This window comes from Antrihabitans stalactiti (assembly GCF_012932915.1).
In the GTDB taxonomy this organism is placed as follows: Bacteria; Actinomycetota; Actinomycetes; order Mycobacteriales; family Mycobacteriaceae; genus Antrihabitans; species Antrihabitans stalactiti.
The window spans coordinates 114,406-345,091 of sequence record NZ_VCQU01000005.1 but is presented as its reverse complement, the minus strand read 5'-3'; the positions used below and the strand labels follow the sequence as shown (position 1 = coordinate 345,091).

Sequence of the window (230,686 nt, the reverse complement as noted above, 5' to 3'; positions counted from 1 at the left end):
CGATCGAAATCGCTCGCAGACCCGCTTCGAATGCGCCGCGCCACGCGATTCCGACACCAGGCGGGTTCTGTTCCATCCACGAATCTAGCTGCGCGACAACGGCTTCGCTGTATTTGTCGTCTCCGGTGAACAGCCACGCCTCCGCGAGCGAAGGCAAATGCTGCAGCCGGTTCAGCTCCCAGATCCACTTCGCATCGCCCGCTGCGGTCCGGTGATCGATCTTGCCCGACGGAAGTGGGGGCCAGATCGTCCCGCTTACCTCGTCGCGCATCCAGTTCACGGGCCGACGTATTTGGACCGCCGGATACCCGAAGTACTGCACTCGCAGGTCGACAGCGTTGTCAGCGGCGACGAGCAGATCGTCGACAACCTCCGGCGCCTCCGCCGCGATGGCACCAGCGCGGGCCCGATCGAGCAGGATCGGGCGACCGGCCCCGGACCGAAACCGCTCCTGCATACTCGCCCAGTCGAGTTCGCGCCGCCCTATCCGGGAACGGCGCCCGGTTGGATCGGCACGCTCTAGCAACTCCTCGCCCGCACGGCTTGCGCGCCACGCGATCTCGCGTGCGGACATCGCCTTCAAACGCTTTGCGTACCAAGATAATTTAGACATGCGCGCGGCCCTTGGCGACGAGCTCGGTCAGCAGCCGCTCGTATTTCCGGGCAGTGTCGGCGATCGAGAATTCGGTTTCGGCCCGCGACCGTCCACTGGATCCGAGCCGTTGCGCCAGGCTGCGATCGGACGCGAGCAACGTCAATCGGTCGCTGAACGCGGCGACGTCGCCAACCGGCACCACGAAGCCTTGCTCACCATCGGTCACGATATCGGCGACCGACCCGCAATCGGTCGCTACGACCGGAACTCCGGCAGCCATCGATTCGATGAGAATCAGCGGTACGCCCTCGTGCACAGACGAAAGGCACGAAACGTCGAGCCCGGGCAACAACTCGCTCACGTCGCGCCTGACGCCAAGGAATCTGGTCCGGTCCGAGATATTCAACGTGTTGGCCAGCGCACGTAATTCGGCTTCACGCTCCCCTGTGCCGACGACAACGAGGAGAGAATCGGGGCGCGCGGTGGTTGCCCGGGCGAAAGCCTCGAAGAGCACATGGTGCGCCTTCTGCTCGCTGAGCCGGGCGACAATTCCGACGACGAAAGTGCTATCGGAAGTCTGGAGCAACGCCCGCGCCGCCCTGCGATCGTCCTCGGTCCGCACCGGTGGCAGCGATATTCCGTTGGGAATTACCGTTTCACGAATCGACTGCCACGGTCGCCGACCGACGCCTTCCTCGCGACGCAAATATTCGCCTTGAGCGGGTGACAGCAGAACGAGCGAATTCGACACCGCAAGTTCCGACACAGCCCATTTCGGAAGCACTCGCTTGCCGACCGAAGTCAGGTCCATGTCGTGCGCGGCGACGAGTCTGGCTGGAACTCCGGCGGCCCTTGCCGCGAGCGGGCCCAATGCCAGCGCCGCGCGGTGGTGGTGCATGACCATCACCGCGTCGGTGTCGTCCTCGCGAAAAGCCTTGACCAGACGGGGAATCCGGCCCAATCCGAGCTTGCCGCGGCGCGGCAGGACCGTGACTTCGAAGCCCGCCGCCCGGAAGTCGTCCGCCAGCGGTCCGGCTTCGCGGATACACACGAGCCGGGGTGTGACAACAGCTGGATCGAAGGTCTTGAAGAGGTTCAGTAACAGCACCTCTGCCCCACCGACGAACGTCAGATCCAGCACAACTGTCAGCCGAATAGGCCGCTTCGGTGAGCTCGGCGCGGACCCAACCAGCCGTTCCAATGCCGACTCGGCAGCGGCGACGCTCGTCGCAAGGCTGAATTCGGACTCGACTCGTGATCGGGCAGCCTTGCCCATCGCTTCGAGTACCGATCGGTCCGACAGGATTTCGACCAGTTTGTCGCCGAGCGCATCGGCATCTCGGGCACGTACGAGAAACCCGGTGACTCCGTCGTCGATCATCTCCGGCACACCGCCGACTGCCGTGCAGACAGCAGGCAGACCGCACGCCATCGCCTCGAGCAGCGCCATCGGAAAGCACTCGACGCTGTAGGAACTCAGGACGAAAACGTCCATTGCCGCGAGCAGCGCCGCAACATCGGATCGTGACCCGGTGAAGACCACACTGTCGTCGACCCCGAGGTCGCGCGCTGTCGCTTCGATATGCGCACGTTCTGGACCGTCGCCGACGACCAGGAACTTCGCGTCCGGGATTGTCGACAGCACACGACGTGCGGCTGCCAAGAAATTGGCGTGGTCTTTTTCCGGTCGCATCGCAGCCAGAATGCCGACTACCGGACTCGACTCGGCAATACCGAACTCCGTGACGGCCGAGCGATTTCGTCCGGTGTCGAACAGCGATGGGTCGACACCGTTGTAAATGATGTCGATCTTGCGCTCGGGGTAGTGGAGATCGTCCACCATGTACGAAATCTGCGTGCGCGCAACGCCGAAGTACGCGCTGGTCCAGCGATCGAGGATGCGGTCGGCGATTCTGCGCGCCTTGGTTCGTGGTTCGGTGTCTCCGCAGTTGTGCACCCACATCACGTTGTGTCGAACCCCTGTGATGATCGCAGCCACCCTGCCGAGCAATTCCGCGTTGTACCCGCGCGTGATCACGACGTCAGGAGCGAATCTGCGGAATTCACGCACCAATTCAGTCAACGCTGGCAGCGCCTGGCGCTTCGACCTGCCGAACGCAACCGACGGCACGTCCGTTTCGGCGAGATCTGCGAAGAGCGCGCCTTCTGCGCCGATACAGACGACAGCCGGCTCGAATCTGTCGCGGTCAAGATTCGGCATCAAGGTCGTGACGTGGCGCTCGGCCCCACCGACACCAAGATCAGGAACGACGTACATCACCCGAATTCGTCGACCCGCGATCACTGCGTGGCCTCGCGGTACAACCGGTCGAAACGACGCGAGACGACGTTGACGTCGAAGCGCTCACAAACCCGCGCCAACGCGGCGTTGCCCAACCGAACCCGTTCGTCGTCGCCCAGAACAACCCGAGCAATAGCCGCCGCAAGCGCATCGACATCGTCTGCTGGAACGAGAATGCCGGCGTCGCCGAGCATCTCCGGTATGCCACCTGCGGGCGCGGCGACGACACACAAGCCATTTGCCATTGCTTCCAGAATGGCCATCGGCTGGCCTTCTTCGCGCGACGGCAACACCAGGACCTGCGCGGTGCGGATCAGGGCGGGAACATCCTCGGGCGCTATCCACCCGGAGACTGCGACGGAGTCGCCCAATCCGAGTGTGCTCACTTGATCGGTTGCGCGCTCGACTTCACCGTCACCGACGATCGTCAACCTGGCAGGGATTGCGCGGCCATACTCGGCGACCAGTTTTGCCCACGCATCGACGAGGACGAATGCCCCTTTGCGTTCGCCAATTTGCCCGAGGAACAGAACGTGCACCGGTTCGGCACTCGCTGGTTGCGCCACCGCATCGCCCGGCGGAATCGCGTTGGGTATGTCGACCACTCGTGCGCCGGGCGCGATTTCGGCAAGTCGCGCAGCCCATTCATCGCCGAGTGCGACGACGACAAAGGCAGCCTCCAACGTTTTTCGAATGATCCGCTGGAGCACCGGGGGCGATTCGTCGAAGAACGTATGAAAACCCGAACCGTGAATATGCAGTACGACCGGCACCCGAAACGCCTTGGCCAACCACGTCACGATTGCTTTTCGGACGAAACTTCCGTTCGAGCCCATATGGATATGAACGACGTCCGGTCGGCGGCCAATCAGAATGGCAACGTATTTCGCCAGCCCGACCGCGAAAATCCCCAGCTTCGCGAACGCCGAGCCATCGCGATGCGTGGCAACATGCTGGATGTGCCAGTCCTCCCACAGGGCAGTGTCGCGCATCATTCGAACGTAGGTCGCGACGCCGCCTCTGGTGGCCATGCTGGTCGATACCCAAAGCGCCTTTTGCACCAACACTCCGTCATTCGGGCGTGACCTCATGGGGCCACGGTCGTCATCCTGCCCCAATGCTAGCTATCGACAAGCAATCGCGAGCGTTACCGACATTCCACGACCGAAGTCGGCTTTCCATGATCATCAGTCGCTGGGCTACGGTATCCATGATCACAGTCAACAATCAACGGAGAAGCCAGATGCCGGAATTGCTGTCTATCGACGGCGCGTCCCTTTTGCGCGGTATTCGAATCTCCGAGCGGCCCTAAGCCCCAAGTGGAATCGACATCCGGGACCCCTCAGGGGCAACACGACGACGTAGCCGATGCCGATCCAAACGCCGTGCCGGGATCGTTTCGACGCACCATCGGCAAGATGGCCGCCGCGTCGGCGTTCGCACTCGTTCTCGGACAAGCCATCTCGTTGGCCCAAACAATTGCGGTCGCCCGGCTGCTCAGCCCTTCCGTGGTCGGCGTCTTCGTCGCCGGCACCGTAATTACGTCGTTTCTGGCGAATCTCGTCGAGGGCGGCATCAGGTCGGCACTCATCCAGCGCGATCACGACCTCGAAGACGCAGCCGAAACGGTCTTCTACGCAACCCTCGCGACCGGAATCCTGCTCAGTCTCGGCACATTGGCTTCCGCTCCGATCATCGGCCTCGTGTTCCACAGCCACACTGCGGCGCTCGTTGCTGCAGCTACGTCCGGCATCCTGCTCATCTACAGCCTCGTCAATGTCCCCGAAGCTTTTCTGCAACGTGAATTCAGCATCGCGCGCCGCATAATCGTCGGCCCGCTCATTGCCTTGAGCAACGCCGTCGTCGCTGTCACCGGCGCCGCATTGGGTTGGGGCGTTTGGGCTCTCGTCGCGGGCATGTACGCATCGTTCGTCAGCTGGGTCATCGGCGTGTGGTGGATCAGCGACTGGCGGCCAGGTCGGGGCCGGCCTTCGTTTCGGCTGTGGCGCGAAATGGCACGGTACGGATTCCCGCTGGTTCTCGGTTTCGTCGGCACCCGTATTCACGACATCTTCGAATCGGTCACGATCGGTCGTTGGCTCGGCTCGGCCGCGCTCGGTACCTACCGATACAGCCAGCGTGTTGCCCAGATTCCAGTCATGGCAATCATCGAAATCGGTGCAGTAGCACTGTTTCCCGTGTTCTCGCGAATTGCCGACAACACGGACCGATTTCGGACGGCGTACCTGAATGGAATCCGTTTCGGGGTCGTTGGTGCCGCCCCCATGTCGGGTCTGATGTTCGCGCTCGGACAACCAAGCGTCACCGTGGTTTTCGGCGAACCTTGGCGTGCGGCGGGGTCCACCGTCATGGCGATGGCCGGCGTCGGCGTCGGCAAAGCGCTGATCTGCGTCAGCGAAGAAGCGATCAAGGCATCGGGACGTACTCGCCTGCTCAACTGGATCACCTTGACCGAGGTCGTCAGCGGCGTCGGCTTCCTGCTCCTACTCATCGGGCCCTACGGCTTGGTCGGAGCAGGCTTGGCTATCTCGTTGGCGGCGACCTGCATTGCCGTCGTCTCGGTGTGGCTCGCACGCCCGGTGGTCGGCGTTCGGCTGCGAGACGTGGCCACTGCAGCCTTTCCACCGTTGCCGGGCATGGTGGCAGCAACCGCGGCATGCTGGGCCTTGGAACACCTCGTTTTCCATTCGGACGAGCGGGCGATACCGGTGGCGATCGCGCTCCTGCTCGTGGATGTTGCAGTGTTCGGCGTCATTTACCTTGCCGGACTGAGCCTGGTGTCCCGAGATCTCGTTGCAGAGTTGTTCGGACTGGTCAGGCGCAAGCTCGCGCGTTCGTGAACTCAGCCAGCCCACAGCCGAATATCTATACTGGCGTCGTCGCCACGTCGACCGAGGAGCAACGTGAACGAATCGCCGCGGTTCAGTCGATCCAACGAACTGCAGCGCCGTCTGCACGAACTCGTGCCCGGTGGCGCACACACCTATGCACGCGGTGCAGACCAGTATCCCGACGAGATGGCGCCCGTTCTTGTCCGAGGCGAGGGCGCACGAGTATGGGACGCTGACGGAAACTCGTTCGTCGAGTACGGAATCGGGTTGCGGTCGGTGACCTTGGGCCACGGCTACAAGCCGGTGGTGGAAGCCGTGTGCAAAGCGATCGCACAGGGAACCAACTTCAGCAGACCGACAGTTGCCGAAGTCGACGCTGCGGAGGATTTTCTCCGTCTGGTCCCCGGCGCAGACATGGTCAAGTTCGCCAAGAACGGCTCCGACGCGACAACCGCCGCAATCCGCCTCGCCCGCGCTGCGACCGGCAGAAAGATAGTCGCGATCTGCAATCAGCCGTTCTACTCGGTCGACGATTGGTTCATCGGAACAACGGCCATGAACAGCGGAACGCTTTCCGATGCCGTTTCGAAAACTGTCCGGTTTGCGTACAACGACCTGGAATCGGCTCGGAGCATGTTCGCCGAACATTCGATTGCCTGCGTGATACTCGAGGCGGCAACCGCGTCTGCCGAGCCGAAGCCAGGCTTCCTGCAAGGGCTTCGCGAACTGTGCGATCGCAACGGCGCGCTGCTCATCTTCGACGAGATGATCACCGGATATCGGTGGTCCGAGCATGGCGCACAGTCCATCTACGGCGTCGTGCCCGACCTGTCATCGTGGGGAAAGGCAATGGGAAACGGGTTCCCCATCTCAGCGCTTGCGGGAACTCGGGCCGTTATGGAACTCGGCGGGCTACGCACAGACGCGGACCGCGTATTTCTCCTCTCGACCACGCACGGACCTGAGACGGGCGGCCTTGCGGCGTTTCGCGCCGTGGTCGAGGCCTATGCGCGCGAGGACCCGATCGGCGCCATGGAGTCCGCCGGCCGATCGCTCGCCGCTGGGGTCAATGCGGTGAGCGCGGAACTCGGACTGTCGGCCTATTTCGAAGTCGTCGGCCGACCGTCGTGTCTGACCTTCGTGACGCGAGATCCCGACGGTTCGCCGTCACAGGCGTATCGCACCCTCTTCCTGCAGGAGATGCTGCAACGCGGCGTACTCGGTCAGTCGTTCGTGGTGTCGGCAGCCCACACCGAGGCCGATATCGCACGGACGATCGAAGCTACCCGCGGCGCCCTCGAGATTTACCGCCGCGCCATCGAGGCTGGAACCGTCGACGGCCTGCTCCGCGGCAGACCCGTCGCACCGGCATTGCGCCGCTCCGCCGAGCCGCGACGCCACTGACTCCCTAGGTTCGCGCCTCGGTCTGCTCGGAATCGCTGTCGGGCTCGGCAGCACTGTCAGGCTCGGGGGCACTGTCAGGCTCGGCAGCACTGTCGCTCTCGGCCACAGCGGCTTCCGATGCAGCCGGTTGCGGCTTGCTTGCCGTTTGCTTGTTCTCCTCGACGAGGACCGCCGCGAAGTACTTTGCACCGATCTGGTCGAGCATTCGACGTGCCTTTTGCGCGGCCGCTGCCGACTCCCGATCTCGCGCAAGGACCAAAATTGTCGCGTCGGCCGCCGAGCAGATCGTTCCAGCGTCGGCCGCCGTGAGGATCGGAGCTGCGTCGATCACGATCAGGTCCGCACCCTGCTTCAACTCATCGAGCAGGCCGTTGATTCGCCCCGGCACGAAGGCTGCGAACGGGTCCGCAAGGGGACCACCGGCGACCAACACCCGCAGATTCGCCACGTCGGACGTCTGCAATGCTGCGTCTACTTCGTCGCTCTTCGGTTGGGAGAGCAGGGCTTTCAGAGACTTCCCGGCCGACTCGGCTGTGTCGTCTTCGGCACTGTTGAAATCCGCACGCACGAGCACAACCCGCGCTCCCTGCGTGGCACGACTCTCGGCGATCGCATATGCCACCTCTCGCACCGTGCTGGTCCGCGTCGGCGACGTCACGGCGACCACCGCGGGCTCGCGTGGCCCTGACATTGCAATCACGCTTGCGATCTGCCGGAGCCGCTGCGTGCGCTGGCCCCCGTCGCCCTTGTCGCGCGGGACCGTCAGCAATACCTTCTCGCCGATCGCCTTTTCGACGGCGTATTCGTGGTCCAGACGACCGCGCAGGCTCCCGACCGCGATAGCCGCGAGGCACCCGAGGATGATGCCCACGATTCCGGCGAGACCGACGGCTGCGCTGACACCCTTCGGTTCTTCGACCGCGGTCACATCGGTTTGAAAATTTTGCAGCACGTTCGACGTGTCCGAGATGACCATGTTCAGCTGCCGCTGCAACTCGATCAGCTCTTCTTCACTGATCGGTTGATTCTTCGCCCGACGCTCGTTGAACGGAGCCTGCAGCGCTGCGACGGTCTGATCGTGGATTTTCTGGACGTTCGCGTTGATGCCGTCGCGGAACTTGGCTGCGGCTTTTCCTGCCGCGTCGATCGCCGAGTTCGGCTGTGGGGCGACGGCTTCGATGAACAGCAGCGGGCTCGACGCGATCGTCTTCGCCTGGAGTGTCACATCGCTCGGAATTCCCAGGTCCGATCGCAACTTGTCCTGATAAACCGGATCGTTGAAGTAGTCGACATAGCCTTGGATCAGGTACGCGTCCTGTTCGGGCGCGCGAGTCTGCGAAATCGTGGTGAGGGCGGATTTGCTCGAGTACTTGGACTCACCGCTACTCAGAACGAACCCGATTGCCACCGCCAATACGAAGATCAGCAAGACCAGCCACGCGTATCTGCGAATACGGTGGAGGTTAAGACTCAGGTTGCTGGACAATCGCCCTCCCGTACTTCGAGTCCGCTGGCAAGCCGGCTCTTTTGGTTTTCCAGGCACTGAGTGCCGATTTCCTAGCGCTTTGCGAAGCTGCGTTCAGCTTTCGCACTCGATCCTGTTGACCGACGACCATTCCGGCAATCAACATGACTACCGCGCTCGGAAGATCGAACAGCCTGAGGTCGACCGAAACTCCGCAAGCAATGAGCGCAATGTAAGCGGAAATCCCGATGAATGCGAGTGGCCTGCCGAGCAGGCCAGCTTCCGGCAGCTCACGCAGGGCGGTAATCAGCCGATATGCGAGCATCACCAGGATTGCCAACCACATGGTCAAACCGACCAACCCGAGCTCGGTAAGAATTCCAAGTTCGTTGAAATGCGACGCGATGCCCAAAGCGTGGCGCCATTCGATATCCGGCGACCATTGTTGGTGGTGATAGGTATTGATGACGATGAACCGCCCGAGCCCCCATCCGAACCACGGTGCGTTCTCGAAACCCCAGACCGACGTTGCCGCGGTGTTCAATCGGTCGTAGACCTCACTCGTGGATCCGACTCCGCCGGCCGCGCGATCCGAGCTTGTCAACGTCGAGAAGTTCGTCAGCACTGCGATGACCACGATCGCGAAGCTCACCACGAAGCCGGTGCGGAAGCCTTTGGCAAGGACCATTCCGAGAACGATGATCAACAGCAGAGCGATGTAAATCGCCCGAGTGTGTGTCAGATACACCGAGTAGGCCATGGCGACGGCAAGCAGACCAGCAATCCGTCGCCACCACTTCGATCCTGGCTGGCTGGCAAGCACGACCGCGATCACATAGCTCAACACGAGGATCAGCCCGTTCACCACAGGCTGGTTGACGATTCCGTTCGCCCGGCCGATCCAGTTGGTCTCAGCAACCAATTTCGGCCACACAAGCGCGGGTGCATGGAACTGCCCGATGCTCATGTACGCCGAATAGGTGCCGAGTCCGACGATCGTCCACAACACCGTCCGGACAGCAATCTCGCGGGCAATCAAGACTCGACCGAAGACATACAACGTGAACGGCATCAGCGTCCCGATCAGCAGCAACCGGTAGAGCACGACGCGCTCGCCGGTGATGGGGAAACTGATCGGCGGATATTCGTGTGGCATCACTGCGGAGGCGATGTTCCATCCGATGTAGAGCACCATCACCACTTCGATGATGCCTACCTCGACCCGCCTTCCAGGTTTTGCAATAAACCAGATCGCCATCGACACAACCAGGCCCGCGTACGCGGGCAGGAACGCGTCGACAGGCAGCACCTTTGGAATTGCCAATCGAAAGAACAGCGCGAGGAGCAAGTAAATGAGTGCGACGAGCGGGTTCTGCAATCCGAAGTAGGCCGCCATTACCGCGAGGCATAGGCCGACCGCAACAAGAAATGGCGACACCGGCAAGCTCGGCGATACGACGATCAGCATCAGTAGCGCCAGGCAGGCCGCACAGAATATCGTCGCAGCGCGCAGGTGACGGGCATTCTGCCCGACCCACGTTCGCGCGTCCTCGACCCCGCTGATCATGTGAATCGACACCAGAATTCGGCGGGAGTTGCGCGAACTGTCACGACGGGTTTCCCACCTCGGTCGCCGACGGCGCGCGTCGAATCACGCTTGCAGCGCGTTCGTCCACTTCCAGCATTGCGACACCGAGAATGTCCGCATCGATTTGTTTCAATAGATGGACCGACTCGTTGAGATCGGCCGCCTGCGATCCCTGTTCGATCACGAGCAGAGTGCGGTCCGTCAGCGCGCAGATGACCTGGGCCTCCGCGGCCGTCAAGATTGCCGGCGTCTCGACGACCACAAGTTCGGCTCGTTGGCCGAGTTCGTCGATGAGCTTGGAGAAAGACTCCTTCGAAATCAGCGCAAAGGGGTCGCCGCCGCCCTTACCAACGTCGAGCTCTTGAAATCGGTCCTGAGGCGAACCTTCGATGTAGGACGCGATGCCATCGCCCGGTGAGTGTAAGTAGTCGCGCAGACCCTTGGGGTGCTCGCCCGACGCGACGAGGTTGGCGCGGACCAGGATTGTCCTCGTGCCCTGGAGCGCACGCCTTTCGGCGATTGCGCGTGCGACCTCAGGCAGCGAATCCGTGTCCCGAGGCGCAGCCACAGCGATCGAGGTGAATCCGCCCGGACTCGCCAGTCCGACAAAGTTCGCCAACCGCTCGAATTGCTCGGACCGTTCGTCCGGCGTCGATGCCGACACCGTAGGAATGACGACGAGCGGATCGAGATCAGACTTCTCGCGAACCTCCGCACGGCTCCGCATCCGACCGGACAGACCCGCGAGCAACACAGCCGCGAGACACCCGACGAACAGGCCGCCACCGAGTGCGAGCGCGAGCGTCATCGCCTTGCTCGAACCGTTGGTGGTCGGCGCCGAATCCAACTGGAGATTCCACAGATCTTTTTCTGTCCCGGCATTCACCTTGTTGATGTCTGCACCGAGCTGATTCCATTCAACGAAGGAGATATATTCGTTTCGCGCCAGACGGTCGTCGAACGGCTTGCGGAGCGCGGCGATAGTTTTGTCGCGAGCATCACGCAGGCGTTCGTTCACATGCTGCAGATATTTCTCACCAAGCTTTGCTGCCACCGTTTTGGCAACTTCTGGACTGTCAGCAGTCACATCTATTGTGAAGATTGGGCTCGCGGCCGCTGCCGATGCATTGGCGCTGGCGCCGGCAGGCAGGTCGCCATTCGCCCGTAATGATTCTTGATACGTCGGATCGTTGAACAGATAGATCAAGCCGAGGATCAGCGCAGATCCCTCTTCGTTCTCCGAATCAGTGGTCGCAGATAATGCAGCCTTGGCCGTATATGTCGGCTTCGCCGTGAATGCCGATACAGCGCCACCCAAAAGCGCGACCGCGACGACAATTGCGACAACCCACCAGCGCCGACGTATTCGTTCGACGAGGACACCCAACGCGCCGCTCAAAGGCTCTCGCAATCTCTTCATTCCCGACTGTGGCAGGGCCTACCGCGCAATACCAGCCGTGCCGATCCGGCACGTTTGTGCCGTTTCAATGGTTACATATTGCGGTCGGGTCGTGGCCGTTACTCGTCGATTCTCGCGGAGCGATCTGCGAGATTCAAGGCTAGCAGTCCACATCGTGACCTACCTCGATGCGCGTGTTGCGCCTGTCGCGGTAGTCTCTGATCACTGTCACCGAACACGCGACACAGGACCGAGAGCAAACTGTGGGCTACTGGGGGATACGCCTCGAACGCGCGACACGATGGAGGACCAACCCAGGCATGCGCCCCTCGAACAACATCACCCGCGTGGTCGCTGATTCGTGGTATTCCGAGAGACTCGCGGGTTTGTACAGCCTGGACAGTTGGCTGAAGGAGCGCCCGCAATTCGTCCAGCGCGCTGTCGACCGATATCCATCGCTGCGAGGCGTCGCACTAGCTTTCGCCGGCCGCAACTCGATGGCGATCGTCACGACGAATGGCCACGTAGGTACCAAGTTGTGCATCTTGGTCTGTGGCCTGCTCGGCTGGCGCAAGCTCATCCTGCTCGAATACATTCCCAATCCCCCGCGCCCCGGCATGAAGCTTCTCGTCCTGCGGCGCATCAATTTCATCGTGCTGCGCCGATGGCTATTGCGCAGATGCCTGATCGTGAGCCAGATGATGACCGAATCGGAATTCACCGCGGCGCCCACCGATCACGGAATACCGGCCGAACGTTTCCGCCTCGTTCAGTACCCGCTGAGATTCGACAACGCCCCCTTCGAAAATAGGCATTCGCTCGATGAGCGCGAGAGCCTTCGCGTGCTCGCGTCGGGCAGGCGGGTGGATTGGCAGACGGTTTTTGCAGCGGCAGAGGGCACCGACTGGGACCTGCGTGTCGTGTGCCTGTCGACGGACTTACCTGAGGTGCGTCGCCTCGCCGCCTCCCGGCCTGCGACTATCCGGTTCGACTTGGATGCAGGCAGCCATCAGGACGAAGTGATAAATGCGTGTGTATTCATAATCGCCGTTCCAGAAACGGGCGGCAGTATCGGACAAATGCGCGTTATGAATGCGTTCGATGCAGGCACAGCGATCGTTGTGTCCGACGTTGCCGGCCTCCGCGGATATGTCGACGACACCACCGCAGTGTTGGTTCCACCCGGCGATCCCATAGCGCTCCGGGCGGCGGTCGACGACCTTCTCCACAATCCGGAAAAACGGGCAAAGCTCACAAGCGCAGCCAGGAAATCGACCTACAGCATGACCGAATACGAAGAACGGATCAGTCGGCTGATCAGCCAAGCTGTCGGTGTGGACGACATTCGACACGACTGCCTGAATTAACCGGAACTCACGGTGAATAGGTGTAATTCGTGCGATGCCCACAATCGTCTGGTTTACTCGGCGGGTACTGCTAAAAGGAGTGAGTGATGGATATCGAAACGGCGCGATTGTCCGCCGCATCGGACCCTGGCAGCTAGCGCGCGCCGTGCCTACCCGTCCCTCCACAAGATCCCAGCGCCGAGCCATCTGGTCGGTGACCGAACTCGGCCCCGTACAAATCTCCGGCCACTCGGTCCGACTACGCCTGCCACGCTTCGCTGATGTCGATGACTGGTGCCGCATTCGATTACGCGATCAACAGGCAATCGAGCCCTTCTGGGTTGCGTCGTCGCTGACCTGGCAAGAGCGGCACACACGCAAGCTGTGGGTTCGAGAATGCCTGGAAATGCGACGAGCACGCCGCAAAGCCACCGCACTGTCGTTCGTCATCGAATGCGACGGCCGATTCGCGGGGCAGTGTGGACTGACATCGATCGACCTCTCGACGGGCCAGGCCGAACTCGGAATCTGGATCGACTCGACGGTTGCCCGAGGCGGAGTCGGATCGGTCGCAGCGTCCCTCGTTGTCGACTATGCCTTCGATGTGCTCGCCTTGTACCGAGTCGCGGCCATCACAGCAGTGGGCAATATGCCTGCAGCCCACGGCGCGGAAAGGATCGGTTTCGTTTTCGAGGCGCGGATGGACAGCTTCTTCGAAATTGGAACCGGGCGCGCAGCACACGAACTTCGGGCCATCATCGGCGATCGACGACCGGTCGGCGGCGTCACCAGCGATGCAATTGCACGGTGGGATCGCCCTCGACCGCCGGCCGCACCACCGAATCAGGCAAGCCCAGTCGTCCGACGTCGAATACCACCGTTCACCGACCTGCTGACTGTGTCGAAGTTCTACCTCGGTTCAGCGCGCCAGGTCGCCGCCCGCTACAAAAAGCGCAAGCAATTCGACATTGCGTGGGACGGTCCCGCAACGGAGCTCGGTCGGGTCAGCCTCAAAGGCTCGACGGACGTCGACAGTCCGACGTCGACATCGCACAAGACGACCGATGGGTTCGCGCGCTTCGCACGACTGTTGCGTCATGACGACGACAGTCCAGCCTTGACCGCGCAGATCGTGGCGGACCGCAGCAAGCTTGCGACGTGCAGGCTCGTGGACGTCTTCCACGAGAACGGCCGACTCGACATCGCCTTGGTCGGTGAGAGCGCACCACAGGAAGTTGCCGAAGGCGTTCGCGTCCTGATCGATGTCATCTTCACGAAGATCGGCCTACGACGCGTGTTTGCGATCTTGCGAGTGAGCGATATAACTACAGCCAAAATCATCGAAGCTGCAGGCATGACGCGCGAAGGCACTATGACTGGATACGCCGAATTTGCCGGCAAACGCGAAGATCACGACCTATGGGCGATCACGACGGATTCTTGATCTCGCGCCGGAATCAATACTTCTGCAGTGCGCTTTCTGTCATCGCACTTTCGAATGCGTCGCCGTACACAACGCCGGTCCCATGGACGTTCACGGAACGGTAATAGCCCATCTTGAAGTAGGTGCCACCGCCGCCCGGAATGAGAGTTCTGATCGCGCAGTGATCCGTTCCGGCGCACGGCTCGCCTGTGAAAGTTTGCCGTACTCCGTTGTGCCATAGCTCGACGAATCCAACGCTGTCTTCGGCCGACCATTTGATGTGCATCTTGATGTCTTGCCATGTGCCCGGCGCCAACGGCGTCTTCCAGAGCACGGGCGTCGACATGAACACACCCGGTGCTGCCTGCCGGTTGATACGCAATCCCCACTGACCGTCTGCGACATCGACATTCATCGACACGGGTGGCGAGCCGGCGTCACTTTCGCCGTGCCATTGCCCCACCACGCCCCAACCCTGGCTGGCGTGGTTCATCGGGAACGTACTCGAGAACTGCGTACTCCACTGGTACCAGCGGTCGTCACCCTCATTTCCGCCGGTCACAAGCTCGTCGGAGACCTCCGAGCGGTCGCCGGCCGAAAACGAAAGGTCACCGTCGCGCACCTCGAAACGGGCCGCATAGCGGCCTTGCCGCACAACGTCGGTCTGCACCTGCAGACTTTGGTCGGAGTTCTTGTAGTCGGTGCAGAAATCGTTGATCACCACCGACTGGCAGGTCGACCACTGACTGAAGTCTCCAGTCTCGAAATCGCCACGAAACAACACTTGGGCTGGGTCGCCCTCGGTCGGCAGTTTCGCCGCAGCGGTCAGAACCGCAGCCACCGATACCAAAGCGATTCCTGCAGCGACCGCGACGACACGCCAGCGCCGCAGCGCGCGTCCAGCTTGTCGGTGCACCATTCGGACTCGTCTCAGGGGCTCGGATGGGCAAACGGCCGTTCACCCGCCCATCCATTCTACGGGAATGCGGGTAGCGACCATATGTGACGAAGCTATCGCCGATGGTGCACTACTCTGGCGTCGTGAAACGATGCCAGTGCGCTAGAGCGGCCCACAACAATGGTTCGTACGGCATTTCGGTCACCGCGCTATGTGCGGAATAGCCGGCATCCGGCGATTCGACGGAACACCCGTCGATCGCGAATTACTTGCGCAAATGGCGCGCCAGCTCGAGCATCGAGGTCCCGACGACCATGGTTTATGGATCGACGGCTCGATCGGTTTTGCGCACACTCGATTGTCGATCATCGACCTGAGTGGATCGCTGCAGCCGATGGAGGGTGCAAGTGGCCGAACTCACATCGCATTCAATGGCGAGATCCTCAATTATCGACAGCTTCGAAGCGCTCTCAGCTATCCGTTTCGGACCGATGGCGACACCGAAGTCCTACTCGCGCTCTACGAATCTTCGGGTGCGAGCTCCGTCGATCGGCTGCGCGGTCAGTTCGCCTATGCGATCCACGATTCCAACACCGACGAGACGCATCTCTTTCGCGACCGGCTCGGAATTCTGCCGCTGTACTACTACACCGATTCGAAGATGTTTGCTTTCGCGTCGGAGATCAAGGCACTTTTGCCGGTCTTGCCGTCGACGGCGGTCGATGAGGCAAGCCTGCACGACTACCTGGCCCATCGCTCGGTACCTGCGCCGTACACCTTCATCGAAGGTGTACGGAAGGTACCGCAAGGGCATCATCTCGTCGTCGCGCCCGACGGATCGGTTCGTAGCGAGGCGTACTGGGAGTTGCCGCGAGAGCCCTCGCTGCTGAAGGTCAGTCCGTCGGAAGCCGTGAACCTCGTCGACGAAGCGTTGACCGCGTCCGTTCGAGACGCGCTCGTCGCCGACGTTCCCGTCGGCGCCTACCTGTCGGGTGGTTTGGACAGCAGTCTGATCACTGCACTGGTCGCGCAAGAGCGCCACGGTGCGGCACTGCACACGTTCTCGGCCGGCTTCGGCGACGATCGCATGGACGAAACCGTCTGGGCCCGCAAGGTCGCCGAGATTGTCGGCAGTGAGCACCACGAGGTCGAGGTCACTGCCGAGGATTTTCAGAGCAACTGGTCGCGGCTCAGTTGGCATCGAGATGCCCCGCTGTCCGAGCCTGCAGACGTGGCCGTATTTCGCCTGGCTCAGCTGGCACGTGAACACGTCAAGGTCGTCCTTTCCGGTGAGGGCAGCGACGAGCTGTTCGGCGGCTATCCGAAGTATCGATACGCCGGAATCACGCGATGGTCCGGTGCGGTGCCGGGCGCTGCACTGAATCGCCTCGAGGGCACTCTTCCCGCAGACAAGGCACGTCTCGGCGTCGCGATGCGCGCGATTTCGGAGCCGAACTACGCCGAGCGGATGCGGGGCTGGTTCGCCCCCTTCACGACGGCAGAACGCGATTCGCTGCTCGGCCGTGCCGCGGAACGATCGGTGCTCGATCCGTACCGGAACGGTCGTGGAGACGGGCTTCGCCGAATGCTCTATGCCGACGCCCACACCTGGCTGGCCGACAACCTTCTCGAACGCGGCGATCGCATGTCGATGGCCGCCTCGTTGGAGCTGAGGCCGCCATTCCTCGACCATCGCTTGGTCGAGCTCGCATTCAGCCTCCCCAGCAATGTCAAGGTGCGCCGTGGTCGAGGAAAGTGGGTCGTGAAGGAAGTTGCTCGCCAGCATCTGCCCGCAGAAGTTGTCGATCGTAAGAAGATCGGCTTCCAGGTTCCGCTCGATGCCTGGTTCCGCGGCGGCCTTCGCGACATGGCCTTCGACCTTCTTACCGACCCATCGTCTTTCGTCGGTTCGCGTTTCGATCGCGCCTCCGTTGCCCGCTTACTCGAAGACCACTCGTCGGGCGGTAGAAACGAACAGCCCCGAATCTGGACGCTGCTGTCTCTCGAGGTGTGGCATCGCGAGCTGAAGCGTCGCCTCGACCAAACCGCTTGACGCACCCCCATCCGGATAAATAGCGAAAATACAAACCTGAAGTCCGAATTCAACGGTCGAATTCAATATCGAAATCAAGCAAGCATGCGTGCTGCCGCGTAGCAAGCATCAATCACGCACTCGTCACGATATGGACGCGATTCGATCGTGCGGTCTTTCAGCCTGCGCCGATCGCATAGATTTATTTCCGGGTCGGACCAATCTTTTCTGCATGAACGGCGGACACACATGTCTTCGCAACCCCATCCAGTGGCATTCGGCCGGCTCGTTTCGTCACCTCGCCTGCGCCTGCTGGCCGTCGTAGCAATTACTGTAGGTATCTTTATTGCGATTTCACCGAAGTCCGCCCAAAGCGCAACAATATTCGCGTACGAAACGGAATCCATGACCTGGAGTCCGGCGTCGGCGGTTTCCGTTGTGTCCGATCTCGCAGCGTCGGGCGGCAGCGCGACAAAACTGAATTCGTCGACAACCGGTAGCAAATCGGTATTGCTCGGGGCCGGTACTGCGATATTACTGACGGCAAAGGGCGGCACCTGCATCACCTCTCCCGCAATTGCCGTGACTATCGACGGAGCAAAGCGAACGACCATTTCGGCCGGGGCAACCACTTGGACGACCTACCGGATTCCAGTCGCAATTACCGCAGGCACGCACACGATTGAATTCGGGTGGAGTCCGGATTGGTTTTGGTCGTTCTGCGGCATGGGTCTTTACCTCGACAGCGTTTCTCTGGAAGGAACAGCACCGATCACAACGACCCCACAAACAACATTAGCCTCACCAACCACAACAACTACCTCACCAACAACAACAGCACCAACTACTACGGTCGCCGCGAGCGCCGTACCGTCCTTCGTCGGCGACTACGAAACCGGCAACTTCTCGCAGTGGCCGGTCTGTCAGTCCAAGGTGATCAACGACAGCTGCTCGAACTACAACAATGCCAACTACAGCCTCATGGTGCAGAATTCGGTCAAACGACAAGGTTCGTACGCCGCGCGTTTCGAATTGCGTGACGGCGACATCCCGAGCTTCGGCGGAGCCGAGCGGACCGAGGTTCAAGGGGGTCCGGAGACGGGAGGCAAGGAGGGTGAAGAGGGTTGGTATTCGTGGAGTACACAATTCACGTCGACATTCCCGCAAAACCACGCAACTCAAGGATGGGGTGTCGTCGCACAATGGCATCCGGCGAGCAATAACGGTTCTCCGCCTGTGTCGTTCAACGTCGATGTCGCCGACGGTCAATGGGGCCTGAAGATAACCAAGCAATCATCGCCCGGAGTTTATGTCGGAAGCTACGTTCTTTGGCAGCAACCTTTGTCGCCCGGCGTGTGGCACGACATCAAAATGCATATCAAATGGTCGGCGAAAGACACGATCGGATTCGTCGAATTCTGGTACAACGGCGTCCAACAGACGTTTCAAACCGCGCCGTGCGTCGGGATGACGAAATGTATGGTGCGGACATTGATTCCCGGCGTCAACGGGACCTATTTCAAACAGGGCTATTACCGTGATGTCGCCGTTCAAGGAACAGGAATCCTGTATCACGATGGATTCCGGTGTGCCCGCACAGAAGCAGGGCTGGGTAAGTGATCGATCGACTCAGTCGCCGACGAGCAACCGCTTCGTGACGACCTCCGCGATCGGGAGAGCCGACGTCGCCGCGGGTGACGGGGCATTGAGCACGTGGACCGAGCGCGGCGTGCGTTCGATCATGAAATCGTGCACCATCGTGCCGTCGCGCAGCACGGCCTGCGCTCTGATTCCCGCTTCGCGGGGTTGCAGGTCGCGCAGCGTCAGCTCCGGGCAGTACTTCCGGCAACGTGCGAGGTAGCCGCGCTTGGACAACGAGTCGCGCAGCTCGGCGATACCGGTCCCGACATTCGCGCGGGCGAGGTTGTAGAACCCGCGATAGCGCGCGTACTCCCAGAAGTCTGTCTTGTCGAAGGCGAACTTCTTGTACTTCTCCCGCGCCATTCCCAACACCGCATTCGGTCCGACGGTCAGCGTGCCGTCGATCATCGGACTCAGGTGAACGCCGAGAAACGGCAAGTCGGGATCGGGAATGGGATAGATGAGGTGATGCACCAACGACGACCGCTCGGCGGGCAACTCGTAGTACTCGCCGCGGAACGGGATGATCTGGAAGTCGATCGCGATTCCCGCCAGCCTGGCCATTCGATCGGCCTGTAGCCCGGCGCAGACAACGAGGTTGCTCGCTTCCCAGGACTCTTCGTTGCTCGTGATCACGATCCGGTCGTCATGTTCGGCAATACCGACGACGTCGACGCCGACCCGGATCTCTCCGCCCGCAGCGCGGACTCCGTCCGCCAGCGCCTGGGTTACTTTGCGATAGTCGATGATTCCGGTCGTGGGCACGAACAGCGCGCCGGTACCGGTGATCGCCGGCTCCCGGCGGCGCAACTCCGCAGCATCGATCACCTCGACATCGAGGCCGTTGATCTTCGACCGCTCGTACAGCGCATCCATGCGTTTGTGCTCGGCAGCGTCCGTCGCGACGAGTAATTTTCCGATCACCTCGCAGGCAATTCCATGCTCGGCCGCGAATTCCTTGGTGAGTTCGGCACCACGACGGCTCAACTCGGCTTTGAGGCTGCCCGGCTCGTAGTAGATCCCCGAATGAATGACGCCGCTGTTGTGCCCGGTCTGGTGCACGCCCAGCGTGTCGGCCTTGTCCAACAGCAACAGCGTCGCTCCTGGTCGCTGCTTCAAGATTTCGCGCGCAGTTGCCACACCGACGATTCCACCGCCGATCACGCAGTAGTCGTACACAATCCCCGTCGCTTCGCTCGCCCAGTCATCATTCCCTCGTCGGCCAATACTGTCGCCATTGCTTCGCATACAGCGGTCGCCGTTCCGCACGAGCCTGCTCAGCGGCATCCTCGGCCGACCGGATATGTGCTACGAACGCCAGCGTCGCCTTGCGCAACTCTTCCTCCGCGCTGGCCGGACCGCCGAGGTGAACCACCTTCAAGGCTTCCGGCACAAGGTCTTCCGGCAGCCCCGCTTTGGCGCTGCGGGTCAGTACCTTCTCTGCCAAGGCAAGCGCGGGCAAACCCATTGCGATCCCGTCGACGCACGACCGTCTCGCCTTCTCTGTGGCCTTTCGCTGTTCCCACGCGCGCTCCTGATGAGCGATGTCGATGGGCCCGACCGCTTGATCGGCCAGGTGCGGGCTGCGATGCACGAGCTTCGCGACCAGCGTCGATGCGACGTCGTCGACCACGAAATCACCACGGGCTTGGGCGATTCGGGAATGGAACAGGACTTGCAGCAACAGGTCGCCGAGCTCTTCTCTGATCTCCTCCGAGGAACCGGTGCCGATCGCGTCGAGCAACTCGTAGGTCTCCTCGAGCAGGTAGACGCGCAACGAATCGTGGGTCTGGGTGACCTCCCAGCCGCCGAACCCCCACAGCGTGTCCATCAGCTCGACCGCCTCGAGCAAGTTGTCCCCCGGCACCGTCGGAGCGGCAATCACCATCTCGCCGTTGGCGATCCGCTCGAGCACGGTCTCGTGCTTCGGATCGGTGCTCAGCAACACCTCGGCCTGCTCGACTGCATGCGCCATCCGCCACCGAACCGCTACAGGCACCTCTTCGGTGAATTGCACAGGCCCACCGAGAAATTCGACGGCATCCAGCGGAATCATGGTCGGCCGCAGCGGGTCGAGCAGAATCACCGTCACGACAAGCTCACTGCTCCAGGAGCTTTGCCGTCCATGGACAACAGCAGGTCCGCGACGAACTGCAACAACGCAACGTCACGGACGCGAGCGGAACCGACAGAATCCTCGACTCGCGGTAGCGGCAACCCGACCACACCGGTCGTCGCGCGGTAGGACGCACTCGGGTACAGCCGTTTCAACCGCGTCTGCTTCGAATCGGGCAGATGCATCGGCGACAGCTTCAACTGAGTGCCCGCGACGGCAACCTCGGTGATCTCGTATTCGCGGCACAGCAACCGCAGCTTCGCGACCGCCACCAGCCGGCCGACCTCGGGAGGAATCGGTCCGTACCGGTCGACGATCTCGGCCACGACTTCGGCAAGGTCGGAATTGCTGTTGGCCGCAGCGAGTTTGCGATAAGCCTCCAGCCGCAATCGATCGCTCGTCACGTAATCCGGCGGGATGTGCGCATCCACCGGCAGATCGATCCGGACTTCCTTCGGCGCCTCGTCGGTAGTGATCGGTCGCCCGTCCGCTGCCGCTCGGTATGCCTCGACCGCTTCGCCGACAAGCCGAACGTAGAGGTCGAAGCCGACCCCTGCGACGTGACCGGACTGCTCGGCACCGAGGACGTTGCCCGCCCCGCGGATTTCGAGGTCTTTCATCGCGACGGCCATGCCTGCACCGAGGTCGGAGTTCTGCGAAATCGTCGCCAGCCGGTCGTACGCCGTTTCGGTCAACGGCTTTTCGGGCGGATAGAGAAAGTAGGAGTATCCGCGCTCACGGCTACGGCCGACCCGGCCACGCAGCTGATGCAGCTGAGCGAGCCCGAGCGCATCGGCGCGCTCGACGATCAAGGTGTTCGCGTTCGAAATGTCGAGGCCGGTTTCGATGATCGTGGTGCAGACCAAAACGTCGAACTCGCGCTCCCAGAACCCCTGGACCGTCTGTTCCAGCATGTCCTCGTTCATCTGGCCGTGCGCAACCACCACGCGCGCGTCCGGGACGAGGTCGCGAATCCCCTTGGCCGCCTTGTCGATCGAGCTGACCCGGTTGTGGACGTAGAACACCTGACCGTCGCGCAGCAGCTCACGCCGGATCGCCGCAGCGACCTGCTTCTCGTTGTACGCGCCAACATAAGTCAGGACGGGATGGCGCTCCTCCGGTGGCGTGAGGATCGTCGACATCTCGCGAATCCCCGCCAAGCTCATTTCCAGCGTGCGGGGAATCGGCGTGGCCGACATCGTCAACACGTCGACAGCCGTCCGGAGCGCCTTGATGTGCTCCTTGTGCTCGACGCCGAAGCGCTGCTCCTCGTCGACGACCACGAGCCCGAGATCTTTCCAGCGCACCCCGGTCTGCAGCAGGCGATGGGTCCCGACGACGATGTCGACGGTGCCATCGGCAAGACCTTCGAGCACCTTGCGCGATTCGGCCGGATGCGTGAATCGGGACAGGCCGGCAATCTTGACCGGGAACGCTGCCATTCGCGCGGTGAACGTCTGCAGATGTTGTTGCGCGAGCAGCGTTGTCGGTACGAGAATCGCGACCTGCTTGCCATCCTGCACAGCCTTGAAAGCTGCACGCACCGCAATTTCGGTCTTGCCGTAGCCGACGTCGCCGCAGATGACGCGGTCCATCGGGACCGACTTCTCCATGTCGGCCTTGACCTCGGCGATCGCCGTCATCTGATCGACCGTCTCGGTGAACGCGAACGCGTCCTCCATCTCCTTCTGCCACGGCGTATCGGGGCCGAAGGCGTGCCCTGGTGCTGCCTGCCGCGCAGCATAGAGCTGCACGAGCTCACCCGCGATCTCGCGAACCGCCTTGCGCGCCTTACGTTTCGTATTCGCCCAGTCGGAGCCGCCGAGCTTGGACAGACTCGGCATCTCGCCGCCGACGTAGCGCGAGAGTTGGTCGAGCGAGTCCATCGGGACGAACAAGCGGTCGCCTGGATGCCCACGTTTGCTGGCTGCATATTCGATGACGAGGTACTCGCGCCGGGCGCCGCCGACGGTCCGCTCGATCATCTCGACGAATTTGCCGATGCCGTGCTGATCGTGCACGACCATGTCGCCGGAATGCAGCGCCAGCGGATCGACCTGGTTACGGCGCTTCGCGGGCAGCCGTTTGCCATCGCCGGCGGCCGCGATGCGGTTTCCGGTGAGGTCCGATTCGGAGATGATCACCAGGCCCGCGTCGGGCAGGATCAACCCTGTCGACAGCGTTCCGCACAACACGCCGACAACGCCGTCCTCCGGCTCGGCACCGGATTCCAGCGTTGCGGCAGGAACATCCGCTTCGGCCAATCGCTCGAGAATTCGCTGCGCGGTGCCGTGGCCTGCGACAACGATGGCAGCGCGGGCGCCAGTAGCGACATGAGCACGCAACATCGCAAACGTCGCCGCCAACTCCGTGTCGGAACCTCGGGCAAGCGGTGCTGCCATCGCGGCGAGTTCGATCTCGGTGCCACTGCCGGACGCCAGCGGGCTGATCGTCCACCAGACGTGCCCGCCCTGCTCCGCGCGTTCGCGTACCTCGCGCAACGGTCGGTAGCCCGACGCAGCGAGGTCGAGGTGAGAGGTGCCCTTGATTACCGACGTGTCGATCGGCGCAGCACCGCCGATGGACGCCGCGGTCCACGATGCTTCCAGGAATTCCTGCCCGGTGCGAACGAGATCGGCGGCACGGGTACGGACCTTCTCCGGGTCGCACAACAACACGTGGGCATCGACCGGCATCGCATCGGTCAGAACCACCAGCTTGCCCGGAACGAGCACGGGTATCAGCGCTTCCATGCCTTCGACAGGGATACCCGACGCGATCTTGTCCAGCATCTCCACGAGCGCGACATCGGAAGCGTTATCGATCGCCAACTGCGCTGCGCGAAGGCGAATCTCGCTGGTCAGCAACAGTTCTCGGCACGGCGGGGCAATGACGGCTTCCACGTGCTCGTCGGGCAACGACCGCTGATCGGCGACGGCGAATGCGCGCAGCTCGGTGACCTCGTCGCCCCAGAATTCGACGCGGACCGGGTGCGCGGCAGTCGGGGAAAAGATGTCGAGGATGCCGCCTCGCACGGCGAACTCGCCGCGCTTGCCGACCATGTCTTCGCGGCGATACCCGAATTCGACCAGGCGGGTGATCAACCCGTCGAAATCGTGCTCGGTGCCGATGCGCAGCGTGACCGGCTCGATTTCGCCGAGTCCGGGTGCCATCGGCTGCATCAGCGACCGAACCGTGCTGACTACGACGCGCAGCGGCTCGCCGTACTCGGCGTCGTTCGGGCGCGCGAGGCGGCGCAGCACTTCCAGCCTTTTGCCGATCGTGTCCGCACCCGGTGATAGCCGTTCGTGCGGCAACGTTTCCCACGACGGGAACTGTGCGACCTGGTCGCCGAGGATCTCCCCGAGTTCGACGGAGAGATCGTCGGCTTCACGGCCGGTTGCCGTCACGACCAGCAGCGCCGTTTTCGCTGCCAGCGCCGCTGCGACGAACGGACGGAGCGCGGACGGACCGACCAGCGTGACGTCGGAACGTCCGATGAGATCGCTCAGTCCGGCAAGTGCAGCATCTGCGCGCGCTGCGTTAGCCAGACCAGCCATTGGCGGGCGGTTGGAAGGCAACTCAGCTCCTGGACACAGGCGTCGACGGCCATCGAGTTGATGGCTGTAGCAATTCTATGTGGCGACGAATCTAAGGAGCGTAGCGGCGCAATCTGCGGGCGGCGAACTCACGGAAGTACGAGAGCTTTTCGTCGGGCACCAGGGACGGGAGCAGGAAGTACCACAACCGCTCCATCCGGATTGCCATCTGATCCACGGTGTCGGTACCGACTGCGACGACATGCACTCCGGCAGTCAATTCCTGCCACAGCAGACCGACCTCTTCGGGATCGAGATCGGAGTTCAGATCGCCCTGCTCGATTGCCCGCTCTGCCAGCAACCGGTGGGTCTTCTCCCAGAACTCCGCGATGTTCTCGCCCTGAGTGCCGCGATAGTCGCCGATCTGATGGTTCAGCTTGAGCATTGCCGCAACCATCGGGTCGTTGGCAGTGAGGTCCGCGACAACGTAGGAGATCCCGATGCAGGCCTCCAGCGCAGGCACGCGGCTGTCGAAGAACCCTTTGCACGACGCATTCAGGCGTTCGTTGCCCTGGTCGACGACCGCCCGGGCCAACTCTTCCTTGGAACCGAAATGGAAGTAGAGAGCGCCTTTGGTCACATTCGACTGAGCGATGATTTCGCTCAAGCTCGCGTTTGCGTACCCTAGTCTCAGGAACACATCTGCGGCGCCGGCGAGCACGGAGTCACGTGTGATCTCCGCGCGTGCTTGCCTAGCCATGCGACTCGCCTCGCCATCCCGAATTCAGACCGGCCGCGAGAAAGCGGCCGTAGCAGCACATAAAGGTTGGATGAACCGTACCACCGGGCTCGATTTCGGCCACGGGATCATTCATCGGGTAGACCCTTCCTGTGTGAATGCGCGCCGCGAACGGGTAATGGTCCTATTTGTACTGCAAGGGCGTCATCCCGTGCCCAACTGGGGGTTCGGCTCGAGGTTAGTCAGACCGTTCCAACACAGATTCACCAGGTGGGTCGCGACGATTTCCTTCGACAGGACTCGTTCGTCCAACCACCACGTTGCGGTTGTAGAAACCATTCCTACCAGGGCTTGTGCATATAGCGGAGCGAGTTCGGGATCCAGACCGCGACGTTCGAAATCACCGGCGAGGATATGGCCGACGCGTCCGATTGCCTCGTTAAGCAAACTCGAGAAGGTTCCTTCGCCCGCGGTCACGCGCTGATCACGAACGAGGATCCGAAATCCATCCGTTCGATCTTCGACATACGTCAGCAGCGCCAACGTCACACTCTCGATCCGGACCCGCGATCGGTTGTTTGTAAGCGACAGCTTGATCATTTCGTTCAAAGTCGACATTTCTCGGTCGACGACGACCGCGTACAGCCCTTCCTTACCGCCGAAGTGCTCGTACACGACCGGTTTGGAGACCTGCGCACGCTGCGAGATCTCCTCGATCGAGGTCGCGTCGTACCCGCGCTCGGCGAACAGCCCACGAGCAATCTGCACCAACTGCTCACGACGCTGCGTCCCGGTCATTCTTGTGCGCGGCACGCGCTCCCCCACCTGCGAGCTATCGCCTGACATGGCCTCTCGCTTCTTCGAGCCTTCGGTCGGGTTTGCCTTCGTCGGTCAGCCTATCGGCACGTACCAGGCATTTGGGCAAGCGGTTCGACGTATGGACCACCGGCATGCGAGGATCGTGGGCGCAATAACGGGCCGCTCAGCACCAGTCGAGGCGGTCTGGAGGTCGACAATCCGCCGTAGTGTAATGGCAGCACCTCTGATTTTGGTTCAGATAGTTCAGGTTCGAGTCCTGGCGGCGGAGCAGGGAGCTAGAAGCGTGCAGAGCGATCAACGCTCACTGAGCGACTCCCGAAGCAACGATACGTAGACGACGAGGAGCCTCATGGGCAAGCAGACCGCTGTCGTAGTCCTCGCTGCCGGCGCGGGCACGCGGATGCGGTCGAAGACCCCGAAAGTGCTGCATCCACTCGGTGGTCGCTCGATGCTCGCACATGCATTGCACGCCGCAAACGAAGTTGCTCCCCACTATCTGATCGCCGTTGTGGGTCACGACCGCGAACAGGTCGGTGGCGCGGTAGCAGCGATAGCGGAAGAGCTCGATCACCCCATCGACCTGGCGATTCAGCCCGAGCAACTCGGCACAGGACACGCGGTTCAATGCGCGCTCGAGGTGCTTCCCGCCGACTTCGAGGGCGACGTCGTCGTCACGGCCGCCGATGTGCCGTTGCTCGACGGTCATACCCTTCATGCGCTTCTCGACGAGCACCGCAGCTACCCGGACGACGCCGCTGTCACCGTGCTGACCTTCGTGCCCGACGACCCGAACGGGTACGGCCGAATCATCCGGACCGCCGATGGCAACATCCTCGAGATCGTCGAACACGCCGATGCCACGCCCGCCCAGGCGGTCATCAATGAGGTGAACTCCGGCGTCTACGTGTTCGACGCCGTCACGTTGCGCTCAGCGATCGGTCAGATCAGTACTGAGAACGCCCAGCGCGAGCTCTACCTCACCGATGTGCTGAAGATCGCGCGCCAAAGCGGGAAAGCCGTATATGGCGCGGTCCTGGACGACCCCAGCAAAGTCACCGGGGTTAACGACCGGGTACAACTCGCTGCCGCTAACGCCGCGATGAATCGCCATACCCTCGAGCGTCACATGCGCGCGGGCGTCACGGTCGTCGATCCCAACAACACGTGGGTCGACGTGAGTGTGGCTATCGGTCGTGACGTCACCCTTCTTCCCGGCGTCCAGCTGCTCGGAAGCACGAAGATCGGCGAAGACGCCGTGATCGGCCCGGACACGACCCTGACCGATGTCGAGGTAGGCGATGGAGCGTCCGTCGTCCGCAGCCATGGCACACAGTCGACGATCGGCGCCAGCGCCACTATCGGCCCCTTCAGCTATCTACGGCCCGGCACAGTGGTCGGCGTGCACGGCAAGCTGGGTGCGTTCGTCGAGACGAAGAACGCGCAGATCGGCGCACATTCCAAGGTCCCGCACCTGACGTACGTCGGCGATGCGACGATCGGCGAGCACAGCAATATCGGCGCGTCGAGCGTGTTCGTCAACTACGACGGTGTCAACAAACATCGCACCGTGGTCGGTTCGCACGTCCGAACCGGCAGCGACAACACTTTTGTTGCGCCGGTGACGATAGGCGACGGCGCATACACGGGCGCAGGCACCGTCGTGCGGCGTAGCGTTCCTCCCGGGGCACTTGCAGTGTCGGGCGTGGCGCAACGCAACCTTGAAGGCTGGGTACAGCGGAAACGTCCCGGAACTCCGCCCGCGCAGGCGGCGGCTGCAGCATTGCAGGCGCTCGAAGATGAAACACAGAAGAAGGACGGCGAAGAGTAGTGAGCTCGAAATCGGTCGACAACCAGAAGAACATGATGCTGTTCTCGGGTCGCGCCCATCCTGAACTGGCCGAGCAAGTGGCCAAAGAACTCGATGTCGTCGTCACGCCCCAGACCGCGCGCGATTTCGCGAACGGTGAGATCTTCGTCCGCTTCGACGAGTCCGTTCGCGGGTCCGACGCGTTCGTGCTGCAGAGCCACCCGTGGCCGCTCAACCAGTGGCTGATGGAACAGCTCATCATGATCGATGCGCTCAAGCGCGGATCAGCCAAGCGCATCACAGCGATTTTGCCGTTCTACCCCTACGCCCGCCAGGACAAGAAGCACCGTGGACGCGAGCCCATCTCGGCGCGCCTCGTCGCAGACCTGCTGAAGACCGCGGGTGCGAACCGGATCATCACCGTCGACTTGCACACCGACCAGATCCAGGGCTTCTTCGACGGTCCGGTCGATCACATGCACGCCCACAATCAGCTTGCCGAGCACATCCGCAACGGCTACAACCTCGAGCACATCACCGTCGTCTCCCCCGACGCCGGCCGTGTTCGCGTCGCGGAGAAATGGGCCGACTCGCTCGGCGGCGCACCGCTGGCATTCATTCACAAGACGCGCGACCCCTTGGTCCCCAACCAGGTCAAGTCCAACCGCGTCGTCGGCGGCGTCGAAGGCCGCACCTGCATCTTGATCGACGACATGATCGACACCGGCGGCACCATCGCAGGCGCGGTCCGCGTGCTGAAGGAAGCCGGCGCTGGCGACGTGGTCATCGCCGCGACGCACGGCGTGCTGAGCGCTCCCGCCGCCGAGCGCCTTGCGGCGTCCGGAGCCAAGGAAGTCGTCGTCACCAACACCTTGCCGATTACCGAAGAGAAGAAGTTCCCGCAGCTCACGGTCCTCTCGATTGCGCCGCTGCTCGCCCGCACGATTCGTGAGGTCTTCGAGAACGGTTCGGTCACCAGCCTGTTCAACGGCAACGCCTAGGCGGCTGCGGTGACGTTCTCGGGCATCCCCATCGCGGCGCTCGATTTCTACGAGGACCTCGCCGCAGACAACAGCAAGGCTTTCTGGACGGCACACAAAGAGATCTACGACGCGAAGGTTCGCGAACCGATAGTCGCGTTGTTGGCCGAATTGGAAGAGGAGTTCGGTTCCGCGAAGATCTTCCGTCCGTACCGTGACGTGCGCTTCTCGAAGGACAAAACGCCGTACAAGACCGCGCAGGGCGCGTTCGTCGGAGTGACACCGGGGCTCGGGTACTACGTGCAGATCGACGCGGCGGGCCTCTATCTCGGCGGCGGCTACCACCACAGCTCCCCCGAACATGTCACCCGGTTCCGAACGGCAGTCGACGACGAGATCCGCGGCGGCGAACTCGAGCAGATCCTTGCCAGCTTGACCGCCGCGAAGTTCGAGATCGGCGGCGAGCGCCTGAAGACGGTCCCTCGTGGCTACCCTGCCGACCACCCACGCATCGACCTGCTCCGCCACAAGTCGCTCACCGCGGGCAAGGCACTGGGTGCCCCGAAATGGCTGGAAACCAAGCGAACCGCCACCGAAGTCCGCAAGTCCTGGCAGGCGGTCCGGCCGCTGGTCGAGTGGCTCGACCGCGTCGTCAACTAGCCCGACACGCTCTCGAACTTGGCGAGCACGCTACGCCGTCATATGGTTCACGTGGGTTGGGGCCCGAATTCAGAGGTGGACGGTCATGTTTTCTCGGTACAACAAAGCCATCGAGACGGGTATCGGGTCGGCGCTGATGGTGGGCGTGGTCGTACTCGGAACCGTTCAGCACCTGCCGTCGGCTGTCGTCATCGGCTCTGTTGTCGGGCTTGCCGTACTGACCACGTTCAAGACCTGGTGGGTCCCGAACGGCTCCCCCGTCACTGAGGAGCGCCGCTACGAAGCGATGGCCTCGGTGTACGACGTCGGACAGGACGCCGTCGTGCATCCGGCGACCGAGTCGTGGCGCGACCCGGCCGGTCGCCATCGCCCCGTTCGTTCCGGCGCCTAACGACGCCCTGCGAGCACCAGCGCGAAGCGCTCGTCGGCGTCGGTCCACGACTGCTCGACCTCGAAACCTGCGGCACTGAGTTCCTTGGCGATCCCTTCCAAGCGAAACTTCGCCGAGATCTCGGTGCGCATCTGCTCGCCTTCGGCGAAGGAGACCGTCAAGTCGAGATCCCGGACATGGACCGTCATCGCTTCCGTAGCCTCCAGCCGCATCTCGATCCACTCCTGGTCCGCATCCCAGACCGCGACGTGCCGGAACCGCTCGGGTTCGAAATCGGCGTCGAGTCGGTTGTTGAGCACGTGCAGCACGTTGCGGTTGAATTCGGCCGTCACTCCGGCGGCATCGTCGTAGGCGGGGACGAGGACCGCTGGGTCGATGACAAGTCCGCCACCGAGTAGCAATTGCTCACCGGGCTCCAGCACTTCGGCAACGCTGGCGAGGAACTCGGCGCGCTCGTCGGGCACGAGGTTGCCGATCGTTCCACCGAGGAAGGCGATCATGCGACGCCCACCGCCCGGCAGGTTGTGCAGCGTATCGGTGAAATCGCTGACCACGCCGTGCACATCCAGACCTGGGAATTCGAGCTTGATCTGCTCCACTGCGCTCGACAATGCAGTCGACGACACATCCTGCGGTACGTACTGCTCCAGCGTGCCGTGCGCAGTGAGCGCATCGAGCAGCAGCCGCGTCTTTTCCGAACTGCCCGAACCCAGCTCGACGAGAATCTGCGCAGCACTCACCTTCGCGATCTCGGCGGCACTCGCGCGCAACAACTCTCGTTCCGTGCGAGTCGGGTAGTACTCGGGCAGTTCCGTGATCTGTCCGAAAAGTTCGCTGCCGCGGGCATCGTAGAACCACTTCGGCGGCAACCACTTCGGCGATGCCGTCAGACCCAGCCGCGCGTCGGACCGAAGCGCCTCCGTCATCTGGTCGTCGGACAGGTGGATCTCCAGAGCGGGTGCCGTCATGGCTCTCCTCGTTGTCATATTTGTTCCACGGTTAGATACCCCGGCCGCGCAACGATCACACTTCGGTCGGGAATCGCTTGCCACGCAGGGTTGTCGTCGTACGGTTCCGAGGCGACGCACACACTTGCATCGTCGACCAACACCGATAGCGAGTGGTAATACGTTGTCGCCCAAAGCTGTTCACCGTCGCCGAGCACGAGATTCAGTCGGGCATCCGGTGCGAGAGAAACGACCCGCTCGACCACGTCGACTACGGCCGCCTTGGCATCGTCGGTCGTGAGCGCGCGCTGGAGCAACAGCCACAACGCTGCCGAGTCGGTGGCTGCTTCGAGGTCGAGCAGGTCGATATTGCCGAGATCGGCTGCAATCGCGCCGACCGTCTTACGCCACTCGGGTACGACGCCGTTGTGGCTGAACGCCCACTTGCCGTGCGTGAACGGCGCACACGCGCTCCGTTCGACCGGCATACCGACGGTCGCCGACCGGACCGCCGCAAGAATCCCGGTGGCCTGGATCTGCGACAGCACTTCGGGCACCGCCGGATCGGTCCAGATCGGCGCCGCGCTTCGGTAGCGCCGCGCTGCGGCATCGGCCCACTCCGCCGACGCCCACCAGGCGACGCCGAATCCGTCGGCGTTGATCGTCCCGCCGCCACGCATGTCGGTCGGTGCCCACGCCTGGCGAAACAACGACCGCGGACCGCGCATGACGGGTTCGCTGACCGCACACGCCGGACCGAGGTATCCGAGATGTCGGCACATTCAGCCGCGCCCGCCGTACTCGGCAGAAACATCTCTGGCACAACGGAATCCGGAGAAAATCTGCCGCCGGATCGGGTGGTCCCAATTTCGGAAGGTGCCGCGGCATGCAACGGGATCGGTGCCGAACGAGCCACCGCGGAGCATCCTGTAATCGCCGCCGAAGAACACCTTGGAGTATTCGTCGTAGGGGAACGCCTCGAACCCTGGATAGGCCTCGAAACCCGACGATGTCCATTCCCAGACGTCGCCGACGAGCTGCTGTACCCCTGCCGGCGACGCGCCGAGCGGGTATGCGCCGACGTCGGCAGGCTCGAGATGGTGCTGGCCCAAATTGGCCAGAGCGTCGGTTGGATCGTCGTCACCCCATGGGAATCGGCGCGACCGCCCCGTCGCGGGATCGTGGCGAGCCGCCTTCTCCCACTCGGCTTCGGTAGGCAGCCGCTTTCCGGCCCAACGGGCGTATGCCTCGGCTTCGAAGAAGCAGACGTGCACGACCGGCTGCTCTGGACGCAGCGGCACCATCGTGCCGAATCGGCGGCGCCACCACCGACCGCCGGCGTCGCGCTCCCAGAACTGCGGGGCGGACAGCTCCGCACTCTGGCGGTGCGCCCACCCTCGCTCGGACCACAGCTCCGGACGCTCGTAACCTGCGTCGTCGATGAAGGCAAGGTATTGCGCGTTCGTCACCGGAGCGATGTCGATTGCGAACGCGGGCACGTGAACTCGATGCGCAGGGCGTTCGTTGTCGAGCGACCACGGGTCGGTGGAGGTGCCCATCATGAAATCGCCTGCTGCGATGACGGCCTCGCCCGTCGCGGCGACCCGCGCGGGCGGCGGAGCGGGAGCTGCCAACACCGCAGGACCGCTACGCAGCTGATGAGTTGCGAGCATCGTCTCGTCGTGCTGTTGCTCGTGTTGGGCGATCATCGCGAACGCGAAACCATCGTGCTCGAGCCGCCGGCCACGTAAAGGACTGGTGTCGAGGACATCCCACACCTTGTCCCGCACGGTCCGGACGTAGTTGCGCGCCTCGGTCGGCGCGAGGAGCGGCAACGAAGGACGGTTGGAACGTGCATGTTTGAACGCGTCGTACAACTCGTCGATATCTCGGCGCACCGGCTCGCGGCCACCGACATCACGGACCAGCCAGAGTTCTTCCTGATTGCCGATGTGCGCTAGATCCCAGATGAGCGGGCTCATCAGCTTCGAATGCTGCGCAACCAGTTCGTCCTCGTCGAGGCAATCGGTCAGTGCCTCCGACCGCGCTCGAGACCGCGTGAGCACCGTTTCCAGTTGCCTGCGAACGACTTCCGCTTCAGTGGTCATTCCGCTATCCCATTTCCGTTGGCGAGCCGCCCAGGCGGCATCGTTGCGCAGCCGCCTCCAGCGCGGCTGTGCCGTCGTCCCAAGTACTGTGCGCTGCAGCAAGTTCCAGCAAAGCTGTCGCAGCACATCGCAATTCCGTATCGGCAAGGCCGAATTCCGCACTGTCCCACCAGCGGTGCGCGGTGCCTGCGGCCAGCGCCGTCGCCTCGGCGACGACGGCGGGCGTCGACAGCAAGGCCTCGAACGCGGCGATCGGCACCTGCCACAGCTCCCCGGGCTGTGCATCGATATACCGGACTTCGAGATGGCCGGATGCGCGCACCTGAGGAAACACGGTGGTGAGGTGGTAATCGAGGTCGCGACAGCCGGGCCTGCGACCCAGCTCGTTGTCGAGATTGCCCTCGATCCAATCAGCGAAGGTTGCACCCGGCGGCGCGGACCAGTCGGCCCCCGGCTCGCCGCTGACGCAGAGCAACGGTACGTCGAGAGCCCACGCGGCGTAGCCGGCGATCGGGTCGGTATTGGCACCGACAGGCGTGGCTGTGCGTGAACGATCCAGTTGCAGCCACGCGCGCATGCGCTGTGATGCCCATTTGCCGCGCGGTGCGCCCGCCAACGACGGTGAACACGCGAAGGCGGCGAGCAACGCCGGACCGACTGCAACGAGGGCATTCCAGCGGGCTTTCACCTCGGCAGCGTCGGCGCCTGCATCGAGACTGATCTGCGTCGCGGCCGTGTTGCACATCATCAACTTGCCGAACGGACCGATGGAGGCGAAGACGTCTTCCATGGCGCGATATCGCGACGAGGGCAGCAGGCGCTGGGGCAACCGATTGGCGTCGGCTGCCCGGTCGATCATCGTGACCGAGTGTGCTGCGAGAAGTTCGCGGAGGTGATTAGTGTCCTGGCGCAACGAGCGGCTGAGCAACTCGGCCGACGAATGCGGTGCGCTGGAGATTTCGATCTGGCCACCCGGTTCGATCGTGACGTAACTTCCTGCCGGGAGTGGCCGAGCCGGCGAAGAAGGGGCGATGGTTTTCGGGGAATGCTCGCCCAGTGCGGCGGCAAGAACTGCCAGGCTGGGCCTCGAACAGTCCCCGTCGTCACAGACTGTGAGCCATTCGAGTTCGGCACCGATCAGCTCGGGTGGTCCGAGCTTGAAACACACACCGCCGACGTAGGCCTCAGCGGCCGCGCGCGTCGTCAACAGCGCGCTGTCCAATGCCATCGCCATGATGACCTCCGATCGGTGTTCCGGGTTACATGGCCGATAGTAGACACCGCCTCCGACACTAAACGGCGATCGAGAAGACCGCACCCAGCCAGTCACCAATTCGTCACAACTTCACCCCAGTAGCCTCGCTTGCATGCTGGATCTGGAACGCGTCCGCGCCGATACTCCCGGTTGCCTCGACAAGGCTTTTCTCGACAGCGCCGGATCCTCGTTGCCGCCGACTGTCGTGGTCGAGACCGTCATCGCGCACCTGCGCCGCGAAGCCGAGATCGGCGGCTACCGGGCAGCCAGCGAACGCCTCGACGACCTTGCCGGAGTCAAGCGATCCATCGGCGAGCTGATCAATGCCCCCGCAAGCGCGATCGCGCTGAGCGACAGCGCAACCCGGTCGTGGACCGACTTCTTCTATGCCCAACAGTTCGCGCCCGGCGACCGCATTCTGATCAGTGAGGTCGAGTACGCGAGCAACGCGATCGCCGTGTTGCAGCGCGCCCGCGCGACAGGGGCGGTGGTCGATGTCGTCCCCAGCGATCAGACCGGCGCAATCGATCTCGAAGCGCTGGAGAAACTGCTCGACGATCGCGTCCGGTTCGTGTCGCTCGTGCACGCCCCGACCAACGGCGGGCTGGTCAATCCGGTCGCCGAGGTCGTCGAACTCGCGCACCGGGTCGGCGCGATCGTTCTGCTCGATGCGTGCCAGTCGGTCGGCCAACTGCCGATCGATGTGACCGCGCTCGGCGTCGACGCCCTCTCGGTCACCGGCCGCAAATGGCTACGCGGACCCCGCGGCACCGGATTTCTCTACGTCCGCCCGGACTCGACCGACTCGCTCGAACCCGCCGCACTCGATCTGCACAGCGCGCAGTGGACGAGCGCCGACGAGTTCACTCTCGCTCCCGACGCGAGCAGGTTCGAATTCTGGGAATGCGACGTCGCGGGTCGGCTCGGGCTCGGCGCAGCTATCCGGTACCTGCTCGAGCTCGGACCCCAGAACGTGTACGACGCCATCGCCGCCAACGCGCAGTACTTGCGGACCGCTCTGGCCGAAACAGCCAGGGTTACCGTTCGCGATCTCGGCCGCGCCAAAAGCGGCATCGTCTCGTTCACCGTCGACGGGCAGACACCCGAGGCGGTCCGAGATCGACTGGCCGCACAAGACATCATCGTGACCGTCAGCTACCGCAGTTCGACCCTCCTCGACATGAGCAATCGTTCCCTCGACGCCGTGGTCCGGGCGTCGCCGCACAGCTTCGTTTCGCGGTCCGACCTGGAACGTTTCGTCGATGCAGTGGCGCGACTGTAGGTCGCGGTGCATGGGTTGCGATCGCGATGCGGTAAAGTATCCGCGTTGTCTCGGCGAGGGTGACTGCGAAGCGCGAACACTTGCTTTGCTCACCGTGATCGACGCGGCTGCGGCTTCCTAGCCGTGGGTCCTCGTTAGTCTGCGCGAATCGCCGAGACGAGTCGACCACCGAAGAGTTACGAGGAGCCGTTTCCCATGTCTGACGCAAACCGTCTCGAAGCAACCGTCCGTACCGAGTTCGGCAAGGGCGCTGCCCGCCGGACCCGCCGCGATGGCAAGGTCCCCGCCGTTCTGTACGGCCACTCGACCGATCCGCAGCACCTCGCGCTCGACGCGCGTGCGTTCGCGAAGGTCCTCCGTGACAACGGAACCAACGCGGTCCTGACCCTCGACATCGCGGGCAAAGAGCAGATCGCGCTGACGAAGTCCGTCGTCACGCACCCGATCCGCCGCAACATCGAGCACGCCGACCTCTTGGTCATCAAGAAGGGCGAGAAGGTCATCGTCGACGTCCCCGTCATCGTGACCGGCGATGCCGCTCCGGGTGCGCAGATCGCACAGGACGCGAACACCGTTTCGATCGAGTCCGACGCAATGAAGATTCCGGAGTCGATCGAGGTTTCGGTCGAAGGCGCCGAGGCTGGCACCCAGGTCCTGGCCGGCCAGCTCGAGCTGCCTGAGGGCGCGACGCTGCAGACCGATCCGGAGACACTGATCGTCAACGTCGTCACCGAGCAGGTCGAGGAAGAGCCCGAAGCCGAAGCTGAGGGCGAAGCAGCCGAAGGCGAAGCTGCCGAGGGCGAAGCCGAGGGCGACTCCTCCGAGTCCTCCGACAGCTGATCGAATCGCGCTGATGGGTGACCTGGCGATCGTTGTCGGTCTCGGTAACCCGGGACCGCAATACGAACGCACCCGGCACAACGTCGGATTCATGGTGGTCGACGTGCTGGCCGAACGGGCCGGAACCAAGTTCAGCGCGCACAAGAAGTCCGGCGCGGATATAGCGGAGGCGCGGCTCGGCGATCGCAAGGTTGTGATCGCCAAGCCGCGCTCTTTCATGAATGTGAGTGGGCAGCCGGTGGCCGCCCTCGCGCGATTCTTCTCCGCGTCGGCCGACGATCTGATCGTCGTGCACGACGAGCTCGACCTGGACTTCGGCGTCATCCGGCTCAAGCAGGGCGGCGGCGAAGGTGGCCACAATGGTTTGCGGTCGATCTCGAGCGCGCTGACCACCAAGGACTATCTCCGAACCCGAATCGGAATCGGCCGTCCACCAGGCCGGATGGACCCGGCTTCCTACGTGCTGAAGCCGTTTTCCGCCGAGGAGCGCAAGACGCTCGGCGTGCTCTGCGAAGAGGGCGCCGATGCGGTCGAGCTGCTGCTGGCGGTCGGCCTCGAAGCCGCGCAGAACAAGCTGCACTGACGACTACCATCGACAGCAGCGCCCCCCGAGCAATCGAAACGAAGGAACCCAGTTGACTACCGAATCGGCCGAGCGCGAACCTGCCGAATCGCCGGTCCTGGACGCGAAGTCCGTCGAAGCACTCACCCATGAGGTCGCACGCCGGCGCACGTTCGCCGTGATCTCCCACCCCGACGCGGGTAAATCGACACTCACCGAGGCCCTCGCCTTGCATGCGAAGGTGATCTCCGAGGCAGGTGCGATCCATGGCAAGGCGGGTCGCCGGTCGACGGTCTCCGACTGGATGGAGATGGAGAAGGCCCGCGGCATTTCGGTGAGTTCGACTGCGCTGCAGTTCAACTACCACTCCGACAAAGACGGCTCGGACAACGTCGTCAACCTCGTCGACACTCCAGGTCACTCCGACTTCTCCGAAGACACCTACCGCGTGCTGACCGCGGTCGACGCTGCGGTGATGCTCATCGACGCCGCGAAAGGTCTGGAACCGCAGACGTTGAAGCTTTTCCAGGTCTGCCGCCATCGCGGCATCCCGGTCATCACCGTCATCAACAAGTGGGACCGCCCGGGCCGGGCACCGCTGGAGCTGCTCGACGAGATTGCCGAGCAGATCGGCCTCGTACCCACTCCCCTGTTCCTGCCGGTCGGCATTGCGGGTGACTTCCGCGGCCTGTTGCGACGCGGCGAAGACGGCGTGCCCGAGGAATACATCCGCTTCACCCGGACCGCCGGTGGCGCGAAGATCGCACCCGAGGAGTCACTGGATCCTGCCGCCGCAGCGGCGCGCGAAGGCGAAGAGTGGGAAACCGCGGTCGAAGAGAGCGAACTGCTGTCGGCGACCGGGCAGGACCACGATCAGGAAATGTTCCTCGCCGGCCAGACGTCGCCTGTCATCTATGCCTCGGCGATGCTCAACTTCGGCGTGCGCCAGCTCTTGGAAACCCTTGTCTCCCTTGCGCCACCACCACACGGTCGCGAAGACGTCAACGGTCGCTCCCGCGAAGTTGCGGACCCGTTCAGCGCGGTCGTGTTCAAGGTGCAAGCAGGCATGGACGCCGCGCATCGCGACCGCCTGGCATTCATGCGGATCGTGTCCGGTGTCTTCGAGCGTGGCATGGTCGTCACCCATGCGCAGACCGGCAAGCCGTTTGCGACGAAGTACGCGCTGACCGTGTTCGGTCGCGAACGGACGACTGTGGACAACGCGTATCCGGGCGATGTGGTCGGGCTAGTGAACGCGACTGCTCTCGCGCCCGGTCACACGCTGTACGTCGACCGCAAAGTCGAGTTCCCACCGATCCCGTCGTTCGCGCCGGAACACTTCGCGATCCTTCGCGCGCAAAGCGCGAGCAAGTACAAGCAGTTTCGGCGGGCCGTCGATCAGCTCGATTCCGAAGGCGTGGTCCAGGTGCTGCGCAACGACATTCGCGGCGACGCATCTCCGGTCCTCGCCGCGGTCGGGCCGATGCAGTTCGAGGTGGTGTCCGCCCGCATGAAGGCGGAGTTCAACGTCGAAGCCGTCCTCGAACCGCTCGGGTACTCCATCGCGCGTCGCACCGACGCTGCGTCTGCCGAAGAACTCGGCCGGCAACGCGGAGTCGAAGTGTTCACCCGTTCCGACGGCGTTCTGCTCGCGCTGGTCACCGACAAATGGCGACTGCAATACATCGAGAAGGAAATGCCCGAGCTCACCCTCGAAACCCTCATCGGCGCAGGCGCGTCCTGACCACTCAGGGCCAGAGGGTGTCGCGGAGCCACGCGGAACCGTCCCGCCGATAACGCCAACGCTGGTGCCGGCTACCCGGCTCCGCCTGCCAGAACTCGACCGCATCGGCGGCAAGGCGCCACGCTCGCCAATGCTCGGGCACTTCGTCGGGATCGTCGACCTCGTCGATCGCACGCGAATAGTCGTCCGGGTCGACAAGCACGGCGCTCTGCCTGCTCGCGGTCGCGACGGCGCGCGCCGTCTCGGACCGTTCCAGAAAGTCCCGCACGGCTGCGGACGGATCGTTGTGGACCGTCCCCGCGATGCGGACCTGGCGGCCGACAGCTCCCCAGTAGAAGGTCAACGCTGCGTGAGGATTCGCCTGCAGTTGTGCACCTTTCGGCGAGAATGCCGGTCCGGAGAACCACCAGCCTCCCGGTCCGACGTCACGCAGCAGCAGCACTCGGGCATCGGGGCGGCCTTCGTCGTCGACCGTGGACAGGACCGCTACGTGTGGCTCGGCGACCCCAACAGCAACGGCGTGTTCCAGCCATTCCAGAAACACATCGTGGGGATCGCCGGCGACCGGCGCGGTCCGACCCTCCCGCTGCAATGTGCCCATCGGGATCGAGCGCAACCACGCCCGCGTATCCGGATACGAATTCACTCCGATTCGACACCCTTCGGTGGCCCCGACAGCATCCAGCGATGGCCGAACGGATCGATCAACGTGGCGTTGCGCCGACCGTAATTCTCGGAGATCCAACGCTCGACCGTTCCACCTGCATCGTGGGCGCGGCTGAGGACTGCGTCGGTGTCGTCGACTGCAACCATCAGGCTGACCGAGGTCGCGCCAGCCTCCGGTGCCGTCAGTCCCATCTCGGGAAATTCCTCGGCGAGGTAGATCATGCCAGTGTGAAATGCGAGCTCCGCGTGACCGATCCGGCCGTCGTCCATGACGATCGGTTCACCGACGAGCTCTGCCCCGAACGCTCGGCGGTACCACTCGATCGCGTCTTTGGCTCCATGCACCGTCAGATACGGCAGAGCTCCGGAGCGAGGGAATTCGGACTCGTCACCCATGGTGCGAGCCTAACCGTCAGTTCGCCTGCGGAGGCGGCGATTCCTTCGCCCAGCGATTCGACGTCAGCTTGAAACTCGGTATGTCGGTAAGGGACACGACGATCTCGTAGGTGCGTTCGTAGCCGGTGTGGGCGATTCGCCACTCGCCGTCGTCGCACAACACGTAGCGATCCGAGTAGAACGCCGCGCCCCGTAGCACCATGCTGTGCTCCGGGATCAGGACTGTGTCCTGGAGGTACCAGATCCCGGTGGCGGTCTTGCCGTCGACCTCGATCTCGGGGTGATCGCATCGGTGCTCGGTGATGACGTGCGGACCGAGGGTGTTGCGCATGAAGTCGACGAGTGCGTCGCGCGACTCGAATTGCAGGTCGACGCCATAGGTCGACGTGGCTTCGGGAATCAGCGTGTCCGCGAACTCATCCCAGGATTTGGTGTCGAGTGTTCGAAGGTATCGGTACTTGAGTCGACTAATGGCCGCAATGGCCGCGAGATCCATGGTGCATACCTTCTCACTAGCACCCGCAGATACAACTCGAAACGCCGACCGTCGGCGCGTTCTCGGCTTGTTGCCGCGTTATTGGTGCTTCTCGATCGCGAAGCAGACCTCGCAGAAATCGTCGCCGAACGCCGTCAGTCGCATGCTCTTGCGCGCGATCTTCGGTACGCGGCCTGCCTTCTTCAGTGCCTCCGACACATTCGGCTGCACCTCGACGACCATGTACAGACTGAGTTCGGTCGGTTCGTCGGAAATCCACACGAGGCCCAGGCGAACCAGGTTCACCAAGTACGACCGTGAGCGTTCCGGACGACGGCAGCCAGCCTTCTCCGGCACCATGCTGAGGTTCGTGGCGACGGTCTCGGCCCCGATGCCGAGCGGACGGTTGGTGCGGACGTCGACGCACGGCTGCGGACCGTTGTTTGCGAGGTAACGCAGGATGCGCGCCTCATCTGGCGCCAATTCGTCGAGAATGCGGTCGTAGGCAGGATGAGTGTCGTCCGAGACGTACACGTCGGCAGACACTGCGAGAAGCGCTTCCCCTCGCTTACGCAATTGCTCGGTCGTCGAACCTGTCGTGATCGCATGCATCGGCTGGGACTGGCCGGGCAGTCCGGACGGCACGTAGCTCACGATTTCCCGAACGGACTCTTCGGTGACGCCGAGGGTGTTGCGGGCCAAGGAGCGCAGCGCCGACCCGGCACGTTCGGCGATCTCGGCGTTCGACTCGCCGTCCAGCGCGGCTTGCACGATCTGACGACCGACGTCCACGACGGAACCGCCAGCACGCCACGCCGAGCCAGCAACGAGGCTCGCGAGCCGAAACCCACCCCGGATCAGGCGCGCTTCATTGCTGATCTCGCCTTGTCTTACAAGTTCGTTGCTCATCTGTTTCGTTACCTACCCTGGGGGAAAGATCGCGAGGTGCAGGAACCCGGCAAATGCACCGAGAACGCCGCCATGGAGAAAGAGTAGCCACTCGTCCTGCTTGACCGCCGCCCGCAGCATCTGCTGGAAGTCGTAGTTGCCGAGCTTGCTCATCTGAGTCTCGACGAATGTATGAATCTTGCTTGCCTGCGCCTTCGCGAACACCTCGTCTTCGAAGGCGACGGGCATGAACTCGATTGCGGCCGGACCGATTGCAGCCTTCACTCGCCTGTACTCTTCGCTGCCGATCGCAGTCTTCACGGCGACCCTGGCTGCACCCACCGCGTCGTCGACCGCGTCGTGCAGCACGCTTTCCAACATGGCGTGCGTCCGGTCGGATCGTGGTCCGTGCAGCATTTCGTCCATGATGTTCTCGACCGTGACGACCTTCTCGGAGAAGGTGTCAGCGAATCCGGCGCTGATCTCGTCGCGTCGCTTCAGCAGCAGACCTTGCCGCCACGGCACCCAGGAAGACCGCTCGATCGGCTCGAAGATCATCGTGATACCGACATAGTTGACGGTCCAGCCGATGATGATTCCGCCGATAGGCAACACCCACCAGTATGGGAGCACTTGCAAGATTCCGACCAGAATCAATCCGCACGGAACCCCGAAATAGAAGCCGAAGTTCTGCATGAACTTCAATTCCTTGGCACCCATCGTGCGGAAGATGTCGTTCAGCAGTTTCGGGTTGCCGACCAGAATGCGAACGGCCATCGATTTCGCGTCGATCAGCTGGTCGAGATGTTGCTCCATCTCGCTGGTGATCTTGGAAACGTTCTTGGGTAGATCGTCTTCGACCTTGCGGAAGACGAACTCCTTCGCGAAGTTCGGCATGTTGTACCAGAAACGCGGGTTCTCTTTGATCATGATCCGGTCGACGATGCCCCGGACCTCGGGGCGCGCGACCTCCGCGAGGTGCTCGGCGATGGCGTCCGGATCGAGTTCGCGATAGAAGTCGGAGATGCTGCCGACCTTGGCGAGGCTCTTGTCGACGGCGATGCTTGCCATCTTCTCGGCTCGGGACGGGACCATCCCCTGCCAGCCGAACCGGTGGCCGTCCTTGTAGATCGGGAGCACCTGGACTCGACGCGGGAAGTAGGGAAAGACGTACTTCAGACCGGGCAAATGGAAGCCGTGAAACTCGATCGGGACGAAGAGCATCAGGACGCCCGTCCAGTTCGTGATATACCCGATGATGCCGGTGAACAATGGAACCGTGATCAGATCCATCATCAAGTGGTGATCCATTTTCACCTCCGCCCATCGTCTCAATGCCTGTATAAGCCGGGGGAACTTTACCGTGGGATCGCCGCAGATCGGGATTCGTCGAGCGGCGCAGTAATCCAGCTCCATCGTTAAACCGCTGGTGGTAGCGTCGGCGACACCATTATTGGATCGCATTTGGAGACATACACCACTCGAAAGGGCTCAGATGATCTCTTATCGAGGTGTTCTCATCGGTGCCGACGGTTCATCCGAATCCGCGCCGGCAATCGAAGCAGGCGGCGTCGTGGCCGCGGCACTGGGAGTACCTGCGGTCGTCATCACGGTCTGGGACGGCTTCACCAATGTGCCCGAAGGCGAGAGCTACGAGTGGGCGCTCGCGATCGGCGACGCCGCGGTGAAAGTCGTCGAAGATGCCGGAGCCACCGATGTGACGTCCCTCCAGCCGACCGGTTCGGCCGCGGAAGTGCTCGTCGAGGTCGCCGAGGAGCATCCCGATTTCCTACTTGTCATCGGCGGGGCAAGCCTGCATCGCGCGACGAGCCGTGTTGCAGGCAGCGTCGCAAACCGGCTTTCGCACCACAGTCCGGCGGACGTCCTGTTCGTGCAGGGGCCGCTGCCACGGGCAGGTGGCGCGGTCGGGCTGACCACCGATGGTTCGGCGACGTCGCGCCATGCAGTTCGACGAGGACTGGAACTCACGCTCGCGCTCGGCGCTACTCCGCATCTGGTGACGGTTGCCAAAGATCTGGAGGAAGGCGGCCGATTGATGTCGGCGAGCCTCGGTGAGCTCGGCATCGACGAGCCCGACCTGGTCGTCGAGCGCGATGTGCTCACCGGCCTACTGCCTGCAAAGACGCTGATCGACGCCGCGTCGGACTACGGAATCCTCGCGATCGGGAATCGCAGCATGAGCGGTCCGTCGCGACTGCTCGGGTCCGTGGCCAACAAAGTGACGCACTCCGCCCACACCAATCTGCTGCTGGTCAACACGTCACGCGATTGAGCGGCACTGTGACGCTCATTGCAGCCCGGCAGTAGGACCGCCGTGCATTCCGCGCCATTTTCGCTGCTCAGCGGGCGTTTCTCGAACCAATTGTGGTAATTGTCACATTGCCCGGTGCCACTGTGAGGGCCAGCGCTTTTGCCTTCCTTTCGGACTGCCTGGCCCGTTGAATCGGTTCTGCAATACAGAACTAATTCAACTGACCAAGGGGACCACAATGGCTCAGCTTCCGATTGTCATTCTTGCGTACTTCTTTGCGGTTGTTGACTTTGCTTTCAAACATGCTTTGATCGTGGTGCCGCTCATGGTTGCGGTCTGGCTGCTGCTTTTCGTGCCGAGTCGCACGTGGGCAAGCATCCGACACGCAATTGCTGCACCGTTGCGGCGGACGAAGCCGGTTGCCAAAGTTGCCGAACCTCGGCATCGCGAACTAGCGCACAGCCGCTAACCAGGCGTTTTCCCCGCCAGGCGCTTCCTCGACAGCGTGGTCGAGGTGGAATGCCCTTGTGAGTCTTTTCGGAGTCTATGGACTCCGAAAAGACTCACAAGCATTTATGCGGATCGCCAGTTTGTGGCGGCCATCACACAATGGGGGGTCGTTGTGGCGGCACTCTCTTTTGTATTCCAATCGGAAGATATTCGCGCGACAATTAGTTGAAGAAATACATAGGGAAATAGAAATTCGATTCCCGACAGAGGAGACCACAATGGCAGGCATCCCGTTCATCATTCTCGGCTACTTCTTCGCGGCTGTTGAATTCGCATGGACCTACGCATGGCTGGTCGTTCCCGTCCTGGTCGCCGCCTGGGCGCTGCTCTTCGTGCCGAGCGAGACCTGGGCCAACGTCCGGTCCGCGATCACCACGCGGCTGCGGTCGGACCGCACGGCACCTACGGCACCGGTCCCGGCATTCGCACACGGCCACTGAACCACTAGCTGTCATCCAAAGCTCCCCCCGACCATTTCGGTCGGGGGGAGCTTTGCTTTGTCCAGGTCAGCGTGGACCCTCTGTGCATTTGTACTCACCGGAGACGAACTGCATGCTGAGGTGCGGAATTCTCGCGACGTTGTAGACAGATGCGCTCTGCGCGCTGCCGACGATGTTGTACGCAACCGCCGAGTCGATCTCGCCACCGAACTGGTCGGCATGCCCACCGAGATCGATTGGAAATCCTCGGGTGTTGACGCTCGACGCTCCCTTGTTCAGGATCACGTTCCCGAAACCAGTGAGGTCGGCCGTCGCACCGAACGCCTCGGCGACGACGCCACCCGCTTCGATCTCATAGGTCGAGGGGTCGCCGTCGTTGGCGTTGAGCACAAGGGTCATCGTCTGGCCGAAGAACGTCGCAGGTTGCGCGAAGCACAGCCCACTGGCACTGACCTGCGCGATTGCGACTCGTGCCAGCCAGGTGTCGTATGTCTCGCCGTCAGGACCTTTGGTGGGAGCAGCAGTCGTTATCAGACCGATTCCGTGTAGCTGGGCTGCCGAAGTCGCCAAGCTGGCGGTACCGGATTGCGCGGTGATGTTCAGCGCGATTGCGCCGTTGGCAATGTTGAACCCGATCGTTCCCACCGCGATGAGCGCTGGACACAGCGCGGCGACTGCGCGCGGCCAGCGGGTGCCGTTGATCTTCTCCGTCGCCGAAGTTTTCGCTATTGCCACGGTTTCACCTCTACGACGGTCGCAGGAAGGCGCGCCGATTCGACACCAGGTGGTGCGGTGACCTTGACCGCATACGCAAGCGCATCCAATTGACCGACGTATACGAGCGACGGCAGCGGTACGTGGTTATCGACGAGCAAGGTCAGGATCGGCACCACAGCTTTGACGTCGACGCACGGCCCGAACCTGGACATGGTGCTGTTCACGGTCGGCGTGAGTGTGTCCGCGATCAGGCGGAGTACCTCGTCCAGCCGTCCGCCGAACACGCCCGCGTAGCCGACAACCAACGCGTTGAACGCGTCCGCGGTGACGCAGAAATCGAAGCGTTTGACTTCAGCCCACAACTCGAGTGTCGTGCCTGGACTGCCTAGCGACGCCGCCGTCACCCCACTGCCGTAGTTGTTCAGAGTCAGGGTGAATTGGCCAGGCCTGGCCTGGTCGATCCGAACGTCGTCCATCTCGGCGTATTCCATCCGCATGTACACCAGCGGCGGTGACACCGTGCCATCGGTGGCCGTCAGGAACTGGTTCAAGGCCGCGGTCTGCAGGTTGTAGATCCGGGCCTGACCGAGCGAGCGCAGGTGCAGCGGCGTCGGCCCGATGTCGAACCCCGGACCGGCAACCGGGGCAGGCGGTAGCTGGTGATAGCCGATCGCATCGGCGACGTTCCCCGGTCCGTATGCGGTGGTGGCGAGGAGCGCTCCCGCACACAATGCCGCGGCGATTCGACCGAGCCGCCTCACGGGACCGACTCGTGCTCGGCACTGCGATCGATGACCGGCCTACCGTCATTGAGCAAGGCGCCCTTGATCTTTCGCCCCAGATGCAGGGGCTTCTTCGGACCCCAACTGATCACCATGGACGAGCCGACCATGCCGAACACCATGCCAAGAAGCAGTCCGCCGAAATTGGAAACCAGCAGCGACGCAACGGCAAGCAGCAAGCCGATGATTCCCGCGACGTACCGTTGGCTCGGCAGACACCAGGCGAGCAGCCCGCAGGCGATCATCCCGCCGCCGGTAAGCCAGCCACCGAACCCGACGATGCCGGTCGACATGACGATTTGAATCGACACCATCGACAGGCGCAGCACGAGCCAGCCGCCGAGGGTCAGCCACAGACCGCCCCAGAACGGCCGAGTACGCCGGAACGACTTGAACCACACCCGTGCGCGGTGCACCGCCGTCAGCACGTTGCTTCGCCCGGCTGGATGTTCATGACCAGGTGGGGGATCTTCATTTGACCGAGGATCGCGGCGCCGTACGCAGTGCCCGTGATGTTCTTGGCCTGAACATCGGAGTCGGAAGCGTCGAGCCCGAAGCCTCCCGGTTGACCACCGATGGATTGGCCGCCGAACATGATTTCGTCGGCCGACTTCCCGATGACCGCGTTCGACATCACGGTGTCGTCCAGCTCGCCGGCTGTCATATCGAAGAACATGTTGTTGCCTGCGCCGCCGCTCGCCTTCATGACGATCGTGTAGTTCACGCCGAGCACGGACTGCTCGATGAGCGCGCACAGGCCGGTGATATCGGCGCTCTTCGCCGCGCCGTGCAGAGTGGCATCCTGCCTGATCGAACCATCGTCGTTCTTGACGTTCACCGAACCCATGATCGCGACCAAGCCGTTGCCGTTCAGTTCGTCGATGTGCATCGTTATCGGCTGGTTGGCGAAGTTGACGCCGGCGGCGAGCACGCCTTCGACGATGGCGTTGCCGATCACAGCCGACACGACCGCTGCCGGGAGCATCACAGCGACGCCGCGGGTCCAGCGCGTCCCACGAATCGTTCCGTCGGTCGCCTCTGCCTCCATTGCGTCGTTCCACGATTTCACCGCGGCGACCGACTTCGCGCGGGCATGGACTGCTAACTTGGCGAACGATTGTCGGATGCGGTACGCGGTGCGCCGATTCGGATTGCTCATCTCTCGGGGTTCCCTTCACCCTCACGGGAAGTGGTTGGGGGCGCGAATCGCCAAATCGGAGGTCGTGTGTCGCTAGTCATCGTTCGACGCCTGTCGCTCGTGGTCGCAGCGGTGCTGGTTCTGGCGCTGGTCACCTTCGCGGGGGCCGCGCTGTCGTCGATTCCAATTCGGGGGACCAGCATGGAGCCGACCCTGCGGGATGGCGACCGCATCTTCATCAACCCGCTCGGATCGAAACCGGAGGTCGATCGCTTCGCGGTGGTCGTCGGCCGGTTCTCCAAGAACGGACCCCAAGTGGTCAAGCGCGTAATCGGAATACCAGGCGACATGGTCCGGATCGACAAGATCGGGGTGCGCGGCGGAGTGGTTGCCGTGCAGCCCGGCGGCACCGGACCGTGGTTGATCGTCGACAATCCGGCCTGGAACGAGCGCTGGGGCAAAGCGTCGTCGAATTGCTGCACTCCTGACGGCAAGCTGACCAGTGTCGTTACGCCGCAACGTGTCCCCGACGGGCAGTTGTTCCTGCTCGGCGACAACTTCGCCGCCTCGGACGATTCGCGCGCGCACGGCTGGGCGCCGATCGAATTTGTGCGAGCCGTTGCGACATGGCGCTCGTATCCGTTGAGCAGCATGGGCCGCATCGCCGATGACGTCATGCTGAAGCCGGCTTAGTGACCGAGACGGTCGGCTGATCCGAACGACCGTCCTGCGCCTTGCGCATCTTCCGTGACGGTTTGTCGGGTATCCAGCCGAATGCCATTGCGCCGCCGACGATCCCCCACATCATCCCGGCGATGAATCCGCCGAGATTGGTCAGCGGAAACGACAACAGCGATGCGACGACGGCAACTATTGCGGCCAGCCGCCGCTGCGATGGCATGAACCAGATGAGCAGACCCATGGCGATGAGCACCACAGCGATGGCGTAGCCGTAGATAGCTCCGCGACCGGCATGAATGATGAGCGAAATCGGCCCGAGCGGGATGTACCCGATGATCACCCCAGCGACGATCACGAACAGCCCGCCCCAGAACGGGCGGGTCTGGCGAAACCTCCGGAACCGTGCGAATACGCCGTCGTCGCGCGTCATCTCAGCCTCAATAGCATTCTTGATCTGGGCCATTGCCGTGACTGAGATCGGGGACCTTGATTCCGCTGATCGACAGCGTTCCCGCGATCACCGCGCCGACCGCGGTGCCCCTCATCGATCCGACCGTGCCTCGCGCCTGCGCTTCGACGCCGAAAGCCCCGGGCTGCCCGCCTTCGGTTCCCTTCAGCGACGAGGCATCCTGACCGACAATCATCGGAGCGACCAGGTCGGTGATGTTGATCTCGTCCACGTCCATCGATCGTGCCGACGCCGTCAGATTCGTAGCCTTGGTGTCGCCTGTCGTGCGCATCCGGAGTGTGTTGGTGCCGATGAGCGGAAACGTCAGGCGTAACGAGATGCACATTCCGTCGGCGAGTTCGGCCTCGGGAACTGTCGCCAGCACCACCGGGACCGTTTCACCCTCGTTCTTCATCTGCTGACCGGTCGGATAGATGGTGAGGCCCTTCGGGGCAACCAGATCGTTGGCTGCGACCTTGAATTCCTGCCCGGTGATGGCGAGATTGAGCGTCATTTTTCCCCGAATTGCCAAGGCCCCCACGATAAGTACGCCCAATAGAGCGGGAAGAAGGAGAATCCCGGTGCGCCGCCACGACGTTCCGCCACGGGTCACTGCGCGCATATCGATCCTCACGATTTCTTTCTCGACTCCGGGCAAACCTACAAGCGGTTCGGGTTCCTGGAGGTCGAAAATAAGAATTCTCTTACAACCGTTTTGGGGTTACTCGAAGACCTAGATAAATCGCGCACGAGCTGGTGATAACTTGTCGGCACATACAAGGAGGCGGCGTGCTTCACCAATACAACACGCTCTGGGTGGAGCTGATTACGGTCCCGCTGTTCACGGGCATCATCGGCTACATCACCAACTGGACCGGCGTCCTGATGTTGTTCAAGCCGTTGGAGTTTCACGGCGTCAAAGTTCCGGGCCTCAGAATTGCGTTTCCGCTCCTGCCGAAGCGGGTGCAGGTACTGCCGCTGTTTCGGTCCGACGGCAGGATCGGCTGGCAGGGCATCGTCCCCTCGCGCGCGGACAAAATGGCCAGCCTGGCCGTCGACAAGGGACTTGCCAAGCTGGGCAGCGTCTCGGATTTCTACCAAACGATGGAACCGGACAAGATCGCCGCGCACTTCACCCGGATCGCCGAAGCCGAGATTCGCAATCTGGTGGAGAAGATCATCGAGCGGGAGAACCCCGCGATGTGGCGCAACATGCCCGGACCGATCAAAGAGGCCGTGCACGCCCGTATCAAGCAGCAACTACCGCAGATCGTCGACTCGCTCAAAGACGACATCGGCGACAACATCGACGAACTGATCGACGTCAAGCTGATGGTGATCAAGCACTTCACGTCGAATCCGCAGTTGCTCAACGACCTGTTCATGATCATCGGCCGCAAAGAGCTGACGTTCATGCAGAACTTCGGCTTCTATTTCGGCTTCCCCATGGGATTCGTGACCGTCGCCATTCTCGAGTGGGTGGCGCGAGAGTGGTGGATCCTCCCCCTCTGCGGCATCGTCATCGGCTGGGTCGTCAACTACATCGGCATCTCGATGATCTTCGAGCCGGTTTTCCCGAAGTGGTATTGCCCGTGGCGCCAGGGCTTGCTGCTCAAGCGGCAGCCCGAGATCACGGTGCACTACGCCGAGATGGTCTCCAGCAAAGTGATGACGTTGGAGAACATCGGCGAAGAGCTCATGCACGGGCCGAGCGGCGACCGCACGATGGCACTTCTCGAACACACGTTGAAGCCTGCGGCCGACAAAGCGGTCGGGCCGGCCAAGATGATGGTCAAGGCCACGATGGGCATCAAGGAATACGGTCGGATGAAAGATGCGATGGCGCCGGAGGTTTCGGCGCTCGCACCGCTGATCTACGGCGACGAAGACCTCGGTCGCGAGCAGTCGATCAAGATCCGCGAGTTCATCGCCAAGCAGATGGCCGTGATGGGTCCGGACGATTTCGTGCAGCTCCTGCGCTCAGCCATCAAGCAAGACGAATGGTTGTTGTTCGTCCATGGCGGCGTCCTCGGCGCATTCGCAGGTTTGTTGCACTTGGCCATCTTCGGCGTCTGAGGTCCATCCAGATTCACACGATCAAGAATTTTTGAAGTCAGCCACGCGTGATGGGTCGCCTGGTAGCGTCAATCTCCGTCGAGCTGGTGCGTTTTCCCGCTCGCCACACACCTGACCACCTGAAACACGACGTCTCACAGGTCGACTCGACAGTGAAGTTGTGCCGTTCCCGGCTATCGGAAGGATCTACTGATGGAGTCTTACCCGCGGGTAATCGTCGGAACGGATGGCTCCCCGGACGCAACCGCGGCAGTGAGTTTGGGCGCACGCGTTGCTTCGAGCCTCGGTGTTCCGCTCACGATCCTCGTCGCGTACGACGGCGACAGTGGTCGCGACCGTGAATGGGCCGAGGGCATCGCGACGGCGGCAGCCACGCTCGCGAAGGGTGGCGGTGCCACCGATGTGACGAGCAACCCGGCGGCCGGCGAACCGGACGACGTGCTCCTCGGGGCGGCCGAAGAGAATCCCGAGGCTTTGCTCATCGTCGGTTCGTCCGGATTGACGAAGGCGACGGGGCGACTGTTCGGGAGCACGTCCAACAAGCTGGCCCATCACAGCTTGGCGGACGTTTTGTATGCGCGAGACCCGCTTCCGCACGCGTGGAACTTCGTCGGCCTGGCTACGGATGGTTCCGATACCTCGGTCAAGGCGGTTCGCCGCGGACTGATCCTTGCACGCGCGCTGAAGGCGAAGCCGCGCTTGATCACGGCGGCAAAGAACGAAGAAGCCGGAGCGGAGACGCTCGCCGAGGTCGCCGCGAAGATCGGCGAACTTCCCGACGGCGTGGAACTGCAACGCGAGGTCATTCCGAACTCCGATGCCGACAGTGCACTGACCGGCAAGGCCTGGAAGTGGGAACTTCTCGTGATCGGTAACCGCGGTATGAGCGGTCCGGCGCGGCTGCTGGGCTCGGTCGCGAACAAGGTCACGCACGGCGCCGAGTCGAACCTGTTGTTGGTCAACACTTCCCGGGGATAGGCGCACCACATCGCACGAAAGGCGGCCGACTTGAAGTCGGTCGCCTTTCGTCGATTGTCCTGCGCGACATAGTATTCGACGCTGCATGGGACACTCCGACCCGCACGAAACAGACCGACTGCACCGATATCGGCCATTTTCAGGACGGCACGGTCGAGTGCAGGCCAAGATAGCCCTGAAGGTAAATCAACGGGGTTTACGGTTTGAATGCAAGGAGCAGCGCGTGTCCATCTTGGCAGCTGGGCCCTTTCTGGACTGGGAGGAGATGACCGGCCAGTCGAAGTTCATTGTCGACTTGGTCAGCGTCCCTATCTTCAGCGCTATCGCGGGCCTCATCACGAACTGGACCGGCGTTCTCATGCTCTTTGCGCCGGTCAACTTTTCCGGCTTCTACACCCCGGGGCTGAAGTCGATCTACCCGTTCTTCCCCCGCAAGGTGCAGATTTTGCCGGTGTTTGCTCCCGGTGGAATCCTCGGCTTCCAGGGATTCATCCCGGCGCGGGCCGAGAAGATGGCCGCCATCTGCTGCGACAAGGCAATTCTCAAGATCGGTAGCATCAAGGACATCTTCCAGGAGCTCGATCCGGAAGGAATCGCTGATCACGTCGCCGACATCGCAAAGAACGATCTTCGCGGGCTGGTCGACGAGGTTATGGAACAAGAACACCCCGATCTGTGGCACGACCTGGCCCCGCAGATGCGTGAGGTGCTCTACAAGCGGATCGACGACGAGCTGCCCGCAATCTCGCGCAAAGCATTCGTCCAGATCGGTGACAACGTCGATCAGCTCATCGATATCAAGCTTCTGGTCGTCGGCTTCCTTCGCAAGAACCCGAAGATCCTGAAGGAAATCATCCAGGGCCTCGGCGGACCGGAACTGAAGTTCATGGTGTGGATCGGGCTGCTCGGTTTCCCGATGGGCATCTTCCTCGCGTTGTGGCTGACGTTCGTGCACTACTCGAGCGACCACGTCAAGCACGCCCATGAGCAGGATCCGAATGCGTTCTTCATCAGCCTGCCTTCGTGGCTCAGCTCGATCGTGCACTTCCTTCCGCCGTGGCTGTGGGTCGTCGGCGGCGCCGCCGTCATCGGCGTCATCGTCAACATCATCGCCATCAAAATGGTGTTCGAGCCCGGCGAACCGCAGCCCCGCTACAAGTACCTGTGGAAGCAGGCGAAGTTCGCGAAGCGTCAGCACGAGGCCGCGGGCGACTTCGGCCACGCACTCGCCTACCAGGTCCTCACGCTCGGCAACATCGCCAACGAACTGCTGAACGGACCGCGCGGAGATAAGACGCAACGGCTGATCCAGGCCGTTCTGGCAGAAGAAGTCAGTCGAATCCTCGGGCCGATGAAGTCGATGCTCCGAGTCGCGGTCGGTGCTCGTGAATTCGATTCGATCCTCACCGGATCGGGCGGAGCCGCGCTGGACATGGCGCCGAAGTTGATGGACGACACCGAATTCAACAAAGTGCAGTCCGAAAAGATCGACAAATTCGCTACCCAGAAGCTCCGGGAAATGGCGCCGGCGGACTTCATGGAAATGCTGTACGCCGCAATCGAACAGGACGCCTGGCTGCTCTATCTGCACGGCGGACTACTCGGAGTTGTTGTCGGCGCCGTTCACCTTCTGATCTTTGGAGCATAAGTCATGACTCACGCTGCCCCGGACGACGAAAAAGAACAGACTGGAGAGGATGTCGCCGCCCCCACTTCTGACGGCAGCCTCTTCGGCAATCTCACCTCGCAAGCGAGCGGTGCGGCTGCTGTCGCCGCAGGTGCCGCCGCCAAAGTCGGTAATGGCGGCGGGATAGCCGGCGAATTTGCGCGGGCGGGAGCCGAAGCCGGAACGAACCCCACCGACGCTGCCGGTCTCGCCAAGCTCGCTGGAAAATCGTTCATGCGGACCCTCGGCGCAATAACCAAGGGTTCGATCGACACGGCCAACGAAATTGCCCACGACATCAGCACGGGCGAACCGATCACCGAGATCGTCGATCAACGAGTCGAACAAGTCCGGTCGGCGGCATGGTCCGCACTCGGCATGGAAGAGCGAGTTGGCGGCATCGCCCTCGGCAAGGGAGCCACTGCCCGCGACCTTCGTGCACAAGGCGATGCGCTGATCGACATCTCCTGGAACGTCGCCGCGCAACCGCGTGAGCAGCACCCTGCGTTCAAGCAGATCCTGGATTCCCTCGTACCCGACGAGGCGCGAATCCTGCGCTTCCTCGCCGTCGCGGGACCTCAGCCTGCCATCGACATCCGGACGAAGACCTTCCTCATGAAAGGGTCCGAGCGGATCGCAGGAGGCATCTCCTACATCGCGGACATGGCAGGTTGCGCGTGGCCGGACCGCGATCAGCACTACCTCGCCAACCTGAACCGGCTTGGACTTGTTCGCTTCTCCGAGGAGCCGGTGGACGACTACCGCCGTTACTCGCTCCTGTCGGCCCACGCGAAGGCGATGGAGGCGCAGGAGAAGGCGAAGAAGACCATGGATGTGTACCGCAGCATCTACCTGTCGCTGTTCGGGAAGCAGTTCACCGAAGCCTGCTTCACGCTCGAAGGCTACGACGCAGGCGGCTGGGCGGACAGCTCGTACAACGACAACATCATCGGTAAGGGACGGCGCGTGTACGCGCCCAAGCATCACTGAGTTTCAGTCCAAGCGAGGCCGGCTGATCAGCCGGCCTCGCTTGCTTTTCCGGATAGCGAAGTGATCTTGGCTTGATACGCTCGACTCGGTCGAGTCGAGAGGCGGTGACGTAGATGGTGACCGAAGCCCGCCCGACTCATCCGCTCGTTCGACGACTGGCAGCGCTGGTTGCGTTGTCGCGGCCGAGCGTCTGGATCACCTCCCTCTTGCCGTTCTGTCTCGGCTATGTGCTCGCCACCCATCGCTTCCTTCCGGCAAGTTGCACACCCCTTACCGGCGATTGCTTCGCAGACATCCGGCCGCTGGCCACCGGCATTCTGTTGATGGGTCCGCTCGCTTGGCTCGCTATCCTCGCCATCAACGATGCGTCGGATCTGCCTGGGGACCTGCACAATCCACGCAAGGTCGGCAAGCCGGTCGCCAGCGGACGAATGTCGGCGAACAACGCGACGAAGCTGGCTTACGTCGCAGGCGCCGTGGCGCTCGGTGTCGCGATCACGATCGGGTTCCCGATCACGGTGATGACCCTGCTCTGGCTGGCGCTCGGTTGGGCATACAGCGTGCCGCCACTACGGCTGAAGACTCGGCCCGGCTGGGACGTCGCGACCAATGCGGTCGCGGTCGGCGGTCTGGCGCTTGTCGCAGGGTGGAGCGTCGCGCAACCGATAGTCGACTTCCCATGGATCATGGTTGTCGAAGGCCTGCTCGTCGGCACCGCTCTGTACTTGCCGACCACTCTCGCCGACTACGACGCCGATGTTGCAAGCGGATACACGACGAGCGGAGTTCGCCTCGGGCGCGCACGAGCCCACTACATCGGCCTGGGCGCAATGGCTGCATCCTGCGTGATCGCAATCGTGCTGTCCGCGAGCGACTATGTCATCCCACATCGGATGCTCGGCATCCAGATCGTCGCCGCACCGATCCTGATCGGCGCCTACCACCTGCTTTTGAGTCGGGCACACGGCCCGAAGGCCGTCGTCAAAGCGTCCGTCGTCATCACGCTGATGTTCACGGCAGTCAACGTCGCATTCGGCGTGATGTACGTGGGCTGGGTCTAGCTCACATCGACGTTGCCGATACCGGCGCGGCTTTTCCGTGCGAAGCGCTTGTCATCAGTCGCGTGATCTCGGCTTTGTCAGCAGCCGACGGTGTTCCCCAATCCGGTTCGTAGCCGTAGACGGTCCGCAACGACGTCGCAGATTCCAGACCGTTGAGGATGTCGAGGTCGTCGGTGCAGATCAGTCCCGGATGCGCGACGCCGCACGCTTCCGACACCTTGAGCAGGTCGCGGCGCAGCGTCTTGATGTAGTTCGCCGCCCGGACCGACTTCGACTCGGCATCCAAGCCGCGCGCCAGCCATTTGTTCTGTGTCGTGATCCCGGTCGGGCAGGTGTCGGTGTGGCACTTCTGCGCTTGGACACAGCCGATCGACAGCATGATTTCGCGGCCCACATTGACCATGTCCGCGCCGAGCGCGAACGCCACGACCGCGTTTCCTGGCAAACCGAGCTTGCCGGACCCGATGAAGGTCACCTTGTCGGTCAGGTCGGCGCGGGCGAAGCATTTGTAGACCTCGGTGAAGCCGACCCGGAATGGGAAGGACACCGATTCGCTGAAAATCAGTGGGGCGGCACCTGTTCCGCCCTCTCCCCCGTCGACGGTGATGAAGTCGACACCGCGATCCGTGGACGACATCTGTGCAACCAGGTCGTGCCAGAAGTCGAGGTTGCCGACGGCCGACTTGATACCGACCGGGAGCCCAGTCTCTGTCGCGATCAGCTCGACCCAGTCGAGCATGCTGTCCACGTCGTGAAACTCGGCGTGCCGGGACGGGCTTGCGCAGTCCTTACCCACGGGAATCCCGCGGATCTCCGCGATCTCGGCGCTCACCTTCGCGCCGGGCAACATCCCGCCGAGGCCAGGCTTGGCTCCTTGGCTCAGCTTGATCTCGATCGCCTTGACCGGTCCGCTCGCGACGACATCTTTGAGCTTCTCGATCTCGAAGCGTCCCTTGTCGTCGCGACATCCGAAGTAGGCCGTGCCGATCTGCAAAGTGAGGTCACCACCTTGGCGGTGGTACGGCGACAGACCGCCTTCGCCGGTGTTGTGCAAGCACCCCGCCAGCCCAGCTCCCCGGTTGATGGCCTCGATCGCCGCGCCGGACATGGAACCGAAACTCATGGCAGAAATGTTGACGATCGACCCAGGCCGGAAGGCCTTGGCCCGGCCACGTGGCCCGCCGAGAATCTTCGCGCTCGGAATCGAATCCTCTTCGCCCGTGTGTGCCCCAGTGCCCGGCGAAATGTCTGCGAACGTGCGGTGCTTGATGATGGGGTACCCCTGCGTGTACTCCATGTTGTTGTCGGTGCCGAAACCGTAATAGTTGTTCTGCAGCTTCGACGACGCGTAGATCCAGCGCCGCTGGTTTCGACTGAACGGGCGCTCCTCGTCGTTACTCGTGACGATGTATTGCCGCAGCTCAGGACCGATCTCTTCGAGCAGGTAACGCATGTGCCCGAGTACAGGGAAGTTTCGAAGCAGCGCGTGCTTCTTCTGTGTGAGGTCCCACGCGGCGAGGCCCGCGATACCGGCAACTGGCAGCGCAGACAGGGCGGCGCGGTTCCATTTCATTGCGCTAGTAAATCCGAGAGTCGGCAGGTCCGGGGCCGATTCGGCAACCTTTCGGTGAACTCCGAATGATCGGTCGATCCAGGTGCGTGCGCGCGAAATTTTCGGCCATTTCGCCGTTACTCGGTTTCACACGCACTTTGCGTCCTATCCTCATATGGGTCGAGGTTGGAAGAGGTGCCGCATGACGCCCGATCAGATCCAGGGAATGGCCTCCTTTGCCGAGGGCATGGTCAAGCGCGTGGCACCGTTCGTGCAGCAGATCGTCGAGGAACACCCGAACAGCGCCGAGTGCGGTGGGCGCGGTTCCTGCCCGCTCTGCGCCTATGCCGCGATCGCACGTGGTGAACAGAGCGAGTTGCTCAACTTCCTCGCCAAAGAAAGCGCGATGGTCACCGCACTGTTTTCGGCTGCGGTCGACGCTGCGAAGCGCACCTGACCGCACCCGTCACTCGTGTTCGGCGGCCAACTCCAGCCAACGCTCTTCGGCCGCTTCCTTCTCGGCCCTGACCTTCTTCAGTTCGGCGCCGAGGGTACTCAGTCGCTCCGGTGCGGTCGCCGCATCGGCAAGCTCGGCGTGTAGCGCAAGCTCGCGTTCGTCCAACTTCGCGACCGTGCGCTCGAGCTTGCTCAGCTCCTTGCGCGCGGCCCGGTGAGCCGCGGCGTTCGTCGGCGCCGATGACGTGCTCGTCGGTGTGGCCGCCGGCGCCTGGTCGATGGCCCGCCGACGGAGATACTCGTCGATCCCGCCAGGAAGGTTGGTCAGCTTGCCGTCGCCGAACAGCGCCCACGTCGTATCGCAGACTCGCTCGATCAGGTAACGGTCGTGACTGATCACGACAAGGGTCCCCGGCCAGCTGTCCAGCACGTCTTCCAACTGCTGCAGCGTGTCGATGTCGAGGTCGTTGGTCGGTTCGTCGAGCAGCAGGACGTTGGGCTCGCTCATCAGAATCCTGGTGAGCTGCAGTCGACGACGCTCGCCACCGGAGAGATCGGCGACCGGGGTCCGTTGCCGTGACGGCGCGAAGCCTAACCGCTCGGCCAGCTGACCGGCAGAAATCTCCTTGTCCCCCAGCATCATTCGCTCGGCGACATCTTGCACTGCCTCGAGTACCCGCATCCCGAGCGGCAGATCGTCCAATTCCTGACGCAGCCAACCGATCTTGACGGTCTGTCCTTCGATCCTGCGGCCCGTGGCGAGCTCGGCGTCGCCCGCGAGTGCGCGCAGCAGCGTCGTCTTACCCGAACCGTTCACACCGACCAGTCCGACCCGCTCCCCCGGAGCCAGCCGCCACGTGAGGTCTTTGACCAACTCGCGGTGATCAGGCGATTCGAGGCGAACGTCTTCGAGTTCGATGACGACCTTGCCGAGCCTGCGACGGGAGAACGACGCCAGCGAAATACTGTCGCGAGGCGGCGGGACGTCGGCGATCAGAGTTTCAGCGGCCTCGATCCGGTAGCGCGGCTTCGACGTTCGTGCCGGCGGACCGCGCCGCAACCACGCCAACTCCTTGCGAGCCAGGTTTCGTCGGCGCGCTTCGGACGCGTCGGCCTGGCGGTCTCGTTCGGCGCGCGCGAAAATCCAGTCGGCGTAGCCGCCCTCGTAACTCTCGACCTTGCCGCCCACGACCTCCCAGGTCCGCGTGGCGACCGTGTCCAGGAACCAGCGATCGTGAGTGACGACGACGAGGGCACTGCGTCGGGTCAGCAAGTGTTGGGCCAGCCACTGGACGCCTTCGACGTCGAGGTGGTTGGTCGGCTCGTCCAGCACGACGAGGTCCAGGTCCTGCACCAGCGCTGCAGCCAGAGCCACGCGGCGACGCTCGCCACCCGACAGGTTGTCGACGAGCGCATCGATACCGAGACCGTCGATGCCGATGCCGGTCAGGATGTTGCGGATTCGCGAATCACGCGCCCACTCATTTTCTTCGCCACCGAGCGGATGCAGCACGATATCGGCGATCGTCGAACCCGGCGGCAGTACACCGCGCTGAGTCACGACCGCCATCCGTAGCCCGCCGACAACGCTGACGCGCCCCGAATCGGGTTCCTCCAGTCCCGTCAGGACCTCGAGGAGCGTCGTCTTACCGCCACCGTTGAGGCCGACGACGCCGATGCGCTCGCCTTCGTGGACACCGAGCGATACAGCGTCGAGGAGCGGTTTGACGCCGAAAGACTTGCTGACCTGCTCGAGATTGATGAGATTGGGCAAACTACGTCCTACCGATTGATTCGAGATCGATCACTTTTGCGCCGCCGACCGGTCCGGCTGCGACGCGGACGCTGCGGCAGACGCCCGCACCCGAAAGCTCGGTGCTGACTTCGATCGCGGCGTCGGCACTCTCGCACAGAAATGCACAGGTCGGTCCGGAGCCGGAAACGATCCCCGCCAGTGCTCCAGCGTTGATTCCAGCGCGCAAGGTGCGCCGGAGTTCCGGTTTCAAGGATAGTGCCGCCGCTTGCAGGTCGTTACCGAGCAGCGCCGCAAGCTGTGCGGAATCACCCGCCGCGAGCGATTGCATCAGCTTCTGGGCGTCGCCGATGCGTGGCGGTTGCCCCTGGCCGCGCAGCCGATCGAGTTCGCGGTACACCTCCGGCGTGCTCAAACCACCCTTGGCAAGCGCGAGCACCCAATGAAAAGTGTTGCGGGACAAAACAGGTAAGAGCTTTTCGCCACGGCCGGTGCCGAGGGCGGAGCCGCCATGCAGTGAGAAAGGAACGTCGCTGCCCAGTTCGGACGCGATGTCGGCCAATTCGTCACGAGTGAGGTCGAGATGCCACAGCGCGTTCAGTCCGACGAGCGTCGCCGCGGCATCGGCACTGCCGCCGGCCATTCCACCTGCGACGGGGATGCCTTTGTCGATGACGATTTCCACCAGCGGGTCTCGCCCGACCTTGTGCGCCAGCCGCGTGGCAGCCTTCCAGACGAGATTGCGACGGTCGGTCGGCACGTCGCGAGCACCTTCGCCGCGGACCTTGATCGTGAGCGCCTTCGCCGGCACCAATTCAACCTCGTCGCACAACGACAGCGCCTGAAAAACGGTGGTGAGTTCGTGATATCCGTCGGGCCTCAGATCGCCGACGGCAAGATGCAAATTGACCTTGGCGGGTGCGCGCACCAGAACGGGGCGCGGGACGACGGAGAGCACAAATGAACAGCCTATCTCCCCGCAGCTGTGAGTCTTTCCGGAGTCCACGGACTCCGAAAAGACTCACAGCGGTCTTCAGTTCTTGATGGCGCGGCTGCCGACCCACAACCCTACGACGGCGACTGCAACGGCAGCGCTCGTTCCGGCAGCCAGCTGCGCGAGCCCGAAGTCGCCTGCGAACAGCGCACGCTCGGTGTCGACGACGTGGCGCAGCGGGTTTACCTTGACGAGCACCTGCATCCAGCCGGGCGCGTTGTCGAGCGGAAGCATGGTCCCGGAGAGGATCAGCATCGGGAACATGAGGGTCTGCTGGACGGTCCAGAACACCCAGTCCTGATTGCGGACCGTCAGGGCAAGCGAGTACGACAGCGCGCCAAGACCGATACCGAAGATGCCGAGGATCACGATGCCGACGACGGCGCCGAAGGGATTCAGGTCGAGCCCCAGCGGCAACGCGACCAGCAGAATAATCACCGCCTGCCCGGCCAGCGGAATCATTTCCTTGAAGGCGCGCCCGATCAGCAGCGACGATCGGTGCAGCGGCGTGACGAGCATGCGCTCGTGAGAACCGTCGTGAATCTCCTGGAGCAGATTCGAGCCGGTCATCGACGTGCCGAAGATCGCGATCATGGCGAGAACGCCGGGGACGAACCAGTTCCAGACCTTGTCCCCCATGCCAGGTATGCCGTCGAGCAGCGGACCGAACAACGCAAGCAGAATCAAAGGCTGGGTGAGGCTGAAGAACACGGTGAAGGGATCGCGAGCCGCGGGGCGAAGTTCGCGGTTGCAGACGATGACACTGTCGCGGAGCAGGGTGGTCATGGTGTTTTCCTCTCGAGTCTGTGGATGATCAAGCAACGGTTTGGGTTTCGCGCAGGCTGCGGCCGGTGAGGCCCAGGAAGACGTCGTCGAGGGTCGGGCGGCTGAGTTCGACGGCACTCACGCGGACGCCGACGGCTTCGGTTTCGCGTAGCAGCTCGGGGATCGTCGTGTCGCCGCGGTGCGACCGCACTCGCACGCTCGAGCCGGCGACCGTCACATCGCGGACCGACGCAATTCGCTCCGCGACCTCGGCGGTCCGGGTGGCCGCGTACGCATCTGCGACGGTGACGACTACCAGGTCGCTCGCCAACTCGTTCTTCAGTGCTGCCGCGGTGTCGTCGGCGATCACGGTGCCTTTGTCGATGACGACGACGCGCTCAGCCATCGAGTCGGCTTCCTCGAGGTAATGCGTGGTGAGCACGATCGTCGTTCCGGTTTCGCGCCGCATGCGGAGGATGTGCTCCCACAGGTTCGCGCGCGATTGCGGGTCCATGCCGGTCGTCGGCTCGTCGAGGAAGAGTAGCGGCGGACGGTGGACGAGGCCCAGTGCAATGTCGAGGCGGCGCCGTTGCCCACCCGACAGCGTGCTGACCGAGCGGCCGGCGAATTCACCCAGGTCGAGAGCCTCGATGAGTTCTTCGGCGCGTTCTCGAGATGCCGCCTTGGTCAGTCCATAGCAGAGGCCTTGGGTGACGAGCTCGTCGCGGACGCGCTGATTGTTGCCTGCTCCGCTGCCTTGACCGACGTAGCCGATTCGCCGCCGGACTGCGTCGCGGTCGTCGGTGATGCTGAATCCGGCGACGTGCGCCGTCCCCGATGTGGGCGCGAGCAGGGTGGTGAGCATTCGCAGGGTCGTCGACTTGCCCGCACCGTTCGGACCGAGCAACGCGACGAGCTCGCCTTCGCGCACATCGATATCGACACCGCGGACCGCTTCGACGGTCGACTTGCCCTTCGTGAATGTCTTCGTCAGACCTCGCGTCTTGATCATTTGATTTCTCCTTCGTCGTTGACGTTCGAGATTCACGCTATGAGCGATTTAGGACAGTTTCAGTCCTCGATAGCTGGCATTCTTGAACCATGTTGGAAACCTCGGCGCGACTGCTTCGACTGCTGTCGCTACTGCAAACCCGTCGCGAATGGTCGGGCGCGGAACTCGCTGGTCGGCTCGACGTCACCACCCGGACCGTGCGACGCGACGTCGATCGGCTGCGCGATCTCGGCTATCCGGTCGATGCCAGCGTCGGTGTCGGCGGTGGCTACCAACTCGGGGCGGGCGCGGAGATGCCGCCATTGCTACTCGACGACGAGGAAGTGCTCGCGGTGGCGTTCGGTCTGCAATCCGGCGCGACCGGACCGATCGTCGGTATCGGCGAACCGTCGGTCCGCGCGTTGACGAAATTGCGCCAGGTGATGCCCTCTCGTTTGCGGCACCGGATGGAGGCGTTGCAGGTCGACGTCGTTGCGCGCCCCCAGGCGAAATCGGCGGTCGAGGCGCGCGTGCTCGCCACCATCGCGTCGGTCTGCCACAACCGCGAGCGGTTGCGCTTCGACTACAAGACGCACGACGGCACCGAGAGTCGCCGTGAAGTCGAGCCGTATCGCGTTGTCCGTGCGGGACTGCGCTGGTATCTCGTCGCGTGGGACCTGAGCCGTGAGGACTGGCGCTCGTTTCGCGTCGATCGCATGACACCGAAAATCCCTACTGGCCCGCGCTTTTCGCCTCGCGCGTTACCACCGGGCGGAGCTGCCGAGTTCGTTTCCCGGGGCATCAACCGAGCGTTCACCAAGGCCACCGCTCGCGTACTGCTGCACGCACCGTTCGACGGGATAGCACCGATGGTGCACGAGGATTGGGGCTCGTTGGAACCCACCGACGACGGCAACTGCATCGTGGTCATCGGCGGTGACTCACAGAGTTCGATCGCAAAGTGGTTGTCCGCGTTCGACGTCGAGTTCACGGTCCTGGATCCGCCTGAGCTCCGGGAGGAATGCCGATCGATCGCGGAGCGCCACACCCGGATCGCCGCGCGATATGCGGCCGCGGCGGTCGACCCCACATCCTGAGTGGTTGCGATGGGTACCCCATGGGGGTATGTTCGAGGCATGACGAACACACAGTACTCAGTCACCGGGATGACCTGCGGCCACTGCGTCGCATCTGTTCGTGAAGAGGTCACGAAACTGGCCGGAGTCGAGTCGGTCGAGGTCGACCTGCAGTCCGGCCTCTTGTCGATCGCGAGTTCACGCGAATTGTCCGACGACGACGTGATCGCCGCAGTCGACGAGGCCGGCTACGAAGCGGCTCCGCTCTGATGTCGACCTCGACGAAAGTCATCGCATTCGTCGCCGGGCTGGTCGTCGTATTCGCGGCCGCCCTCGGCATCGGCAAAGTGGTCGGCGGACCGAGTGAACCGAGCGAATCAAAGCAACACGGTGACCACGACATGGCAGGCATGGCCACGCCGGATTACGGCCTGCAGAGTACCGAGTCCGGCTACACCCTTGCCGGACTCTCCTCGCCCTCGGCAGCGAATGCGCCTGGCGCACTGACCTTCACGATCACCGGCAGCGACGGAAAACCCGTCACCGCATTCGACACCGAGCATGACAAACAGCTGCACCTCATCGTGGTTCGGTCCGATACTGCGCAATACCGGCACGTACATCCGACGATGAGCGCAGACGGCATCTGGTCGATCGACTGGACCTGGCCTACCGGCGGCAACTATCGCGTGTTCGCCGATTTCGAGCCGACCGGCGGTCCGGGCAGGCTGACGTTGAGCTCAGCGGTCAGCGTCGGCGGGACATTCGAGCACCGACCGTTGCCTGCGCCTTCACGGACCTTCGAGGTCGACGGGTATACGGTCACCCTCGAGGGCGACCTGACCGTCGCCGGTGGAACATTGGGCTTCACGGTCACACGGGACGGCCAACCGGTCACCGATCTGCAGCCGTACCTTGGAGCGAACGGACACCTCGTCGCCTTACGAGCGACCGACCTCGCCTACCTGCACGTGCACCCCGAAAACGCCAGCAGCCCAGGCCCGACCGTCCAATTCCATGCCGAAGCACCATCGGCAGCCAGCTATCGCTTGTTCTTCGATTTCAAGCACGGCGACGTCGTACGGACCGCGGAATTCACGGTCACCGCCTGACCCGTGCGCGCGTCTCACCCCCACAGGGGTGAAAATCACGCACAGTTCGCGGGGCGCACCACCTCCTCGGTCGGCAACGCTCATGACGCACGGCATTTTGTTCCACACATACGCAATTGCGCTTGCGTCGAACAAAATGCGCTGCGGGAGTGGGATTTGGGCCAATCCCAACGCACCGAGCGACATGAAAGGTGGGATCCTCTCGGCAGCCGAGTGGAATCCCACGAAGTTAGCGGCCAGAGGGGCCAGACTCACTCACAGTTGGCGAGGCGCACGAAGTCGGCGGTCGGCAATGTTTCGCCACGGGCGGAGGGATCGATGCCCGCTGCGACCAACCGCCGCTCGGCTTCGGCAGCCGAACCCGCCCAACCGGCGAGCGCGGCGCGCAGCGTCTTGCGGCGCTGTGCGAATGCGGCGTCGACGACGGTAAACACTCGCTTGCGGTGTTCGACGTCCATCGGCCACGGCGGATCGGCGTACCGATCGATACGGACCAGCCCCGACTCGACCTGCGGGACCGGCCAGAACACCTGCCGCCCGACCGCGCCGGACCGTTTGACCGTCCCGAAGAAGCTCGCCTTCACACTCGGGACCCCGTAGGTCCGGCTGCCGGGCGGGGCAGCGAGCCGGTCCGCGACCTCGGACTGCACCATGACCAGCGCGGTCCGGATGGTCGGGCACTCGGCAAGTAGGTGCAGCAAGACAGGGACCGCGACGTTGTACGGAAGGTTCGCGACGAGCGTGGTGGGTGCCGCGGGCAACTCGCCGAGCCGCACGCGCAGCGCATCCGCGGTGATGACGGTGAGCCGGTCGGCGAGGTCTGCGGCGCGTTCGGCGACGGTCGCAGGCAGCCGCCCAGCGAGGACCGGATCGATCTCGACCGCGACAACCGCCCCAGCGACATCGAGAAGGGCCAAGGTGAGCGAACCCAACCCAGGCCCTACTTCGAGTGCTACATCGTCGCTGACGACGCCGGCAGCGGCCACTATGCGTCGCACAGTGTTGGCGTCGTGGACGAAATTCTGGCCCAACTGCTTCGTCGGGCGAACACCCAGCTCGGCGGCGAGCGTACGGACCTCGGCCGGACCGAGGAGAGCTGCTTTGCCGCGCGGACTGGTTGTCACATGCGCAAATCTAGCGTGAAGGGTATTTACCGGTACCCGAGGCGACTCGTGCACGCCGGCCACGCACCCCAGCCCTGACGCTGCTGAGTGATGGAGCCGATCGCGATCTGCTCTTCGCGGGTCGCGAGGTCGGCACGGGGCGCGTACTTCAGACCGCCCTGCCGCTCCCACGTGTTCTGGTCGAACTGGATGCCGCCGTAGAAGCCGTTTCCGGTGTTGATGGCCCAGTTGCCGGTCGCCTCGCATTGTGCGAGCGCATCCCAGATCGCGCCGTCCTTGACCGGGGGGACCTCGGTGCCCGGCTTCGCGCCCACACGGACCGTCTTCGGCTGGGCAGGCACGGTCACGTTTGCGCTGACCTGGTTACGGCCGACCTCTTTGCCGTTGACCATGTTGACCGCGAAGGTCACGTCCTGTACGCCGGGCGTTCCCGGGGTCTCTTCGACGCGACGGCTCATGTTCATCTTCTCGTCTTTGATGATGTTCTCCGGCGGCGCGAGCGGCAGGGTCTCGACCTTGTTGACCGTGCGATTGCGCGTCACCGTGATTTCGAGACCGTCGGTGAGCGGCGTGCTCGCCGCAGGCACCACGGTGTCTTGCTGCTCGAGCGGGGCACCCTTGGCTGCGAGGAACTCGCCGACCGTGGGCGCTGCGAGCCTGACATCGCCGAAGGAGCCACCTGCGTCAGCGAAGCGGACGACGCGGGGGTTCAACACGTCGAGTGCTGCACCATCGAGCGGCAAGCGCTGCGACCGCGATGCCGACGTGTGCACGTCGTTCGCGATCTGGAGTTGTGCGAGCGCCTCGTCGACAGTCAGTGCGGTCGTCCACACCGTGCGGGCCTGCCCGTCGACCGTGAGGTTCACCTCGCGTGCGCGGCGCAGGACAATCGTGTCGCCGTCGGAGATGCTCGCATCGAGCGCGGGCGCAACAACGTCGCGTTCCTTCACGGAGTAGCCCGCGGCCTTGATTGCGCCTTCGACATCCGTGGTCATCGTGGTGAGCGAAATACGCTCGCCGTCCACGTCGACGGTGACCGACTTCTGCCTGGCGATCGCCATGACTCCGCCGATGATGAGGGTGGCCAGGAGTGCGGCCACGACGGCGTACAGCAGCGGCGATCGGGTTTGGTTGATCCGACTTATTGCTGACATGGTCACAAGACGGTAACGAGTTAAGCAGGGTATCGCAACCTCAGCGCCCTGACCACAGGGTATGTCCGTAACAGTTCCGCATAAGGCCTGTGTTTAGATCACGGGTTGGCCGTCAGGCTCCGCTATGAGCGGAAATTGCGCTGGTCCTGCCAAATCCTACGAAAAATGGCGGCCTAGGCCCATGGCAATCGATAAACCCGTTCGGCATTCGCCGTCGCCGCCGCGGCGAGGTCTTCCGGCGCTTGATCCCGCAGCTGCGCCAGCGCCCGGACCGTGTACGGAAGGCAGTACGGCTCGTTCGGCGCACCGCGAAACGGGTGCGGCGTGAGGTAGGGCGCATCGGTTTCGACCAACAGTTGCTCGTCGGGCACCAACTTCGCCGCCTCGTGCAACTCGCGCGCATTCCTGAAACTGACCGTGCCGGAGAAGCTCAAGATGTAACCGGCCTCCACGCACGCCAGCGCCATCGTCGCGTCCGACGAGAAGCAGTGGAAGATCACCGTCGGCGGCGCACCTTCGTCGAGCAGAACGGCAAGCAGATCGTGGTCGGCTTCGCGGTTGTGGATCATCAGCGGTTTCCGAAGTCGCTTCGCGAGGTCGATATGCCAGCGGAAACCTTCGACCTGCTCCTCGATACCGGCGCAGCCTTCGAGCTTGCCGGGCCAGTAGTAGTCGAGGCCGGTCTCCCCGACCGCGACGGTCCGGGGGTCGCTCGCGAGCCGTTCGATCTCCGCTTTCGTGGCGTCGTCGAGCGCATTCGCCCGCGTCGGATGGATCGCGACCGCGGCAAACACCCGCGAGTCCCAGTGCGCTGCCTCGACCGTGAATCGGGCAGCCGCGAGATCGTCCGCGACGGTCACGACCCGGCCGACCCCTACTGCCGCCGCGCGGTCGACGATCGCCCGCACCCCGTCTGGATCGATCGCACCGCACGCGTCAAGGTGAGTATGAGCATCGATCAGCGGCGCCAACGGCGCGGGAGGCTCAGGTGCAGGACGATCGGACTTCACGCCGATTACCATAAACGCCACCATGACTGCTCCAGGCACATCTCCCCATCGCTCCGCTCGCCCCGGGTTCTACATCACGACCGCAATCGACTACCCCAACGCAGCGCCGCACGTCGGCCACGCCTACGAGTCGATCTCGGCCGACGCCGTCGCCCGATTCAAGCGACTCGACGGCTTCGACGTCTTCTTCATGACCGGCACGGACGAACACGGTCAGAAGGTGCAGCAGAACGCCGCAGCCGAGGGCATACCGGTCGCCGAGTACGCATCCCGGAACTCCGACGTCAACGAAGCACTCGACCGCGCGCTGAACGTGTCGATCGATCGGTTCATCCGGACCACGGACGACGACCACGTGCGCGCGAGCGTCGAACTGTGGAACCGCATGGAGGCCAACGGCGATATCTACCTCGACAAGTACGCGGGCTGGTACTCCGTGCGGGACGAGGCGTTCTACACCGAGGCCGAGACGACGCTGCAAGACGACGGCACCCGCATCTCCACGGATACGAAGACGCCGGTCGAGTGGACCGAGGAATCGAATTTCACGTTCCGTCTCTCGGCGTACCAGGACAAGTTGCTCGCGCTGTTCGCCGAGCATCCCGAATACCTCGAACCGGCAACACGCAGGAACGAAATCGTCAGCTTCATCAAGAGCGGCTTGCGTGACCTGTCGATCTCGCGAACCACCTTCGACTGGGGCGTGCCGGTCCCCGGCCACCCCGACCACGTGATGTACGTCTGGGTCGACGCGTTGACGAACTACCTCACGGGCGCAGGTTTTCCCGACACGGAATCCGAGGCCTTCCAACGGTATTGGCCCGCGGACCTGCACATCATCGGCAAGGACATCACTCGGTTCCACTGCGTGTACTGGCCCGCGTTCCTGATGTCGGCGGGCATCGAGTTGCCCAAACGCGTCTTCGCTCACGGCTTCGTCAACTACAAGGGCGAGAAGATGTCGAAGTCGGTAGGAAATGTCGTCGACCCGCACGAACTCGTCGATCTCTATGGCTTGGACCAGGTTCGGTTCTTCCTGCTGCGCGAGATCTCCTACGGGCAGGACGGCGCCTACAGCCACGAAGCGATCGTCGGGCGGATCAACGCCGACCTCGCCAACGAGTTGGGCAACCTGGCGCAACGTTCGCTGACGATGGTCGCGAAGAACTGCGACGCGGTGGTCCCGACGCCCGGCGAATTCACCGCCGAAGACAAGGCGATGCTCGATCTGGCAGCAGGGCTGCTCGACCGAGTCCGCGCCGAATTCGATTCGCTGGCAATCCATCTCGCTGTGGAGGCACTGTGGTCGGTCCTGGGCGAGACCAACCGGTACTTCTCCGCGCAGCAGCCGTGGGTACTACGGAAGACCGATCCGGCCCGGATGGCGACGGTGCTCTACGTGACGATGGAGGTCCTGCGCGTGGTTGCGATTCTCGTTCAGCCGATCATGCCCGATTCGGCCGCCAAGATTCTCGATCTGCTCGGCGTCGAGGCGGACAACAGACAGTTCACCGACCTCGGAACCGCACTCACCGCGGGCACTCCGTTGCCGCCACCGGCACCTGTTTTCCCGCGCTTCGTGGAGGCCGAATAGTTCGATCCAAAGTTTGTCGGTGGTGCCATGCACACTCTCAGGCATGACGACTAGAACTCATGTTCGACTTACTCCTCTCCACTCCGTCACACGGCCGGCAGACGGGTCCGCCGTGCTGACCGCGCTGACGGGCGTGTACGAACGCGGCTGGCAACCAGCCGACGTCCTGCACGTCACTCGCCGCTCACTCGGCGCTGGGGAGGTCAAGCTGGCCATCTGGGCGATCCTGTACGACGCCCGGATTACCCGTGCTGCGGAACGCGCGCCGCAGCGCTGGCTCGAACATCTACACGCGATTGCTGAACTCGGCGCCCAACCGTCGCCGTCTGGGGCAACTGCCTTGCAGCGCACCGCAGTCACCGCGTTGTGGCGACGGCTGCCTCGATTAGCGTCCGAATGCCCGCCGCCTTCGCAGTGGCCCGCGCATCGGGTCACGCCGAACATCGACGCGCACGCTGCGCCTGCCGCCGCAGTCGACGCGAAGGTACTGAGCCGTATCCGCGGTCTGCTGGCAAAGGCCGAGGGCACCGAGTTCGCCGAAGAGGCCGAGACTTTCACGGCAAAGGCGCAAGAGTTGATGACCAAGTACGCGGTCACCGCGGCGCTCGTCGAGTCGCGCGATTGCACGACGTCGACTGTTGTACAAAGTCGCCGGATCCACCTCGACAACCCTTACATCAAAGAGAAGGCATTGCTGCTCTCGGAGATCGCGGGCGCCAACCGCGTGCGGTCCGTGTGGTTCAGCACGCTCGGCATGGCGAGCTTGGTGGGCACACCCATCGACCTCGAACAGACCGAGATGCTGTTCACCTCGCTGCTGGTGCAGGCAACCCGGGCGATGCAGGACGAAGCCCGGCGCGGCGGCGGGCCGGACGCCGCCTCGTCGAAGTCCTACCGCCGGGCATTTCTCTACGGGTTCGCGATCCGGATCGGCCAGCGCCTGCGTATGACGCAGACGAGCGCAACAGCGCAGGCTGCGCTCGAGTCCGCAGTGTCTGTCGAAGACCTGCTGCCGGTGCTCGCACAGCAGTCCGCGGCGGTGGATCGGGCGTTCGAGCAGCTGTTTCCGACTACGACGGCCACCCGAACCTCGCCGGTCGATGCCGCAGGTTGGTATGCCGGTCAGGCTGCTGCCGAGCGCGCATCGCTGCGCAACGGCACGCGAAGCAAGGCTTCTCCACACCCCGCGGCGATCTGCGGCTGAGCTCTGCAAGTTGCGAAGCGCGCGAATCCCCGGAGGATCGAACGGGTGATCACACCGTCGGGTGCGTACCTGCGGCACGACCGCAGGTATTCCCTATTGGTCGCGCCGTGCAGCGAGCACCGCCTCGTAGAGCTCGCGCTTCGATGTGCCCGCGCCGGCGATCTGGGCACATGCGTCGCGGAGCCCGATTCCTTGCGCCACAAGCGCTTCGACCTCCTCGACGAGGTCCGCGGGGTCCGAAACGATCGGTCCGGCACCCTCGAGCACGACCGTGATTTCACCTCGGACGCCGTCGGCGGCCCACGCTGCCAGCTCCCCCAACGTTCCCCGAACCACTTCTTCGTAGGTCTTGGTCAGTTCACGACACACCGCAGCGCGACGGTCCGCGCCGAGGACCGCTACGGCATCGGCAAGGCAGTCGGCAAGCCGATGCGGTGCCTCGAAGAACACACACGCCCTCGGTTGGTCGGCGAGCGTCTGCAGCCACGCCTTGCGCTGCCCAGACTTGCGCGGCGCAAAGCCGTCGAAACAGAACCGCTCGACCGGCAGTCCGGAGATCGCCAGCGCAGTCGTCACAGCCGACGGTCCGGGCAGGCAAGTGACCTTCAAGTCCGCAGCGGCGCACGCAGCGACGAGCCGATAGCCCGGATCGCTCACCGACGGCATGCCCGCGTCGGTGACCAACAGGACTGTCGCACCACCCTGAATGTCTTCGATCAGGGCCGGAATGCGTGCAGCTTCGACGTGGTCGTAGAAGCTCACAACCCTGCCGGTCACGGTGACGCCGAGTGACTTCGCCAAGGCACGCATTCGCCGGGTGTCCTCGGCCGCAACGATGTCCGCGGTACCCAAGGCATCCCGCAATCGTTGCGACGCATCCCCCACGTCACCCATCGGTGTCCCGGCAAGCACGAGGCGCCCGATTGCTCGTATCGCCAACTCCGACTCACCGGGTGTCATGCCGCACAGCATACGATCGGCCCGTGCCCCTGTTGTCGGACGAGCGCCCAGCCGAGCGTTCATGATCCAGTCCGTCAGCCCCGCACCGTTGGGGCCAGTCGATGATTTCGGTCCGACAGATCGGCTTCGCGGCTGGCTGGTGACCGGTTTCCTCACCTTGATCGCAGCAGTGACTCGATTCACCCTGCTGTATACCCCCACCGAGGGCGGGACCCCGGTATTCGACGAGAAGCACTATGCGCCCCAAGGGTGGCAGGTGCTGACCGGCGGCTGGATCGAAGACAACCCGGCGTACGGACTTGTCGTCCACCCGCCGGTGGGCAAGCAGCTGATCGCGCTCGGTGAAGCGATGTTCGGCTACAACGGGTGGGGCTGGCGATTCTCGGCCGCAGTGGCCGGGACGCTCATCGTCCTGCTCGTCGTTCGCATCGTCCGCCGGTTCAGCCGCTCCACGATGATCGGCGCGATCGCAGGCATCCTGATGATCTGCGAGAGCGTCACATTCGTCTCGTCGCGGCTCGGGATGCTCGATATTTTCCTCGCGCTTTTCGCTACCGCGGCGCTGGGTTGCCTGGTCGTCGACCGCGATCAAGTTCGGCAACGGCTGGCTACGGTCCGCGCCGAGGGCCGAATGGACGACACCGCCTTCGGGCCACGGTTCGGTGTTCGGTGGTGGCGGTTCGGCGCGGGTGTTCTCCTCGGACTCGCTTGTGGCACAAAGTGGTCGGGGATCTACTTCGTCGCATTCTTCGGCGTCGCAGCGATCGCGTTCGACATCGCGAGCCGCCGCGCCTACGGGGTCCGCCGGCCATGGCTCGGCACCGGAATTCGCGATCTCGGTCCGGCGCTGTACGCACTCGTCGTCGTGCCGGTCTGTGTCTATCTTTCGACCTACTGGGCGTGGTTCGCTAGCGAAACCGGGGTCGATCGGCATGCGGTCGGCGTTCAGGTGGGCACCGGCGGCACCTTCTCGTTCGTGCCCGACGCGTTGCGATCGCTCTGGTATTACAGCGGAAACGTACTGAAATTCCACGAAGAGCTGACCAACTCGGCAGGCAATCGCCACCCCTGGGAATCGAAGCCATGGACCTGGCCGATGGGGCTACGGCCGATGCTTTATTACTACGGCGACGGCGAGCAGATCAAAGGCTGCGGTGAGCCGCCGTGCGTGCGAGCGATCATGCTTGTCGGTACGCCGGCCATGTGGTGGATCAGCCTGCCGGTGCTGGCTTGGGGCCTGTGGCGACTGATCGTCGGCCGCGACTGGCGCTACGGCTTCGCTCTCGTCGGCTACGCGGCCGCGCTTTTGCCATGGTTCACGACCCTTGACCGGCAGATGTACTACTTCTACGCCGTCGCGCTCGCGCCGTTCATGGTGATGACCATCGCGCTCACCCTCGGCGACGTACTCGGCAAGGCAGCCAATCCGGACGAACGCCGCGGGACTGGTCTGCTTGCCGTCTGCCTTTACCTCGGCGTCGTCGTCGCCAACTTCGCGTGGCTCTGGCCTATTCTGACCGCGATGCCGATCAGCCTGTCCACCTGGAACAACGAGCTATGGCTACCTAGCTGGCGGTAGCACTACTGACCGTCGTGGTCCTTCAACGCCGCGACCACGAAATCCGTTGCGTCACGATCCTTCAGCCCGAGACGGCGAATTTCGGCGACGTACGCTGTCGCCGCCCGGCCAGCGAGGTCACGTGTCGGATCCCCGCTCGAGGCAACGAACGAGCCTTGCCGCCCGCGCGTCTCGATGACACCGTCCTGCTCCAACTCGCGATACGTGCGCGCAACGGTGTTCGGCGCCAGACCGAGTTGGGCCGCGAGTTTGCGCACGGTGGGAATCTTCGTGCCAGCCACCAGGTGACCGCGCCGGACCTGCTCGATGACCGCTCGCCGCAACTGCTCGAACGGCGGCGTAGCAGGTGAATCGTGGTCGATGTGTATCCGGCCGAGCTCGACGGCCATCGCAGTCCTCCTCAATCTCACTGCCGCGGCAGCACCGGGCACAATGTCACCCATGGCGAAAACCGCGACGATCTATCACAATCCGCGCTGCAACACGTCTCGCACGGTACTGGGCATGATTCGGGACGCTGGAATCGAGCCGACCGTAATCAAATATCTGGACACTCCCCCGAGCCGTGACGGACTGCGGAAGCTGCTCGACGACGCCGGTCTGCGCCCCAGCCAAGCCATCCGCCGACGCGAGCCGATCTTCGCCGAACTCGGCCTCGCCAACGCCGACGACGACGCCCTGATCGACGCGATGGTCGCCAACCCGATCCTCATCGAACGCCCGATCGTCGTGACAGACAAGGGCACTCGCCTCGCCCGCCCCGCAGCGACGGTCAGCGAGATCCTGTAACACTTGGATTGTTTGTGCTCACAAACGATCGCGGATTATCGGGCACGACATACACCGCGGACCGCCGCGGCCGGAGCCGAGTTCGGAGCCCGAGATCCGCAGGACCTCGATACCCGAGGCTTCCAGGCGCGCGTTCGTTTCGACGTTGCGTTCGTAGGCGACGACCACACCGGGTTCCAGTGCGAGCGTGTTGTTTCCGTCGTCCCATTGCTCACGTTCGGCGGTGATGTTGTCGAGGCCGGTGTCGATGACTCGCAACTTGCCGATCCCCATCGCCGCGGCGGCGGCTTCGAGGAACGGGGCCGGACCGTGGATCGTCACGCCGGTGTCCTCACGCCGAATCGTGAAGGCCGACAAGGTGTCCTGCACAGCGGGATACATCACGACCGCGTCGCGATCGACCATCGTGCAGACCGTGTCGAGGTGCATCGTCGCCCTGGTCTGGGCGATCGGCACCACCAGCACAGCGTGGGCGAGCTCGTCGTCGAACAGGCTGCGGGCCAACGCTTCCGCCCCCGCGGGTGTGGTCCGCTCCCCGACGCCGACGGCGACGACACCGGGTGCGAGCAGCAGGACGTCACCGCCCTCGACCGGAGCGGTATGCGACTCGTACGCCCGTCGCACGCCGAGAAAGCGAGGATGGAACGCATAGATCAGGTCGGTCAACGACGTTTCGCGAACCCGGGCGGGCAGTGCGAGCGACGTGATCGCCACGCGATCGCCGATCCAGAACGAGGAATCGCGGGTGAACAGCAAGTTCGGCAGCGGATCGATGACGAAATCGGCGCCGTGGTGCATGCGCCTGACCAGCGACATCTCGCTCGGACCGATCGGCAGTTCGTCGAATGTCATTCCAGCGGTGAGGATCGTCGCCAATTCCTGCGGCGGGACCCGTCGCAGGAATGCCGAAAGCTCGTTCGCCAGCGCATGCCCGAGCCGTCGCGAATTCACCGCCGCAGCAATGCCCTGGTAGCGCGCGGCGCCACTGACGTCGAGGGTCTCGGTCAGCATGTCTGCCAGCAGCAGGACCTCGACGCCCCTGCTGCGCAGAACCTCCGCAAACGCGTCGTGTTCGGTCTGGGCTCGCTCGACCCACGGCAATCCGTCGAAGAGCAGTTGGTCGTTGTTTCGCGGCGTCAGCCGCTTGAGCTCATCGCCAGGGCGATGCAGCAGGACGGCACGCAACTTCCCGACTTCGGAGTTTGCGCCGAGCTTCACGGCGGGATCTGCACCCATCCAACTACGGTAAGCCCAATCGCAACCTCGAGTATTGTTTAGTTCATGGCTCGTGATGCGCAAATGCCCGACTGGAAGGCGAAGGAGCTCACTCCGGGCCAGCTTTCCGAACGCAGCGGAGTGGCTGTCTCGGCATTGCATTTCTACGAGCGTGAAGGCCTGATCACCAGTAGGCGGACCAGCGGCAATCAGCGCCGCTACCACCGGGAAACGCTGAGGCGCGTCGCGTTCATCAGAATCTCGCAGCGAGTCGGCATACCGCTCAGCGAGATTCGCGAGGCGCTGGAAAACCTGCCCGACGGCCGCACACCGACCCGGCGTGACTGGGCGAAGCTCTCGACCGACTGGCGCGCGAATCTCGACGAGCGGATCGATCAGCTGACGCGGCTGCGCGACAGTCTCGACGGCTGCATCGGGTGCGGCTGCTTGTCCCTCGGCAGCTGTGCGCTCGTCAACGCGCACGACCGCCTGGGCGAATTGGGGCCTGGCGCAAGGGTTCTCGACGTTTCGTTGAACAAGCCCCGCAGGCGCTAGACAGGCGGTAAGAACTTACTGAACCGGTCGTTCGCCAGTTGCATCGCAAATTCGTAGGGCGGGGCAAACTTTCGCGCCCACCAGTAGCCGAAACGAATATCGAACGACGTGTAGACCATGAAACGATTTCGCTTGATGCCGTTGATGATTGCGTTCGCGGCCTGTTCCGGCGAGATCGCGCGCTTCTCGAAGATGTGGATGTATTTCGCGACAGTGGGATCGTTGCGGTCGATGCCGACGATGTCGACCGAGTTCACCAAAGGCGTACGGACCGCGCCGGGTACCACGAGGTGGACGCCGATGTTGTGGCGCTTCAAATCGAACCGCAGTACTTCCGAAAGTCCGCGTAAGCCGAATTTGCTTGCGCTGTAAGCAGCGTGCCACGGCAGGGCCAACAGACCGGCCGCAGACGACACGTTGACCAGATGCCCGCCACGTCCGGCACGGACCATCTCGGGCACGAAGTTCTCGATAATGTGAATGGGCCCCATGAGATTCACGTCGATGATCGACTTCCAGTGCCGATGCTCGAGGTTCTCGACCGTGCCCCAGGTGGAGATTCCCGCGACGTTCATGACGATGTCCATGCTGCCGAATTGATCGTGGATCTCGGCCGCGAACGCGGTGACGGCGTCGTAGTCGGTGATGTCGAGCGCCTTCGTGAAACTGACGGTCCCGCCTCGCGCATTCACCAGCTCAACGGTCTCTTTGAGACCGTCCTCGTTGACGTCGGTGAGGAACAGTTCGGCGCCCTCGGCCGCGGCCGCGAGCACGGTCGCCCGACCGATCCCACTTGCGGCGCCGGTGACCAGCGTCTTCTTCTCGTTCAAGGTGCTGACCACTCGTTGTCTCAATCCCTACCCGTCCGCGCCGACATTGGTCATCCGTAGGGTACCTGCGCTCAGCCGATCCGTTCCAGCGCGAGCGCGGCCAACATGCCGTCGACCGACGCTGGCCAGCCGAATTGCTCGGCACGGTGACGAGCGGCACGTCGCCGACCGTCGAGCGGCATGGTCAGTACGTCGTGCACTGCGTTGGCGAACGAGGTCGGGTTGTCGTCTGCAACAGCACCACATTCGGCGGTGAGGATGTCTGCCAACGCCGACGACCGAGAGGCGACGACGGGCGTGCCCGCGGCGAGCGCTTCGAGAGCGGCGAGTCCGAAAGTCTCGTGCGGACCAGGGGCAAGCGAGACGTCCGCGGTCGCGAGGAGCGTCGCCAATGTGGCCCGATCGTTGATGAACCCGGTGAACGTGATCGGCAGGCCCCGGGCACGTCGCTCGAGGGATTCGCGCCGCGGTCCGTCGCCGGCGATGACGAGCCGGACGTCGAGCCCTTGGCGCCCCAACGCGGCAACGGCCTCGACGCTGCGATCCACCCGCTTCTCCACCGAGAGCCTGCCGCAATGCACGAGCAAGGGACGCGACGACTCGGCCAAGCTGGACCGCAACCGTGCGTCGTGGCGACCCGGCCGAAACAGATCGAGGTCGACGCCGAGCGGCACTTGGGCGACGTTCGTCGCTCCGATGCGGTCGAACTCCTCGCGGGCGAACTCGGTCGTGCAGACGACCGTGTCGTAGTTGGCCGCGGTACGCCTGTTGGCAACGTCGGCGAACCGCTGCGCGGACGTGCTCGGGAGTACCTGGCCAAAGAACCGGTCGAGACGCTCGTGGGAGATCATCACGCTCGCGACTCCCCTCGCCCGCGCCCAACGGCCGAGACCGCGCAACGTCAGCCGATCGGACACCTCGACCGCGTCGGGCCGCAGACCGCTCAGGACGTCTTCGATTCGCCGAGGATTTGCTGCTCGGTAGCCACCGGTACCTGGGATGGCCATCGCGGGAACGGTAATCCGCAGAACGCCGTTGGAAAGCACCTCTTCGGTGCGGCGCGGTCCGGGCACGACGAGCACGACCTCGTGCCCGTGGCCTACGTAACCGGCGCCCAGATGGTGCAGCGCGGTCCGTAGCCCGCCGGAACGAGGGCCGTAGAAGTTCGCGACCTGAATGATCCGCACCGCCAGATCGTCCCTGCGCCGACACCCCGAGAGCAGAACGGAACGTGAACGGCACCGGAAATGGGAGTGTTCAGTTGCCGTCGCTCCGCGCGGGGGCGCCCACTCCGAGCGACACCACAGCGGCGATGGCGCACATTCCGGCCGCGCCGAACCACGCAATCGTGTACTGACCGGTCGCGTCCCGAACGAACCCGGCGGCTACCGACGCGAAGGCCGCGCCGATCTGATGCGCCGCGAACACCCAACCGAAGACGATGGTCCCGGTGTCGCCGAACGCCTCCCGGCACAGCGCCGCGGTCGGCGGCACCGTGGCGACCCAGTCGAGCCCGTACACGACGACGAATACCACGATGCTCGGGTGCACGGCGTCCGAGAGCAGTAGCGGCAGCAGCATCAGCCCCACGCCCCGAAAGCCGTAGTAAATTGCAAGGAGCACACGGGGATTCACCCGATCGGTGAGGTAGCCCGACGCGATCGTCCCCGCGATGTCGAAGATTCCGACTACAGCCAGCAGGCCCGCAGCAGTAGTTTCGGCCATGCCATGATCGTGTGCGGACGGGATGAAATGGGTCCCGATCAAGCCGTTCGTCGTCGCTCCGCAGATCGCGAATCCGATGGTCAGCGCCCAGAACGTCCTGGTCTTCGCTGCGTCGAAGAGTGCGGTCATCGCTCGCGATGCCGCTCCCCGTCCCGCCGGTGGCCGCACCATCGGCTCGGCGGTGAGATCGCCGTACGCACGGACCCCGCGATCGATCGGATAGTCGCGGAGAAACAGAATCACCAGCGGAACGACCAGCAGAGCCGCCGCTGAGATGATCAGCGCGGACGTCCGCCACCCGGACCGCTCGGCCACCCATGCCAACATCGGCAGAAAAATCAGCTGTCCGGTGGCGCTGCCCGCAGTGAGGACGCCCATCACCAACCCGCGACGTTTGACGAACCATCTGTTCGCGACCGTCGCGGCGAACGCCAACGCCATCGATCCGGTGCCGAGGCCCACCAGCACACCCCAGAACAACACCAACTGCCAGCTTGCGGTCATGAAGACGGTCAGCCCACTGCCAGCCGAAATCAGCACCAACGCACAAGTGATCACCTGGCGAATGCCGAAGCGGTCCATCAGCGCAGCCGCAAACGGCGCAGTCAGGCCGAAGAGCACCAGGTTCACGCCGACCGCACTCGACAACAGACCGCGCGACCAGCCGTACTCGTCCTCCAGCGGGACCATGAGAACGCCTGGCGCAGCGCGGAATCCCGCCGCACCGATCAGCGCGATGAACGCGGTGGCTGCGACGAGCCAGGCAGGGTGGAGCCGGCGCCGAACGGCTGGCGCGACAACGGGGGTTGCAGTCACGTATCAGGAAACGTTTCGTCGGTCCAAAAAATTCAGCGGCAACGAACCGACCTTGAGCAGCTTCGCAATTTCGACGGGCGGCAGCGGTCGTGAGAGAAGGAAACCCTGGGCGCGGTAGCAGCCGAGATCGACGAGCGTCCGTGCCGCGATCTCGGTTTCCACGCCCTCGGCTACCAGGTCGAGGTCGAACGACTTTGCCAGACCGACGATCGACTTCACGATCGCGAGGTCGTCGGTATCGTGGCCGAGCCGGTGCACGAAGCCTTGGTCGACCTTGAGCGCCCCGACGGTGAGCGCCTTGAGATGTGACAGCGAGCTGTAGCCGGTCCCGAAGTCGTCGATCGCGACCTGAACGCCGATCCTTCTGAGCCCTTCGAGGGTGATGCGAGTCCGCGACAAGTCCTGAACGACGACGTGTTCGGTGATCTCGAGGCAGATCGAGCTACCGGCCAAGCCGAACTCCATCAGCACCTTTGCCACCGTCGACACGAAATCGAGGCTGACCAGCTGCACGGGCGAGACGTTGATCCGCATGACCAGGTCCAGCGCCATCCCCTGCGCCCGCCACTGCGCGAACTGCTGGCACGCCTCCCGAATCACCCAACGACCGAGTTCGCCCGCGACATTCGTTGCTTCGGCGACCTCGATGAACGTGCCAGGAAGCAGCAACCCGCGCGTGGGATGCTGCCAACGGACCAGCGCCTCGACGGCGAGAATCTTGCCGGTACGGAGGTCGACCTCGGGCTGGTAATGCAGCAACAGGGCGTTGTTCTCCACCGCGTGCCGCAGATGCAATTCGACATCGTCGCGCAGCGCGTACATCGTGCGCAGCTCATCGGTGAAGACAGCAATTCCGTTGCCGCCTGCCGTTTTCGCGGCCAGCACCGCATGGTCGGCTTGGCGCAGCACATCGGTGACCGAAGTCTGCCCGGGTGTCCCGACTGCCACACCGATCGACACACTTCGGCTGACCTTCTCGCCGCCGAGTACGACTCGTTCGCCGACGAGTTGCCGAACGCGTTCGGCTTCCTTTTCCGCTTCCGCGGCAGTCATCGGCTTCGCGGGAACGATGACGAACTCGTCACCACCCAGCCGCGCGATCATGTCGTGCGGATCGGTCTGATCGCGTAAGCGCTTGGCCAGTGCATGAATGAACTGATCGCCCGCGGTGTGACCGAGAAAGTCGTTGAGAGCCTTCAGCCGATCGAGGTCGATGAACAAGGTCGCAACCGGACCGGGTTGGCCGGCCTGCAGCCGCTGTTCCATGTATTCGAGTAGTGCTCGACGATTCGACAAGCCGGTGAGGTCGTCGTGCTGCGCGGTGTACAGCAAGCGCTCTTCAGCCTCGATACGGGCCTTCAGCTGCGCGAACAGCGCGGCGATCGCCCGCATCGCGTCGACCTCGGCGTTCGAGAACGCGCGGTCGCCAGACTTGCTCAGGTTGAGGAAGCCCGTCGGCCGGTCGCCCGAAACCAGCGGAGCTGCAAGAAACGAGACGCCCCCGGCCTCGCCGCCCGGGCGCTCGACGCGCGGTTCCACACCCTGCTCGGCCCATTCGACAACCGGGCCGGCGCTTTCGAAGTAGATGATGTCCGATGGATCGGGATGCGACGTGGCGGACCGTGGCGGCGATTCGGCGATCAAAACCGACGCCCGAAGGTGGTGATCGGTGTGCCGAAGGCTCACATGATCGACGCCGAAGAAGTGGCGTAAGTCGTCCAGCACACCCTCAGTCGTCGACACCATGTCCGACGCGACGACACCCATCAACGTCGTGGCCACGTCGGTGACCAATAGATCCAATCGCTCACGCTGGGTGGGTCCGTCGTCGTCGCCTACGTCTGTGCTGACTGTCATGTTTGTGCGCCCTCCAGGATCGGCGGCAGAACAGTGGGATCGAATCCCCCCTGGAAGTGCGTCCAGCTTCGGTCCGCGCGCGCCAGCCCCGGGACGTCAGCGGGAGATCTCATCGCCACCGACACGCCGACGGTGCCCGTATTCGGATTCAGATATTTATCCGGGCTCCAGCCTTGAGCTGCGCTCATTGTGTTCCATTCGTCCAGTTCTACTGGCAAATTGTGCGCTAGAAGCGAAATAACAGCAACTGCCACACCTTTTGGTCGGCGATGAAGCCCTGATTATGCATAAGGTTCAACGCTTCTGCAACGCCGACTGTGCGGTCTTTTATACCGTCAATCGAGCGCTCGGGGCACAGTGCCGCAACCGCCTTACGACCACGAAATGCGTTGCAGCGCAGCACTTTTGAATCTCGTTCTGCGAAAACCGCCGGAACCTGACAGCGCGTGGCACCTGCGACAATTGCTCGAAGCAACGAATTCGGCGCATTGCACAGGTGGCAGAAACCCGGAAAACTTCATGAACCCCACGGGCCGCGTTTGTTGCCGGGAGATTCCCTTGTCGACCGCAGATCACCGGCGCCGTGATGTGCCGCGCTCGATCGGTGCGAACAAATGGCGACCAGGTAAGCGGCTGGACCGAGACGGTGGCTGCGCTCCGCCATGGCGACCCCCGCGCCGCCGCGCCCCCGAGCTCCAACGAACGGCTCACGAGCCTGGACGCTCATCGCCACGCCGGCGACGACGAAGCGGCCGGTCGATACTGAGCAGCACCAGCTATCCGGTTAGCGCACAAACCATCGTTAGTGGGTTTGAAGCTGCAATCGGCACTGAACACGAATGCAATTGGGGCAGCCGGTATGTTTAATGCCACATTCGCTGGACATGTCGCATGTTCAATGCGTCATGACAGACGCCGAGATTCATCTGGGCGCATAGCAGATCCCAGGATTGGACTGGAAATCGGGCACGGCCCAACGAATCCCGCGCGAGGTGAATCAAATGATGGCGAGCGGATCGTCAGTGACCCCGTGTAGACGCTTCCGCACGTGCCTCGAATGTGGCGCCGATCCAATCACCGATTGACGGTGACGCTGCACCACGATCCCCGGAGGCTGGTTCAGCAGCGTGAGCGAAGAACTGCCCCGAAGCCACTGCCGAAAACTTCGAGCAGACCTTGAAACAAAAAGCGCTCAGCAAAAGATTTAATCTTTTTGTATCCATCGCGCAGCACCGTACCCCCAGGTAGCAGGGCTAGTGCCGCGAGCGGTCACGCGCAAGCGCCCACAACAATACGCTTGGCCATCTCGTTGCGAACTCGTGCCGGTATTCCGGGAGCAAACCTTGTGAGGTATGCGGTCGTCCACTCTTCACTGCCAGTCATGAATGGATAGTCGCCCGCCGTCATATGCCGAATTGCGATCATTGCATACGGCGCATCGAGCGGGCGGAAATCAGGATTCCACAATCCTTGTTCAGTGCATCCCGGATAGAATTGGCCAACCATAAGACCGTACTTGATAAACAGGTTCTTGAATTCTGCCTGAATCTGATCGATCAATTCGTATTCGTCGAGATCGGGGAACACGAGAATGACCGTCTTCAGCATTTCATCCGAATCGTCGAGCGGCTCCGACGTTTGGAAATCACGGATAACTTCGGTCAGCGCGCTGGAGACATCGTCGTGTTCGAGTTCGGCGCCTCGCATAAATGCGACCTGAAAGAGATCCTTCTTGATCGACGGCCCCGTGAAGGGGCAAACAGGCCCCTTCCTGCCGAGTTCGGGGTGCGAACGACTCAGATGGTCGTGTGCCCAGCGCCGCAGCACGCCCGTCTCGGCCTCCAGACCGGGGCTCGGCGTCGACGTGAAGAGGCTCGCGACGGTGATCGAGCTGTCGGCTGGAGCGACAAGGGTGGTCGTCGAGTACATGGCCAATGATTCCCTTCAGGCGGGACGGATTATTGATCGAATAGTTGTGCGAGGTTTCATATCGCTTCCCCATCGATAATCCGTCGTTTTGTTCGTTCGCGGGTCCGCGAACCTTCGGTTCCAAACAGTTGCGATTGCGTCTGCAATCCCGCGCGACAACTTGATCGCGCGATACTGACGACCGATTATCCGCCCAAAGTGCGCAACAGAACCAGTACAGAATCAGCCATGTTTAGGCCACCGCGATCTAGTTGTGATAGCCAGATCTTTGCTCACGAATTGGCCGCTTGCCCAACAGCTACGGCGCGCTACAGGCACGAACACTGAGGTCAAACGATCGTGCGAAGACAGCGGTTCTTCCTGCAATCAGGCCGCGGGATCTCGATTTGTTCGGAAATACGTGGGAGTTCGCCAGGAAATTCGGCGGCTGCAGTTCCCTGCGCCGAAAGATTGTTTATGCTCACCCACGCACCTGCGGCACGATTGCAGCGAATAAACATCTACGAACACCACCAACATTGGCGATTGACAGGAATTAGGTCGCTATTAGTCCGCTAAAACAGACTCAGAAACTGTTTTGCTCAGCAAACCCAAACCGTGAGTCGCCACACACGCTTCAGCGCCCGTGCGTCCCGTCACAGCGTGCGGTTGCGCTGCGGGGTACAGAAACATGCGATTGGGGCGTTGTGGGCCCTGTGGCGGTCACAGCAGCCAATACGGTGGCGCTGACGGCCCGTGTCGGGTAGCGCGTCGCCTTGATTAACGGCTAACCCCAGATCCGGCCAACGGGTGGCGAAAAGCAATGGTGTGGTGGAGCTGAGGGGAATCGAACCCCTGACCTCTTCGATGCGAACGAAGCGCGCTACCAACTGCGCTACAGCCCCGAGCGGCCCTTCGACCGCGCTCGGCAATGCTAGCAGGCACCCTGCCGGAGATTCGAATCGCGCCTACCCCACCGTGATAGACCCCGAAAACCAGTAATGGCACACCCGCTCGGTTCTCCCGAGTGGATGTGCCATCGACACCTGTGTGAGCTACTCGCCGGCCGCCCTGCGCATCCGTGCAGCCGCCGTAGGTGTACGAGTACGCCCGACCGCCGCACCGTCGTAGTGGTCCAGATGCTCGAACACCGGGTCCTCGTCGTCGACCTCGACGACGACCGCTCCTGGACGGCGGAGGCGCGCGGGAACGAGACGCAACTCATCGTCCGATTGCGATTCCACGCCCAACCGAGCGCGGCTCAGCCGTGCCATGCGACGACGCCGGATCTCCTCTTCCATCCGGACCTGCCGTCGCAGATAGGTCAGGTACATCGCGAGGATTGCCACCGACACACCGCAGACCCAGCCCACCGTTGACGACACGATGACGGCGAGTGCTCCGGTCATGATCGCGATCAGCAGGAGGCCGAGCACGGTCCGCTGTCGGAACGCGTAGCGGGCTGCACGGGCGATGGCGTCTGCTTCCGGATCGAAGCCACCTCGGCCGCGCCTACTGGGCACGAAATCGCGCTTACGCCCGGCTCGCTCGTCGTCGTCTCGTTCTTCTGCCGTCAGTTCGTCTTCGTCAGCGTGAGTGTCCATCGGGTCCTCCGCGTCGCTGCCATGTCGAATAGTTCGCTCGGGCTTCGCCGGGCGCCAATCTGGGTCACTGTCGTGCCCCGACGCGGGACCGCGTCCCTTCCGCTTCGACCCACCGCGATGAAGCACGCGGGTGGCGAGCGCCACGTCCGTGGTCTGGCGAATCCGCGGGTGCCGGTCGGCCAGAATCGGGAACAAGACGAAGAGCCACATCACCACCAGACCGATCCACAAGATCGAATTCGGCATCGAAGTGAGCACCTCCAATCGTTGCACCGGCTCGGGTCACACCCGTAGACGATCAAAGGCTAGTGCGAGCAGGCACGCGCATCCGGCAGACGCGCCGAGATAACAACAGTCACTTCAGTAACACGGAACCGTGCGCGTGTTTCACCCCACTTGGGGTGAAACACGCGCACGGTTGTGTCAGGCCCAGCTGGCCTTGCCGGACCGAATCAAACGGTCGGCGACAGTGCCTGCGACTTCCTCGATCGTGATGGCGACGAGCAGGTGATCACGCCACGATCCGTCGACGTCCAAGTAGCGCTCCAACACGCCCTCCTGCCGAAAACCGACGTTCCGCAGGACCGCCTGACTCGCTAGGTTCTCCGGCCGGACCGTCGCCTCGACTCGATGCAAGCCGACGGGACCGAAACAGTGGTCGAGACCGAGCGCAAGCGCAGCGGTGGCGACGCCCTGACCGCCGACGTCTTTGGCCACCCAGTAGCCGATCCACCCGGATCGCAACGCTCCGCGAATGATGTTGCCGACCGTCAGCTGCCCGCTGAACTTGCCGTCGACCTCGATCACCATCGGAATCATGTGGCCCTTGCGCGCCTCGGATCGCAAGCTCGACCACAGACCGGGCCAGTTCGACGCCTGGTGGCGCATTTCCCACACGCCCGCACCCGTCGGTTCCCACGGTTGCAGATGCTCGCGGTCGCGAGTGCGGATCCGGCTCCACGCCGACGCGTCGCGTAAACGGATGGGCCGCAACGTAACTTGGCCCGCAGCCACTCGCAGCGGCCCTAGCTGTGCAGGCCAACCGGGATGGCTCGACCACCTCACCGCATTCGATCCCAAGGTCTGCTCACCCACGCTGCGCGAGGAAGGCAACGTCCACTTCGTCGCCGGTGCGGACCTCGGTGACGGCCGGGTCGATCAGCACGAGGCAGTTTGCCTCGGCGAGCGTAGCGAGCAGATGCGAGGACGCGCCTGGCGCTCCGCCAAGCGCTTGCACCAGGTATTCACCGGTCGACTCGTCGCGCATGAGCTGAGCGCGCAGAAATCCCTTGCGATTCTTGATCGACGTGATGGGCGCGATCGTGCGCGCGGTGACGATACGACGCATCGGTTGCCTCCGACCGAGCGCGATCCGGATCAGTGGGCGCACCATCACTTCGAACACGACCAGAGCGCTGACCGGGTTTGCGGGCAAGAGAAAGGTCGGGACTTCGTCCGGACCGAGCCGGCCGAACCCCTGGACCGACCCCGGGTGCATCGCGACTCGCTCGACTTCGAGGTCGCCGAGTTCTGCGAGCGCATCGCGAACCTGATCGGACGCCTCACCCCCGACGGCACCCGCGATGACCACGAGTTCGGACCGAATCAGCTGCCCTTCGACCACGTCGCGAAGCCGTTTCGGATCGGCCTCGACGATGCCGACCCTGTTGACATCGGCACCGGCGTCACGCGCGGCGGCGGCAAGCGCATAGGAATTGACGTCGTAGACCTGGCCGGGGCCCGGCGTTCGATCGATGTCGACCAGTTCGCCGCCGACCGAGATGACCGACAGCCGTGGCCGCGGGTGGACGAGGACTTTGTCGCGCCCGACCGCTGCGAGGAGACCGACCTGGGCCGAGCCGATGATCGTTCCGGACCGGACCGCGACGTCACCTGGCTGGACGTCGTCGCCGATTCGCCGGACGTAATCGCCCGACCGCACTGCTTGATAGATCTTGATCTTCGCTCGACCACCGTCGGTCCAATCCAACGGCAAGACCGCATCGGCCAGCGTCGGCAGCGGAGCCCCGGTGTCGACACGAACTGCCTGCCGGGGCTGCAACCGCGTCGGCTGCCGCGAGCCGGCACCCACTTCGCCGACAACCGGGAGCATCAGCTCGGACGGCTCGCCTTCATTGCCGCGAAAGTCGGGTCCTGCGGCTGCAACGTCGACACTGCGGACCGCATAACCATCGATCGCGGCCTGATCGAAACCGGGGAGCGGGCGCTCGGTGATCACCTCTTCGGCGCACAGCAAACCCTGCGCCTCCGAGATCGCAACCCGGACCGGACGCGGTGCGACGGCAGCCGCAGTCACCCGGGTCTGCTGATCCTCAACCGAGCGCATAGCTCCCTTCCATTATTCGTATGTGGTGAGCTGCGGGGCCCAATCGTCACTCAGTCGCGCGGTCAACCATTCCCGCAGCGACGGGCCGTACTCTTCGCGTTCCAAAGCAAAGTCAACAGCAGCGCGAAGGAAGCCTCCGGGATTTCCGAGGTCGTGTCTTGAACCACGGTGAACGACCACGTGAACGGGGTGGCCTTCGGCGATGAGCAAAGCGATGGCATCGGTGATCTGAATTTCGCCACCGGCGCCCGGTTTGGTCCTGCGGAGGGCGTCGAAAATCGCAACGTCGAGTAGGTAGCGACCGGCTGCGGCGAAGGTCGAAGGCGCGTCCTCGATGGACGGCTTTTCCACCATGCCGAGGACCTTCAACACGTTCGGGTTGACGGCGTCGGGGACGGTTTCGACCTCGAACACGCCGTAGGCACTGACCTGATCCTTCGGCACGTCGATTGCGCAGAGGACGCTGCCACCACGTTTGCGACGTACTCGCGACATGACGTCCAACACACCGCGCGGGAGCACGAGATCGTCCGGCAGCAGGACCGCGATGGCGGTTTCGTCGTCGTCGAGCACCTTCTCGACCTGCGCGATCGCGTGACCGAGCCCGAGCGGTTCGTCCTGAACGACCGACTCGACTTCCAGCAGTCCGGGCGCTCTGCGCACCTTCTCCAGGAGCGTGAACTTGCCCTTTGCCTCGAGTTTGCTCTCGAGGACGAGATCCTCGACAAAGTGAGCAACCACACCGTCTTTGCCGGGCGATGTGACGATGACCAGGCGCTCGGCGCCCGAGTCTGCGGCCTCGCCGGCGACGAGCTCGATCCCAGGTGTGTCCACCACTGGGAGCAGTTCCTTGGGGACGGTCTTCGTCGCAGGAAGGAACCTCGTTCCCATGCCCGCTGCTGGAACGACCGCAGTACGGAAACATGGTTCAACGTTCGGCCCAGCACCAGTCATGCCCAACACCCTATCTATTTCGAATACAGGTCGTGCTGGGCAGGAGCTTATGGTGATCGGCATGAACTCGTCCGGCCAACGCGCGTTCGCGACGAAATCAGAGTGGCGGGCCGAAATTCTCGGTTGTCGCGCCGCCGTCGATCCTGCCGTCCGCGCGCGCGAAGCCGATGCATTGGCCGTTGCCGTCGGGAAGCTGGGCACCCTCGGATCGACGGTGTGCGCCTATGTACCGATCGGGCGCGAACCGGGCTCAGTCGCGATGCTCGACGAACTCGTCCGCGCGGGCGCCCGGGTGCTGCTGCCGGTCACCGAAGAACCCGGACCGTTGCGCTGGGCGCGCTACACGGGCACCGGTGATCTGGTGCCTGCCGCATTCGGCCTACGTGAGCCAGCCGGACCGCGCCTCGAGCCGGCCGAAATCGCGACCGCCTCAATCATTCTCGTCCCCGCATTAGCAGTCGACCGAGCGGGAAACCGGCTGGGTCGCGGCGCGGGTTATTACGACCGATCCCTGGTTTTCGCCGCCGCAGGCGCGCGCCTCATCGCTATTGTGCGCGACGACGAGGTTGTGGCCGCATTACCGCATGAACCACACGACACTCGCGTGCAATGGGCACTTACACCAGTCGGTGGACTCGTTGCCCTCGACGGTTGATCGGAATATTTCGTCGATTGGCGACGTTGGCAGTGTCGCCTGTAGAGTGCTAATCCTTGCAGTTTTGCAGACCCTTGCGGAGGAACTGTGCCCACATATTCATACGCATGTACCGAGTGCGACAACCGATTCGACATCGTCCAGTCGTTTTCCGACGACACGTTGACGGTGTGCCCGCAGTGCTCTGGAAAGCTCCGCAAGCTGTTCAACTCGGTCGGCATCGTGTTCAAAGGCAGCGGGTTCTACCGCAACGACAGTCGCGACGCGAAGTCGAGCGCGACGACCGCCGCATCGTCGAACGAGTCGAGCACGGAGAAGTCCAGCAGCACCGACTCGAGCTCGAAGAAATCTGAGAAGCCGTCTTCCGACGCTCCGAAGTCGTCGACCACACAGGCCGTGGCCAGCTAATTCTGTAGTTATCAACAGGCGTTCGGTTATCCACAGGCGGTCGTTGAGAGCAGTTGACCAACGGGTGCGCAAACATAGGCTGCGCAGATGGACCGACGCATCGGCGAGCGCGCTTTGCACCCGTCACTCCTGCAACGAATCTCCGAAATCCGCCGGCCGCATTGGGTGCGCACCGTCGCTGCCCGGCGAGTGCTGGCGGGTGCGCTGCTCCTAGCGGCAGTCGGGTTGTTTCTTCGGGGCGATCCTGACGCCGACCGAGTTTCGGTCGTTGTCGCACGGCACGACCTCCAGCCGGGCCGGGTCATCGTCGCCGATGACGTCGTGACGGTGCGATACGAATCGGGATCACTACCTGGCGGAGTGCTCCGCAACGCGGACGATGTCATCGGACGAACCCTGGCCGGCGCGATGCGGTCCGGCGAAATGCTCACCGACATAGCGGTTCTCGGGCCCAGACTCGCGGAAGCCGCTGTCGGTTCGGCCGACTCGCGAGTGGTACCAATTCGATTGGCAGATCTCGGCGTTGCCGAACTGCTGCGTGAAGGCGACCGCGTCGATGTGCTCACCGCCTCCGACGAGGCCGACTCGCCCGCGCCGCCGAGCGCGGCGATCCTTGCCACCGACGCGGCCGTCGTTCTCGTCGCACCGACTCGGGGTAGCCAATCGAAGTCGGAACGCGTTGTCATGCTTGCACTTCCGACACCCGCGGCCGAAGCCGTCGCTGCGGCTTCGCTGACCAACGCGCTGACCGTCGTGCTCCGTTGATCACGGGGCTACCACGGGAGTCGCGTTAGCGCGCGGGCATACCCCTAATCGACTAGCATTTTTGCGGATATATCAGGCGTGACAACACTCAGCAACTGGATCGGAGTAAATCGGGATGCTCAAGGGATTCAAGGACTTCCTGTTCAAAGGCAATATCATCGATCTGGCGATCGCCTTCGTCATGGGTACAGCGTTCACCGCTGTCGTCAAGTCGTTCACCGACGGCATCATCAACCCGCTGATCGCTCGCATCGGCGGCAGTAGCGGCATCGGACTGGGCTTCCAGCTCGGCGAGAACGACAACAAAGCAACGTTCGTCGACCTTGGCACCGTAATCACCGCAGGCATCAACTTCGTTCTGATCGCTGCGGTCCTGTACTTCGTACTGGTTGTCCCGGTCGACTCCATCAAGAAGCGCAAGATCCAGGAAGGCAACGAGGAGCTCACCGACAACGACGTGCTGATCCAGATTCGCGACCTGCTTTCCGGCGCGAACGAAAAGCCGCACAACTGATCGACACACAAAATTAGGGCCCACCGTCAGCGACGGTGGGCCCTAATTTCTGGCTGTCGACTGCTTACCGCTCCGTTACCAAGGGTGCCGACGGCGCGGGCGGGTCGATGAGCGCGAGCCCGTTGTTCGGGTTCTTGTAGAACGGCGAAGTCCACGGCGCGCCGATCAGGGTGATGTACACATCGTTGATCGAGGAGAAGAGCGGTTCGCCACCGGCGATCGCTGCCCCGGTGGTCGCACCCAACGCGGTGCCTGCGAGACCGACTGGAACGCAGCCGATGACCCAAAGCGGCAGCCCGATAACGCAACCGGCAACGAGTCCGACAAGGCCGCCGAGAATGGCACCGATGCCGACCTGCGGCGCACGGAACTGGTCCATGAACGCTGCCTTCGCCATGTCGTTTTCTTCGTTAGTTGCGACGGGCGTGACCGGAAGCGGATTAGCAACCGCGCTAACCGGCTTCGCTATGGGCGTCAGCTCCAGCTTGGTGTTGTTCTCCGAAATGCGCTGCGCCACAGGGTAAATTGTGTTGGCGTACGGGATCGTCAACGGAATGTTGGTGATCAGATTGCCGGCTTTGTCAGTGACCGACACCGCGCTACCGTCGGCCGTCAGTCCGAAGGTGCCATCGCGCAGGACCGTCACGATCGAATTGCTGGTCATTGTTGCTTCGTACGTGACCGGAACGGCCGGAGCACCGTTTGCTGTGCCCGACGCGATACCGAGGCAGGTGACGGCCAACGCCGTCATGGGAACGAGTGATCGTAGATTCATCAGTCTTGCTCAGCTTTCTGAAAGCACCATCTGCGTTCGACAGAGTGTCTCGATAGCGTACGTGATTTAGGACAGCCTCACTCGGCACGCGCCAAAGTTTGCGCTGAAAGTACTGTGCCCGACCGGGAACCCCGGTCGGGCACAGTGTGTCTACGTGGTCAGCATCGACCGGGTTATCAGTTGCGGAAGATCGGGCCGTATGCGACGACCGTGTCTCCGTTGCTGCTGACGACCTTGACGTACGGACGGATGCTCGTCTGGCCGAGCACACCGGTAACGGTGCCCTGGATGCCGCCGATTGCGATACTGCCGCCGCCGCCCTTGATCGAGCCCGACGCGACGTCGACCGAGACGATGCCCGGACCGAAGCTCGCGCCCACCTCGAAGCCGACGACCGGGATCAGGTCGGTGAGCAGGACATCCACGCCCAGACCATTAGTTTTGCTATCACCATCGAAGAATGCGCCGAGGCCGAAGTCGACCTCCAGGTTCGGGGTCTGAGCCTTGAAGTACACGCGACCGTCGGCGGTCGCCGGGAAACCGACCTGGTAACCGATCGTGATCGTTCCTTCGAAACCGTCGGCCGCGACGAATGCTGCACGGCCGCTGTGGAAGAATTCACGGCTCACGGGGTTGCCATCGAGCGGCGGCACGAAGCTGACGCTCGTGTCTGCAGTCTGCGCTTCGATCCGGGTGCCGCTGCCGTCGACAACGAAGGCCGATCCGTCGATTCCAGCGGATGCAGCACCGCTGTTCGCGAGCACCAAACCGACAGCGGCGACAGTCGATACCGCGATCGCGCGCACGAAGCCGAGCCCACGGCGCTGACGCGACGTACGTGTTTCCGTCATCATCCATCCATTCATTTCAGTTGTCCGCCTGGCGAGGGGCGGTATCAGCCGCGACCGTCGTGGCTGATGAGTGGCCCGAGCCGGACCAAACGAAACCATCGCTGCAAACTCGATGCGAAAACGTTACTCGAGCAAGTATTGCAGCAATTTGTCCGATTGCGCGAGTCGTCCGGGAATCACTCCGGTTCGAGATCGCTTAGTCCAGTTCAAGATCTGACTCGCATCAGGACACTAACTGTCACGTAACGATGGGGCAACGACGCCTCAGCGAGGCGTGGATGTGATGTACGTCACACTTGCCGGTATTACACCTTTTGCCCATGATCTGGCTCACATCCAAGATCATCTACAGGGCTCTGACCTGCGGGTTAACACCGATGACACAAAGATTGCAAGAACGCAACAATCGCTTCGTACCGGGCAAATCACCCGTGATGAGGCGGAACTTGGCGCCGAATCCATTCGTCGCCGGAATCCGACTCGGCGGTACTCATCGAGGAGATCTCGTCGCTGGTCCGGTCGGGCAGAACGTCACCGAAGACGCGCGCCAAAATGGAAGGATCGATCGACCGACGGTTGGTCGACGTCGGTTCGTTCGGATCAGAGCTGTCGGAAATATTTACTCCAACAATCCGGACAATTCGCCGATAACGTGTGTCGCCAGCGGAGTGAGAGTGGCCATTCCATCGCGAATCGCGGCACGCGACGCCGCCAGGTTGACGACGAGGGTGCTGCCCGAGAGTCCGACGAGTCCGCGGGACAGTCCGGCGTCGAGTGCACCGGCCGCCAGACCCGAAGAACGGATTGCCTCGCTGATCCCAGGGAGTTCGCGGTCGAGAACGTCGGCCGTCGCGTCAGGGGTGACATCGCGCGGCGAGACGCCCGTGCCGCCGACCGAGATCACCAGATCCACGCCGCCGATGACCGCGGTGTTGAGTGCGTTGCGGATCTCGATCTCGTCGGCCGAGACGACGACCGTTGCGTCGACGAGAAAGCCGGCCTCGTTCAACAACTCGGTGACGACCGGACCGACATTGTTGTTGCTGTCGCCGTGAGCAATCCGATCGTCGACGATGACAACGAGGGCGCGGCCCGCGACGGGGGCGTCGATTTCCATGATGCCTACCGTAGTAGCTCCCCCGTCGCGGGGTTCTAGCTGCCCGGAAATCGTGAGGTGTCTCCGTTCCCCGGACCGCTGCATCATCGGCCGCCTTCCGCGGGTGCTTCGTCGAGTGTGACGTCGACAGTCTTCTGGTTCTGACCTGTGTCGTCGGTGTAGGTCACCGCCACCTTGTCCCCTGGCTTGTGCGAGCGGATGGCGGCGATCAGGGCATCGCCGGTGTCGATCCGACGGTCGTCGATCTTGGTGATGATGACGCCCTTGGGAATTCCAGCCTTCTCGGCTGCGCTACCTGGGGTCACCTCGATGACTCGCGCACCATTGGCGTCGTCCTGCGACGGAACCTGCAAGCCGATCAACGCGTGCGTCGCCTTGCCGTTCTTGACCAGCTCCTCGGCGATCCTGCGCGCCTGGTCGACCGGGATAGCGAAGCCGAGTCCGATGGATCCGCTCTTCGACTCTGGGCCGTCGCCGCCGAGGGTCGCAATCGCGGTGTTGATTCCGACCAGCTTGCCGCTCATATCGACGAGCGCACCACCGGAGTTGCCGGGGTTGATCGCGGCATCGGTCTGGATCGCGTCGATCACGCTGTTCTGGTTGCCTGCGTCGCCGCTGGTCGCGACCGGCCGGTTCAGCGACGAGACGATGCCGCTGGTCACTGTGCCCGCAAGCCCGAGCGGCGAACCGATCGCCACCACCAATTGCCCGACCTGCACGGCGGACGAGTCACCGAATTCGATCGGCGTCAGACCGGTCTTGTCGACCTTGATCACGGCGATGTCGGCGACCGAATCGGCGCCGATCAGTTTCGCCGAAGCGGTCGAACCGTCGTTGAACGCAACAGTCAATTTGCCGGTAGGACCCGCACCCGTGGCTACGTGATTGTTGGTGAGGATCAATCCGTCGTCGGACAGGATGACGCCCGACCCTTCCCCCTCCACCTTGTCGCCGGCGATCTTGATCATCACGACGCTGGGGAGCACCTTGGCGGCGACGGCCTGCACCGAACCTGCAGGTGCCTCGGTCGGCTTCGAACTCGGCTTCGGCGCATCGAGCGCGTTCTTCGCGGGTGTCGATGCGGCGGTCTCTTCCGTGTGCGAGCTCTCGGAATCGGTCGCCAACACACCGACCGCGCCACCGACACCACCACTGACCAGCGCCAACACCAGGGCGCCCGCGAACAGGCCGGCTTTGCCCGACCGTCGAGGTTGCTGCTGCGGCGGTTCGGACGGGTAGCCCATCCCCAGGTTCGACTGGTTCGGCGCGTACTGCGGCGGCATCGGCTGCTGCATCGGCGGCCCCTGCGGACCCTGCTGGGGCGCGTAGGCGCCGGTGCCAGGGTACGTGTGCGGGCGGGTGTATCCGTCCTGAAAGCCGCCTTGGTTGTGCTCGGTGTCCATCAGCCTCGCCTTAGTTCGTCCGCCCCCATGAGCGGGCATGTTTCGTCGTTGTTTGCTGTCAAGCTTGTCCTGTTCGGCTGAGAGGTCACTGAGACCGCCCTTTCAGTTTGCCGAGACGTTCGGCGATTCCGATCCCGAAATCGACACGTCGCTCTCCCCTGGGGCGACGATACGGATTACGGCGCCGCCACGCGAGGAGGTCTCGATCGCGATCGTGCCACCGTGCTTGACCACCACTTGGCGAACGATTGCCAACCCGAGACCCGATCCCGGCATGGACCGCGACGCCATCGTGCGATAGAACCGCTCGAATACGAGTTCACGCTCGGCTTCGGGGATCCCCGGACCCGCGTCGTCCACGGTCAACTCCAGCAACCCGTCTGCGATCTGCCGCATCACGACCCGGACCTGCTCCCCCGGCGGGCTCCACTTTGCGGCGTTGTCGAGCACGTTCAGCACAGCACGCTGCAGGCCTGCCTCGTGACCGTAGACGAACCATTGCTGCAACGACGCCGTGAACTCGATCTCGTTGCGGCGCCGCCTCGCTCGTTCGAGAGCGCGCTCGACGACATCGCCGAGATCGACCCGCTCGTACACCGTTTCGGGCGCATCCTCACGCGCGAGATCGACGAGATCGCCTACCAGCGTGGACAATTCCTCGATCTGCGCAACGACGTCCGTCCGTAGCTCTGCCATGTCTTCGGCCGGAATACGTGGCGCCCCAGGCCTACTGGAAGCAATGAGTAATTCGGTGTTGGTTCGCAACGAGGTCAACGGCGTACGCAATTCGTGGCCGGCATCGGCGACGAGTCTGCTTTGCCGGTCGCGTGATTCGGCGAGCGCGCGGAGCATCGTATTGAAACTCTCGGTCAGCCTGGCCAATTCGTCGTTGCCGGTCACCGGGATAGGCGTCAGGTCGTCGGTCCGGGCGACCCGTTCGGCGGCAGCCGTCAACCGCGCGATCGGGCGTAAACCAGTGCGTCCCACGGCAGTTCCTGCCACTGCGGCCAGCACGACGCCACACCCGCCGACGATGAAGAGCACCCAGGCCAGCCGGTCGAGCACTTCGCTGGTCGGCTCCAGTCGTTGCGCGATAACGAGAGTCGTGCCGGAATCGGTGCGTGCAGTGAGCACCCGCTGATGGTCGACGGTGTGCAATGCGAAGTCGCTGTCGCCACGTGCAACTGCGATTTCGTCACTACCGATCGGCGGATGCGAGCCTGGGGGCATGTAGAACTGCAGGTCCGGAAAGATCAGGGCGACGCTGACGTCTTTGGAATAGAACGTCGCGAAGCCGACGCTTCGGACATCGAAGGCGTCGACGTTGTTGTCGATCAGCGTCGCAGCGCGCGCTTTCAATTGCGAGTCGACGTCGGCGTACAGCGCTCTGGCGACGACCGCGTACGCGGCAATTGCCATGACTGCCACCGCAATCGCCACCACCGACGCGGCCAGCAAAGTCACGCGCCACCGCAACGACACCGATCGGGTCAACGGCATCGGTGGCCGCATCTCGTTCGCACTGCCGACCCGGCCGATCGGTGCGACCACATGGCCCGACGACGGACCGTTGGTCAGGGCGTTGGAATGGTGTTCGCCGCCCTGACCGGGTAGATGTGGAGCAAACCTCACGGCGGCGTCTCGCGAAGGACGTACCCGACCCCGCGGACCGTATGGATGAGCCGAGGCTCGCCGTCCGCCTCGGTCTTGCGACGCAGGTAGCCGACGTAGACCTCCAGCGCGTTCCCCGAGGTCGGGAAGTCGTATCCCCACACTTCTTCGAGAATTCTGCTGCGGGTCAACACGCGCCGCGGATTGGCCATCAACATCTCGAGTAGCGAGAACTCAGTGCGCGTCAAGCTGATCGACCGCTCCCCACGCGTGACCTCACGCGTGATCGGATCCAGACAGAGATCGGCGAACTGCATGGCCTCCGAATCGATCCCGACTTCCGGGACCGCGCGGCGGAGCAAGGCGCGAAGTCGCGCCAAGAGTTCTTCCAGCGCGAACGGCTTTGGCAGGTAGTCGTCTGCCCCGGCGTCCAGCCCGGCCACCCGCTCCGATACCGAGTCACGCGCGGTCAGCACGAGGATCGGCAAATCGTCACCAGTGCTGCGCAGCCGTCGGCAAACCTCCAGCCCATCGAGCTTGGGCATCATGACATCGAGGACGAGGGCATCGGGACGCGCTGACGTTGTCTTGTCCAACGCGTCCATGCCATCGACCGCGAGATCGACGGTGTACCCGTTGAAGGTCAGCGAGCGCCGCAGCGATTCGCGCACCGCACGGTCGTCGTCGACTACCAATATGCGCATGTCAACAGTGTGGCCTTCACGACTGAGATCTGTCTGAGAATGGCCGTGCGGTTAATCACACAGGGCGCCGCCTCCCATACTTGCCGTCAGCCGTTGCCTGACCCCCTCGTCGATCCTCGATAGGGTGATTCGCTTGTCCCGCAGGGATCTTCGTGCCCGCTACCGAAGGGGTCGTGCCACTGCGGCCACTCGCTCTCCCGACGCAATTCCTCGTCGGTGACCAACGCCCACTGCATCGCCCGGGTGATCTCGGACGGGTCGGCGGCATGGACCAGGGCGACGATCGAGGTGTCGCGGTCGCCGAACCGGTCGTCCCAGCGGGCCGCAGCCATCGCGATTCGATCAGGTGTGACCTGGCCCTGTTCTGCGGCAGTCATCGCTGCCAGCCAACGACCGCCGTCGCCGATGCGCAGGCCGCCACCCGCCGACTGCAACCACAGCGCGCGGTCCGGCTGAGTCGCCACCCACACCCGGCCATGTGCGGTCACAACGCCGTCGAGCAATGTGTCGATGGCGTCGTGGAACCGGTCCGGGTGAAACGGTCGATCGGCCGTGAATTCCACGATCTCGACGCTCCCGTCGCTGCCCAGCGGCGGCTGTCCCCGCAATAGTGGTCCGTGCGCGTCGTCGATCTGTGCCCGGCGGGAATCCGCGGGCACAGACCGCAGCAACGTCTCGGCATCGACCTCGTTATTCGATCCCGCCCAGACGATCGGCGCTCGCGGCGCCAACCGTGCCAGCACAGCCGTCAGTTGCGCTTCCTCCCATGGGTCGGTCGGCGCACCGCTGATTACCAGCGCGTCGGCAAAGCCCACCTGCCCGACGACGAGCTGCGCGACTGTCCGATCGTCAGCTGCACCGCTGCGCACACCACGATCGGCGAGCACGTCATCGGTCGTCGCGTCGGCCAGCCACGTCGCCGCGTCGATGCAGGTGAGAACGGCCTCGACCCGAACGTCGTCGATCGCCGGACCGTCCAGTTGCCCGACGACCCCCGCCACGGCGACGTGCTCGATTGCCCAACACACCGCTTCGGGTTCGAGAACGCGGTCCAGCGCGAGGACGATCCGCTGCACCGAACTGCGCCTGCTCAGCTTCCGGAGCATGGGCAGGAGATCTTCGCGAAGCGTGCAGGTCACGCAACCGTGCGCCAACTCCAGAATCGAGGACCGTTGCGACGTCTTGGTCGTCACTGTGCGCCGGACGATGCCGTCGTGAACGCGGTCGAGGTCGTGCGCGACGACAACGGTCCCGCCGTCGACCAGGGATTTCACGGCTGCCTCCGTCGCACCCGACCAACCTGCGACGATCACGACCGGAGTGCGCAATCGGTAACGATTTTCATTAAGCATGGACGAAGAGTAGCGTGACCGAACGACGTTGTCGAAAATCATTGTCGTTAACAGGAAGGATCGAGCATGTCCGCCCACTGCCAAGTGACCGGCCGCAAGCCGGGATTCGGCAAATCCGTTTCGCACTCGCATCGGCGCACGGGTCGCCGCTGGGATCCGAACATCCAGCGCAAGACGTATTTCGTCCCGAGCGAGGGCCGACGAATCACACTCACCGTGTCGGCCAAGGGAATCAAGACGATCGATCGGGACGGCATCGACGCCGTAGTTGCCCGACTTCGCGCGAATGGAACGAAATTCTGATGGCGCGCAACATGGTTCGCCCGATCATCAAACTGAAGTCGACGGCGGGAACGGGCTACACGTACGTCACCCGCAAGAACCGGCGCAACGATCCCGACCGCTTGGTCTTACGTAAGTACGACCCCATCGCGCGACGGCACGTCGACTTCCGCGAGGAGCGCTGACATGGCAAAGCAGTCGAAGATAGCCCGCAACGCGCACGGGGAACTGCCAGGCGTCCACAAGTCGAGTTGGTAAGGGGTCAGTAATGGCAGTCAAGAGGGCACCGTCGAAAAGAACTCTCGCCCAGGACGCTCGTCGGCCGAAGAAGAACCCGCTCAAGGGGATCGAGTCCGTCGACTACAAGGACGTGAACCTGTTGCGCCAGTTCATTTCCGACCGCGGCAAGATCCGCAGCCGACGGGTCACGGGCCTCACGCCCCAACAGCAACGCCAAGTCGCCGTCGCCGTGAAGACCGCGCGCGAAATGGCGATGCTGCCGTTCGGAAGCAGCGGACACGCAGGTTGAGAAGCCCTGCGGTGGGTAACCCACACGAATGACATTTCCCCACAGTGACGAATCCGGCGTCGAGAGCAAGAGATTGGACGACCAAGAGAGCGTGTACCGCGCTGGTGAGCAGGCCGACACCGACGATGAGCCCGAGGAGTCTTCGGGCGCTGCCATCGGGGGCGAAGCGGGAACCGTCGACGGACAGTAGAACTTCGAGCCAAATGCGCTGTTTTCACAATGAGCGAACAGTGCCGAAAGCTACCCTCGGTCCATGACTGGATTGTGCGATCTGTCAGCCACGGAGCAAGCAGCACTGATTCGAGACGGCAAGCTCTCTGCCCGTGAACTGTTGGCGGAGTCGCTCGCCCGAATCGAAGCCACCAATACCGATGTCAACGCTGTGGTGACTCTCGATGCAGAGGGCGCCGAACGCGCAGCGGCGGCAGCCGACGAGGCGTTCGCGGCTGGGCGCCTCCTCGGCCCCCTGCACGGCCTCACTCTCGGCGTCAAAGATCTGCACGCGACAGCGGGATTGCGCACGACCTACGGTTCGCCGGTCCTCGCAAACAACGTCCCGGATGCCGATGAACTGCTCGTCGAACGAGAACGCGCTGCTGGGGCCATCATCGTGGGCAAGACGAACACACCTGAGTTCGGTGCAGGCTCGCACACCTTCAACCGGGTATTCGGCGTCACGCGAAACCCCTACGCGCTCGACCGTTCGGCGGGTGGCTCCAGCGGCGGGTCGGCAGCGGCGCTGACGTGCGGGATGGTCTCCCTCGCGGACGGCAGCGACATGGGTGGTTCGCTGCGTAACCCGGCGTCGTTCTGCAATGTCGTTGGACACCGCCCCTCCCCTGGTCGAGTCCCGACGTGGCCGGTGCAGGACCCGTGGTTCACGCTCGCCTCGCAGGGGCCGATGGGCCGCACAGTGGCTGACGCCGCGCTGCTGCTTTCGGTGCAAGCGGGTCCCGACCCACGCGCTGTGATGTCGTTGGCCGATCCGGGTTCGATCTTCACTGCACCCTTGCCCACTCGGCTCGACGGCATGCGAATTGCGTTGTCCCCTGACCTCGGTGGCGCCGTCGTCGTCGACCCAGAGGTCGGCGCCGCGGTCGAAGCGCAGGAGGCCACGCTCACGAAACTCGGCGCGAACGTCGTGCACGATTGCCTCGACTTCACGGGAGCACGGGAAGTGTTCACGACCCTGCGAACGCTCAACTATGTCCTGATGTTCGGCGAACTCGTCGACCGCGCGCCCGACATGGTGAAGCAGACGATCCGTACGAATGTCGAGCAGGGACGCGCGCTGACCGGTCCGGAGGTGGCGCACGCCAGCGCGCTGCGTGGTGCGCTGTACAACCGGGCACTCGCCTTCTTCGGTGAATACGACGCACTCGTTCTGCCTGCGTGCCAGGCACTCCCGTTCGACGCGGACCTCGAGTATCCGACAAGCGTCGCTGGCGTGGAGATGCCTGACTACCTCGGGTGGATGCAGGCGGCGATCCAGGTGTCGGTCACCGAATGTCCCGCGACTGCTGTGCCCGTCGCGTTCTCCGAGGAAGGCTTACCCATCGGCGTGCAGGTCGTCGCCCCGCATCGGCAAGATTTCCGCGCGCTCGGTATTGCGCACGCGATCGAGCAGGTCACGCACGCAGGCGACCGCCGACCGGGGCTCGTCACCAGCTGACTGCGCAAGTCAGTCCGAATTCGACCGCGGAAAATCGAGATTCGTTGTTGCGCTATGCGCACCTTCAAAATATTGGTTGCGAAAGTTTGCAATTCAAATGATCTTCCGACGCAGGAGGTGCATACTCAGATTGCGCTTGTGCCATGGTCGGGGTGGGACCTGCGCGCGTCGAGACGATTCTCCGTCACCCATTTTTTGGAGGCCCGATGTCTTCTGCTGATCTCGTAATTATCGGCACGGTACTGACCGTCGATGACTCGCAACCCACCGCCGAAGCTCTCGCCGTCGCAGACGGCAAGATCGTTGCTGTCGGTAAGCGATCCGACATCGAGAGTTGGATCGGTCCAGACACACAAGTGCAAGAACTCGGCGACGGTTGCGTCATGCCGGGCTTGATTGAGGCACATGGCCATCCGCTCATGGAGGCAATCGTCCTCTCGGATCGAATGGTCGACATTCGGCCGGTCACCATGCGCGATCCTGAGGAGGTTGTGGCCGCGGTCCGCAACGAAGTTGCCAAGCGTGGCGACGAGGGCGCGTACCTCATCGGGTGGGACGCATTGCTGCAAACCGGCCTTCCCGATCCGAGCCTCGCATGGCTGGATGAAATTGCACCGACCACTCCATTGCTCATTTTGCACAACTCGGGTCACCTCGCGTATTTCAATTCCGTTGCAGGTGAGCGGGCCGGCTTGAACCGCGATACACCCGATCCCAAGGGCGCGCGCTACGGCCGTTCCGAGAATGGCGAACTCGATGGCACCGCATTCGAGACAGGCGCAGTGTTTCCGCTTGTGGCTGGTGCGGTCGGCGACCCCACCGCTTATCCGGCAATGTTGAAAGCGGAATGCGCCAGGTTGAACAAAGGCGGCCTGACGACGTGTTCCGAAATGGCGTTCAGTCCGGCGTTTCGGCCAGTGCTCGACGGGATGCGCGACGCGGGTGCGTTGAGCGTCAGGTTCCGGACCTACGAGGTATCCAATCCGGAGATGACCACCGACATGGTTCCGGTCAACGGTGACGACATGGTTCGCCAGGTCGGCATCAAGATTTGGGTCGACGGCTCGCCCTGGATCGGAAATATCGATCTGACGTTCCCGTACCTCGATACACCCGAGGTGCGCACCATCGGCGTGACACCGGGATCGTGCGGCCACGCGAACTACACCAAGGAACAATTGCGCGAGATCGTCGGAGAGTACTTCCCGCTCGGCTGGCCGATGGCATGCCATGTGCAGGGCGACAACGGCGTCGACACGATCCTCGATGTCTACGAGGAGGTGTTGGAGAAGCATCCGCGTGATGATCATCGGCTGCGCCTCGAGCACTGTGGTGCGATGCGGCCGGAGCAATTCGAGCGTGCTGCCCGGCTCGGCGTGACCTGCAGTATCTTCGTCGACCAGATCCACTACTGGGGCGACGTCATCGTCGACGGCCTGTTCGGGCTGGAGCACGGTGCGCACTGGATGCCGGCAGGCACAGCCCTCGCCAAGGGGGTTCGGATTTCGTTCCACAACGATCCCCCGGTCACACCTGAAGAGCCGCTCCGCAATATCAGCGTTGCGGTGACGCGGAAGTCGCCGAGCGGCAAGGTCTACGCGCCCGATGAGTGCGTCACGGTCGATCAGGCTATCCGCGCACAGACGATCGACGCCGCGTGGCAACTGTTCGCCGACGACATCATCGGATCGATCGAAGTCGGCAAGTATGCCGACCTGTGCGTCCTGGCGGCGGACCCGCGAACCATCCCGCCGGAAGACATTCAGAACCTGGAGGTCCGCGCGACTTTCCTTGCTGGGCAACAGGTGTACGGTCAAGCGCTCGTCGCACATTGAGAGTCGGACATGACGAAGCCGGGTGAGGCTCCCGGGTCGCTGGAGTCTGCGCACCACGTGACCGGGCTCGCCGCCACCATGACCGTGGTGGCGATGGGGCTCGGGTACAGCATTTCGTATGCGGACCCGACGATCCTGTCGTCGAATATCTCGGAAGTGCGCGCCGGCCTCGACATGACCGGCAGCACAGCCAGTTTCGTCGCGAGCCTCGCAACGCTCGCCCTTGCGGCAGCAGTTCTCGGCGCAGGCGCTTTGGGTGATCTCTACGGCAAACGGCGCCTGTTCATCATCGGTCTGTTCGCCACGGTCGCGTTCAACTTGTTGGCCGCGGCGGCGCCGAACAGTGCGGTCCTGATGGTCGCGCGTGCCGGCGCGGGGTTGGGTTTCGCACTCTTGCTCGGGCTTTCGTTGGCGATCGTCAACGATGTCTTTCCGCCCGAACGACGAGCCGCCGCAATCGCGCTGTATCTCGGCGTCTCGTTCGCGGTGTCTGCGCCGCAGCCCGCGATCGGGAGCATCTTGGCCGACCACTTGGGTTGGCGCGTCGGGTTTCTCGTCGCGCCGGTGGTGGCTGTCATCACGCTGGTGATAACCCTCCGGTTCGTACCCGAGACGCCTCGGTCCGCGCGCAAGCTCGACCTGGCAGGACTGGGATTGGTCGCCGTCGCGCTGCTCGCGATCGTGTACGGCATTTCGCGGCTGTCCGAAGGATTGAAGGTCGGTGCCGTGGTACCGATCGCCGTCGGCGCAGTCGCTGCCGTCGGCTTTGTCATGCGTGAGTTGCGCACTCCTGCTCCCGCTTTGGATCTTCGAATCTTCAAGTCGCGGCAGTTCTCGATCGCGGTCTCCGCAGGCGCGACGTACAACTTCCTCACCGGGGGTTGCACGATTCTCTTCGCGTACTACATCGTCGCGATCCGAGGAGAAGACCCGGCACTACTCGGGCTCCTGCTCGTCCCGGCGACGATTCTGCAGGCCATCGCCGCCACCGGATCCGGTCGGGCAGCAACACGGTTCGGGGACAAAGCGGTCCTCATCGCCGGTCTGGTGATTCTGCTCGCCGGGTTGCTCGTGCTGACGGTGCTCGAGAAAAACAGTTCGATGCTGCTGCTGTTCGCCTCGGTCGCCTTGGTCATGATCGGTGGAGCGGTCGTCCAGACACCGCAATCGACGATCATGATGGCCAGCGCGCCGTCCGACCTCGGCGGCGCCGTGTCCGCGGTGAAATGTGCGACAGGTCAGGCCGCCTACTCCCTGGGCCCGACCTTGTTCGCCCTGATCGGCACGTCATTGTTCGTCCAAGACGGCTTGGAGAAGCTCAGAGGCTCGAAAATTACCGAGGATCAGGCAAAGGAAGCGCTGCGGGTGGCGCACGGCGGTACGTCGTCCGGTAGCGGCGGAACCAATGTGCTCGATCCGCAACGAGCGCACGACGTCGTCACCGCCGCGACCGACAGCATGATCGACGCCATTCACAGCTTGAGCCTCGTCATGGCCGCCGTCCCGCTCATCGCTATCGTGCTCGCGCTGGTTCTCTTACGTCCCGAAAAACCCACTCCGAATGCATGATTCGGTCGAGAATGGACTAGGTCAATGGGTGCTGTCTTAGGTGAGATTTTGCCGTTTGCCGTAGCGATCGCAGTCAGCCCGTTGCCTGTGATCGTTGCGGTCCTGATGTTGGTGTCCGATCGGGCGCGAGCCAAGAGCTTCGCATATGTCGTCGGCCGCCTCGTGGGGCTGTCCGTGGTCATGGCGCTGGTCGTCGTGTTTTCTGGCGCCGACCTGAGCCATCTCGGCCACCGCGATCACCCGACGACGACGTCGTCGGTCATCCGAATCATCATCGGCGCGTTGCTCGCCTGCTACGCGGCGTGGCTGTGGACCAAGCGGACCAAGCCAGGTGAAGAACCGAAACCCGGCAAACTTCTGCGGAGTGTCGACCGGGTCAACCCGGGTAGCGCAGTCGTATTCGGCGTTCTCCTCGTTGTTTTGGATGTCAGCACCGTCGTGCTCGCCGTCATGGCAGGGCTCGACATCGGCCAGACCCGCCTACCTGGCGTCGAGGCCTTCGGACTCACCGTCGCCTTCATCCTCGCCGCGACGTTGACCTGCACGGTCCCCCTGCTCATCCATCTCGTCGGCGGACCAGCGTTCGAACGCAAACTCGCCTCCGTGAAGGTCTGGTTGGTCGCGAACGAGAAGACGGTCATGATGGTGCTGTTCCTCGTCTTCGCCGCCGTCCTGATCGGCCGGGGAATCACCCACCTCGCATCTGCCTAAGCAGACCGCCCACCCCTTGTGAGTCTTTTAGGAGTCCAGGGACTCCTAAAAGACTCACGAGGGGGGTGGTCAGGCAGGCTCGGCGGCCGTCCGGTCGAGGCCCTTGCGGTCGTAGTACCGAGTGACGAAGAGGCCGAACAGCACACCGATGAGGAGGCCGATCACGGTCATCAGGAGCGCACGGCCAAGACCAGCCGCCGACTGTGCGTCGAAGTAGATGATCGAACTGACACCAAGGAACACCTGGCGCATCGGCTCGAAGATCGACAAGACGCTGTAAACCCGAGGTTCGGCCTCCAAGGGGATAGTTCCGCCCGAGGATGGCAGGTCCAGAATCACGAACACGATGAGGTTGATCAGTAGGCCGATGCCCCCAAATGCAGCCATCACCGACATTGCCGTGATGCCGATGGCGGAGATCGCCAGCACGCCGTACAGCCACAGCAACAGCATGTTGGGTATCGACATCCCCAGCGCCGTACACACACCGACGTAGAGGCCCGATATCGCGGTCGCCATGAACGTCACACATGCCCATTTGACCAGCAACAACTGGAAACGCGTCAGACCTACTCGGGCCCGGTTCACCACCTTGGGCCCGACCTCGCTCGGGATGTAGCCGAGCATGCCGTCGACGAGCGAGTTGACGATGGTGGCACCGGTGAATCCCGCGAGTACCAGCAGCAGCGAGTAGTAGAACGCCGAAAGCCCGAAGCCCGTGCCTGCAGGCAACGGGTGGAACTGCACGTCCGACACCGTGATCGGCTCCGACAGCACATAAGCGCCAGGACCCGAAAGCGCAGGCGCCCCAGCGCTCTTCAACTGCTCGTTGGTCTCGGCCGTGAGTTGCGCAGCTACCTTGGTGTTCACCGCAGCGAGAGCGGGCGTAGTAATGCCTTGTACGAGCGCAACGGGAATGCTGCCTGCTCGTGGGTTGGTATAGACGGTGATAGTCGGCTTGGTGATGGGCGTGCCCTTTGCCGCCGCGATGGCGAGTTCACCTGTCGCGGTGGTGAAGTTGCTCGGGATCACTATCGCGCCGTAAACCGTGCCCTTGCTCATCTCCGACTGCGCTGTCGCCCAATCCATCTGCTTGAGATCGACTTGCGATTTGGGGACGTTGTCGAGCAATGCCGTCGTGATCGTGTTGCCGAGGTTCTCCTTCTCACCACTCGGACTCGGCGAGCCAGGCGACGCCGGAACCGTCGCGCCCTCGTCCTGATTCACGACAGCGATAGGGAAATTACGGATGTTGTCTTGTGGATTGAGGATCCATCCCATGTACAACCATGCGAGCAGTCCCATGACAATGCCGACGAGGATTACCGGGGCCAACCAGAATTTCGGTGAACGGAGCACGTTTTCTTCGGCTGCGGCAGAATTTTCGGTGGTATTCACGACCATCCCATCACCGCGGGGCGGGCACCACCGCGAATCGACGACTCAACGTGATTGCACTCCTCGAGAATTGCCAATTCTGTTCGCCGACAAGACCGATGAGTGCCGCCATCGTATCGAGCGGCATGCGTGAGTCGAGTGTTTTCGAGAATTACCGTTGATAACGATATATCTGCGCAAAATGGCGCGAAGGTGCACCGCACGTAGGACCATTGCGTTGATCGATAAAGGAGAGCCGGTATGGCGACAGTCCGCGACGCAACCCTCGACCTGCTGCGAAGCCACGGTCTCACAACATGGTTCGGCAATCCGGGCTCCTCCGAGCTGAGTCTGCTCGAGAATTTTCCGAGCGACTTCCGGTACGTCCTGGGACTACAGGAAATGATTCCGGTCGGTATGGCAGACGCATATGCACAGATCACCGGAAAGCCGGCGATCGTCAATCTGCACACCGCGCCGGGAATGGGCAATGCGCAAGGCGCCCTCTACAACGCGTTCGTCAACAAGACACCGCTCGTGATCACGGCGGGTAATCAGCGACGGTCTATGCAGAACCAGTACTGCCTCCTGACGAATACCGACGCGACGATTGTGCCGAAGCCATTCGTGAAATGGTCGGCCGAACCTGCGATCGCAAGCGAGGTCCCGGCCGTCCTTGCACACGCAATTCATCTTGCCCAGACGCCGCCGATGGGGCCTGTGTTCGTTTCACTGCCGATGGACGACATGGACGTCGAACTCGACGCCACCCAGATCGCCGACATCGGAGTAGTCCGCGACCGGAAGGTCACCCACGCAGGCGGATTCGGCGGCACGGCGCTCACCGATCTCGCTTCACGACTGGACGCAGCGACCTCGCCGGCGCTCGTGGTCGGCGGCGATGTGGAACGGTACGGCGCTTGGGACACCGTGATCGCTCTGGCCGAACGCCTCAACGCGGTCGTGTGGAGCGCTCCGCTCACCGGTCTGACCGGATTCCCGGAGAATCACCCACTATTTCAAGGGATGCTGCCGCCGGCACGCGGGTGGGCATCTGCCGCTCTGACCGGCCGCGACCTCGTGGTCGTCCTCGGCGCGCCCGCGTTCCGCTACTACCCCCAGATCCCAGGTCCGTACTTACCTGTGGGTACAGAGCTCGTGCACATCACCAACGACCCAGACGAAGCCGCCCGCTCCCCGATGGGCGATGCCATCGTCGCCGACATTCGCGCTGCGGCCGAAGCGCTGCTCGACACGGTCGGGCAGACCCAGCGACCGGCACCCCCGCCTCGTCCCGCGGTCGGTGCTGTTGCGTCGTCGGCGGTCCCGCTGAATCCCGAGGCGTTGTGGACGCTGGTCGGGAGCACGGCGCCGACCAACGCTCTCTTCGTCAGTGAGGCCGGCAGCAACGAAGGACCGATCAGCTCGTGCATCCGGGCAGGCATGCCCTTCTCCCATCTGTCCGCGGCAGGCGGTGGACTCGGCTTCGGACTGCCCGCTGCCCTCGGCGCACAACTTGCCGCCCCGGACCGTCCGGTCGTCGCATTGATGGGCGACGGTTCGATCCAGTACGCCATCACCGCGCTGTGGACGGCGGCGCAGTACAACATCCCGGTGACCATCGTCGTCGCCTCCAATGCCGAATACGGCGTCCTGAAGCAGTTCGGCCTCATCGAACAGACGTCCGGCGTTCCCGGTCTCGACCTCCCGGGCCTCGACATCGTCACCATCGCAACCGGTTACGGCGTCGACGCCCACAACGCGACCGACACCGACCACCTCGACGAGGTCCTGCGTTCGGGCATCGCCGACCGCGACCGGCCTACTCTCATCAATGTCCGAATTGCCCCCGTTCAAGCGTTCGGTTCGATAGCGTGAATGCCGTGAATATGGCGGCATTCGGAGAGCCGACGGGCCAGGGCTGGACTCAAGTCGTCGAGCTCACAGCAGCATTCGGGTTGTCCGCGCTGATCGGATTCGAGCGTGAGCTCAAACAGAAGTCAGCGGGAATTCGCACCTATACGGTCGTCGGATTCGCCTCGGCGTTGTGGATGCTCGTGAGTAAATACGGGTTCACCGACGTCCTCAAAGACGGCACCGTCATCGTCGACCCATCGCGTGTCGCTGCCCAGATCGTGGCCGGAGTCGGATTCATCGGCGGCGGCATCATCTTCATCAAACGCGATTCGGTGCGCGGACTCACGACGGCCGCAGGCATTTTCCTGACCGCAGCCATCGGCGCGTGCGCCGGCGCTGGATTGGTACTGCTCGCCACGGTTGCGACCGCCGGGTATTTCGTTGCGGTCCTGCTTCTTCCGCCCGTCGGACAATTTGCGAAACGCTTCGTCGAGCTTCCGCGACCGCCGCTTCGAGTGCATTTCCTCGACGACCAAGGGATGTTGCACAAGGTGATCGAGAAGGTGACGGCGGCCGGCTTCGACGTCAAAGACATTTCGATCATTCACCACGACGCGCTCGGCGCAGGTGTCGAGCAGGCAGATCCGCGTAAACGCCCATTTGTCGAAGCACACCTGTACCTGGACGGCACGGGCGATATCCACGCCGTAGTAAGCGAACTCAGCGAACTCGACGGGGTGCTTTCTGCCTCGACGGTCGGCGATGCGTCCGAGTCCCTATGACGTCACGGTAGTGGTGTCGGGCTCAGGTCGTTGCCCACGCCGATCGACCCGCAATTGCTTCGGGCAGGCAGGCCTAGAAAGCGTTCGGTGAGGAACTGCGCGGACTCGGCCTCGAATGGTGCGAAGGCCTCACCATGCGCGAGACCGGCGTAGCGCGTGAAGGTCACGTCGACGCCACGCCCGCAGTACTCGTGTGCCAAGCCTTCGACGTCTCGCGTGACCATCACCGTGTCCCCGATCGCGTCCTTCTGCCCCACCGCGAGAAACAGCGGACCTCTCGGAGTACCGGTGCTGCCCATGATGTTGTCGTTGATCGCAGAGACGACGGCGGGGACGTCGAGGAGGGAGCTGTACGGCGCCCGGACCATGTCGGCGTCCGTCAGCCCTGGATAGTCCTTCGCGAACTGAGCGATGCATTTTTCGCTGACCTGGGCGACAACTTGTTGACCGCGCGCGGAAAGGAAAGCACCGGTATCGATTCCGTACGCGCGTTGGTAGGCGACGACGAGCGCCGGGATGACGCCGGCCCAGTCGGAGCTCCCACTGACGTACGGGAGGTTGTGCGCGAGATCGACGGGCAGTCCGCCCGCCGCCGCGCCCACGATGTTCAGTTCGGGTGAATAGGTCGGCGCCACTTCGACACCCCATTGCGTCGGAACGGATCCGCCGGAGTACCCAACCAGCGCGACCGGTGTGGACGACGGGAGCCCCAGGAACGCCTCGGCAGCGCGGATCCCGTCCAACGCCGCGTATCCGGATTGGCGACCGATGGTCCATTCCAGTTGCTGACCTTCGTAATCGGGAACCACCACGGTGTAACCGGCTGCGATGTAGCCAGCGATCACCGTCTGCTCGGCCATTGCGATCGGGTTGGTCGCGCCGCCGCTCAGCGTGTACGACGGGTCGCATTCCGAACCGAGGGCGTCGTAGGCCATGTGGTACGAAATCACCTTGTTCGGCCCCGGGATCAACGGTCGCAGGACGGTGGCCACAGTGGTGACGGCTGCACCCTGCTGATCGGTGGTTCGGTACAGAACCTTGCTGCCGGTGATCGGCGTCGAGAGTGTCGGCGTAGCAAAGGTCATCGGCTGCGACCGCAGGACCGCGCCCGGCGCCATTCCGGCCAGGGAGCCGTCGTAGGCGTAGAACGGGTCGACAGACGGAAGAGGGTGAGCGGCCGGGTCCGCCCCAGCGGTTCCGCCACCGGTCATCGCCACTGCGAGGACGAGCGTGAGGACCGCGAATACCCGGACCATGCCCTGGGCCGACGCTTTCGAACGCAGGAGAGCACCTTTGGTACGTGGCATGGGGAAATTAAAGCGCATGCCAACAGATTTGGTGGTGGGTCCCTGTTTGTAGCCGTATTACATCTGCTACCGCGATTCGCGAGTCCGGTAGGATTGCGCAGTCGAGCACATGTCGAGTTGGTAGGGCGGTCCGGATGGCAGTCAAGAGAGCACCGTCGAAAAAGGTACGCGCGCAGGACGCCCGTCGGCCGAAAAAGAATCCCCTCAAAGGGATCGAGTCCGTCGACTACAAGGACATCAACCTGCTGCGCCAGTTCATCTCCGATCGCGGCAAGATCCGCAGCCGACGGGTCACTGGCCTCACACCCCAACAGCAACGCCAAGTCGCCGTCGCGGTGAAGAACGCGCGCGAAATGGCGATGCTGCCCTTCACAAGCAGTAGTCGATAGACAACTAGCCGTCAGAACCACAAAACGCTCACGACCTCGGTGGTCGTGAGCGTTTTGTGGAATGCGACCTACGGAAGCGTCAGAACCTGTCCGGGGTTGATGAGATCCGGGTTGTCGATGCCACTCAGGTTCGCGATCTCCTGGTAGCGGTTGCCGTCACCGAGCTCACGCTCAGCGATTGCCCAGAGCGTGTCGCCAGGCTCAACAACGACCGTTCGCGGTGCCGGCGGCGGCGGGGGCGGCGGCGGAGCCGGTGCTTCTTCGGCGACGGGCGCAGGCTCGGGCTCGGCCGGTGCCTCGTACGGGGTGTCGGTGACCGTGTCTGTTGCCCAGACCGATTCGCCGCCCGAGGTGTAGATGACGACGTTGCGGTCGGCCTGCAGTGTCAGCTTCACGCCGCCCTTGCCGTTGGTCTCCGTGGACCACTTCGGGTCGGATCCGGCGTAGAGAACGAAGTTGCCGTCGTCCTGCAGGGTTGCCTTGTCGACATCCTTGCCGTTGGTGCCCGCAGCCCACTTGACGTCGCCGTCATCAGTCAAAACCAGGTTGCCGTCGTCCTGCAACGTAAGCGCAAATGGCCCGACATTGAGCGACTGACCCTTGCCCAGGCTGTCGCCTGCCTGCAAAGTGTCTCCCACGTGTTTCCCCTTTCGGAGGATCGTTCGAATGGATACCCAACGCGGCCGCCGTCGAACTCCGGCAGCACACATCGGTGCCGAACACTACTGTGGGATCGCTCGCCACGCCCGACTTAAGCTCATCATTTAAAGGAATGTTCAGACTCCTCTCAGGTGACTCGAGCCGCGACCTGGGACGTTGCTGAAACCTCTCAAAAAAGATTTGCGGGCACGTTGCTGGCGTGTCGCGATATCAGCGACGACGCAGCCGCATGTAGTTGCTGACGACCGCTGCACCGAGGCCGTCGAGGTCGGGGGCGACGACTCGGCCGCCGACCTGGCGAGCCATGCTGTCGACAAATCGAGCAAGTCCGGGGTCGTCGCCGAGCCGAAAGAAGGTGACTTGCGCGCCCAGTCTGGCGATGTGGTCGAGTTCGCGTCCGGTCAGCGCGAGGGTCCGCATGGCAGGCGGCCAATAGAACTCCGCTTGACCGTCCGGTTCGAGGTGGGCTGTCGGCTGACCATCGGTCACGACGAGCACGACGGGCTGTGCGTTCGGGAATCGCCGCACGTGTCGGCCCGCGAGCAGGAGGGCATGGTGAAGGTTGGTGCCCTGTTCGTACACACCATCGAGGCCGGCAAGTTCGGAGGCGCTCAGCGTCTGCGCGTACTTGCCGAATCCGATCAACTGCAGATGGTCACCGCGGAATCGCGTCGTCACGAGGTGGTTGAGCGCCAATGCGGTCTGCTTCATCGGCACCCAACGACCTTCGATCACCATGGAGAACGAGGTATCGACCAACAGCGCCACCGCTGCCTGGGCTCGCTGTTCGGTCTCTGCGACCTCGACGTCGGACACCTTCAGCCGAATGGGGACCGATCCCGGATCGCGTAGCAGCGCGTTCGTCAACGACCTCGTCACGTCCCACGGCTCGGTATCGCCGAACTGCCATTCACGCGTCGCGCCGGTCGGCTCCCCCATGGCCCCCGCCTTGCGGGTATCGCGCTGACCGGCTCGCCCCGACAATCCCGCTGCCACGTCGCGCAGTGCGGCTTCACCCAAGCGCCGCATGGCTTTCGGCGACAACCGCCACTGACCGTCCGGACCTTTGTCGAGGAAACCCTGCTGCTGGAGGGCCTTCTCGAGCTCGGCCAAGGTCCGTACGTCGGCCGCCGCTTCCGGACCGAGGTGACGCGCTAGAGCTTCCAGATCGATATCGTCGAGCTCCGCGCCAGCATGCTGCTGAGCGAGCTGGTCGCCGAGTTGCTCGAGTTCAGCAATCTCCTGAAGCGCCGACGTGCCTTCGCCGAGACCCATCCCCTGCTCACCACGGAACCGCTCGGACCCTTCCCAGTCCTCGCCGGGCCGAGCCATCCGCAGATGATTGTCGAGTCGATCGAGTTGGTTCATCAGCGATGGACTGCCGAAAGCGTTCTGTGCCAAGGCATCCAACTCGGCTCGCTGGTCGGGGGTCAACGAGTTCCGCAAGCGTTGCGCAGCAGCAGCCCGCTGTGCCAACGAGTCGAGCAGCTCTTCGACGTTCTGCGGGTTGTCCGGGAAGAACTCGCCGTGGTTGTCCATGAACTCGCGGAACTGCTCGTCGGTGTCGTCGCCCCGGGCGTGCGCGTCGAGAAGGTCGTTGAGATCGTTGAGCATGTCGTCGATGCGCTGCCGGTCTTCGTCGGTCGCATTCTCCAGGGCTTGCTTCATACCTGCGAAGCGCTGGTCCAAGAGTTCGCGGCCGAGGAGATCGCGAATCTTCTCGTAGTCCTCGCGCGCTTGTTCGCTACGCCACTTGTAGTCCGAAAGCTCTTGCACCGCTTGCGCAACCGACTTCGGTAGTTCTGCAAGCTGCATCTCGGCGAACGGTGCGTCGTCGTCCATAGAACGCGCGAGCGCCTTGCGCTCCTCCAATACCGCACGGTCCAGCAGCTTGCGGACCTCGTCCAGAGTTCCGTCGAGATTGTTGCGCTGCAACATTTCCCGCCGCCGCTTGTGCGCGGCCGTCGCCAGATCGTCGAGGCCTCGCATGTTCTTCGAGCCACGACGCAGCAACTCCCGCAACGCATGTCGCGGCGAGCTGCCTGCCATCACATCGTTGCCGATGGACTCCAACGCATCACGGAGATCCACCGGCGGAGCCAGCGGATCGGATCCGTCGTAAGGCGTATAGCGGGAATCCCTGCGCATCAGCCGTACACCAGCTCCCCATCGTCGCCCGCGATCTTGGAAATCCGCCGCGCCAGATACAGACCTTCGAGCGCCATTTCTGCCGCCGCCGCGCGCTCGCCATCCGACACTGCGTTCAACCGGGACGCGACGCGGTCCAGCACAGCCAGATCGGGCAGTTCGGCGAGCAGTGCCTTCGCTGTGATCCGCTCACCGGTCACCACCGGGTCGCCGGTTTCGACCGCGGAAACCAACGAAGACAGGTCGATTCCGCCGAGCCGCTCGCGGGCGGTGTCTGCGGTCGCACGACGGAGAAGGTGTTCGAGGACCTCGAGTTCGCGGCCTTCCTCGCCGGATTCGAACTCGATCTTGCCGCGCAACACATCGATGACCGTGCCAAGATCAACCGGCCTCGCTACGGGATCGGCCTCGCCGAGGACCGCGCCGCGATGAATCGCCGACGCGCTGACCGTCTCGGCCGCCGCTACCGCAAATCGCGCCGACACTCCGGACCGCTGATCGATCGCTGTCGATTCCCGAAGGAGCCTGGTGAAACGGGCAAGCACCTCGAGCAGGTACTCGGGGACGGTGGCGTCGAGGTGGGCCTCCTGGTGCACCACGGCGATCTCGTCGCTGAGCAGTCGCGGATAGTGGGTCCGGATTTCGGCGCCGAAGCGGTCCTTGAGTGGGGTGATGATCCGGCCGCGGTTCGTATAGTCCTCTGGATTCGCGCTCGCAACGAGTACCACGTCGAGCGGCAGCCGCAGCGTATAGCCGCGGACCTGAATATCGCGCTCCTCCATGACGTTCAGCAACGACACCTGGATGCGTTCCGCGAGGTCCGGGAGCTCGTTGATCGCAACGATGCCGCGATGGGCGCGCGGTACCAGCCCGAAATGGATCGTCTCGGGATCGCCGAGGCTGCGACCTTCGGCAACCTTCACCGGATCCACGTCGCCGACCAGGTCCGCCACGCTGGTATCCGGGGTCGCCAGCTTCTCCGAATACCGCTCACTCCGGTGTCGCCACGAGATGGGCAGTTTGTCGCCCAGCTCGGCTGCCCGGCGGATCGAGGCCGGTGTGATCGGCTCGTACGGATGCTCGCCAAGTTCGCTCCCCGCGATGACCGGCGTCCACTCGTCCAGCAACAGATTCAACGTCCGCAGCAGTCGCGTCTTGCCCTGACCGCGCTCACCGAGCAGCACCACGTCATGACCGGCGATCAGCGCGCGCTCGAGCTGGGGCAGCACCGTATCGCCGAAACCGACGATGCCGGGCCACGGGTCGGCGCCTTCGCGCAGAGCAGCAAGCAGGTTCGTGCGGATTTCGTGTTTGACGGTCAGCTGCTTGTGCCCTGAGGCGCGCAGCTCACCGACGGTGGAAGGACGGGGTTTCGCGTGAGTCACCACCTCACGTTACGAGCGTTGAGCGCAACCGGCCACTGCGACCGCTCGCTGCGCCATAGACTCCCGCCATGGAAACGTGGGTGTTGCCCGCCCTGCTCGGCCTCGGGCTCGCGGCGGCGAGCGGCTTCCGGACCTTCCTACCTCTCCTGATGCTCAGCGGCGCAGCACATTTCAGCCTGTTCGGGATCGATCTGAACTCGTCCTTCGACTGGGTCGGGTCGACCGGGGCAGTAGTTGCGTTGACGATTGCGACTGTCGTCGAACTACTCGCAGATCTCGTGCCGTTGATCGACAACGTGCTGTCGGTGGTCGGAAATGTCACCCGCCCGATCGCTGCGGTCATCGCTGCCGGTGCCGTCTTCGTCCACCTCGACCCTGCGACCGCTGCCATCGCAGGCATCATCATCGGCGCGCCCACCGCGCTTGCGGTCAGTGGCGCTCAGACCAGTTTCCGCGGCGCAAGTACGGTCGGAACCGCTGGCATCGCCAACCCCGTCATCAGCGTGATCGAGGACGTGGTGTCGTTCTTCGTCTCCCTGATCGCCCTGATCTTGCCGCTATTGGTGCCGGTGTTGTTGGGCCTGCTGATCTGGGGCATTTGGCGCGGCTACCGCAGATTGCGTCCGCGCCCTTCACCACAACCCTCGTGAGTCTTTTAGGAGTCCATAGACTCCTAAAAGACTCACGAGCAGGTGGTTAGTGGGCGAAGTGGCGTGCCCCGGTGAGGTAGAGCGTGATGCCAGCCTCGCGCGCGGCTTCGATGACCAAGTTGTCGCGGACCGATCCGCCGGGCTCGACGATCGCGCGCACACCGGCCGCGGCCAATGCTTCGAGGCCGTCGGGGAATGGGAAGTAGGCGTCGGACGCACCGACGGACCCCTTGGCCCTGTCACCCGCGCGCTGGACCGCCAGATGCGCGGCATCCACTCGGTTGACCTGGCCCATCCCCACACCTACGGACGCGCCGTCGTGCGCCAGGAGGATCGCGTTGGACTTGACCGCTCGGCAGGCTCGCCACGCGAACTCGAGATCGGCGAGCGTCTCTTCGTCGGCTGCGGCACCGACAGCGAGCGTCCAGTTCGAGGGGTCGTCGCCATCGGCGTCGAGCACGTCACGCTGCTGTAGCAACGCGCCACCGGAGATCGGCTTCAGCTCGCCGCCGCCGGGCCCGGGCGGCTCCGCCAACAGCACTCGCACATTCTTCTTTCGCGCCAACACCTCGACCGCGCCGTCCGCGTACGACGGCGCGACGATGACCTCCGTGAAGATCTCGGCGACCTGTTCGGCCATCTGCACCGTGACCTCACGGTTGCTCGCGATCACGCCACCGAACGCGCTGACCGGGTCGCAGGCATGCGCCTTCCGGTGTGCCTCGGCGATGTCGTCGGCGATGGCAATGCCGCAGGGGTTGGCGTGCTTGATGATCGCGACACATGGCGCTGCCTGGTCGAACGCTGCGCGCCACGCGGCGTCGGCATCGGTGTAGTTGTTGAACGACATCTCCTTGCCGTGCAGCTGCTCCGCCTGCGCCAGGCCGGGTGCTCCGCCGTCGGAGATGTACAGCGCCGCAGCTTGGTGCGGGTTTTCGCCGTAGCGCAGGACCGTCGATCGATCCCAGACGGCTCCGAGCCACGACGGGAACGGGCTATCTTCCGCAACGAGCACATTCGACATCCAGCTCGCAACGGCGACGTCGTATGCGGCGGTGTGCTGGAACGCCTTCGCCGCCAGTGCCGTTCGCTCGCCGAGCGTGAATCCGCCAGCGGCGACCGCGGTCAGGACATCGTCGTAGGACGCAGGGTCCACGACGACAGCAACGGACGGGTGGTTTTTCGCCGCCGCGCGCACCATCGACGGACCACCGATGTCGATCTGCTCGACGCATTCGTCCGGAGATGCGCCGGACGCGACCGTCTGCGTGAACGGGTACAGATTGACGATCACCAGCTGGAACGCCTCCACACCGAGCTCCACCAACTGTTCGATGTGCTCCGGCTTGCGCGTGTCGGCGAGAATGCCCGCGTGCACCTTCGGATGCAACGTCTTGACCCGGCCGTCGAGCGTCTCGGGGAAGCCCGTCAGGTCTTCCACCTTCGTCACCGGGATGCCGGCGTCGGCGATCTTCGCGGCGGTCGAACCGGTCGACACGAGCTCGACGCCTGCGGCATGCAGGCCGCTGGCGAGTTCGGTCAGCCCGGTCTTGTCGTACACGCTGACCAGTGCTCGGCTTACGGCTTTGCGTTCACTCACTGGGAATCAGGGCCTTTCGTCCATCGGAGATGACTCCTCGTAGGGCAACGGCGGCAACAACTTCCGCCAACAGTCGACGTTCGACGACCTTGATGCGTTCGTGCAGACTCGCCTCGTCGTCGTCATCGGAGACGGCAACCGTCTCCTGCGCGAGAATCGGTCCGGTGTCGATCCCGGAGTCGACCAGATGCACAGTCGCACCGGTGACCTTGACGCCATAGGCGAGCGCGTCGGCAACTCCGTGCGCGCCGGGAAACGACGGCAGCAGCGCAGGGTGCGTATTGATGATCCGGCCGCCGAAGGCTGCCATGAAGCTGGGGCCGAGGATCTTCATGAAACCGGCAGTGACGACGAGGTCGGGGACGTACGCGTGCACTGCTTCGGTGAGGGCGGCGTCCCATGCCGCACGGTCGGCGTAGTCGCCGAGCCTGACGCGAAAGCTCTTGATTCCGGCATCGTCGGCGTGGGTTGTCGCCGGGCAATCGCGGTCCACTCCGACGGCGACGATATCGGCGGGGTATCCCTCGACACGAGCTGCGTCGATGAGCGACCGCAACAGAGTTCCGGCGCCGGACGCCAGGACGACGATCTTCGCCGGAGCCGACGCCGACAACCGATCGGGTTCACGCACGTTGCTCAGCGCTCTACTCCTGGCGGAATCGGACGGACGTGGCCGGGACTTCGACCGTCTCAGAGCCTAGTCGGCGCCCTCGGAGTCACTCTTCGGCAGGTCCACGACTTCGGCGTCGACGATGTCGTCGGAAGGTCGAGCGGTCACCGCAGGAGCTTCCTCGACTACGACGCCTTCGATGGCCGGTGGGTCCGCGACAACAGCGACGGGGCTCGGCTCGTCGGCCTCGGCAGGCTCGTCGGAGTGCGCGCGACCGCGCCCGGTGACGAATGCGGCAGCGGGCGCAATCATGACAAGCCACCCGAATGCCAACGCACCGAACAACAACGACGCGGCACCGATGTGGCCGAACGATCCCAATGTCCCGCCGGAGACGAATGCCAGCACAGCCGCACCGACTCCGACGATGCCTGCGGCACCGGCGGCCGCCTTCGCGGCGACGAAACGGTCGGTGCTGGTTGCGGCACACTCACGACCGAGTTGGACTCCGACAATCACGGGTACGACGAGCAGCACCGGCCACCAGACTTGCGCCGTTCCCGTCGGGACCGCAGCCATGACCGGCAGGCCCGGCACGGGTCCACCGATGACTCCGAACAGGTTGACCGAGGCCGCACCGATACCGAACGTCCCGCCGGACACGACGGCAGCGGTTCCCACCACCACGTTGGGCAGGTACGCGATCGAGAGGACCGCGATACCGAGCGTGCCGACGAAGCCATCCGAGGTCGAGAGCAGGTCACGGACCGTCGACCACGCAGCCAAGAGGGAGACACCGGTGACGATCGCCGACCCGATTGCGAAGCGCCGGAGCGCGCCTCGGCTTGCCAGCGCGGCCGCGACCGCCCAACTCGGGATGTCAGCAGCGACGACCGCATGCCGCCAGGTTTTGCCTGCAACTCCGGCAGTAGCTCCGACGAGATGGACAGCGACGACCCATAGGATTGCCGCGAACGTGGAGGGCGGGCTGAGCGAGATGACGGACGATGCGTCCTTGATGACGGCGAGGCAGACAATCGTCACGATGAGCGGTCCGCCGACGGCGGCACCGACCACATACAGCACATCGCGTCGAGAGCTGTTTTCGTCGACCACATGGTTGGACGCCCTGGCGACGAGCCAGAGCAGGCCGAATGTGGGCAGGAGCGGCAGGATCCCGATGGTCGTGCTGCCAATGGTCAACGGGACCTGATGGAGAGCGAGCCAGGTCGCGGATATCGCGCCCGCCGTGCCGGTGAGATCGCTGTTCGCGGCGACCAGAGTGACGACGATCAACGCGGCGACCATGGTGAGGGTGACGACCGCGGGACGGAATGCGACAACCAGCAACCGCCTCCCGAGATCGGGGGTCAGTCGCGGCGGGTTCTCGGTTCTGGGGGGAGTCGACGACTCGAGAAGTGCACTCATCCTCCCGAGCGTGACACTTTCGTCGGCGCGCCTAGGTCAGGCGCGCCGACGAAAGGAGAACAGTCGGATTACGAAGGATCGCTACTCGGCGGACGGAATGCCTGTGTTGCGTCGTTCGGCGTTTGCTCGGGTGCGCGATGCTGCGGGGCTCCCTGACCGAAGTTCTGCGCCGAGCCGTAGGACTGCCCACCGGACGGCGGCGAGAACTGCTGCGTGGGACCTGCCGGACCACCAGGGCCCTGCGGGCCGCCGTAACCCGAGCCGAAACCCTGCTGCTGCGGGGGCTGACCACCGAAGTTGGATCCGCCCTGCGGCCCGGGGTAGCCCTGGCCCTGCGGCGGCTGCTGACCGAACTGCTGCTGGCCCGGTCCGTAACCCTGCTGCGGTGCATAGCCCTGCTGGCCGTAGCCCTGCTGGCCGTAGCCACCCTGGAACTGCTGCGCGGGGCGTGGTGCCGGCGGCTTGATGATTCCGGCGTCGAACAGCACCACCGCGACGGCAACTGCCGCCTGGACGAAGCTGAGGAACAAGACGATCCAGATTCCGGACTTCTTCTCCCCGTCGACGGCGAGCGCAACGAAGAGAAGCGTGATGAACGCGACGACCGACGCGGCGGCTGCGACGCCCTTCCAGTCCTGCTTGGGCAACAACGACAGACCGGCGAGGACACCACCGAACAGCAGCAGGCTCACGACCGGGAAAAGCGTCGATTCGAAGAAGTTCGCGGTGATGTCGCCATATCCGCTGACCGGCAGGAAGCCGAGGAGGAAGTTCAACACACCCAGTCCCGCGACGCCCGCCGTCAGGAAGAACGGCAGATCCTTGGTACCGGTGGATGGGGGCTGCTGCTGGGCCGGTGAACCGTACCCGGGACCCCCCGTCGGGTTAGACATGGTCTTGCTCCTATTCGCGTTCTCGGACTCGGATATTGGGCAAACGCTACTGCACAAACACCAGTAATGACCGAAGGCCACCCCCGGCATTCGAACGCACGGGGGTGACCTTAGCCGATCAGTCTTTCGTCAGGCCTTAACCGCAGCCTGCTGCAGGATCTCGCGGGCCAGAGCCGCCGTTTCGGACGGGGTTTTACCGACCTTGACGCCTGCTGCTTCGAGCGCATCCTTCTTGCCTTGGGCGGTGCCCGACGAGCCCGACACGATGGCACCTGCGTGGCCCATCGTCTTGCCCTCCGGTGCGGTGAAGCCGGCGACGTAGCCGACGACCGGCTTGGTGACGTTGGCCTTGATGTAGTCGGCCGCACGCTCTTCCGCGTCGCCACCGATCTCACCGATCATCACGATCAGCTTGGTGGCCGGATCGTTCTCGAACGCCTCGATGGCGTCGATGTGCGTGGTGCCGATAACCGGGTCGCCACCGATACCGATCGCAGTCGAGAAGCCGAAGTCGCGAAGCTCGAACATCATCTGGTAGGTCAACGTGCCCGACTTGGACACCAGTCCGATCGGGCCCGTGCCCGTGATGTTGGCCGGCGTGATGCCGACGAGCGCCTCGCCGGGGGTGATGATGCCCGGGCAGTTCGGGCCGATGATCCGCGTCTTGTTGCCCTTTTCGACGTTGTAGGCCCATGCGTATGCCGAGTCTTGAACCGGGATGCCCTCGGTGATGACCACGAGCAGCGGGATCTCCGCGTCGATGGCCTCGACGATGGCGTCCTTGGCGAACTTGGGCGGCACGAACGCGATAGAGACGTCGGCGCCGGTCTTCTCGATCGCTTCCTTGACCGTTCCGAAGACCGGAAGCTCGACGCCGCCGTCATGGCTGACCGTCGTGCCCGCCTTGCGAGCGTTGACGCCGCCGACGATCTGTGTGCCTGCCTTCAGCATCAGCGCGGTGTGTTTGGTGCCCTCGCCGCCGGTGATGCCCTGGACGATGACCTTGGAGTCCTTGTTGAGGTAAATCGACATCTTTTCCAGTCCCTACTTCGAGGCGAGCTCGGCGGCCTTGTCGGCGCCCTCGTCCATGGTCGTTGCCAGTGTCACCAGCGGGTGTGCAGCGTCTTCGAGAATTTTGCGGCCTTCGTCGACTTTGTTTCCGTCGAGCCGGACAACGAGCGGCTTGTTGGCCTCGTCGCCCAGGGTCTTCAGTGCGCCGACGATGCCGTTCGCCACTGCGTCGCACGAGGTGATGCCACCGAAGACGTTCACGAAGACGCTCTTGACCTGGTCGTCATTGAGAATGACGTCGAGGCCTGCAGCCATGACCTCGGCGGACGCGCCACCACCGATATCGAGGAAGTTCGCGGGCTTGACCCCACCATGCTTCTCGCCTGCGTAGGCCACGACGTCCAGCGTCGACATGACGAGCCCCGCACCGTTGCCGATGATTCCGACCGCGCCGTCGAGCTTGACGTAGTTGAGGTCGTTTTCCTTTGCCTTGAGCTCGAGCGGATCCGTCGCGTCTTTGTCTTCGAACTCGGCGTGGCCGGGCTGACGGAAGTCAGCGTTGGCGTCGAGTGTGACTTTGCCGTCGAGGGCGAGGATCTCGCCTGTAGGCGTCCGGACCAGCGGATTGACCTCGACCAGGAGTGCGTCTTCGCCCACGAAGACCTCCCACAACTTCTGGATGGTCACTGCGGCCGCATCGAGTACCTCGGCGGGCAGGTGCCCCTGCTCGGCGATGCTGCGCGCGAATGCGAGGTCGACGCCCTGCACTGCGTTGACCGCAACCTTGGCGAGCCGTTCCGGTTTCGTAGCCGCGACCTCTTCGATCTCCATGCCGCCTTCGACCGAGCACATGGCCAGGTAGGTCCGGTTGGTGCGATCGAGCAGGAACGAGATGTAGTACTCCTCGGCGATATCTTTCGCCTCGGCGACGAGCAACTTCTTGACGACGTGGCCCTTGATGTCGAGGCCGAGAATGTTCTGGGCGTGCGTGAACGCTTCGTCCGCGTTCGCCGCGTACTTGACGCCGCCGGCTTTGCCGCGCCCGCCGACCTTGACCTGTGCTTTGACCATCACAGGCTTGCCGATTTCCTCGGCGATCTTGCGTGCGCCTTCGGCCGTGTCGGTAACCCGGCCCGCCGACGAAGGAACTCCGTGCTTTTCGAAAAGTTCTTTCGCCTGGTATTCGAAGAGATCCATCTTCTATGTCCACCGTCTCGTGTGCTTTTGACTCCGCTCGCAGGTAGGAGCGTGGTTCGGACTCTAGCTAGTGGGGCAGGCCGCCAAACGACCGCATTCATGCTATGTGGTCCAGCTCACTGTGGTGCCATCAGTGCCTATTGGCTGAATGTCAATTGGATTTTCTCATTGGCTTCGCGCTGGTTGCCGGTGCTGCGCGGTAAGCGAGGACCGCCGTCGCCGCCAGAAAGACCAACGCGACGACGGTGACTGGCACCGCAAGCCCCATCGTCGGTACGTGGACCCGATCGCGAGTGAGTGGCCAACTTGCCAGGTAGATCAACATGCCGACGGCGGCGCCGACCACGAGCGCACTTCCCCGAGCGGGTCGCGACGACGCAGCGAGCACCACTGCCACGACCACAGCGACCCCGAAAATTGCTTGGCCCCACGTATCCCAACCCCACGAACGACCGAACGATGCCGCGCTGGCGTCGGTGCCGCGATACAACGGCAGTCCGAGCGCAATGATGGATAACACCGCACCGGTGAGCCCTACCGTGAGGATTCTCATGTTCGGTTCGATCTCGCGCGAGCGGTCCAGCTCGTCGCGTTCCGCAGACCCCGCACACCATGCGAGCACGCCTGCGCCGATGGCGACCACGACGCCGAGCGCGACCGCGACCGAACCCGGCCCGACTCCCACGCCGTCGATCTGGTGGCCGCCGACGGTAGCTTGCAGAACTCCGGACGACGCCATGACGGTTGCGACGCAGAGGACGCCGAAGGCCGGCCGAACGGCGGCCGCGAATTCCGACAACAGCAGCCACACGGCACTCACCACGAGCGCGACCGCGCCGACGAGCGCCACGCGAGTCGCGAAGATCTCCGGATCCGCGCTGCCGGCCGGGACCGAGACGATGGGAAGTAGCGCGCCGATTCCGATCAGGAGGGCCGCCGCGATCCCCGCCGCGCCCGCGAAGATGTGCCACCGTGTGACCGTGAACGAGCCGGCCCACTCGTCGACACGGGCCCGCAACCGGTCGGACCGCTCGGTCGCGGCACGGTCGTCCCGGATACGGACCACGACACCGAGCACTGCCCCCGCGGCGAGGAGGGAGACGGCGCCCACGGTCGCGGTGACCGTCGCACGGGTCGGCGCCAGCCGATCGTCTTGAATTCCGGCGAGCAGCCGCGCAGCAACAAGCCCGAGCGCGCATGCCGCGGCGCCGACCACGCTGCCCGCAGCGACCGCCGGCGACGCGGAGGCCAACGCCGAGGCGACGACGACGAAGAGTGCTGCCGCAACCAAAAGCGTTGCGATCAAAATCAGTTGGTTCGAGTCGAGCGCGGGCAGGGGCACGATCAGCGGATCGGTCGACCTCCACGCTGCGGGGAAGAGCGAAAAGGCGAGGGCGACGACCGCACAGGTCACCGTGGCCGACCAGGCAAACCCGGCCCGGGCGGCGACCGGGCTGCCTTCCAATTCGGGATGCGGCGCTGCGCCGTAGGCGTCGTCGAGCGCCGCGCGGTGCACCACGAGGCCGCCCAGAACGCCGGCGAAGACGCCGAGCAGATGACCGAACAAGACGACGAATGCACCGACGCCGCTGTCGAGCGAGGCCGCCGAAACCGGCCGCAACAACTCGAACCGATTGGCGTTGATCGGGTCTTGCACGAGCGCGATATCGAGTACGACCAACCCGAACGAGACCGCTCCCGCCCCGGCGAGCAGTCCGCCCGACAACTCGGGGCGTCCCACGGCGTACGCAGTGGCAGCGACGGCTGGGATGGCGACTGCGATCAGGCCTGCGACGAGCGCCGCGGAGAGAACCGCGCCCGGCGCATCCGACCCGGCGACAACACCGAGCAGCGGTGCGAATGCAACGAGGATTCCACCGACAACGGCGACGGCTACCGAGAGCGCATCGAGGGTGGGGAGCCGACGTGCGGATAGGGGTTGGCTGGGCGTCGGCACACCGGTGACGCTACGTCCCGCGGCCGACACACCGCTTTCTAGACACGCCCGAAATGTCTCGAGCAGGCATCGTGGCATTGGACGTTCTGGACATATTCCGAGGTTATTTTGTGATCAATCTCACATATCTGGATTGAACCGCCGGTTGGCTTGCGCTCGTTGCAATCGTTTCGTTACCGTCGCCGAGGTCTAAGTCACAACCAGGTCACACCAAGGAGGACGGGTAAGCCTTGAGCCAGCACCGCACTCCGTTCAAAGCCGGTCGATTCACAAGCGAACTCTCGAACGCCACAGCGTCGACATTCGGAACGACCGAGCATCCTTCTCGTTATCAAATCGACGGCGAGCAGCGTTACAACTCGAACGGATACAGCTTCCTCACCGTCTCAGGTGAGCGGATGGAATTCGAGGGTTGGGCAACCGATCCAGAAGGATTCTCCGCAGTCACACCGGTCGACGCTGAAGAGCCCGCAGCGGAGCCCTCCGGTCGCCGCCGCGGCGGCGCGCACCGCCTTCCCGCACCGCCCACCGCCCTCAAGGGTCGCGCAGCAGTAGTCGCAGTCGCAGCGGGTGCGGTCGTCGCAGCCGGTCAGGCCGCACTCACCGCCACGTCGCATGCGGATTCGCCGTCGTTGGCTGGCGTGGACGTGAATTCCGAAGCAAGCGCTCAGGCTGCTGCTACCGCTGTACCCCAGGCTTCGCAGTTCCTCGGCACCACCGACGCGGCAAACGTCAGTGCGGCGACGACGAACGGTCCGCAGGTCCTCGAGATCGCGGCCCCGGCGGACAAGAACCAGTACAGCGCCCTGCTGGCAAAGGGCGAGAAGTTCGCTCAGGACCGTGCAGCGAAGGAAGCGGCAGCACGCCGCCCGCTGTACTCGCCTTTCTCGACCGGCACCTTCACGTCCGGCTTCGGTGCGCGGTGGGGCACCTTGCACGCAGGCGTCGATCTCGCCAACGCCATCGGTACGCCGATTCTCGCCGTCGCGGACGGTGAAGTGATCGAGGCCGGTCCGGCGTCGGGATTCGGAATGTGGGTCCGCCTGAAGCACGCAGACGGCACCGTGACGATCTACGGCCACATCGATTCGGCCACCGTCGTCAAGGGTCAGCATGTGCTGGCCGGCGACGAAATCGCCAAGATGGGCAACCGCGGCTTCTCCACCGGTCCGCACTGCCACTTCGAGGTGTGGCTGAACGGCTCGCAGAAGGTCGATCCGCTTCCGTGGTTGGCGCAGCGCGGCATCAGCCTCGGCGTCGAACGCGACTGACTTCACACTTACGAAAGCGCCCGCTCCCGGAAACGGCAGCGGGCGCTTTCGCGTTGTTGTGGCAGTTTCTAGAGCTTGACCATCGTCGCGCCGAAGCCCGGCATCACGCGCACCTTGCCTGCCGTGCCGAAATCGACCGTGACAGTCGGGTGCTGCCCGAGAGTGTCTTTCGAAATCACCGTGCCAAGTCCGTACTTGTCGTGTGTCACGCGGTCACCGACCTCGAACACCGGGACCGGCCCACGGTCGCGGATCGAACTGGGCGACGGCCGAGGCGTACCGCCGCGCTCAGAGCGCCAGCCCGGACGCTCGGACCGCGTCGTCCAATCACGAGGCGTTCCGCGCCCGGTGGCTCCGCTTCCGAACGTCTTGCCTGGATCGAGCCTGCGCCAGTCGATCAGCTCGTTCGGGATCTCCTGTAAGAAGCGTGATTCGGGATTTTCCACCGGCTGGCCCCAAGCTGAGCGAACCACGGCTCTGGTGACGTAGAGGCGCAACCGGGCCCGCGTAATGCCTACGTAGGCGAGGCGACGCTCCTCCGACAGTTCGGCCGCATCGCCGAGCGCGCGCATATGAGGGAATTGGCCGTCCTCCCAACCAGTAACGAACACGACGGGGAACTCGAGCCCCTTCGCGGTGTGCAGGGTCATCATCGTGACCATGCCTTCACCGGAATCGGGAATCTGATCCGTATCGGCGACCAGCGATACCCGTTCGAGGAATGCAGCCAAGGACCCGGGCTCCGCCTCCCCGCTGGCCTCCTGGGTACCTTCCGCTTCGGCCAACGCGGCGTTGTTCTGCGCCTCCGAGCTGAATTCCCTTGCGACGCTGACCAGTTCGTTCAGGTTGTCGAGGCGGGCACCGTCTTGGGGATCGTTGCTCGCGGCGAGCTCGGCGCGGTAGCCGGTGCGGTCGAGTATCGCTTCGACCACCTCGCCGACATCGAACGAACCGTCCTCTTGTTCACCGACTGTGCGCAATCCGGAGAGTAGGTCGAGAAAGTCGCCGATCAGGCGCTGAGCACGGGTGTTCAGCAGGGGCACTACTCCCCCGGCAGCGGCTTCCAACGCCTTGGCGAAGCTCACGTTCTTGCGTTCTGCATAGACGGCGACGCAGGCCTCAGCTCGATCGCCGATGCCGCGCCGGGGAGTGTTCAGGATGCGACGCATGCTGACCGTGTCGTCTCGGTTGTCCAAGACCCGCAGGTAGGCCACGACATCGCGGACCTCCTTGCGTTCGTAGAAGCGCACGCCGCCGACCACCTTGTACGGCAGCCCGCGCCGGATGAACTTCTCTTCGAGCGCGCGCGAGGAATTGTTGGTTCGGTAGAACACTGCGATGTCGCTGTATTTGGCTTCGCCCGCGTCCGAAAGACGATCGATCTCTGCCGCGACGAACGACGCCTCGTCATGTTCGTTGTCGGCGACATATCCCGTTATCAGGGCGCCGTCACCGGAATCGGTCCACAATTTCTTCTCGCGCCTGCCTGCATTGCGAGAGATGAGCGCGTTGGCCGCAGACAGAATGTGCTGGGTAGATCGGTAGTTCTGCTCCAGCAGAATCGTTCTCGCGTCGGGATAGTCGCGCTCGAATTCCTCGATGTTGCGAATGGTCGCGCCGCGAAATGCATAGATCGATTGGTCCGCGTCGCCGACCACGCACAGTTCACCCGGGGGTATATCGCCTCCGGTTCCCACCAACTCACGAACCAGCGCGTATTGAGCGTGGTTCGTGTCCTGGTATTCGTCGACGAGCACGTGGCGGAAGCGGCGGCGGTAGTACTCCGCCACCTGTGGGAACCCTCGCAGTACCGCGACCGTCTCGCCGATGAGGTCGTCGAAATCCATTGCATTCGCAGCCCGCAGGCGTCGCTGATAGATCGTGTAGACCTGGGCAACCAGCCGTTCGAGCGGCGTGCCCTTCTCGGCGTCTGCGGTGGCGCGCTCCGGATCGATCAGTTCGTTCTTCAGGTTCGAGATGCTCGTCGCCAACAACCTGGCCGAGAACTTCTTGGTGTCGACCTCGAGATCGTTGCTGATCATCGTGAGCAGTCGCCGGGAATCGTCTGCGTCGTAGATCGAGAAGTTCGAGTTCAGCCCAGGTAAGAGGCCCGCTTGGGCACGCAGAATCCGAACGCAACTCGAATGGAAGGTCGAGACCCACATGTTTCTGGCCCGCGGCCCCACCAGCCCGATAACCCGCTCGCGCATCTCGGCCGCAGCCTTGTTCGTAAAGGTGATCGCCAGCACTTGCCCGGGCGTGACCCCCCGCTCCGCAAGCAGATAGGCGATCCGGCGGGTGAGCACAGCAGTCTTCCCGGACCCGGCACCTGCAACTATCAGCAGCGGTGAGCCCGTGTGGACGACAGCTTCTCGCTGCTGCGGGTTCAGCCCCTCGAGCAGCTTCGTTGCGGCATCGGGTTCTTTCGGTACGCTCGTCTTGGAACCGTGGGGAGGCGAGTTCGTCGGCACAATTGTCATCGCCCAACAACGTTACCGGCGATGACCGACAACAAACCCGCCTAGTCCACTTAAGGTAACGGACGTATCACGGCCTGATAACATGACGCAGGTCAAGCGGGGCGCGGCATATTGCGATTGCACGGGGGGAGGCATCGAAGTTCCGACGACGTTCTGAGCGCAGGGAATCTTGTTTGCGTAACTACCAACCCGTGGCACACTTGGCTTCATGATCGGAGTCAGGGTCCAACTCGGAGCGCGATACCAAGCCCGATATCGCGTCAGCGCCGCTTTTACCTGACCAGTCCACGCACCTGGGTCTACTTCAGATTTCAGGTCTGTTTGTGGAGAGGACCGTGGATCAGTAACAACACGCAGAATTTGTGCGATCCACGTTCTGACACGAGGAGATGAAGATGAGCAGCCCAACCAAGACCACAGGCTCCGGTTCGTCGATGCCACAGAGCGAAGCAGAGATCGAGAAGCTCCGTAAGGAGATCGACGAACTCGACGCGACGATCTTGGCTGCCATCAAACGGCGGACAGAGGTTTCTCGCATCATCGGTCGAACGCGCATGGCTTCCGGCGGCACCCGCTTGGTGCACAGCCGCGAAATGAAGGTCCTCGAGCGGTTCAGCGAACTAGGCCAGGAAGGCCACACGCTGGCGATGCTGCTCCTCCGCCTCGGCCGCGGGCGCCTCGGTCACTGATTTTCTCTCCCGTGACGCCCGCAGGTCGCACGGCGACCTAGAGCGTCAAGGCTACGTATTTCGTATCCAGGTACTCGTCGATTCCCTCGTACCCTCCCTCGCGTCCGAATCCCGAAGCCTTGATCCCGCCGAAAGGCGCCGCGGCGTCCGATATCACTCCGCGATTGACACCCACCATTCCTGTTTCGAGAGCCTCGGCCACGCGTAGAGCGCGGTCGAGGTTTTCGGTATAGACGTAGGCCACGAGTCCAAATTCGGTGTCGTTAGCCGCCGCAATACCTTCAGCTTCGGTTTCGAATCCTGTGATCGCAGCAACGGGGCCGAACACTTCTTCTTTCAAAATCCGCGCATTCGGCGGCACGTCCGAAAGAACGGTCGCCGGGTAGAAATACCCGGGCCCACCAGGCGCCTTCGCTCCGATTCTGACCTGCGCGCCAACCTCAACTGCGTCGTCCACCAGGTCCGAGACCGTTTCGAGCTGCTTCTGATTGATCAGTGGACCGAGCTTCGTTGCGGGATCGGAGCCCGGACCCATCGTCATCGTCGTCATACGCTCGGTCAGCTTGGTGGTGAATTCTTCGCGCACCGAGTTCTGCACGTGGAAACGGTTCGCGGCCGTACACGCTTCGCCGCCGTTGCGTAGCTTCGCCAACATCGCGCCTTCGACGGCAGCATCGAGATTTGCATCGTCGAAGACCACGAACGGCGCATTTCCGCCGAGTTCCATCGAGGTCCGGAGCAGACCAGGCGCGGCTTTCGCGATCAGCATCTTGCCCACACCCGTGGACCCGGTGAAGGTGAGCTTGCGCAGCCGCGGGTCTGCCAGAAGCGGGTCGGTGACATCGCCCGAATGGCTGGTCGTGATGACCGACAGGACGCCTTTCGGCAGCCCCGCCTCAGCACACAGCTGCGCGAGCAGCAGCATCGTCAGCGGTGTCTCGGCCGCGGGCTTGACGATCATCGTGCAGCCGGCCGCCAGCGCAGGACCGATCTTCCGAGTTCCCATGGCGAGCGGGAAGTTCCACGGCGTGATCGCCAAACACGGCCCGACGGGTTGCTTGGTGACCAGGATTCGGCCGTTGCCCGCTGGAGCGTGTTGGTAGCGGCCGTGAACGCGGACCGCTTCCTCGCTGAACCACCGGAAGAACTCGGCGCCGTAGACGACCTCGCCTTTGCTTTCGGCGAGCGCCTTTCCCATCTCGAGCGTCATCAGCAATGCCATGTCGTCGGCGCGGGCCGTGATCGCCTCGAAGACGGCTCGCAGGATTTCGCCCCGTTTTCGCGCAGGCGTAGCCGCCCACTCTGCCGAGGCGGCAACGGCGCCATCGAGCGCCCGTATCCCGTCTGCAGGAGTCGCATCGGCGACATGCGCGATCGGTTCGCCGGTCGCCGGATTGATTACCGGAAAAGTTGCCCCTCCTTCGGCGTCGACAGGCTCGCCGCCGATCCAGAGTTTCGTCGGAACAGAATCCAGGAGTTCGCGTTCGTCCATGGGACAAGCATGCCCGCTATTGCGCCGGGATTTGCAGTTCTTGCAACGAACTCCACGTCGATTTCATTAGGCTCGCGTGTCATGAGCACCGATATCACCGGGACCGACGCTTGGCAGCAGCTGCAAAACCATTTCGAGTCCTTGTCGACTCGGAATCTGCGCGAGATCTTCGATGAGGACCCCAAGCGCGGAAGCGAACTGACCGTGACGGTCGGCGATCTCTACATCGACTACAGCAAACATCGCGCGACGCGCGAAACCCTAAGCTTGCTAACCGAACTCGCACGGGCGTCAGGAGTCGAGGCCCGCCGAGACGCGATGTTCACCGGCGAGCACATCAACACCTCCGAGGATCGCGCGGTTCTGCACACGGCACTGCGCAACCCTCGCGATCTCGGGCTCATCGTCGACGAGCAGAACGTGACGGTCGACGTCCACGATGTGCTCGACCGAATGGGCGTCTTCACGGACAAGGTGCGCTCGGGCGAATGGTTGGGCGCGACGGGCCAGCGGATCTCCACGGTCGTGAATATCGGTATCGGTGGCTCCGACCTCGGACCGGTGATGGTCTATCAAGCACTGCGCCACTACGCAGATGCGGGAATATCGGCTCGCTTCGTCTCGAACGTCGACCCCGCGGACCTCGTCGCGAAGCTCGACGGACTCGATCCCGCCACAACGCTTTTCATCATCGCGTCCAAGACGTTCACCACGCTGGAGACGCTGACGAACGCGACCGCGGCGCGCCGTTGGCTGACCGCCGCATTGGGCGATGACGCAGTCGCCAAGCACTTCGTCGCGGTCTCCACGAACGCCGAACGTGTCGCCGAATTCGGCATCGATACGGCCAACATGTTCGGGTTCTGGGACTGGGTCGGCGGCCGCTACTCGGTCGGTTCCGCCATCGGACTTTCGGTGATGGCCGTGGTCGGCAGGGAGCGGTTCGCGGAGTTCCTCGCAGGCATGCGAGCGGTCGACGAGCACTTCCTGACCGCGCCGCTCGAGTCCAACGCCCCCGTTATCCTCGGCATGCTCGGCGCCTTGTACTCGAACTTCTTCGGAGCCGAAACCCGAGCGGTATTGCCGTATTCGAACGATTTGGCGCGCTTCGCCGCGTACCTGCAGCAGTTGACGATGGAGTCGAACGGCAAGTCCGTGCGGGCCGACGGTTCGGCTGTCTCGACGAGCACCGGTGAGATCTTCTGGGGCGAGCCGGGCACCAACGGTCAGCATGCGTTCTACCAACTCGTCCATCAGGGCACGCGCCTGATTCCTGCCGACTTCATCGGCTTCGCCGAGCCCACCGACGACCTGCCGACGATCGACGGCACGGGCAGCATGCACGACATTCTGATGAGCAACCTGTTCGCGCAGACGAAGGTGCTCGCGTTCGGCAAGACTGCGGACGAGATCGCAGCGGAGGGCACAGCCGCCGACATCGTTCCGCACAAGGTGATGCCGGGCAACCGCCCGACGACGACGATCCTGGCGCCGAAGCTCACGCCGTCCGTCGTCGGTCAGCTGATCGCCCTCTACGAGCACCAGGTGTTCGTCGAAGGCACACTGTGGGGCATCAACCCGTTCGATCAGTGGGGTGTCGAGCTGGGCAAGAAGCAGGCGCTGCAGCTCGAGCCTGCGTTGACGGACGCGGAGGCGCCCGACTCGCAGGGCGACTCGTCCACCGACGCCTTGGTCACTTGGTACCGGCGCGAGCGCGGACGCGCCTGATCGTCTGCTGCCACAACACCTTCGGCACAGTGATCGTCTCGCGAGCGAGCAGTCCGGTGTCGGCGAGGTGACGCATATCGACGAGCGTCTTGCGCTTCAGCGCCGCTGAGACCTTGCTCGGATGGCCTGCGTCGAACGGTGGCTGCGGGTCGTACTCGATACCGAGCTGAATCATCTCGGCGCGCTCACGACCCGCGACCTCCCCGGCGAGCCACAGTCCAAGGTCGATTCCAGCCGAGACGCCTGCCGCGGTGACGTACTTGCCGTCGTGGACGATCCGTTGATCGCGTTGCGGCTTCGCACCGAGTGCCCCGAGCGCGGACTGTGCGCTCCAGTGCGTGGTCGCCGGCCTTCCGTCGAGCAGTCCCGCCGCTGCGAGCACCGTCGAGCCTGAGCACACCGATGTGGTCCAGGTGGTTGTTCGGTCGATCTTGCGCAGCCACTCGTGCAATCGCTGGTCCGACGCGACAGATGCCATCGCCGCGCCGCCTGGAACCAGCACGATGTCGGGCGAGGGCGTTTCGTCGAGCGTGTGGGTGACACCGAGCACCAGCACGCCGCTGTCGACGACGATCGGACCGATCTCGTGCCAGACGAAGCGAACCTCGGCGTCGGGAAGCATGCGCAGCACTTCGTAGGGACCGATTGCGTCGAGCGCGGTCATACCGGGATACAAGACGATGGCGATCTGCATAGCGCCAAAGCTAGCGTCGAATGCAGTGCCGCTGGCGCGCGTTGGCAGGGATCGTCAGATACTCGTCTGCCGATCGTCTCGCAGCCTATTCTCGCGGGTGTGGATCGCCTGTCCGTCGTCGACGAGATGTTCTTGCGCTCTCATCGCGGCCTCGGCACGCCGATCGCGATGCAAGGCTTGTGGCGAACGGCTGAAGCCGTCGATCCCGCGGTGCTCGGCGTGATCCACCAGGCGCTCACTCACGGACCGCTCGGAAGGCGAGTCGTGCGCACTCGAGTCCCCGGCGCCCGGCCACGCTGGCAGCCGGACCCGACCGCGTTTCCTTTGGCCTACGTCACGGATGCCATTGCGACCGAGCATCTTATGGATTGGGCCGACGTTCAGGCGCCGAACCTCGATCCGTCCAGCGGACCGGGTTGGCGGTTGTCTGCGGTCCGGCTGGACGACGGCGGAACACTGATTTCCCTCGTCGCCTCGCACGTGCTGAGCGATGCGCGCGGACTGGTCCTGGCCGTTGATCATGCGATGTCGGGCAAGCCCACTGCCGCAATCACCCGGACCTCCGATTGGGCCGATGCCCGTCGTCAGTGGGGAATTGTGTTGGGCGGTACGGCTCGTGCCATCGGCGGTCTGGTCGCCCACCCGGATCGGCGCGCCGCCCTCACCCCCGTGCGCGCGTCTCACCCTCCAAGGGGTGAAATTCGCGCACAGTTGCGGACCGCATCCGCCATCCTCAGCATCCCGGCACTCGAGTGGGAGCGGACCGCGCAAGCCCAAGGCGGGAGTGTCAACAGCCTGTTCGTCGCCGTTGTCGCAGAGATTCTCTGGTCCAGCCGCGGGACGCGCGCGCCCATCCAGGTCAGCCTGCCGATCGACACCCGAACGAGCGAGGACGTCGGCAACGCGATGGCGATGACCGAAGTGACTGTCACACCGACCGATTCGCTCGCCGACATTCGCGCCAACTGCCGGACCGCCTACGCGAACCCGATGACGAGTCCGGCGGGGTTTCCCGAAGAGCTCCTGCAGGTACTCCCCCGTCGGCTCGCACACAAGCTGGCCGAGGGCGCAGGCGAGCGAGACGTGTTGTGCTCCAACATCGGCACGCTGCCGGACCGCCTGGCTCAGGTCGGCGCGCACCGGACCGCGGGGATTGCCACTCGTGCGCTGCACCCCGGATTGACGCACGACCACCTGAATCGTTTGCGCACCAAGCTATCCGGCTACTTGTGCCGCGTCGGCGAGACACAGATGCTGTCGCTCGTCAGCCTCGATCCCGAACATGTGCTGTCCAGCAGCGCATTACGCGACCTCGCCGTTGCGGAACTGGCACGTCGGGGAATCAGCTGCCAGACGTGGTGAACTGACGGTCGCGGATGTGTGCGGGCATCGAAACACTTTCGTCGAGATCCGGCGCAGCGATTGCGCGACCCCAATGCTGTTGCAGCGGAAGCACACCTGCCCATACGCCACCGTTATCGACGTCTTCGGCGTCGTCAGCCGGCGGACCGGTCCGGACCTTCACCGACGATTCGGTCAGGCTCAGCGCAATCACCTTCGTCGCAGCCATTTCCTTCTTGTTGGGTTCCCGTGCGTAATCCCACGACCCAGGTGTCATGTGTTCGACGATCACGCGAAGTCCGTGCAGACGCTCGTCACCATCGACCTCCCGAGGCCGACCGTGGACGACGGCGGACCGGTAGTTCGCCGAGAAATGCATGACTGCACGCGCGTAGACCAGGCCGTCGACCAACGTGACGCTCACCGAGACGTCGCCACCGCTCGCAGTGAGCAGGCTGCGCGCACCACTCGAGCCGTGGAGGTACAGGGTGTCGCCGTCACGGCCGTAGCACGTCGGCAGTACCACCGGCGTCCCGTTGATGACGACCGCGAGGTGGCAGATGAGTCCTGCGTCGAGGACTTCGTACAGGTCCTGACGGTCGGTCCGGGCTCGGGCTTTGAGCCGCCGCACGGTGCTGCGTGGTGTCGGCGACAGGGCGGTTGTCGATGTCATGCTCCCAGTGTCGTTGTCGAAGTGGCATCATTGAAGGGCCATTCACGACCTAATTCGAAAGGCCACTTGCCGTGGACGTCGAGCACGACCTGCCGATCGTCGTCGATCGAGAGTCTGCGACGCCGCTCGCGGTGCAGGTGGCCGACGCCCTTCGGTCCTCCGCGACGAACGGGCATCTTCTCGGCGGCGACCGCTTGCCCTCGTCGCGCGCATTGGCCCTGCGGCTGGGGGTCAGCCGGACAGTCACCTCAGCCGCATACGACCAGTTGCTCGCCGAGGGCTGGATCGTCGGCCGGCACGGTTCGGGGACCTACCTGACGGCCACGCCGCACCCAGCCCCACCGAAACCGACCCTGGCGGTCCCTCGCGACGACGATGCCACGTTGATCGACCTCGCCCCCGGCTCCCCGTGTGTCGAGTGCATCGACGACGCGGCCTGGCGTCGCGCGTGGCGCGCGGCGGCAGATGGACCGCAGCAGGTCCGGCCGGAGCGCGCCGGACTTCCCGATTACCGGGCGGCAGTAGCCGAGCATCTACTGCGCCACCGCGGATTGGTCGGCAACGCCGCCGCGGGCGTAGTGCTTGCGACGGCCGGAACCAGCAGCGCCACAGGCGAACTCGCCGGATCGCTGTGGCAGCGCGGCGACGCTGTTGCCGTAGAGGAACCGGGCTACAACCGAGCAGTCGGCTCGCTGCTCGCAGCGGGCATGACGATAGTGCCGGTTCCGGTCGACGCCGACGGACTGTGCCTCGATGCGCTGCCCAGCGGCATTCGCGCGGTCTATTGCACACCGGCGCATCAGTTCCCACTCGGCGCGCGGATGCCCGCGATGCGCCGGGTCGAGCTGGTCGAAAGAGCCAGGCGCGAAGGGTTTCTCGTCATAGAAGACGACTACGACGGCGAACTGCGCTACGACACAGCCCCATTGCCATTGCTCGCGTCGATCGGACCGGACGTCGTCGTCCATCTCGGGACCACGAGCAAGATACTCACCCCAGCACTCGGTGTCGGCTGGATGTCTGCGCCTGACTTCGTCGCCGCGGCGGTCCTCGAGCGACGCGAGCGCATCGGGGTAGGTCCGAGCCCGGCGGGCCAGCGGGTATTGATCGAACTTGCGCGGTCCGGCGATCTGGCTCGTCACCTCCGGCGCGTCCGCCGCGAGGCAGCCGAGCGCCGGACCCTCGTGGTCGACACTTTTCGGTCCGCAGGAATCGAAGTCGTCGGCGACGACGCAGGCGCGCACATCGTCGTCGCATTGCCGTCAGCGGAGGCCGAAATCAAGGTCGTCGACGCGGGCCGGCGATCGGGCCTGCACCTGGACGGGCTGGAACGGCACCACAGCGGTCCGGCGCGGACCTTCGGCATCGCCATCGGCTACACCGCCGCATCCGGCGCAGACCTGCGTCGGGCACTCCCGCTCATCGTCGAGGCCGTCGCTGGAGTGGTTATGATCCAAATATGACATCGTTGTCAGAGGTAACGACCCCCGACGGACGCGTCCGCGGAACGCGCGAGCGCCACGTGCTCCGGTGGCGCTCGATCCCGTATGCGGCTCCGCCAGTCGGAGACCTGCGGTTTCGTGCACCAGCACCAGTGCAGCCGTGGCGGGGCGTCATCGACGCGACCCGCTTCGGCTTTGCATCCATCCAGCATCGCACCGGCTCCCAAATCGGTCCGCGCACGATCCAGCCGCAATCCGAAGACTGCCTGACGCTCAACATCACGGCCCCCGCCGAGCCCAGTTCGACACCACGACCGGTCATGGTTTTCATCCACGGCGGCGGCTACGTTTTCGGCACCTCCGCGGTCGAGTTGTATTCCGGTGCGAGTTTGGTGCGCCGCGGCGGCGTCATCGTCGTCTCGATGAACTACCGCCTGGGAGCGCTCGGGTATGTCGACTTCAGTCAGTTTTCGACGCCCGACCGGCCCATCGAATCCAACCTCGGCCTGCGAGACCAGGTAGCTGCGCTGCAATGGGTGCAGCGCAACATCGCGTCGTTCGGCGGCGACCCGTCCAACGTGACGATCTTCGGCGAGTCCGCCGGCGGCGCCGCCATCGCAACGTTGCTCGCGACGCCGGCGGCGAAGGGGTTGTTCCATCGCGGGATCTCCGAAAGTCCGATGGCCGATCTGGTGACCGATCAGCAGACAGCAGCCGACTTCGGCGCGCAGATTCTCGACAAGCTCGGCGGGGTGCCGCGCTTGCTCGTCGACGCCGACGCACAGGACATTCGACGGGCGTTCAGCGCCGTGGGCAAACATTGGTTCGGCGAACGTCCCGGCCTCGTTCCCACCGTCCCCGTTGTCGACGGCGACTATTTGCCCAAGCACCCGATTGCGGCCTACGAGGACGGTAGCGCCCACCGTGTTCCGCTGATCATCGGAACCAATCGCGACGAAGGAACGTTGTTCGACCGCTACATCGACGAACTGCCGACGAAACCTGCTCGAATTGCGACGATGTTCGAGCAAGCCGGAGTCCCGATCGATCGCATAGCTGCTGCCTACCAAGGCTATCCAGCGCCCGATGCAGCCATCCGAATCGGCGGCGACTACATGTTCTGGCGGCCGACGTTCGCCGTTGCCGAACGCCACAGCCAGCACGCGCCCACCTACAACTATCGGTACGACTTCTCCCCCAGGTTGTTCGATCGGATGCGCCTGCGCGCGACGCATGCCTCGGAGCTGTTGGCCGTCTTCGGATTCGGCGAAACCATTGCCGGTCGGGCGCTCACTGCAGCCGGTGGACGCCGCGGGCTGCGCCGAGTCACCCAGCTGGTGCAGTCGCATTGGCTCAGTTTCGCGAAGTACGGTGCGCCACTGAGCAGCTGGCCGCAGTACACGGCGGACCACCGCAAAACGCTGATTCTCGATGCGACTCCTCATGTCGAGACCGACATGGACCGCGATCGTCGGCTCGCGTGGACCGAATACAACGATCACGTGGAATCGGTCCGCGCCGAGGCTGCCAATTGAGCGGTCCTGCAGTCGAGATCGCGTCGGGTGTCGTCGTCGGCAAAGTCGTCGATGGATTGTGCGCATGGCGCGGAATCCCTTACGCGGCAACGCCGATCGGCGATCTCAGGTTTCGCGGTCCGCAGCCGGTCAAGGCGTGGGACGGCCCGCTCGATGCAAAGGAATTCGGGCCGAAAGCGCCACAAGTCGGGGTCGCCGATTCGAGCGAAGACTGCCTGACGATCAACGTTCTAGCGCCGCAAGCTACCTCGGATCAGCCGCGGCCCGTCCTCGTCTTCATCCACGGCGGCGCCTACGTGACCGGGTCGTCCGCTGAGCCGTTGTACCGTGGCGACAATCTGGTCCGGACCGGCGGCATAGTCTACGTCTCATTCAATTACCGACTCGGCGCACTGGGCTATCTCGACTTCACCGAATACTCCACCGCTGAGCGAACTTTCGAAACGAACGTCGGGCTGCGCGACCAAGTCGCGGCGCTGGAATGGATCCAGCGAAACATCGCGGCGTTCGGCGGCGACCCCGACAACGTGACCGTGTGGGGCCAATCGTCGGGAGCCAATGCGGTGACGACGTTGATGTGTACGCCCGCCGCGCGCGGCCTGTTCGCTCGGGCAATCGCCGCGAGTTCGCCTGTGGCATCGGCGTACGGCAAGGACCGCGCTCGCGGCTGGGCCGCACAATTCGTGTCATCGATCGCGCCGGACGGAGACGCGGTCCGGGCATTGACCACAGCGTCGCCGATGGAACTCGCCAACGCGACTCAGACACTTACTCAGCGGCTGGCCGACGAGGAGCCGGGGACGCGAATCACCGCGCCCGTCGTCGACGGCGACTACCTCCCCCAATATCCGATCGATGCTTTCGCCGACGGTAATGCGGCGCCGATTCCGCTCTTGATCGGGTCGACTTCACATGAGGGGCGGTTCTTTCCGCTCTTCCTCAACATCATTCCGTCCAGCCACAAACGCATCGAGAAGATGTTCGACGAGACCGATCCGGCGGTCAAGGCCCGTGCGTTGGCCTCCTACCCCGGATATCCGCGACGTCGCGCCGCAGCCGACCTCGGCGGTGACATCGTCTTCTGGGAACCCTCGATTCTCTGCGCGCAGGGACACACCAAGTACGCCCGAACCTACTGTTACCGATACGATTTCGCGCCCCGTTTGTTGCACGCGATCGGCTTGAGCGCAACGCACGGCACCGACCTGTTCGCAACCTTCGGCGCACTCGGCGACGGACTCGGCAGGCACACAACACTTTTGGGCGGTCGATCAGCCATGCGCGCAGTGTCCGACACCATGACCGCGCACTGGCTGTCGTTCGTCCGCCACGGCTCGCCCCAATCATCTTGGCCGACATACTCACTCGACCGGCGCGAGACCATGATCTTCGACGAAGTCAGCCAGGTGCGCGATGATCCGCTCGGCGAACGGCGTCGCGCATGGATCGGCTACCACCACAAAAGGTGAGCGTCAGCCCGTAACTTCCTTCGGCAGTTGCTCGTTCATCACGACCCTCGACCCATTCCAGGTGTAGGTGATTGTCACCGGACCGCCCTCCGGACAGCAGAACGCCTCGTTGCCGACGAGCCATTTGTACTCGACGGCGACCGTGTCGTCATTCGACGACGCGACCCGCGCGAATGCGTACGGCTCCGATGTTGCTGTGCCCATGTACTTCCCATCGTGGAAGAACAGAACGTGAATCGGGGCTGCGGCAGAGTTTCCACCAGCTGCGCTCAGCCAGAGCAGTTCTGGACAGTTTCCGATCGTGGCGTCCGAAACGTGCTCGACTTTCCACGTGCCGTCACCCGGCAATGTCGCGAGCGCAGCCCGAGCACCCGAGGAGTCTTGGTCCAGGCACAGACCGTTCCCGCTGATGTTGGATTCGGCCTTCGGCAGAGACGTCGACGTCTCTACCGGTCGGGTAACCGCAGGTGGTGCATCTGCCGTTGTCTCGACGACCGTTGCGTTCGTCGTCGTAGCGACGGCAGGCGTTGTCGGCGCGGCCGAACGGTCTTCGGTACTGCAACCGGCGACCAAGGCCGCGGCCCCCATGATTACTGCAGTTGCGCGCAGCACATTCTTCATTCGATTCCTCGCTTCTCCCCTGAGCCAGTGCTCGATGCACCACACGAAGACAATCGGTCTGCGGTCGACGCTGTTAGGCAACAATGGCGAGGTTTCACCCTAGGGTGGCGGACTCGCACCCCCTGCTACTTCAGCAGTCTCGACATCCGCCGGTCTGCAAGGACCTTGCCACCGGTCTGACAGGTCGGGCAGTACTGAAACGATCGCTCGACGTATGACACCTCAGCGACCGTATCCCCACACACCGGGCACGGGAGGCCGGTGCGCGCATGCACGCGCATCCCAGATCGCTTCTCCCCCTTGAGTCGAGCCGCATCCTGCCCGACGGAGCGCTCGACCGCATCGAGCAAAACGGTCCGCATTGTGTCGTAGAGAGTCGAAATCTTCTCCGCCGACATGGAACCCGTCGTCGCGAACGGCGAAATCTTTGCGGTGTGCAAAATTTCGTCGGAGTAGGCGTTTCCAATCCCGGCGAGCACCATCTGGTCGGTCAACGCGGACTTGATGCGTTGTGACGTCTTCTTCAACACGGTCGCAAATTCGTCCTCGGTGACGGCCAACGCATCTGGTCCGAGCTTGGCGATACTCGCAATCTCGCTGGGGTTCCGCACCACCCAGACCGCAAGGCGCTTCTTGGTGCCGGCTTCTGTCAGGTCGAATGCGGGCATCGCGCCCTCGGGCGTGAACAGATGAACCCGAAGAGCCAGCGGACTTTTCCCGCCCGGTTTCGGCGGCGCCGGGTTCGGATTGTCGATCCAGCGCAGCCACCCCGCACGCGACAGATGCGTGACAAGCCAGATGCCGTCGCAGTCGAGTCCAAGATGCTTGCCCCATCGACCGGTGCCAGTCACGTCGCGACCTTGCAGGTCCGTGATCGGCGGGTCGAACGTCTTCAACACGCTCAGGGCGGCGATATCGACGCGGCCGACAACCGCTCCCACCGCATGCTGCTGCAGGAACTGTGCCAATGCCTGCACCTCGGGGAGTTCGGGCATGACTCCAGGCTAGCGGCGACGCAGCAGATAGGTGTCCATGATCCAACCTTTGCGATCGCGCAGCTCGGACCGCACTTGCTGGATGTCTCCTTCGACGTCGCGCAGCGACCCTGACACGAGGACCTCGTCGGGCATCCCCAGGTATGCACCCCACCAGATGTCGACGTCGTCGCCGGGCACCTCGGTGAAAGCGCAGTCGCCGTCCAGCATGACGACGGCGTTGGTGACCGTCTCATCGTGCAACCGCCTACCGGTGGTGATGCGGACGGGCTCGCCGATGCGGTTCAACACGATGCGATGCCTCGCCGCAAGCGCCTGGATACTCGTGATTCCCGGGACCACCTCGTAGTCGAATTGCGCTTTTTCCCTGACTCTTTCGACGATGCGCAGCGTGCTGTCATACAGCGATGGGTCGCCCCAGACCAAGATTCCCGCGGTCCCGGTGATGTCATCGAACACCCGCCCCAGCACCTCGGCGCGTCGGTCGTGCCAGTCGTCGACCGTGCTGCCGTAATCGTCGGGTCGACGCTCCCTCGGCGGATCCGCTACCTCGACGACGCGATATGGGCGCTCGACATGTTCGGCCAGAATTGCAGTCCGCAGGTCGACGAGCTCCTGTTTCTCGGCACCCTTCCCGATCACGACGAACACATCGACCTGATTCATCGCCTTGATCGCCTGCACCGTGACCTGGTCCGGATCACCCGCGCCGATCCCGATCACCCACAGCTTCTCCATCGGGGCAGCCTATCCGCCGCTGGGGATTGTGGAATTCCACTCGGCTACCGAGTGCATTCCAACGTCTTCACCGACCGGCGAGCGCGAGTTTGATTGCGTCCAAGACTGCGGACGGTTCGTGGGTGAGCTGATGCCAGGTGAACCGGAGGACATGCCATCCCGCGTTGACCAGCACGTTCTGCCGCGCGGCGTCACGGTTGAATCGTTCGACATCGCGATGCCAGGCCCAGCCGTCGACTTCGATCGCGACGCGAGCACGCACGAACGCGACATCAATCTCGTATCCGCAGCTGCTGACGTGCGGACGCCAACCTGTTAGGCCGGCTGCGCGAAGGAGCCTCAGCAAGATCCGCTCGGCCTCTGACGCACCGCCCTCGCCCGCGGATCGAAGCAGAGCCGCGGCCTTCGTACTTCCGCGTCGTCCGAGATTGCGCTCGTGCACTTTTTCGAGCATTGCCAGCGCGACCCCGTTTTGCAGTGCGCGGTCCATCATCACCGAGCCGGTCGGCAGCTCGACCGCGGCTTCGAGCACGGTTAACGGAACTTCCGTGACACGAATCCCACGCGCGACGCCGACGTCAAGGTCGAGGAGGTCGCGCCGTCTGACATTTACACCTTCTCGCTTCTTCACCGTCCGGCGCGCAGGAATGGTGACCCAGCACTCGCGCGGTGGTTGATCGATCAGACCGTGCCACCACGCGGCACTCGGACCGCACGCCACAGCGCCCTCACCTGCGCTGAACACCGCAGCGCGGAGCTTCGCGGCAGGTCCACAATTCCGATCCGCGCGCAGGTAAATGCCCGTCGACAGCCGTCGCCACTCCCCTGCGCACACCCGTCGACTGACCCCAGCGTCCGTCATTCCCGCCCCGACCGCTTGGGAAAGGGTCACGACACCGTCTTGGGCTGCCATGATCGCGTGCACTCTTCTCGGAGTCATGGTTGATTGGACGGCGCAGCCCCCGCAACGGTTCCACCGTCCAGAAAACGTGGAAAACCACTCGGCAGCCGAGTGGAATCCCACACTCCCGGCGGACGGAGCGCTGCCTGAGCGGGTGAGACCGCGCCAACTACACTGGCGGCCGTGGCCGATACACAGTACGAGGATCTCCTGCGCCTGGTGATGAGCAAGGGGGCGCCGAAGGCGGATCGCACGGGTACGGGGACGCGGAGCATCTTCGGCCACCAGTTGCGGTACGACCTGTCTCAGGGGTTCCCGCTCATCACGACGAAGAAGGTTCATCTCAAGTCGATCGTCTACGAGTTGCTGTGGTTCTTGCGTGGCGAGTCGAATGTGAAGTGGTTGCGCGACAACGGAGTCAGCATCTGGGACGAGTGGGCGGATGCCGAAGGTGAACTCGGTCCGGTGTACGGGGTGCAGTGGCGTTCGTGGCCGACGCCGAGCGGCGCACACATCGATCAAATCACCCAAGTGCTGGAAACCCTTGCCAGCAACCCTGATTCACGTCGGATCATCGTGTCGGCGTGGAATGTCGCCGAGATCGACCAGATGGCTCTGGCTCCGTGCCATGCCTTCTTCCAGTTCTATGTCGCCGAAGGCAGATTGTCCTGCCAGCTGTATCAACGCAGCGCGGACCTGTTCCTCGGCGTCCCGTTCAACATCGCGAGTTATGCGCTGCTGACGCACATGGTTGCGCAGCAGACCGGTCTTGCCCCAGGCGATTTCATCTGGACGGGCGGCGATTGCCACGTGTACGACAACCACACCGACCAGGTGAACGAACAATTGAGTCGCGATCCATACGAGTTCCCTCAGCTCGAGCTACGCAAGGCAACGTCGCTGTTCGATTACACCTTCGAAGACGTCCAGATCGTCGGCTACCAGCACCACCCCGCCATAAAGGCACCAGTTGCCGTCTGACGTCAGCTTGATCTGGGCGCAGACCCGGGCGGGTGTGATCGGTCGCGACGGCGCAATTCCGTGGCAGCTTCCCGAAGACATTGCCCACTTCAAGGCCGTGACGATGGGCCACCCGGTGGTGATGGGCCGCAAGACCTGGGACTCATTGCCACAACGATTTCGCCCGCTCACCGGACGTCGAAATATCGTCGTCACTCGTCAGGACACCTGGATCGCGGACGGTGCCGAGACGGTCGGCTCCCTGGCCGACGCCCTCGCGCTGACAGAGCCGGACAAAACCTGGGTGATCGGCGGCGGCGAACTGTACACGGCCGCAATATCATTCGCGCACACCTTGTCGGTGACCGAGATCGATGCCGATATAGACGGCGACGCATTCGCTCCTGCGATCGGGCCCGAGTGGAGCGGCGACGACGCGCCGTGGCTGACGTCGACCGGCGGACTGCGGTATCGCTTCGTCAAATACGTCCGTGCGACCTGACTCCAGTGCGTCATACTGCAAATCATGGACAAGAAGTCATTGACTGCCGTTGCGCGCCAACAATTGAAATTGGCGGGCAGCGCGTCCAGCGGCCGTAGCTCGCAGACCATCTATGGTGGCCACTCCCGCAGTCTCCGCCAGACTGTCGTGGGCCTGAGCGCCGGGCAAAGCCTCGCCGAACACGACAACGCGGGTGAAGCCACGTTGATCGTGCTGAGTGGCAAATTGCAGCTGGTCAGCGGCGACAACATCTGGAAGGGGTCGACGGGCGATCTACTGGTTGTCCCGACCGCTCGGCACAGCGTCGAAGCACTCGAAGATGTCGCCTTCCTGCTGACCGTCGCGAAGTAACCGGGCGATCCCGTACAGCTTGCGTCCACTACGACGGGAGCTGCTGGAAGGGCTTCGCACGCGACCGAACCGAACGACGTCGTCATCGAGGTCACCGTCGCCGCCGCCCCCGAAGTCGTGTGGCAGGCACTGCGCGATCCAGCGTTGACGAGGAGATCACCATGATCTACGTCGACCCCGACACCGACGCAGGCACCGTAGTACGAATTACCCGCGCCCCCAAGGGAACCAAGCCTGAGTGGGATGATTTCTACGACGACATCACCGAAGGCTGGATAAAGTTCCTCCAGCGGAAAGTGCACGCTACCAAGCCGATTCGGCACCAATCAATTCCCAACGGCCACAAGGTGGTTGGCAGCTGGTGCTCACCACCTACGGACTGTCCGAGCATGCCCACGCCGAGCTTGCGCAGCGCTGGGATGTGTGGTGGAACACGCTGATCAGTCCGTCAGCGAACGCAGCTGCTCGATCATCTTGAGCCGAGCGGCAGCGTCGGACGCGAGCGGTGTCACGTTGAGGGTCGTGGCACCCGCCTCGGCAAACGCGGCGATGCGCTCCTTGACAAACCCCACGGGACCGATGAGCGAGATAGCGCGGACCAGCTCGGTCGGGACAGCTTGTGCGGCTTCGTCTTTGCGACCCGCGAGATAGAGCTCCTGAATCCGATCAGCTTCGGCGCCGTACCCGTAGCGAGTCGCCAGCTCGTTGTAGAAGTTCTTGCTCTTCGCACCCATGCCGCCGATATACAGCGCGAGGTGCGGCTTGACGAATTCGAGCATGGGCTCGACGTCGTCACCGATTGCCAGGACCGGCCCCGCGTAGACCTCCAGCTCCCCGAGAGCGGGATCGCGCTTCGCCTTGCCTGCGGCAATCGCGTCTCCCCACACCTCGTGTGCCTTCTCCGGATGGAAGAAGATCGGCTGCCAGCCTTCGGCGATTTCGGCGGCGAGGGCGACGTTCTTCGGTCCGAGCGCTGCGAGCAGAACCGGGATCCGTTCACGGACGGGATGATTGATCAGTTTCAGCGACTTGCCCAGCCCTGTTCCCTTATCCGCGGGCAGCGGAACCTGGTAGTACTTGCCTTGGTAGTTCACTTTCTCGCGCCGCCACACCTGACGGCAGATCTCGACGATTTCGCGCGTTCGCCCGATCGGAGCGTCGTAGGGCACGCCGTGGAACCCTTCGATGACCTGCGGTCCGGAGGCGCCGAGACCGAGCACGAACCGCCCGTCCGAGACGAAGTCCAAACCGGCCGCCGTCATCGCGGTGAGCGACGGAGTCCGGGTGTAGATCTGCAGGATGCCCGACGCCAGGTCGATCTTCTCGGTCTTCGCGGCGAGGTAGCCGAGGCCACTCACCGCATCAAATGAGTACGCCTCCGCGAGGAAGACGATGTCCAGCCCCGCTCGCTCTAGATCGGCAACTTCCGCTGCTGTTTCCTTGAACCCACCTGCGTAATTGATACCCAGTCCGATGCGCATCTTTACACCGTATACCCCGTCGCAATGCAACAAGCGCCCCGGACCCTCTACGCTCTGTCGCGTGGATAACGAAACGCCGACGGTCCGTGTCGGCCTGGTCAGCAGCCGCCGGATCGCGCTCTACGTTTCCGCAGGCATTGTCGGATTCGCGGTCGGCTTCATCGCGATCATTGCGCCGTTCGGCTGGAACCGACTGTTCACGGCCCTTGCGATCGGTTTGCTCCTCGGCGGCGCCATCGCAGGATGGCTGCTCAGCCAGGACGGGATCATTCTCGATGACGACGCGGTCTCGGTCCGCACGCCGTGGCGGCGAAGCCGAATCGCCTGGGACCGCATTTCCGGAATTCACGCTCGCCGCATCGTCACGACCGATTCGGACGGCGCCGAAAAATGGCTGTTCGAATTGCAATTCGCAGGATCGACCGAGACCCTCGCGCTACTCGAATTCCCTGCCGTGACGAGTTCGTGGGCCAACCCTTACGAACACCGCACCCGTGAGCAACTGAAGGCCGTATTCGACATCGCGCGAGCCAAGGGATTACCCGCCGCGGTCCCGGCAGCTATCGCGCAACCGCTCAAGGAACACTGGCACCTCGAGGCGCCGACCTACTGAGTCGCTATCCGAACTTTCGCAATAGCGGCAATGGCGCGAACCGCATGACCGTCGCCATCGCAGTCCACGGCCACCATGGCACGAAGGCCTCGGCGGGTTCCTTTTCGATCGCCGAAACCATGGCGCGGTGACCTTTGTCCGCGCTTGCCAACATCGGCGTCTTGCCCGACTTCGCCGTCATCTCCGATTCGATATAGCCGGGCATCAGCGTCGTCACCTTGATGGGCGTGTTCATGACGTCGAGCCGAATTCCCTCGGCGAGATGTGCCGCTGCGGCTTTCGACGCAGCGTAGGTCGTGATGTTTCCGCGCGCACCGCGGACGCTCGCGACCGACGCAACGACAACGAGGTGGCCGGCATTGCGGCCACGAAACAGCGTCATTGCTGCCTCGCATTGGGCGAGCAGGGCAATGAAATTCGTCTCGGCAGTCTGGCGATTCGCATCGAACCTGCCTGTGCCGATCGGCTGCCCTTTGCCGAGCCCGGCATTGGCGATGACGCGGTCGAGGCCGCCCAGCTCGGAATCAGCCTCGTCGAACACCCGGAAGACGGCGTCGTGGTCGTTGACGTCGAGCGTGTGCACCACGACCGTGATGTCGGGGTGCTGCTGCCGCAATTCGGTCGCCAACGCTTCCAGACGATCTTCGCGGCGAGCGCACAGCGCCAGGTTGCGCCCCTGCGCCGCATACAGCCGGGCCATACCTTCGCCGAGTCCGGAGCTGGCGCCTGTGATCAGGATGTTTCGTCGAACTGCGCTCATCCCGCGACACTAGCGGCGCAGAAAATCGGTTGAGATTTCGCCCCGCCCGAACGGATGCTTGTGGCTCACAGACAAGCGAAAGGTTGCAGAAATGACGGCGGGGAGACGGCCGGTCCACAGACGTTCCGACAATGAGTTGGTCGGATACATCGAGCCGGTTCATGCAGAGGGCGCCATCGAATGGCGGCCCCTGACGGTGTTCGGCGGCCAGCTGGCGCAGTCGAACGATTCGGACACCGCCGTAGCGACCGTGATCGATCGCGGGCTCGCAAGCCTCATGGAGAAATGGTGGTTCTACTCGCCCGACAAAAGACGTTGGCGCCGAGTACAACTGATCGAAGTGCGGCCCGAGTCGGTGCGCGCGCAGAACGGTCCGTATCCGGATTCCGACAAGCTAACCATCAAAGGCAGCCAACTGGCGACGCTGACGCTGGCCAAGCCTGCCACCCGATTCGGCGAGCTACCGCCCGACCGCGGCGACTGGCCGGAATAGGGTTCAGGCGTTTGCAGCGCCCAGGCCGAGGCTGACCCCGTGCTGGATCAACCAGCTCGCGGGGTCGACCTTGCGCCCGCCTTGATCCCAGATTTCCAAGTGCAGGTGGGGGCCGGTCGAGTTGCCACGGTTACCGACCGTCGCGATGGTTTCGCCTGCATTCACGCGCTTGCCAACCGTCGTCAGGATGTCGTTGACGTGGCCGTACACGGCGGTCGTGCCGTCGTCTTGCTTGACGCGAATCCAGAGTCCGAAGCCGGACGCGGGGCCTGCCTCGATCACGGTCCCGTTCGTCACGGAAGCGATCGGCGTGCCTATCGGGCTGGCGAAGTCGACGCCGTAGTGCATCGCACCCCACCGGGCGCCGTAGCCGGACGTGATCATTCCGCCGGTCGGACGGACGGCGGCCTGGCCGGGTGCACCGCGGAGGCCGAGCTGCGTCGCGACGTTGTCACCGAATTTGTTGATCTCGTCGATGCCGTTCTGGATCTCGACCGGCAGTTGCGGCATTTGCAGCTGCGGGATTTCGAACGGATTCGCTATCGGGAAGATCGGCTGGGGCTGGACGTCCGAGGACGGCGCAGCATCGGCGACAGCGGGGTTACCGATCTGATATCCAGTCGCCAACAAGGCTCCGGCAGCGACCGCGACCGTTGCGGCGGCCTTACCGCGATCGAGACCGTACGGCTCTGCCCGATGGCGACCGCGACCCACATAAGCGCTGGTCACAGCCTCACTCGACAAGATCAGATGCGAAACGGACTTCGTGCTGTTGCGGTGTTGCGCCAAAGCTCTGTCCTCGATGTCGGCCGGACGTTGGTAACGAACCGATATAGGTCGAGAAGAAGAATACAACCCTGTGATCGTTCCGCAACCTCGACACCCAAAGGTCCCTACCGAGGGCAGTTGCTCGGCGCAGGCACTCCACGGAACCTGTCGTCGAGGTAGTTCATCGCAGTGGGCGTGCCCAACACGGCCGTCGTGAGGTGATCGGGGCTTGGAAACAGCTCCGACTCGACGGTGGCGCCGGACGCGCAATAGCGATTGATCGTGTTGATGATCGAGTCGACGGGAATCAATGCATCACTCGGCGCATGCCATTCGAAAATGGGCGCTTTGGGGACTCCGGCGAACAGCTCCAAGCTGTTCTCGTCACCGACTTCCCATGCTTTCGGATTCGACGCCAACGACATCGATGCGGCCAACTCCGGGACGCTGTGACCGGCACCGTTGAACAGAATCGCGTTCGTGCAGCCATTTGCCATCGCATCACGGATAGCGAGGCCGCGGGCATTCATTTGCGCGCTGATCGGGAATCGATCCGGATATTCGCGCTCCAAGCCGATGGCGGCGGCGAGCGCCAGACCGAATACGGGGTGCGGTTGATCGCCGAGCACGCGCGCCATTTTTGTGAGATTCATCGGCACACCGCCTGCCGCAACGCCGGCAATGTTCAGCTCCGGTGCATAGGTCGGCGCGAGAGCGGCTGCCCACGCGGTAGCCATGCCGCCGCCTGAGTAGCCGGCCATCCCGATCGGACTGTTCTGCAGGCCGAGCGCAGGAACGTGGGTGATCGCGCGAATGGCGTCGAGGGTGATCATTCCGCCGAGCTTGGCGGCGCCATATGCCGCCGTCGGGCCGAGGTGATCGGGCAGCGCGACCGCCCAGCCCTTCTGCAAAGCGACGTTCAGCGCGGGCGCCTCTTTGACAACGAGGTCGGGGTCGCTCGAATACAGCACCCGCGATGGCGCACACTGCGGCGACAGCCCGTTGATGATGTGCTGGTAGGACAGCAGCGGCGGATTCGGGCCTCGACGGTCCGGCAGCATCAGCAGCGTCGTGGCCGCGATCGGATTGCCCTCGGAGTTCGTGGAACGAAATTTCACCTGGGTGATGCTGGTACCCGGAAAGAACAGCAGGTTCGGCATCGGCCGGACCTCGAGAACGTCGCCCGGCGCCTTCGCCCCGATGTCGGCGGGCGCGGCGTAGAACGGATCCGGGTCAGGAATGGGATAAATTGGCGCGGCGTCGGCGCGAGCTCCGCTCAGACCGCCTACGACGACAATCGCGGCGATAGCCGCCGCGATCGAGGAGCGTGTGCACAAATCTGTAAGCCTGCCCATAGTGCGGCAAGGATAACCGCGAACTGATCCGCTTTCCAATCGCGCGAACGCGCGCCAGTACACATTTCGGTCACAAATCAGACCGCAAGACTAGTTATCGATCCAGCCGTGCGACCTCGCAACAACGGCAAATCGATTCCTTATCGCGACGATTTGTTCGCCCGTAACCGACGGCGCCGCGGCAATCAAGGCCTCCGTCGTCTCACGGAGAAACTCGTCACGAGTCAGCAGGTCCGGCCGCTTTTCTTCGACCTTCACCTTCGCCGCATGCGCCGGTTCAGCAAGCCGCACCGACATCGCTTTGAGGCCTTTGTCGCCTCTGCCGATTTCGAATTCGACGAGAACGCCGGGAGCAATCAGATGCTTGTCAACGGCGAGATCGTTGGCGTGCAGGAACACGTCTTCACCGCCCGAATCCGGGGCAACGAATCCATAACCACGCGTGTCGTCGAACCGGACTACGCGTCCCGTAACCGCCATGTTGTCAGCGTAGCGCCGCGTCGAACATGGGCCACGATTGGTGAAGATCGTCCTGCCAGTAGCCCCAGCTATGGGTGCCGAATGGACGCAAATTCACGTTTGCAATTGTCGACCAAAGCTTCGATCGGGCCGCCCTGCGCAACGTGTACCCGAGGGTGATCGGGTCGTTCTTGACGAACGACGATTCCAGGGTGTCGTGCTCGCCCGGTAGGCCGCTGTTGCTGGTGATGTAGAGCGCGAGTCCGCGCAATTTCTCAGCGTTGACATAAGGGGCCATTGTCGACCCATTTCGGGTCGTTCGGCAGGCCCCACATGTTTAGTGGATTGCCGAAGAAATCGGCGATCGTGGTGGCGATATACGCCTGCCCCGGGGGATCACTCGTGCGTGCACAACCGCTGAACGAGCCGACGCCTCGATAGCGCCCTGGCGCCTCGATAGCGAGGCTGGAATATTCGGTCGGGTTCGGACTCACCGACACCATGGGTCGAGAAACTCGTCCTGATCCCGGCCGATGCGTGGACTCCGGCCTACGACGCCGACGATAGGTCCGCGACGGCACCTCGGTTGCCGAACTCACCGGACTACTCGACCTCTCGTGCTGGCCGCCCGGGATGCGGGTGATCGTCAGGACGGAACGGCCCCATCCCGGCGCGCAGTTGCGGTTCACCGATACCGACGGGTTGCGGTTGACCGCGTCGTCACCAACACCAGCCGTGGCCAACTACCGATCTCGAATTGCGGGACCGACGCTGCGCCCATTGAGAGGACCGGATCCACAACGCGAAAGACTCTGGGCTGCAGAACGTCCCGTTGCAGTGCTTTGACCAGAACCGGGATCTTGATGGCCATCGTGCAACTTGCAAGTGAGCTGGCTCGCCTGGACTCAGATGCTGGCGTACACACCGATCCGGCGCGGCGATTGGAACCCAAACGACTCCGACTGCGCCTGTGGTCGATCGCCGGCCGCATCGCCGCACACGCCCGCTGCATCCACCTCAACTCTCCGTACACGCGCCGTTCACCGAAATGATCACAGCCGGGTCTTGGAACCGTGGAGTCCGGCGTACACCCGGCCACGTCGGGTAGCCCGAATTGACCTACGCGCGGCCGACGGCCACACAACCAATGCGAACCCGATCAGGACACCACGTCAGAATTGTGGAAGATCGATGCTAGAGATTCCGCGGACCTCTCGTCGACGGCGCGCGTATCGAGTACTCTTTGGCCGGTCGACAACGGTGACTGGCGGGTCCCAGATCGGGTCGGCGCCGAATGGGGACCGAACTCATCGACCAACGTCGGGGTGGCAAATTCGGATCGGTTAAGGAGAACTCAGTTTGATATTCTTGCGACTCAATTTCGGGCCTCGAGTCCTGAGACTGATGGATATTGCCCTGGCACCCGCCACAGTCTTGGCAGCGGGCGTGCTGGGATTCGTCCGCGCAGTCGGAGTCACCAGGTTGCCACTCTGCAGACGGGTCCTGCGAAGGATCGGCGTGTTCCCCATCATCAATCATTACTACGAGCCACTCTTCGATCCCAGAAAATTGCGCCATTCATTGGACGAGGAACGCAACCTTCCCGGATTCGACATGAATACTGACGAACAGCTGCGAATTCTCGATCTCCTTCACTTTGGCGAGGAAGTAAAAAACCTGCCGCGGTCAAAGACATCCGATCTGGAATTTCATCTGGACAACGACATGTTCTTCAGCGGCGATGCCGAATACTTTTACAACATGATCCGTCACCATCAGCCAAGGACGATCGTCGAAATTGGTAGCGGCAGCTCGACCTTGATCGGGTTGAAAGCGGTTCGGAAGAATCGAGAATTAGATCCGAGCTACCAATGCAATTACATATGTATAGAGCCCTATGAGGTTCCATGGCTCGAAACAACCGGCGTCACGGTGATACGAAAGACAGTCGAAGTCGTACCAATGGCGACTTTCGAGGCGCTGCAACCAGGCGACATTCTTTTCATCGATTCATCCCATATCCTTCGGCCTCAGGGCGATGTCCTATTCGAGTACCTCGAGCTCTTGCCTTCGTTACCGGTGGGAGTCATAGTTCACATTCACGATATCTTCTCGCCAAGGGACTACCCCCAGCGATGGGTCGTCGACGAAGTCCGCCTCTGGAATGAGCAATACCTCCTCGAGGCATTTCTCACGAGCAACCACGCATGGAAAATCATCGGCGCGCTGAATTACTTGCAGCACAACTACCACGACCGATTGCGAGTTGTGTGTCCGAGTTTGACCCCACACGGCGAGCCAGCGTCGCTTTACCTTCAGAAGATTCGCTGACCAATGACAAATTCGCGAGGCAAAAGACTCAATAGCGTGCGACGCGCAGCAGTGTTCAAGACGTTCGCCAGCAGACAGCACCGAGAGTTGCAAAGATGTCGATGAGGCCAAAGCCCGCAATGGTGACCGTGGTTATCGCAGCACTGAACGTTCGCGATCTTATCGATATCCAACTCGAAGCCCTTGCCGAACAGGACTACACCGGGCGGTACGAAATTGTAGTCGCCGACAACGGCTCCACGGATGGACTGCGTGAACATTTGGACTCGCATCCACTCCGCGAGCAACTCATGTTGCGGTGGGTTGACGCCTCCGGCTCTCGGGGTGTCAGTCATGCGAGAAACATCGGCGTCGCGAAATCGCGCGGCGAATTCATAGCATTCTGCGATGCCGACGACAAGGTGACTCCTTCATGGCTGACCTTGCTTGTCACCGCCGGACAGGATTTCGACGCGGTCAACGGCGGACTGGATCAGGCGTCATTGAGCAGTCCGGAGGCACTGTCCTGGCGATCGCCCGCCGACATCACCAAACAACCGCGGTCAGCCAACGCAACATATCCATGGGGCGGAGGTGGCAACATGGGAATCTGGCGAGAGACATTCGACAAAGTTGACGGCTGGGACGAAACCTACCTGTTCGCCCTGGAAGACATGGCGCTTTGCTGGCGACTGCAGCTCGCTGGCTTTTCGCTCGGATGGTGTCCAGCAGCGGTCGTGCAATATCGATTGCGAGATGACCATGCAGCGCTGCGCCGCCAAGCATTAAATTACGGGCGCGGAGAGGTTCAGCTATATTCCGAATTTCGCGACACCTGCATGGCGGGCCGACCGCTCTGGTATCTCGCGCTGCTCGTTGTACTTATCATTATCCGAAATCCGCTGATTCCGGAATTCATTACCAGACTCCCACGCGGTCAATGGTTTTGGCATCTCTATACCTTATTCGGTAGGGCGCAGGGAAGTCTCGCTTACCGCGTCTTCTACATTTGAATACGCGGATTGAATTCGAAACAAAGAAACAGTCCAAATGGTCTCCAGGAGGACCGACTTGTGAATAGCAGCCCGCCACAACTCGTATCGGTAATCATCCCGGCGTACAACGCCAAAACCACGATCGATGTTCAGTTGTCGGGACTTGCCGAACAGGACTACGCTGGAATATTCGAGGTGATCGTGAGTGACAACGGGTCGACGGATGGACTCGCGACCCACATCGAGCAACACCCGTTGCGCACGAAACTGAATTTGCGTTGTATCGACTCGTGCGCAGTTCGGGGCGCACCATTCGCTCGAAATGCCGGCGCGGCAGCGGCGCGCGGCGAGTTTCTCGCATTTTGCGACGCCGACGACCGCGTGCATACTCAATGGCTGAATGCTCTCGTCTCCGCCGGAAACATCTACGACTCGGTCAGCGGTCCCGTCGAAGTCACTACGCTAAACAGCCCAAAGGTGGCGACCTGGCGGAAAGTCGGCCCACGAGACAAACAGGAAGAAACCGGGTTCCTGCCGTTCGGGCTTTCGGGAAATTTCGGGATTTGGCGCAAGGCGTTCGACAAGGTCGGCGGGTTTGATGAAACGCTGAAAGCTGGCGAAGACGTCGATTTCTCGTGGCGACTGCAGCTCGCTGGCCTTACGCTCGGCCACGCGCCTGATGCACTGATCGCGATCCGATTGCGTGACTCATACAGTGGCACATGGCAACAAGCATTTGCATACGGGGAAGCAGGCCCCCGCTTGTATCGGGACTACCGTGTGTACGGATTGCGGCGAACGAAGCCGCTGTTATTGGCGGTCTTCTTCATTGCACTCATCGTCCGAAACCCACTAATTCCCACGTTCATCACGCGAATGTCGACCGGCCAGTGGGTCTACTACGCCGCATTCGCAGCCGGGCGAATCAAAGGAAGCATAAGGCATCGGATCTACTTTCTTTAGCCGCGCAAATTACAAATAGATCCAACGAATTTTGATACTGCCCTCGACGCGGCCCGTGACTGCTCCAGCGACCCAATACCACTGCCCACGCCGACCAGCGGGCCAATTCCAGGGCAGCACCGGAAGCCGAAACAGTAGCCAGCCCAGATACCCGAACAGGATCAGCGGGTTCGTGCCACGGGCTCCATGCGCCGAGTACTGCTTCGCGACGCGCGCCTCGGCGATGTTGTAGCCGCGCGCCTGGTCGAACATCCCGCGACGTGTCGTTCGATAGCGATATGCGACAAGAGCTTTCGGGTTGTACCCCAGACTGTGGCCGGCCAACTGACCACGCCAGCAGATGTCGACATCTCCGGCCGCCGTCGGGTAGTTGTCGTCCCAGCCACCGATCTCGTCGAAGACCTTGCGCCAAATCCCCATGTTGGCGCCGAACGTGATCGGCAGGAAATGGGCAAGCACAGGCAGCTTGTCCGCCGGTGGGAGCGCTCGCCATTGGGCGATCACTGGATCGTTGAGCGTGTCCCGCTCCAACAGTCCGCCGACCAACCCGTGGTCACGCGCAGTGTCCGTCATCGCTGTCAACCAACCGGGGTGCACCGCGTCGTCCTGATCGCAATACGCAATGAAGTCGAAGTCGGCTGCGCGCGAGCCAACGTTGCGGGCGTGCGATGTTCCCGCAACCTGGCCCGCATCGACCCAGCGCAGCTGAAGGCGTTCGCGAAGCGGATGGTTCTCGACGTGTTTCCGCAGCTCGCTGGAGGCCTGGTTGTCGCTGACGACGACCTCGAAACTGCCCGCGTAGTCCTGTTTGGCGAGCGCGTCGAGCTGCGTGTCCAAATCAGGAAGCGCGTCGAATGCGGCGATCACGACCGACACACCGTTCGGGGTGCCGAAGGTCTGGTCACCTGGCATGTCCGCTCCTCATCGATTCGTCGATATCCATCAGCGCCGCGTTCGGCTCATCGGCGATTGCCTCGAGGATCGCACCGAACCGGTCGACAACTCGTTGCGCTGTCGATTCGTCGAACAGCGCAGTCGCATAAAGCAATCCGCCACCGATGCCGGTGGGGGCGCCTGTCTCGTCATAGTGGTCGTTGAGACTGAACTCCAACTCGTGCTTCGACACCGTTGTCGCCAAATCGTACGGAGCGATTCGCATCCCAGGGACGTCGAGAACGATCGGCTCCGACGGCCGCTGCAGAATCAACGTGACCTGGAACAACGGGTTGTACGGACCAGACGGCTCGAGTCCGAGCGCCGCCTCGAGGCGTGGTGCGGACACGTCGGGATGCGCATAGCCGGCCAGAGCGCTGTCGCGCACCGCGGCGAGAAGCGTTGCGAAGGTGGCACTCTCGTCGACACGCACACGCAGGAGTACATCGTCGGAAAAGTTGCCTACGAGCCCGTCGAGCTGCGGCTCGTCACGGCCACCGACCGAGGTGGCTACGGTGACATCGGACTGATCGGCAAACCTGCTCACGCACAGGGCAAATGCAGCCTGCAGCACCATGAACAGGCTTGCCCCACTGCGTTGTGCCAGTGCGACGAGCGCACTGTGCGTTGCCGGATCGACGCGCACCGGCACCGCAGCACCGGCGGTCGAGCGCTGTGACGGGCGGGGACGGTCGGTGGGCAAGATCGGTTGGCTCGGTCGATCGGCAAGTGCGCGTGTCCAATACGCGAGCTGACGACTCGCCTCGCTGTCCGGGTCGCAGTAGGTGCCGAGCAGTTGGTGCTTCCACATTGCGTAGTCGGCGTATTGCACTGGCAGTGGCGACCATTCGGGCGCAACACCGGTCGCGCGAGCGAAGTAGGCGGTGACGACATCCCGCAGCAACGGCCCCATGCTCATACCGTCCGCTGCGATGTGGTGAACCATCACGGCGAGCACGAAGTCGTTCGCACCTCGCGCGAAAAGCCTTATTCGCAAGGGCAACTCGGTCGTGACGTCGATGCCGCTCCACAGGAAGGTGCGAAGCGCTTCATCGAGCAAGGCTTCGTCCACGTCGACCACGTCGATGTGGGGCACAGCGTCAGCCGCAGCGACGATCTCGAGGACAGGTCCGTCGACGGTCACGGGATAACGCGTCCGCAGCGCCTCATGCCGAGCAACGACGTCCGCCGCGGCCGCGCGCAGCACCGTGATATCGACCGCCCCCTCGATGCGAAGCGCGAACGGCACGTTCCAATCGCCATTGCGCCGTTCTTGATTCGCTGCCCAGATCCGCTCCTGCGCGGGCGCCAAGGCAATCGGCTGCGATCGTTCGAACGGTCGTAGGCGCGGCCGTGCGCTGCGGGTGAGCGACGGGTCCGTCACGAGTACGGCAAGCGCGGCAATCGTCGGTGTAGCAAAGAAATCGCGCACGGTGACGTCGGCGTCGAAGGCATCGTTGCACCGCGCTACGAGTCGTGTCGCGAGCAAGGAGTTGCCGCCGAGTTCGAAGAACGAGTCGTCGGCACCGACTGTTGCCGTGCCGAGCAGATCGGACACGATGCTCGCGACGATCTCCTCCGCGCCGGGGGCAGGTGCCCGGAAGCGCGTGGAGCTGAGGAATTCCGGCACTGGCAAAGACTTTCGGTCCAGCTTGCCGTGCACGTTTATCGGCATCGTCTCGACGAACACGACCGCCGACGGCACCATGTAGCTCGGCAGCCGCTCGGCGCAAGTGGCCAGGATCTGCTCGGACGACACACTGTGTTCGGGTGCGACGACGTAGGCGACGAGGTGCTCGCTCCCGCTCGGCGCGGACCGGATGGTGACGACCGCCTCCGATACCTGCAGATCCGACAGCAGGACAGCCTCGATCTCGGCGAGCTCGATCCGAAAACCTCGCAGCTTCACCTGGAAGTCGGCGCGTCCGACGTAGTCGAGCACTACCGCACCCGACGTCGTCGCCGTCCAGCGGGCGAGGTCTCCGGTGCGATACATCAGCGCCGCGTCGGCACCGAACGGATTCGCCACGAAGCTTGCGGCCGTCTCGCCCGGCTGACCCCAATAACCCTGCGCCAGTTGACTACCTGCGATATACAGCTCGCCACGAACGCCGAGCGGCACCGGGTTCAGCCTGGCGTCGAGCACATACGCCTGGGTGTTCCATTCGGGAACACCGATGGGCACCGACGCTTGCTCGGTCCCGTCGCACTCGTAGTGCGTCACGCTGACTGCGGCCTCCGTCGGACCGTACAAGTTGTGTAGCCGCGCGTCGCTGACCGCGCGGAACTCCTGAACCACCGAGGGCGGCAACGCTTCACCGATGCACACGACCTGGCGCAGCGTCGACAGCGCCTTGGGCACGGTGGCGAGCAGCGCGGTCAACATCGAAGGCACGAAATGCGCAGTCGTGATCCGATGGTCGACCATCAGTTGCCCCAGGTACGGAAGATCTTGCTCGCCACCAGGCTTGGCGACCACCAATTGCGCGCCGGCGGTCGTCGCGCACCAGAATTCCCACACCGACAGATCGAACGTCGCGGCAGTTTTCAGCAGCACGGCGTCCGACTCGGTCAATGCGAACTGCGCTTGCTTCCAAAGCAATTGGTTCACGATCGCCGCATGAGAGACCGCAACACCCTTCGGCCGACCGGTGGTTCCCGACGTGTAGATAACGTAGGCAAGGTCGGTTGGACGCAGTGGTGCGAGTCGATCCGCGTCGGAGATCGGTGCGCTCGAGCGATCCGCGACGTCGACCACGTCCATATCGATGCGGACGAAATCATCTGCCCCAGAGACTGCTTCGCCAGTTCGACTGAGGATTACCGCTGGCTTCGCCGAGGAGAGAACGTACGCGGTGCGCTGCGCGGGATGCGACGGATCGACCGGAACATAGATTCCGCCTGCCTTGGCCACCGCGTACATCGCCACGACGAGGTCGAGCGAACGCGGCAAAGCCAGCGCGACAACGATTCCGGGGCCCACTCCCCTGGCGATCAGCTCTCGCGCCCAGCTGTTCACGCGCGCATCGAGATCCCAGTAGGTGAGGTCCTCGCCGTCGGCGACAAGTGCAACTGCACGCGGCGTTGCTTTCACTTGCGCCGCAAACAGATCGGGAAGGGTGGCGCCTACTACCTCATGCGCGGTTCGGTTCCACGTCGTGAGCAGCTCGCTACGTTCGTGCGGGGCAAGCAGATCGATGTTACCGACGATCGCCGACGGATCGCATGCGATCGTGTGCAGCACCCGGACGAACAGCTCGGCGAACCGCGCGACGGTACTGAGGTCGAACAGGTCCGTCGCGTAGGTGAAGGTGGCGCCCAGTGTGGCATTGCTGTCGGTCGACCGCTCGACAATCGTCAGGTGCAGATCGAATTTCGCAGGTTCGAATCCTGCATCCACAGCGGCGATCTCGAGGTCTGGCAACGCAAACTCGATCGCGGGCAAGTTGTGGAACGACATGGCGACTTGGAACAGCGGGTGCCGCGCGGTCGAGCGCGTCGGAGCAAGAGCCTCGACCAGCCGCTCGAACGGCACGTCCGCGTGCGAGAACGCCCCGAGGTCAACGGCTCGCACGTCTGCCAGGAATTCCTCGAACGTCTCCTCGGCTGCCACGTCCGTGCGCAGAACTAGGGTGTTGACGAACATGCCGACGAGGTCGTCGAGCGCCTCTTCGCCACGGCCTGCGATCGGGGCACCGATCGCGATGTCGGTCGTGTTGCTCAACCTCGCGAGCAACACCGCGAACGCGGCATGCATGACCATGAAGAGAGTGACGTCATGACGCGCCGCGACGGAACGCAGCCCGCTGACCAACTCGTTGTCGATCTCGAACGCGAAGGTGTGACCCGCGTAGGACTGCATCCTCGGTCGCGGTCGGTCGGCGGGCAAATCCAGTTGTTCGGGGAGATCCTCCAGCGCGGCCTTCCAGTACGCAAGCTGTGCCGCCAACACGGAATTCGCATCGTCTTCGGAGCCGAGCGCGGCGCGCTGCCAGAGCGCGTAGTCCGCATACTGGACCGCGAGCGGCGACCACGACGGGGAAAGTCCATGCACGCGAGCCGAATACGCGACCATCAGATCCCGCGCCATCGGGCCGATCGAATAGCCGTCCGCGCAGATGTGGTGTGCAACCAACATGAGGATGTGCTCATCGTCGCCGACCCGCAGCAGGCGCGCACGCAGGGGCACTTCCGTCGTCACGTCGAAGGTCGTGGTGGCGATGTCGAAGAGCCGCTCTTCGATAGCGTTGCCTGCCACTGCAATCGGGTCCAGAGCCATCGGCCGAACAGTCGGTTCGATCGCCTGGTACGGACCGCGTTCGGAGTCTGGATACACGGTGCGCAACGTCTCGTGGCGCTCGAATACGTCGGTCAGCGCCGCGCGCAACGCAGGCAGATCGAGGACACCGGTGAGACGCAACGCCGCCGGGATGTTGTCGGCGCTCGAACTCGGATCGAACCGGTTCAAGAACCACATTCGTTGCTGCGCAGGTGAAAGCGGGACGCGCTCAGGCCGTGGCATTGCGACCAACGCCGGCCCGCGGGAGCCCCGGACCGCGTCCGCGCAGCGGGCAAGCTTGGCGGGCGTGGGGTGCTCGAAGATGTCGCGAACACCCAACCCAGACCCGAGTGTGGCGTTCACCCGTGCCACCAGCCGGGTCGCCAGCAACGAGTTGCCGCCGAGTTCGAAGAAGCTGTCGTCGACGGATATCCGATCGACTCCGAGCAGTTCGGCGAACGCTTGGGCGACCGCCTCCTCGTCCGGACTCGACGGTGCCCGGTACGCGCGTCCCGACGCAAACTCCGGCACCGGCAGCGCTTTTCGGTCCAGCTTCCCGACTGCAGTCACGGGCAGCGAATCGAGAACGATCAGGAGTGACGGAACCATGTACGCGGGCAAGGTCTGCGCCAGTGTGTCTTTCAACTCGTGCTGCGACAACGCGAATCCGGGTTCCGGCACGACATACGCCACGAGCTGATCGCCGGTGTGTGCATCGGTATGCAGTGCGGCGACAGCCTGCATCACTCCAGCACATGCGGCCAGCGCAAGCTCGACTTCGCCCAACTCGATTCGCAGACCGCGCAATTGGATCTGCGCATCTACCCGACCGACAAAGTCGAGAGCGAGTGAGTCGCCATCGACCCAGCGCACCAAGTCACCAGTCCGATACATGCGGCCACCTTCAGGTCCGTACGGATCGGCGAGAAACCGCGACGCTGTCAACGCGGGGCGCTCGTGGTATCCGCGAGCCAGGCCGGGCCCGGATAGGTACAGTTCGCCGACCACGCCGACAGGAACGGGGTTCAACCGCGAATCGAGCACTCGCGCCGCGGTTCCCGCGAGCGGCGCCCCGATCGTGATCGGATCAGCGGGATCGAGCGCACCGGTCATGGTCACGACCATCGTCGTCTCGGTCGGACCGTAGCTGTTGAAGAAGTTACGCGACGGCGCCAACCGCTCGACAAGTTCCCGTGCGCACACATCGCCACCGACGACGACTGCGCGCAGATCCGGCAGGTCGACGCGGTCAAGGGTGCCCAATGCTGCTGGCGCAGTGATGATATGGCTGATTCGTTCGTCTGCCAGGAACGTCGACAATTCGGCGCCGCCGGTTACCCAGGTTGGCGCGACCACAAGCGTGGCGCCTGCGCTGAAGCCGGCGATCATTTCGAAGAGCGATGCGTCGAAGATCGGCGACGAGAACCGCAGCATTCGCGAATGCTTGTCGATCGTAAGCTCGGTGCGGACGTCTGCGCAGAAGGAGGCAAGCCCTTCGTGTGTCACGACCACGCCCTTCGGCGTCCCCGTCGAACCCGATGTGTAGATCATGTACGCAGCCGATGTCGGGTGCACGACCGGAAAATCTGTTCCGCTGGAGGTAGTTTCCTCGTCATCGACCAACAGCCACGTGACCGTCTCGGGCAGGCCTTCCCGATGCTCGGCGACGGTCAAGCCTAGGACCGCACCCGAATCGGTCAGGATGTGTGCGACGCGCTCCACAGGATGAGCCGGGTCGACTGGCACGAACGCGGCACCGCTGCGTGCGACCGCCCACATCGCGACGATGGATTCGATCGAGCGTGGAAATGCCACCGCGACGAATGCTTCCGGACCGACACCGTGGTCTGCCAGTCGGCGTGCGAGCCCGTCAGCGCGAGCTGTGAGGTCCTCGTACGTCAACTCGGTTCCGGCTGCCCGGACCGCAACGCGGGCAGGATCGAGAGCTGCACCCGTTGCGAGAATTTGCTGCAGAGTCCGGGTTGCCGGCGCAAGTGCCGGCGGTGCCATTACGACGTCTCGCTCGTCGGCATCGAGGATGTCGACCTCGCCGATGAGCGCGGACGGGTCGGCGATCACGGCATCCAGCACGCGAAGCAGTCTGCGCGAGAACAACTGTGCTGTGGTGTCGTCGAACAGGTCGGTGGCGTAGGTCAGTTGTGCGGCTATGCCGTCGCCGGCTTCACGCAGCGTGAGTTCCACATCGAACTTCGCGGCGACGACGCCAGGATCTACCAACGCAATTGTCAATCCAGGTAACTCGACCGCAGCGTCGCCGAGGTTCTGCCACGACAATGCGACTTGGAACAATGGTGAGTACGCCTGGGATCGAGGTGGATTCACCGCTTCCACAACACGTTCGAACGGCACGTCGGCGTTGGCGAAGGCAGCGAGATCGACGGCGCGAACACGCCCGAGGAAGTCAGCGAACGAGAGATCCGGTGCCACCTCGGTCCGCAGCACCAAGGTATTGACGAACATCCCGATCAGATCGTCGAGTTCACGTTCACCGCGACCGGCGATCGGCGTGCCGACCGTCACGTCGGGCGTTGCTGCCAGCCGCGACAGCAAAACGGCCAGGGCACTGTGCAACACCATGAACGTCGTCGCACCGAACTGCCTTGCCAGTGTGCCGATTCCGGCAGTCAGGTCGCGCGAAATCGTGAACTCGGTTCGACGACCGCGGTAGCTGGCAGTGGCCGGGCGCCGCCTGTCGGTCGGCAACTCCAATACAGCGGGCAGGTCGGCGAGCGTGGCGGTCCAGTAGGACAGCTGTTGCGCTGCTGTCGAAGTCGGCTCATCCAGCGTGCCGAGCAACTCGCGCTGCCACAACGCGTAGTCGGCGTACTGCACGCTCAGCGGGTCGAATGCGGGCGCGGCTCCCGCGGCGCGCGCGGTGTAGGCGAGTGCGATATCGCGCGCGAGTGGAATCGTCGACGCGCCGTCGGCGATGATGTGATGAACCACAAGGACGAGTACGTGCCGGTCATCACCGACGTCGAACAGCTTGCCGCGCAGCGGAATCGACGTCGTGACGTCGAAACCGTCGAGAAGCACCCGATGTGCTGCCTCGAGCACCGCGTCTTCGTCGACCGGCTCAGGCGTGAGGTCCAACTCGGCCGAGGCAAGGATCAGCTGATAGGCGCCGTCCGAATCGCCGGGGAACACCGTCCGCAACGACTCGTGCCGCTCGACCACGTCGTTGACCGCACATTGCAACGCCACGGTATCGAGGGAACCGTCGAATCGCACCATGAACGGGATGTTGTAGACCGGCGAGCCGACGTCGAACTGGTTGAGGAACCACAATCGTTCCTGTGCAGGCGAGAGCGGGATTCGCGCGGGGCGCTGCGGTGCCGTAAGCGCCACTTGCTTCGTTGTGCGAGGTCTGGAATCGAGAAGCAATGCGATCGCCGATACGGTTGTCGCGTCGAACATCTCGGCAACCCGCAAGCTTGCACCCCAGGCCGTGTTGAGCCTTGCCACTACGCGGGTCGCGCTCAACGAATCGCCACCGAGTTCGAAGAAATCGTCCTCGGCACCGATGCGGCGGATATCGAGTACGGCAGCGAACGTTTCTGCGACCAGCGTTTCGCTGCGCGTCCGTGGCGCAACGAATTCGCGAGATGCGAAAACCGGATCGGGCAGTGCGGCAGTGTCGACCTTGCCCGCCGCCGTCAACGGCACCGAATCGAGAACTGTGATGGCGCCGGGAATCATGTACTGCGGCAACAGCACCCGAAGATGCTTGATGAGAATCTGCGGGTCGGGACGCTCACCGACAACGCCGAGCACATACGACACGACTGTGTTGCCGCGACCTGGCGACTTGTGACCGACGGTGATCGCCATTTCGACACTGTCGTGCGACGCCAACGCAGCGTCGATTTCGCCGAGTTCGATGCGATGGCCGCGGACCTTCACCTGGAAGTCGGTGCGGCCCAGGTATTCCAGGGCACCCGCGCTGGACCAGCGGACCAAGTCGCCGGTGCGATACATCCGTGCACCTGCCGGGCCGTACGGGTTCGATACGAACGCCGCGGCGGTGAGCGCACTCCGCCGGTGGTACGCCCGGGCCAGCCCTGCGCCGAAGACGTACAGCTCGCCTGCGACGCCGACTGGCACCGGATGTAGCCGCGAATCGAGCACGACCGCAGACGTTCCGGTGATCGGAGTGCCGATCACCACCGATTCGCCCGCGCTCATCGGCCCGGCCTGGGTCGCCATGATCGTCGACTCGGTAGGACCGTAGGCATTGAACATTCGACGCCCCGGCGCCCATCGACGAACGAGTGACACTTCGCATGCCTCGCCACCGACGATGACGACACGCAAGTCGGTCAGGCCGAGCGGATCCATCGTCGCGAGCACGCCGGGCGTGACGAAGGCATGCGTCACGCGGCCAACGTCCAGCGCCTCGACCAACTCCTGCCCGCCACGGACGCGGGGCGCCACCAAGACCATCGTTGCGCCCGCCCCGAAGGCCAGCAGCAACTCGAGTATCGAGGCGTCGAAACTCGGTGACGCGAAATGTAGTGTCCGAGAATCTGGCGCGGTGCCGTAGGTCTGCAACTGCTCGGCGACAAACGCAGCAAGTCCGGCATGACTGACGACGACGCCCTTCGGCGTGCCGGTCGAGCCGGAGGTGTAGATCATGTACGCCGGATGCGCGAGGAGCAATCGACCTGTGCGATCCGCGTGGGTGATCGCGGCTGCGCTGGCGCACTCGACGTCGTCCCGCACATCGTCGTCGTCGAGCAGCAGCCATGAGATCGTGTCCGGAAGCGCGCCACAGTCTTTTGCGAATGCGATGCCGCAGGTCGCGCCGGAATCGCTCAGCATGAACGAGATTCGGTCGGGAGGAAACACCGGGTCGACCGGGACGAACGCGGCGCCGGTCTTCGCGACGGCCCATACGCCGCAGACCCATTCGGGCGACCTCGGCAGCAGCAATGCAACGAACGACTCGGGGCCGACACCACGAGCGATGAGCAGTCGCGCTAGCTGATTCGACCGCTCGTCGAGTTCGCCGTAAGAGATGGTGCCGCCGTCGACCTCGATGGCGGTCCGGTCGGGATCGACTGCGGCCCTCGCAAACACGTCGGCTAGCAACATCGGCGCGACGCCGATCGCATCGCCCGACCGCAACAAGTGTCGCCGCTCCCCCGCAGCCAGCACGTCGATATCGCCGACCGCGCGATCGGGCTCCGCAATGCCTGCACGCAGAATCCGCACGAAACGGTCAGCGAAGCCCGCGACCGTGTCGCGATCGAACAGGTCGCACGCATACGTGAAGTCCGCCGTCGCGCCGACGGGACGGCCGCGCTCGTCGTACTCTTCCGCGATCACAAGTTGGAGGTCGAACTTCGCGATGTCCGAGTCGACCGGTTCCATCGCGACGTTCAGACCTGGCAATTCGATCTCGTGAACGCCGACGTTGTCGAGCGCCAGAACAACCTGGAAAACCGGGTGGTGCGCAGTCGACCTCGCCGGCGCGATGGCTTCGACCAACCGCTCGAACGGCAAGTCTGCCTGCGCGTAGGCCGACAGGTCCGTGCTTCGCACCCGGTCCAGAGTGTCGCGGAACGACATCGCTGCGTCGATGCCGGTCCGCAGGACCAAGGTGTTGACGAACATGCCGACCACCTCGTCGAGGCGGTGCTCTCCGCGACCCGCAACGGGAGTCCCGATCACGATGTCGCTGCTGCCGCTCAATCTCGCGAGCAAGAGCGCAAAGGCAGTGTGCAGCAACATGAACGGCGTCGCCGCCGCCGACCTCGCTAGCGTGACCGCCGCGGCGTGAGTTTGAGGGTCGATGGAAACCGAGACCGTCGCGCCGCGATAGGTCGGCGTGGGTGGTCGCCGCCGATCCGCAGGAAGCTCGAGGACCTCCGGAATGCCGACCAACTCGGCGGACCAGTAACTCAACTGCTGCGCAGCAAGCGATTCCGGCGTGTCCTCGGACCCGAGTGTTGCCAACTTCCACAACGCGTAATCCGCGTACTGCACAGGAAGCGGCTTCCACGAAGGACTTTCACCCGCGGATCGCGCCGAATACGAGTGCACGAGATCCATCGCCAGGGTTCGCAACGACCAGCCGTCGATGCTGATGTGATGTACAGCGACGACCAGGAAGTGCCTGGTCGGGGTCGACCTGAGGAGCGTGACTTTGATCGGCAGCGCAGCGGTCACATCGAATCCGACTTTCGCTGCCGCCTTGACCGCCGGCTCTAGGTCCGCGCCCGACAGCGACGGCGGTGCCGAAAATGCTTCGAGTGCAAGGGCATCGAGCGTCTCCGCAGGAGAGAGGATCCGCTGGAACGGCCCGTCCGAGGAATCCGGATAGACGGTCCGTAAGGCTTCGTGCCGCGTGATGACGTCTGCGATGGCCGAGCGCAACAGGTCGATGTCCAGTCGGCCGTTCAGCACGATGCTGGCAGCGACGTTGTACGCGCCCGATGCCGGATCGAATCGGTTGATGAACCACATGCGGGACTGCGCGGGCGACAACGGGATTCGCTCAGGCCGCGCAATGCTTCCGAGCGCGTGTGCCACGGGCCCGCCCGTCCGCGCCTCGTCGACCACGGTCGCCAACGCCGCAACGGTCGGGAATGCGAACAGTTCCCGAACGCCGATCTGGCTACCCAGTTCGGCATTGACCAGCGCCACCAAACGCATTGCTGTCAAAGAGTTTCCGCCCAGGTCGAACAACGTATCCGCTGTCCCGACGCGACGTGCCTCGATACCGAGTACTTCGGCGTACATCGCGGCGATCGCACGTTCGGTGGACGTTTCGGGCGCGGCATAGGCGGCCGAGCCGGCGAATTCGGGGACCGGCAGCGCTCGACGATCGAGCTTTCCGCTCCTGGTCAAGGGCAGCGCGTCCAGCGTCATGACCGTCGACGGAACCATATAGCGCGGCAGCACAGACGACACCGACGCGAGAAGCGCCTGCTCGTCCGGTCGCGAGTCGAGTTGGGGCACAACGTAGGCAGCGATGTAATCACCCGTCGTCCCGTCGTTGCGTACGACGACCGCGCATTGTGCGACATCGACGTGCGCCAGGATCGCCGTTTCGATCTCCGCCAATTCGATCCGCTGCCCACGCAGCTTCACCTGGAAGTCGGAGCGACCGACGTACTCGAGCGCGTCTTGCCGCCACAAAACGACGTCTCCGGTCCGGTACATGCGCGCCCCAGGCGGTCCGAACGGGTTCGCCACGAACGAACCTGCGGTAAGTCCGGGACTGGCGATGTATCCGCGCGCGAGTTGCGCACCGGCAAGGTACAACTCGCCTCGCGCACCGACCGGCATGGGCCGCAAATGCCGGTCCAGGACAAAGGCCTGGGTGTTCCACACCGGCACGCCGATAGGTACGACGCTGTCGGTCGGATTCGTGACGTGGTGGGTGACGTCGATGGCAGCTTCGGTCGGACCGTACAGGTTGTGCAGCTCGACGTTTCCAGCCTTGTGTACCTCGGCGACGGTCGACAGCGGCAACGACTCACCGCTGGTGATGATTCGGCGCAAGGACGGGCAGCCTACGAGGTCGACGCTGCGCAAGAACTCGGTCAGCATCGACGGAACGAAGTGGATCGTTGTCACTACCCGCTCGCGGACAACCGCTTCCAGATACGCAGGATCGCGATGACCGTCGGGTGCAGCGATCACCAGTGTGGCGCCCGCTTGCAAGGGCCAGAACAGTTCCCACACCGAGACGTCGAACGAGATCGGCGTCTTCTGGAGGACGACGTCCGTGCTGTCGAGTCGGTGCTCATTCTGTCGCCATAGCAGCTGGTTGACGATCGCAGCATGCGAGACCGAAACGCCCTTGGGCCGACCGGTCGAGCCCGACGTGAAGATCACATACGCGGGATGGCGCGAATCCAGTTGCGTGCGGCGTTCGTCGGGCCGGATCGGCATCGACGGGTACGAACCGAGGTCGACCTGGTCGATCTCGACGATCGTCGGACCAGCGGGGAACGCCAGGTCGGTCGCGTGGACTGCCAGTATTGCCGTCGGCGCAGCAAGGTCGACAATGTGCGCGATCCGTTCGGCAGGCAACCCATCGTCGATAGGAACGTATGCCGCGCCAGCCTTCACGATTGCGTAGATGCCGACGAGCATCTCGAGCGACCGCGGAATCGCAATGCCTACGCGCGACTCCGGGCCGATTCCGATGGCAATGAGGAAGCGCGCCAGACGATTCGCTCGCTCGTCGAAGTCCTCGTAGGACAACGCTGTTCCGTCGAACTCTACGGCAGGAGCGCCGGGCGTCCGGGCGACCTGTTCGTCGAACAGGTCGACGAGGGTCATGTTCGGCACCGCACGCGTTGTCGCGTTGGCGGCGAACAACACAGCTTCGCGTTCAGCGCTCGACAGGACGTCGATCGTCCGCACGGGCCTGTTCGAAGCGATGGCAATGTGGGTCAACGCGCGGGTCAATCGCTCTGCGACCGCGGTGATCGCGCCACGTTCGAACGAACCCGGTTGGTAGCGAAGAACAATGCGCAACTTCGGATTCAGGACCGACATCAAGGTCACCGGGTAATGCGTCGCATCGAACGCATCGATCGATTGCACCCGCATCCCGCCGATGTCGGTGTGCTGGTCGAACCCGGCGGCGTCGACGGGGTACGACTCGAAGACCGTCAGCGTGTCGAACAGCGCACCAATTCCTGCACGGGCCTGAATATTCGACAGACCGACTTGATGGTGGTCGAGAAGGTCGGCCTGCTCTGCCTGCACCCGCGCCAGGAGGTCGGCGATGGCCTCACTCTCATCGACGCGGATCCGAACGGGGATGGTGTTGATGAACAAGCCGAGCGTGTCCTCGACACCGGACAGTTCGGCCGGCCGCCCGGAGACGGTGCTGCCGAACACGATGTCGTCACGCGCAAGCAGGCGAGAAAGCAGTACAGCCCAACCGGATTGAACAACCGTGTTCAGCGTGATGCCGGTTCGCTGCACCAGCGCGGCCAACTGTTCGATCAGCTCGTCGCCGAGTTCGACGTCGATCTCGTCGGGCAGACCGACGCCACCCGTCGAGGCTTGTGCCGGCGCCAGCAAGGTCGGCTCCGAAAGTCCCTGCAGCACTTCCTCCCACACTGCTTCCGACGCGGTGCCACGCTCCTGTAGCCAACGAAGGTAGTCCTTGTACCGTCGCGTTTCGCGGTGCGGCATCGTCGCGTTCCCCACCGCATAGCGGGTCAGCAACTCGCGCACGAGCAGCGGCATCGACCAGCCGTCGAGGATGATGTGGTGATTCGTCAGCGCCAAGACGTACTCGTCTACACCAATGTGTAGCAACAGCATTCGGAACAGGGCGGGCTTCCCGAGATCGAACCGCTCGACGCGGTCGGCCTCGAGAATCTCTCGTACGCGCGATTCCCTGGCGGCACTGGGCAGCTCGCGGAGGTCCTCTTCGCGCCACCCGACGTCTACCGAGTCGAGCACCAGCTGCGCAGGAATTCCTTTGTCGTCGTATACGAATGCAGTACGCAAGTTGGCGTGCGCGGCGAACAGGTCGCGCGCGGCGCGACGCAGCCTGGCCGCGTCGACCGAGCCGGCGAGGTCCAGTCTCAGTTGCGCGGTGTACACATCGACCGACTCCGCAGCCAACCTTGCGTGGAAGAGCAGACCGGATTGCAGCGGCGACAGCGACCAGACGTCGCGCAAGGTCGGATAACGCCGCTCCCACACATCGATTTCGTCCTGCGTCACAGCTACCAACGGCACGTCCGACGGAGTCAGGCCCCCGGACCCGGGCAGCATCACATGCCGAGCCAAACCTTGCAGGGCGCGACGCCACAGGTCCGCGAACTCGTTCATTTCCGCGTCGCCGAGCACACCGGCCGGGTAGGCGAATGTCGCGGTCAGTCGTGGACCGTCCTCGCGATCGACGACGATCGCGTTGACGTCGATGGTCGCTGCCACAACCATGTCCGAGCCGCTGGCGGTGTTGAGATCACCAACGCGAACATCCGGCGACCAGCCGACGCCCGCACCCGACTCTGCCCGACCTAGATAGTTGAAGCTCACCTGCGGCGCGGCGTACTGCTGCAGCGTCGCACGCGCATCCGGATCCAGGTACCGGAGCACCCCGAATCCGACACCGCTGCCTGGAACAGCGCGAAGTTGCTCCTTGATCGCTTTCACGATGAGACCGGCCGAGCGGCCACCGCCGAACGCACCACCGAGATCGGCGTCGGGGATCGTCAATCGCACCGGGTACGCGCTGGTGAACCAGCCGACCGTGCGCGCGAGATCTGCCCCCGCCACCGCATCGTCCTCGCGCCCATGACCTTCCAGGGTGAGCAAAGTCGAGCGCTCGGCGATGCCCTTCTCGTGGCGCCAATGCGCGAGCGCCATGGCAAGAGCCGCGATCAGCCCGTCCTGGACGCCGCAACCGAACGCGTCGGGAAGACGGTTCAGTACCGCCGAGGTATCGGCCGCGCCGAGCTCGACATGGATCAGCTCGCTGGTCGCGCCGACATCGACAGCAGGGTCGATCGGGCGCCGTCCGAGCAGCGGATCCGGCCCTGCCAGAACACCTTCCCAGAACGGCAATTCGTCTGAGTGCGCTCCGGCAGCAGCCGATTCGTGCAGACCGTGAGCCCAACGCCGGAACGACGTCCCGACCGCGGGAAGCGCGACTGGCTCGTTCAGTGCCAGCAAGGTCCATGCGATTGCCAAGTCCGGCAGCAGGATCCGCCAGGAAACGCCGTCGATCACCAAGTGGTGGGCGACCAACAACAGTCGCGCGCCGTCGCCGCCTTCGTGTTCGATCCACACGACTTGCAGCATCGACCCGTGTTCGGGATCCAATCGTTTTGCCGCCAAAGCGCTTTGAGCCTGTGCGAACTCCGCGAACTTTCGGCTCCCCGGCTTGGCGGTAGTGACCACGTGCGAGACCGGCGCCGAGTCGTGCGCTTGGTCGCTCGTTTCGAATATCCAGTTGCCGTCGCCATCCTGGAAGAAGCGGGACCGCAAAATATCGTGGCGTGCGCGGACGGCGGCGACCACATCTTCGAGAGCGCTTGCGTCGATGCCCGGTGGTGGGGCGAGCAACACGGCCTGCGAGAAGTTGGCGAACCTGCCGCGATCGAGCATCGCATGGACGATGGGCGACAGCGGGATTCGGCCGATTCCGCCGCCCGCCAGCTCATCGATGGTCGTCGGCGTCTCATCGGCGAGTTGGCGTGAGATTCTCGCGATCTCGCTGATCGTCTTGTACTCGAACATCTCCCGCGCAGTGAAACCGATTCCCGCAGCTTTGGCGCGGGCGACGATCTGCATCGCGACGATGCTGTCGACACCGAGCGTGAACAGTGAATCGTCGACACTCACGCGGGGCACTCCGAGCACTGCCGCCACAATGCCCGCAATGACAGATTCGGCTTCCGTTTCAGGAGAACGGAATTCCGGGCCCTCGCCACCGAGCTGGGGCTCGGGCAACGCCCGAAGGTCGAGCTTGCCCGAGGGCGTGAGCGGAATGTGCTCCAACACCATCACCGACGACGGCACCATGTAGGACGGGAGCAGGTCGGCGACTCCCGAAGTCAGGGACCGGTGATCGAATTCGGCATCGCCGGCCATGCGCACGTACGACGCCAGAACGACGTTACCGTTCGGCATCGTGTGCGCAACGGTCACAGCGAAATCCACACCAGGCTGGGAATGCAAGGCGGCGTCGATCTCCGCGAGTTCGACGCGGAAGCCACGAATCTTGACCTGGAAGTCGGAGCGACCGATGAACTCGAGCTCATGGTCGGCGGTCCATCGAACATCGTCACCACTGCGGTACATCCGCTCGCCAGGCGCCCCGAAGGGGTTGGCTACGAACCGATCTGCCGATACGGATGCACGATTGTGGTAGCCGCGCGCCAACCCCGGACCTGCGAGGTACAGCTCGCCGACGACGCCGACGGGCACTGGGCGCAGCCGTTTGTCGAGCACTACAGCGCTCGCACCCTGAAGCGGTCGACCGATCGTCACCGCCGACCCCGGCGCCAACGGCCGACTCGTCGTGATGACGATCGTGGTCTCCGTCGGACCGTAACTGTTGGTGAATCGGCATGCCGCACCGAAGCGTTCGACCAGATCCGGTGTGCAGACGTCACCGCCGACCAGCACCGCTTCCAGATCGGTGAGCCCGCGTGGGTCGACCGTGTTCATCAACGTAGGCGCGGAAATGATGTGGGTGACGCCCTGCTCACGGAGCAGATCGACCAGATCGCTGCCACCGTAGACATCCGGCGGCGCCACTACCATCGCCGCGCCTGCACTGAATGCGCTGATCATCTCGAAGACGGAAGCATCGAAGCTCGCCGACGAAAACCGAAGGACGCGAGAGTCTTTCCGCACGCCGAGCTCCGAACGGGCGCTCGCGCGAAAGTTCGCCAATGCCGCGTGAGTGACGACGACACCCTTGGGCTTTCCAGTCGAGCCCGAGGTGTAGATCATGTAGGCGGCGTTGTCGACCGAGGCCGACCCGGCCCGATCGGCATCGAGAACTGCCGCGGCAGAATGCTCGTCACAGCGGCGCCACAACGTGTCGTCGACGACGAGCCAATGCACACCGTCCGGCAGCCCGTCTCGCGCTTCCGATGTCGTAATACCCACCGCTGCACCGGAATCGGCGAGCATGTGCGCAACCCGCTCGGTCGGCATCGTCGGATCGATCGGCACGAATGCCGCACCCGATTTCGCCACTGCCCACATCGCGAACAACGCCTCCGCCGACCGCGGCAGGCACAGCGCGACGAATGATTCAGGACGTGCACCGGACTCGATCAGCAACCGCGCCAATTGATTCGAGCGTGTGTGGAGTTCCCGGTAGCTCACGGTGGCACCGGACGACCAGATCGCCGGACCGTCCGGGTTCGTGTCGAAACCTACTTCGAGCAGGTCCGGCAACAGCTGCTGATTCTCGGCCGGGTCGCCGCGGAACGGCACGAGTTCGGCGCGTTCGTCGGCGTGCAACACGTCCACATCGGCGACGTGCGAATCGCCGGGCGCGGACGCGAACGCCGGCAGGAACTCGAGGAAGCGCGCGTGGTGCGCACGTAGATCCTCCTCCGAGTACAGATTGGGGTTCGCCTCGAAGTCGACGTGCGGTTGGCTGCCCGCGACCCCAGGATAGATGTTGATCGACAAGTCCTCGACCGGACCGGTTGTCAACACATTCAGGCGCGCTACGTGCGGTCCGAGCCTGATCTCGTCGAGGAACATCATGATGTTGATCGACGGGCCGAGGAAGCCGCGTCCACCGCTGATGCCCGCGTCCCGCTTGATGTCTTCCAGCCGATACCGCTGGTGTCGCAATGCGCCGGTCAGCTCGAGTCGGACCTGGTCGAGCATGCCGTCGGGTGTCGTGGTGTCGGTGACCGGCAGGCGGATCGGAACAGCGTTGCTGACCATGCCACCCGATCGTCGCAGCTTGGCTGTGGTGCGGGCCGACACCGGCAAGCTCAGCACGACGTCCGGTTGACCCGTGACCCTCGCCAAGAAGGCGGCGACCGCGGCGACGGCGACGACTGCGAACGATTGTCCCTGGTGGCGGTCGATCATCCGCTGCACCGCAGCCGTGGTCGAGGCAGGCAACGGCGCGCTCACGATGCGAGACGGCAGCCCGACGGGAGCACTGCGATGCGCGAGGCTGATCGGGTCCGGGAGTGCTCGCGTGCGCTCGGCCCAGTACGTACGGTCCTTTTCGAACCGGCGCGACGTCCGATACTTCGCGTCGTCCTCGGCAATCTCGCGCAGGGCGTTCACGTTGATCGGTGTGGGCTCCTCACCAGCCAACGCGGCGTTGTACCGCTCCGTCACGCGCGTCATCGACGTCATAGCGCCGAACCCGTCAGCGCCGATGTGGTGCATGCGGACGTACCAGAAGTAGCGGTCGTCGGCGATCCGCAAGGTCACCGATTCGATGAGCCGATCGTTCAGGATGTCGACCGGGTTGCTGTATTCGCGCCGCATCCATTCCATGGCGGCGGACTCGGGATCAGCCTCCGATCTGAAATCGAGATGAGTCATCTGGTCGTTCAGCGTGTCGTCCGCCAGCTGGAATGGTTCGGCCTCGATCTCGATGATCCGCAACATTCCGGTACCCAGTTCGCGCGCGGCGGCGGCACCCTCACGTGCCAGCAACTCAACGTCGAGATCGCCTTCGATATCAACAAACTGCGCAATGCTGATGGGAATGCGGTCATCGAGGTGCTGTGCAAACCAGATGCCTCGTTGCGCGGCTGAAAGAGGGAATGCGCCTGTGGCGGAATCGATACGGGAGTCAGATTCGGGCTGTACGACGCTCGCGGCATCGGACTCCGATCCCACTTTCCTCCCTTTACGCTCGGCACTAGGACAAATCGGGACGGCAGGGTGATGTGACCCAGAAGCACTCTACGTTGCGATGTGCCCAGGGTCATTCCGAAGAATCGCCGAACTTCGACGGGTGTGTTCTACCTCACCCTCCGACGAGCCGGGTCAGCCGGCAGGATCGATCGGTGCAGTCGCCCACCACTGGTCGTATACCTGCTGGCCAGTACCGAGTCCCAGCGCCCAGACGAGGCACGCGTTCTGCGGACGATTGTCGAAGCTGACGATCACGGCGCCGAGCGGCGGATCGTCGGTCGTCTCACCGACCCGCAACCGGCCGGCGTTCTTCGTCCGCGTCCACGTTTCGTCGCGCGCCCCGGTGAGGTCGCGGCCCGCGAGAGTCGAAATCGATTGATCCTTATTGCACTCGATGAGGACGGTGATCTTCGACGCATCGCTGATCAGCTTCTCTCCGCATCGCATCCGCGCGACGCCGGTAGGCATGGTGTTCACATCGATCGCGTCGCCATTGGCGCCGTACGGCACGCACTTCCCTTGGGGCCCGGTGCCATCGGGGGTCGTCGGCACCAATTTCGGAAACGCAGCGGCAACGAAACTGTATTGCCCCCAGGGACCGTTGTTCACCGGCGCACTCGTCGTCGTACTGGTAGACGAACCCGCAGACGAGCCGGAATCACTGCCACCCGACAACGCGACCGCAGTGACGACGCCGCCGACAACGACCGCCGCAGCGGCGACCGCGATGCCGATCTTGAGTCCACGTTTGGACTTCCCTGCTGGCTGATTCGACTGCGGTGCAGACAGATTGGACCCGAAATTCGGGGCCGACGGGTGCGACGGATTCGACAGGACCGTCGGCATCGACGGGTTGGACGGGTTCGAGGGCGGCGCCGTGAACGACGACGAATGCGGGCCCGACGACAGGTCTGGCACCTGCCGAAGCGCAGTCGCTGCATAGTTCGGTGAAGTCGCAAGTGCCGCGGCTGCAGCGTTGGCGAGCTCCCGACTGCTCGAATAGCGATCGTTCGGATTCTTCGCCATCGCGCGTGCGATGACGTCGTCGATCCGCCTCGGCAATGCAGGATTGACGCGCGTAGCGAGCGGCGGTGGCTCGGATAGATGCGCGTGCATAACGCCGACATACGAGGTCCGCGAGTAGGGCACGGAACCGGTGAGCATGACGTACAACGTGCAGCCGAGCGAATAGATGTCCGCACGGTGGTCGACCGCATGGCCTTCGATCTGCTCCGGCGAAGCGTAGGCAAGAGTTGCTGGCATACTGCCCGCCTGGGTCAATGCGATCGTCTCGTCGAGCGCTCGGGCGATGCCGAAGTCGGTGACCAGCACTTTCTCGCCATCCTCGTCACCCATCGCGACGAGGATGTTGGCAGGCTTGACGTCTCGGTGCAGGAGGCCGTGCTTGTGCGCGTTGTCCAGTCCGCGCGCGGCCTGGCCCAGGATGTAGATCGCGCGGTCCGGCGGCAACGATGCGGGTCCCTGCTTGACGAGATGTGCGACGTCGACACCGTCGACGTATTGCATGGCGATCCACAACTGCTCGCCCTCGGTACCGCGGTCGTAGACGGACACGACGTTCGGATGATCCAGCCGCGCAGCAAGTTCGGCTTCCCGCTCGAACCGGGCACGGAACTCGGGCTCGGAGCCGAAGCTCTCACCGAGCACCTTCAGCGCAATGCGTCGTGGCAGCCGCGGGTGTTTCGCCAGGTAGACCACACCCATGCCGCCCGCACCGAGTTTGCCTTCGATCGTGTATCCGGCAAAGACGGAACCCCGTTCCAACGCCATGTCGACTCACCTAGCTCTTGGCCAGCAGCGCGTACTGCGCGGCAGCCCGCCGCGCGACGTCGCCCGCGTCGTCGCTGCGCACCATCACCATGAAATTCTGATAGGCGAAGGTGCAGATGTAGTCCGTTTCGGCTGCAGAATCAGAGGTTGCAGATACGTTGGCCTCGATGCACAGCGCGCCAGGGATGCCCGTCTTCGCCTGCAGGTCCTTGCCGTCGGCGCTGTCCTTCAACGCAGCGCTCCACAGCGGCACCAGGTCGGTCGCCGCCTTTTCATCCCGAACCTTGAACAAGGCCGGGAACCCCTTGTCGGTGACCAGTCGCTCCAGTCCGGCGTTCTGCAAGAGCTTGTCCTTGTAGTGCTTGTCAGGCTGAAAGTGCAGGCCGCCGTGCGCGCCGAAGGTCGCGAAGTCGCCGACCTCCACCGGCACACCGGGAGTGACCAGAACCTTGCTCTCCAAGTTGTCGACGTCGACGGGCAGCGTGGTCAGCTTGTCGACCGGCGTCGGCGTGAACTTGTCCAGCAACGGAATTTCCGTGTCCAGAATCTTGGCAACCCGCTCCGACAACTCTTCGAGATTGGGGGTCGGCGTCACGGTGAATATCGAGATGACGAACGGTCCGTGGGCTTGGGTCGCACCAATCGACTGGTGGCCAGGTCGCCAGTGTGCCTTCGCATCTGGGTGCCGTGGGATAGGAACCCCGGCGTTGTCGGGGCTTACCGCGAAGTCGGCGGCGTCGATCTCGACAGCCGCTTGACGTGCGACATCGTCACTCGGAAACCGATTGACGACCATCACGAAATTGCTGGACCGGCCGAGTTCGAACTGGTCGAGCGGACCGTCGAGTCCGCTGACGCCGAAGCCGACGATCATGCCGTACTTCTCGAGGACCGGCTTGATCACCGGCGTCTCGATCAACGACAAGGCGTCCGCGGCCTCCTGCGGATCTTTGACGATCTCTTGACTCGCGTATTCGAAGATCGGATCGATATCGGAGACGAGCGCAACCGCGTCCGCCATTCGCGCGCCTTCGAGCAACTTGCCGAGCTCCGGCGACACCACCGTCGACACTTCCCGAGGGTCGGTCGAGTAACTACCGATGTCGAGGGTCCTGATGTCGATTTCGCCCGCTTTACCGCTGCCGGACACGCTGCTCCCGCACGCTCCCGTCAGCACTGCGACCGCGGCGACCGACACCAGGGTGGCTACTCGCACACCGGCTGGTTTCCTAGAAATTCCCATTGCACCCACCTTGTCTCGCTGTGAGATCGCACATCGGGTCAGCAGGGTTAACGATAAGACTCGAAGGCGCAGGTCGGAGCAGTAATCTCGAGCTATGTCGGTCCGGGCGTTCGGTGCGCTGCTCGTCGTTGCCGCCGTCGCGACAGGGTGCGCGCGGACCGTGGTCGGCGACCCACACGCCGAGAGTGATTGCGACGCAACGACAGTTCTGTTGGTCGACGTTTCGCTCTCGATGCTGGCGAAGGATGTCTCACCCACCCGTCTCGATGCCGCCCAGCAGGCCGCTAAAGCTTTCGCAGACGACCTGCCAGCGTCGGCAAATCTCGGAGTTGTCGCGTTTGCCGGTACTGCCTCGGTGCTCGTAAAGCCGACTATCGACCGCACCGCCGTGAAGTCGGCGTTAGACGGCCTGAGGCTCGGCGAACGCACAGCCACTGGTGAAGGCATTTTCACCGCGTTGGCGGCTCTCGAATCGTTTGCGTCCAAGGTTCCGAATCGGATTGTCCTGCTCTCCGACGGCAAGCAAACTGTTCCCGATAGCCTCGACGACTCCCGAGGCGCGTACACCGCAGCGCGGGAAGCACAGCAGCGTGGCGTTTCGATCTCGACGATCTCGCTTGGTACCACCGGCGGAACCGTCGACATCCCCGGCTCGTCCCCCGGCTCCACCGAAGCCATCGCCGTGCCCGTCGACGACCCCTCGTTGCGCGAGATCGCCAACCTCGCCGGCGGCAGCTTCCACGCCGCACCAAGCGCCGACACATTGACCGAGGCGTTCGACAGCCTCACCTGCGGCACCTAACCCGTGCGCGCGTCTCACCCTCCCAGGGGTGAAATTCATGCACAGTTGTCCGGACGGTGGCAGGCATCTCAACCCACATCCGCTGGCGAAAACTGTAGAAATCCACTCGCCTACCGAGCGGAATTCCACATTCCTCGAGGCCAGTCCTCGCGGGGCCGCCAAACGAGGCCGATCCCACAACCGTGCGCGATTCTTACCCTTCTGGGGGTGAGACGCGCGCACAGGGGTTGGTCGGGATGGCGTCACTGCGACCGCGCGGCGCGAGCAGGTAGACTCCAGCACCGGTCGAGGCGACAGATTTGGCTACCGGCCCTCGTAGCTCAGGGGATAGAGCAACCCTCTCCTAAAGGGTAGGTCGCAGGTTCGAATCCTGCCGAGGGCACTCAGATGGCGGGTAGGCGGTCCATCGCGCGGGGATTTCGGTTGGCCTTGGTGATGTCGTTGCCGTAATGCTCGAGCACCAGTGGGTGAACGACCCGCTGCCAGATGGGCGGGATCATTGCGAGGACGACCATCGTCGCGTAGCCGGCAGGCATTTGGGGTGCGTCGTCCATGCTGCGGAGTGTTTGATAGCGGCGACCCGGGTTGGCGTGGTGGTCGCTGTGGCGCTGCAGGTGGAACAGGAAGATGTTGGTGACGAGACGGTCGCTGTTCCAGGAGTGGCGTTGGCTGGTCGGTTCGTACTGACCGGGTGCGGTTTGTTCACGCAACAGTCCGTAGTGCTCGACGTAGTTGACGATCTCCAGCATCGTGAACCCGACGACCGCCTGCAGCGCAAGATACGGCGCGATACCGATCCCGAAGGCCACGAGCATGCCGCCGAACAACACGAAGGTCATCGCCCACGCCTGCAAGATGTGGTTCTCCCACGACCACCATCGGCGGCCGATGCGCTGCAGCCGATTGCGTTCGAGTCGCCATGCTGATCGCATGCCACCGAAAACGCTGCGTGGCAGGAAGGTCCAGAGCCATTCGCCGTAGCGGGCGCTGGCAGGGTCTTCGGGTGTCGCGGCGCGTGCGTGGTGGCCGAGGTTGTGCTCGACGAAGAAGTGACCGTATGCCGTTTGCGAGAGCGCGATCTTGGCAAGCCAACGCTCGTGTTCTTCGCGACGGTGACCCAACTCGTGCGCGGCGTTGATGCCGATGCCGCCGACCAGACCGACCGTCACCGCCAAGCCCAGTTTGTCGACGACCGAGAGCGTTCCGTACGCCCACAGATATCCGGCGACGATCAACCCAGCGAACTGAAAAGGCAGGCAGAGGTAGGTACACCAGCGGTAGTACTTGTCCTCGGTCAGGCGTTGCAGCGCCTCGTCGGGCGGGTTGTCACCGTCGACGCCGACGATCGTGTCGATGAGCGGGATCACCAGGAAGAAAACGATCGGACCGAGCCACCAGAACAGTCGAAGGTCGGTATGCATCACCAACTGCGATGGCAGCAGGGCGCATGACGGCGCGAGCAGACCGAGCGTCCACAGGTACCGCTTTCGATCGCGCCAGGGGCGCCCAGCATCGGCAACAACCACGACAAACGAACCTCGCGTTCTCCCCGAAACTACTAACAGACCAGTTCCCCATGGCGGATATGAAACCGCCGCGGGGAACTCAACGGGGAGCATACAGCCACGAACTACCTCATGCGTGGACCGTAATGGTGCGGCGGGCCACCGTGCTGCGCAACCAGGACGATCACAAAGACCACGTAAAGGACGAGGAAGAGAAGGAACAGCCCGCCCGCGATCCATAGCGAAATTTGACCCAGCCGACGGACTCGGTCGGATGCGTACTGCGCTCCGTGGTAATCACCGGAAGCCCACAACGGGAACACGTTGAACGCGTGGTTGAAAGCAGCGAACGACAGCGGCCAGAAGAACAGCAACGAGGCGACAGCCCACCCGGCGTTGCTCGCTGGTCGTGGCGGCGGTCCCTGATGCGGAGGCCCCTGGTGCGGCGGCCCCTGATTCGGCGGACCCTGATTCGGCGCATGCGGGGGCAGCGGGGGCGGGGGCGGTGTTTCGGGCGTGGGGGTAGACATGCCGGGCTCCAATTTTTGAGACGGACAAATTCACCATAAACGCCTGCCGCGCGCGGAACCTGCGGGAATGCTGGCAGTTGGCTGCGAGTCCGGTTTGCGTGCCCGTCGTAGACTGCGCACATGAGCACGCGACTCTGGCGCGCGCTGACCGCGTACTACTCGAAGGCGCCGGGAACGCTGGTCTATCTCTTCACCCTGACTGTCACTACGTGGACGTTGGCGGGGACCGACCGCGCGACCGACCACAAGCTGATGGTCAGCGCGTCGACGAATCTGCACAACATGACTCGGGACCCGATTCGGGTACTCGTTGCCTCCGCATTCTGGAACGACAGCGACGGCTTTCCTTGGGTCACCTTCGCGGAGTTCCTCATTCTGATGGCGGCGGCTGAGCGCTGGCTGGGCACTGGCCGGTGGTTGCTCGCGTTCATCGCGGGGCACGTCGGTGCGACGCTGGTGACTGTCACAGGAATCGCCTGGGCTCTGGACCGACACCTGCTGCCGCATCGGCTCGCTGGAACGGTCGACGTCGGGACCAGCTACGGCTTCTTCGCCGTCGCGGCGGTATTCACCTACCGATTCCGCAGTCGTCGCTGGCGCTTGATCTGGGCCGCCGGGCTGGCCGGGTACCTGATCTTCACCGCATGGCGCCGCGAAACCTTCACCGACTACGGCCACCTGACGGCGATGCTGATCGGGTTCGCGGCCTACCCACTCACCCGTCGCCGCGCCACCACCCCCGAAGTCCAATCGGGCGCCCGACCGAGCAGCGAGACGATTTTGTCGAGCTGAGTCGCGCTGTCTGCGCTCGGCAGGCTCGGCGCGAATGCGGCATTGGGAGCAAGTCGCGTCTCCCCGTCCGGCACTTTCGCCGCGATGCGATACGCGGCGTCGCCGAGCTCCGGATCCAGCTCGACCTGCTCGCCCAACGACCGCGAAACATCCCAGGCGTGGACGACGGAGTCGACGAGGTGAAACCGGATCGCCAGCGAACCGGGAATGAGTTGCGTTCGACTGATCTCAGGTAGGTCGAGCAGCCTTTCCAGCGCTCCGACTTGCTCGAAGGCGGCGACGACCCGGGCCGATGCTGCGGTGTAGTCGGCAACGGGATCGGGACCAAGCTCCCCCAATTCCCAATCGGCTTCGACGCCCTCGACCGCCGCGGCGAACCCGAGGTTTTGCACCGTCATGTGGGCGAGCAGCTCTCGCAACCGCCATTCCGAACACGGAGTGGGACGGTCGAGCGAGTCGGGCCGAACGGCCGAGACGGCCGTGACGCTGAGTCGGACTGCACTTGCATGCAGCTGCAAGATATTAGTAGGCATATGCCTACGATATGCATCTGCTTATCATATGTCCAGTTGTATCGTATCTCCCATGGTCGACCGCCCGGACCTCGCCGCGATGATCGTCCCGCTCGGTCGCGCGCTGATGGCAGCAGAGCAGCCGGTGCTCGCCGAGCACAACCTGACGATGTGGGGCTATTCCGTCCTGCTCGGCCTCGGCAAGGAACCGGTGCGGACCCAGTCGGCGCTGGCGGCGGCCATCGGCGCCGACAAGACGAGAATCATCGCTTTCCTCGACGAACTCGAGCGGCAGGGACTGATCACCCGCCAATTCGACCCAGCCGATCGCCGGGTGAATTTGCTGTCCATCACGCCGGAAGGTCGGCGCGTGCGCGCGAAGGTGCAGGCCGCGATCCAACGCAAGGAAGAGGAGCTGCTGGAGCAGCTGTCCGCCTCGGATCGCCGCGCCTTCCTCCGCGCACTGCAGACGCTGTCAGGAAGTCTGTAACCTCGCCCGCGTGGTGGCGAGAGCGGAACCGGACAGGATCAGGGCGAACGCCGCGACGATCGTCACCGTCAAAGGCTCGCCGAGAATGACGACGCCTGCGAGCACCGCGACCGCTGGGTTGACGTACGTGATCACCGTCGCGCGTGCCGGTCCGGCCTCACGAATCAGGGCAAAGAACAGCAGGAACGCCAGCGCGGTGCACACCAAACCGAGAGCCACGATGGCGGCGAGGACGCTGACCTGCGGTACCGCGTCGGGCCACGTTGCGATGGCAGGAACGGTGTAGACGACTGCCGCGAAGGACAAGCAGACGGCCGCCATCGGCAGCCCCGGAACGTCGGACAGTGCGCGGGCCGCAATGATCGGACCTATTGCATAACCGAGCGCTGTGAGCAGCACTTCGACGATCGCCCACGCGTCGCCGCCGTTCAGTTCCGGCGCTGCGAGAACACCGACACCGACCAGACCGATGACCAGGCCGGCCCAGCGTTTTGCGCTGATCACCTCGACGTCACCGGTCAGGCGTGCGAGCACGACACCGATGATCGGTACGGCGGCGACGAGCAGTCCGCTCATCGAACTCGTCAGTCGCCGTTCGGCGTCGGACAAGAGCGCCCACGGAATGGCCATTTCGACGACCGCGAACGCGATGAGCGGCAGCCACTTTCGCCGGAGCCCAGCGAGCTGGCCGCGAAAAAGCGCCAACGGGAGCAGCACGACGGCGCCGATTGCACAACGGGCGAACACGAGGACGGGTACCGATACACCCTCAACGGCAACCTTGATCATCAGATAGGGAATGCCCCAGATGACGCTCATCGCAGCGAACAGAATCCACCCGCGCCTGCTCATCTGAGCAACCTACAAGAGGGTGAAATGCGCGCCACACCCAGCGCGACCTGGAACTTCGCTAGCCTGGTAGGCGACACCCGTTGCCCGAGGAAGCGAGTCGGATGCTCGTTCTAGCGCACGTCAGTGATCCCCACTTCGACGGCAGCACACGCAGCGTCAAGCGGGCATCACGAGTCATGAAGTATCTCAACGGTTTACCGGGTCGACTCGATGCAATTCTCGTCACCGGCGACATCGCCGACAGCGGCCGGACCGAGCAGTACCGACAGGCTCGGTCCGTATTCAACGCCAACATTCCGATCCTGTCCTGCCCCGGCAATCATGACGACCGGACCGCCTTCGCCCGCGATTTTCTCGGCGAACCGAACGACGGGCCGATAAACCGGGTTCACATGATCGGCGACGCGCTGATCGCGATGTGCGACTCGTCCATCCCGTGCCGACCGGAGGGACTGCTCGACGACGAGACGCTGACGTGGCTGGAATCGGTGATCGACGATGCCCCGCCGACGGCGCCGATCCTCATCGCATTCCACCACCCGCCGGTGCAGTTGTTCAGCCCGATCGTCGACCCGATTCGGCTACGCTCCGCACAACGACTGGCTGATCTCATCAAGCGCACTCCTCGCGTCGCCGGACTGTTTTGCGGGCACGCGCACACCTCGGCGGTCTCGACATTCGCGGGTGTGCCGATCGTGGTCGGTCCGAGCATTACCTCGGTCCTCGGACCGGAATGGGAAGGCGACGACATCACTTCCGATCCGGTTGTCGATTACGGAGTACCGCCGTCGCTCGCGTTCCATGTCCTCGACGACGACGGCCGCCTGACCACACACTTCCGCACGATCCCGAAGCCCGGCTCAGGCAAGGGCCGAGGTTTCCATCGATCGGCAATGCCCGAGTGCGGACCTAACTCGTAAATCGAGCTAGGACAGCGGGGTCCAGGAACGCCTGAATGGCCTTGATCTTATTGCCCTCGAACGTCAGGACATTGACGGCACCGACCGCGAAATGTGCTCCATCCGAGGTCCCTTGGTGGCACACGAACGCCACCTGGCCGTTGGACCGCGTCGGTGTGAGGCGCCACGGCGTGGCAAACACATGCCGGCCGATGAAGGCGCCGACGTCGTCGATTCCGTCGAACCATGCGGCGAGCGGCGGCATCGTGAAACGAACGTCGTCGGTCAACATCGTGAGGATTTCGGCTATGTCGGCGTTTTCCCATGCGGTGACGAACTTTTGGACGAGTTCGCGTTCGCCCTCGGAGCCAAGTGCGGTCAGCGTTGCCTGTTGACTACGTGCCGGAACGCGATCCTCGACGGTTTTGCGCGCGCGTTGCAACGCACTCGTGACCGAGGCGACGGACGTATCCAACGACTCCGCGACTTCGGCAGCGGAGAATCCCAACACCTCGCGCATGATCAGCACGGCTCGCTGATTCGCCGGAAGATGTTGCAGCGCTGCGACAAATGCCAGCTCGACGCTCTCGCGCAGCTCGTAGGACGATTCGGGTGGCCCCAAGGGCAGGAATTCGTCGGGGCACGGCTCGAGCCATGCCGCGTCGACAGGCGCACCGAGGTCGTCGTCCGGACCGCGCGGCGGCCCGAAATCCGCCGACAGCAGTCGTTTCGGACGGTCCTTCAGCAACCGCAGGCACGAGTTCGTCGAAATCCGATACAGCCAGGAGCGCAGCGAACTGCGCCCCTCGAACCCGTCGAGGCCACGCCAGGCACCGATCAATGCATCTTGCAGAGCATCCTCGGCGTCGTGCATCGAACCCAGCATTCGATAGCAATGCGCTTGGAGCTCAGCGCGATACGGGGCAACGAGTTCGTCGAACTCACGATCGGAAGCCGTCATGATCGTGCAAACACCGCAGGGGTCACGCCCTTCCAACGTTTGAAGGCGTGGATGAAGGTCGACGCCTCCGAATAGCCTAACCGGATCGCGACGTCGGAAACCGAAAGTGGTGTGCCGGAAAGCAACTCCTCGGCCAGTGCTTCGCGGACCTCGTCGAGCAGGTCACGGTAGCTGGTGCCCGCCTCGGTGAGGCGACGACGCAAGGTGCGAGTGCTCATGTTCAGCTCGCGCGCGAGCTCGTCGATTCCCGCAGGCGCGCCGCCCAATTGGATGAGCCGTTCGCGGACCTCGTGTGCAATCCCCGTCCGAGCACGTCGGCGCGACACCAGGTCTCGACATTGCGCAACACACATCGCCAGCGTGTGCTCGTTCGCCTGCGGCAGCGGCTGCGCGAATTCGACTGGGTCGAAAGCGAACAGCGTATCGGCACAATCGAAATGCGGTTCTGTTCTGAATATCTCGTAGTACTCACGCGAATACGACGGTCGCGGAAACTCGAATTCGATGCGACGCAACGGCAGCTTTCGGCCGATCAGATCCGTCAGGACCACGAACATCGCCGTCATGTCGCGTTCGAAAAGCAACTGGCGCACATCTGCCGGGACGCGTTCGCTGCGTAGCGTCGCCACGACCTCATCTTCGCCGATCGTCACGACCGGTATGCAGAACGTGAAACTCAGCTCCAAGTAGCGCAAGGCGACCTCGACGGCGTCTCGCAGGGATGGGCTGCTGATCATTGCGTAGCCGAAGATTCCGAAAGTCGTCACCCGATACCGGCTGCCGAGATGGAGGCCCAACCCTTCGTAACCGGCGAGATGATGCGCGAGGTTGCGTACGACCGTCAATTCGACCCGGGCGTCGATCTGCGTGGTCGGGTTGTGCAGGTCTTCGGGGCCGAGACCGGTGCCATCCAGCATGTCGTCGACGTCGACCCCGTTCTCCTGCGCAAACGCGACAATCAAGGCCACGCTCCCCACACTTCGCGGGAAATCCCAGTCGAGGACGCCGGGTAGGGGAACGGTCGGTGTCGTCACCGCACAAGTATGGCCGAAAATGTGGATTCGGTGTCCGCCGTTCTCTGCATCGATTCTGCGGACCTCTCCTAACCTGGACACCAGGAGGTCCACAATGACGAAGCCGCGTACGCAACCAGCTGTCGTGATCATCGGTGCCGGATTTGCAGGTATCGGCATGGCGCTGGAACTGCAGCGATCTGGTCTCACCAACTTCACCATCCTCGAGAAGGCCGCCGACATCGGTGGGGTGTGGCGTGAGAACACCTATCCCGGCGCCGCATGCGACGTTCCGACGCCGCTGTACTCGTTCTCCTACGAGCCAAAGACTGACTGGCCGCGCCGCTTCTCCGTGCAGGCGGACATCCACGAATACATGCGTGGAGTGGTCGCCAAGTACGACCTCCTGCGCAAGATCCGCTTCGGCACCGAGGTCACCGACGCCGAATTCGACGAAGCGACCAACCAGTGGAATCTGGGTACGGCGGACGGTCAGCACCTGACCGCCGATGTCTTCATCCCTGCAGTGGGTCAGCTATCGCGCCCGGCTATGCCGAACATCCCAGGGATCGAATCGTTTACCGGTGCGGCCTTCCATTCGGCACAGTGGGACCACAGCGTGGACCTCACCGGCAAGCGGGTTGCAGTGGTCGGCACCGGCGCAAGCGCGATCCAGATCATTCCGGAGATTCAACCGAAAGTCGCTGCGTTGACGTCGTTTCAGCGGTCCGCAGCGTGGGTGCTGCCGAGGCTCGACGTCGAATACACGCCGCTGCATCACTGGCTGTTCAAGTACGTGCCACCGGTCCGCCTGGCCGAACGTTTCGCCATCTTCGCCCTTTACGACATTTTGGCGTTGGGCTTGAGCGACGTTCCCGCGATCCGCCCGTACGTCGAGGGCGTCGCTACCCGGCACTTGGAGAAGACCGTCACCGACGACGAACTCCGAGCCAAGCTGACGCCGGACTATCCCGGCGGCTGTAAGCGCGGACTGTTCACCAACGACTATTACCCCGCGCTCGCGCAGGACAACGTAACGGTCGAGACGACCGGGATCACCGAAATCACCCCGACCGGTATCCGAACCGCCGACGGCGTCGACCACGACTTCGATGTCATCGTCTACAGCACCGGCTTCAAGGCCACCGAATTCCTTGCACCCATGAACATCTATGGAACGGGCGGTCGCAAGCTCGCCGACGCTTGGAGCGACGAAGGTGGACGCGCATACCTCGGCATGGCTGTCCCGGACTTCCCGAACATGTTCATCATGTACGGACCGAACACGAACGTCGGGTCCGGCTCGATCATCTACATGCTCGAATCGCAGGCTCGCTACATCAAGCAGATCGTCGCCGACTTGGCCGCCAATCCCGGGCGCCGCCTGGCTGTTCGCGCCGAGGTCGAGGAGGCCTACGACAAGAAGCTGCAAAGCCGTCTTGCCGATACGCCGTGGAACTTCTGCAACAGCTGGTACCGCAACGCATCTGGTCGCATCACCAACAACTGGCCCGGGGCCACGCTGCTGTATCGCATGTGGACCCGGAAGGTCGACTTCTCGGCATACGAGGAGACGGCCAGCTAAGCGGCTGCCTGCATGATCCGGCCGATGTTCGCCGGATCGAAGAACTCGACAGGCGAGACCGTGCCAGCGGTGATCGAGACGAAGTCGTCCTCGGCGTCCTGATTTCCGGCGACGGCGCCGAGCATCTGTTGCATCTCGAGCGGCGGCGGCTCCAAAGTTGCCAGCTGCAAGGTGAATTCGTAGATCGGCAGCGCATTGGTGTCGCGGTCGCGTTGATACTGTGCCATCGCGTCGTCGTAGGCGACGCCGCCGTCGAAGTGGTTTGCCAGCGCGGCGGCGCACCGTTCGGCGTCGAGAAATGCGTCCGATATGCCCTTCGCGGTGATCGAATCCTTGTTGTAGCCGGCGTCGCCCACGAGCGCCCAGCCCGGACCGTACGGCTTGCGGAAGTAGTTCGCGACTGCCGCACCGGCGAATCGATCGACGCGGGTGGCAGCCGCGATACGGTCGGCGAACTCGGGTGCAAGGTCGAAGGTCTTGAGATAGTTCGCTTCGAGATCGGAACGGAACGCATCCATTTCGGCGACCGGGCAGCCGACGACAACCATGGTCAGATCGTCGTTCGTCGGAATCGCCGCCCAGCCGCGGTACGGCCGGATCACGGTCTCGAATCCGTCGGTCGGCAGATCACGCCAGTAGGTGTAGTAGCTGCATTGCAAGCGCGGGCTCTCGCTGTACTGCAGCGGTGCGACAGTTTTCGCGAGGCGCGAGTTGCGGCCGTCGGCACCGATCACAATGCGGGCCCGTTCGGTGACGGTCACGCCGTCCTTGCCGTGCCCGCGAATGCCGACCACCACGCCGTCCTCGATGACGAACTCCTCGACCGAGAATCCTTCGCGCACTTCGGCGCCCGCGCGGTCAGCGCCGTCGACCAGGATCTGGTCGAGCACCATCCGTCGCGGTGCGAAGCCCGCCGAGATGCCCTCGACAGCACGCGGACGTCCGGCGATCGTGATTGGTCCGAAGTCGAACGAATACCGCTCGATCGCAGGACAACCCGACGCCTGCACCGCGTCGCGTAAGCCCCAGCGCTGCAACGCCGCGATCCCGGGTGCGTGAATCATGTGCGTCGAGACCGTGTCACTCGGAAACGTCGCCCGGTCGACCACGAGAACGCGGAAACCTTTCTTGGCGAGCAGCATTGCGGTCGGTGAACCAGCGCAGCGAGCGCCGACGACGATCACGTCGTATTCGTTGTTTGTCATATCGCAAGAGTGCGCGTCGGACCCCTACCCGGGGATCGGTGAACTCCCCTATTTCCGCACCGCAAATGCCGCAGCCTCGCCGCGTGAGCGCAGGCCCAGCTTCGACAGGATGTTGCCGACGTGGTGTTCGACAGTCTTGCGGCTGATGAACAGCCGGTCCGAAATCTCGGGGTTCGACAGTCCGTGACCGAGGAGGTCCAGCACTTCGACCTCGCGCTTGGTCAGGACGCTGTCGCCTTTTCGTGCCGCAGCGGTCCGTACGCCGAGGGACCGCAGGACCGCGGCGGCCTCGTCGGCATACCGGGCAGCTTGCAAGCGGCTGAACCCGTCGAGCGCGGCGCGCGCTTCGACCAACGCAACCTCCGGACACTCGACACGCAGCGCTTTCGCCAGTTCCAACCTCGTGCGGGCAATCTCCATCGGAGCCTGGGCGCTGAGGAAGCCGGCCAGCGCTTCGCGCAGACAGCTTTGCGCTTCGGCGACGCCTGTCCCGGCCGCGATGTGCACGCGACCGTTCGCCAAGGCAGCCGTCGCACGAACGAAAGGACTGGGATGCCGTACCGCGCAGGCGGTGAGTTGCTCGGCCGCACAACCCGCAGCGTCGAGCTGACCTGCGGAAAGGTGCACGCCCACAAGCAATTCCAACAGCGGCGCTGCGGCTGAACTGTCCGGATCGAGCTGGGCCAGAGCGCGCTCGACGACGTCGCGCGCCAACGTCGTCGCGCCGTTCGACAGATGAATCGCGACAAGCGGCCGAGCGGCCTCGGGATCGGCTTCGAGTCCGACGAGCAGTTGCTCAGCCTCTTCGAGCTTGCCCTGCCGTGCCCGCAGATCGGCCAACCTGATCTGCGCACCACCTTGCAACAAGCTGCGTTTCCCGAGGCCCCACAGCCTGACCGCGGCGGTCAACGTGGCGTCGGCCTCGGGCCAGCGCCCTGCCGCAGTAAGCACTCCGCCGTAGTGCGTGCGACAGAACGCCGACACCGCAGGCAGTTGGCGACGAGCGGCGATCGCTTCGCCGATCCGAATCCACTGGTCGGCGCGATTCACATCGTGTGCGCGTTCGCACGCCGAAAACAGTTGGCAGAAGATCTCTTCCAGCACAGTGAAGTCGTCGACCTCGCTACCTGCGACGGCGGCCAGCGATTCGTCGAGAAGCGCCATGCCCTCCTCAGCGCGGTCGGCGTGCACGCAACTCGCGCCGAGATACGCGAGCGCCACACACTCGAGGTCAATATCGCCGAGCCTGCGGGCGACGGCCAAGGCCTCGCGGAACCGCAGTTCCTTGCGCTCGCGATTGCCCTCGAACATCCCGATATTGAGCGCAACCCAGCCTTCCTCGGTCGAATCCGGGGCGCCCGCCAGCAGCGTTTTCGCGCGGGCGATCCAGCCGTTCGCGACGGCGAAATCGCCGACGACGGAGAAGTACATGTAGCCCAACGTGCGGGCGACCCGAACGGCGCCGACAAAGTCACCGGATTCGCGATAGGCCGCGTAGGCGCGCTCCCAATTCTCGACAGCAGGCGGGTAGTCCATCGCGAGATACGCGGCGCGGGCGAGCCCCTCGAGCACCACGCCCTCGGCCGACTGCTCCCGCGCACGCTCGAATGCCAGCCGAGCGCCGGCCGCGTCACCGCAATGCAAGGCGGCGCGACCTTCGGCAACGAGATCCGCGACCGATTCGGACACACTCAAAGCGTAATGGGATAGGGCAAGTCGCCGTCACCACAGCGCGCCCTCGCCCAACCCAGTTCGGCGCGGACCTTCGGAACGCCCACTTCTCGGCGCTTCGAGTCGATCACCAGGACAGCTCGTTGCACCGTCTGGCCGAATCGGGCCCCTCGACCTGCAGCGTTGCGTGCTCGATCTTGTACTCGACAGCCAGGATGTCCTGCGCGGCGCGCAGCACCACCCCGGCATCTGCACCGTCGGCGGTCGTGATGTGCGCGGACGCGACGTCCATCCCGGAGGTCAACGTCCAGACATGCAGATCGTGGACGTTGTCGACGCCGGGCAGCGCTTCCAGCGCGGCCGATACCAGCTCGACATCCAACTGGTCGGGGCTGTGCTGGAACAGAATTCGCAGCGACCGCTTAGCCAACATGAACGTTCGGGGCAGGACCCACAACCCGATCAGCACACCGATGATCATGTCCGCGTACAGCCAGCCGAAGGTCAGCGTGATCAGCGCTGAGATCACGACGCCGACCGAACCGATCAGGTCCGCAACGACTTCCAGGTACGCACCCCGGATGTTGAGGCTTTCCTTCGCCCCCGACCTGAGCAACAGGAACGACGCGACGTTCGCCCCGATACCTGCGACACCTGCGATGAGGACCGGCCATCCGGGCACCTCCGGCGGTTCGCCGATTCGCGAAATCGCCTCGACGAGAACGTAACCCGCGACGACAAACAGCAGAACGGCGTTCGCCAGTGCAGCGAGCACCTCACCGCGGTAGTACCCGAACGTTCTGGTGAAGGTCGGCGCGCTGCGCTTGGCCAGCATGATCGCACCGAGGGCCATCGACAATCCGACGACGTCGGTCAGCATGTGCGCAGCGTCGGACAGTGTTGCCAGCGACGACGTCGCGAATGCGATCGCGAACTCGACGATCATGAACACCCCGCCGATGGCGAGGGCGAGGGCGAGCCTGCTGACGTACTTACCGGAGGCGCTCTCCGGCGCCTGTGCATGCGAGTGGTCGTGACCCATCGCTCTAACATATGCGTACATGCGCATGAATGCAACCAGGAATGCCATAGATTCCACAGAACCCACTGGCACACTGGATAGGTGACAAAAATCGCCGCCCAGCTCTCGCCGCGAGGGCCTTTGCGCCCGATCGAGCTCGCGACCGGCGCTGTCATGGGCGGTGTCACCATAGCGCTCTCGGTCGTCGCGAGCTTCGTGCCGTTCCTCAACGCGCTGCAGCTGCTCGCCGCCATACCGATGGGCATCATCGCGCAGCGTCATCGCCCGCGCGCACTGTTCACGGCAACGATCGCCGCAATGGCGGTCGCGTTCGTCGCAGGCGGATTCCTCGCCATGACGACCGTCTTGTCGTGCGCAGTCCTCGGCGGAATCGTCGGCAACGTCAAGCGCCGTGGGCGTGGCATGCCGACCGTTCTGCTCTACTCGACCGTCGCCGGGATCGTGTCCGCGGCACTGGCCGTCGGGATGCTCGCCCTGTTCACCCCCGCCCGGACCTTGGTGTTCGACTCACTGCGCAACACCGCCCGCGGGATCTCCGACATCGCGTCGAACGCGCCGATTCTCGTCCCCGTTGCGAACGGCTTCACCGCCGTCGTCGACTCGGTCCTGCACCACTGGTGGCAGTGGATCGGCGGCTCGGTGATCGTGAGCACGATCATCGGCGCGATCTTTTCCTGGTGGGTCCTCGGCGCCGTGCTCGACCGGCTCGCATGGCTTCCTGCCGAAGATCACCTCGACGCCCCCGACGACGACCGCCCCGTCGCCCCCGTTCCGGTCCGCCTCGACAAAGTGACCTACCGCTACCCCGGCGGCCGCACTGACGTCCTGTCCGGGATCGATCTGACCGTCGACATCGGTGAATTCGTCGCCGTCGTCGGTCACAACGGATCTGGAAAGTCGACGTTGACGCGGATCCTCGCGGGTCGACCGCCGACCACCGGCACCGTCACTCGACCCGGGTCGGCAGGTCTCGGCAAGTTCGGCGGCACCGCAGTCGTCTTGCAGCGGCCCGAGAGTCAGATCCTCGGCGTGCTCGTCGCCGACGACGTCGTCTGGGGGTTGCCGAAAGACGCGACCGTCGATGTCGAAGGGCTGCTCACCGAGGTCGGACTGGCCGGCTTGGGTGCCCGCGAGACCAGTTCGCTGTCCGGCGGTCAGCAGCAGCGCCTTGCTGTTGCCGCCGCACTCGCGCGCCGACCTAGCTTGCTGATCGCCGACGAAGCGACGGCAATGGTCGACCCGGACGGTCGGCGCGAGCTGGTCGCGCTGCTGGCCGCCCTGCCGAAGCGGCACCGGATGGCTGTGGTGCTCGTGACCCATCAGGAGAACGAGGCCGCCGCTGCCGACCGAGTGGTCCACCTCGCAGGCGGCCGCGCGGTCGCGCATCATCCCGAATGGCACCAACCCGAGCCGTCCGGCGTCACCGACGGCGGCAAGGCTGGCACGCCGCTGTTGGAGTTGAAGGGCGTCCGCCACACCTACCTCGCTGGAACACCGTGGGCGACCGAGGCTTTGCACGGCATCGATCTCACGATCAACCGCGGCGAGGGCGTGCTGGTCGTCGGCGGCAACGGATCGGGTAAGTCGACGATCGCATGGGCGATGGCCGGACTGATCGAACCAACCTCGGGCAGCTGCGAGCTCGATGGTCGACCCACGTCGTCGCAGGTGGGTCGAGTCGGTCTCGCGTTCCAGCACTCCCGTTTGCAGTTGCAGCGCCGCACGGTCGGCGAGGAGATCGCGTCCTGGGGCGGGCCTGGCGTCGGATCCGGTCAGGTCGGTCGCGCGTTGGACGCCGTCGGACTCGACCGGGCGTTTGCCGCCCGAGCAATCGACGAGCTCAGCGGCGGGCAAGCCCGGCGTGTGGTCCTCGCGGGAATCCTCGCAAGCAACCCGCGCCTCGTCGTCCTCGACGAGCCGCTCGCCGGTCTGGACCCGGACGGGCGACGCGGGATCGTCGAACTCCTGGGCACGATGCGCGCCGACGGACTCACGCTCGTCGTCATCTCGCACGACGTCGAAGGAATGGCAGCGGTGTGCGACAGAGTGGTCCGGCTCGAGTCCGGTCTGATCAGAGCCGACGCCCCGACCACAGCAGGGAGTTCCCGATGAGCACCGTGCTACTTCGCCGCGTCCCCGGCGACACCGTCATTCACCGGCTGTGGGCAGGCACGAAACTGCTAGCGGTCCTCGCGGTCAGCCTGCTGCTGATGTTCCTGCCGACCTGGCCGGTGCTGGGCATGATCACGGCGGTCCTCGTCTTTACCGCAGTCGCTGCACGCGTCCCACTCGGCGCGTTACCGCGGCTGCCCTGGTGGTTCTGGTTCCTGATGTCGCTGGGCATCGTCGTGAACGCCCCCATCGGCCTCGAAGCCGTTGTGCGGTACCTACAGATCACCGTCTTCGCGTTTCTGCTGCTCTTCGCGTCGATGATGATCGCGTGGACGACACCGATGAACGAGATTGCGCCCGCGATCTCGACCCTCGGCGCTCCACTGCGCAAACTGCGGCTGCCGGTCGACGAATGGGCTGTCGCTGTCGCATTGTGCCTCCGCAGCTTGCCGTTGCTGATCGAGGAGATGCGGGTGCTTCGTGCAGCGCGGCAGCTACGCCCCAAAGGCGGCCGACCGCAGAACGCCCGCGACAACGGACTCATCGACATCGTCACTGCCGCCATGGCGGTCGCGATGCGGCGCGCTGGAGAACTCGGCGAGGCGATCACCGCGCGCGGCGGCACCGGGCAGTTGACCGCCTACGAATCGCGACCTGGCAGGTCCGACGCGGTCGCGCTCGTCCTCATCGCGGTCGTGTCGGTCGCCGGAGTGGTCATGGGTATCGCGTTGTAGGACGCGCTCACATTTCCAGGCCCTCGTTGTTCATCACCGGTCGCACCTCGACCGCGCTGACCCGCGCATCCGGCATCCTGGCAGCGATTTCGATGGCACGCTCCTCGGTCTCGCATTCGACCAAGTAGTAGCCGGCGAGGTACTCCTTCGCCTCCGCGTACGGTCCGTCGGTCGTGGAGACCACGCCGTCGCGCACCCGAACAACCCGGGTCAGCACCGGGTCCTCCAACGGTTCGGAGCTGAGCAACTCGCCGGACTCGTTCAGCTCGGCATCGAGCGCGAAGTGTTCCCGCCACCCCGACATATCGCACGTATCCGCCCACGTGGACGGGTTGCTGTAGATCAAAACCAAGTACTTCATTGCGTCACCTTCCCTTCTTGTACGGGACGTCGAGACCGACCGCTCGGCCTCGACATCCTCACAAGGGAGTGACGTACGCGCCCGCGATGCCGCCGTCGACGAGGAACTGCGAAGCTGTGATGAACGACGAGTCGTCACTTGCCAGGAACGCGACGGCGGCAGCAATCTCCTCGGGTTCGGCGAAGCGGCCCATCGGAATGTGTACGAGCCGCCGGGCTGCGCGCTCCGGGTCTTTCGCGAAGAGTTCTTGCAGCAGTGGCGTATTCACCGGTCCGGGGCACAACGCGTTGACGCGAATACCTTCGCGAGCGAATTGCACTCCGAGTTCACGGCTCATCGCGAGCACGCCGCCCTTGGATGCGGTGTAGGAGATCTGCGAGGTCGCCGCACCCATCACCGCGACGAAGGACGCGGTGTTGATGATCGAACCCTTGCCGTTGCGTTGCATGAATGGGATGGCCGACTTGCAACACAGATAGACCGAAGTCAGGTTCACTTCCTGAACCTTGCGCCAGGCATCGAGGCCGGTGGTGAGAATGGAATCGTCGTCGGGCGGGGAGATCCCAGCATTGTTGAACGCGATATCGACCGATCCGAACGCGTCGAAGGTGTTCTGAAACAACGCTTCTACGGCTGCGGGGTCCGTGACGTCGACCTGCTCGAACCGACCGCCGACCGCCTCGGCTGCAGCCGCCCCCGCGACCGGGTCGACGTCGGCGACCACCACTTTCGCGCCCTCGGACGCGAGTCTCTTGGCGGACGCGAGTCCGATTCCACTCCCGGCACCCGTTACGACGGCGACGCGATCCTGTAAGCGCTGCACCATAATTCGGTTACTCCTAGCTCGTGGCGATGAATACGTTCTTGGTTTCGGTGAATGCGAGGGCAGCGTCAGGGCCGAGTTCACGGCCGAGCCCGGACTGTTTGAACCCGCCGAACGGCGTCCAATACCGAACGGACGAATGCGAATTCACCGACAGATTGCCTGCCTCGACCGCACGCGAAACCCGCAGAGCACGCCCGAGGTCGTTGGTCCAGATCGAGCCGGACAGTCCGTAGTCGGTGTCGTTCGTCATCCGGATCGCGTCCGCCTCGTCCTCGAACGCTTGCACAGTCACGACAGGACCGAACACCTCCTCGGTGACGGTGCGGTCCGTAGGCGAACTGGGCAGCACGACCGTCGGCGGAAACCAGAACCCAGGTCCGTCGGGGGCTGAGCCACGAAACGCGACGGTGGGGTCGTCGATGAAGGAGGCGACCGACGCACGATGGGCAGCGGAGATGAGCGGTCCCATTTCGGTCGCCTCACTGCCCGGATCGCCGACGACCACGCCCTGGACCGCGGGCTCCAGCAATTCCAGAAAGCGATCGAAAATACTTCGCTGCACCAGAATCCGTGATCGTGCGCAGCAGTCCTGGCCGGCGTTGTCGAACACTCCGTAGGGCGCGGTCGCTGCCGCGCGCTCGATATCGGCGTCGGCGAACACGATGTTGGCGTTCTTTCCGCCGAGCTCGAGCGTCACTCGTTTCACCTGCTCGGCGCAGCCCGCCATAATCTGCTTGCCGACTTCGGTGGAGCCGGTGAACACCACCTTGCGCACCGCCGGATGGGTGACGAACCGTTGCCCGACAACCGATCCCTTGCCAGGCAGTACCTGGAACACGTCCTCGGGAAGACCGGCCTCGCGAGCCAATTCGCCAAGCCGAATCGCCGTCAGCGGCGTCAGCTCGGCAGGTTTGACGACGACCGTGTTGCCCGCAGCCAGCGCGGGCGCGAACCCCCACACCGCAATCGGCATCGGGAAATTCCACGGCACGATGACGCCGACGACGCCGAGCGGCTCGTTGAACGTGATGTCGATACCACCCGGAACCGGAATCTGCTTGCCCAGCAAGCGTTCCGGCGCCGCAGCGTAATAGGTGAGTACGTCGCGCACATTCCCGGCTTCCCACCGCGCATTCCCGATCGTGTGCCCAGAATTCGATACTTCCAGTTGCGCAAGGTTTTCCGCGTCCTGCTCGACCGCGTCTGCGAACCGCCGCAGCAGCCGGGAACGGTCGGCTGGCGCCACGTCCCGCCAGGTCGGGAACGCAGCCTGAGCTCGCGCGATCGCTGCGTCCGTTTCCTCCAGACTCGTCGATGGCACCGACGCGACAACAATCTCTGTCGCCGGATTGATCACCTCAGTCATGCGCACCTCAGACTCACAACCTTTGTCGGGCGGCATCGACGAGCGCCGCGAATAATCGAGTATCGGTCACGTCTTCCTCCGGATGCCATTGGACGCCCAGCAGGTACGTCTCGTCGTCGTTTTCGACCGCCTCGATGACGCCGTTCGTCGACCATGCCGTCGCGCGCAGGCCCGCGCCGAGGATGTCGATTGCTTGGTGATGATGGCAGCGAACGGTGACCTCGGCACCGACGATCTGCGCGACCTTGCTGCCGTCCAGCGTCTCGACCGTCTGGCTGCCGTAAACCCCTGGGGTGGGCAGGTGTTCGTCGTGGCCGAGAGTGTCGGGCAGGTGCTGCACCAGAGTTCCGCCGAGCGCGACATTGAGCAGTTGCATGCCACGGCAGACTGCGAAGATCGGCAATTCCGCCGCTCGCGCCTGCTCGAGTAAGGACAGTTCGAACGCGTCGCGGTCGGGGCGGGTGTTGCGCGTCCGCTCGTGCGGCTCGTGTCCGTACAGACCCGGGTCGACGTCTGCGCCGCCGGACAGCACCAAGCCGTCGAAGCGCCGCACCAACTCCCGATGCCCGTCACCGACCGGCGGAATCAAGACCGGTACGCCACCGGCGCGCAGGATCGCATCGAAGTACACCTGCGGCAGGACGGCGCTTCGGGTCTCCCACGCGCCGTATCGCGCGTCCTCGATGTAGGTGGTGACGCCGATCAGCGGCCGATGGTCAGAGCCGCTCGAACCCACGGATCTTCTCCCAATCGGTGACAACGGCGTCAAATGCGGCGAGTTCGATCTTCGCCGCATTCAGGTAATGGTCGACCACGTCGGCACCGAATGCTGCCCGAGCGATGTCACTGCGACCGAACAGGTCCGCGGCGTCACGCAATGTCAACGGCACGCTCGGCTTGTCGGAATTGTATGCGTTGCCTTTGAATTCGGGTTCGAGCTCGAGCTCGTTCTCGATGCCGTGCAGGCCCGCCGCGATCAAGGCCGCGACGGCGAGGTACGGATTCACATCGCCGCCGGGCACGCGGTTCTCCGGTCGCAACGACTCGCCGTGGCCGACGACCCGGAGTGCGCAGGTCCGGTTGTCGACACCCCACGCGACTGCGGTCGGCGCGAAACTGCCGGGGGCAAAGCGTTTGTAGGAGTTGATGTTCGGGGCAAGCAGGTAGGTGAATTCGCGCAGACAAGCCAATTGCCCTGCGACGAAATGTTCCATCAATGGCGAGAAGCCGTGCGGCCGGTCGCCCGCCAGCACTGCCTTACCGTCCTTGGACCGCAGACTGAGATGGATGTGACACGAATTTCCTTCGCGCTCATTATATTTCGCCATGAAAGTGAGGCTCTTACCCTCCTGCGCGGCAATCTCCTTCGCACCTGTCTTGTAGATGCTGTGGTTGTCGCACGTCTTCAGCGCCTCGTCGTAGCGGAACGCGATTTCGTGCTGGCCGGGGTTGCACTCCCCCTTGGCGGATTCGACATACAGTCCGGCGCCCGCCATTTGGTTGCGGATCCTGCGCAGGAGCGGTTCGATGCGCGACGTCCCGAGCATCGAGTAGTCGACGTTGTACTGGTTGCTCGGCGTGAGGTTGCGGTAACCGCCGTTCCACGCCTGCTCATAGGTGTCCTCGAAGACGATGAACTCCAGCTCGGTGCCGACGAAGGCGCGCAGCCCGCGCTCGGTAAGTCGGTCGAGCTGAGCTTTCAGGATCTGCCGGGGCGACTGCGGGACGGGACCGCCGTCGACGAACTCGAGATCGCAGAGCACGAGCGCGGTGCCTTCCAACCACGGGATCAGCCGCAGCGTCGCGAAGTCCGGCTTCAACACGAAGTCGCCGTACCCCGTGTCCCACGACGACATCGCATAACCCGCCACAGTCGTCATGTCGACGTCGACGGCCAGCAAATAGTTGCACGCTTCGGTGGCATGTGGGACCACCTCGTCGAGGAAATAGCGAGCGGCGCAGCGCTTTCCCTGCAATCGGCCCTGCATGTCGGTCACCGCGACAAGCACCGTGTCGACTAGGCCTGCCTCGACCTTCCAGCTGAGCTCGGTCAACGTGAGCATGGCCACCTCCGACCCATTAGTACCACCCTTGTCAGTCCTCGCGCACTACGTCTTCGGGACGCTTGTCGTCGCGCAGACCACGCCACGCAGGGTGGCGAAGACGTTGGGTGCCGGTCCACTCACCGAACCGAACTTCCCCGACCAGTTTCGGGGTCACCCAGACCGCGTCCTTGCGTTCGGCGGCAGGCAGTACCTCGTCGAACGGGCTGGTCTTGCGCTCCATCGGCTTCAACGTGGCGGCCAGCGCGTCCAGGGCCTTCTCGGTGAACCCGGTGCCGACGCGACCGACGTAACGCAGACCGTCTCCCTCCGGAATTCCGACGAGCAGCGAGCCGATCCCGCTGGACCGACCACCCTGACCACGTCGCCAACCGCCGATCACCACTTCCTGGGTCCGCCAGTTCTTCGACTTCACCCAGGCACCTGAGCGTTTGCCAGGGAGATAGACGGAATCCTTGCGCTTTGCGACGACGCCTTCCCACCCCTGCTTGCGGCTGTGCTCCATTGCTTCCGCACCGGTGCCGTCGAGCAGCGGCGGCACGACGATCGACGGCGCCATGGCAGCGAGTGCCTCGAGCACACGGCGACGATCGGTGTACTTCTTGCGCAGCAATGCCGTGCCGTCGAGGTAGAGCACGTCGAACGCGAGAAATTCGGCCTTTGCGCCGCCTTGCTGGAGCAGTCCGAAGTTCGGAATGCCCTTCTCGTCGTACACCACGACCTCACCGTCGAGCACGACCTCATGATCGCCGAGGTCTGCCACCAGCGATTCGAGCCCTGGATATCGATCGGTCACAGTGTTTCCCGCGCGACTGCGCAATTTCATTTCCCCACCGGCGATTTCGACGATCAGCCGATAGCCGTCCCACTTCGCCTCGAAAACCCATTCATCGGAACTCAATTCGGCCGCGTTGCCTTGTGTGGCCAGCATCGGCGCGAGATCGCGTGGCAGGTCGGACTTCCCGGCAGGCACGATCGGCGATTGGTCCTTCATCCGGTGCATCAACCACTGGTCGCCCTTGGTCTGAATCAGCGCGAACCGACCGTCGACTCGCTCGCCGTGCAGCCAGACGATCACCTCGCTGTCCCGCCACTTCTCGGTCTCGTATGTGCCGGTATCCCAGATCGTCATCTCGCCACCGCCGTATTCCCCCTTGGGAATAGAGCCGTGGAAGGTCAGATACTCCATCGGATGGTCCTCGGTGTGGACGGCAAGCCGATTCTCCGACGACGTCGTCGGCACTCCCCTCGGTACCGCCCACGATGCGAGGACGCCGTCGCGTTCCAGGCGGACATCCCAGTGCAATCGTCGAGCATGATGCTCCTGAATGACGAATGCATTGCCCGCACCCGGCTTCGGCCGCGCGGACGGCACAGGTTCGGGAGTTTTCGCGGGATCGCGCATGCTGCGGTACTTTTCGAGCGAGTCTGCACCCGGGTCGAGGTCAGCCAGCAGATCGCCGTCTGCCTCGTACCGCCGAAGCACTTCGTCGAACCGCAAGTGTTGCAACGATTCCGCGTCCTCGATCTCCGCCCAGGTCCGGGGCGCCGCAACCATCGGCTGATCTCGGCCACGCATCGAATACGGCGCAATGGTCGTCTTCGCCGGGTTGTTCTGGCTCCAATCGAGGAAGACCTTGCCCACGCGCACGGCCTTGGACATGTTGGACGTCACCAATTTCGGGTACAACTTCTCCAGATTGCCTGCGACCTGCTTGGCGACGGTCGACGCACCGCCTGGCGTGAGTTTGCGGTCCAGCGGCACGTACACATGGATGCCTTTGCTGCCGCTCGTCACCGGGAAAGCCGTGAGACCGACTTCGGCGACCATGTCGCGCACGGCAACCGCGACACGCGCACAGTCCGCCAAATCGACGCCCTCGCCAGGATCCAGATCGAATACCAGCCTGGTCGCCGGACCGATCTCGTCTCCGTCGAACCGCCATTGCGGCACATGGATTTCCAGCGCCGCTTGCTGACCGAGCCAGGCCAGCCCAGCGACCGAATCGAAGACCGGATACTCGATCACGCGTTCTTTGTGGTGAATTACCTTGCGCTCCACCCAATCAGGTGCGTACTTCACGAGATTCTTCTCGAAGAACGCGGTGTGGTCGACGCCGTTGGGCCAGCGTTTTCGGGTTACCGGCCTGCCCTCGATATGCGGCAACATCGCGGGTGCGATCGCCGTGTAGTAGTCGATCACCTCGCCCTTGGTGGTCCCTGTGCTCGGATAGAGCACCTTGTCGAGATTGGACAACTCGAGGCGCCGACCGTCGATGGTCCGAGTTGGCATAGCGCTCACCTTGCCGCACTGCCGTCACCCGGGCAAGATTGCGACGTGTTTACCCTCATAGCCCGCACGATCCGGCTGACACTGCTCTTCGCGTGTGCCGCCGCGTTCGTTGCGGCCTGCTCAGGGTCGGATTCCGACGCCGGCGGCGCCACGTCGTCGACCACGGTCGGGCCGGCGTTCACGAAACTGCCGCCGACCGGTGCCGCCACAACCTGCGGACCGGACAGCGGGGCAACCCGCGAGGCTGGCATGTTGACGATTGCCACCGACAGCCCGGCATACGAGCCGTGGTTCAACGACAACGATCCGGCCAATGGCAAAGGCTTCGAGGGTGCGGTCGCGCGGTCGGTTGCGAGCAAGCTCGGCTACTCGCCGGATAAGACGAAATTCGTTTCGATCGCGTTCGACGAGGCCCTGCAGCCCGGTGACAAGCCCTTCGACTTCGACATCAACCAGTTCACCATTCTCGACACCCGACGTGCGGCCGTCGATTTCTCGTCGCCGTATTACGCGGTCGCACAGTCGATCGTGGCAATGGCGGACAACCCGGCCGCGAAAGTGGAAGCACTCTCCGAACTAGGCGCCTTCAAACTGGGCGCGCAACGCGGTTCGACAAGCCTGGCGGCCATCGTCGAGACCCTGCAGCCCACCACGCCTGCGCTCGAGTTCGCAACCAACGACGAAGCTAAGGCAGCGCTGCAGGAAGGCACGATCGACGCCCTCGTCGTCGACATCCCGACCGGCTTCGAAATTGCGGCGTCCCAGATTCCTGGCAGCGTCTTGGTCGGGCAGTTCCCTCGGCCCAACGAGGTCACCGAGTTCTTCGGCCTGGTGCTGCAGAAGGGCAGCAGGCTGACTGCCTGCGTCAGCGCTGCGGTCGACTCGCTGTTCCAGGACGGCACCCTCGACAAGCTCGCCAAGGAGTGGCTCGCCGACACCGCTGGCGCGAAGGTGCTCGAGTAGTCGGTCAGCGAGTGCGGGCCTTGAGCACTTCGACGACGATGTTGGGGATGTCGGCGGCGTTGCGCGCGATCACGCTGCTGCCGCCTGGTGTCGCGTCGGAAATCTGTTTGAGGACGGCTGCATCCGCGTCATCGGTGATACCAGCGGTGACGATGATGACGGGTCTCGACGGGTCCTGCTCCTTCTTCAACGTCGCCAGCAGCTCCTCGAGCGAGATGCTGTTCGGATCCTCGTTCGTACCGTCGGTCGCGATCACGATGCTGTTGATGTAATGCGGATCGTAGGTCGACTGAACCTTGCGGAACGCAGCGAGCGTGGTGTCGTACAGCCCGGTTCCGCCGCCGACGAGGGCGCCGAGATTGCGGTCCTGCTCGAGCACGAGCTCACGTTGCGATTTGCCGTCGAACTTGTCCCCGAGGGTCCGAATCGGAAGCAGCTCGCGCCAGTCCTGACCTGGGCCACCTTTGTCGATCGAGAACGCCCACAGACCGACTTGCGCGTTGTCGGGGAACAGCCGGATCGTGTTCTCCAAAGCTTGACCCAGCAGATCGATGCGGGTGGTCCCGCCCGCGGCTGTCTTCATCGACCCCGACACATCCAGCACTGCCAAGAACCGAGCGGGCAAGGCCAGCACCGCATATCGCCGCAACGCGGTGTCGACGACGGTTTGGTCGGACACCGTCAGCACCTCTAGCTTGCCCGCGCCCCTGTTGCCGTCGAGTGGCGCGAAGTCGGGGCCACGGAAACCTGCCTCCGACAACGCCTTACTGCCGACGATGGCCTCTGCGAGCTTGACGCCCGCCTCCTTCGCCTTGTCGTGTTGCTCGCCCGCGGGAGCGGTCACCGCGATCGGATAGTTCAAGACGAACGCACCGGTGACCGGCACCGACGCCACCAGGTTTGCGCCGGAGTTCGCCGCGTTGTACGCGACCACCTGCTCCTCGGTGGCGATCGCCACTCCCCCATCACGATTCACCTCGGCCAGCCGCTCATCTGCGGTCTTCTGCTTGGTGTTCGTCGCCTGCGCCTGCGCGATGGGAACGAGCGCCGCGGTTATCGCATTCGGGTCGACCTTGCCCTTTTCGGCTTCTGCAAGCGCGGCCAGGACCGGGCCGTTCGCAACGGTGTCGGTCAGTGGGTCGCCGATCCGCAACCCGGGACGTTTCAGCACGCTCAACCAGGTGTCGAAGAGCGGGGTATCACCTTGCTTGGTCGCGATGACAACCGGCGTGGTTGCGATCGACTGGCTAGCGGAATCGAGCGGCGCGCCAGTTGCTTTGAGCGCCTTCACCATCCATGCCGAGGAATCGGGGATCCATAGTGCTGGTAGCGATTCCGGTTTCGACAGGGTCTGAGCCACCTCCGCGGGAGCCTTCGCCTGGACGTCCAGTTTCGCGCAGCCGAGATCCTCGGGATCGGCACTAGCGGCGACCTTGGATACGACGGAGGCGATCGTGGGGTCGGCAGCTACCGAGATGGACGCGATGTCGCCGCAACCGCCGAAGACCTTGTTGTACCCGAACACACCCAGGCCGACGACGACGATCGCAACGAGCGCGATCAAGGTCCACCTGAACAGGTTCGGCCGCCGCTGCCGCCGCCCAACCGCAGGAGGTGCAATATGGCGACCCATTGGCAGACCTCTTCACTGTCTGTGGTTCTGGACAGCAGATTCTACCGTGATGCGACCGCGTGGTATGCGTCCGCGACGATATCTGCGATCTCGTCCCAGTCCTGTTCAACGTCCAGGTAGACACCGATCCAACCCCTACCGCCGACGTACGGCGGAACGAAGAATCGGCCCGGATACCGGGACACCCAATCTTGTTGCGCACCAGGCGGTCCTGCGGCCCAAAAGGCCACGCGATCATCGTGGTGATGGTCGGCGAAAGTGGCGAACTGTGGCGAGCGACCTACGAACCACGCCGGCTCGCCATGGCTTTGCCGCTCGGTGGCCTTCGGCATGCTCATGCACAGTGCGCGCAGTCGCTCCAGTACGTCGGTCGTCACAGCTGCCCGCAGCTGTTCGGCGCGGGTGCCCCCGCGACCCGGTCGACGATCCATGCGACGGCGCCAGGGATCGCTCGCGAATCGCCGTGCCCCTCATCCGCCCGCGATTCCCACTCGACGACATCGCCCAACGCGCACGCGCGCTGGACTGCTGCGCGCGTCCACTGCGGGAAGATCACCGGATCGTGTTCCCCGACGACCACCAGCATCGGACCGGCAGCCTTGGTTTTCGGCAAGGCCAGATCGCGCAACCAGGTCGCCATCCTGTCCTTGGCCTCGGTCGACGATGGCCTGCTGTCTTCCTTCTTCAGTTTCAAGGCGACGCTGAGCTTTCGGTCGGCGTCCGGACCGGTGCAGGCAAGCAGAATCGCTTTGTTCGCGGCGAGGTTGCCGTGCATGTAATCGTCGGGATTCAGTTCAGGATGCAATACCTGCAGACCCGCGATCAACGACGGCAGAAAGATCTGTTGCGGGATCGACAAGTTCACGTCGCCGTCGGTCGCCGCTACTCCCGAAATGTCGGCCGCCGGCGACAGATTCGCCGACCCGACGAAGTCGAGACCGTCGCCGTAGTCGGCCGCCCGCTCGGCAGCGGCCCAGGATGCTTGACCGCCCTGCGAGACACCGAGCGCAGCCCACTTCGTCGACGTGTCCGGAACGACGAAGCGTGCCGCACGCACCGCGTCGATCAGATCGTAAGCCGCGGCATTCGGCTCCAGATACGGATGCGGATCGTCGCTGCCGAGACCTTGCAGATCGGACACCACGACGACGAATCTGCGCTCGAGCAGCGGCGTGACGAGCGAAATGCTGCCGAGCAGGTCCGGATACTTCGATGGCGCGCACTCGTCGTCGACGCCAGTGGTCCCATGCCCGACCGTCACGATCGGCCAGCCACCCGACGGTGCCGGACCAGCCGGAGTGAAGACCGTGCCGGTGACCTCGGCACCTCCCCCATCGACGCCGGACGTCGATCGGTACCGAATCTTCGTGACCGCAGCGCCTGTCGACGTCGCGGGCATCGGCTCTTGGCTGAGCACTGCTCCGCGCTCGGTCCCCTGCGGCGCAGGGTCCGTCCGGGGCGGGTCGGAACAAGCGCCGAGCAGCAAGACGGCGGCGCACAAAGCCAGGCTCTTCATGCAGAAGCCGCAATCCCGGTCGTACATGAAATGCACTTCCGGCATTGCGGCTCCTTTGGCGTCTTTGTCAGGCCTGCGGCGGGATCACTTTCTTGGCCGCTTCTTTGCCCTTTTGGATCTTGTCCGAGTACTTGCCTTTGGTCTTCTTGTCGACAAAACCACCAGCCTTGTCGACGGCGTCTTCGATCTTGTCGGCGTTCTTCGACACGGCATCTTTGCCCTTGTCGACTACGCCCTTGAGCTTGTCACCGATCCCCATTGAAGCTCCTTTATCGTTGCTGAGACTCGAGAAGGCTACAGCGCCTTCTTGGCTGCGTCCTGTGCCTTGTCGACCTTGTCGGCAAACTTGTTGCCCGTCTTAGCGTCGATAGCGTCGCCGGCCTTGTCGATGATGTTGTCGACCTTGTCCGGATTCTTCTCGGCGAAGTCTTTCGCCTTGTCCGCGAGACCCTTGATCGAGTCGAATGCGCCCATATGTGTCTCCTAGAAACTCGAAGCCGATGGTCCGGTCGCCACGTCGTGACGCCCTGAAATTCACAGTAGTTACCCTGAGGCGATCTGTGGGATGAAAAGACCCTGTGAACAACCTCACGAACGGACACAATCGACGTATGGCGCAAGACGGGGCGAGCGAAGCGACGGTCCTTTTGACCGGCGGCACTGGAACTCTCGGCCGGGCGGTTCACGAAGAGCTGAAGGCCGACGGTGCTCGAGTCAGGATTCTCAGTCGGCGCCCGCGACCGAAAGACGTCGACGCATCGGAGTGGGCGACCGCTGACCTCCGCAAAAACGAAGGTCTGGCCGAGGCAGTCGACGGCGTCGACGTCATCGTGCACTGTGCGACGGCCCCGAGGGGCGACGTCGCCGCTGCGAAGAACTTGATCGCGGCGGCCAAGGCCACCAGTGGTCGGCCGCACCTGGTCTACATCTCGATCGTCGGCATCGACGACATCCCGATGTTCTATTACCGCAGCAAACGCGAGGTCGAGGATCTGGTCGCCTCGGCCGAACTGCCGTGGACGACGGTTCGAGCAACCCAGTTCCACAACCTGGTCCATTCGATGTTCGCCGGCCAGCGCCGGCTACCGCTGCTGTTTGCGCCGTCGATTCGATTCCAGCCGATCGATGTGCGCGATGTGGCGGCCCGCCTCGGCGAGATCGTCGACAAGCCCGCAGCGGGCCGTGTGCCCGATATCGGCGGCCCGGAGGTGCGGACCGCCGAAGACCTCGCTGCGGCGTACTCCAAGGCAGCGCATCGGCGACGTCGCATCGTCCCGATCTCGTTGCCGGGAGGAACATTCGCGGCCTACCGCGACGGCCACAATCTTGCGCCGTCCTCCGTGTTCGGCACGATCACATTCGAGCAGCACCTGGCCGATCGCGAACCCCAAAGCCACTAGAGCTCAATTGACGCCGGACGCGGACAGTGTGATCAGTCGCGGGTCGGCGAGAGCCGCGCTGCGATCGCCGACGGATCCGGTTGTTCGTTGGTCCTCGAACACTCCAGCGCCGCCGCAGACACCAGTGTCGGGGAGGGTCAGTTCGACCCGTTCAGCGCTGGCACGGTCACCGGCGAGGGCGGCGGCGATGCTGCGGACCTGCTCGTATCCGGTCATCGCGAGGAACGTCGGTGCGCGGCCGTAGCTCTTCATGCCGACGAGGTAGACGTTCGGTTCCGGATGAGTGAGTTCGGTGACTCCGTGCGGGTAGACGGTGCCGCAGGAGTGGATGTTCGGGTCGATCAACGGTGCCAGCGCAGTCGGTGCCTGCAGTACCGGGTCGAGACCGAGCCGGATTTCCGAGAGCCACGAGAGGTCCGGCCGGAAACCGGTCAAGACCACGACACGGTCGATCGCGTCGATACGTTGCCCGGCGTCGGATATCAGCGCAAGTTGCCCATGGGCGGTGGAATCTACTGTCGCGGTGCGGAATCCGGTAATTACACGCAGGAGTCCAGCGTCGACGGCCTTCTTGGCGCGTTCACCGAGTGCACCCCGGGCGGGAAGTTGATCGGATTTGCCACCGCCGAATGTCGCACCGACATCCCCTCGCCGCAGCACCCACGTGATCCGAGTTCCGGGCGCATCGCGTCCCAGGTCGGCGAGAGCAATGATCGCCGTAAGCGCAGAGTGCCCGCTGCCGGCGATGACGGTGTGTCGGCCTGCGTAGCGGGCCCGGACGGATGGATCGTGGAGATCGGGAACGCGGTACGAGATCGAATTGGACGCGGCAAGCTCACCCAGAGCGGGCAGGCCGTCGCCGCCGAGCGGGTTCGGTGCACCCCAGGTTCCAGAGGCGTCGATCACGGCTCGCGCATCGATGCGGGCATCGCTGCCATCGCCGCGGCGAACATGCACGGTCAATGGTTCGGTGTCACGCCCGGCGTCCACGACCCGGTCCCGGCCGCGACGCGCAACCCCGATGACCTCGGTGTCGAACACAACGACATCTCCGAGCGCGTCCGCCAACGGGACGAGATAGTCGCGGGTCCACTGCTTGCCGGTGGGGTACGAGTTTCTGCCGGGTGCGGTCCAGCCCGTCGTCTCGAGCAGGCGGCGTGCGGCGGGGTCGATCAGCTCGCCCCACCGGGAGAACACACGCACGTGGTTCCATTGCGACACCGCTGCGCCGGCTCCAGGCCCACGTTCGAACACCATCGGGGTCAGTCCGCGTTCACGCAGCTGGGTGGCGGCGGCAAGGCCGATCGGTCCGGCGCCGACCACCACGACCGGCAACTCGTTGTATTCCTTCTCGTTCATTGACTTCATCCCTTCTTCGATAAACATCGAACTAACCGTTCGACACTGTGCTGCGGCGAAATTGGGCGACGCTGGGCACGGCCATGACCGCTATCCACAGTGCAATCGCGGCGAGAAGAGCAGTGACGGAATCGCCGACGGTGGCAGTTCCGAGCACATGCCCACGGAGGGCGTCGGTGGCGTGCGCGACTGGGTTGAGTGCCGCGAAGGCTTGCATCCAGCGGGGCATCGTGTCGAGCGGCGCGAACGCTCCGGAGACGAACATGAACGGCATCATCACCATCATTCCGGCGAACTGGACGACGTCGGGCCGGCGGAGCCGGTCGCCGATGCGTCCGAACAGGGCGCTCATCGCCGCAGCCAACACCACCAGGACGGCGAGTCCGGCGACCGCGTCGCCGACGCTGCCATGGAACCGGAAGCCGAGCGCGACAGCGGCGATGCCGAGGAGTGCCGCACGGACAAGGGTGAATGCGGCTTCGTTGATCGTGCGGGCGACGCCAGGTAGCCACGAGCGCATCGGAAGGGCGGCGAATCGGTCGTGCAGACCGTTGGTGTGATCGATCGCTGCCGACACCCCCGCGTTCGTTCCGGCCATCACCGTAGAAACAGCGAGCATGGCTGGGGTGAGGAAGTCTATGTAGCTGACACCGGTCGGGAACTCGGGTCCGGCTGCGACACTGCGGAATACCTGGCTGAACAACACAAGCATCGCCATCGGCATCGTCAGCGAGAACATCAACAATTGCGGGACACGGGCGCTGGTGCGCAGGTTGCGGACGACGAGTGCGATCAATTGGTCAACGACAGGCGACCGCGTGGCATCGACTGCGAGCAAGGCATTCATGAGAGAGCTCCTTCGAGGGCGATATGAGTGAAGACGTCGTCGAGACTGGGTGAGGCGATGTCGAGGTCGCTGAACTCGACGTCGTCGCTGACGAGGCGAGCGACGACATCTGCGGCGGTCGCGGCATCGTTCGCAGTGACCGAAACCCGAACCTGGTCGGAAGCGACGAGGCGTGCCGCATCTGTGGGGAAAGTCAATCGGTGGAGTCGATCGGCGGGGATCGTGGCGGTCACAACTTTGCCGCCGACGATGCGTTTCAACTGCGTAGGTGTGCCGCGTGCTGCGACACGGCCCTTGTTCAGCACGACGATGTGGTCAGCGAGCCGGTCGGCTTCTTCGAGATATTGGGTGGTGAGCACCACGGTCGTTCCGTTGGTGGTGAGTTCGTCGACGACCTCCCACAGCGCGGTGCGGGCGAGTGGGTCGAGCCCGGTGGTGGGTTCGTCGAGGAACAGCACGGATGGCGAGCCGACGAGGCTTGCAGCCAGGTCGACTCGCCGACGCGATCCGCCGGACAACTCGCCGATGCGTCGCGAAGCCAGATCTTGCAGTCCGAGGCGGTCGATCAGTTCGCCCGACCGGACACGTGCCTGTGTGCGGAGTCCGGCAAGACGGCCGACGAGCTCCAAATTTTCTCGGGCGGTGAGGAATTCGTCGAGACCGGCGTATTGACCGGTTACCCCGATCCGCCGGCGCACTGCCGTTGCGTCCGTGACCACATAGAGGCCGTCGACGACCACCCGTCCGGTCGTCGGGCGGAGCAATGTGGTGAGCACCTTGATCAGAGTGGTTTTGCCTGCGCCGTTGTGCCCGAGTACGCCGAGCGTGGTGCCGGCCCGTACTTCGAGGTCGACTCCGTCGAGGGCCCGCGCCTTACCGAATGCAACGTGTAGGTCCTCGACCACGACCGGAGTTGCGGTTCGAACAGGAATGAGAAGGGTGCTGGACATCGGTGCGGCCTCCTGAATCGACGGTGTGACTGCTCAGACGCCGACGACTGCGAATGGACGCAAACGGGGTCCCGGTTGCGTCCTTCTGGCCGTACCGTCGTCTGTACGGGCGAGGAGCGTCTCAGGCGACCTCTGTGCCCAACGACGAAGAAGGACTCGACCATGAGCGTGCAAGAGATGACGGCCGAGGCCGGCCATCCGACAGTCGAAGATGTCTGGCGCCGGTTCGGCGCGGAACTACGGTCGTTCGTGCACCGGCGGATCAACGACCCGTATCGTGCCGACGACATCGTGAGTGAAGTTCTGATCAAAATTCATGAAAATGTCGGCAGCCTCGACGACCGGGAGAGACTGGCCGGCTGGGTATTTCGCATCGCGCGCAATGCCGTCACAGACGAATACCGCCGCGTCGCACGTGCACGTGAACAGCTCGATGCCGCCCCTGGCGACATGCGCGACGACGTCGAGGCTAGCTGGGACAGCTCGGATGAGGTGATGACCGAACTCGCCGGGTGTTTGCGGCCGCTACTCGAGGGACTGACACCCACCTATCGCCGAGCGCTGGAATTGACCGATCTCGACGGTAACGCCCAGGCGGAGGCGGCGCGCCTGGAAGGCATCTCGGTGTCGGGGATGAAGTCCCGTGTTCAACGCGGTCGGCAGCAGCTGGTCGACGTGCTGCGGCGTTGTTGCGCCCTGACGCTCGACTCTCGCGGCATGCCGATGGAGTACACGCGCCCCGATAGCTGCGGCTGCTCTGGGAGTTCGGCGCATCCTGCGTGACGATTGCGTCCATTTGCCGGGCGGATCGTCTGAACAGGAGCAAGCACAACCGTTCCTATCAAGGGGAAATGCCATGAACGAATCCGACATTGCCGAAAAGGTCACGCCGAACACCTGCTGCACGCCGGCAAAACAGCAGGTCTGTTGCGAGCCGAGCGAGAAGTCCACCTGCTGCGGCGCCGAGAAAGCCGACGCCGCCCCCGGGACCTGCGGCTGCCAATAACTGCTGTTGCTGGTCGGGTCGGGGCGAGCTAGCTCAGTCCGTCCCACCAATTCTGCTGCGCCGCCGGGCGGGCGATATCGACGCGCTGGCCCGGCATCGGCACGAATACGGGAGTGCCCGCCGGCTCGGCCGCAGCGGTCAAGCGCTCGACCGGCTCGCTCCAGGTGTGGAAGGCGAGGTTGAAGGTCGCCCAGTGAATCGGGACGAGTGTGCCCGCCGTCGCATCGCCTTGGTTGAGGTCGGCGTGCGCCTGGACCGCTTCCTCGGGGTTCATGTGAATCTCACGCCAGAAGTCGTTGTACGCGCCGATCGGCAGAATGGTGAGGTCGAAGGGGCCGTGCGTTTCGCCGATCTCCTTGTAGCACTTGCCATATCCGCTGTCGCCGCCGAAATACGCTCGGCGCGTGGGCCCCTGGAGAGTCCAGGATGCCCACAGCGTCGTATTGCGAACCAAGCCGCGGCCGGAGAAGTGCCTCGCCTCCGTGCAGGTGATCGTCAGCGCACCGATGGATACGCTTGCGTCCCAGTCGAGTTCGACGATGCGATCCTCGGGTACGTTCCATTGACGCAGATGCGCACCGATGCCGAGCGGCACGACGAACGGTGCATTCTGGTGTAGCAGGAGCGCCTCGACAGTCGGAAGATCGAGGTGGTCGTAATGGTCGTGACTGATCACGATCGCATCGACCGGCGGCAAGGCCTCGATTTCTACCGGCACCGGATGTAGCCGTGCCGGCCCGATCTTCGCCGACGGTGAGCACCGTTCGCTCCAGACCGGATCGGCGAGCACCCGGTAACCATCGATCTCGACCAGAACCGACGCGTGGCCGTACCACGTCAGCGCCAGTTCGGCGGCGTCGGCGGGCGCAAGTGGCGTCGCCAGCGGAACATCACCGTTCGGCCGACCGACCTTGCCTCGCGTCAGCATTCCCTTCACGATCGGCGTCGGGTCACTCGGCGCGGTGGCCGGCGGCGCCTCCGTGTTGTGGAACGTCCCGTCACGGAAATGCGACGAGCCGGTCGCGTACGGCTTGATATCGGACTGCGACGCGCCGATCGACGCGCGCGTTGCGGCGGCTTCCTTCGCGACCCACGACAGACCCGCGAAGCCTAGGACAGAGGCAGTAGCACCTTTGACGTTCACATCACCACACTACTGATTCTTCTGCGCTCGCTCCGCTCCCGCGGTTCGCGGGGACGCCGGCCTGCTCACATGCTGGTCAGCAACTACCGACCCGTGAATTTCGGGTGGCGCTTTTCTTTGCGGGCCAGGCGACCTTCTTTGGCATCGTCACTCGTCCACGCCGTGAGCAACGCAGCTCGCTGCTCGTGTGATTCCTCGTCCTGGGTGCCGTCGTCGTTGAGCACGAGCTTCAGGTGCTGCAGGGTCAGTGGCGCCAACTCGGCGATCGATTTCGCCCAGGCGTGCGCGTCGGCCAAGGTCCCGAGCTTGTTCGCGAGGCCGTAGCCGTACGCATCCTGAGCCCACACCGGCTCGGCGCCGAGCAGGATGGTCCGCGCCGGACCGCCACCCACCAGGGAGGCCAAGCGTCGCGCGGTCCAGCGATCGACTGTGATGCCGAGCTTGGCAGCCGGAATCGCGAAGAAGGCGTCGGGTGAGACGACCCGAAGATCCGAGGCGATCGCGAGTTGCGTACCCGCACCCAACGCCGGACCGTTCACTGCGGCAATCACCGGCACCGGCACCGAATCGATCGTGTGCAGCATGCCGAGCAGGTTCTCGGTGAAGTTTTCGGAATAGACCTCCGAGAGGTCCGCACCGGCGCAGAACACCGACCCGCGCCCCGTCAGGACGATCGCTCGAGCGTCTTCGTTCGTTGCCTTTTCGACCGCGTCACGAAGGAGGTCACACAGCTCGGCGTTCAGCGCATTGCGCCGCTCCTCGCGTTGGAGCTCGATCGTTACTACGTCCCCGTCTCGGCTGAATCCGATCATCGCCAGAACCTATCAGTCCTACTGTGCGTACTTTTGGTGTGTGGAGGAACCGACGAAGCGCACGGTCGACGTATTGGTGATCGGCGCCGGTCAGGCCGGGCTGTCCGCCGGCTACCACCTGCGCAAGGTCGGATTGGTCCCACACAAGGACTTCCTGGTGGTCGACCACGCCCCAGGTCCAGGTGGCGCGTGGCAGTTTCGCTGGCCGTCGCTGACGCTGACCACGGTGAACGGTGTGAGCGACCTGCCGGGCATGGCGTTTGCCGACACGCTCGGGGACGGGTCCGCGACGGTGCGCGCCTCCGAGGCCGTGCCGGAGTACTACCGCCGCTACGAGGAGCAGTTCGACTTGCAGGTCGAGCGGCCGACCACGGTGACCGTTGTGTGCGACAGCGGTGATCGCACCGGTCCGTTGCGCGCCGAGACGAACCACGGCGACATTTCTACGCGCGCGCTGATCAATGCCACCGGCACGTGGGAGCACCCCTTCATCCCGTATTACCGCGGCGCCGAAACGTTTTCGGGTAAGCAGCTGCACACCAAGGATTACGACACCGCCGACGAGTTCGTCGGCAAGCACGTCGTGGTGGTCGGTGGCGGAGTGTCGGCAGTGCAGCTGCTCGATGAAATCTCACTCGTCACGTCGACGACCTGGGTGACGCGGTCCGAGCCGCAATTTCGCGAAGAACCCTTCACTCCGGAACTCGGTCGGCGTGCGGTGGCGATGGTCGAGGACCGCGTCCGTCGCGGTTTGCCGCCTGGTTCGGTCGTGTCGGTGACAGGTCTGCCGGTCGACGACCGAGTCCGCGCAGCCCGCGCACGGGGTGTGCTGCAGCGCCGCCCGATGTTCTCCACCATCGAGCCCGACGGCGTTCGCTGGGCCGACGGAACGTTCCAGGAAGCGCACGTCATTCTGTGGTGCACGGGTTTTCGCAGCTCGCTCGATCATCTCGCGCCGTTGCGGCTGCGCGGTCCGGGCGGGGGCATCACGATGACCGGACGCCTCGCCACCCAAGTCGCCGCGGACCCAAGAATCCACTTGCTCGGCTACGGACCGTCCGCCAGCACAATCGGCGCCAATCGAGCGGGCCGCGCCGCGGTCCGCGAACTCACGACTCAAAGGAGTCGAAGTTGACCAAGGAACGTCCCGCGTGGGCCCACGACCTCGACCTCCTCCCGCATCCCGAAGGCGGTTGGTACCGCGAAACGTGGCGCAGCGACGTGGTCATCCCGCTCGACGCTCTACCGGCTGGCTACCCGGGCACCCGGCGGGCAGGCACCGCAATTCTCTTCCTGCTCGAACCCGGACAGCAGTCCGACTGGCACACCGTCCTCGGTGCCGAATTGTGGCTGTACCACCGGGGAAGTCCGATGGTGGTGAGTCTCGGCGGCGACGGCGACGCACTTGGCGAGGTGTCCGACATCGTCGTCGGACCAGACACACCGCAAGTCCTCGTCCCACCCCGGCACTGGCAGCGTGCCCGACCGCTCGGCGCAGAACCGGCACTCGTGAGCTGCGTCGTCGGACCGGGATTCGATTTCGCGGACTTCCGGCTAGCCGACGCTACGAACCGAACGCATCAGGATCCGGACCGGTCCTGAAGTCGGCGTTCAGGCCGCTGATCGCCTGGAGGTCGTCGCTGCTCAGCTCGAAACCGAGCACGTCGAAGTTGCTGCGAATACGTTCCGGCGTCACCGATTTCGGGATGACGACGTTGCCGAGCTGCAAGTGCCACCGGATGATCACCTGCGCCGTGGTCTTGCCGAGCCGCTCGGCTATTTCGGTGAGCACCGGATCGTCGAGAATCTTGCCTGCACCCAGCGGGCTCCATGCCTCGGTGGCAATGCCGTGGGCGGAATGGAATTCGCGGAGCTCGGTCTGAATCAGCTTGGGGTGCAATTCGATTTGGTTGACGACCGGCACCTCACCGACCGCCGCGATCAGCTCCTCGAGATTGGCCACCGTGAAGTTGGAGACGCCGATCGACCGGACTCGTCCGTCTGCTTTCACCTTCTGCATTGCCTTGAAGGTGTCGATGAACAGACCCTTGCCCGCGCACGGCCAGTGGACGAGATAGAGGTCCAGGTAATCGAGACCCAGGCGGTCCAGGCTGGCGTCGAACCCGCGCAGCGTCGACTCGTAGCCCTGGTCGTCGTTCCAGAGTTTGGTCGTGACGAACACTTCGTCGCGCGGGAGGCCGGAGTCTGCGATCGCACGCCCCGTGCCGACCTCGTTGCCGTAGATGGCTGCGGTATCGATGCTGCGGTAGCCGGCGGCCAGGGCTTCCTCCACTGCGGCGGTCGCTTCGGCGTCCGGGATGCGGAACACGCCGTAGCCGAGCGCCGGAATCACATTTCCGTCGTTGAGCACGATTGTCGGTACAGAACTCGTCTCGCTGCGAAAGGCCATGCCTCCACCGTGCCACATACTCTCTAACCGTGTCTGCCACTCTCCGCGCCACCGGTCTGTCCGCCGCTCACGGCGAACGAACGCTCTTCTCCGAACTCGACCTGATCGTCGCGCCCGGCGATGTCGTCGGCCTCGTCGGAGCAAACGGCGCGGGCAAGTCGACGCTGCTGAAAGTGCTCGCAGGCGACGCGACAGTTGCCAGTGCCGACATCGGCGGCTCGGTGTCACTAGCTCCGTCGGAGGCCACGGTCGGCTACCTCGCGCAGGAGCACGACCGCGCTGCGGGCGAAACGGTGCTCGAATACCTGAGCCGCCGGACCGGTGTGACCGCGGCGGCAGAGGCAATGGATGCGGCGGCCGATGCGCTCGCCGCGACCCCCGAGGTCGACGCCTACACCCCCGCGCTGGAACGTTGGCTTGCACTCGGTGGCGCGGATATCGCCGAGCGAGCGGAGAAGGTCGTCGACGAACTCGGGTTGCACGTTGGGCTCGATTCCGACGTGGCTGGACTGTCCGGCGGTCAGACCGCGCGGGTAGGCCTCGCCGCAATTCTTTTGGCTCGCTATGACATTCTGTTGCTCGACGAGCCGACCAACGACCTCGACCTCGCTGGGCTGGACCAGCTCGAACGATTCGTCGCAGCCGCCCGGACCGGCGTTGTCGTCGTCAGCCACGACCGAGAATTCTTGGCGCGCACAGTCACTCGCGTCGTCGAGCTGGACCTGGCGCAACAGCAGATCGGTGTCTACGACGGCGGGTACGACGCCTACCTGGCTGAGCGCGCCATCGCTCGCCAGCACGCGCGCGACGAGTACGAAGAGTTCGCCGATACGAAGGCCGGGCTGGAGGAACGTGCGCGCATGCAACGCGGCTGGATGGAGAACGGGGTCCGCAACGCACGGCGAAAGTCCAAGGACAACGACAAGATCGGCCGGAAGTTTCGGGCCGAGGCCACCGAGAAACAGGCGTCGAAAGCACGGCAGACCGAGCGCCGCATCGAGCGGCTCGACGTCGTCGAAGAGCCTCGCAAAGAGTGGGAACTGCGGATGGAGATCGCGGCCGCGCCCCGAAGCGCGACCGTCGTTTCCACGCTCAACAACGCAGTCGTCCGATTCGGTGAGTTCACCCTCGGACCCATCACAACCGAGATCAATTGGGGCGACCGCATTCTCGTCACCGGACCGAACGGTTCCGGCAAGACGACGATGTTGCGAATGCTGCTCGGCAGGCAGGCGCCCGACGAAGGTTCCGCGTTTCTCGGGTCCGGCGTCCAGGTCGGCGAAATCGACCAGGCGCGACGCCTGTTCGACGGCACCGGCTCGGTCGTCGACGAATTCGCTACAGCAGTACCCGATTCGGCTCCCGCAGACATTCGGACCTTGCTGGCGAAGTTCGGCCTGCGCGGTCAGCATGTGCTGCGACCGGCGACGTCGCTGTCGCCAGGCGAACGCACCCGCGCTGCCCTCGCGCTCTTGCAAGCGCGTGGAGTCAACCTGCTGGTTCTCGACGAACCGACCAACCACCTCGACCTGCCCGCCATCGAGCAGCTCGAATCGGCAATGGAAAACTTCGCGGGCACACTGCTTCTCGTCACGCACGATCGCCGGATGTTGGACACGGTGCGTCACACCCGTCGCTGGCGCCTCGACGGCGGCCAGCTGACCGAGGATTGATCAGGCCAACAGTCCGTGCTTTCGCGCAATGACGACCGCCTCGAACCTGGAGCGAGCGTCCAGCTTGACCATCGCTGTACGCAGGTAGCTCTTGACCGTCTCCGGTCCAATGGAAAGACGTTGCGCTACTTCGTGATTGGTGCAACCCAGCGCCACATACGACAGGACGTCGTGTTCGCGAGGCGTCAGCTTCGGCGGCGGGTCGCCCGGTTCGACATCAGGAGCGACGAGGTCGGCAACTCTGCTCGCGATCGTCTGCAGCCGAGTCTGAAGCTCGGCGTCGCCGGCCGCCGCGGCAAGGTCGTGTAGCTCGGCCTCGATACTCCTGAGTTGGTTGACGACGAGCGCACCGGACGTAGTCGCCGCGTCCCACATTCGGGTCCGGCGGTCGACCTCGTCCCGAATGGCGATCTCCGTCGTGAGGCGTCGGGTCGCGCCCAGAACGACGTCGGCCGTGCGACCACCGATCGGCGAGAAGTCCCGCGTCGCCGCGTAGAGCACCGCCCTAGCCTTGCCGTCGACCACGACCGGTACGGCGAGGATCGACCGAATACCCTCGGCACCGACCGGACCGTCGAAGTGGTGCGTGATCGTCGAGGCGCTGCGGTAATCCTCGACGGAAGCCGGGCGCATCGAGTCGACGACGCGACCACCGAGCCCTGTCTTCGCCGGCACCGCGATACCGCGCAGGCTGTTGGTCGATGTGCCCACGAATTCGGACAGGAGCAGTGTCCCGTCGTGCACCTCGCCACCGAACAGGATCGGAACCCCCGCGACGGCAGCGACCTGACGAAGCTCGGCACGCAGCGCATCGGTATCCCGGGGCCGCAGTAGTGCCGAACTGACGATCATGGAAGTCGATTCTAGGCGCCGCGGCTGTCGATCCTTAGAGTTCCCTCACTCGCCCTGCGGTCCGGGGTCGCATACGGTCGAGGTCATGAAGTCACTCACAACCACGATGATCGCCGCCGCTGGATTCGCCGTGATCGGCGCCTTTGTGGCCCCGGCTGCCGCGTCCGCCGATCCGATCGACCTCGTCGGACCGTTGGTGAACTCGACCTGCTCGTTCGCCCAGATCGACGCGGCCCTGCACGCCACCGCGCCCGACGTCGCCGCCGACCTCGACCAGTATCCAGACCGCAAAGCACAGCTCGAGAACTTCTTCTCGCTACCGATCGCACAGCGGCAGAGCATGATTCAGATGTTCCTGGCCAACAACCCCGACGCCGCCGCGCAGGGTGAAGCCGCCGCAAACGGTCCGCAGAGCGCGGATATCAAGCAGAAGGCGCAACAGATCGCGGACACCTGCCACAACTACTGATTCATCCCGTGGACAATGCAGGGGTGAGTCGTCAGGCACAACCGACCGTCCTCGTCGTCGATGACGACACCGATGTCCTGCTGTCCGTCGAACGCGCCCTGCGACTGTCCGGCTTCACCGTGCTGACCGCCCGCGATGGCGCCGAAGCGTTGCGGAGTGTGCGCGCCAACTCGCCCGACGCGGTCGTCCTCGACATGAACATGCCGGTGCTCGACGGTGCGGGCGTGGTGACAGCACTGCGCGCCATGGGCAACGATGTGCCCATTTGCGTTCTCAGCGCGCGTAATTCGGTCGACGATCGGATCGCCGGCCTCGAATCGGGTGCCGACGACTATCTCGTCAAACCGTTCGTGCTCGCCGAACTCATCGCCCGAATCCGCGCGCTGTTGCGACGGCTACCGGAACCGAGTCCGACCGATCAGACGGGCATCACTGTCGGACCCCTCGTCGTCGACCTACTCGGACACCGAGCATTGTTGGCAGGCAAGGAAATCGAGCTGACCAAGCGGGAATTCGAATTGCTCTCCACGCTTGCGCGCAACACCGGTGTCGTGCTCAGCCGGGAGCGGTTACTGGAATTGGTGTGGGGCTACGACTTTGCTGCCGACACCAATGTCGTCGACGTGTTCATCGGTTACCTGCGGCGAAAGTTCGAGGTCGACGGGCATCCACGCGTGCTGCACACGATCCGCGGAGTGGGGTTCGTACTGCGGGCACCGAAGTGAGCCGGGCGTATTCACTTCGGGCGCGCGTCGCCGCCGCCACCGCACTCGGCGCGGCGATCATCGTCATTGCTTTCGGGTTTCTCGTCGCCCGCGCGATCAAGGAGAACAACCTTCGCGCAATCGACCAACGCTTGGCGGACGTGTCGGGCGTCGCGATGCTGGCTCCTGACCTCGCGGTCCTTGCTCCGACATACATACCCGCGGTGCGCGCATATGCCCTGACCGTCAGGGTCGGCGACGAGATCGCCACGAGCACCAGTGTTCAGCTACCCAAGTCCGATCTCGGCTACCACACCGTGTTCGTCGACGGCAGTCCGTACCGGGTGATCACGGTGCAGGATCCTCGGTCGCGTCTTGTCACCCTCGGTGTGCCGTCCTCCGAAGCGACCGACGACACGACGCGGCAGCAGCGAATCGTCATCGCATCGTGCGTCGCCGCGATCGCAGCGGCCGCCGGCCTCGGCTGGATCTTCGGCGGCCGTGCCGTACGCCCGATCGTCGACCTGACCCGAAGCATCAGTGCCGAACCGCCACAACCACTTCCGACTGCATCCGGCGTTCGTGAAGCACGTGCCCTGGCCGACGCGCTCGGCTCCATGTTGCAACGCGTCACCGATGCGCAAGCGGACACGACCGCGGCACTCACCACCGCGCGAGACTTCGCCGCCGTATCCGCACACGAACTCCGGACGCCGTTGACGGCGATGCGGACCGACATCGAGGTGTTACGCACGCTCGAACTCGACGACGAGCAGCGCGCCGAAATCCTCGACGACCTCCAGCGCGCGCAAGGCCGGGTGGAGGCCACCTTGTCCGCGCTGGAGCGGCTCGCTACCGGTGAACTAGCGTCGGAAAGCGATTACACCGACACCGATATCGTCGATGTTTGCGACCTTGCGGCACAGGACGCGATGCGCCACCATCCTGGCCTCACGGTCCGGGTCGACAGCGGGCCGACACTGATGTTGCGTGGTCTGCGCGCAGGCCTGCGCCTTGCGATCGACAATGCGTTGACCAACGCCGCACGCCACGGCGGCGCGCGCAATGCGGTCATCACCGCCACCCAGCAGCCGAATGGCACGATCGTCGTCGCGATAGACGACGACGGCAAAGGCATTCCGGAATCGGAACGCGCCGCCGTGTTCGAACGCTTCGTCCGTGGGTCCGGCGCCGCGCAGTCGGGATCCGGCCTCGGCCTTGCCCTCGTCGCCCAACAGGCTCATTTACATGGCGGTAGAGCGCATTTCGAGCCCAGCACGCTCGGCGGCGCGCGCTTGGTGATCGAGCTCGCTAGCCGGCGACCGTAGCCAGGACCGACGTCACCGACTTCAAGGCGTCGTCCAGATGCAGGTCGTGAATGTGACGTTCGAGACTCGCTTGATCCTTCGCGTCCAGCGCCGGCCGCAATGCAGTGGTGAGCCTCGTCTGGTCGTCGGGAGCTTGCTTCGCGAGCACCCGTAGCACCACGGGCCAGAGGTGTTCCTTCGTGGCCGCATGCGCGAGCGCGGTCAAGCGGGCGTGGTCGAGGTCCGCGACGAGCCCGATCACGTTCTGCTGCACGGTGTCGTTCGTGCGCTCGAGGATGTCGAGCAAGCCCCGCCATTTCTGTGGCTCGCCACTGTCGGCGGCAGCCTTGACCAGCTCCCCGATCAGCTCCAGGTCCTCGGTCGCCGGGTTGGCCGCGACCAGGTCGAGCGCCGAGGGACTCAAGTGCCCCGAGAGGTGCAGCAGCTCAGGCCCCGCGCCTTCGCGAACGAATTCGCGGAGCATGTCGGCGAGCGTCGCCGAATCGGTTTCGTCGAAGAGGATGTCGCCACCGCGCGTGATGATGTCCTCGTCGCAGCGCGAGAGCACCGACAACGCCGCCAACCTGAGGTCGGTATCGCCGTTGACAGCGGTCGCGATCATGCCGGAGATACGCGGCGATTCCGCGTCGAGCATCACTCGCATAATGTTGCTGAGGGTCTTTCCGGACAGCACGTAGGCGCCGGATCGCAACAGTCCTTCGTCATCCGGAACTCCGGCCTCGACGGCCTTGATCAGTTCCGGCGTTGCGGCGTCGACGAACAGTCCGGCCGTCGCGTAATCGCGACGGGCGAGCAGTTCGTTCGCGATGTCCACGACGGGCCCCGGAGGTGCAACATTCGCCAGTTGGACGACGGCACGTGGGTCCATGTACGGCGCGGCCTCCGCGGCGTACGGGACCTTCACCAGCGTCAACGCTTGGGCAGCTTTGTTCGGGTGCGCCACACCGATCGCGCCTGCCGCTCGGCCGGCCATCATCGGCGGCACCATCTTCTGGACGATCGGCATCGCGATCGGTAACGGCACGATCGGCACCAGCGCACTGACCCTTTTGAAGATCGAGGCGTGGTCGTCGAAGATGACGTTCGAAATCTGCTCGCGCAACGCATTCAAGTGCTCGGCGCCGAGGCGTTCGAGATGCTGCAGTTCTTCGACCTCGACGTGCAAGGTGCGGGCCAGCAGGATGATCTGTGCGCGACTGACGAGGTCCGTTGTCATCAGCCGGCACGCCTTCCGAACATGATCTTCTTGGCGGGTCCGCGCATCACCCACGGCAACTGACCGAGCGCGTCGTCGATCGCCTTGTGGAGAGCCACCTTTTCGTCGGCCCGAGCCTTCTGAAACATTGTCAGCAACGCTGCACACTCTGCACCGGAGAGCTGCTCGACGGCGGGAACATGCACCCCCAGCTCACGCTCGAGATCGGCCTTTGCGGTGTCGGTCATAGGAAAGAAGTTACCGGCTGCAACGCGTCCTCGAGGTTGAGGTCGGAAATGTGAGCGGTAACTGTCGCGCGGTGCTCCTCGGACAGTTCGGCACCCCACACCGCGACGAGCCTGGCCTGTACGTCGTGATCGTGCTTCGCCAAGATCTGCAACAACGGCGGCCACAGGTCGGCGCGCTCGGTCGCCGCTTGCACGAGCCCCCCGAGGACTTCCTCGTCCTCGGTCACGGGATTGGCCGCGAGCGTGTCCAGCGCGGTCGGGCTGAGGTGGTTGGCGAAGGTCAGCAACTCCCCCGCAGCCCCCTCGCTCACGACTGTCTTCGTCAGCGACGCGATATCGCTCTGCGAGGACTCGCCGAACAGCACATCACCCATCGTCGCCATCAGGTCGTGGTCGATGCGGGACAACACCGAGAGGACGGCGAGTTGGAGGTCCGCAGCGCCTTGGGTGGTCGTGGTGACCAAACGCGAGATGCGCGGCGGCGAAATCTCGATCATCACCCGCAAGATGTCGCTGATGATCTTCCCGGAATGGACATAGGAGCCAGACCGCATGAGCGCCTCGTCGTCGTCCACGCCGTCCAGAACTGCGCGAATGATTTCCGGTGTTGCCGCCTCGACGAACAGTCCAGCGCTGATGTAGTCCTTGCGTTTCAGCACTTCTCGGGCGATCGCGGCGATCGGTTCGAGCGGAGCAAGGTGCGCCACCTGCACCACGGCGCGCGGATCCAGGTATGGCATTGCACTGGCGGCATATTCGGGCTTCAGCAGTGACATCGCGCCGACAGCCTTCTTCGGGTGCGCGACCGAAATCGCACCCGCCGAACGGCCGGACATCTCGGGCGACACGACCCGCTGCGCCAGCGGGACCATGATCGACATCGGCACCACCGGGACCAATGCGCTGATGCGACTGAAGATTTCGGCATTCTCGTCGAAGACGACGTTCGACATCCGCTCACGCAAGGCAACGAGATTGTCTGCACCCAACGGCTCGAGATAGGCAATCCGTTCGACCGGCACCCGCAGCAGCCGCGCCAACAGGATCATCTGAGCGCGCGTCACCAACTCGGTCATTTGTGGCCTCCGCCGAACATGATCTTCTTCGCCGGTCCGCGCAGCACCCACGGCAGTGCGCTGAGTGTGTCGTTGATCGACTTGTCGAGATCCTTGCGCTCCTCGACCCGGGCCGCTTTGAACAAAGCAAGCAGGTCCGCGGCATGTTCTTCGCTGAGTTGGTCCAATCCCCCCAAATCGCCCCCGAGCTCGCGGGCGAGTTCTTCCTTCGCATTCGCGGTCATGGATCGAAGGTAGACCCCACCCTGCTCGTGAGTCTTTTCGGAGTCCCTGGACTCCTAAAAGACTCACAACCCTGCTACGCAATGATGTTGCGGGATATAGCATTTCCGGTAGAATAGAACGTATGAGCGAACAGGCGAGCGCCCGCGAGGCCGACCTCGCGCTGCTCGCCGAGATCGCCGAAGCCGCCCGAGTCGAAGCCGCCGCCGCGGCCCACAAAATCGCCCTCGTCAAGCGATACCACGAAACCCGCTCCGACATCGACACCCCCATGCCCGGCCGATCCGCACTCGCCGAAGTCGCCCTGGAACTGGCCACCACCTACGGCGTCGTCTCCGGCTGGCTCCACCTGAGCTACGACCTCGAACGCGTCACCGATGTCGAGGAAGCCTTCGGCTACGGCGAAATCAAACTGCCGAACATCCGCACCATCGTCGACCACACCCGCGGCGTCGAACGGTCACTGCTGATGCGACTCGAACCGCAAATCATCACCGCCGCCGAACGATTGGCACCCCGCGCACTCGGCACCGAAATCGACCGCATCCTCATCGAAGCCGACCCCGAATGGACCAAGAAGTCCCGCGAACGCGCCGAAGCCACCCGCTCGGTCAGCACCCGCCCACTTCCTAACGGCATGGCCCTACTGAAGTCGAAACTCACCGCCACCGAAGCCACCGAAATCAACGGTCTCATCGCCCAACTCACCACCACCGTCTGCGACAACGACCCCCGCGAACCACAACAACGCCAGGTCGACGCCTTCCTCGCCCTCCTCCGCGGCCACACCACCCTCGGCTGCCGCTGCGACGACCCCGACTGTGTCCACAAGACCGCCGACCCCACCGCCCCCGCGGTCCGCCTCAACATCATGTGCGGCCTCGAAACGCTGCTCGGCATCGCCAACAATCCCGTCTACCTCGCTGGCTACGGCGCACTCGACGCCGACAAAGCCCGCGACCTCGCCGACGACGCCACCTGGCAAGCACTCATCACCACCGCCACCGCAGTCGCCGAAACCTTCACTGGCACCGAACCGCCCATGCAAAAAGCCCCGCCCGCCACCACCCGAGACGGTCAACAACTCGACCCGATGCACCCACGGTCCAACCTATGGCTCCCCACGTGCCCCGATGCCGGCCTAGGTCCCGACGCGGGCATCGTCGTCGCGCGCAGCAAAGTCCTGCCCGCCGGAACCGTCCTTCCCAAGGGCGGGAACGGAATCGCACGGACCCGAGTCGCCGACGCACACAGAACTATCGAAACCCTGCGCCGGCAAATACTCGACGACCCCCACCGCCCACACGCCGAATTCCCCGACGGTCACGGCGGATTCACGACCCCGCCGCCCGGTGCACTCACCTACCGACCCACCGACACCCTCGCCATGGCGACCCGACTTCGCGATGGCACCTGCCGACACCCGGGCTGCACCGTGCCCGCCGACCAATGCCAACTCGACCACATCGTCGAATTCCTACTCGCCAACCCGCTGGCCGGAGGCTGGACAATCCTTGCCAACCTGCAATGCCTGTGCATCAACCACCACCAGCTGAAGACCGCGAAGCTATGGACCTACGAAATGCTCCGCAACGCGATCATCCACACCACCAGCCCACTCGGTCAGCACGGGCTCAGCCTGCCTGCATACCTGTAAAACGGCGCGACAATCCGTGACATCGCCTCCAGATTTCGTCAATACTCTGCCGGTAGCGACGACGGAGTGTCGCCGATCGACTCGCGAAAAGACTCACAAGTTCTCTCAGACCTCTCACAAACAACGGCCACGAAGTGACCATGTTGGGTCCATAGGTTCGGTCGGTGTTGAAAAAACTACTAGCAATCATCGCGGTCCTCGGCGTTCTGGGTGGGTCGGCGACCTGGTATCTGCTCGATCGTCGGTCGACGGGCGAACCGGTCGTCGCGATCGTCAACTCCGACGAAGGCGAATTGGGGAAACGAGTCGTCACCGCGCTGGAAGCGTCCGGGGAGTTCACGTTCGGCGAATCGAGCAGTGCCACTGCGACCGTCGAGCTACCGAAAGACTTCAGCCAAGCCGTCACGTCGCTCGCCACACCACAACCGACCCGCACTGCTGTAGCCATCACCACGTCCGACAACGACCTCGCCGACCGGCTCACCACAGCAGTGACCGCTCAGGTCCAGCAAGTGGGGATCGACGCCGCGCTGGATCCGACCGCGGCAGCCAGAGCAACGTTCTCGCAGCTGACGCTGAGCTCTCAACTGCTGGGCGCTGGCATCGGAGCCGCGAAGTCGGGCGCACAGCAATTCGCCGACGGCATACCGCAATTGCTCGGCTTCCTGCAGGCCGCGCGCGACGGGTCCGGGCAATTGGCAAGCGCCATAGACGAATTGAACCGAGTGGTGGGCGGAGCATCGACGCAGGCCGACAGCGTTGCCGAAACCCTGACCGCTACAGGCTTGACCGTTCGCTCGACGACGGAAGGCGCCGCGCAACTCGAAACCGGCCTCACCGACGTCATCGCGCTGCTGCGATCACTGCCACCGATCCCGCAAGTCAGCACTGCTATCACTCGACTCGAAGCGCTACGGGGCGCCGCACACGGAGTCGGCGACCAACTCGGCGGCTTGTCGTCGACCCTCGGACAGTCGGTCGATCCCGACACCGACCTGGGCGCGCTGTTGAAATCCGTTGTCACGCAGTTTTCGTCGGCGAGCGGACAGTTGTCCGATGGCGCGAACCAACTCGCGACCGGACTCGCCACTTTGTCCGACCAAGGTGGCGCACAACTGACCGGTGTGACCGATCAGCTGACTGCCGGAGTCGCCCAGCTGGAGAAAGTGTCGACCTCGGTCGCCGACCTCGCAAAGAAGGGCCTGGCGGCGACACCGAACCGGAACGACGCCCAGCAAGCCAGCGTCGCAGCAACATTGAGCGACCCGATCGCCGTGGACCGCTCGACGGCGAACCGCTTCGAGCTGCCGGGCATTGCCGTGTTGCTCGCTGTCGCGCTGGGGTTCGCGACGGCCGCATTGGCCGTCGCGTACCTCAGGTTGCGCAGGAAGCTAGCTGGCGCCGAGTAGATCGATGACGAAGACCAGCGTCTTGCCTGACAGGCGGTGGCCGCCGCCGGCAGGTCCGTACGCAAGGTGCGGCGGGATTGTGAGCTGCCTGCGGCCGCCGACCTTCATACCCGGGATGCCGTCCTGCCAGCCTTGGATCAGCCCGCGAAGCGGGAACTGAATCGACTGACCGCGGTTCCAGGACGAATCGAACTCTGCGCCGTTGTCGAACTCGACACCGACGTAGTGGACATCGACGTTTCCGCCGGGCACGGCCTCGGCACCTTCGCCGACAACGAGGTCCTTGATGACCAGTTCGGTGGGCGCAGGCCCTTCCTGAAACTCGACTTCGGGTTTGCTCATCGGGTGGTCAGCTCCTTGTAGTCGCGTTCGGTGTAGCCGGTGTAGATCTGGCGGGGACGGCCGATCTTCAACGCGGCGTCGTTGTGCATTTCACGCCAGTGTGCGATCCAGCCCGGCAACCGGCCCATGGCGAACAGGACGGTGAACATGCGGGTCGGGAAACCCATCGCCCGGTAGATCAGGCCGGTGTAGAAATCGACGTTCGGGTACAGCTTGCGGGCGATGAAGTACTCGTCGGTCAGCGCGGCTTCTTCCAAAGCCTTTGCGATCTCCAACAATTCGTCGTCGCCGCCCAGCTTGGCGAGGATCGTGTCTGCCGCCTTCTTCACGATCGCCGCACGCGGATCGTAATTGCGGTAGACGCGGTGCCCGAAGCCCATGAGCTTCACGCCGTCTTCCTTGTTCTTGACCTTCTTGACGAAGTCCTCGACTGTGTCGCCGCGCTCGCGAATGCCTTCCAGCATTTCGAGCACAGCCTGGTTCGCGCCGCCGTGTAGCGGACCCCACAGTGCATTGATGCCACCGGAGATCGACGTGAACAGGTTCGCGTCGGACGATCCCACCAACCGGACCGTCGACGTCGAGCAGTTCTGCTCGTGGTCGGCGTGCAGGATCAGCAGCATGTCGAGCGCCTTGGAAATCTCCGGGTCGACCTCGTAGGGCTCCGCCGGGAAACCGAACGTCATCCGCAGGAAGTTCTCGACGAGGTTCAGCGAGTTGTCCGGGTACAGGAACGGCTGGCCGACCGACTTCTTGTAGGCGTAGGCGGCGATCGTCGGCAGCTTGGCCAGCAGCCTGATCGTCGACAGCTCGACCTGCTCGGGATCGTCCGGGTTCAACGAGTCCTGGTAGTACGCCGACAGTGCGTTGATCGCACTCGACAGCACCGGCATCGGGTGCGCGTTGCGGGGGAACCCGTCGAAGAAGCGCTTCAGATCCTCGTGCAGCAGCGTGTGCCTGCGGATCTTGTCGGTGAAGGCTTCCAGTTGCTCGGCGGTCGGCAGTTCTCCGTAGATCAGCAGGTAGCTGACCTCGATGAACGTCGAATGCTCGGCCAACTGCTCGATCGGATACCCGCGGTAACGCAGGATGCCCGCCTCACCGTCGATGTAGGTGATGGCCGATTTCGTGGACGCGGTGTTCACGAAACCCGGGTCCAACGTTGTGTAACCGGTCGTTGCCAGCAGCTTCCCGAGGTCGATACCGTCGTTACCCTCGGTCGCCTTGACGATGGTCATCGGGTACTCGCCACCTGGGTAGCTGAGTGTGGGTTTGCTGTCGTTCTCAGCGGGCACGGAGGATCCCTCTCAAGCTCGAACTGTCGGGGTAGCGATGTTGTTCGCATAAATGCAGTCGGTCGCAGCGTAGCGGCTGTACCGACCGTGCGTGATTCTTACCCCTAGGACGGTGTAACTCACACACTGCTGGTGATGCCCCACATGGCGCTCCAGGTCTCTCCTGGCTCGAGAACGATCTGATCGATCCCGGTGTTGAACGAGTTCGGCGGGCAGGTCATCGGCTCGATCGCAAGCGCCCGACCTCGGCCGGGATACCCCTGACCATGGTCGGGATCGGCGGTGAACACTTGGATCCAGCGGAACGACCGATCGGCCCAGAGCGTGGTCGCCTTGCCGTCGGGGGCACACAACGTGTGACGCGCCACACCGTCGGCGTCGGCCATGATCGAGCTGTACGGCGTGTCGAGCCAGACGCCCTTCAACGACCTTGGCTTCGAAAAGTCGTACTCGGTGTCCCACACCGGAACGCATGGTCCGTCGGGGAGCATCCGCTCCGGGTCCAGTGGCTGCCGGACGCCTGCGGCCAACTCGAGCGTGCAGTCGTCCAACGGGACATCACCGACTCGGACGAACGTGTGAATCCCGAGTCCGTACGGCGCAGGGACCGAGCCGGTGTTGGTTGCGGTGTGGGTGACCGCAAGGCCGTCGCCGGACAGTTCGTGGGTGACGCTGAGCCGCATCGGGTACGGCCAGCCCTTCGCAAGTCCAACGTCGATCGATTGCTTGACGCGGTGGCGCTCGTGCTCTTCCAGCCGCCACGAGCGACGACGCACCAGCCCATGGCTCGCGTTGTTGCGCGCGGGTTCGGTGATTTCGAGTTGATGCTCGATACCGTCGAAGTAGAAGAATCCGTCACGGATTCGATTCGGCCACGGCGCAAGAATCAGACCAGCCGACAGCGGCGGGTTCTGCCCGGCCGGCCACGATTCGGTCAGCGACATCGGCTTGTCGTCGACCGTTCGCTCCAACAATCGCAGACCGGCACCGGTCGAAACGACCTCAGCGCGATACCCACCGGATTGGATCTGAAACGTGCGAGTGCCTGTTGTCCCGTCCGTATGTGGACGCGTCTCCGGCTCCGCCATGGGCTAAGTCTGCTCTGTAGAAGGCGAACTTGTCAGGTCGACACCACACGCGATGCGACTCGGTAGCGAATAAATGCCGGGAAAACGATGGCGGCGAGCACCATTCCCACGACGACCAACCCGCCACCGCCCGCGGCGACGACCGCGGTGCCGAGGCTTGCGGCGGCCATGCCGTGCGCCAGATCACCGATCCGCGGACCGCCCGCGACCACCACCGTGAACACACCCTGCAACCGGCCGCGGACCTCGTCCGTTGCGACCTGCTGCAGCATCGTCATCCTGAACGCCGCCGAAATCATGTCCGCGCCGCCGCCCAAGGCAAGGAAGGCCAACGCGATCCACAGGGCCACCGGACCCGACCCGGATCCGATCGCGACGCCGAAGCCGACCATCGACAGACCCCACGCCGCGATACAGAGCACCACGGCCAGGCCTTGCCGTTGTATGCGCGGCAGCCAGCCAGAGAACACCCCACCGACCACCGCGCCGACCGACATCGCGGCGTACAGCAGACCGAGCGCGATCCCGCCCGTCGCGGGATCACCGAACGTGTCGTGGGCGATCTGCGGAAACAGCGCGCGCGGCATGCCGAAAACCATTGCGATGATGTCGACCACGAACGACGCCAGCAGGATTCGCTGGGTCGCCAGGTACGCGAACCCGTCCAGCACTTCGCGCAGCCCCGCGCGACGCGCTGTGCCGGTTGGCGGCAGCTTCGGAAGTCGCCACGCGGCCCACACCGTTGCCAGCAGTGCGAGCGAATCGATCAGGTACAGCGTCGACAGGCCGATCACCGGGATCAGGACGCCGGCCAGAACCGGTCCGGCAATCGCACCGAACTGGAACACCGTCATGTTCAGCGAGTTCGCGGCTGGCAGTTGGTCGCCGGGCAGCAGGCGCGGAATGATCGCGCTCGCGGTCGGTTGCTTGACCGCGAAGAAGCCCTGCTGGACAGCCAGCAACACGAGCACGAGCCAGACGTTGCGCATCCCGGCCATCGCCTGCAACCACAGGGCGACCGACGTCACCACCAGTCCGACGCTGGTGATGACCATCAGCTTTCGACGGTCCATCACGTCGGCGAGCGCGCCTCCCCACAGGCCGAAGCCGATGAGCGGCACGAGGGCGAAAATGCCTGCGAGACCGACATATCCGGAGCTGCGCGTGATGTCGAAGATCTGCTGCGGCACCGCGACCACACTGAGCTGACTGCCGATGACGGTGACCGCCTGCGCGACCCACAGTCGGCGGAAGTCCAGATTTTGCAGCGCAGTCGTATCGGCGAGGAAGCGACGACTCACGGTTGCAGCCGCTCGGCGATCCACCCACGGTCTGCGTCGGCTGTGAGGCGAACTCTGTTGTGCAGACGGTTCTCTCGGCCCTGCCAGAATTCGACGACCCGAGGCGCGAGCAGGAACCCACCCCAATCGTCCGGAACGGGGATCTCACCGGGAAAGCGTGCGGAGACTTCGGCGAGGGCGCGGTCGAGGTCCGCCCGCGAGCCGATCGGACGCGACTGGTCCGACGCCCACGCTCCCAATTGCGAGCCGCGTGGACGCGATCTCCAGTACCGCTGTGTGGTCTCGCGGTCGACGTGGCTGACCGTCCCGCGCAAGGTCACCTGCCTGCCGATCAACGGCCACGCAAACGTCGCCGAGGCATAGGGCGTGACCGCGAGATGGCGGGCCTTGTCGGACCCATGATTGGTGTAGAACACAACACCCTGGTCGCTCATGCCTTTGCACAACACCGTTCGGGTCGCGGGCCATCCCGCTGGGTCGACAGTCGCGAGCACCATGGCGTTCGGCTCGTAAACCGCCGCCGCCACCGCTTCGGCGAGCCAGCTTCGCAACAACGGCTCCCAGCCGTCGTCGAGCCACGTTTCGTCGAGGTCGCGGTCGCCGCCGTAGTTCACTCGCATGGAGGCGAGGTCGTGAGGTTCGGAGGCCACCTTGGAAACGCTACTACCGAGTAGGGGCGAGGATTTCTGGACCGGCGCAGCCAGCTAAGGTTCAGCTCATGGCTCGCGTGACCGTACCACCGGATTTTGTCAGTGGACTCGAGGGTGTTCTTGCCTTCACGACCGATATTGCCGAGCCTGACAAGGACGGCGGCGCGCTCCGGTATCGAGGCGTCGACATCGAGGAGCTAGTCGGCAGCCACGTGACGTTCGGCGATGTCTGGGCACTGCTGGTCGACGGCAAATTCGGTCATGGGTTGCCGCCCGCCGAGCCCTTCCCGTTGCCGGTTCACACCGGCGACGTTCGCGTCGACGTACAAGCCGGGCTCGCGATGCTGGCCCCGATCTGGGGCTACCAGCCGCTGCTCGATATCGACGACGCCACCGCGCGCGACCAGCTCGCCCGCGCGTCCGTGATGGCGCTGTCCTACGTTGCTCAGTCCGCGCGTGGCATCTACCAGCCCGCCGTGCCGCAGGCGCGCATCGACGAATGCTCCACCGTGACAGCGCGTTTCATGACCCGCTGGAAGGGCGATCCGGATCCCAGACACACCGAAGCCATTGACGCGTACTGGGTTTCAGCTGCCGAGCACGGCCTCAATGCCTCCACGTTCACTGCGCGCGTCATCGCCTCCACCGGCGCGGACGTTGCCGCTGCGCTGTCGGGCGCGATCGGCGCGATGTCGGGTCCGCTGCACGGCGGTGCCCCGGCACGCGTGCTCCCGATGATCGCCGACGTCGAAAAGAGCGGTGACGCACGCGGTTTGGTCAAGGGCATCCTCGATCGCAAAGAAAAGCTGATGGGCTTCGGCCACCGCGTCTACCGCGCCGAAGATCCCCGCGCCCGCGTGCTCCGCGCCACCGCGAAACGGCTGGAGGCACCGCGCTACGAAGTCGCCGCCGCTCTGGAGCAGGCCGCACTCGCCGAGCTTCGCGAGCGCCGCCCGGACCGCGCCATCGAAACCAACGTCGAATTCTGGGCAGCGGTGATCCTCGACTTTGCCGAGGTCCCCGCACACATGATGCCCGCGATGTTCACCTGCGGCCGCACCGCCGGCTGGTGTGCACACATCCTGGAGCAGAAGCGCCTCGGCAAACTGGTCCGCCCCGCAGCCCTCTACACCGGCCCCGAACCCCGCTCCCCCGAATCCGTCGAGGGCTGGGACCTGATCGCAAAGGCCGCGAACTAGACTTGCCTGCATGGCCGATACAACGACCCCCACCATCCCCGCCGACCTCAAGCCCGCCGATGGGCGCTTCGGTTGCGGACCGTCGAAGGTTCGCCCCGAACAGTTGCAGTCGTTGGTCGATGTCGGAGCGTCCGTATTCGGAACGAGCCATCGCCAGAAGCCGGTCAAGAATGTCGTCGGTCGCGTGCGTTCGGGGTTGCGTGATCTGTTCGCCCTTCCCGATGGCTACGAAGTCGTCCTCGGCAACGGCGGGACCACCGCGTTCTGGGATGCCGCAGCATTCGGACTCATTCGGGAGCGCTCGCTGCACCTGACCAACGGCGAGTTCAGCTCGAAGTTCGCCTCCGTCGCGAAGGCCAACCCGTTCATCGGCGACCCGATCGTCGTCAGCGCCGATCCTGGTAGCGCTCCCGAGCCCACCTCGGACCCGTCTGCCGACCTGATCGGCTGGGCGCACAACGAAACGTCCACCGGCGTAGCGATTCCCGTCCAGCGGCCCGCCGGCTCGGAGCACGCTCTCATCGCGATCGACGCGACCTCCGGTGCGGGCGGCCTGCCGGTGAACGTCGCCGACGCCGATGTCTACTACTTCGCTCCCCAGAAGTGCTTCGCAGCAGACGGTGGGTTGTGGGTCGCGCTGATGAGCCCCGCCGCCCTTGCTCGCGTCGAGGAGATCAAAGCCTCCGGACGCTGGACCCCAGACTTCCTTTCGCTGCCGATCGCGGTCGACAACAGCAGCAAAGACCAGACCTACAACACCCCCGCACTCGCGACGTTGCTGTTGTTCGCGAACCA

General features: G+C 63.8%; 207 protein-coding genes, 3 tRNA genes and 2 pseudogenes (2 of these 212 running past the window's edge). 90 read left to right on the top strand and 122 right to left on the bottom strand.

The genetic code is table 11. From position 1 onward, the window contains the following. The 3 genes in view from FGL95_RS16720 to FGL95_RS16710 are tightly spaced (each overlapping or abutting the next) and all read right to left on the bottom strand, a layout consistent with a single transcriptional unit that may run on beyond the window. Positions 1–613 carry the beginning of a heparinase II/III family protein gene (locus FGL95_RS16720; protein ID WP_240963065.1) on the bottom strand. The gene continues 1,547 nt to the left of window position 1, outside the view, so the window shows 613 of its 2,160 coding nt (coding positions 1–613); its start codon is at positions 611–613; its stop codon lies off the left edge, out of view. Beyond that, complete coding sequence (locus FGL95_RS16715; RefSeq protein ID WP_338079889.1) at positions 606–2,900, bottom strand: glycosyltransferase; 2,295 nt, start codon at positions 2,898–2,900, stop codon at positions 606–608. The genes FGL95_RS16720 and FGL95_RS16715 overlap by 8 nt, the downstream gene beginning before the upstream one ends. Next, on the bottom strand, positions 2,897–3,889 hold the full coding sequence (locus FGL95_RS16710) for a glycosyltransferase family 4 protein (protein ID WP_240963064.1): 993 nt from the start codon (positions 3,887–3,889) through the stop codon (positions 2,897–2,899). Before FGL95_RS16710 ends, FGL95_RS16715 begins: the two co-directional genes overlap by 4 nt. Positions 3,890–4,216: 327 nt before the next feature. Between FGL95_RS16710 and FGL95_RS16705 the strand changes: the two genes are divergently transcribed. Then, positions 4,217–5,758 (top strand): oligosaccharide flippase family protein, encoded by a 1,542-nt coding sequence (locus tag FGL95_RS16705; protein WP_338079888.1) that lies wholly within the window; start codon positions 4,217–4,219, stop codon positions 5,756–5,758. A gap of 63 nt (positions 5,759–5,821) precedes the next feature. Continuing rightward, entirely contained in the window at positions 5,822–7,153 is a 1,332-nt protein-coding gene (locus FGL95_RS16700; protein ID WP_169588796.1) for a glutamate-1-semialdehyde 2,1-aminomutase, read from the top strand. A gap of 4 nt (positions 7,154–7,157) precedes the next feature. Here the strand turns inward: FGL95_RS16700 and FGL95_RS16695 are convergent, their stop codons facing one another. From FGL95_RS16695 to FGL95_RS16685, 3 genes are read right to left on the bottom strand one after another with little or no spacing between them, the layout of a single operon-like run. Then, entirely contained in the window at positions 7,158–8,639 is a 1,482-nt protein-coding gene (locus FGL95_RS16695) for a tyrosine-protein kinase family protein (protein ID WP_169588794.1), read from the bottom strand. Then, on the bottom strand, positions 8,617–10,185 hold the full coding sequence (locus FGL95_RS16690; protein WP_169588792.1) for an O-antigen ligase family protein: 1,569 nt from the start codon (positions 10,183–10,185) through the stop codon (positions 8,617–8,619). Before FGL95_RS16690 ends, FGL95_RS16695 begins: the two co-directional genes overlap by 23 nt. A gap of 40 nt (positions 10,186–10,225) precedes the next feature. Further along, positions 10,226–11,626: a Wzz/FepE/Etk N-terminal domain-containing protein gene (locus FGL95_RS16685; RefSeq protein ID WP_169588790.1), complete on the bottom strand. Its 1,401-nt coding sequence runs from the start codon at positions 11,624–11,626 to the stop codon at positions 10,226–10,228. A 299-nt stretch (positions 11,627–11,925) separates the two neighbouring features. Between FGL95_RS16685 and FGL95_RS16680 the strand changes: the two genes are divergently transcribed. Further along, positions 11,926–12,972 carry a glycosyltransferase gene (locus tag FGL95_RS16680; protein WP_169588788.1) on the top strand — a complete coding sequence of 349 codons (1,047 nt, stop codon included), beginning with the start codon at positions 11,926–11,928 and terminating at the stop codon, positions 12,970–12,972. 193 nt (positions 12,973–13,165) lie between these two features. Continuing rightward, positions 13,166–14,395 carry a GNAT family N-acetyltransferase gene (locus tag FGL95_RS16675; RefSeq protein ID WP_169588786.1) on the top strand — a complete coding sequence of 410 codons (1,230 nt, stop codon included), beginning with the start codon at positions 13,166–13,168 and terminating at the stop codon, positions 14,393–14,395. Between the two features lie 13 nt (positions 14,396–14,408). On the opposite strand, the gene FGL95_RS16670 is transcribed toward FGL95_RS16675, so the two are convergent. Beyond that, positions 14,409–15,293, bottom strand: coding sequence for a polysaccharide lyase family 20 protein (locus FGL95_RS16670; RefSeq protein WP_169588784.1), 885 nt, complete (start codon positions 15,291–15,293; stop codon positions 14,409–14,411). A 190-nt stretch (positions 15,294–15,483) separates the two neighbouring features. Between FGL95_RS16670 and asnB the strand changes: the two genes are divergently transcribed. Continuing rightward, the gene (asnB, locus tag FGL95_RS16665) at positions 15,484–17,325 is read left to right on the top strand and encodes an asparagine synthase (glutamine-hydrolyzing) (RefSeq protein ID WP_169588782.1); all 1,842 of its coding nucleotides are present in this window, start codon (positions 15,484–15,486) and stop codon (positions 17,323–17,325) included. A 228-nt stretch (positions 17,326–17,553) separates the two neighbouring features. Continuing rightward, on the top strand, positions 17,554–18,924 hold the full coding sequence (locus FGL95_RS16660) for a heparin lyase I family protein (RefSeq protein ID WP_169588780.1): 1,371 nt from the start codon (positions 17,554–17,556) through the stop codon (positions 18,922–18,924). A gap of 9 nt (positions 18,925–18,933) precedes the next feature. Here FGL95_RS16660 and lhgO read toward each other — a convergent pair whose 3' ends face one another. The 5 genes from lhgO to FGL95_RS16635 all read right to left on the bottom strand — a co-directional run bounded on the left by lhgO (position 18,934) and on the right by FGL95_RS16635 (position 26,185). Beyond that, positions 18,934–20,109 carry an L-2-hydroxyglutarate oxidase gene (lhgO, locus tag FGL95_RS16655; protein ID WP_338079887.1) on the bottom strand — a complete coding sequence of 392 codons (1,176 nt, stop codon included), beginning with the start codon at positions 20,107–20,109 and terminating at the stop codon, positions 18,934–18,936. Between the two features lie 43 nt (positions 20,110–20,152). After that, on the bottom strand, positions 20,153–21,037 hold the full coding sequence (locus FGL95_RS16650; RefSeq protein ID WP_169588778.1) for a MazG nucleotide pyrophosphohydrolase domain-containing protein: 885 nt from the start codon (positions 21,035–21,037) through the stop codon (positions 20,153–20,155). Then, positions 21,034–24,621 carry a transcription-repair coupling factor gene (gene mfd, locus FGL95_RS16645; RefSeq protein WP_169588776.1) on the bottom strand — a complete coding sequence of 1,196 codons (3,588 nt, stop codon included), beginning with the start codon at positions 24,619–24,621 and terminating at the stop codon, positions 21,034–21,036. The genes FGL95_RS16650 and mfd overlap by 4 nt, the downstream gene beginning before the upstream one ends. A gap of 91 nt (positions 24,622–24,712) precedes the next feature. After that, complete coding sequence (locus tag FGL95_RS16640) at positions 24,713–25,360, bottom strand: TetR/AcrR family transcriptional regulator (protein ID WP_169588774.1); 648 nt, start codon at positions 25,358–25,360, stop codon at positions 24,713–24,715. A gap of 183 nt (positions 25,361–25,543) precedes the next feature. Beyond that, on the bottom strand, positions 25,544–26,185 hold the full coding sequence (locus FGL95_RS16635) for a TetR/AcrR family transcriptional regulator (RefSeq protein ID WP_169588772.1): 642 nt from the start codon (positions 26,183–26,185) through the stop codon (positions 25,544–25,546). A 170-nt stretch (positions 26,186–26,355) separates the two neighbouring features. On the opposite strand from FGL95_RS16635, the gene FGL95_RS16630 reads away from it, so the two are divergent. The 5 genes from FGL95_RS16630 to FGL95_RS16610 all read left to right on the top strand — a co-directional run bounded on the left by FGL95_RS16630 (position 26,356) and on the right by FGL95_RS16610 (position 29,996). Next, positions 26,356–26,426 (top strand) — tRNA-Gln (locus tag FGL95_RS16630). 81 nt (positions 26,427–26,507) lie between these two features. Then, positions 26,508–27,986, top strand: a complete 1,479-nt coding sequence (glmU, locus tag FGL95_RS16625) for a bifunctional UDP-N-acetylglucosamine diphosphorylase/glucosamine-1-phosphate N-acetyltransferase GlmU (protein ID WP_169588770.1) — start codon at positions 26,508–26,510, stop codon at positions 27,984–27,986. Continuing rightward, positions 27,986–28,966, top strand: a complete 981-nt coding sequence (locus FGL95_RS16620) for a ribose-phosphate diphosphokinase (protein WP_169588768.1) — start codon at positions 27,986–27,988, stop codon at positions 28,964–28,966. The genes glmU and FGL95_RS16620 overlap by 1 nt, the downstream gene beginning before the upstream one ends. Positions 28,967–28,975: 9 nt before the next feature. After that, positions 28,976–29,605 carry a TIGR02453 family protein gene (locus tag FGL95_RS16615; protein WP_169588766.1) on the top strand — a complete coding sequence of 210 codons (630 nt, stop codon included), beginning with the start codon at positions 28,976–28,978 and terminating at the stop codon, positions 29,603–29,605. An 85-nt stretch (positions 29,606–29,690) separates the two neighbouring features. Further along, positions 29,691–29,996: a hypothetical protein gene (locus FGL95_RS16610; RefSeq protein WP_169588764.1), complete on the top strand. Its 306-nt coding sequence runs from the start codon at positions 29,691–29,693 to the stop codon at positions 29,994–29,996. Here FGL95_RS16610 and egtD read toward each other — a convergent pair. The 4 genes from egtD to egtA are packed head-to-tail and all read right to left on the bottom strand — an operon-like array spanning position 29,993 to position 34,285. Beyond that, positions 29,993–30,964, bottom strand: a complete 972-nt coding sequence (gene egtD / locus FGL95_RS16605; RefSeq protein ID WP_169588762.1) for an L-histidine N(alpha)-methyltransferase — start codon at positions 30,962–30,964, stop codon at positions 29,993–29,995. The two genes, FGL95_RS16610 and egtD, sit on opposite strands and share 4 nt — an antisense overlap. 14 nt (positions 30,965–30,978) lie before the next feature. Beyond that, positions 30,979–31,725, bottom strand: a complete 747-nt coding sequence (gene egtC, locus FGL95_RS16600) for an ergothioneine biosynthesis protein EgtC (RefSeq protein ID WP_169588760.1) — start codon at positions 31,723–31,725, stop codon at positions 30,979–30,981. Further along, the gene (gene egtB / locus FGL95_RS16595) at positions 31,726–33,051 is read right to left on the bottom strand and encodes an ergothioneine biosynthesis protein EgtB (RefSeq protein WP_169588758.1); all 1,326 of its coding nucleotides are present in this window, start codon (positions 33,049–33,051) and stop codon (positions 31,726–31,728) included. Positions 33,052–33,055: 4 nt separating this feature from the next. Further along, positions 33,056–34,285 carry an ergothioneine biosynthesis glutamate--cysteine ligase EgtA gene (gene egtA, locus FGL95_RS16590; RefSeq protein ID WP_169588756.1) on the bottom strand — a complete coding sequence of 410 codons (1,230 nt, stop codon included), beginning with the start codon at positions 34,283–34,285 and terminating at the stop codon, positions 33,056–33,058. A gap of 133 nt (positions 34,286–34,418) precedes the next feature. On the opposite strand from egtA, the gene FGL95_RS16585 reads away from it, so the two are divergent. The 4 genes from FGL95_RS16585 (at position 34,419) to FGL95_RS16570 (ending at position 38,734) form a co-directional block, all read left to right on the top strand. Then, positions 34,419–35,588: an aminotransferase class V-fold PLP-dependent enzyme gene (locus FGL95_RS16585; RefSeq protein WP_169588754.1), complete on the top strand. Its 1,170-nt coding sequence runs from the start codon at positions 34,419–34,421 to the stop codon at positions 35,586–35,588. Positions 35,589–35,783: 195 nt separating this feature from the next. Then, on the top strand, positions 35,784–36,428 hold the full coding sequence (locus tag FGL95_RS16580) for a 50S ribosomal protein L25/general stress protein Ctc (protein WP_169588752.1): 645 nt from the start codon (positions 35,784–35,786) through the stop codon (positions 36,426–36,428). A gap of 13 nt (positions 36,429–36,441) precedes the next feature. After that, positions 36,442–37,011 (top strand): aminoacyl-tRNA hydrolase, encoded by a 570-nt coding sequence (pth, locus tag FGL95_RS16575; RefSeq protein WP_420838056.1) that lies wholly within the window; start codon positions 36,442–36,444, stop codon positions 37,009–37,011. Positions 37,012–37,108: 97 nt separating this feature from the next. Then, the gene (locus FGL95_RS16570) at positions 37,109–38,734 is read left to right on the top strand and encodes a peptide chain release factor 3 (protein WP_240963105.1); all 1,626 of its coding nucleotides are present in this window, start codon (positions 37,109–37,111) and stop codon (positions 38,732–38,734) included. Positions 38,735–38,738: 4 nt separating this feature from the next. Here FGL95_RS16570 and FGL95_RS16565 read toward each other — a convergent pair whose 3' ends face one another. The 5 genes from FGL95_RS16565 to FGL95_RS16545 all read right to left on the bottom strand — a co-directional run bounded on the left by FGL95_RS16565 (position 38,739) and on the right by FGL95_RS16545 (position 42,470). Further along, on the bottom strand, positions 38,739–39,380 hold the full coding sequence (locus FGL95_RS16565; protein WP_420838055.1) for a pyridoxine/pyridoxamine 5'-phosphate oxidase: 642 nt from the start codon (positions 39,378–39,380) through the stop codon (positions 38,739–38,741). Further along, positions 39,377–39,796, bottom strand: a complete 420-nt coding sequence (locus FGL95_RS16560; RefSeq protein ID WP_169588748.1) for a VOC family protein — start codon at positions 39,794–39,796, stop codon at positions 39,377–39,379. The genes FGL95_RS16565 and FGL95_RS16560 overlap by 4 nt, the downstream gene beginning before the upstream one ends. A 16-nt stretch (positions 39,797–39,812) precedes the next feature. Continuing rightward, entirely contained in the window at positions 39,813–40,292 is a 480-nt protein-coding gene (locus FGL95_RS16555; RefSeq protein WP_169588746.1) for a nuclear transport factor 2 family protein, read from the bottom strand. 78 nt (positions 40,293–40,370) lie between these two features. After that, entirely contained in the window at positions 40,371–41,180 is an 810-nt protein-coding gene (locus tag FGL95_RS16550) for an Abi-alpha family protein (RefSeq protein ID WP_169588744.1), read from the bottom strand. Positions 41,181–41,192: 12 nt separating this feature from the next. Further along, positions 41,193–42,470 (bottom strand): DUF445 domain-containing protein, encoded by a 1,278-nt coding sequence (locus FGL95_RS16545; RefSeq protein WP_169588743.1) that lies wholly within the window; start codon positions 42,468–42,470, stop codon positions 41,193–41,195. Positions 42,471–42,654: 184 nt separating this feature from the next. Here FGL95_RS16545 and FGL95_RS16540 point away from each other — a divergent pair, with 184 nt between their 5' ends. The 3 genes from FGL95_RS16540 (at position 42,655) to FGL95_RS16530 (ending at position 44,381) form a co-directional block, all read left to right on the top strand. Next, positions 42,655–43,452 carry a universal stress protein gene (locus tag FGL95_RS16540; protein WP_169588741.1) on the top strand — a complete coding sequence of 266 codons (798 nt, stop codon included), beginning with the start codon at positions 42,655–42,657 and terminating at the stop codon, positions 43,450–43,452. Between the two features lie 217 nt (positions 43,453–43,669). Continuing rightward, entirely contained in the window at positions 43,670–43,900 is a 231-nt protein-coding gene (locus tag FGL95_RS16535; protein WP_169588739.1) for a hypothetical protein, read from the top strand. Positions 43,901–44,159: 259 nt separating this feature from the next. Beyond that, positions 44,160–44,381 (top strand): hypothetical protein, encoded by a 222-nt coding sequence (locus FGL95_RS16530; protein WP_169588737.1) that lies wholly within the window; start codon positions 44,160–44,162, stop codon positions 44,379–44,381. Between the two features lie 66 nt (positions 44,382–44,447). Here the strand turns inward: FGL95_RS16530 and FGL95_RS16525 are convergent, their stop codons facing one another. Genes FGL95_RS16525 through FGL95_RS16510 form a run of 4 tightly spaced genes read right to left on the bottom strand, consistent with a single transcriptional unit; the run spans position 44,448 to position 47,039 of the window. Then, positions 44,448–45,116 (bottom strand): hypothetical protein, encoded by a 669-nt coding sequence (locus FGL95_RS16525; protein ID WP_169588735.1) that lies wholly within the window; start codon positions 45,114–45,116, stop codon positions 44,448–44,450. Beyond that, a complete protein-coding gene (locus FGL95_RS16520; RefSeq protein ID WP_169588733.1) occupies positions 45,107–45,859 on the bottom strand; it encodes a hypothetical protein in 753 nt (250 codons plus the stop codon). Before FGL95_RS16520 ends, FGL95_RS16525 begins: the two co-directional genes overlap by 10 nt. Beyond that, the gene (locus FGL95_RS16515; RefSeq protein WP_206071946.1) at positions 45,856–46,308 is read right to left on the bottom strand and encodes a DUF6114 domain-containing protein; all 453 of its coding nucleotides are present in this window, start codon (positions 46,306–46,308) and stop codon (positions 45,856–45,858) included. Before FGL95_RS16515 ends, FGL95_RS16520 begins: the two co-directional genes overlap by 4 nt. Beyond that, the gene (locus tag FGL95_RS16510; protein WP_169588731.1) at positions 46,302–47,039 is read right to left on the bottom strand and encodes a DUF6230 family protein; all 738 of its coding nucleotides are present in this window, start codon (positions 47,037–47,039) and stop codon (positions 46,302–46,304) included. The genes FGL95_RS16515 and FGL95_RS16510 overlap by 7 nt, the downstream gene beginning before the upstream one ends. Positions 47,040–47,105: 66 nt before the next feature. Between FGL95_RS16510 and lepB the strand changes: the two genes are divergently transcribed. After that, the gene (lepB, locus tag FGL95_RS16505) at positions 47,106–47,711 is read left to right on the top strand and encodes a signal peptidase I (protein WP_169588729.1); all 606 of its coding nucleotides are present in this window, start codon (positions 47,106–47,108) and stop codon (positions 47,709–47,711) included. Here the strand turns inward: lepB and FGL95_RS16500 are convergent. Beyond that, positions 47,692–48,129, bottom strand: coding sequence for a DUF6114 domain-containing protein (locus FGL95_RS16500; protein ID WP_206071945.1), 438 nt, complete (start codon positions 48,127–48,129; stop codon positions 47,692–47,694). The two genes, lepB and FGL95_RS16500, sit on opposite strands and share 20 nt — an antisense overlap. Positions 48,130–48,136: 7 nt before the next feature. Next, on the bottom strand, positions 48,137–48,769 hold the full coding sequence (locus tag FGL95_RS16495; RefSeq protein WP_169588727.1) for a DUF6230 family protein: 633 nt from the start codon (positions 48,767–48,769) through the stop codon (positions 48,137–48,139). Between the two features lie 167 nt (positions 48,770–48,936). Here FGL95_RS16495 and FGL95_RS16490 point away from each other — a divergent pair, with 167 nt between their 5' ends. The 5 genes from FGL95_RS16490 to FGL95_RS16470 all read left to right on the top strand — a co-directional run bounded on the left by FGL95_RS16490 (position 48,937) and on the right by FGL95_RS16470 (position 54,918). Next, positions 48,937–50,223, top strand: coding sequence for a DUF445 domain-containing protein (locus FGL95_RS16490; protein ID WP_169588725.1), 1,287 nt, complete (start codon positions 48,937–48,939; stop codon positions 50,221–50,223). Positions 50,224–50,415: 192 nt separating this feature from the next. Further along, positions 50,416–51,201 (top strand): universal stress protein, encoded by a 786-nt coding sequence (locus FGL95_RS16485; RefSeq protein WP_169588723.1) that lies wholly within the window; start codon positions 50,416–50,418, stop codon positions 51,199–51,201. Between the two features lie 223 nt (positions 51,202–51,424). Further along, complete coding sequence (locus FGL95_RS16480) at positions 51,425–52,849, top strand: DUF445 domain-containing protein (RefSeq protein WP_169588721.1); 1,425 nt, start codon at positions 51,425–51,427, stop codon at positions 52,847–52,849. Positions 52,850–52,852: 3 nt separating this feature from the next. Continuing rightward, positions 52,853–53,857, top strand: a complete 1,005-nt coding sequence (locus tag FGL95_RS16475) for an Abi-alpha family protein (RefSeq protein ID WP_169588719.1) — start codon at positions 52,853–52,855, stop codon at positions 53,855–53,857. Positions 53,858–53,970: 113 nt separating this feature from the next. Further along, positions 53,971–54,918 carry a UbiA prenyltransferase family protein gene (locus FGL95_RS16470; protein ID WP_169588717.1) on the top strand — a complete coding sequence of 316 codons (948 nt, stop codon included), beginning with the start codon at positions 53,971–53,973 and terminating at the stop codon, positions 54,916–54,918. A 1-nt stretch (position 54,919) separates the two neighbouring features. Here the strand turns inward: FGL95_RS16470 and FGL95_RS16465 are convergent, their stop codons facing one another. Continuing rightward, a complete protein-coding gene (locus FGL95_RS16465; protein WP_169588715.1) occupies positions 54,920–56,491 on the bottom strand; it encodes an FMN-binding glutamate synthase family protein in 1,572 nt (523 codons plus the stop codon). Between the two features lie 181 nt (positions 56,492–56,672). Here FGL95_RS16465 and FGL95_RS16460 point away from each other — a divergent pair, with 181 nt between their 5' ends. Further along, positions 56,673–56,927, top strand: coding sequence for a hypothetical protein (locus FGL95_RS16460; RefSeq protein WP_169588713.1), 255 nt, complete (start codon positions 56,673–56,675; stop codon positions 56,925–56,927). Positions 56,928–56,936: 9 nt separating this feature from the next. Here the strand turns inward: FGL95_RS16460 and FGL95_RS16455 are convergent, their stop codons facing one another. The 4 genes from FGL95_RS16455 to FGL95_RS16440 form a co-directional block, all read right to left on the bottom strand. Continuing rightward, positions 56,937–58,700, bottom strand: coding sequence for an ABC-F family ATP-binding cassette domain-containing protein (locus FGL95_RS16455; protein ID WP_169588711.1), 1,764 nt, complete (start codon positions 58,698–58,700; stop codon positions 56,937–56,939). A gap of 1 nt (position 58,701) precedes the next feature. Next, the gene (locus tag FGL95_RS16450; RefSeq protein ID WP_169588709.1) at positions 58,702–59,637 is read right to left on the bottom strand and encodes a 4-(cytidine 5'-diphospho)-2-C-methyl-D-erythritol kinase; all 936 of its coding nucleotides are present in this window, start codon (positions 59,635–59,637) and stop codon (positions 58,702–58,704) included. A gap of 75 nt (positions 59,638–59,712) precedes the next feature. Continuing rightward, positions 59,713–60,459 (bottom strand): ABC transporter permease, encoded by a 747-nt coding sequence (locus FGL95_RS16445; protein ID WP_169588707.1) that lies wholly within the window; start codon positions 60,457–60,459, stop codon positions 59,713–59,715. A gap of 28 nt (positions 60,460–60,487) precedes the next feature. Further along, positions 60,488–61,450, bottom strand: a complete 963-nt coding sequence (locus FGL95_RS16440; protein WP_169588705.1) for an ATP-binding cassette domain-containing protein — start codon at positions 61,448–61,450, stop codon at positions 60,488–60,490. Between the two features lie 89 nt (positions 61,451–61,539). On the opposite strand from FGL95_RS16440, the gene FGL95_RS16435 reads away from it, so the two are divergent. Genes FGL95_RS16435 through FGL95_RS16425 form a run of 3 tightly spaced genes read left to right on the top strand, consistent with a single transcriptional unit; the run spans position 61,540 to position 63,617 of the window. Next, a complete protein-coding gene (locus FGL95_RS16435) occupies positions 61,540–62,526 on the top strand; it encodes a helix-turn-helix transcriptional regulator (protein WP_169588703.1) in 987 nt (328 codons plus the stop codon). 39 nt (positions 62,527–62,565) lie between these two features. Next, entirely contained in the window at positions 62,566–62,775 is a 210-nt protein-coding gene (locus FGL95_RS16430; RefSeq protein WP_169588701.1) for a heavy-metal-associated domain-containing protein, read from the top strand. After that, the gene (locus tag FGL95_RS16425) at positions 62,775–63,617 is read left to right on the top strand and encodes a DUF2613 family protein (protein WP_169588699.1); all 843 of its coding nucleotides are present in this window, start codon (positions 62,775–62,777) and stop codon (positions 63,615–63,617) included. Before FGL95_RS16430 ends, FGL95_RS16425 begins: the two co-directional genes overlap by 1 nt. Positions 63,618–63,868: 251 nt before the next feature. Here FGL95_RS16425 and rsmA read toward each other — a convergent pair whose 3' ends face one another. The 3 genes from rsmA to FGL95_RS16410 form a co-directional block, all read right to left on the bottom strand. After that, the gene (rsmA, locus tag FGL95_RS16420) at positions 63,869–64,741 is read right to left on the bottom strand and encodes a 16S rRNA (adenine(1518)-N(6)/adenine(1519)-N(6))-dimethyltransferase RsmA (protein ID WP_169588697.1); all 873 of its coding nucleotides are present in this window, start codon (positions 64,739–64,741) and stop codon (positions 63,869–63,871) included. A 26-nt stretch (positions 64,742–64,767) separates the two neighbouring features. Next, positions 64,768–65,895: a resuscitation-promoting factor gene (locus FGL95_RS16415; protein WP_169588695.1), complete on the bottom strand. Its 1,128-nt coding sequence runs from the start codon at positions 65,893–65,895 to the stop codon at positions 64,768–64,770. A gap of 173 nt (positions 65,896–66,068) precedes the next feature. Then, on the bottom strand, positions 66,069–66,905 hold the full coding sequence (locus FGL95_RS16410; RefSeq protein ID WP_169588693.1) for a YchF/TatD family DNA exonuclease: 837 nt from the start codon (positions 66,903–66,905) through the stop codon (positions 66,069–66,071). 22 nt (positions 66,906–66,927) lie between these two features. Between FGL95_RS16410 and metG the strand changes: the two genes are divergently transcribed. Together metG and FGL95_RS16400 are read left to right on the top strand one after the other, a co-directional pair. Continuing rightward, positions 66,928–68,499, top strand: coding sequence for a methionine--tRNA ligase (metG, locus tag FGL95_RS16405; protein ID WP_169588691.1), 1,572 nt, complete (start codon positions 66,928–66,930; stop codon positions 68,497–68,499). Between the two features lie 43 nt (positions 68,500–68,542). Further along, positions 68,543–69,703: a DUF2786 domain-containing protein gene (locus FGL95_RS16400; RefSeq protein WP_169588689.1), complete on the top strand. Its 1,161-nt coding sequence runs from the start codon at positions 68,543–68,545 to the stop codon at positions 69,701–69,703. Positions 69,704–69,796: 93 nt separating this feature from the next. On the opposite strand, the gene rsmI is transcribed toward FGL95_RS16400, so the two are convergent. After that, entirely contained in the window at positions 69,797–70,663 is an 867-nt protein-coding gene (gene rsmI, locus FGL95_RS16395; protein WP_169588687.1) for a 16S rRNA (cytidine(1402)-2'-O)-methyltransferase, read from the bottom strand. Positions 70,664–70,724: 61 nt separating this feature from the next. On the opposite strand from rsmI, the gene FGL95_RS16390 reads away from it, so the two are divergent. Further along, positions 70,725–72,242: a dolichyl-phosphate-mannose--protein mannosyltransferase gene (locus FGL95_RS16390; RefSeq protein WP_240963061.1), complete on the top strand. Its 1,518-nt coding sequence runs from the start codon at positions 70,725–70,727 to the stop codon at positions 72,240–72,242. A 2-nt stretch (positions 72,243–72,244) separates the two neighbouring features. On the opposite strand, the gene FGL95_RS16385 is transcribed toward FGL95_RS16390, so the two are convergent. Beyond that, positions 72,245–72,631, bottom strand: a complete 387-nt coding sequence (locus FGL95_RS16385) for a GntR family transcriptional regulator (RefSeq protein WP_169588683.1) — start codon at positions 72,629–72,631, stop codon at positions 72,245–72,247. A gap of 52 nt (positions 72,632–72,683) precedes the next feature. Between FGL95_RS16385 and arsC the strand changes: the two genes are divergently transcribed. Further along, positions 72,684–73,031 (top strand): arsenate reductase (glutaredoxin), encoded by a 348-nt coding sequence (arsC, locus tag FGL95_RS16380; RefSeq protein ID WP_476726938.1) that lies wholly within the window; start codon positions 72,684–72,686, stop codon positions 73,029–73,031. 18 nt (positions 73,032–73,049) lie between these two features. Here arsC and arcA read toward each other — a convergent pair whose 3' ends face one another. Further along, positions 73,050–74,267, bottom strand: a complete 1,218-nt coding sequence (gene arcA / locus FGL95_RS16375; protein WP_169588681.1) for an arginine deiminase — start codon at positions 74,265–74,267, stop codon at positions 73,050–73,052. 45 nt (positions 74,268–74,312) lie between these two features. Here arcA and soxR point away from each other — a divergent pair, with 45 nt between their 5' ends. Beyond that, entirely contained in the window at positions 74,313–74,801 is a 489-nt protein-coding gene (soxR, locus tag FGL95_RS16370; protein WP_169588679.1) for a redox-sensitive transcriptional activator SoxR, read from the top strand. Here soxR and FGL95_RS16365 read toward each other — a convergent pair. From FGL95_RS16365 to FGL95_RS16345, 5 genes are all read right to left on the bottom strand, one after another. Continuing rightward, positions 74,798–75,643 (bottom strand): SDR family oxidoreductase, encoded by an 846-nt coding sequence (locus FGL95_RS16365; protein ID WP_169588677.1) that lies wholly within the window; start codon positions 75,641–75,643, stop codon positions 74,798–74,800. The two genes, soxR and FGL95_RS16365, sit on opposite strands and share 4 nt — an antisense overlap. Before the next feature lie 59 nt (positions 75,644–75,702). Next, a complete protein-coding gene (locus tag FGL95_RS16360) occupies positions 75,703–76,818 on the bottom strand; it encodes a glycosyltransferase (protein ID WP_169588675.1) in 1,116 nt (371 codons plus the stop codon). Between the two features lie 70 nt (positions 76,819–76,888). Continuing rightward, positions 76,889–78,172 carry an MFS transporter gene (locus tag FGL95_RS16355; RefSeq protein ID WP_169588673.1) on the bottom strand — a complete coding sequence of 428 codons (1,284 nt, stop codon included), beginning with the start codon at positions 78,170–78,172 and terminating at the stop codon, positions 76,889–76,891. Positions 78,173–78,175: 3 nt separating this feature from the next. Beyond that, positions 78,176–80,029 (bottom strand): putative bifunctional diguanylate cyclase/phosphodiesterase, encoded by a 1,854-nt coding sequence (locus FGL95_RS16350; protein ID WP_169588671.1) that lies wholly within the window; start codon positions 80,027–80,029, stop codon positions 78,176–78,178. Beyond that, complete coding sequence (locus tag FGL95_RS16345) at positions 80,026–80,217, bottom strand: hypothetical protein (protein WP_169588668.1); 192 nt, start codon at positions 80,215–80,217, stop codon at positions 80,026–80,028. Before FGL95_RS16345 ends, FGL95_RS16350 begins: the two co-directional genes overlap by 4 nt. A 416-nt stretch (positions 80,218–80,633) precedes the next feature. On the opposite strand from FGL95_RS16345, the gene FGL95_RS16340 reads away from it, so the two are divergent. Continuing rightward, entirely contained in the window at positions 80,634–80,795 is a 162-nt protein-coding gene (locus tag FGL95_RS16340) for a hypothetical protein (protein WP_169588666.1), read from the top strand. Positions 80,796–81,298: 503 nt separating this feature from the next. Here FGL95_RS16340 and FGL95_RS16335 read toward each other — a convergent pair. From FGL95_RS16335 to FGL95_RS16310, 6 genes are all read right to left on the bottom strand, one after another. Next, positions 81,299–81,958, bottom strand: a complete 660-nt coding sequence (locus FGL95_RS16335; protein ID WP_169588664.1) for a DUF6875 domain-containing protein — start codon at positions 81,956–81,958, stop codon at positions 81,299–81,301. A gap of 808 nt (positions 81,959–82,766) precedes the next feature. Next, positions 82,767–82,842, bottom strand: a tRNA-Ala gene (locus tag FGL95_RS16330). A gap of 150 nt (positions 82,843–82,992) precedes the next feature. Further along, positions 82,993–83,787: a divisome protein SepX/GlpR gene (gene sepX / locus FGL95_RS16325; protein ID WP_169588662.1), complete on the bottom strand. Its 795-nt coding sequence runs from the start codon at positions 83,785–83,787 to the stop codon at positions 82,993–82,995. A gap of 177 nt (positions 83,788–83,964) precedes the next feature. Continuing rightward, positions 83,965–84,606, bottom strand: a complete 642-nt coding sequence (locus FGL95_RS16320; RefSeq protein WP_169588660.1) for a GNAT family N-acetyltransferase — start codon at positions 84,604–84,606, stop codon at positions 83,965–83,967. Between the two features lie 22 nt (positions 84,607–84,628). Next, on the bottom strand, positions 84,629–85,888 hold the full coding sequence (gene glp / locus FGL95_RS16315) for a molybdotransferase-like divisome protein Glp (RefSeq protein ID WP_169588658.1): 1,260 nt from the start codon (positions 85,886–85,888) through the stop codon (positions 84,629–84,631). 12 nt (positions 85,889–85,900) lie between these two features. After that, the gene (locus FGL95_RS16310; RefSeq protein ID WP_169588656.1) at positions 85,901–86,842 is read right to left on the bottom strand and encodes a UTP--glucose-1-phosphate uridylyltransferase; all 942 of its coding nucleotides are present in this window, start codon (positions 86,840–86,842) and stop codon (positions 85,901–85,903) included. Positions 86,843–86,903: 61 nt separating this feature from the next. On the opposite strand from FGL95_RS16310, the gene FGL95_RS16305 reads away from it, so the two are divergent. From FGL95_RS16305 to mscL, 4 genes are all read left to right on the top strand, one after another. Continuing rightward, positions 86,904–87,497: a 5-formyltetrahydrofolate cyclo-ligase gene (locus tag FGL95_RS16305; protein WP_240963060.1), complete on the top strand. Its 594-nt coding sequence runs from the start codon at positions 86,904–86,906 to the stop codon at positions 87,495–87,497. A gap of 87 nt (positions 87,498–87,584) precedes the next feature. Then, a complete protein-coding gene (locus FGL95_RS16300; RefSeq protein WP_169588652.1) occupies positions 87,585–87,905 on the top strand; it encodes an FmdB family zinc ribbon protein in 321 nt (106 codons plus the stop codon). An 87-nt stretch (positions 87,906–87,992) separates the two neighbouring features. Continuing rightward, a complete protein-coding gene (locus FGL95_RS16295) occupies positions 87,993–88,670 on the top strand; it encodes an RcpC/CpaB family pilus assembly protein (protein ID WP_169588650.1) in 678 nt (225 codons plus the stop codon). A 115-nt stretch (positions 88,671–88,785) separates the two neighbouring features. After that, positions 88,786–89,184 (top strand): large conductance mechanosensitive channel protein MscL, encoded by a 399-nt coding sequence (gene mscL, locus FGL95_RS16290; protein WP_169588648.1) that lies wholly within the window; start codon positions 88,786–88,788, stop codon positions 89,182–89,184. 64 nt (positions 89,185–89,248) lie between these two features. Here the strand turns inward: mscL and FGL95_RS16285 are convergent, their stop codons facing one another. The 5 genes from FGL95_RS16285 to FGL95_RS16265 form a co-directional block, all read right to left on the bottom strand. Continuing rightward, positions 89,249–89,959 (bottom strand): DUF8020 domain-containing protein, encoded by a 711-nt coding sequence (locus FGL95_RS16285; RefSeq protein WP_169588645.1) that lies wholly within the window; start codon positions 89,957–89,959, stop codon positions 89,249–89,251. Between the two features lie 176 nt (positions 89,960–90,135). Next, a complete protein-coding gene (locus FGL95_RS16280; protein ID WP_169588643.1) occupies positions 90,136–90,810 on the bottom strand; it encodes an MspA family porin in 675 nt (224 codons plus the stop codon). Between the two features lie 619 nt (positions 90,811–91,429). Beyond that, a complete protein-coding gene (locus FGL95_RS16275; RefSeq protein ID WP_206071943.1) occupies positions 91,430–91,927 on the bottom strand; it encodes a MogA/MoaB family molybdenum cofactor biosynthesis protein in 498 nt (165 codons plus the stop codon). An 83-nt stretch (positions 91,928–92,010) separates the two neighbouring features. Next, entirely contained in the window at positions 92,011–93,330 is a 1,320-nt protein-coding gene (locus tag FGL95_RS16270) for a S1C family serine protease (protein WP_240963059.1), read from the bottom strand. A gap of 102 nt (positions 93,331–93,432) precedes the next feature. Next, positions 93,433–94,830 (bottom strand): HAMP domain-containing sensor histidine kinase, encoded by a 1,398-nt coding sequence (locus FGL95_RS16265; RefSeq protein ID WP_240963101.1) that lies wholly within the window; start codon positions 94,828–94,830, stop codon positions 93,433–93,435. Here FGL95_RS16265 and FGL95_RS32385 point away from each other — a divergent pair. Continuing rightward, a complete protein-coding gene (locus FGL95_RS32385) occupies positions 94,748–94,936 on the top strand; it encodes a hypothetical protein (RefSeq protein WP_240963116.1) in 189 nt (62 codons plus the stop codon). The two genes, FGL95_RS16265 and FGL95_RS32385, sit on opposite strands and share 83 nt — an antisense overlap. A 22-nt stretch (positions 94,937–94,958) precedes the next feature. Here FGL95_RS32385 and FGL95_RS16260 read toward each other — a convergent pair whose 3' ends face one another. Together FGL95_RS16260 and mrf are read right to left on the bottom strand one after the other, a co-directional pair. Continuing rightward, positions 94,959–95,645, bottom strand: a complete 687-nt coding sequence (locus FGL95_RS16260; protein ID WP_169588636.1) for a response regulator transcription factor — start codon at positions 95,643–95,645, stop codon at positions 94,959–94,961. An 86-nt stretch (positions 95,646–95,731) separates the two neighbouring features. Continuing rightward, entirely contained in the window at positions 95,732–96,997 is a 1,266-nt protein-coding gene (gene mrf / locus FGL95_RS16255) for a ribosome hibernation factor-recruiting GTPase MRF (RefSeq protein ID WP_169588634.1), read from the bottom strand. A gap of 66 nt (positions 96,998–97,063) precedes the next feature. On the opposite strand from mrf, the gene rpmB reads away from it, so the two are divergent. The 8 genes from rpmB to FGL95_RS16215 all read left to right on the top strand — a co-directional run bounded on the left by rpmB (position 97,064) and on the right by FGL95_RS16215 (position 103,595). Continuing rightward, positions 97,064–97,300 carry a 50S ribosomal protein L28 gene (gene rpmB / locus FGL95_RS16250; RefSeq protein ID WP_169588632.1) on the top strand — a complete coding sequence of 79 codons (237 nt, stop codon included), beginning with the start codon at positions 97,064–97,066 and terminating at the stop codon, positions 97,298–97,300. Beyond that, complete coding sequence (gene rpmG, locus FGL95_RS16245; RefSeq protein WP_169588630.1) at positions 97,300–97,464, top strand: 50S ribosomal protein L33; 165 nt, start codon at positions 97,300–97,302, stop codon at positions 97,462–97,464. The genes rpmB and rpmG overlap by 1 nt, the downstream gene beginning before the upstream one ends. 83 nt (positions 97,465–97,547) lie before the next feature. Beyond that, complete coding sequence (gene rpsR / locus FGL95_RS16240; protein ID WP_169588628.1) at positions 97,548–97,808, top strand: 30S ribosomal protein S18; 261 nt, start codon at positions 97,548–97,550, stop codon at positions 97,806–97,808. Positions 97,809–97,836: 28 nt separating this feature from the next. Beyond that, positions 97,837–97,998 carry a hypothetical protein gene (locus tag FGL95_RS16235; RefSeq protein WP_169588626.1) on the top strand — a complete coding sequence of 54 codons (162 nt, stop codon included), beginning with the start codon at positions 97,837–97,839 and terminating at the stop codon, positions 97,996–97,998. 63 nt (positions 97,999–98,061) lie between these two features. Further along, positions 98,062–99,480 carry an amidase gene (locus FGL95_RS16230; protein WP_169588624.1) on the top strand — a complete coding sequence of 473 codons (1,419 nt, stop codon included), beginning with the start codon at positions 98,062–98,064 and terminating at the stop codon, positions 99,478–99,480. A gap of 206 nt (positions 99,481–99,686) precedes the next feature. After that, positions 99,687–101,315: an amidohydrolase gene (locus FGL95_RS16225; RefSeq protein WP_169588622.1), complete on the top strand. Its 1,629-nt coding sequence runs from the start codon at positions 99,687–99,689 to the stop codon at positions 101,313–101,315. 9 nt (positions 101,316–101,324) lie between these two features. Next, positions 101,325–102,884 (top strand): MFS transporter, encoded by a 1,560-nt coding sequence (locus FGL95_RS16220; protein WP_240963058.1) that lies wholly within the window; start codon positions 101,325–101,327, stop codon positions 102,882–102,884. Between the two features lie 24 nt (positions 102,885–102,908). After that, complete coding sequence (locus FGL95_RS16215; protein WP_169588620.1) at positions 102,909–103,595, top strand: GAP family protein; 687 nt, start codon at positions 102,909–102,911, stop codon at positions 103,593–103,595. 69 nt (positions 103,596–103,664) lie between these two features. On the opposite strand, the gene FGL95_RS16210 is transcribed toward FGL95_RS16215, so the two are convergent. Beyond that, positions 103,665–104,993 (bottom strand): YhgE/Pip domain-containing protein, encoded by a 1,329-nt coding sequence (locus tag FGL95_RS16210; RefSeq protein WP_338079886.1) that lies wholly within the window; start codon positions 104,991–104,993, stop codon positions 103,665–103,667. A 240-nt stretch (positions 104,994–105,233) separates the two neighbouring features. Between FGL95_RS16210 and mdlC the strand changes: the two genes are divergently transcribed. Beyond that, positions 105,234–106,850, top strand: a complete 1,617-nt coding sequence (gene mdlC, locus FGL95_RS16205; RefSeq protein WP_169588616.1) for a benzoylformate decarboxylase — start codon at positions 105,234–105,236, stop codon at positions 106,848–106,850. Positions 106,851–106,861: 11 nt separating this feature from the next. Beyond that, positions 106,862–107,611, top strand: a complete 750-nt coding sequence (locus FGL95_RS16200; RefSeq protein ID WP_169589107.1) for an MgtC/SapB family protein — start codon at positions 106,862–106,864, stop codon at positions 107,609–107,611. Between the two features lie 2 nt (positions 107,612–107,613). On the opposite strand, the gene FGL95_RS16195 is transcribed toward FGL95_RS16200, so the two are convergent. Next, positions 107,614–108,822: a lipase family protein gene (locus tag FGL95_RS16195; protein ID WP_240963099.1), complete on the bottom strand. Its 1,209-nt coding sequence runs from the start codon at positions 108,820–108,822 to the stop codon at positions 107,614–107,616. Positions 108,823–109,052: 230 nt separating this feature from the next. On the opposite strand from FGL95_RS16195, the gene rpsR (FGL95_RS16190) reads away from it, so the two are divergent. Continuing rightward, the gene (gene rpsR, locus FGL95_RS16190) at positions 109,053–109,307 is read left to right on the top strand and encodes a 30S ribosomal protein S18 (RefSeq protein ID WP_169588614.1); all 255 of its coding nucleotides are present in this window, start codon (positions 109,053–109,055) and stop codon (positions 109,305–109,307) included. A gap of 68 nt (positions 109,308–109,375) precedes the next feature. On the opposite strand, the gene FGL95_RS16185 is transcribed toward rpsR (FGL95_RS16190), so the two are convergent. The 3 genes from FGL95_RS16185 to FGL95_RS16175 form a co-directional block, all read right to left on the bottom strand. Continuing rightward, positions 109,376–109,945 (bottom strand): LysM peptidoglycan-binding domain-containing protein, encoded by a 570-nt coding sequence (locus FGL95_RS16185; RefSeq protein WP_338079885.1) that lies wholly within the window; start codon positions 109,943–109,945, stop codon positions 109,376–109,378. Positions 109,946–110,177: 232 nt separating this feature from the next. Then, the gene (locus FGL95_RS16180; RefSeq protein WP_169588610.1) at positions 110,178–112,115 is read right to left on the bottom strand and encodes a vWA domain-containing protein; all 1,938 of its coding nucleotides are present in this window, start codon (positions 112,113–112,115) and stop codon (positions 110,178–110,180) included. After that, positions 112,115–113,500 (bottom strand): ATP-binding protein, encoded by a 1,386-nt coding sequence (locus FGL95_RS16175; protein ID WP_169588608.1) that lies wholly within the window; start codon positions 113,498–113,500, stop codon positions 112,115–112,117. Before FGL95_RS16175 ends, FGL95_RS16180 begins: the two co-directional genes overlap by 1 nt. Before the next feature lie 68 nt (positions 113,501–113,568). Between FGL95_RS16175 and FGL95_RS16170 the strand changes: the two genes are divergently transcribed. After that, on the top strand, positions 113,569–114,150 hold the full coding sequence (locus FGL95_RS16170; protein WP_169588606.1) for a DUF4126 domain-containing protein: 582 nt from the start codon (positions 113,569–113,571) through the stop codon (positions 114,148–114,150). Positions 114,151–114,196: 46 nt separating this feature from the next. Here FGL95_RS16170 and purH read toward each other — a convergent pair whose 3' ends face one another. The 7 genes from purH to FGL95_RS16135 form a co-directional block, all read right to left on the bottom strand. Further along, on the bottom strand, positions 114,197–115,750 hold the full coding sequence (gene purH, locus FGL95_RS16165; protein WP_169588603.1) for a bifunctional phosphoribosylaminoimidazolecarboxamide formyltransferase/IMP cyclohydrolase: 1,554 nt from the start codon (positions 115,748–115,750) through the stop codon (positions 114,197–114,199). Beyond that, positions 115,743–116,390: a phosphoribosylglycinamide formyltransferase gene (gene purN / locus FGL95_RS16160; protein WP_169589105.1), complete on the bottom strand. Its 648-nt coding sequence runs from the start codon at positions 116,388–116,390 to the stop codon at positions 115,743–115,745. The genes purH and purN overlap by 8 nt, the downstream gene beginning before the upstream one ends. A 57-nt stretch (positions 116,391–116,447) precedes the next feature. Next, a complete protein-coding gene (locus tag FGL95_RS16155) occupies positions 116,448–117,788 on the bottom strand; it encodes a cell division protein PerM (protein WP_169588601.1) in 1,341 nt (446 codons plus the stop codon). Between the two features lie 68 nt (positions 117,789–117,856). After that, a complete protein-coding gene (locus FGL95_RS16150; RefSeq protein ID WP_169588599.1) occupies positions 117,857–118,681 on the bottom strand; it encodes a DUF5336 domain-containing protein in 825 nt (274 codons plus the stop codon). A gap of 129 nt (positions 118,682–118,810) precedes the next feature. Continuing rightward, on the bottom strand, positions 118,811–119,713 hold the full coding sequence (gene sucD, locus FGL95_RS16145) for a succinate--CoA ligase subunit alpha (RefSeq protein WP_169588597.1): 903 nt from the start codon (positions 119,711–119,713) through the stop codon (positions 118,811–118,813). A gap of 12 nt (positions 119,714–119,725) precedes the next feature. After that, on the bottom strand, positions 119,726–120,889 hold the full coding sequence (gene sucC / locus FGL95_RS16140; RefSeq protein ID WP_169588595.1) for an ADP-forming succinate--CoA ligase subunit beta: 1,164 nt from the start codon (positions 120,887–120,889) through the stop codon (positions 119,726–119,728). A gap of 151 nt (positions 120,890–121,040) precedes the next feature. After that, on the bottom strand, positions 121,041–122,846 hold the full coding sequence (locus FGL95_RS16135) for a hypothetical protein (protein ID WP_169588593.1): 1,806 nt from the start codon (positions 122,844–122,846) through the stop codon (positions 121,041–121,043). Positions 122,847–123,076: 230 nt separating this feature from the next. Here FGL95_RS16135 and FGL95_RS16130 point away from each other — a divergent pair, with 230 nt between their 5' ends. Then, positions 123,077–124,117 carry a M23 family metallopeptidase gene (locus FGL95_RS16130; RefSeq protein ID WP_420838054.1) on the top strand — a complete coding sequence of 347 codons (1,041 nt, stop codon included), beginning with the start codon at positions 123,077–123,079 and terminating at the stop codon, positions 124,115–124,117. A 68-nt stretch (positions 124,118–124,185) separates the two neighbouring features. On the opposite strand, the gene pcrA is transcribed toward FGL95_RS16130, so the two are convergent. Next, a complete protein-coding gene (pcrA, locus tag FGL95_RS16125) occupies positions 124,186–126,597 on the bottom strand; it encodes a DNA helicase PcrA (RefSeq protein WP_169588591.1) in 2,412 nt (803 codons plus the stop codon). A gap of 395 nt (positions 126,598–126,992) precedes the next feature. Between pcrA and FGL95_RS16120 the strand changes: the two genes are divergently transcribed. Then, the gene (locus FGL95_RS16120; RefSeq protein WP_169588589.1) at positions 126,993–127,286 is read left to right on the top strand and encodes a chorismate mutase; all 294 of its coding nucleotides are present in this window, start codon (positions 126,993–126,995) and stop codon (positions 127,284–127,286) included. 37 nt (positions 127,287–127,323) lie between these two features. Here the strand turns inward: FGL95_RS16120 and FGL95_RS16115 are convergent, their stop codons facing one another. After that, entirely contained in the window at positions 127,324–128,778 is a 1,455-nt protein-coding gene (locus tag FGL95_RS16115) for an NAD-dependent succinate-semialdehyde dehydrogenase (protein ID WP_169588587.1), read from the bottom strand. Between the two features lie 81 nt (positions 128,779–128,859). Between FGL95_RS16115 and pgi the strand changes: the two genes are divergently transcribed. Beyond that, the gene (pgi, locus tag FGL95_RS16110) at positions 128,860–130,506 is read left to right on the top strand and encodes a glucose-6-phosphate isomerase (protein ID WP_169588585.1); all 1,647 of its coding nucleotides are present in this window, start codon (positions 128,860–128,862) and stop codon (positions 130,504–130,506) included. On the opposite strand, the gene FGL95_RS16105 is transcribed toward pgi, so the two are convergent. Continuing rightward, the gene (locus tag FGL95_RS16105; protein ID WP_169588583.1) at positions 130,472–131,200 is read right to left on the bottom strand and encodes a DJ-1/PfpI family protein; all 729 of its coding nucleotides are present in this window, start codon (positions 131,198–131,200) and stop codon (positions 130,472–130,474) included. The two genes, pgi and FGL95_RS16105, sit on opposite strands and share 35 nt — an antisense overlap. Positions 131,201–131,299: 99 nt before the next feature. On the opposite strand from FGL95_RS16105, the gene FGL95_RS16100 reads away from it, so the two are divergent. Then, entirely contained in the window at positions 131,300–132,562 is a 1,263-nt protein-coding gene (locus FGL95_RS16100) for a hypothetical protein (protein WP_169588581.1), read from the top strand. Here the strand turns inward: FGL95_RS16100 and FGL95_RS16095 are convergent. Then, positions 132,543–133,214 (bottom strand): pyridoxamine 5'-phosphate oxidase family protein, encoded by a 672-nt coding sequence (locus FGL95_RS16095; protein WP_169588579.1) that lies wholly within the window; start codon positions 133,212–133,214, stop codon positions 132,543–132,545. The genes FGL95_RS16100 and FGL95_RS16095 overlap by 20 nt on opposite strands. A 71-nt stretch (positions 133,215–133,285) precedes the next feature. On the opposite strand from FGL95_RS16095, the gene pdxR reads away from it, so the two are divergent. The 3 genes from pdxR to FGL95_RS16080 are packed head-to-tail and all read left to right on the top strand — an operon-like array spanning position 133,286 to position 137,660. After that, positions 133,286–134,677, top strand: coding sequence for a MocR-like pyridoxine biosynthesis transcription factor PdxR (gene pdxR / locus FGL95_RS16090; RefSeq protein ID WP_169588577.1), 1,392 nt, complete (start codon positions 133,286–133,288; stop codon positions 134,675–134,677). Next, entirely contained in the window at positions 134,674–136,191 is a 1,518-nt protein-coding gene (locus FGL95_RS16085) for a carboxylesterase/lipase family protein (RefSeq protein ID WP_169588575.1), read from the top strand. The genes pdxR and FGL95_RS16085 overlap by 4 nt, the downstream gene beginning before the upstream one ends. After that, on the top strand, positions 136,188–137,660 hold the full coding sequence (locus FGL95_RS16080) for a carboxylesterase/lipase family protein (RefSeq protein ID WP_169588573.1): 1,473 nt from the start codon (positions 136,188–136,190) through the stop codon (positions 137,658–137,660). The genes FGL95_RS16085 and FGL95_RS16080 overlap by 4 nt, the downstream gene beginning before the upstream one ends. A 3-nt stretch (positions 137,661–137,663) precedes the next feature. On the opposite strand, the gene FGL95_RS16075 is transcribed toward FGL95_RS16080, so the two are convergent. The 4 genes from FGL95_RS16075 to FGL95_RS16060 form a co-directional block, all read right to left on the bottom strand. Beyond that, positions 137,664–138,281, bottom strand: a complete 618-nt coding sequence (locus FGL95_RS16075; RefSeq protein ID WP_169588571.1) for an LppP/LprE family lipoprotein — start codon at positions 138,279–138,281, stop codon at positions 137,664–137,666. Between the two features lie 125 nt (positions 138,282–138,406). After that, complete coding sequence (locus FGL95_RS16070) at positions 138,407–139,276, bottom strand: Fpg/Nei family DNA glycosylase (RefSeq protein WP_169588569.1); 870 nt, start codon at positions 139,274–139,276, stop codon at positions 138,407–138,409. Between the two features lie 9 nt (positions 139,277–139,285). Continuing rightward, a complete protein-coding gene (gene cobF, locus FGL95_RS16065) occupies positions 139,286–140,014 on the bottom strand; it encodes a precorrin-6A synthase (deacetylating) (protein ID WP_169588567.1) in 729 nt (242 codons plus the stop codon). A 67-nt stretch (positions 140,015–140,081) separates the two neighbouring features. After that, entirely contained in the window at positions 140,082–140,954 is an 873-nt protein-coding gene (locus tag FGL95_RS16060; protein WP_169588565.1) for a DUF559 domain-containing protein, read from the bottom strand. A gap of 183 nt (positions 140,955–141,137) precedes the next feature. On the opposite strand from FGL95_RS16060, the gene FGL95_RS16055 reads away from it, so the two are divergent. The 4 genes from FGL95_RS16055 to FGL95_RS16040 all read left to right on the top strand — a co-directional run bounded on the left by FGL95_RS16055 (position 141,138) and on the right by FGL95_RS16040 (position 143,168). Beyond that, positions 141,138–141,896, top strand: coding sequence for a thymidylate synthase (locus FGL95_RS16055; protein ID WP_169589101.1), 759 nt, complete (start codon positions 141,138–141,140; stop codon positions 141,894–141,896). Further along, complete coding sequence (locus FGL95_RS16050; protein WP_169588563.1) at positions 141,886–142,377, top strand: dihydrofolate reductase; 492 nt, start codon at positions 141,886–141,888, stop codon at positions 142,375–142,377. The genes FGL95_RS16055 and FGL95_RS16050 overlap by 11 nt, the downstream gene beginning before the upstream one ends. Before the next feature lie 24 nt (positions 142,378–142,401). Beyond that, a complete protein-coding gene (locus FGL95_RS16045) occupies positions 142,402–142,728 on the top strand; it encodes a cupin domain-containing protein (RefSeq protein WP_169588561.1) in 327 nt (108 codons plus the stop codon). A 161-nt stretch (positions 142,729–142,889) separates the two neighbouring features. Continuing rightward, positions 142,890–143,168, top strand: coding sequence for a hypothetical protein (locus tag FGL95_RS16040; protein ID WP_240963057.1), 279 nt, complete (start codon positions 142,890–142,892; stop codon positions 143,166–143,168). Here the strand turns inward: FGL95_RS16040 and FGL95_RS16035 are convergent, their stop codons facing one another. Beyond that, positions 143,169–144,209: an LLM class F420-dependent oxidoreductase gene (locus FGL95_RS16035; RefSeq protein WP_169588559.1), complete on the bottom strand. Its 1,041-nt coding sequence runs from the start codon at positions 144,207–144,209 to the stop codon at positions 143,169–143,171. It lies immediately after the preceding gene. 61 nt (positions 144,210–144,270) lie between these two features. On the opposite strand from FGL95_RS16035, the gene FGL95_RS16030 reads away from it, so the two are divergent. Next, positions 144,271–144,822: a hypothetical protein gene (locus FGL95_RS16030; protein WP_169588557.1), complete on the top strand. Its 552-nt coding sequence runs from the start codon at positions 144,271–144,273 to the stop codon at positions 144,820–144,822. Positions 144,823–144,826: 4 nt separating this feature from the next. On the opposite strand, the gene FGL95_RS16025 is transcribed toward FGL95_RS16030, so the two are convergent. Beyond that, a complete protein-coding gene (locus FGL95_RS16025; RefSeq protein ID WP_169588555.1) occupies positions 144,827–145,582 on the bottom strand; it encodes an SDR family oxidoreductase in 756 nt (251 codons plus the stop codon). A gap of 91 nt (positions 145,583–145,673) precedes the next feature. On the opposite strand from FGL95_RS16025, the gene FGL95_RS16020 reads away from it, so the two are divergent. Next, the gene (locus FGL95_RS16020; RefSeq protein WP_169588554.1) at positions 145,674–146,075 is read left to right on the top strand and encodes a hypothetical protein; all 402 of its coding nucleotides are present in this window, start codon (positions 145,674–145,676) and stop codon (positions 146,073–146,075) included. A gap of 3 nt (positions 146,076–146,078) precedes the next feature. On the opposite strand, the gene FGL95_RS16015 is transcribed toward FGL95_RS16020, so the two are convergent. From FGL95_RS16015 to FGL95_RS16000, 4 genes are all read right to left on the bottom strand, one after another. Next, positions 146,079–146,804 (bottom strand): M23 family metallopeptidase, encoded by a 726-nt coding sequence (locus tag FGL95_RS16015; RefSeq protein ID WP_338079884.1) that lies wholly within the window; start codon positions 146,802–146,804, stop codon positions 146,079–146,081. Between the two features lie 164 nt (positions 146,805–146,968). After that, positions 146,969–148,198 carry a lipase family protein gene (locus FGL95_RS16010; RefSeq protein ID WP_169588551.1) on the bottom strand — a complete coding sequence of 410 codons (1,230 nt, stop codon included), beginning with the start codon at positions 148,196–148,198 and terminating at the stop codon, positions 146,969–146,971. Positions 148,199–148,288: 90 nt separating this feature from the next. Then, positions 148,289–148,678: a cold-shock protein gene (locus tag FGL95_RS16005; RefSeq protein ID WP_169588549.1), complete on the bottom strand. Its 390-nt coding sequence runs from the start codon at positions 148,676–148,678 to the stop codon at positions 148,289–148,291. 4 nt (positions 148,679–148,682) lie between these two features. Next, positions 148,683–148,955, bottom strand: a complete 273-nt coding sequence (locus tag FGL95_RS16000) for an alpha/beta hydrolase (protein ID WP_169588547.1) — start codon at positions 148,953–148,955, stop codon at positions 148,683–148,685. Positions 148,956–149,119: 164 nt separating this feature from the next. Here FGL95_RS16000 and FGL95_RS32380 point away from each other — a divergent pair. From FGL95_RS32380 to FGL95_RS15980, 4 genes and pseudogenes are all read left to right on the top strand, one after another. Beyond that, a pseudogene (locus tag FGL95_RS32380) lies at positions 149,120–149,709 on the top strand (transposase); the annotation flags it as partial. A gap of 466 nt (positions 149,710–150,175) precedes the next feature. Next, positions 150,176–150,988, top strand: coding sequence for a class I SAM-dependent methyltransferase (locus tag FGL95_RS15990; RefSeq protein WP_206071942.1), 813 nt, complete (start codon positions 150,176–150,178; stop codon positions 150,986–150,988). A 95-nt stretch (positions 150,989–151,083) separates the two neighbouring features. Beyond that, positions 151,084–151,980, top strand: a complete 897-nt coding sequence (locus tag FGL95_RS15985) for a glycosyltransferase family 2 protein (protein ID WP_169588542.1) — start codon at positions 151,084–151,086, stop codon at positions 151,978–151,980. Positions 151,981–152,040: 60 nt separating this feature from the next. Beyond that, positions 152,041–152,925 carry a glycosyltransferase gene (locus tag FGL95_RS15980; RefSeq protein ID WP_169588540.1) on the top strand — a complete coding sequence of 295 codons (885 nt, stop codon included), beginning with the start codon at positions 152,041–152,043 and terminating at the stop codon, positions 152,923–152,925. A 9-nt stretch (positions 152,926–152,934) separates the two neighbouring features. Here the strand turns inward: FGL95_RS15980 and FGL95_RS15975 are convergent, their stop codons facing one another. The 4 genes from FGL95_RS15975 to FGL95_RS15960 all read right to left on the bottom strand — a co-directional run bounded on the left by FGL95_RS15975 (position 152,935) and on the right by FGL95_RS15960 (position 175,529). Continuing rightward, on the bottom strand, positions 152,935–153,837 hold the full coding sequence (locus FGL95_RS15975) for a glycosyltransferase family 2 protein (RefSeq protein ID WP_169588538.1): 903 nt from the start codon (positions 153,835–153,837) through the stop codon (positions 152,935–152,937). Beyond that, entirely contained in the window at positions 153,827–172,477 is an 18,651-nt protein-coding gene (locus FGL95_RS15970) for a non-ribosomal peptide synthase/polyketide synthase (protein WP_169588536.1), read from the bottom strand. Before FGL95_RS15970 ends, FGL95_RS15975 begins: the two co-directional genes overlap by 11 nt. 150 nt (positions 172,478–172,627) lie before the next feature. Beyond that, a complete protein-coding gene (locus tag FGL95_RS15965; RefSeq protein WP_169588534.1) occupies positions 172,628–174,286 on the bottom strand; it encodes a serine/threonine-protein kinase in 1,659 nt (552 codons plus the stop codon). Positions 174,287–174,296: 10 nt separating this feature from the next. Beyond that, positions 174,297–175,529: a DUF7373 family lipoprotein gene (locus FGL95_RS15960; RefSeq protein WP_169588532.1), complete on the bottom strand. Its 1,233-nt coding sequence runs from the start codon at positions 175,527–175,529 to the stop codon at positions 174,297–174,299. A 196-nt stretch (positions 175,530–175,725) separates the two neighbouring features. Here FGL95_RS15960 and FGL95_RS15955 point away from each other — a divergent pair. Then, positions 175,726–176,316: pseudogene (locus FGL95_RS15955) on the top strand (VWA domain-containing protein); the annotation flags it as partial. A 324-nt stretch (positions 176,317–176,640) separates the two neighbouring features. Continuing rightward, positions 176,641–176,713 (top strand) — tRNA-Arg (locus FGL95_RS15950). Position 176,714: 1 nt separating this feature from the next. Here FGL95_RS15950 and FGL95_RS15945 read toward each other — a convergent pair. Continuing rightward, the gene (locus FGL95_RS15945) at positions 176,715–177,857 is read right to left on the bottom strand and encodes an alkane 1-monooxygenase (RefSeq protein ID WP_338079883.1); all 1,143 of its coding nucleotides are present in this window, start codon (positions 177,855–177,857) and stop codon (positions 176,715–176,717) included. A gap of 104 nt (positions 177,858–177,961) precedes the next feature. Beyond that, entirely contained in the window at positions 177,962–178,366 is a 405-nt protein-coding gene (locus FGL95_RS15940) for a CD225/dispanin family protein (protein ID WP_169588526.1), read from the bottom strand. A 120-nt stretch (positions 178,367–178,486) separates the two neighbouring features. Here FGL95_RS15940 and FGL95_RS15935 point away from each other — a divergent pair, with 120 nt between their 5' ends. Continuing rightward, positions 178,487–179,158, top strand: coding sequence for a rhomboid-like protein (locus FGL95_RS15935; RefSeq protein ID WP_169588524.1), 672 nt, complete (start codon positions 178,487–178,489; stop codon positions 179,156–179,158). Here FGL95_RS15935 and FGL95_RS15930 read toward each other — a convergent pair. Further along, entirely contained in the window at positions 179,074–179,691 is a 618-nt protein-coding gene (locus FGL95_RS15930) for a TIGR03086 family metal-binding protein (protein ID WP_169588522.1), read from the bottom strand. The two genes, FGL95_RS15935 and FGL95_RS15930, sit on opposite strands and share 85 nt — an antisense overlap. 52 nt (positions 179,692–179,743) lie before the next feature. Here FGL95_RS15930 and FGL95_RS15925 point away from each other — a divergent pair, with 52 nt between their 5' ends. Continuing rightward, positions 179,744–180,160 carry a MarR family winged helix-turn-helix transcriptional regulator gene (locus FGL95_RS15925; RefSeq protein ID WP_169588520.1) on the top strand — a complete coding sequence of 139 codons (417 nt, stop codon included), beginning with the start codon at positions 179,744–179,746 and terminating at the stop codon, positions 180,158–180,160. Here the strand turns inward: FGL95_RS15925 and FGL95_RS15920 are convergent. Further along, on the bottom strand, positions 180,146–181,012 hold the full coding sequence (locus FGL95_RS15920) for a DMT family transporter (RefSeq protein ID WP_169588518.1): 867 nt from the start codon (positions 181,010–181,012) through the stop codon (positions 180,146–180,148). The two genes, FGL95_RS15925 and FGL95_RS15920, sit on opposite strands and share 15 nt — an antisense overlap. Positions 181,013–181,113: 101 nt before the next feature. On the opposite strand from FGL95_RS15920, the gene FGL95_RS15915 reads away from it, so the two are divergent. Continuing rightward, positions 181,114–181,932, top strand: a complete 819-nt coding sequence (locus tag FGL95_RS15915; protein ID WP_169588516.1) for a metallophosphoesterase — start codon at positions 181,114–181,116, stop codon at positions 181,930–181,932. Here the strand turns inward: FGL95_RS15915 and FGL95_RS15910 are convergent. After that, positions 181,922–182,872: a sigma-70 family RNA polymerase sigma factor gene (locus tag FGL95_RS15910; protein WP_169588514.1), complete on the bottom strand. Its 951-nt coding sequence runs from the start codon at positions 182,870–182,872 to the stop codon at positions 181,922–181,924. The genes FGL95_RS15915 and FGL95_RS15910 overlap by 11 nt on opposite strands. Continuing rightward, positions 182,869–183,906: an AraC family transcriptional regulator gene (locus FGL95_RS15905; RefSeq protein ID WP_338079882.1), complete on the bottom strand. Its 1,038-nt coding sequence runs from the start codon at positions 183,904–183,906 to the stop codon at positions 182,869–182,871. Before FGL95_RS15905 ends, FGL95_RS15910 begins: the two co-directional genes overlap by 4 nt. 94 nt (positions 183,907–184,000) lie before the next feature. Between FGL95_RS15905 and FGL95_RS15900 the strand changes: the two genes are divergently transcribed. Further along, a complete protein-coding gene (locus FGL95_RS15900; RefSeq protein ID WP_206071941.1) occupies positions 184,001–185,470 on the top strand; it encodes a flavin-containing monooxygenase in 1,470 nt (489 codons plus the stop codon). Here the strand turns inward: FGL95_RS15900 and FGL95_RS15895 are convergent. From FGL95_RS15895 to FGL95_RS15885, 3 genes are all read right to left on the bottom strand, one after another. Beyond that, positions 185,467–186,675, bottom strand: a complete 1,209-nt coding sequence (locus FGL95_RS15895; RefSeq protein WP_169588507.1) for an NAD(P)/FAD-dependent oxidoreductase — start codon at positions 186,673–186,675, stop codon at positions 185,467–185,469. The genes FGL95_RS15900 and FGL95_RS15895 overlap by 4 nt on opposite strands. Before the next feature lie 48 nt (positions 186,676–186,723). Next, complete coding sequence (locus FGL95_RS32960; RefSeq protein ID WP_169588505.1) at positions 186,724–188,364, bottom strand: LuxR C-terminal-related transcriptional regulator; 1,641 nt, start codon at positions 188,362–188,364, stop codon at positions 186,724–186,726. 109 nt (positions 188,365–188,473) lie between these two features. Beyond that, complete coding sequence (locus tag FGL95_RS15885) at positions 188,474–189,388, bottom strand: cation diffusion facilitator family transporter (RefSeq protein WP_169588503.1); 915 nt, start codon at positions 189,386–189,388, stop codon at positions 188,474–188,476. Between the two features lie 153 nt (positions 189,389–189,541). Here FGL95_RS15885 and FGL95_RS15880 point away from each other — a divergent pair, with 153 nt between their 5' ends. Further along, entirely contained in the window at positions 189,542–191,500 is a 1,959-nt protein-coding gene (locus tag FGL95_RS15880; RefSeq protein ID WP_169589097.1) for an ABC transporter ATP-binding protein, read from the top strand. Next, a complete protein-coding gene (locus tag FGL95_RS15875; protein WP_169588501.1) occupies positions 191,497–192,234 on the top strand; it encodes an energy-coupling factor transporter transmembrane component T family protein in 738 nt (245 codons plus the stop codon). Before FGL95_RS15880 ends, FGL95_RS15875 begins: the two co-directional genes overlap by 4 nt. A 7-nt stretch (positions 192,235–192,241) precedes the next feature. Here FGL95_RS15875 and FGL95_RS15870 read toward each other — a convergent pair whose 3' ends face one another. From FGL95_RS15870 to FGL95_RS15845, 6 genes are read right to left on the bottom strand one after another with little or no spacing between them, the layout of a single operon-like run. Then, entirely contained in the window at positions 192,242–192,595 is a 354-nt protein-coding gene (locus FGL95_RS15870) for a YciI family protein (protein WP_169588499.1), read from the bottom strand. A 58-nt stretch (positions 192,596–192,653) separates the two neighbouring features. Beyond that, positions 192,654–193,421, bottom strand: coding sequence for a 3-oxoacyl-ACP reductase (locus tag FGL95_RS15865; protein ID WP_169588497.1), 768 nt, complete (start codon positions 193,419–193,421; stop codon positions 192,654–192,656). Positions 193,422–193,434: 13 nt separating this feature from the next. Beyond that, entirely contained in the window at positions 193,435–194,787 is a 1,353-nt protein-coding gene (locus tag FGL95_RS15860) for an aldehyde dehydrogenase family protein (RefSeq protein WP_169588495.1), read from the bottom strand. Between the two features lie 13 nt (positions 194,788–194,800). Then, positions 194,801–195,523: a gamma-glutamyl-gamma-aminobutyrate hydrolase family protein gene (locus FGL95_RS15855; RefSeq protein ID WP_338079879.1), complete on the bottom strand. Its 723-nt coding sequence runs from the start codon at positions 195,521–195,523 to the stop codon at positions 194,801–194,803. Further along, entirely contained in the window at positions 195,504–196,850 is a 1,347-nt protein-coding gene (locus tag FGL95_RS15850) for a glutamine synthetase family protein (RefSeq protein WP_169588491.1), read from the bottom strand. The genes FGL95_RS15855 and FGL95_RS15850 overlap by 20 nt, the downstream gene beginning before the upstream one ends. A gap of 31 nt (positions 196,851–196,881) precedes the next feature. Beyond that, positions 196,882–199,143 (bottom strand): ATP-dependent DNA ligase, encoded by a 2,262-nt coding sequence (locus tag FGL95_RS15845; protein ID WP_169588489.1) that lies wholly within the window; start codon positions 199,141–199,143, stop codon positions 196,882–196,884. A 45-nt stretch (positions 199,144–199,188) separates the two neighbouring features. Here FGL95_RS15845 and FGL95_RS15840 point away from each other — a divergent pair, with 45 nt between their 5' ends. Next, the gene (locus FGL95_RS15840; RefSeq protein ID WP_338079878.1) at positions 199,189–200,106 is read left to right on the top strand and encodes an ABC transporter substrate-binding protein; all 918 of its coding nucleotides are present in this window, start codon (positions 199,189–199,191) and stop codon (positions 200,104–200,106) included. 4 nt (positions 200,107–200,110) lie between these two features. Here FGL95_RS15840 and FGL95_RS15835 read toward each other — a convergent pair whose 3' ends face one another. The 5 genes from FGL95_RS15835 to FGL95_RS15815 form a co-directional block, all read right to left on the bottom strand. Continuing rightward, positions 200,111–201,667, bottom strand: a complete 1,557-nt coding sequence (locus FGL95_RS15835) for a VWA domain-containing protein (protein ID WP_338079901.1) — start codon at positions 201,665–201,667, stop codon at positions 200,111–200,113. A 113-nt stretch (positions 201,668–201,780) separates the two neighbouring features. Next, entirely contained in the window at positions 201,781–202,077 is a 297-nt protein-coding gene (locus FGL95_RS15830; RefSeq protein ID WP_240963086.1) for an MmcQ/YjbR family DNA-binding protein, read from the bottom strand. Between the two features lie 35 nt (positions 202,078–202,112). After that, complete coding sequence (locus FGL95_RS15825; RefSeq protein WP_169589093.1) at positions 202,113–203,255, bottom strand: lipase family protein; 1,143 nt, start codon at positions 203,253–203,255, stop codon at positions 202,113–202,115. Between the two features lie 67 nt (positions 203,256–203,322). Continuing rightward, complete coding sequence (locus FGL95_RS15820; RefSeq protein ID WP_169588483.1) at positions 203,323–203,514, bottom strand: antitoxin; 192 nt, start codon at positions 203,512–203,514, stop codon at positions 203,323–203,325. A gap of 35 nt (positions 203,515–203,549) precedes the next feature. Further along, positions 203,550–203,729, bottom strand: coding sequence for an antitoxin (locus tag FGL95_RS15815; protein ID WP_169588481.1), 180 nt, complete (start codon positions 203,727–203,729; stop codon positions 203,550–203,552). A 137-nt stretch (positions 203,730–203,866) separates the two neighbouring features. Between FGL95_RS15815 and FGL95_RS15810 the strand changes: the two genes are divergently transcribed. Then, positions 203,867–204,655 carry an SDR family oxidoreductase gene (locus FGL95_RS15810; protein ID WP_169588479.1) on the top strand — a complete coding sequence of 263 codons (789 nt, stop codon included), beginning with the start codon at positions 203,867–203,869 and terminating at the stop codon, positions 204,653–204,655. Between the two features lie 3 nt (positions 204,656–204,658). Here FGL95_RS15810 and FGL95_RS15805 read toward each other — a convergent pair whose 3' ends face one another. From FGL95_RS15805 to FGL95_RS15795, 3 genes are read right to left on the bottom strand one after another with little or no spacing between them, the layout of a single operon-like run. Continuing rightward, positions 204,659–206,014: an NAD(P)-binding domain-containing protein gene (locus tag FGL95_RS15805; RefSeq protein WP_169588477.1), complete on the bottom strand. Its 1,356-nt coding sequence runs from the start codon at positions 206,012–206,014 to the stop codon at positions 204,659–204,661. A gap of 31 nt (positions 206,015–206,045) precedes the next feature. Next, complete coding sequence (locus FGL95_RS15800; RefSeq protein ID WP_169588475.1) at positions 206,046–206,861, bottom strand: ABC transporter permease; 816 nt, start codon at positions 206,859–206,861, stop codon at positions 206,046–206,048. Further along, a complete protein-coding gene (locus tag FGL95_RS15795) occupies positions 206,858–207,811 on the bottom strand; it encodes an ABC transporter ATP-binding protein (protein WP_169588472.1) in 954 nt (317 codons plus the stop codon). Before FGL95_RS15795 ends, FGL95_RS15800 begins: the two co-directional genes overlap by 4 nt. A gap of 162 nt (positions 207,812–207,973) precedes the next feature. Here FGL95_RS15795 and FGL95_RS15790 point away from each other — a divergent pair, with 162 nt between their 5' ends. Beyond that, positions 207,974–208,594 carry a sigma-70 family RNA polymerase sigma factor gene (locus FGL95_RS15790; protein ID WP_169588470.1) on the top strand — a complete coding sequence of 207 codons (621 nt, stop codon included), beginning with the start codon at positions 207,974–207,976 and terminating at the stop codon, positions 208,592–208,594. Between the two features lie 73 nt (positions 208,595–208,667). Next, positions 208,668–208,817 (top strand): hypothetical protein, encoded by a 150-nt coding sequence (locus FGL95_RS15785; RefSeq protein ID WP_169588468.1) that lies wholly within the window; start codon positions 208,668–208,670, stop codon positions 208,815–208,817. A 28-nt stretch (positions 208,818–208,845) separates the two neighbouring features. On the opposite strand, the gene FGL95_RS15780 is transcribed toward FGL95_RS15785, so the two are convergent. Together FGL95_RS15780 and FGL95_RS15775 are read right to left on the bottom strand one after the other, a co-directional pair. Continuing rightward, a complete protein-coding gene (locus FGL95_RS15780) occupies positions 208,846–209,961 on the bottom strand; it encodes an MBL fold metallo-hydrolase (RefSeq protein ID WP_169588466.1) in 1,116 nt (371 codons plus the stop codon). Positions 209,962–210,044: 83 nt separating this feature from the next. Then, on the bottom strand, positions 210,045–210,773 hold the full coding sequence (locus tag FGL95_RS15775; RefSeq protein ID WP_169588464.1) for an enoyl-CoA hydratase: 729 nt from the start codon (positions 210,771–210,773) through the stop codon (positions 210,045–210,047). Positions 210,774–210,813: 40 nt separating this feature from the next. Here FGL95_RS15775 and FGL95_RS15770 point away from each other — a divergent pair, with 40 nt between their 5' ends. Together FGL95_RS15770 and FGL95_RS15765 are read left to right on the top strand one after the other, a co-directional pair. Next, the gene (locus tag FGL95_RS15770) at positions 210,814–211,908 is read left to right on the top strand and encodes an NAD(P)-binding domain-containing protein (RefSeq protein ID WP_169588462.1); all 1,095 of its coding nucleotides are present in this window, start codon (positions 210,814–210,816) and stop codon (positions 211,906–211,908) included. Continuing rightward, positions 211,905–212,375: a cupin domain-containing protein gene (locus FGL95_RS15765; RefSeq protein WP_169588460.1), complete on the top strand. Its 471-nt coding sequence runs from the start codon at positions 211,905–211,907 to the stop codon at positions 212,373–212,375. Before FGL95_RS15770 ends, FGL95_RS15765 begins: the two co-directional genes overlap by 4 nt. On the opposite strand, the gene FGL95_RS15760 is transcribed toward FGL95_RS15765, so the two are convergent. Continuing rightward, positions 212,338–213,183, bottom strand: a complete 846-nt coding sequence (locus FGL95_RS15760; protein ID WP_169588458.1) for an aldo/keto reductase — start codon at positions 213,181–213,183, stop codon at positions 212,338–212,340. The genes FGL95_RS15765 and FGL95_RS15760 overlap by 38 nt on opposite strands. 29 nt (positions 213,184–213,212) lie before the next feature. On the opposite strand from FGL95_RS15760, the gene FGL95_RS15755 reads away from it, so the two are divergent. Further along, entirely contained in the window at positions 213,213–214,856 is a 1,644-nt protein-coding gene (locus FGL95_RS15755; RefSeq protein ID WP_169588456.1) for an ATP-binding cassette domain-containing protein, read from the top strand. Here FGL95_RS15755 and FGL95_RS15750 read toward each other — a convergent pair whose 3' ends face one another. Then, positions 214,857–215,708, bottom strand: a complete 852-nt coding sequence (locus FGL95_RS15750; RefSeq protein WP_169588454.1) for a helix-turn-helix transcriptional regulator — start codon at positions 215,706–215,708, stop codon at positions 214,857–214,859. 85 nt (positions 215,709–215,793) lie between these two features. On the opposite strand from FGL95_RS15750, the gene FGL95_RS15745 reads away from it, so the two are divergent. Genes FGL95_RS15745 through FGL95_RS15735 form a run of 3 tightly spaced genes read left to right on the top strand, consistent with a single transcriptional unit; the run spans position 215,794 to position 218,209 of the window. After that, positions 215,794–216,177, top strand: coding sequence for a hemophore-related protein (locus FGL95_RS15745; protein WP_169588452.1), 384 nt, complete (start codon positions 215,794–215,796; stop codon positions 216,175–216,177). 23 nt (positions 216,178–216,200) lie between these two features. After that, positions 216,201–216,902, top strand: coding sequence for a response regulator (locus tag FGL95_RS15740; RefSeq protein WP_169588450.1), 702 nt, complete (start codon positions 216,201–216,203; stop codon positions 216,900–216,902). Continuing rightward, entirely contained in the window at positions 216,899–218,209 is a 1,311-nt protein-coding gene (locus FGL95_RS15735) for a sensor histidine kinase (RefSeq protein WP_338079877.1), read from the top strand. The genes FGL95_RS15740 and FGL95_RS15735 overlap by 4 nt, the downstream gene beginning before the upstream one ends. Here FGL95_RS15735 and FGL95_RS15730 read toward each other — a convergent pair. The 4 genes from FGL95_RS15730 to FGL95_RS15715 are packed head-to-tail and all read right to left on the bottom strand — an operon-like array spanning position 218,193 to position 220,952. Further along, positions 218,193–219,425 (bottom strand): hypothetical protein, encoded by a 1,233-nt coding sequence (locus tag FGL95_RS15730; protein WP_169588448.1) that lies wholly within the window; start codon positions 219,423–219,425, stop codon positions 218,193–218,195. The genes FGL95_RS15735 and FGL95_RS15730 overlap by 17 nt on opposite strands. After that, positions 219,425–219,652, bottom strand: a complete 228-nt coding sequence (locus tag FGL95_RS15725) for a hypothetical protein (protein WP_169588446.1) — start codon at positions 219,650–219,652, stop codon at positions 219,425–219,427. The genes FGL95_RS15730 and FGL95_RS15725 overlap by 1 nt, the downstream gene beginning before the upstream one ends. Continuing rightward, entirely contained in the window at positions 219,649–220,728 is a 1,080-nt protein-coding gene (locus FGL95_RS15720; protein WP_169588444.1) for a hypothetical protein, read from the bottom strand. Before FGL95_RS15720 ends, FGL95_RS15725 begins: the two co-directional genes overlap by 4 nt. Beyond that, positions 220,725–220,952, bottom strand: a complete 228-nt coding sequence (locus tag FGL95_RS15715; RefSeq protein WP_169588442.1) for a hypothetical protein — start codon at positions 220,950–220,952, stop codon at positions 220,725–220,727. Before FGL95_RS15715 ends, FGL95_RS15720 begins: the two co-directional genes overlap by 4 nt. 122 nt (positions 220,953–221,074) lie before the next feature. On the opposite strand from FGL95_RS15715, the gene FGL95_RS15710 reads away from it, so the two are divergent. After that, on the top strand, positions 221,075–222,607 hold the full coding sequence (locus FGL95_RS15710; RefSeq protein WP_169588440.1) for an HNH endonuclease signature motif containing protein: 1,533 nt from the start codon (positions 221,075–221,077) through the stop codon (positions 222,605–222,607). Between the two features lie 164 nt (positions 222,608–222,771). Beyond that, positions 222,772–224,016, top strand: a complete 1,245-nt coding sequence (locus tag FGL95_RS15705; RefSeq protein WP_169588438.1) for a YhgE/Pip domain-containing protein — start codon at positions 222,772–222,774, stop codon at positions 224,014–224,016. Here FGL95_RS15705 and FGL95_RS15700 read toward each other — a convergent pair. The 5 genes from FGL95_RS15700 to pdxH all read right to left on the bottom strand — a co-directional run bounded on the left by FGL95_RS15700 (position 223,999) and on the right by pdxH (position 228,662). Next, the gene (locus FGL95_RS15700; protein ID WP_169588436.1) at positions 223,999–224,358 is read right to left on the bottom strand and encodes an FKBP-type peptidyl-prolyl cis-trans isomerase; all 360 of its coding nucleotides are present in this window, start codon (positions 224,356–224,358) and stop codon (positions 223,999–224,001) included. The genes FGL95_RS15705 and FGL95_RS15700 overlap by 18 nt on opposite strands. After that, the gene (locus FGL95_RS15695) at positions 224,355–225,653 is read right to left on the bottom strand and encodes a citrate synthase (RefSeq protein ID WP_169588434.1); all 1,299 of its coding nucleotides are present in this window, start codon (positions 225,651–225,653) and stop codon (positions 224,355–224,357) included. Before FGL95_RS15695 ends, FGL95_RS15700 begins: the two co-directional genes overlap by 4 nt. A 119-nt stretch (positions 225,654–225,772) precedes the next feature. Beyond that, on the bottom strand, positions 225,773–226,741 hold the full coding sequence (locus FGL95_RS15690; protein ID WP_169588432.1) for an aldose 1-epimerase family protein: 969 nt from the start codon (positions 226,739–226,741) through the stop codon (positions 225,773–225,775). Positions 226,742–226,773: 32 nt separating this feature from the next. Further along, the gene (locus FGL95_RS15685; protein ID WP_420838053.1) at positions 226,774–228,042 is read right to left on the bottom strand and encodes an MFS transporter; all 1,269 of its coding nucleotides are present in this window, start codon (positions 228,040–228,042) and stop codon (positions 226,774–226,776) included. Then, entirely contained in the window at positions 228,039–228,662 is a 624-nt protein-coding gene (pdxH, locus tag FGL95_RS15680; protein ID WP_169589089.1) for a pyridoxamine 5'-phosphate oxidase, read from the bottom strand. Before pdxH ends, FGL95_RS15685 begins: the two co-directional genes overlap by 4 nt. A gap of 98 nt (positions 228,663–228,760) precedes the next feature. Here pdxH and FGL95_RS15675 point away from each other — a divergent pair, with 98 nt between their 5' ends. Then, entirely contained in the window at positions 228,761–229,891 is a 1,131-nt protein-coding gene (locus tag FGL95_RS15675; protein WP_169588428.1) for a citrate synthase 2, read from the top strand. Positions 229,892–229,901: 10 nt separating this feature from the next. After that, positions 229,902–230,686, top strand: the 5' portion of a protein-coding gene (gene serC, locus FGL95_RS15670) for a phosphoserine transaminase (RefSeq protein WP_169588427.1). It continues 340 nt past the right edge of the window; 785 of the gene's 1,125 nt are visible here — the first part of the coding sequence; its start codon is at positions 229,902–229,904; its stop codon lies off the right edge, out of view.

Bases quoted from the DNA above. Each gene is read 5' to 3' on its own strand.
- rsmI (WP_169588687.1), bottom strand. From the start codon at position 70,663: ATGACACCCGGTGAGTCGGAGTTGGCGATACGAGCAATCGGGCGCCTC.
- FGL95_RS16430 (WP_169588701.1), top strand. From the start codon at position 62,566: ATGACGAACACACAGTACTCAGTCACCGGGATGACCTGCGGCCACTGC.
- FGL95_RS15875 (WP_169588501.1), top strand. From the start codon at position 191,497: ATGAGCACCGTGCTACTTCGCCGCGTCCCCGGCGACACCGTCATTCAC.
- FGL95_RS15785 (WP_169588468.1), top strand. From the start codon at position 208,668: ATGAACGAATCCGACATTGCCGAAAAGGTCACGCCGAACACCTGCTGC.
- FGL95_RS16445 (WP_169588707.1), bottom strand. From the start codon at position 60,459: ATGACCACCCTGCTCCGCGACAGTGTCATCGTCTGCAACCGCGAACTT.
- FGL95_RS15880 (WP_169589097.1), top strand. From the start codon at position 189,542: ATGGGCGGTGTCACCATAGCGCTCTCGGTCGTCGCGAGCTTCGTGCCG.
- FGL95_RS16415 (WP_169588695.1), bottom strand. From the start codon at position 65,895: ATGTCAGCAATAAGTCGGATCAACCAAACCCGATCGCCGCTGCTGTAC.
- FGL95_RS15795 (WP_169588472.1), bottom strand. From the start codon at position 207,811: ATGTCCAGCACCCTTCTCATTCCTGTTCGAACCGCAACTCCGGTCGTG.
- FGL95_RS16470 (WP_169588717.1), top strand. From the start codon at position 53,971: ATGGTGACCGAAGCCCGCCCGACTCATCCGCTCGTTCGACGACTGGCA.
- FGL95_RS16710 (WP_240963064.1), bottom strand. From the start codon at position 3,889: ATGCGCGACACTGCCCTGTGGGAGGACTGGCACATCCAGCATGTTGCC.
- FGL95_RS16045 (WP_169588561.1), top strand. From the start codon at position 142,402: ATGGACAAGAAGTCATTGACTGCCGTTGCGCGCCAACAATTGAAATTG.
- egtA (WP_169588756.1), bottom strand. From the start codon at position 34,285: ATGGCGATGGCATTGGACAGCGCGCTGTTGACGACGCGCGCGGCCGCT.
- FGL95_RS15865 (WP_169588497.1), bottom strand. From the start codon at position 193,421: ATGGTGCAGCGCTTACAGGATCGCGTCGCCGTCGTAACGGGTGCCGGG.
- FGL95_RS16170 (WP_169588606.1), top strand. From the start codon at position 113,569: ATGGAAACGTGGGTGTTGCCCGCCCTGCTCGGCCTCGGGCTCGCGGCG.
- FGL95_RS32385 (WP_240963116.1), top strand. From the start codon at position 94,748: ATGACTGCCACCGCAATCGCCACCACCGACGCGGCCAGCAAAGTCACG.
- FGL95_RS16265 (WP_240963101.1), bottom strand. From the start codon at position 94,830: ATGCCGTTGACCCGATCGGTGTCGTTGCGGTGGCGCGTGACTTTGCTG.
- FGL95_RS16020 (WP_169588554.1), top strand. From the start codon at position 145,674: ATGACGGCGGGGAGACGGCCGGTCCACAGACGTTCCGACAATGAGTTG.
- egtD (WP_169588762.1), bottom strand. From the start codon at position 30,964: ATGACGGCACCCGCTCTGGAGATCCACCTGTCCGACGACCAGATGACG.
- FGL95_RS16580 (WP_169588752.1), top strand. From the start codon at position 35,784: ATGTCTGACGCAAACCGTCTCGAAGCAACCGTCCGTACCGAGTTCGGC.
- FGL95_RS16690 (WP_169588792.1), bottom strand. From the start codon at position 10,185: ATGATCAGCGGGGTCGAGGACGCGCGAACGTGGGTCGGGCAGAATGCC.
- FGL95_RS16225 (WP_169588622.1), top strand. From the start codon at position 99,687: ATGTCTTCTGCTGATCTCGTAATTATCGGCACGGTACTGACCGTCGAT.
- pgi (WP_169588585.1), top strand. From the start codon at position 128,860: ATGAGCACCGATATCACCGGGACCGACGCTTGGCAGCAGCTGCAAAAC.
- FGL95_RS16350 (WP_169588671.1), bottom strand. From the start codon at position 80,029: ATGACAGTCAGCACAGACGTAGGCGACGACGACGGACCCACCCAGCGT.
- FGL95_RS16305 (WP_240963060.1), top strand. From the start codon at position 86,904: ATGAACTCGTCCGGCCAACGCGCGTTCGCGACGAAATCAGAGTGGCGG.
- FGL95_RS16475 (WP_169588719.1), top strand. From the start codon at position 52,853: ATGACTCACGCTGCCCCGGACGACGAAAAAGAACAGACTGGAGAGGAT.
- FGL95_RS15760 (WP_169588458.1), bottom strand. From the start codon at position 213,183: ATGGCCTTTCGCAGCGAGACGAGTTCTGTACCGACAATCGTGCTCAAC.
- egtC (WP_169588760.1), bottom strand. From the start codon at position 31,725: ATGTGCCGACATCTCGGATACCTCGGTCCGGCGTGTGCGGTCAGCGAA.
- FGL95_RS16685 (WP_169588790.1), bottom strand. From the start codon at position 11,626: ATGAAGAGATTGCGAGAGCCTTTGAGCGGCGCGTTGGGTGTCCTCGTC.
- FGL95_RS15940 (WP_169588526.1), bottom strand. From the start codon at position 178,366: ATGTCTACCCCCACGCCCGAAACACCGCCCCCGCCCCCGCTGCCCCCG.
- FGL95_RS16055 (WP_169589101.1), top strand. From the start codon at position 141,138: ATGAGCAAGGGGGCGCCGAAGGCGGATCGCACGGGTACGGGGACGCGG.
- FGL95_RS15710 (WP_169588440.1), top strand. From the start codon at position 221,075: ATGAGCGAACAGGCGAGCGCCCGCGAGGCCGACCTCGCGCTGCTCGCC.
- FGL95_RS15810 (WP_169588479.1), top strand. From the start codon at position 203,867: ATGGCGCAAGACGGGGCGAGCGAAGCGACGGTCCTTTTGACCGGCGGC.
- pdxH (WP_169589089.1), bottom strand. From the start codon at position 228,662: ATGCGAGTGAACTACGGCGGCGACCGCGACCTCGACGAAACGTGGCTC.
- FGL95_RS16200 (WP_169589107.1), top strand. From the start codon at position 106,862: ATGGCGGCATTCGGAGAGCCGACGGGCCAGGGCTGGACTCAAGTCGTC.
- mfd (WP_169588776.1), bottom strand. From the start codon at position 24,621: ATGGCTGGTCTGGCTAACGCAGCGCGCGCAGATGCTGCACTTGCCGGA.
- FGL95_RS16400 (WP_169588689.1), top strand. From the start codon at position 68,543: ATGACGACTAGAACTCATGTTCGACTTACTCCTCTCCACTCCGTCACA.
- rpmB (WP_169588632.1), top strand. From the start codon at position 97,064: ATGTCCGCCCACTGCCAAGTGACCGGCCGCAAGCCGGGATTCGGCAAA.
- FGL95_RS16060 (WP_169588565.1), bottom strand. From the start codon at position 140,954: ATGACTCCGAGAAGAGTGCACGCGATCATGGCAGCCCAAGACGGTGTC.
- rpsR (WP_169588614.1), top strand. From the start codon at position 109,053: ATGGCAGTCAAGAGAGCACCGTCGAAAAAGGTACGCGCGCAGGACGCC.
- FGL95_RS15805 (WP_169588477.1), bottom strand. From the start codon at position 206,014: ATGAACGAGAAGGAATACAACGAGTTGCCGGTCGTGGTGGTCGGCGCC.
- FGL95_RS16025 (WP_169588555.1), bottom strand. From the start codon at position 145,582: ATGAGCGCAGTTCGACGAAACATCCTGATCACAGGCGCCAGCTCCGGA.
- FGL95_RS16610 (WP_169588764.1), top strand. From the start codon at position 29,691: ATGTTTTCTCGGTACAACAAAGCCATCGAGACGGGTATCGGGTCGGCG.
- pcrA (WP_169588591.1), bottom strand. From the start codon at position 126,597: ATGACAATTGTGCCGACGAACTCGCCTCCCCACGGTTCCAAGACGAGC.
- FGL95_RS15885 (WP_169588503.1), bottom strand. From the start codon at position 189,388: ATGGGTCACGACCACTCGCATGCACAGGCGCCGGAGAGCGCCTCCGGT.
- pth (WP_420838056.1), top strand. From the start codon at position 36,442: ATGGGTGACCTGGCGATCGTTGTCGGTCTCGGTAACCCGGGACCGCAA.
- FGL95_RS16010 (WP_169588551.1), bottom strand. From the start codon at position 148,198: ATGGGCAGGCTTACAGATTTGTGCACACGCTCCTCGATCGCGGCGGCT.
- FGL95_RS16075 (WP_169588571.1), bottom strand. From the start codon at position 138,281: ATGAAGAATGTGCTGCGCGCAACTGCAGTAATCATGGGGGCCGCGGCC.
- FGL95_RS16000 (WP_169588547.1), bottom strand. From the start codon at position 148,955: ATGGCCCCTTATGTCAACGCTGAGAAATTGCGCGGACTCGCGCTCTAC.
- FGL95_RS15720 (WP_169588444.1), bottom strand. From the start codon at position 220,728: ATGACCGAGTTGGTGACGCGCGCTCAGATGATCCTGTTGGCGCGGCTG.
- FGL95_RS16285 (WP_169588645.1), bottom strand. From the start codon at position 89,959: ATGAATCTACGATCACTCGTTCCCATGACGGCGTTGGCCGTCACCTGC.
- FGL95_RS16500 (WP_206071945.1), bottom strand. From the start codon at position 48,129: ATGACGCGCGACGACGGCGTATTCGCACGGTTCCGGAGGTTTCGCCAG.
- FGL95_RS15860 (WP_169588495.1), bottom strand. From the start codon at position 194,787: ATGACTGAGGTGATCAATCCGGCGACAGAGATTGTTGTCGCGTCGGTG.
- FGL95_RS15895 (WP_169588507.1), bottom strand. From the start codon at position 186,675: ATGACAAACAACGAATACGACGTGATCGTCGTCGGCGCTCGCTGCGCT.
- glmU (WP_169588770.1), top strand. From the start codon at position 26,508: ATGGGCAAGCAGACCGCTGTCGTAGTCCTCGCTGCCGGCGCGGGCACG.
- FGL95_RS16005 (WP_169588549.1), bottom strand. From the start codon at position 148,678: ATGGCGGTTACGGGACGCGTAGTCCGGTTCGACGACACGCGTGGTTAT.
- sepX (WP_169588662.1), bottom strand. From the start codon at position 83,787: ATGCCGAATTCGATCTTGTGGATCGGTCTGGTGGTGATGTGGCTCTTC.
- mdlC (WP_169588616.1), top strand. From the start codon at position 105,234: ATGGCGACAGTCCGCGACGCAACCCTCGACCTGCTGCGAAGCCACGGT.
- FGL95_RS15985 (WP_169588542.1), top strand. From the start codon at position 151,084: ATGTCGATGAGGCCAAAGCCCGCAATGGTGACCGTGGTTATCGCAGCA.
- FGL95_RS15730 (WP_169588448.1), bottom strand. From the start codon at position 219,425: ATGACAACGGACCTCGTCAGTCGCGCACAGATCATCCTGCTGGCCCGC.
- FGL95_RS16235 (WP_169588626.1), top strand. From the start codon at position 97,837: ATGACATTTCCCCACAGTGACGAATCCGGCGTCGAGAGCAAGAGATTG.
- FGL95_RS16195 (WP_240963099.1), bottom strand. From the start codon at position 108,822: ATGACCGGTGGCGGAACCGCTGGGGCGGACCCGGCCGCTCACCCTCTT.
- FGL95_RS15830 (WP_240963086.1), bottom strand. From the start codon at position 202,077: ATGAGCATGCCGAAGGCCACCGAGCGGCAAAGCCATGGCGAGCCGGCG.
- FGL95_RS16095 (WP_169588579.1), bottom strand. From the start codon at position 133,214: ATGACATCGACAACCGCCCTGTCGCCGACACCACGCAGCACCGTGCGG.
- FGL95_RS16335 (WP_169588664.1), bottom strand. From the start codon at position 81,958: ATGTACTCGACGACCACCCTTGTCGCTCCAGCCGACAGCTCGATCACC.
- soxR (WP_169588679.1), top strand. From the start codon at position 74,313: ATGGCTCGTGATGCGCAAATGCCCGACTGGAAGGCGAAGGAGCTCACT.
- FGL95_RS16270 (WP_240963059.1), bottom strand. From the start codon at position 93,330: ATGGACACCGAGCACAACCAAGGCGGCTTTCAGGACGGATACACCCGC.
- FGL95_RS15690 (WP_169588432.1), bottom strand. From the start codon at position 226,741: ATGGCGGAGCCGGAGACGCGTCCACATACGGACGGGACAACAGGCACT.
- glp (WP_169588658.1), bottom strand. From the start codon at position 85,888: ATGCGCTCGGTTGAGGATCAGCAGACCCGGGTGACTGCGGCTGCCGTC.
- FGL95_RS16465 (WP_169588715.1), bottom strand. From the start codon at position 56,491: ATGAAATGGAACCGCGCCGCCCTGTCTGCGCTGCCAGTTGCCGGTATC.
- FGL95_RS15815 (WP_169588481.1), bottom strand. From the start codon at position 203,729: ATGGGCGCATTCGACTCGATCAAGGGTCTCGCGGACAAGGCGAAAGAC.
- mrf (WP_169588634.1), bottom strand. From the start codon at position 96,997: ATGCTTAATGAAAATCGTTACCGATTGCGCACTCCGGTCGTGATCGTC.
- cobF (WP_169588567.1), bottom strand. From the start codon at position 140,014: ATGGAGAAGCTGTGGGTGATCGGGATCGGCGCGGGTGATCCGGACCAG.
- FGL95_RS16635 (WP_169588772.1), bottom strand. From the start codon at position 26,185: ATGTCAGGCGATAGCTCGCAGGTGGGGGAGCGCGTGCCGCGCACAAGA.
- FGL95_RS16120 (WP_169588589.1), top strand. From the start codon at position 126,993: ATGAGCAGCCCAACCAAGACCACAGGCTCCGGTTCGTCGATGCCACAG.
- FGL95_RS16345 (WP_169588668.1), bottom strand. From the start codon at position 80,217: ATGAGCGCAGCTCAAGGCTGGAGCCCGGATAAATATCTGAATCCGAAT.
- metG (WP_169588691.1), top strand. From the start codon at position 66,928: ATGACTGCTCCAGGCACATCTCCCCATCGCTCCGCTCGCCCCGGGTTC.
- FGL95_RS15825 (WP_169589093.1), bottom strand. From the start codon at position 203,255: ATGAAGAGCCTGGCTTTGTGCGCCGCCGTCTTGCTGCTCGGCGCTTGT.
- FGL95_RS16460 (WP_169588713.1), top strand. From the start codon at position 56,673: ATGACGCCCGATCAGATCCAGGGAATGGCCTCCTTTGCCGAGGGCATG.
- FGL95_RS15965 (WP_169588534.1), bottom strand. From the start codon at position 174,286: ATGGCGTTGGAACGGGGTTCCGTCTTTGCCGGATACACGATCGAAGGC.
- FGL95_RS15820 (WP_169588483.1), bottom strand. From the start codon at position 203,514: ATGGGGATCGGTGACAAGCTCAAGGGCGTAGTCGACAAGGGCAAAGAT.
- FGL95_RS16440 (WP_169588705.1), bottom strand. From the start codon at position 61,450: ATGATCAAGACGCGAGGTCTGACGAAGACATTCACGAAGGGCAAGTCG.
- FGL95_RS16150 (WP_169588599.1), bottom strand. From the start codon at position 118,681: ATGTCTAACCCGACGGGGGGTCCCGGGTACGGTTCACCGGCCCAGCAG.
- FGL95_RS16180 (WP_169588610.1), bottom strand. From the start codon at position 112,115: ATGCGCAGGGATTCCCGCTATACGCCTTACGACGGATCCGATCCGCTG.
- FGL95_RS15910 (WP_169588514.1), bottom strand. From the start codon at position 182,872: ATGACGGCTTCCGATCGTGAGTTCGACGAACTCGTTGCCCCGTATCGC.
- FGL95_RS15920 (WP_169588518.1), bottom strand. From the start codon at position 181,012: ATGAGCAGGCGCGGGTGGATTCTGTTCGCTGCGATGAGCGTCATCTGG.
- FGL95_RS16545 (WP_169588743.1), bottom strand. From the start codon at position 42,470: ATGGATCACCACTTGATGATGGATCTGATCACGGTTCCATTGTTCACC.
- FGL95_RS16385 (WP_169588683.1), bottom strand. From the start codon at position 72,631: ATGGCCGTCGAGCTCGGCCGGATACACATCGACCACGATTCACCTGCT.
- FGL95_RS16105 (WP_169588583.1), bottom strand. From the start codon at position 131,200: ATGCAGATCGCCATCGTCTTGTATCCCGGTATGACCGCGCTCGACGCA.
- FGL95_RS15800 (WP_169588475.1), bottom strand. From the start codon at position 206,861: ATGAATGCCTTGCTCGCAGTCGATGCCACGCGGTCGCCTGTCGTTGAC.
- mscL (WP_169588648.1), top strand. From the start codon at position 88,786: ATGCTCAAGGGATTCAAGGACTTCCTGTTCAAAGGCAATATCATCGAT.
- FGL95_RS16230 (WP_169588624.1), top strand. From the start codon at position 98,062: ATGACTGGATTGTGCGATCTGTCAGCCACGGAGCAAGCAGCACTGATT.
- FGL95_RS16530 (WP_169588737.1), top strand. From the start codon at position 44,160: ATGGCAGGCATCCCGTTCATCATTCTCGGCTACTTCTTCGCGGCTGTT.
- egtB (WP_169588758.1), bottom strand. From the start codon at position 33,051: ATGACCACTGAAGCGGAAGTCGTTCGCAGGCAACTGGAAACGGTGCTC.
- FGL95_RS15850 (WP_169588491.1), bottom strand. From the start codon at position 196,850: ATGCTCACGTTGACCGAGCTCAGCTGGAAGGTCGAGGCAGGCCTAGTC.
- FGL95_RS16085 (WP_169588575.1), top strand. From the start codon at position 134,674: ATGACATCGTTGTCAGAGGTAACGACCCCCGACGGACGCGTCCGCGGA.
- FGL95_RS16220 (WP_240963058.1), top strand. From the start codon at position 101,325: ATGACGAAGCCGGGTGAGGCTCCCGGGTCGCTGGAGTCTGCGCACCAC.
- FGL95_RS16555 (WP_169588746.1), bottom strand. From the start codon at position 40,292: ATGGATCTCGCGGCCATTGCGGCCATTAGTCGACTCAAGTACCGATAC.
- FGL95_RS16035 (WP_169588559.1), bottom strand. From the start codon at position 144,209: ATGCGCATCGGACTGGGTATCAATTACGCAGGTGGGTTCAAGGAAACA.
- FGL95_RS16540 (WP_169588741.1), top strand. From the start codon at position 42,655: ATGATCTCTTATCGAGGTGTTCTCATCGGTGCCGACGGTTCATCCGAA.
- FGL95_RS16660 (WP_169588780.1), top strand. From the start codon at position 17,554: ATGTCTTCGCAACCCCATCCAGTGGCATTCGGCCGGCTCGTTTCGTCA.
- FGL95_RS16535 (WP_169588739.1), top strand. From the start codon at position 43,670: ATGGCTCAGCTTCCGATTGTCATTCTTGCGTACTTCTTTGCGGTTGTT.
- FGL95_RS15750 (WP_169588454.1), bottom strand. From the start codon at position 215,708: ATGATCGTCAGTTCGGCACTACTGCGGCCCCGGGATACCGATGCGCTG.
- FGL95_RS16070 (WP_169588569.1), bottom strand. From the start codon at position 139,276: ATGCCCGAACTCCCCGAGGTGCAGGCATTGGCACAGTTCCTGCAGCAG.
- FGL95_RS16640 (WP_169588774.1), bottom strand. From the start codon at position 25,360: ATGGCTAGGCAAGCACGCGCGGAGATCACACGTGACTCCGTGCTCGCC.
- FGL95_RS15900 (WP_206071941.1), top strand. From the start codon at position 184,001: ATGACGAAGCCGCGTACGCAACCAGCTGTCGTGATCATCGGTGCCGGA.
- rpmG (WP_169588630.1), top strand. From the start codon at position 97,300: ATGGCGCGCAACATGGTTCGCCCGATCATCAAACTGAAGTCGACGGCG.
- FGL95_RS16390 (WP_240963061.1), top strand. From the start codon at position 70,725: ATGATCCAGTCCGTCAGCCCCGCACCGTTGGGGCCAGTCGATGATTTC.
- asnB (WP_169588782.1), top strand. From the start codon at position 15,484: ATGTGCGGAATAGCCGGCATCCGGCGATTCGACGGAACACCCGTCGAT.
- FGL95_RS16670 (WP_169588784.1), bottom strand. From the start codon at position 15,293: ATGGTGCACCGACAAGCTGGACGCGCGCTGCGGCGCTGGCGTGTCGTC.
- FGL95_RS16215 (WP_169588620.1), top strand. From the start codon at position 102,909: ATGGGTGCTGTCTTAGGTGAGATTTTGCCGTTTGCCGTAGCGATCGCA.
- FGL95_RS16425 (WP_169588699.1), top strand. From the start codon at position 62,775: ATGTCGACCTCGACGAAAGTCATCGCATTCGTCGCCGGGCTGGTCGTC.
- FGL95_RS16155 (WP_169588601.1), bottom strand. From the start codon at position 117,788: ATGAGTGCACTTCTCGAGTCGTCGACTCCCCCCAGAACCGAGAACCCG.
- FGL95_RS16510 (WP_169588731.1), bottom strand. From the start codon at position 47,039: ATGAGCAATCCGAATCGGCGCACCGCGTACCGCATCCGACAATCGTTC.
- FGL95_RS15960 (WP_169588532.1), bottom strand. From the start codon at position 175,529: ATGGGAATTTCTAGGAAACCAGCCGGTGTGCGAGTAGCCACCCTGGTG.
- FGL95_RS16280 (WP_169588643.1), bottom strand. From the start codon at position 90,810: ATGACGGAAACACGTACGTCGCGTCAGCGCCGTGGGCTCGGCTTCGTG.
- FGL95_RS15675 (WP_169588428.1), top strand. From the start codon at position 228,761: ATGGCTCGCGTGACCGTACCACCGGATTTTGTCAGTGGACTCGAGGGT.
- FGL95_RS16275 (WP_206071943.1), bottom strand. From the start codon at position 91,927: ATGGAAATCGACGCCCCCGTCGCGGGCCGCGCCCTCGTTGTCATCGTC.
- rpsR (WP_169588628.1), top strand. From the start codon at position 97,548: ATGGCAGTCAAGAGGGCACCGTCGAAAAGAACTCTCGCCCAGGACGCT.
- FGL95_RS16115 (WP_169588587.1), bottom strand. From the start codon at position 128,778: ATGGACGAACGCGAACTCCTGGATTCTGTTCCGACGAAACTCTGGATC.
- FGL95_RS16295 (WP_169588650.1), top strand. From the start codon at position 87,993: ATGGACCGACGCATCGGCGAGCGCGCTTTGCACCCGTCACTCCTGCAA.
- FGL95_RS15715 (WP_169588442.1), bottom strand. From the start codon at position 220,952: ATGACCGCGAATGCGAAGGAAGAACTCGCCCGCGAGCTCGGGGGCGAT.
- sucC (WP_169588595.1), bottom strand. From the start codon at position 120,889: ATGGATCTCTTCGAATACCAGGCGAAAGAACTTTTCGAAAAGCACGGA.
- FGL95_RS15935 (WP_169588524.1), top strand. From the start codon at position 178,487: ATGAGCACGCGACTCTGGCGCGCGCTGACCGCGTACTACTCGAAGGCG.
- FGL95_RS15870 (WP_169588499.1), bottom strand. From the start codon at position 192,595: ATGAAGTACTTGGTTTTGATCTACAGCAACCCGTCCACGTGGGCGGAT.
- FGL95_RS16040 (WP_240963057.1), top strand. From the start codon at position 142,890: ATGATCTACGTCGACCCCGACACCGACGCAGGCACCGTAGTACGAATT.
- FGL95_RS16680 (WP_169588788.1), top strand. From the start codon at position 11,926: ATGCGCCCCTCGAACAACATCACCCGCGTGGTCGCTGATTCGTGGTAT.
- FGL95_RS16495 (WP_169588727.1), bottom strand. From the start codon at position 48,769: ATGCGCGCAGTGACCCGTGGCGGAACGTCGTGGCGGCGCACCGGGATT.
- arcA (WP_169588681.1), bottom strand. From the start codon at position 74,267: ATGGGTGCAGATCCCGCCGTGAAGCTCGGCGCAAACTCCGAAGTCGGG.
- FGL95_RS16310 (WP_169588656.1), bottom strand. From the start codon at position 86,842: ATGACTGGTGCTGGGCCGAACGTTGAACCATGTTTCCGTACTGCGGTC.
- FGL95_RS16560 (WP_169588748.1), bottom strand. From the start codon at position 39,796: ATGGGTGACGAGTCCGAATTCCCTCGCTCCGGAGCTCTGCCGTATCTG.
- FGL95_RS16260 (WP_169588636.1), bottom strand. From the start codon at position 95,645: ATGCGCATATTGGTAGTCGACGACGACCGTGCGGTGCGCGAATCGCTG.
- FGL95_RS15725 (WP_169588446.1), bottom strand. From the start codon at position 219,652: ATGACCGACACCGCAAAGGCCGATCTCGAGCGTGAGCTGGGGGTGCAT.
- FGL95_RS15845 (WP_169588489.1), bottom strand. From the start codon at position 199,143: ATGCCAACTCGGACCATCGACGGTCGGCGCCTCGAGTTGTCCAATCTC.
- sucD (WP_169588597.1), bottom strand. From the start codon at position 119,713: ATGTCGATTTACCTCAACAAGGACTCCAAGGTCATCGTCCAGGGCATC.
- FGL95_RS15775 (WP_169588464.1), bottom strand. From the start codon at position 210,773: ATGATCGGATTCAGCCGAGACGGGGACGTAGTAACGATCGAGCTCCAA.
- FGL95_RS15745 (WP_169588452.1), top strand. From the start codon at position 215,794: ATGAAGTCACTCACAACCACGATGATCGCCGCCGCTGGATTCGCCGTG.
- FGL95_RS15700 (WP_169588436.1), bottom strand. From the start codon at position 224,358: ATGAGCAAACCCGAAGTCGAGTTTCAGGAAGGGCCTGCGCCCACCGAA.
- FGL95_RS16550 (WP_169588744.1), bottom strand. From the start codon at position 41,180: ATGAGCAACGAACTTGTAAGACAAGGCGAGATCAGCAATGAAGCGCGC.
- FGL95_RS15925 (WP_169588520.1), top strand. From the start codon at position 179,744: ATGGTCGACCGCCCGGACCTCGCCGCGATGATCGTCCCGCTCGGTCGC.
- FGL95_RS16485 (WP_169588723.1), top strand. From the start codon at position 50,416: ATGGAGTCTTACCCGCGGGTAATCGTCGGAACGGATGGCTCCCCGGAC.
- FGL95_RS16585 (WP_169588754.1), top strand. From the start codon at position 34,419: ATGCTGGATCTGGAACGCGTCCGCGCCGATACTCCCGGTTGCCTCGAC.
- FGL95_RS15930 (WP_169588522.1), bottom strand. From the start codon at position 179,691: ATGCCTACTAATATCTTGCAGCTGCATGCAAGTGCAGTCCGACTCAGC.
- FGL95_RS15915 (WP_169588516.1), top strand. From the start codon at position 181,114: ATGCTCGTTCTAGCGCACGTCAGTGATCCCCACTTCGACGGCAGCACA.
- arsC (WP_476726938.1), top strand. From the start codon at position 72,684: ATGGCGAAAACCGCGACGATCTATCACAATCCGCGCTGCAACACGTCT.
- FGL95_RS15975 (WP_169588538.1), bottom strand. From the start codon at position 153,837: ATGCCAGGTGACCAGACCTTCGGCACCCCGAACGGTGTGTCGGTCGTG.
- FGL95_RS15790 (WP_169588470.1), top strand. From the start codon at position 207,974: ATGAGCGTGCAAGAGATGACGGCCGAGGCCGGCCATCCGACAGTCGAA.
- FGL95_RS16435 (WP_169588703.1), top strand. From the start codon at position 61,540: ATGTTGGAAACCTCGGCGCGACTGCTTCGACTGCTGTCGCTACTGCAA.